Consider the following 230,686-nt stretch of genomic DNA (forward strand, 5'->3'; position numbering starts at 1 on the left):
CTCTCCGTTTACTATAGCATATACCGCCGAAATTGGCTAGCAAGTACAGGAATAGACCTCGAGGCAATCGCATCAGGGCGTTTTTTTAGCAACTACACGGGATAATAAAGGCTGTTTAGTCATTGATCTTCCCCATCCGGTTAATTACGGAATATCTGTTGTGTTAAGAGGACTAATTTTTGTGAAGTAACGAAGTAGATGCTCGCATATTTTCAAAGGAAAAAGTTGTACTGCGCCGTATCTTCCACAACCGGTGAATTTTTTTATTCCGAAAATCTTCCGGTATCGACTGTGTGCTGATATCCTGCACGGTAAAGAGCGTATTTTGACAAACAAACTTATCCGCTCCCATGCTGCCGGAGAGATTATCCGAAAGTTCCGCCGTGTTAAAACGCAGTGTCCGCGAATTCGTAGAAAAGTACAAAACACCTTCTTCCGCCAATACCTGACAGCAGCTGCGGATTAAATCCTGCCAATGCCGGTTCACATCGAAGAATTGAGGTGTCCGCTTTGAATTGGAAAACGTCGGCGGGTCGCAAATAATGATATCCCAGCGCTCCTTCCGTTTTGCTGCCTGCTCCAAAAAAAGACGGACATCATTCTGCACAAACCGGCAGCGGTCGGGATCGGCGACACCGTTCAGCTGAACATTTTCATGCGCCCATTGCAAATAGTTTTTTGATAAGTCAACCGAACAAACCTGCCGCGCTCCATTTACCAACGCATGAACGGAAAAAGAAGCGGTATAGCAGAATAGATTCAATACCGTCTTTCCGGCGGCGCTTTCGGCAACGGCAAGCCGAGCCGGACGGTGATCAAGAAACAGTCCGGTATCGAGATAATCGGATACATTGACAAAGAAGCGGCACTTACCTTCCCGCACGATAATCCGCTTTCCGCTGTCGGCAATCTTTTCGTATTGAGCTTCACCGCGCTGCCGTCTTCGGCATTTCTGGTATACCTGCGCCGCAGAAATCTGTAAAGCAGCGCACAACGCTTCCGTCAACTCCGAGAGAGAGGCTGTCGTTTTACCTTCTTTATTACGGGGAGACCGTTCATATTCGGTGAGTACCGCAAATATGCGATCGGTTTTATCTTCAATATAAAGATCGACGTCAACAGATATTTCAGGAATGTCTTTATCATACAAGCGATAGGCGAAGATGCCTAACCGCCGTGCATATTTCTTGAGGTGTTTATATCGCTTTACAAGGCGGTTATAAAACAGTGTCGTCTGAGTTTGGTTCGATAATCCGAAGGAATTCATAAAACATGGTTATGGCACCTTAATACGTAATAATACATTCTTAAAGTCCCATGATCAAAAATAGGAGAAAATAATTACTATTCGCTCGCTTGCTGAATACGGGTATTCATCATAACACCTAAAAGCGCATAGCCTGAGGTAAGATCTTCCTGCTGAACAAGGACATTATCGGGCACTTTGATTTTAACATTTGTAAAATTCCAGATCGCGTCAATTCCGGCTTCTACCAATTGATCGGCAATAGCCTGTGCACTAGGTGAAGGCGCAGTTAAAATTGCTAATGCAGGATGCAAAGCGTTAATTTCCTCGGTTAATTTATTCATTGCGAAAATCGGGATACCGTGAATTTTTTTTCCGATCTTGCTTTTGTCACTGTCAAAAGCTGCGCAAATTTCCAATCCGTGGTCTCTAAATCCTTGATATCCGGTGAGTGCGGTTCCAAGATTGCCTGCCCCAATAAGAATCGCTCTTTGCAACGTATCCCAGCGAAGGAAATGTTCAATAGCTGCGATGAGATCTTCAACCGGATACCCTTTCTTCGGCTTACCGATAATACCGGTAATAGCCAAATCTTTCCGAACTTGGATCGGCTCAAGGTGTAGCTCTTCAGCGATAACGGTACCGGAAATATACGGATATCCATCAGCTTGGGCTTGCTTTACTATATGCAAATAGGACGGTAATCTTCTGATTGACGGCACTGCAGGTATCTTTAACTTTTTCATTCAAATCACCTTACTTGTTGAAACTCAAGGATTAATAGTCTTGCAATCCTCTATAATAGTTCTTGTTTATGATATAAGTAAAAGAATGAAAGGTCAAGCGGTAATCAACATCCGGCGCAGTGCGTCGTGGTATTAAACCGCATGAATAATTATCGTGTAATAATCGCCGGTGGTTATTAAATGCCCCGGAATTTGAAAATCTAAAATAATCGGCCTCTTGACACTTGCAAAAAAATAACTGACAATAAGTCGGTATTCTAATAAAATACCGACTTTGAACAAAGGAAGGGGGTCGTTACCATGCGGCACAAATTATTGATACTATCACTGGCTTTAGGACTGCTTACTGCTCCGCTTATCTGCGCGCAAAATAAAGACGCTGCAAAGAAAAATGATAAGAACAGTGAATCTGACAGTATGATTACCGTCGAACAGGCATACCTCAATTCAATTGAGGGCGTTATGATTAAAGAAATGGTTGCCGCTGAAGGGCGCGATTCAAAACGTGTTGCCTTACAGTACATCGAAGAGGCATTAAATGAAGGCCGTCAATCGGAAGAAATTCAGGTGGCTTTGAGTACGTTAGCAACCGAAGGGCTTTCAACCGTTGTGAGAGAAGATGGCAGGGTGGTAAATAATTATCCGGAAATAAGACGCCGTGCATGTGAATTGCTCGGACAAATGGGAACTGATAAAGCCAAGGATTCATTAGTCACAGTCATGTATACCGATAATGAACCCTCCGTTATCACAGCCGCAGTAAAATCGCTCGGTGATATTGGAAAGAATGACAATGATGAAGTATTCAATATGATCAACTGGATTGCTCGCAAATTTGATACGGTTAATCCAACGAGTTCGCTCGCACTTGAAATCCTGAATACCTTCGAAAAAATGTCCGGCTCAATTATAAATAAAAAGGATATGTTTGAAACGGTAATGCGTATTGCCAATAACTATAACTATGTAACTCCGGTAAGAACCAGAGCTTACGAGGTAATGCGGAGCATTTCGAACTCAAATACCAATACAGATCAAAAAAAGAATAAGTAATTCTCTATTGAGCTGTTTTTATTTATCCGGAGGATTTAATACCGCTGTGCTTTATGCCATAACAGCAGTATTAAAACCGGATGAAATCTTCAATAACGTGCTATAAAAAAGCGTTGTAAAGTATTTACAACGCTTTTTTATGAGGATCTTCCAAGACTTCAAAGGACTTCTAAGAGACTCAATTTTTAGAGGTTTTCTCCTGCTTATTTGGCTTCAATAAAATCTATTTCGATTCCATTGGGATCGATCGCTGTTAATATCTTTTTACCATCCTTTACCGTTCGCGGCTGCATAATAATACGAACATCTTTAGAGCGAAGATATTTTTCCGTCTCCCCAATCTGATTCACAGTAAAAGTCAACGAAATAGAATTTTCTTTTTTTACCTTTGAATGATCGTTATGGATCAGCTCCAACCGGCCGTTCGACTTAGGATCGTACAAAAAGGCGATCTGCTTACCAGGGGCAGCAGACATCATAGATTCAAAGGTGAGTCCGAGTACTTTCTCGTAAAACTGCAACGACTTTTCCATGTTGTCGGTTCTAATAACCACGCTATTCATCTGCATCTTTTACTCCTTGGCAAATAGCGGTATTCCCGCATCTGCAATACTTAAAGTATATCCGACAATAAACAATTTTGCAAAAGGGAATGTCTTTATTCAGCTGAGAGGTTAATAATCTCAAACGCTCTGAGCCGCTAAGGATTTAACGTAACACGCAATTTTACCGGATTATGATCGGCATACCGGAAAGATTCATCGAGTGTTTCCACCGACATAATAGAGATATTCGGAGAAACGATAAAGCCGTCGATGACATAGTACGGCCACTTTTTTACGAATGTTTTCGTCGGAAAGGGCAGACCTGTAAGGAGCGTTGTTAAGGCGGCACGAAGGGACCCGATCATCGACAGCAAAATGCCAACCTTCCGGGAGTAAGCCGCCATCCATTACACCGGGCGCCCAAAGCCCGTCATAGAGGGGGATAAAGCGATCGCGATCCTGGGAATATCTGGTTGAAATCACCGCCCGCTATGACATAATTACCCGCTTCATATTCGGCTCGAATAAAATCGACTACGGCTTTTGTCTGTGCAATTTTACCTTCTCCTTCATCATAGGCCTCCAGATGCAGCACAGCAGTTACCAACTCCCTGCCTGATTCGAGCGGGAAACGGGTTATCAGCATACAGCGTTTCAAATTAACCGTGCTGACCGGCCATTTAAATGGTACCGGCAGCGCAAAACGGTATGCGTCCGTAAAGGGATACCGCGTAAAAAGGCCAACTCCGCTCGCCACCTTTCCGATAGGCGGGATCGGATAAGGCACATAAGATGCCTTAAAATTATAGGTATAGGTCAACGCAGTACCAAGCGCTTCGGCAAGTGCGGCCGTTTGGTCAATATAATAAGAGCGTTTTGACGACTTATCCATTTCCTGAATAAAGTAAAAATCGGAAGGATACCGTTTCAGCGTCTCAATAACTCCTGCAAGATTTTCTTCCACTTCTTTTTTATCTGAAGGACGCACCATAGTACCGCCGTCCATGAAGAAATCCTGCCCTGCGCCGAGTCCGCAATACCCGATATTCCAGCTGACAATATCGATCGGCTTTGCAAGCTCAACTGATTCTTTCGTAAGGGCTGCTTCCCCTATGATTTCGGCAGGTTCTTTGTCTTGAGGGCGATACTCAGTTATCGTAATAAACAGCAGTAAGATTCCAAATGAAACGGCAGCAACAGCTATAATCCCGCCAACCACTTTTAATATCAAAAGAATACTTCGTCCCAAAATTATTTTCATATTCATTATCCTTTAACATAGAGCCGCTCAAATATTGACAGAACTTAGCGGCTCAGCTCTTTTCATTTTTCCTGATAATAATTATCGCCCCTCGTATTCGTTCTGTCAACACAGTTTTATCGAGGTAAACGCATCAGGCCGTTTTTTTAGTAACCCCGCGGAAAAATTGATACTATTCGACCAGAGTTGAACCTCTTCGCGGTTCAAATGGTCTCACAGTCTCAATTTTTCCGCGGTTTTTATCTAGTCTACCTGATGCATTTACCCATTTGTCGGAAAATGTACGAAATTTTAAGTAAAATTTCGTACAGAAGGAAGGTAACCCCGCTGAAAATATTTTTAATGCGGTTACCCCATCAGCATAATCGAAAGAGGCGGACCTTGATTTGGAAGTACCGAAACGGCAGTATCACGCCGCACCATGATACAGTCCTCAGCCGCTACCTGCAAGGATGGAGCTCCGGCAGTTTTAAGTATGCCGTTTTCTGTAATTTCAAGCGTACCGCTTCCGGCGATGATAAAGAGACTGCACCATCCGGTTTTTGCAGCAGGGGTATCAAATGCCGAAAACGAAATAGTCCCCGCAACGGAAAAATCTTTTTTTTCAAGCCTGAAATACGGACACACTGATTTTCCGCTAAAAGGATGTTCCGGTGTCATCGCCGACTCAGGTAAGTACCGCAATACATCAAGCCCTTTTTGTACATGCACCTCACGGGGACGTCCCCAGTCATAGAGCCGGTAGGTTATATCGCTTGATTGCTGCACCTCTAAAAGCCGCAAGCCGCCTTGTATCGCATGGACGGTTCCGGCAGGGATAAAGATAAAATCTCCCTTCGAGACGGGAACGGAGCGGAGACAGTGCTCAATCGTATTATCCCGAATGGCCGTTTCCAGCTCGCTGCGGCGGTAATCCTTCTGCAATCCGTAAATAATCTTTGCATCGGGCACCGCATCGAGCACATACCAACATTCGGTTTTACCGGCGCTGTGCTCGTGGAGGCGCGCATAGTCATCGTCGGGATGCACCTGCACCGAAAGCGTTTCGTTCGCCTGAATGATTTTAATCAAAAGCGGATACGAAGCGCCGGCGATAGCCTCAAGCGGTGTTCCTCCTATCTGCGGCGTTGTATCATCTACGAGAGACTGCCCCACCGGATGAACGGAAACAATCCACCGCTCATATCCCCAGACCTTTTCGGAAACAAAAGGCTGTGTTTTAAACATCGTTATACACTGCTGCATATCATTCCCCTTAATAGCATATTGCTGCCTCACAATAAACTGACCGGATCGACATCCGTTTCGATATACACACCCACAGCCGCTTTGTATTCGGTGATAAATCGGTAGACGGCTTTTTGCATCGGTGCAAGCGTTTCGGCGCGCAACAGCAGCTGCATCCGGTGATTGCCCGCCACGAGCGAAAGCATACAGTCGGACGGGACGAGTATTTCTATGCCTTTCGCAGCATCCGGCGGAAACAGCTTCGGTAAAAGCTCCCGCGCACCGAAAGCGGCTTCTTCCGCTTTGTGTTGATCTTTACTGCGAAACACCAGCCGGATAAGGCGGGCAAAGGGCGGAAATTCCAATGCCTGACGCTGCTTTAGCTCCTGTGTATAAAAACCTTCCACATCATTGTGCTGCGCACAGACAATTGCAGGATGATAGGGATTATAGGTTTGAATGATAACCTCCCCGTCCGGAACATACCGCCCTGCCCTGCCCGCCACCTGCATGATGAGCGAAAAGGTGCGCTCGGCGGCTCTAAAATCGGGCATCTGTAAGCCGGTATCGGCAAGCGCAATTCCCACCAGCCGCACACCGGGAAAGTTTAAGCCTTTGGCAATCATCTGCGTACCGAGCAAAATATCGACGACGCCGTCCCGAAAGTTATTTAAGATCTGAACCGCCTGCTTGTTTTTTTGCAGCACATCGGTATCGATACGCTGAACGGTACAGTCGGGGAAGGTTTTCCGCACCTGTTCTTCAATATATTCCGTGCCGATGCTCGTATAGCCCGCCTCGATGGAGCCGCATTCGGGGCAGGCACTCGGCGGCTTTGCCGTCCATCCGCAGTAGTGGCACTTCATCAGCCCCTCGCTTTTATGAAAAGTGAGCGGCACCGAACAGTTTTTACACAAGAGCTCGTGTCCGCAGTTTTTACACTTAAAGAAATGAGAGAACCCGCGGCGGTTCAAAAAGAGAATGGTCTGTTTCCCTTGGGTTTTGGTGCGACGGATTTCATCGATCAGCGCAGTGCTTAACGCTCCGGCCGTATGCAACAGCGATTCGATGCGGATATGGGGCAGCGCCCCGCCGGAAAGCCGCTCGCTCAGCCGCAGAGTACGGATTGTGCCGGTTTTCATCAAATGCCATGCCTCTACCGACGGCGTTGCCGAACCCATCACCAGCGGACAGCCGTGTTTTTTGCAGAGGTACATCGCAACCTGCCGCGCGTGGTAGCGGGGCGCAAAACCCGACTTATACGAACCGTCGTGTTCCTCGTCGATGATGATAAGTCCCAAATCACGGACGGGGGCGAATATGGCGCTGCGCACTCCGACGACAATTCGCGCCTCGCCCCGCGCAATACGCCGCCATTCCGCAAGTCGCTTGCTGCCGGTCAGCCCCGAATGGAGCACCGCGCAGCGGTCGCCGAAACGCTTTTTAACGGTTTCCGCAACCTGATGGCTCAACGTGATTTCGGGAACCAGATAGATAACCGATTTTCCGGCAGCAAGCGCACGAGAAGCGGCCTGTAAAAAGACCTCGGTTTTACCGGAACCGGTAATGCCGTACACATAGAAGAACTCGCCGCCGGTGCAGCCGGAAATCGCTTCTACGGCGGAACGTTGTTCTTCCGAAAGCGTAAGTGCCGAAGCGGAAAAATCGGTTCCGGCGAATTCGATCCCGTCGGTATTCAGCTCTCCCGCTTCGCGTTTGCCGGAAGGCAGCATTGCGGAAAGCGCAATCCCCTCGGCGCAAATATAAAAGTGGGACATCCAGCGGGCGAGCGCCGCCTGTTCATCGGTGAAAAGCGGTTCCGCATCGATAATGCGGTCGATCGGCTTTATGTCGGCTTCGACAAAAGGACAGCTTTTCGGCAGCGTTTCATGTTCTGCAACGATAAAACCGACGAGCTTGCGCGAGCCGAATCGAACCGCCGCCCGCCTGCCGGCTAAGGATTGTTGCCCGTCCGCAGCGACGGCATTCCGATAAAAAAACGATTGATACAAAGGAAGTTTAAAGACAAGCTCCAGCCACTGCGCCATAGATTAGCCCTGCGCCTGAAGTTCGTGCAGACGGGCGCGGAACCGCTTGAGGTCTTCCCATGCGGGGCGTTTAAGGCTTTCGTCCCGCAGCAGCGCGCTCGGATGATAGGTCGGCATCAGCGGTATCCCCTGATAGTCGAAAAAACGCCCCCGCAGCTTTCCGATGCCGTCGGAGGTTTGCAGCAAATGCTGTGCGGCAATGCGCCCCATCACAAGAATCATCTTAGGACGAAGAAGCCGTATTTGCGCATCCAAAAAGGCGGCGCAGCAGCTCCGTTCCTCCGGCGCAGGGTCGCGGTTTTGAGGCGGGCGGCATTTGACCACATTGGTGATATAGCAGTTCGTCTTACGCGAAAGCTGAATAGCCTCCAGCATCTTGTCGAGGAGCTGCCCCGCCCTACCGACAAAGGGTCTGCCCTGCCGGTCTTCGTCCGCGCCCGGTCCCTCGCCGATTACCATCACCTCAACGGAGTTGGTCAGGCGGGACAGCTCTTCGGGGCCTTCTCCCGCCACCGGATGAGTACGGGTTTGCCCCAATACACAGGCGGAGCACTGCGCAACCGCAGTGTAAATCTCCTGCATCGACCGAAACAGCGTTCCACCGTTACCGCCTACCGTCTCCGTATACATTCCGCCGGAAGCGGAGCCGCCTGCTGCCCCCTCAAGGCTATTATCGGCTGCAAAACCGCTGTTTCCGGCAAGACCGGTAAATGCCGCTTTGCCGATACCGCTTTGTTCATTGCCGGTACCTGCCGGATACGCTGCAGCACACTCGGTATTCACTGCAGCGCCGGTTGCCGCAACAACAGACGTTGAATCTCCGGCAAATGCAAACGATTCGGGATACGGCGCATCGCTGCGGTACCCTTCAATATATTCCGATGCGGTTCTAAAAAACCGATATAATACTTCACACGCTTCCGTTTCCATAATCACCATGACCACTGCATTATCAATATTTTAAGCGGTTACCTTCCTTTTGTTGTGCGAAATTTCGTAGGTATAAGGTGAGCGTCTAAAATGACGTCGCTCACCTTAACCGTCAAGTTTTCTTTCGAAAACTTGCATATTGACTTGTGCGCTTACCGCGCACCAATGCAACAGTTTCCAAAATTCATATTTCGTTCAACTATTGCATTTTCGAGAAACAAAATTTCGCACATTTTTCTAGCAGACGGGTAATCACATCGGGCAGAATAGATAAAAATCGCCGCATATTTCCTTTTGAAATATGCGGGCATCTACTTCGTTATTTCACAAAAATCACTCCGCAACGTTTCAGAACCGCCACGGACGGCGGTGGTTCTTTGCAGCAACGATGTTTTTTGCTCTGCATATTATCTCGTAACTCACGAATGGACATGGACGTTCATTCGTGGGCGTTTCTGCGGGGCTATTAAAAAACGGCCTGATGCGATTGCCTGAGATTTTTTATTGTACAATCCCTTTTACGATAAATATCTCCTGCCAAAATGAGCTTTCCGCAGTTATCGTTACGGTACCATTAATCGTATCGGTTCCTTTTTTCATATAGACATCGATTCCGTTCGCTTCAAATTTGTCATAGTTGTTAATATCTTTAGGCATCCCGACAATCACGGTCGGATCTACAATAGTACCGCCTCACGATGCTCCCATTGCTATACAATAAATAGCTGTCGCTTTTTGCTTGCTAAGCGCAGCCAACGCTTTATCATCAAACACAACCTGAGCAACCGGCTTTTCGACCCCTGCACCGGTTTTAGTCTTTTCATTTGCTGCACAGGTCTGTGCTGTATCCCGCCGCGATTCAGGCTTACATGCGATACAGCCTACTATCAGTAAAACCGAACATACATACAAAAAATTTTTCTTATATTTCAGCATTGTTAGCTCCTCACATAAAACACAATAATGATTCTTAATATATAATGTCAACTATAAAAGAAATTCCTATACCTCTACCCTCTTTTTTAAAAGCCATACCGAAGCAAAAAAACACGCGATGCCTATCCCCAGAGAAATGAACGTCGAAACGATAGGGACATTAACAACCATACCGCCTGGGTATGATGCAACCTGCGCTGAATACTTAATACCGTATATAGTAATGGGACAATAGGCACTTAAAACCCTGCCGACCATTGCTTCAATTCTTCCGGTAAGAAAGAGCGTACCGGTAAAGATAAGAATAAAGCCGACTATCCATACTCCCCGCATCCGTTTAATATTAAAGGAACGCATCACTGTTTGAACGGCAAGCGCAACATTTCCGATAAATATGAATGACACTAACGATCCTAATAGCACAAAAGCAACGAGAGGAAAATTTTTAAGAAAAATAAGATTGAGAATATCTGCTGCTACTCGAAAAAACTGTTCACTCGTAAAACCGATATAATGATACGTCCAGCCTATCCAAACCGCTATTGAAAAAACGCCTGAGACAGCAATACAAATCATAAGTTCTGCGAGGCCGCATAGTATCCTACCGAGCAATATGAACTCGGTACGTACCGGCAACGTCAACATAAGATAGCTTTCATCGGTAAACAACAATGCCCGTGCGTAACCGCTGCTGCATCGAATAAACAGAAAGAGCGGGATGACCGTTAATACGGTTACAGTGAGCACAAACCACAACATATAAAACCCGTTAAATATGTTTTTGGTAAAGGCTAAAAAGAGCAGCTCGACGCCGCTCATACCTGCCATAACGGCACAGCTTAAAATAATACTCGGCAGCCGCTGCAAAAAAGTATATTTAAAAATCCGTTTCATTTGTTCCCTCTTAACCGAAAATTTCAAGATACAACTGATAAATCGATTTTTGATGGGCTTCCCTCAGTTGTTCCGCATTCCCCTGCATGGCAATTGTTCCATTGCGTAGAAACGCAACATCGGTAAACACATGCTCAACATCCGTAACAAGATGTGTACTGATGATAATCGCACTGTTTTCCGTCCATGTTTTAATGATCGTTTTGATAATTCTTTCACGAGCAACAGGATCCGTGCCTCCTAACGGCTCATCAAGCACGAACAGCTTTGCCGCCCGCGAAAATGTAAGCGTTAAATTCATCTTTTCGATCATCCCCTTCGACATCGTTTTAATCGTCTGCTTTTGTTCAAGCTCCATAAATTCGAGCAATTCCAAAGCCTTATTCCGATCAAAGTCATCGAAAAAATCCTGATAAAATTGAATAACATCAAGCGCAGTCATCCGCGGATATAAGCAGTTTCGATCGGGTAAAAAACGAAACCATACGCTTTGTCTCAAGCCCGATTGGTTGGCCGCACACTCGAATATCGCCCGATGTTGCATGCAACAACCCTGCAATAATCTTCAAGAAAGTTGTTTTGCCCGAACCGTTCGGGCCAAGCAATCCGAGTATCGAACCTTCTTCTATCGCTAAAGAAATACCGTTCAACACCGGCTTGGTAAAATAGGATTTTTTTACCGAATCTGCCTGTAAAATAATACTCATATTGTAAACTCCCTCTTATTTGCCAACGCAAAAACCCGAAAATATTTTATCCAGAATATCGTCGGAGCGCACTTCGCCGGTAACGCTTCCGAGGGCATGCACCGCCTCTTCCACATCCTGGATGACGGCATCGAGCGGATATCCGCTACGTCCTGCTTCAAGCGCGTGGCGTACAGCTTCAAGCGCGGCGGTTACCGCTTCCTTTTGCCGCTTCGTGCCGAGCGAGATGCCTGCGTCCTGCATCGGCAGTGCGGTATCCGCCGTAACCAGAGCGACAACCGTATCAATCAGCACATCGATACCGACGCCCGTTTTCGAGCTCAACCTCACGGCGGGATACCGCTGCAAAGCCGCCGGCAATGGTTCCGTTTGCCCCTTATCCGCCTTGGTTTGCACGATAATCAGCGGCACGGTATTCCGTTCGATAAACGCACTATCTTCTTCTGCCGGCGGCTTTGTGCCGTCAATTAAATACAGCACAATGTCGGCTGCCGATGCCAGCTCAACACTGCGTTGCACCCCTATCGCTTCGATTGTATCCTCCGTAGCGCGGAGCCCGGCGGTATCGAAAATATGCACAGGAATACCCTTAAAATCAAGTTCCGCTTCAAGCCAATCCCGCGTTGTGCCGTGAATATCCGACACAATAGCGCGGTCTTCTTTTAACAGCGCATTAAAAAGAGAAGACTTCCCTGCATTTGTTTTACCGGCAAGCACGAGGCGTACCCCCGCCTGATATATTTTTTCCGCTTGCCACGATGCGGCAAGTTGCTGCAATACCGAAAGCGGCTTTTTAAGAAGCGCTTCGTCAAAACTGTCTGCAATCGTTTCCTCATCTTCGGGATATTCAATTCCTACTTCAAGAGCAGCAAGCGCTGTCATTAAATCCGTTTTGATTGTTTCTATTTCGTGAAATACGGTGCCGGAGAGCCGGCCGGCTGCCTTTTGCTGCGCCGTATTTGTTTTTGAATCGATGATTTCCCGCACCGCTTCCGCACGGGTTAAATCCGCTTTACCGTGTATAAACGAGCGAAAGGTGAACTCGCCACGCTCCGCCGCACGAAAACCGTTTTTGATACAGAGCCGATAAATCGCTTTTACGACCCCAGGCCCGCCGTGGCAGATAATTTCGACGGCATTTTCACCGGTATTGCTTTTCGGAGCGCGGTACACACAGAGCACTACCTCATCTATTTTGATACCCTCATCGTGTATCCAGCCGTAAACGAGCGTATGCCCTTGTGACTGTAACAAAGCATTTGGACGGGAAAAAAAGCGAGAGATGAGCTCAATGCTCCGCGCCCCCGAAGTCCGCACAATACCGAGCGCCGCAGGAGCGAGAGCTGTTGCAATAGCGGCGATCTCATCATCAAGCGTATAATTCAAGCAACGGTATCCTTTAACGCTTAAGGGGGAAGAGTTTTATAAAATTATCCAAAATAACCGCCGGAGCGGGCTGTGCATCCAAGGTTATCAGGAGATGTTTATTTTGATAAAACTCAATTAGCGGAAAGGTTTGCTCGCGATAGGTTTCAAGCCGCTTTATGATCGCCTCTGTCCTATCATCCTCACGGATAATCAATGTCGTCCGGCAATTGTCGCACACACCCTCAATAAGGGGTTTCATAAACTCAATGTGAAAATTTTTACCGCACGAGGGGCATAGCCGCCTGCCCGATAAGCGTTTAATCACCGCTTCATCCGAAATATCGAAATTGATAACAGCATCAAGACTACAAAAATCTTCCAATATTTCCGCCTGAGCAATCGTACGCGGGAATCCGTCTAAAATAAAACCGTTACGAGCATCATCATGGGTAAGGCGTTCTTTTACCAAAGCAGCAGTCGTTTCATCATCAACAAGAGCGCCCGAATCGATAATCTTCTGAATTTTTTCTCCTAATGGGGTATGATTCTTGATAGCGACACGAAACATGGAACCCGTCGAGATATGGGGAATACTGTAATATTTTGCAGCATCCGACGCCAACGTTCCTTTTCCCGCACCCAGGGGACCTAAAAAAACCAATTTCATATATAACCTCTCGCGAAGTTTTTATGCCCTGCTAAAAAGGTATAAATCGGGTAAATTATGGCAGCTTTCCGCATCAAGCTCCCGTTTTACGCTTGCATCGCTCACCAAACCGAGTTTAAAATGGTAATGAATAGGATCGTACCCCTCACGTTCCGCATGAATATAAAAATTGAAAATCCGCTTTTCGCCTAATTCCGTCGCAAGAACGGGGAACGGCCAAAAGGTATACGTACCCGGCGTTTTTTTAGAAATAGTATACGGGTTATCCCAAAGATGATTCATCTGAGCTACCAAAGCATCTTCCAAATATAAGGCAACGGGAAGATCGGAAATAGGAGAAAAAGTTTGTCCGTCTAAGATACGTCCCGTAATGGTAGGAAAATTAAATACATAACCGGAAGGCAGAACTTGCTCGGATGACGTATGGGAACGCTTTGTGCTAAGGACAGTTTTCATACCTTCAAATGCCAATGTCGAAATATCGGCAAGAAGCTGATTTTTTTCCGACTGATCAATCTGCAAGAAATGTGCCATACCTCTACCGGAAGCCGTATACCGCGGTTTAATCCGATTTAAAACAAAACAAACCGTATCCAGACGGCATTGCATACAATTACAGGTGAACCATGGTTCATTTTTTCCTTTTGCAGCATCAAAAACTTTATTCACTTCGTTGTATACGAAATCTTCCATAAGGTTATGTATTGTCATTACGAAAGCTCCTGTTTAATTAGTGTAGCGTAACATTATAGATTTTGCAAGCTTCTATATAAAGTATTATCGACAGTTTTTATAATAGCTTTTTACAGCTGTCTTAGACTGATTCCTATCACAAGCCCCACAGCAATCATTGCAGTCCATAAAGAAGACCCGCCATACGATAGAAATAAAAGCGGAATACCGGTTATCGGCATAAACCCCATAACCATTCCGATATTTACAATAAAATGAAAAAATAACATACCGACAACACCGGAAGCGATGAGCTTACCGAATAAATCATTTGTCTTTTTAATGATAAGAAATATCCGCAAAAAAATGATTGCATAAAGCGCAAAAACCAAAAGCCCGCCGAGAAACCCCCACTCTTCCGATAAAATACTGAAAATAAAATCGGTGCTCTGTTCAGGCAAAAAACGATAATGGCTTTGCGTTCCTTTTAGGAAACCTAAACCGGCTCGCCCCCCCGAACCGATTGCCGTCATCGATTGGAGAATATGCCAACCGGCTCCCAACGGATCGCTATTAGGATCCAGAAAGATAATCAACCGTTTCATCTGGTAATCCTGTAATTTTCTGCTCCCGACCAATGCGCCGGATAAGGAGACGGCAATAATGCCTAATACATACCCAATCCAGTAATAATACCGCTTTTTTAACAAAAGATATCCAATTGCGGCAATAATCCCTGCCCCGACAACAGAAAAGATAAGCAACAATGTAATATTTTTATTACCTAATACTTTAACCGCAAGAGAGTATCTATGTAAAATAGTCCGTTCCCAAAGAGGCAGGAGTGTAAAAATAAGTGTACAGACTGTTGTACCTAATAAGCCAAACACATACCGCAACGGGAAGCCGGCTATAAAGCACATGATCAAAAAAATAGGAAGATATACGGACGCTGTTCCAAGATCGGGCTGCAGTAGTATCAACCCCATCGGTATGAACATAATAACCGCAGCCTTTACAAATCGGCGAAGTTCCGGCTCATTCTGAGATCTTGACAGATACCATGCGAGAAATAAAATATAAATAATTTTTGTAAACTCGGAGACTTGTATACCGAAGTCTCCAATTCCAATCCAACTCCGGGCTCCTTTAACACTTTTTCCGAACAGTCTTGTATACACCAATAATAACATCGTGATAATATAGATCAATAAAGTACGATCAGCAATTTTAGTATAATCATATACCGCTACCGCAAACAGTAAAATCAATCCCGATACTACCCAAATAAGCTGTTTAATATATTCATGCGAAACTGATATGCCATCGGAATTAACTCCGGAGGAATAGATAAAGAGAATGCCAATAACCGACAAGCCGATCACAGCTAAAAAAAGTACATAATCAAAATTAGTAACATGTCTCAGATTCATTCTTGCCTTACCCTTACAGCCGGTAAAAAACTCTTACCACCAAGAGCTTCGAGTGCTTCTTCATACGTTTGGTCTGCAAAGACACCCTGAAAGATAATATTCGTAGCATAGGGTGCCCACCATTCCCATTTATTCTGCGCTTCAACCAATACAACTACTACAACGGCGTCTTCTGCCGGGGCATTGTATAGCCCATAAGCCGCCATCCATGAATGCCATCGATCGGAAAAACCTACTTCTGCGGTGCCGGTCTTCCCAGCAAGTTGTACAATTTTATTACGCATTGGGTATTGAGCCGTTCCGTCCGTAATGGTGTACCGCATATCAGCTCGCACCTGAGCGAATACATCTGAAGGAATATCACTTTGCCGTAATACCTCCGGCTTTTTTTCGTAAATAAGTTCGTTAGTACCGGGTGCTCTGACTTCTTTTAACAAATGCGGTTTATAAATCACACCATCGTTGACAACCATTGCGACCATATTCGCAACTTGTAACGGGGAAGCGAGCATAAATCCTTGTCCGATAGCCATATTCATCGTATCCCCGCCAAGCCATTTTTCATGGAATTGTCGTTCTTTCCATACAGGGTTGGGCACTTGGCCGATTGCTTGGCTCGGTAAATCGATTTCAGCAGACTTACCGTACCCAAAGTCGCGAACATGATCGACCATCTTATCAATACCGAGGTTATCGCGGCATACCGTCCAATAATAAATATCGCAAGACTGTGCGAGGGCATTCTTCAAATCGAGATATCCATGTCCGGAACGTTGATGGCAACGAAATAAGTGGTTACCATATTCTATTTTACCGACACATTGTACTTTTTTGTCCGGAGGAAATGCCTTTTCCGCCAGAATCGCAGTAGACATCGCAATTTTAAATGTTGAAGCGGGAGGATAGCTTGCATTAACAGCCCTGTTCAATAGTGGATTGCGGGGATCATGCAGCACCTGTACATACATCTCATTTCCATTATCATTCAAAAAAAGATTGGAATCAAAAGACGGATACGAAACAAGCGCAAGAATTTCTCCTGTTGCAGGCTTCAGTACCACGGCAGCTCCAATACGTTGACCAAGCGCGTTTTCCGCAAGCTTTTGAATTTTTCGATCGATCGTTAAAATAAGATTATTACCCGTCTTAGGAGGAATAAGAGCCGTATTGTTTTCAATTAACCGCCCTCTTGCATCAACTGTACGGTATTCACTACCGTCTTCCCCGCGCAACCACTCATCATAATATTTTTCGATGCCAGCCTTACCGATTGAAGTATTCGCGGTGTAGCCCTTGTTATAGAAAGTCTTAAGTTCTTCTTTTGTTATATCACCGACATAGCCGAGAATATGGGAAAATGATCCTGTTTCTACATAGTTGCGCACCGGCTTTGAATGCCACGAAACACCCGGCAACTCATCGATATTTTCTGCAAGCGAAGTAATAACTTCATACGGAAGATTAGACCGTATCTCGACACTCTGAAAAGAGCTGCGCTTCGCCGGCAATTTCCTTTCAATCTCTGCAACGGGAATTCGTAGAATATTTGCAAGGCGAGCGATAACCGTCGAAAATGCCTTTTTCGGAATTTCTCCCGGTGTTACCGATACGGCAAAGGTGTTGGTATTGAGCACCAGCGGGACATTTGCATTACGGTCAAAGATTTCTCCACGCTGTGCAGAAATACGTTCAGAACGTTGGGATATTGTTTGAGACTGTTTCCTAAACTGATCACCGTGAATGATCTGCATCGAAAACAACCGAAAAAGATATATCACTAAAATACAGAAAACAAAGGCAGTAAAAAACTTCAGCCGTCTATCAACTTGTTGAAAATCTTGCTCATACATGGAATTCAGAGCTTCCTTATTTCAAATGCATTCGGAAATAAACCGAGCAACATAAATAACGGCGGCGAACAAAGGCTGTTTTCTGCAACTTCAATCCAAAAGGGAACTGCAAGCAGATTATAAACCTGAATACTTTGACCGAACAGCACACGTAACACTAATAAAATTCCCGCCTTTAAAAACGTTGCCGAAAGACCGAGTATAAGTGGAAAAAAGAAGCGCCGCACATTGTATTTCCCATACAGCATACCATAAAGAAATCCGAGTACGGTAAATACAAATGAATGGAGCCCCATCGGCGCCAATGAAAGGAAATCAAAAATGAGTCCGGAAAAAAAACCTGCTGTAATACCGGCAGCAGTACCGTTATACAGCGCGATATACACTACTAGAATTAAAATTAAATCCGGTAATGCCGGCAATAACTGAATATGAGACAAAATAGCTGTTCCAAACACACCGAGTAAAAAGGCTGCCGCAACCGTCCACAGAATAACTTTTCTCACTGCACCGCCTCCTCATCAGAACTCGATAAGATTAACACAAATACATAATCGAGCCGGGAGAAATCGATAATCGGCTGCACTGCTAACTCTAGATAGGATTCGTAATCATGCACCTTAATACCGGTCACAATACCGATAGGACTGCCTTTAGGGAACAGATTATTCTCCCCCGAAGCGAGAATTCTATCGCCGATGGCAATTTCGTCTTTTGCCCGCTTTTGCACATACTTCATAATAAGCGGGAGCTCAGCAGTACCCTGTCCGTTAATCAAACCCCGATGTTTCGTCGTTTGGATGGAGGCTGCAACATAACACTGATAATCATATATCGGGATGATCATACTGCTGTCGCGGCCGGTTTGTACGATTTTTCCCACCAAGCCGACATTGCTGCCTTGGAATGCCAATACCGGCATATTTTTGCGCACACCGTGCTTTGTTCCGCGGTTGATGATAATACCGGAGTAGAGATTATCAGGGTCAAATCCGACAACCTGCGCCGGAATATTTTTATAGGCGATCATGTCCGCAAAGCCGAGTAATTCCTTTAACTCCTTGTTTTCGCGGCGTATATCAGCATTTGATCGCTGCAAAAGCTCATAATCTTTAAGTTTCTCGCTCAACGCCACATATTTTGAACGCAGCTCTGCAAGCTCTCGCACAGCCGAGACCGCATCCGTTACAAATGTAGACACCGAATGAACGGCATTCTCCGTCCCAGCCGCAACCGAAAAGCCGACCGATTTAAAATCGACGATAAATCGGCCTCCGGAGAACGTCAATAACACTGAAGATATGATAAGCAGTAGGATCAGCAAAAAGATATCAAGCTTTACCTTAAATGAAAATTTTCTTCTCATTATATTAGCGGTTTAAGCTCTCATATAAACTGCGGTTTCCCGACATATCCTTATACACGTCATAGTATAAACCTGCGCCGATAGCCACACAGTCCATAGGATTTTCCGCAAGAATAACCGGAACGTGCGTTTCCTTAGAGATGAGCTTAGGTAAACCCTTCAGCAAAGAACCCCCTCCAGTCATAACGATCCCCCGCTCTACAATGTCAGCGGCCAGTTCCGGCGGTGTTTGTGCAAGGGTCGTTTTTATCTCTTCTACAATTTGAGTAATCGGTTCCCTCAATGCCTCGCGCACCTCAACCGAATCGATTTCGAGGCGACGGGGAAGTCCGGTAATTGCATCGGTTCCTTTAATTTCTACCCGTTCCATATTCTTTTCAGGGAATGCATTACCGATTTCAATTTTAAGGCGCTCGGCAGTCTGTTCTCCGATGATAAGGTTGTGCACAGAGCGGATATGCTTAATGATGGCCTGATCGAATTCATCGCCGCCGACACGGATGGCATTGGTAACGACCATACCGAGCAGCGAAATAACCGATACTTCCGTTGTACCGCCGCCGATATCACATACCATATTACCGGCAGGTTCGGTAATTGGAATATTGGCGCCGATAGCCGCTGCGAGCGATTCTTCAAGCACTTCAACGCTACCCGCACCCGCTTTTAGAGCACTTTCATGCACGGCGCTGCTTTCCACATCGGTGATGCAGCTCGGAATTCCGATAACCATACGCGGCTTAATGAGCCTATGTCGTGGTAATATCTTGGAAATAAAATACCGGATCATTTTTTCCGTCGTATCTTTATCTGCAATAACACCGTCTTTGAGCGGCCGTATTGCGATGATATTTCCCGGTGTTCTCCACAGCATCCGTTTAGCCTCGGCACCAACCGCCACGACCGATTTTGTTCCGCGTTCTACGGCAACAACCGAAGGTTCATTAACAACAATCCCCTTCCCCTTTATATAGATAATAGTATTACAGGTTCCTAAATCAATACCTATATCGGCAGAAAATCTTTTAAAAAAGCCCATACCCCGAACGTTCCTCCTATTTTATATTCAATTTTGCACGCGTTTCCGCATGTATGGGATTAAGTCGTATCGCAGAGCGCCACTCATACCGCGCCTTAATCATATCACCCTGCATCTCATGTATCAGCCCGATACCGTAATGAGCATCCGCAGAGTTCACGTCTTTTTCAAGTACAAGCTTGAACTGCGCCAAAGCCTCTTCCGGTTTATTCTCCTCTAAAAAGAGCAATCCAAGCTGATTTCTGCACCGCACTTCCAACGCAGCATTACCGGTCTTTTTAATTGTTTCAAAAAGATAGAGCTTTGCATTCGGTATATCGCCCTTTTTTTTATAATTTTCCGCTACGGCATATAATACGAAGTCGGAAGGGTTTGTCGCAAGCGCTTGTGTAAACGCTTCTATCGCCTTATCGGTATCGCCTAATAAAGAGGCAGCCATACCGCGAAACTCCGATAAATCGCTCGCCTCGATACCGCCCGCATAGGCCTCATCCAAGTATTTTACGGCGAGATCGGCATAGTAGTAGCCTTGTTGATAATATGCCTTTCCGAGCACATACGCAATCTTAGGAATATCCTTATCTTTAGTCAAATAAAGTGCACGGCGCAAGTGTACAACAGCTGCTGTAAGATAATCCGCACCAATGGATAAATCAGTCTGCTCGGCAAAAAGGTAATACGCCGCAAAACCGTGCAATGCAAGCGCAGTTCCATCCATCGGGCGCTTCTCTAAAATTTGAGCGGTTTCAGCATATACTCCCGCATAATCTTTATTTTCCCAATGGGTATACACCGTATGCATCGATGGCACACGGAAATAGCGCGCCCTATAGACAGTAAAAAAGAAAAGAGCTCCCGCAACGATAAGCGCAACGCACAAAAAAAGAACGACATATCTTCCGATATGCGGTTTTGAGGAATACTGTGTCTTACCGTCGTACCTTTTCATACGTTTCTAATTAATATCCTTTCATACAGAGATACTCCGTATAAATAAAAAATAGAGAGCCATAAGCCGGATTCTGTCTGCGGACAGGGTAACCATCTATCTTATTCCTGCATTACTACAGTAATTTCCGCAATCAACCCGTAAATAAAGGATCGGATATCCTTTACTATTCAATTTTGCTCCTGATGAGGCTTGCACTGCCGCTCCGTTACCGGAGGCGCGGTGGGCTCTTACCCCGCCTTTTCACCCTTACCGTTTTACCGGCGGTTTATTTTCTGTTGCGCTGTCTGTCGCCTGTATTTTACAATACAAGTGCCCGGCCGTTAACCGGCATCATTTCCGAAGGAGTCCGGACTTTCCTCCGTATACCACGGCGGTTACCGGCTCTCTATCCTTTTATACCAGTAATCTAATCTTCGCTATTGTCCGATTCAGTCTCATCATAGTCTGATGAATCATCCAAATCGGCTAAGCTTCCCATATCCACGTCGTCAAAAATCATATCTTCAGCAGAATCTTGATCACTCTCTTGATAATATAAAATTCTACTGCAATAGGGGCAGTACATAATATTTTTACCTTCCCGTACTTCGATGGCAAATTGAGCTGACAGGATCATGTGACAACCCATACATACATTGCCTTGGACAGGAACGATACCGATACCTTGCTTATTTTTAATAATCCGATCGAATTTAAACAACGTATCGCTATCGAGATCGGGAGCAATCCGCTGCTCACCTTCAGCAAGTTCAGCCAGCTCATTCTTCTTTTCGGCAATTTCTTTTTCAATCATTGCTTTCCGCTCATCGAGTTCCTGCTCCTGCTGTTTAATCAATGCCTCTTCGTTTTTAATCTCTTCGTCAAGGCGTTTATGATTTGCTTCATTCTTTAATATCTCTTTCCGCAGCTCGGCTTCTTTTTTAGTAGCATCCTGAATTTCTCGATCAAGGGCATCATATTCTCGCTGGGTAGTAATACCATCCATACCCTTTTCAGCACGTTCCCGTTTCTGTTCGGTTTCAAACAGTTCTGCTTTCAATGTGCCAATTGTTTGCCGTATTGCCTCGTCATCAGTATTCTTTTTAACATAATTGGTTTTATACCGTGCCAACAGCTCTTCCTGCTTTACCAATAGTTGAGGCGCTTCTAAAATCTCACTGTCAAGCTGATTCTTTCGTGCAAGAATATCCTGTAACTCACGCAGTTTATCAAAAATCTCCGCTGTAACCATCGTCGTTCACTCCCCTATGTATCCAAATAATCTTTTAACTTGCAACTCTGTTTGGGATGCCGGAGCCTGCGTAATGCCTTCGCTTCAATTTGGCGGATACGCTCACGCGTTACATTAAAGTACAATCCGACTTCTTCCAGCGTCAGCGCATAGCCCTCGTCAAGGCCGAACCGCATTTTAAGCACTTCTTGCTCTCGCAACGGCAGGCACGACAATACGCCACGCAGCTGTTCTTGCAACAAAATATACTCTGTCAAGTTGGACGGATTTTCGACATCCTTATCTTCAATAAAATCGCCGAGCGAAGAATCTTCTTCCTCGCCTATCGGCGTTTCCAGTGAAATAGGTTCACGCGCGACATTTTTAACCTGCTTAACCCGCTCGACATTCCAGCCAAGCTGCGCGGCGATCTCTTCATCGGTAGGCTCTCTACCGAACTTCTGCATCAGCTGCCGCGATTCGCGGGTAACCTTATTGATCTGTTCAATCATGTGTACCGGCACACGGATGGTTCGCGCCTGATCGGAGATGGAACGCGTAATTGCCTGCCGTATCCACCATGTCGCGTATGTCGAAAATTTATACCCTTTACGGTATTCAAATTTTTCAACCGCTTTGATCAAGCCGATATTACCTTCCTGAACCAGATCGAAAAAGTGTAATCCTCTATTAGTATATTTTTTTGCGATTGATACGACCAAGCGCAGGTTTGCATTGATAAGCTTATCCTTCGCTTTTTTTAACATTGCGTGACCGTGGCGAATTTCTTTTGCCAGTGCGATAATATCTTCTGTAGGCGCTTCAAAATCATATTCGATCTTCCGCACTTTACGAATAAGCGTTTGAATATGTGTATAAATATCGCGGATATCGTTTGCCGTCATACCAAGCTCTTCTTCCAGCTTCTGCCGTTCACGAGGAATGGCAAGTCGCTTTCCAAGCTTTCGTAAGTCGGAGTATGCCCGTATGCCGAGCTGACGTTGTTTCTTTTCGCGCCGCCGCCGATACTCCCGTATCTTTCTTGCTGCCTCCAAAAAATGATCCGAAATTTTTTCAATTTCTTCCGTTTGGAACTCAATTTTTTGTAAATAATTAAGGATCTTTTTCCGTGTTTTTTGAAGATCTTCATCATCTAAAAAACTGGCGAGCGTCTCTTTATCGTATAGTTTCTTTTTTAATAAGATATATGCTTTTATATCGGAATAGATGGGTTTTAATTGTTCGCCATACGATTGACGAAGCCGTTTTTTTTCAGCATCTTCATAGCTTAATTCCTTGCGCGGCTTATTGTTTTCTGAAGAACTGATTTTTGCAAAAGCTTTTTGAGCGATCATCTGGACTTCGGAAATGAGCACACCGGAGTTTCTTATCGCATTTTTGATGATATTCTCACCATCTTCCATCGCTTTTGACAGAATAACTTCCTGCTCGGCCGTCAATAAGTTTTCTTTACCGATATCACGTAAATAGAGTTTAATAGGGTCATCGACAATTGCTTCTCTATCATTATTCAAAAGCTTCTTATGCGTTTCTTCGGGTTTTGGAAATTCGGGGGCATTTCCAGGTTCGAGTTCAGCCTCTTCAAACAGCTGCTCCTCGCTTTCGAGCTCTACTTCATCAAGCTCATCTGCAAACACATCGTCCGTTTCTTCAGATGCATCATCAACCACTTGGATCTGCTCTTGCTCAAGCATATCCAGAATTTCATCCATCATAGCCTCGGATGAAGTTATTTTTTCAGGCAACAAATCGGTCAGTTCATCCCACGTTAAAGTTTTACGTTCCTTCGCATGGGCAATCAACTTTATAACAATAGGATCTTCAGAGATATCTATCATTTACATCGTTTCCTTTAATTCTGCAAGAGCTCTGTCGATATGCAGCTTCTCGTTCAGCAGGTCATTGGCATGCCGAATATCATCAATACTGCCGTTTTCATGCACTGCTTGCAATTTACGGATTATGAGTTCCTTTTGCCGCTGTAAAGCGTTTTGCTTAATATAGTAGATACCGTCATACACCAGTTTATCGGGATTTTCTGCAAACTCACCTTTAATAATTGCACCGCTTACGGCATCTCTCAACGTTTCTGAAGGACAATGCGCTAATAAGCTGTCGTACGTATTTGCATCTGCGCGATAACATTCTTCTAATACAATAAACAAATCCTTTGCAGCAGGATCCTCAAAATCATCGGAAGTCAACTCTGCCCGCATTTTTTTAAACAGATGAGGATTTGCAGCTGCTGCGAGCACAATCCTCAGCTCCGCGGTCATTTTAAGCGTAACGCGCTTTTTTATTTCACTTTTTCGTGTAGGCGGTACCCGTTCTTGTTTTTGGTCATACTGTATATAATCAGTGAATAACGCTTTTGAGCTTATACCCAAGTCCGCCGAAAACTTATGTATTGTTGACTCTTTTTGAATATCGGATTCCAGCACCTCAATATAGGGGAATAGGAAAGCTGCAGCTTGAGCCTTTCCTTCGGGACTCACTACATCAAATTGCCTAACAGCAATTTGAATAAGATAATCACTGTCTAAAATAGCATTTTTCACCAGTTCCGTCAAGCTCTCGGCACCCATATGCGCCAGTATCTCGGCTGGATCCTTCCCCCCCTTTATCATCAACACCCGCACATGCAAATGTCCGGCACGGCAAAGTTTGATTGCCTTGTATGTTGCCTGTTGTCCTGCAAAATCGGAATCAAAAGAAAGGATAACCGTATCGACAAAGGACTGAATAAGCTTTACCTGATCTTCCGTCAAAGCGGTACCCAACGGAGCAACGGCATTAGTGATACCCGCTTGGTGAAAGGCGATAACATCCATATACCCTTCGCAAAAAATGACTGTTTTTTCTTTTCTGATCTGTGCAAGCGCTTCTGAAAATGCAAAAAGGGTTTCACCTTTTTTATATTGCGGTAAATCCCCAGTGTTAAGATATTTCGGTCCATCACCTTCCAAAAGCCGCCCTCCAAAAGCGACCGGCTGACCGTGCCGATTACAAATTGGGAACATAATTCTGTTTGAAAAAAAAGAAACTCCGGGGTAGTTTTTAGAAAACAACCCCGATTTCGCTAAGAAGTCTGCGGAGTACCCTTTTGTCTGTAAAAATTTAAAGAGCCATAACCGGTCAGCCGGCGCATACCCGAGGTTAAACTGTTCGATCATTTCGGGACTTACAGCTCTCCCCTCCAGATACCGGAGTGCGGCAGCCCCTTCAGGAGTGTTCAGCAAAAAATAATGAAAGGTACCGCTCACTCTTTTATATAATTCAAGTAAGGTTTCTTTAAGTGAATCTTCCGGCGCGGGACTATAACCCCCTTCCGCATACATAACCGGGATACCGGCACGCTTAGCAAGCACTTCTACCGATTCGGTAAAGGACAGTTTTTCCATCTCCATAACAAACTTGATGGTAGACCCGCCTGCGCCGCAACCGAAACAGTAATACATTTTTTTATCAGGGATAACGTGGAAGGATGGTGTTTTTTCGCTGTGAAAGGGACAACAACCCCACCAATCATGCCCACGCTTTTCCAAATGGGTATAGTTTTCGACGAGCGACACCAAGTCGGTATGATTATTGACCGCATCGATCGTTTCGGTGGTAATTTTTGCCATCGCGGTCAGCGCCCCGCAGCTCGTTTTAAAATAATCGCACCGGCTTTTGTATGTTCCGTTAAATTTTTGGTAAAAATATGTGTACCGGTATCCACATCTTCCAAGCGAAAGTAGAGGTAATCGCTTTTTTCAGGATTACAAGCCGCGTACAATGCTGTCATACCCGGATTGGAAATCGGCCCCGGAGGAAGTCCTCGCCATTTATAGGTATTATACGGATGATCTATTTCCAAATCTCTATTCAATAATCGCTCGGGGTGAGGTTTATGCTGCACCTCAGTCAGAATGTATTCGACGGTAGCACACGATTGCAGTCCCATGCCGATTTGCAGTCGATTTGAGAAAACCCCCGCGATTTTTACCGCTTCTTCCGGCACACGGTATTCTCGCTCTATAATACTTGCTAAAATAACCGTCGCATAACGTTGAGCGGGATCCTTCGGAAAATGGGGAATATCGGCGGTTTTATTGAAAAAATTATCGAGCATTGTCGCTATGACACGTTCTGCCGTTTCGTTATATGCAAAAAAGTAGGTGTCGGGAAATAAGAAGCCTTCGGCGGAATCGCCGAGAATTCCGTAAGATTGCAGCAAAGCTTCGTTTTCTGCTGCGGCGAGGAAATCACCAGCAACAACGACATGCCGGTCTTCAAGGATTGCTGCCGTTTTTGAGAGTGTTAGTCCCTCCGGTACGGTAACCTTGATCAATTCTTGTTTCCCTGCCTGTAAATAGGTGCAGAGCGTGGGCACCGACCAAGCGGGAGAAAGTTTATATGTCCCTGCTTTAATTGATTTATTAGAAAAACGAAAGTATAGATATGTCGGATACTCAAACCGGATAAGTCCGGCTGCTTTTAAATCGGCAGCGATTGACCGTGAAGAAGTACCTCGTTTAATAGTAAAAAGTTGTTCTGCAGGGTTTGCATCAAAAGAAGCAGGCCGATAAACAACAACAGCTGCTGCTACAATAATAAGGAAGAAACATATCGGTATAATTATCATCAAGAAAAGATATTTTTTTTTCATATACTATCGATTACCATACAGCTGTTCCGCTTCGCCGATGGTAAGACTTCTATAAATATACTTTTCAGCAAAAACATTAAATGAATACAGCTCATCGGGCAGCGGAGAATTCTTCCTAAAAAAAGAAACAAGCGCTTTGAGTTCGGAATCCGAAAATCGATAAATCGGCTGTTCATCGTTCATAGGTATAAATCCGTTCCTTCAACTGCGCTGAATATTTCAAGCTTATCGGCACCGACATAGTCGCAGTAATGTTGAGCACTCGATTGTATCGCAAGGATCTTTTTATCGTTATACGTCGGTTCATGATGAAAAAGTGCTAATTTTTTAATGCCCCATGAAGTGGCAAAGTCAATAGCAAGGGAGAAGGTGGAATGCCCCCAGCCTATTTTCTCGATGGAATCCGTCATTGTATACTGAGCGTCGATAATAAGCAGTTCTACATTGCTGTAAAACGCGATATTGACATCGTTTTTTTCAAAGTCTTGAGGACGAAGTTCCGTATCGGTCGAAAAAATTACCTTTTTTTGATTATCAAAAATTGAATATGCCACACAACCGCCCGGGTGACGTACACGATGCCAACCTATGCGGGTATTACCGATATGGATATACGGTTCATCAGCAGCAATACAACGAAATTCAAACTTTGCAGTAAATCCACCTTTTTTTTCCGAACATCATAACCGGGAAATACGGCCATTTCATCTGCTCTTCCAAGAACTCTCGCATTTTAGGACGAGTACTATACACAATAATCGTATTACGAGAATCATACGCAGGGCCAAAAAAAGGCAAGCCCTGCACATGATCCCAGTGAAAATGGGTGAAAAAAGAGATGATAGGTTTGTGGCCGATCAAAATAATCAAATCGATTTTGTAAATTAATCCCTAATTCACGGATACCGGTGCCTGCATCAAAAATGAGATGATTTCCCTCTTCGGTTTCAACTTCCACGCAGGTAGTATTTCCGCCGATAGTCCCAAAGAGCCACGGCGGTAAAGAAGCGATAAAACGTTCCCGAGCATCTTGATCGATAATATCTTTTTCGGTTATCCGTTGGACAACGGCAGAAATTTTAGCTTGAATTTGCGCTGCGCTCAATGGAGTTGCAATCGAGCCGCGGACGCCCCAAAAATGTACCCGCATACACTCCTCTATTTTTCGGTGAAATCTCTGCTTTCTCCGGTTTTTTTTCGTCGAATGGCAGGGAATTGTTTTGCAGTATCGAGCAAGTCTTGGATTTCTTCCGCCGAATACCGTTTACCGCGGTTTATTCCCGAACAGCTGCGGGCATTTGCACTCCAACGCTGTTCATTTCCAAGTAAATAATCCCAAAATGGATATGAAGAGCATTGAAAAGGCCGATAATTATATGCAATACAGCCATTATTCCATAAAATACAATCGTAATTCGGAAGTTCCTTTAAGCAAAGATACTCGTATCCGTCTCCTTTAAGTACCCACCGGCAATACTTTTGAATAAGGGCAGGCCGTTCGAGCGATGCCCATGTCTGCAAATTCCTGAGATCGCGAGGAGACAAATACACAAATCCCGGATCATAACGACAACATGCCGAACATTGATTGCACGAAAAGCATAAGCCACTTTCCCAAAATAATCCCTGCTGCAAAAAATACTCCATTACAATTACCTTATTATATATGAAAAATCGTGCTGTTTCAAGCATTTTTACCGGTGTTTTTACCGACATAAGTTAAACTTATTCAGAGCAAACACACCGAACGCTTTTCACAATTAAGAATTGTTTTACTCCGATAACCTTGTTATACTACTTATATGGAGGTTCTATTATGGGAACATTATATTGGAAACGGATATACGAGCCGACTGAACCACAAGACGGATTTAGAATATTAGTCGATCGACTTTGGCCGCGCGGCATTACAAAAGAAAAAGCAATGCTTGGGGATTGGGCGAAAGATATTACACCGTCATCGGATATACGACAGGCATATCACAGAGGAGAAATGAATTATGAGCATTTTTCTGCTTTGTATGCAAAGGAATTAGCAAAGAACCCCGCTGCACCGGCTTTTCTTGAAAAAATAAAAGAAAAATTGCGAACCGGTAACGTTACGATACTGTATGCTGTCAAAGATCCTACGGCAAGTCATATTCCTACGTTACAAACATTTATCAAAAAAAATATATAAAGGGAGTATAGGACGTCTCTAAAAAAATGGAGTCTAAAAAAATTTCCTATCGTTTACAGCTATCGCAATATGGAGGAGTATATGGAAGTCGGAATTAAGGGAGACATGAGTTTTATTGTTACAAAGGAAATGCTGGCGAGTCAGGACGGTGACGATACACTGGAAGTTTTTTCAACGCCAAACATGGTTTTAAAAATTGAAAGAACTGCAGCGCTCAGTGTATTGCCGTTTTTAGAAAAAGGATATACGATGGTCGGCGTAAAAGTCGATATCGAGCACATTGCGGCAACGCTTGAAGGAATGAAAGTGTATGTCCATACCGAACTGATAGATATCAGCAAAAATGGAAAATTTTTAACTTTTAAAGCAGAAGTATCGAATGATCGGGGAATTATAGGCCGCGGTACCCATGTACGGGCAATCGTCAATAAAAAATATTTTATGGAAAAACTTTGGGCGACTATACATAATGATACGCATTCCATATCCTGTGGCATTTGACTTCCATACCTAATGGGTGCGTTCTTCTTTTTAAATCAGCTGTACAACAGAAAGCCGCCGCTTAAAGTATCTCCGCTGCGGTTGACATCGATCAGGGTAAACGCATCAGGTCGTTTTTTTAACACCCCCGCGGAAAAATTGAGACTATTCGACCAGAACTGCCAAGGATGGCAGTAGTTCCATACAGCAGCGATGTTTTGTGCACGCACAAAACTCGCCTTCAATGCGCCCAAGGATGGGCGTGGGATAGGTCAGAAACAAGTTTTGGAACAAAACTTGTCCTCAACCGATGTACATGGACGTACATCGGTTGAGAGGTACACGGATGTACAACAGTTGAAGATGGTTCAAATGGTCTCACAGTCTCAATTTTTCCACGGTTTTTACCTACTCACCTGATGCGTTTACCCGTCTGCTGGAAAAATGTGCGAAATTTTATTTCCTTAAAATGCAACAGTTGAACAAAATATGAATTTTGGAAACTGTTGCATTCGTGCGCTAAAAGCGCACACATCAATACGCAAGTTTTCGAAAGAAAACTTGACGGTTAAGGTGAGCGGCGTCGTTGTAGCCGCTCACCTTATACCTATGAAATTTCGCACAGAAGGAAGGCAACCTCTGAAAATATTTTATAATGCGGTTGCCCTGTGACATCGATGCAAAGACCTTGCATTAAGAGGTGGTTTTCCGTACAATTCGGCATAAAAAGATATGCTAAAAACTGTATTTGACATCATTGTCGATGTAGTTTTTAACCAAAGTTTTTATAGGAGTTATTATGAAACGTATTATACCCCTGTGTTTACTGATTGCAACGCTCGGTATTGTATTTTTGAGCGGCGCATGTGCCTCTACGTCAAAAAAGCATGATCCCGATTTCCTCGGTAATTACCCTGTGCAGTCGTTAGGTGTACTGCATCTTAATATAGTAAAACGTTATTCCAACGATTTACTGCCGCGCGATATCAGCTTTGTTTTTGAACCCTCGACAAACACTGTTAAATTTCATCATAAGATGATGGGAGATAATATTTGGATTTCCTTAAAAAAGAAGGAACGTGCACTTCTCCGGGAGGCCATTGAGCAATACCTCACAGCTTTTGCCGATAAAACGCTGACTCCCGAAGGGGCAAAGAAAAAGGGAGCATTTGGAAAGACTGATATCTTAATGACATGGGGACTATTCGGTAGCGCACATGAAGCATATCCGACTCTGCGGTTTGATTATCAGTTTATTACTCCGCATCGGCCATACTTCATTCTGGCCAATGCGACAACTCGGGCAGACGACGGCGCTAACTGCCCTGCAATACGGATTGCAATTTCACCTGCACAATGTCAGGATGTTTTAAAAGCATTGGACGAACCGGCTCTCTTGCAGCTTGTAGAAGAATTAAAAGCCGACTATGACAAATACGATGAATTTAATTCAAATACATCAGCTGTAAAAAACATAGAGAATACTCCCGAAGGAAGCAATACACCTGTAAAACAGGAAGAGGTTTCTTTTGATGAGTTTTAAAACACTCATCAACTGATGGACAAAAATGTCCACCGGTTGATGAGGCCAAGTTTTTAAAAGAAAACTTGGCTTTATAGGAGGGTTTATGTGCAATAAAAGGTTATTCGGTTTAGCTGCAGCAGGTATGCTGATAATCGCAATCGGTATTTCCGGCTGCGCGGGAACGCCCCGAAATTCTCGGCCGTTGGTATTTCAGACTGACTTCGGATTAAAGGACGGCGCGGTTTCCGCAATGAAGGGTGTCGCTTTTACGCAATCATCTACGATTCCGCTGTATGATCTTACCCACGAAATACCGGCTTACAGTATCTGGGATGCAGCGTATCGACTCTTTCAGACGGTAGAATACTGGCCTGCAGGCACAGTCTTTGTATCGGTAGTTGACCCCGGTGTCGGTACCGACCGCGATTCGGTTGTCTTAAAGACTAAAACAGGTCACTATATTGTTACTCCTGATAATGGAACGCTTACACTTGTTGCAGATCGGCTTGGAATTGCAGAAGTCCGTTTAATCGATGAAGCGGTGAACCGCCGAAAAAAACTCAGAAAAGAGTTACACCTTCCACGGACGTGATGTATACGCCTTTACCGGTGCGCGGCTCGCAGGAGGAATCATCAGTTTTGAACAGGTTGGCCCCGCAAAAAAAAAGAGATTGTCCGTCTTCCTTACGAAAAGCCCCGTTTTGATAAAGGTGCACTATTAGGAACCATTCCTGCCCTCGATATCCAGTATGGGAATGTGTGGACAAATATCAGCCGTGAAACAGCGGATGCATTAAAATTAGCCGTCAATGATATCGTACAGGTAACGGTATTCAATAACGGAAAACAAGTATACACCGGCTCTATGCCGTATGTGAACAGTTTCGGTGATGTTCCCGATGGAAAGCCGCTGCTGTATTACAATAGCCTTGATTGCTTATCGATGGCATTGAATATGGACAATTTTGCATCCGTGCATAAAATCGAATACGGCGGCGAATGGACTGTAAAGATTACCAAAATTACAAAATAACACCCTTTTGAAAATATAGGGGCTGTCCAAAAACTTGAAAGTCTACCGGCTTTTTCTGTAAGGAAATAATTCATCGTATCCGCTCACACGGAATCGCTAATCAGTTTTTGGACAGTTTCCGTGCAGGAATACATCTGCCGTGCTTTATCTGCCATGCTTTGCGGGTATTCCGCTGTTCGCAAGCGGCATTACCGCGCATTTCTTTTGGCCGTATGCAGAGCGGAAAATTAACAGACTCGAAATTGAGATTAAGAAACTATAAGTCTTATGCCTTTTTTCCGTGATAATTATACCGAAATCCTGAACTGAAATTGACTATTTCCGGTATTCCCGGGATAATGGTAATGGAAACATCGAAATTATCATTTACTTTAACATTCGTTTCAATTTCGCCGGCATACCAATAAAAGAGGTGTTGCCAATCTTCACCTTTTGTTCCCCCCTTATAGGACTCTGAAGAAGGATCATAATTAGGTAATTTATACCAACTCCGCTTATATAAAAATGTCGGTACTATGCCTACATTCATCGAGAACCGAGCGATTTTTAAAAAGCGTACCCTAAAACCAAGATGAGAAAAGCCTGCAAACTGCATCGCACAATCGCCATAAAGTCCCTGTACCAGTTTTATGGAAATAATATCCCGCCACACAAAATATTCAAAATTCAGCGTTACCCCGGGATTAAAGACGACAATTCCCTTAGGATCAAGCTTCCATGGAAAAAAGCCGATAATTTGGGGCACCACTTGGATGAATACTTAAGCCGAATAACTTTACCCCAAAACTAAAGTCATGGGCAAAAATAGGAAATGACGTTAAAAACATCATAACAACACCAATAGAGAGTGTTTTCCTTAGTTTTCCCATAATTAGTTTATCGTTTCATAAATGGAGCTGAGTGTCAATATATCTTTCTTAACCTATATTTTAAAAAGGAAAGCGCGGAAAGAGCATACGGAAAAGGCTTGCATGTTCTTTTTTATGTAAGTCTTCTTTATGATGAGAAAAAACAAAAATATGCTCTTCCGAACCTGCTAAGAGGAGAATATCATCTGCGGCAAAGCGATAGTCCGGTTCAATAAATTCAAAACTTTCACAGTCTTGCTTTCGTACCGCAACAACATTAAGACCGAGTTCTTTTCGTAAATTTGCTTCAAGGAGCGTCATGCCGATATATTTTTCATTAATGCTTACTTCCGCCAATGCAAGCTCAGTTGAAATCGGCATAAAATTCAACAACAAAGTTGAGGCCAACATCGGCATAACTCGCTTTGCTGCTTCTCGATCGGGGAAAATCACCTTTGTTGCCCCAACCATGGACAGCAGATTCTCATGTTGGTCGGTTTCAGCCTTTACAACAATCTCTTTAATACCAAGCTGCTTTAAATATTTGGTTACCATCAGCGAAAGTTCAATCCTTCCGCCCAGATCAACAATAGCAGTACCGATTCTTTGAGGAATATTTTTCCGGAGACTCTCTTCATCGGTAATATTCACGACCGAGCCTTTAACAGCCTTGCCTTCATACTTTTTAATAAGATTAGGATCTTTATCTATAATGATAACTTCATCGGTAAAATGGAGCAGTTCTTCCAACATACGGACACCGAACGCACCTAAACCAATAATTGCGAATTTATTCATACCGCCTCCTCTTTACCGATGAATATCTAATTCCTATAAGTAAGTCATTCGGCGCTGTGTCTCTTTTGTGAAGACTTAAAAAATTTTTCCGATCGCATAACATAAATACTAAAGCCGATAAAAAGCAGTAAAAGAACAATTCCGATAATCTTCATAAAATGACTGCCCCTTTGCCCAAGAAAGTAGACCAGCCAGAATAAAGCCGAAATATTGCAAACCGCTGCAATAGCGTCAAAAAAAGCGAACTTATAAAACGGAAAATTAACAAAGCCGGATGTCATTGAAATAATATTGCGTATACCGAAAGGAATAAAACGCCCGAATAAAAAAGTTAGAAAGCCGTGCCGTTCAAGTGCATTGGAAATACGACTTATATTATTTTCGCTTATCAATTTTGAAAAAAATTTCCCCGAAATTCTGCCGTGCCCTAAAAGCCATCCCCAAAAATAGACAAGATAATCGCTGATCACTGCACCGAAATAGAGAGCAGCATAAAATGATGGAATAGACGCCTTCTCTTGTCTGCAAAGCAAAGCAGCAGTAATAACAATGATATCCTCCGAAATCGGCAGGTTAAAACCTCCGAGAAACAAGCTGATAAAAATAACCAACGGAAAATAAGAAATATACTGTCCTATCCACGCGGCAATTGTTTGAAACATTAAAAAGATATATCACACTTCCGACAACTTTTCAAGTTCGGTAAGCCATACGGCAGCATTCATATCGCTCGGCATTTGCCATGCTCCCCGCGGAGAGAAACTGCCGAATCCTACCTGCACGCCGTCGGGAGCACAGGAACGTTTAAACTGCTGAGAAAAAAGGCGCCGGTAAAAAATACGCATACAGCCGAGTATCTGCTGACGGTTATACCGCTGCTCCGTAGAAAAACAATGCTCCGCAAGTAAAAGGATTTTTGCAGGACTGAAATCCGTGTGCAGCAGATAATATAAAAAGAAGTCGTGCAGCTCATAGGGGCCGAGTATGTCCTCGGTTTTTTGCGTGATGACTTGTTTTTGGGCAGGATGTAGTTCGGGACTGATCGGCGTATCGAGAATATCCTGCACAATAGCGCGGAATTCGGTATGCTTATCGGCATCCGGTAAAAATACCGACGGATATGCCGCAACATAGTCGATGCAATGGCGCAACATAGTTTTTGGGATCCCGGCATTGACATTATACATCGACATATGATCGCCGTTATACGTTTCCCATCCGAGCGCGGATTCGGAAAGATCCCCAGTCCCGACAAGCAGCGCCCCAAGCTGGTTTGCTTTATCCATCAGAATTTGAGTTCGTTCCCGTGCCTGCGCGTTTTCGTAGACCGTATTGCAGAGATCTGCGGGGTGCTCGATATCCGCAAAATGTTGCAGCATCGCCTTTTCTATAGGAATGGTAAGAACGGTACAGCCGAGTAATTCCGCAAGTTTAAGCGCATTGGATTTGGTTCTGTCCGTTGTTCCGAAGCCGGGCATGGTAATTGCCGTAACCGAATCGGCTTTCTGACGGAGCATTCGCGAAGCGAGTATCGCAATAAAGAGCGCCAATGTGGAATCCAAGCCGCCGGAAATCCCAAGCACCGTCTTTTTACAACCGGTGTGGTACAACCGCTTCGCAAGTCCGCGCGCTTGGAGCTCCGTTACCTGTGAGAAAAAACTTTCCCATGCTTGCTCGTTATTTTGCACCGCAAGCGGAATGAATGGATTGGGATTGCGCGGACGAACAAGTAGAACCCCTCGGGAAGGTATGGCAGGAATGACAATACGGCGGCAAACCGATGAACTACGGCCGAGACTGGAGGGCGCTTCGCAATCCATATCTGCAAGGGTAATAGCGGCTTCATCTTCATAGCCGGAAAAATTGAAATCGCCTGTTTTATTAAAAGAAGACAGTTCAAACCCGTTTGCCGCCGCAAGCAGTTCGCCGTTTTCGTAAATGCCGCGCTCGCCCGCACAGACAGTGTCGGTTGAAGACTCTCCCCAACCGGCGTTGACAAACAGAACCGTATTCCTTTCTTGCTTTGATCGGGCTGCAGCGCTGCGGCAAAGTTCCGTAAAAGACCCCGCGAACGAAGCCTGTGCGAGCGGTTCAATGTATAGCGCCGCTCCGGTTACCGTTAAGGTGCTGCCCGTCGCCGGAGAACCGTCTTTGATTCCGGCTTGACTTTGATTTTGTATATTTTTTGGGCTGCCGATTACAAACGAAAATCGGCTTTTTTCTACTTCAAACAGCAAATCGGAACCGAACGGAATAGCCGTATTCTGCAAACCGGTAAGAATTGTCGAAGATTCTCTTCCGCTATATACGGAAAAAACGCGGGAGTGAGCGGTTCCATCCAGCGGTACAATGCCGTAAATAGTTCCTCTACTGAAGACGGCAACAGCACTGTAGATATTACCCGAAAAAAAGAATGGAAAACCAACCACACCGATAATCGGCTCCATGGAGGTTTGCCGGACGATATACGCAAGCCGGTCTTCTGCAGCATTCAGTAATGACCGGTGTTCGAAAAAAGTGCCACAGCTGGCGGATGTTAGAGCCAATGCGGGGAATACGGCAATATCGGCTCCCATTTCGGCACTTTTCCGCAATGCACCGATAATCCGTTCGGCATTACCGGTGCAATCGCCAACTGCACAAGGAGGAACTATCGCAGCAACCCGATAAAATCCGTAGTCGTGTATATTCATCTTCCACCTCCCCGGTTTTACTGCTGCCGATGCAGCAGTGCTTTTCGTTTAAAAAGTTTGAGAAAGCCTGTAAGTTGCTTCCTTTGCATACGTAAAAGAAGGACAGCTTTCCGACAATTTGTGATAGAGATCATTTGCTTGTACGACAAATCCCTGCCGGTACAACAAATCTGCAAACTGCAAAAAGACATTCCAAATTTGCTTGGTTTCCGTCCATTGTAAGATTTCATTATTTGTGCCGATTCTCTGCAATAGATCGGAAAAGTTACTGTACGTATACATAAAATCAGCTTTTTTCAAGGTATTGCTTAAATACGTAACGGCAATATCGGCGCCGAGAAGCGCAGTTCTAAATGCGCGATCGTATTCTTCGGCACGAAGATAAATATCGGTCAGTTCAATATAAGCACGAAGCGCTATATCATTATGATGCCGATATAATGAAAAAAACTTTTCAACCGTCTTTTCATTTTTAATCGTATGGATCATCGCCCTCAATGTAGGACTTTCTACGTTGGTAGTTCCATACACCGGATCTTCCGTTAAAATAAGGAGGAGGTATTTTTCCTGATCGTCATACTGCTTTAATAAACCGGAAATTTGTGCAAGCGAATAAATAATTTCAAACCGCATATCGGGGATGTATAAAAATTCTCTCGCTTCCCATGCAGATTGATAAAATCTGCGGGACTGAGTAAGCTCTCCTTCAAGCTCATAAACCTTCCCGATAAGATAATCACATTCGGGATAGACATCGCTCTTTTTTAACCATGTAAGTACTGCAGAAATCGACTTATCAAAATAAGCAGGAGGATGAATAAGAAAAATTCTATCAAGAATTGCACAGGCTTCATAATCCTGCCGCTTTTCCAACACACGGTATACATCCGAGATAAGATCACCGGCAGCCCTTACCTGATGCGGTTTAAGTGCGGCAAAAAGATAATCATATTGAGCGGTTACCTGTGTTTTATGCATTTCCCGCGCTTGCCTGAACAAAAGGAGAGCCTTGCCGAATTCCCGTCCTTCATACGCAACCTTTCCTTGCTCAAGCAGATGCCAAGGGTACTCCAACGAGTCAGTCGATACTTTTTGTGCATACAGAAACGCACTGATAAGGATTGTAAAACACGCTATTACTAACTTTTTCATAAACTCCTCAGCTCCTTTTCAAAGGCTGCATCGACAACCGTATTTTTTTCCGTTTCCGTCAAGCCTTGTATATCGATACGCTGAACGATAACGCCCCGCTTAAACAACAGGATAACGTTTTCCGCACCGGTAATCCCGATATCGGCAAATTTTCCCTCGCCCGGCCCGTTGACAACACATCCCATCACCGCAACAGTCAAGTCTTTCTTTTCGGCAAAAAGCCGGTGCTGCCAGCGTGCAACGAACCCGTGAACATCGAAACCGTTACGGCCGCAGCGCGGGCACGACACCAACCTGATACCGCCTTTCCGTTTACCGCATTCCGTCAAAATTTCCCGCGCTGCAATAACCTCATTTTCCATAGTATCGGAAAGGCTCACCCGCACGGTAGCGCCGATATTCCGTTCAAGCAGCTTTGAAAATGCGAGCGTACTTTTGACAATGCCCGAAACCAAAGGCCCCGCCTCCGTAACACCTAAATGGAGCGGCGCAGCGGATTCGGCAGCAAACAGTTCATTGGCAATGACCGTCTCGTTTACGGATGAGGCTTTCATCGACACAAGGTACTGCGTAAAGCCGTGTTTATCGAAAAGCGCCGCTTCCCGCTGCGCCCCGGCAACCAATGCGGCTGCCCTCGCCTCCTCTGCATTACGTCCTTCGCGGATTTCCTGCTCCATACGGTTCCGTATATCGGCGGGGAGAGAGCCGCTGTTGACACCGATGCGGAGTACGGTACCGGTATCCTGTGCTTTTTTAATGACCGCGCTTACCCGATCTTCCGTTCCGATATTTCCCGGATTGATACGTATTTTTGCAGCACAGCCGTCCATACAGCGCAACGCAAGCCGATAGTCAAAGTGAATATCGGCAACAAGCGGCATCGGCGTCATTTCAGTAAGCTTGACAAACGCTTCGGCGCTTTCGGAATCCGGTACGGCAAACCGGAGAATGTCACAGCCGAGCTGCTCCAATTCGGCAATTTTCCGTGCCGTTTCCTGCAAGGTATCTCCGCTCAGCGGCTGTTTCCACATAGTCTGGATAGCAATAGGACTATCACCGCCGAGCTCAATACTCCGAACGCTGCCCTTGCCGCCTATCCGTACTTTTTCCGCCGTATACATATTTTCTCCAATCAGCGCTTGTTTTCCGGTACTTGGCTTTGATGAATACCGGCAGCTTTTAAAAAAAGGATACCGCCCCGCTGCTGGATTTTTCCTAATACTTCTATTGGGCGTTCAGAATCTATCCTGACCGAAAAATTACAAAAGATAGGAACAACACCTTCCAACTGAATACGCTCGCTATACCCTACCAAAAGATCGAAGCTCGTATTGTCCCCATCGGATTGTATATTTGTTGCACGTCCCGACCAAATTGTCCAGCAATCAAGATAAAGCGGAATATCAGCTCGTACCTCGCTGTAGGATGGAATATCCCGAACAGTATCGAAGCCAGGTTTCGCAAAATAGTCCATTAACAACCGCGCCTTCTGTTTAATCGAATGGGCGGCGTTCGAAGACAAAATCCGGTTAACTTCAATTTGCGCCAGGTTATCCCGTGAATCCTGAAAATATTTCTGTGCATTCCGATATGCCGCAAGCACCTCTTTTTCCGAAAGCATATACCGATACGTCCCGCCCGTATCAATCGGACGTGCTTTTTCATCCGACAGCAATGCGAATGCCGAGAGATCAGCCCTATTATTATTCTGTGTCCGCAACGACAGAGGAATTTTTATCAATACCATTACTGCAATCACCGCAACAAACGCAGCAACTACCAAACAGGCAAACAAGATTATTCTTTTTTTAATATAGGACTGTACACCTGGACGAGGATAAAACTTTTTTATTTCACCCGATTGAACGGCATCTCCTATTGCCTCCGGCGTGTTATGAGTTCGAATAAACTCCAATCCGCTGCGTGCCAATTCATGGTTAGGATTATACTCAATCGCTTCCAGATAATAGTCGATCGCGCGTGCGGTGTCGCCTCGCCGTAAAAACAGCACAGCCTGCGCACATAGCAAATCGGGATCAGTCATTTTAATTTTCCGTGCGCAAGCCAAATAATCAACGGCGCCGCCGATATCCCCGGCATGTAAACAAGCAAGTCCTAAATACAGATAAAAAGGAAACGATTTATTAAATGATGCATTATACACAACATCTTTGGTATCGCTCGATACAACGTATTGCGTAACGTGCGGCTCCAATAGATTAATAACCTGTTGATAATTCCCCTTGACAAATTGTTTTTTTGCTTGTTCAAGAATCGATGACGGCATTATTGTTCCTGCATAGCCTCTATTGCGTTATCTACTTCTACACGTAATTTAGCAATCTCTTCCGTGGATAATACGTCAGACGACTTTTCAAGTTCCGCAATCCTATCCAGCAGTTCCTGCACATACCGATAATCTTTCTTTGGCTTCTCGGATTTTGTCGGTTGTACCGATGTATTCCGTTCGGTAACTTGAACAGTGTTAGGCTCCCCTACTGAAGTCGAAGAAACAGAACTATCCACCGACTGTGCGTTAGGATCAACAGGTTGAGTTACGGGAGCTGCTCGGTAAACGGTGGTAACGGTCAATTTACTAGGAGGTGCAGTAACCGGTAGAGCTGGCTCCCCCCCTGCCTGTTGGGTATATGCCGAATATGCTGTTACAGTATCAGCTGCATTCCGATAATCATAAAAGCCGATGCAGTTTGTAACACTGAAAGTCTCTTTATTGAGCATCTTCTTTTCAGACCATACGTATAAAAGCCCGGGATCGGAAAACGCATACTTACGGAATGATCTGCCACTTACGTAAGAGGGTAGCCACTTCTTTGTTACCAGCCGTTCCCAATTTGCAATATACACGGCTGTCGGTACCGTCATATATTCATTTCGTAAGAAAAAAAGACAGGCATATCCTCTATCCGCAGAAAAGATAACGGAATCTTTTTCCAATACCGGCTGCAACATCAATTCTGCTCCAATTTCGCTGCGTAAGTCCGTATACAGCGGAACAAGGTTTTTTTCACCTAACGAAGTGTCAAATAAAGCCTTTAAACCGATATCAGCAATATCCCCCGAAATATTTTGAATTTCGGTTACAATTTTCAAAAGTTTCCCCGTTGACCGCTGTTTTGAAGGTACAAACGAAAAAGTTTGCGTCGCCAAAAAATCCATGCTGATTTGGAACATGACCGTTATCTCATTTTTTGACTGGCTAATAATAATTTTCTTTCCACTTTTATTATTGAGGTGGAATATCTCCCCATTAAAAAGCACTGAGTAAATGTTTACGGAAGATTGAGAGCGGTCATCATACAGCGGCTCATACGCGCGCGCATCCTCGGCTTTTGAATGATATAAACAGAAATTGCCCGTGTTAGGGTAAATGACCAACTTTAACGGATCGCTGATCATTTCGACTGTATTTTCCGCCGCAAATAATCCACTCAGCAGCCACACCGAGAGGCATAATAGAATCATCTTTTTATTGGGTCTCCACATTATTTTGCTCCTTTCATATGCTGTTCATAAAGTTTTTCCAAGGTTTGGGCGCGAGCCTTTAGTCCTGCCAGCTCCTGACGGCGCTTTTCAAGTTCCTGCTGCTCGGCTTCTTTTTGTTGCTGCTCAACCTTCTGCTGTTGTTCAAAAGCTTGCTGCTGTTCCCGTATACGCTGATTTTCTTGTTCTTCAGCAATAAGAGAAAGTGCTGCAGAAATTTCATTAATTTTTTTCTCCAACGCTGTTAAACGGCTAACAAAGTGTTCGATCTGTTTTCCTTCTTCTACTGTTGCTAATGAAGAAGTCTCTGTAACCGGCGCCGCTTCCGCGCTGTCGGTCGGTACAGCAACCGCTGTTTCAGTTGTATCGGGTTCGCCGGCATCCGTGGTAGTATCGGTAGTATCTGCAGCAACCGTTATAGCAGCTTCATCTGCAACCAGCGCATCTTCGGTATTGCTGTCCGTAGTGTCTGAGGCAACCGAAGCGCTTGATTCATCGGATTTCGGGGCTGCTTTATCGGGTTCCGGCTCCGGTTCGGCGTCTGCACGTGTTTTTTCGGCTTGTGCCGATGCGGAATGGGCTTCATTCGCCATCTGCAAAAGTTCTTCTCGAACCGACTGTTGATCAATAAGCACAATTTTATACCGCGCTTCATTAACCTTCCCCGATTGCGGATAGTCTACGATGACTTTACTAAAAATTTTACGGGCTTCGGTGTGATTCCCTGCTGCATAAAGATTTTCGCCTATCCAATAATAAGCAGACGGAATTTTAGGATGATCGGGATACTTTTCAATAAACCGATAGAGGACATCCAATGATGCCTCATAGCTGCCGGATAAATATAGAAGCCGTCCTTTTTTGATAGTTCACCTCGGCAGCGCGTTCATCTGCGGATGCACTCTCCAAAAATGTATTGGCATAATTCAATGCACGTTGATAATTTTGTGCAGAGGTTTCAGACATTACTAACCAGTATAATGCCTCAGTACGATTATTCGGATCTGCAGTGGTAAGCACCCGCTCAAATGATGCCGTTGCAGTAGTCCAATCTCCGCGGCTGTATGCATCTAAACCGGTTAGTAAATCATCACTATCGGCAAAGAGATTGCATATACCAAAGCACACAAGATAAGCCAGTATTAATTTTTTTTTCATTTCTTTATCTCTCCGGAAAAAAAAGATGATCCTGACACGATAACATCGGCACCGGCATTGCATACAGCCGGAAGCGTTTCCGCATTAACGCCGCCGTCAGCGGAAATTAAATAGCGGTAATCGTACTTTTCACGGTACTCATACAACGTTTTGATCTTTTCGAGGCAGCGGGGAATCATCGTTTGTCCACCGAAGCCCGGATTAACCGTCATCACCAACACAAGATCGACAAAAGGTAACACCTCATCTAAAAGATGTACAGGGGTCGACGGCACGATACTCACGCCGGGTTTCATACCTGCTGCACGAATTTCCGTAATAAGCCTATGAGCATGCACTGCCGCTTCAATATGAAACGTGAAATAATCTGCTCCTACCGCTGAAAAATCTTTTACAAAATCTTGAGGGCGGGAAACCATCAAATGCACATCAAAAGGAAGGGTGCTCTTACTCCGTAGACTACGCACAACGGGAGCACCGAACGTTAAATTCGGTACAAAGACTCCGTCCATCACATCAAGATGCACCCATTGACCTCCGTTTGCTTCAATAAAATGTAATTCTTCGGCGAGCCGTGAAAAGTCTGCACTCAATAAAGACGGCGCTAATATAAACGATGCCCCCATCGTCTTAAACCCTCCCATAAAAAGTCAAGAAGAAAATCCAATATCTCGATTACAATATCGGATTTTTTTTCAAAATTCTGAAGCGGCCATCGATACTAAGAAAAAAATGAACTGCGAAATGACCTCATCTTTATGATACCGGCAATCGAAATTCTTTCTTTATATTGCGTGTCATCTTCCTGCATCACCAAGACCGCATCATGATCCGTTTTCTCAATTGCAATAGGGATACCCATAATTATCCGACGTCCGGAAACTCCATCGATCGACACCTCCAAACGACTGTTGTCGGCAATCGCAGTTTCTGCAAGATGGATTTTTCCTAAAAAATCAAGCCCCGAAATCTCTCGAACTTCGTTGTCTGCCACTGCTCCATACAGTTGTCCTTTGGTAATAATCAGCTTTTTTGCAATTTTTTCTTTCAAGCTTTGTTTATTATACTGATCGATTGGCATCGTATCTACAACAGCTTGCAGTTCCCGAATATATTCATAATAGTTCTTTTCCTGTTCACATTGAGCTGCATACCATTCCTCTGTTTTCTTATCGAATCCGCCAAGAGCGGGGTGCCGGTGTTCAATAGAAGAAAATCCCACAGTAGTATACCGTCCCGTAGCACATGGGGTATAAAAAGTTACATCCAGACCGGCAGACTTAATCATCGTACGCACCGAATCCAAATCCATCTGTTTTATCAAATAAACACCGTCAGCTAATTCCTTATAGATAATATCCTGCAACCCTGCATTTTTCTTAAAAAGATTCCGTTTATCCTCTGCAACGGTTATCACAAATCCATAATACAAACCGACAGCGGTACACTGCAAATACCATTCGGAAATACTCACCTTTATATTTTGAGGAAGTTTCCCACCGGAGGCTTCATCAAGTAATGCGATCAGAACTTTATCGGTACTGCATCGCTCAAAACAGCGCAAACAAGCTGTCCGCGTGATAGTAAACCGACCGGTTGTCAAAATAGATATCGGTTCCATACAGCTCAGTACCGGAAATATACGCCAAAGAGCGGTAAAGGGCAACATAGTTATTTCGAATGAAGGAGCAGCAATCAATGGCTGCTCTACCGATTCTTGGTTAAAAGAGGCTGCATTCAGCTGCCAATATTCCCCGACCGGCAGCAGAAACTTAAGTATTTTGAGCGTATCGATCATACGCTGTTCATCCTCGATCATCATATCAGGAAAAACTGAGGCATCTCCGTTTGCTTCGACATGTAAACGCAAGAATAAAAAATCAAAAAAGCGCTTCAATGTGATATCATCATATACACCACAGGGATCGAGCGACGCTAAAAAATCCGAAAAAAATTGCGCCCGTTTTTGCATACTATCATGGCGTGCATGGCCGTACACTGCGGCGATAATATACATCTTTCGATCAAAGGGGGTTCGCTTAAAAAACTCCTCCCATCGGCCTTGCTGCGGGATAAGGCTTGCCGACTCAGCTATTAGCAAACCAAGGTTTCGTAAGCCGATACAGAGCGTTTTAAAAGCACCTATATCTGTTACGGTATCCTGAAAAACCGCTTTAAGCTGCTTTTCGGCTCTTACTTTAAAAGCGCCATTCATTTTCAGCACATCGGTTTCTTTGAGGAAAAAGGTGTAGAGTCCCGCCAATACGATATCATCACAAAGTATAGCCTCACTCTGTGGTTCTTTTTTCTGCTGTGATAAAAAAAGTAAGCGCGAATCTAACAAAGGTTCGACGGACTTATACAAAAAAGGATTAATGCTATAGTTGTTAATTACTCTATCGTAATCGTCGGTATAACTGTTTCGATAGAGAATAAGCCGCTCTTCCAGATTAGCTAGCCGAGTCTGTAACATGGTTTCAGAAGATAAAAATATCAACAGAGCCCCGCGGTTAGGTAACGGTAGCGTATGAACGGCTGTTAAAATCAACAGATCGAGGCGGTCAAGACCTCCTATCATAGTTTGCTGTGTTTCTGCCTTCGACAAAAAACTACCAAGACTTTCTACGAGGCGTTGCTTATTAAAGGGCGTTTTAATTTCCCCAAGATACAGACGCATTAAGAGAAAAAATGTTCTTTCGGGAAGCTGCAACATCGCCTCTTGCCAATCTTGATAGCCGCTTATCTTCATTGTATTATCAATATATATACCGCACTATCGGGCGACGATTGAACTTTTCAGCTCAGCAAGTCTTTTTTCGCCATACAAGGCATCCACCAAGGTAAAAGCGAATTCTTCAGCAGCTCCGGCTCCACAGGCAGTAATAAATTGACCGTCACGAATGACACGCGCGCCCTTTACAGGCTGCGTCGGTAAATCTGCTCCCATACCCGGATAACAGGTAAAGCGTTTCCCCTCAAGCAAACCCCATCCACCAAGTGCAAGTGCCGGAGCCGCACAAATCGCTGCGACTAATCCACCGTGCTTTACCGTCTCAGTTATAAAAGAGCGGAGCTCAGTATTTTCACTGAGCGTACGACTGTTTGGAAGTCCGCCAGGCAATATCGCCAGTGCAGTACTAGCTGCCAATCGCTCGGCATTTTCTTTCGCTTCGACGCCCCTTCCAATAAGTTCGGATAACGCAATGTCGCAGGTAACAGTCAATCCGCGCGACGAACGAATGACATCTGCGTCAACTCCGACTAAGGTCAAGTCAGTTCCACAGCGACGCAAATAATCGAGCGGTGTAACTGCTTCAACTTCTTCAAATCCGTCCGCGATGAATAAAAAAAACCTTTGCATTGTATCTCCCATTGTCCGACTAGCGTTTTTTTCGTTCGATCGCTGATTGACATTCGATACACATCAATGCGTAAGGAATAGCCCGCAACCGGTCTTCCGGTATTTTTTTTGCACATTTGATGCACTTACCATACTTCCCTTGCTCGATACGGGCTAGAGCAGATTCAATTAACTGCATCCGTTTGGCGTCTTTTTCATTCATACTCTCCAGCATCTTCCGATCGGTATCTTCCGAAGCAATATCACCAAAATCTTTAGGATCTACCGATTCAATAATCTGTCTAAAACTTTCATGATTTGCCACAAACGTTTTGATAATTTCAGCACGGTGCTCATGCAGAGATTGCTTCATCTCTTGGTAAAACTCTTTTTCCATCTATTTTTGTAACTCCTCTCTTTTTATGCCTCTTTCCATTAGCGTATTTACTCACGTAAAAATCTAACCGAAAGGATTGCGGTTACTCATGTAAAAATCTAACCGTAGCTATCTATGACCAAGACTGAGCCATAGAGATAAGTTTACTCTGCAAGCATTGCGTTGTTTCAAGCAGTTGTTGTAAATCCAAGTTGTTCTTCCTGCGGCACAGCTCAGCTTTTACCGCCTCGCTTACATCAGAGCTTTCCATCAGCCTGCAATACGGAGTCTTTGCCGTATCATATTTCTTTGTGACCTTTGCGTCTATCCGTTTTTTTGAAATAATTTTCATCGAAGGAAAAAAGAAATTGACCAGTGTATTATACTGCTGATAAAGGTCAGCCATAACCGCTCGCGCAGCTTCTCCCTCAAAGCGATAGTAACCGACAATGTGCCTTACGACACTATCATTTTTCTGTTCAACAAAACAATTATCATTCTTTTTATACGATCGGCTCCGAGTGAAGATAATCTCATTACTTTTACACCATTGCAACAGCTGTGTATTTTTGAACTCACTTCCGTTGTCGCTATCAATACCTTTCATCTGAAACGGGAGCTTTTCTTTCACATCTTCTATTGCTTCTTTTACCCAACGATGAGCTTTGTTTAAAAGGGCTCGGTTTTCCGTCCAGCCTGAATGGACATCGGTAAGGGTAAGCGTGCAAATATACTGTCCTTGGGTACTTATGCCGCAGTTGGCAACGGTGTCAACCTCAAAAAAACCCGGCTTACGTTCATCCCAATCGAAAAAGGTACGGATGGGGATGAGCTTGTTAAGATTCTTTGCAGGTCGTGTTGTTGAAATACCGCGGATGGAATGTTTTGGAATTTCCGGTTTGAGAATCCTGCCGACTGTCGCGCTTGATATGCGGGTGAGTTTTGTTTTCAGTTTTTCATCATAGCTGAACTTTTGAGCAAAGTAATCGATATTATCCCGAATGAACGGCACAAGACGTTTTGCACACAGATACATCGAAAAAATCCACAGCCGGATGACTTCTTGTTGTACGTCTTGCCCGTAGTATTTTTCATACTTCCGCTTTTTACCTGTCTTTGTAATGACCTGTACGCTCTGTCTTGCGACATTGTTAAAGTGCGTGACTTTTACGTAGGCACTGTTTTTCAGAACGTGAATGGCATACTTTCGATTGTAACCGGTTGTTGCGATGAACTCATCGATTATTTTCGTCTTGTTCTTTTTGCTTGCCGTACAGTAACGCTTCGCCGTCTCTTCGGTTAATTTCTTTTTCGTTTTCATGTCTAACCCCATTGCGCCCTTCCTTTGGGCTTCTATTTTGGGTTAGATTTTTACGTGATGCACCGCTTCTTTTTCGGTTAGATTTAACGTGAGGCAATGCGATTAGTTGACAAACTAATGAATAGACTCTACAATTATATGCGTTATTTCGGTAAAAAAGCAACTGGAAATTTCTAAAAAACTGGAGTTTTAAGGGGAGCTGCCCAAAAACCGAAGTTTTTAACAGTCTCGTTGTTTTTAGATGCTTTTCGGAGGAATTGTGGCTAAAGAAGAAGCAATTGAAGTTGAAGGAATAGTTAAAGAGTCCCTTCCCAACACGATGTTTCGTGTTGAATTAAAAAACGGTCATGTCATTTTGGCTCATTTATCGGGAAAAATGCGCAAACATTTTATCCGCATCGTCCCCGGCGACAGCGTAAAAGTTGCGCTCTCTCCTTACGATCTAAATAGAGGCAGGATTATTTTCCGCGAACGCTAACTGCTGCTTTTAAAAAACGACACGAATGCTATTTTCAGGTTTTTAACGCCTTTCACAAGCAGCGGCACACCGATAAAAAGACTTAAAAAACCAAAAGCATATATAACACGAAAACTGAGCAATCCAAGCCACAGATATAAGATACCGGCGAGTAAAGCTCCCAATCCTCTGCGATGTGAGACCGGCTCGTTTTCCTGTTCCGGCGAATGGTAGAACGTCCAGTGATACGAGTGACCGAACATCGGATCATCATCGTCTTCTGCGAACGGGTTATAGGTAAAAGGATTCTGCCGTGCATACTGTTGTGTATAGGCTCCGTATTGCTGCGATGCGGTACCGCCGAGGTCATAATCGGCGCGTTTCTTGGAATCCGACAATACAGAATACGCTTCGTTTATCTTTTTGAACATTTCTTCAGCAGCTGCATTTCCCTGATTTTTATCGGGATGATATTGCAGCGCCTTTGCACGGTATGCTTTCTTTATTTCTTCATCGGAAGCAGTTTTAGAAACTCCCAGAACCTCATAATAATCCATACGTCTAGCCTATCGTCGTGCCTTTAAAGGGGCAGTCATTTAAGATGTTATCAAGATTATTCAAATCGGTACCGCCGGCGCAGATTACCTGTATTCCCGCTTTTTGAGCACGCAAACTTGCAACAGGATCAAAAGGCACATTTTTGCCGGGAACCCATTCCGTACCGACCAACCGAATAAATTGCTCCCACGAAATCGTATCAATCGGTTTTGCATCAGGATTTTTCTTAGGATCGTCAGTATACACTTTTTCGATATTTGAAAGGTTAATTACCTGCTTTGCAGAAAAGCGTTCAGCCAATAAAACTGCATCATTGTCGGTAGAAAACCCCGGCTTCCAACCGGCGGCGATCAATATCTGTCCGGAAAAGAGTTCGACCGCCGTTGGGTCATAGACAACGGGATTTGGACAGATATCCGAGAAAATTGCCTTTAAAAGCTGAGCATTAAGCCGCGTCGCCATAATACCGATCCAATCGGCCTCATCATTTGAAGGGGTATTATCTATAATCTTCCTATATGCTTGTTGATAAATGCGAGCGGTACCGCCGCCGCCGACAACCAAAATCAGCTTTCTCTCTGCCGACACACTGAGCCATCTGCGTATATGGGCGGCAAAATCCCGTAAAAAGGCTTCATCAGGCCGTTGAGGCACCACAATTGATCCGCCTACCGATAAAACACGTACCATAAAGATCCTCCTCATTCGCATTGGAAGTTTACTTTAGATCATAAAACAAGTAAAAAACACTATCAGTTACCGCCCATTTACAGGCTGCTTTACACTTTACAATGTAATAATTAATTTAAAAAAATGCAATTCTTTTTAGTACACACCTGTTATCTTCGGGATTCGCCAGAGTACGCTGTAACCACTTATATTCGGCGTTGCTTCTTCCCAAATAGACCGAAAGGCATAACTTCGAATCTTTTCCGTCGTTTTACCGTTCGGTAACATTGGGGTCTGAGTCTGGTACCCGCGCGAAAATGCAATATGGTATGCATCCAAATTACCGAAATACCATCTTCCCTTATCAGCAACGCCGGTATCAAAAGGGACGCTGGAAGCAAGTGCAGGGTCAACAGGAATCCAGCCGAAACCGTTTATATAGAACTCCGCCCACCAATGTAGCATCGCTTTCTGCTCCTGATCGACCAATAGCCCTGCAGCCGGAACAGCCGGTACGCCGGCCGCGCGGGCAAGCGTACAAAACAGTAGCGCAAGGTCATACGCACTACCGTTTTTCTCTTCTAAAGCAGTAAGAATAGACCTACCAGCATCTGCAACGCTGCTTTCCCGTGCTTTTATCTCGGAAGTTAAAAAAGTATAGATACGCCGCGCTTTCTGATATGGATTCGTTTCAGAGCCGATAATTTGTCGACATATCTTTTTAATTACTGTGTTATCGGCAGGGAGGAAATCATCGGATTCGGTATACGCTGCATATAAAAGCGGATTATTTTGTTCCGTTCTCTTGAGCGAAGCAATGTTAACATTCGTTTCCACTCTACTACGAGATACACTGTATTCTTGCCGGATCTGTATTTTATTGCCTGATTCAACATTATGAAAACGGAAAATACTCGCTCCCTGATATGATGATACAAACGGCTCCGGTTGAGTGGAACTAATGGTAACAGTACGCTGTGTCTCCGTTTTTTGCGGCAACGGTACCTGTAAAAAGAACGTATTAGGGGTCTCTGCCAGAAAATCGGAAATCTCCACTTCGGAAACGAGACGATATGTCCTCGCATCCGTATAAGTTTTAGTACCGTATTTGTTTTTTAATCGGAACGGCACAGGATTGCTTATTCCCGCTTCAGTAATAACCACAACATTTCCCGTATCTGCGGCATCGGGCACCCGTACCCGTAATTCACGATCACTCCAAAATTCGTAATCAAAGTCCGATTCGCTGCATTCGGCACCAATCAGCGCCGCTTCTTTTGCAGGATTTTGCGCATAAACGGTATTCTGTGTTCCGGTAAACAGTACAACCGAATCATTTCGCGCATGACCGAAATTTTTGCCGTGAATGGAAATCAGATCGCCTACATTGCCGGAATCGGCGTCCAAAGAGCCGATAAACGGAAGATTTTCATCTGCGGTGTGCTCTGAGTTGACCGGAAAAACCGTCTGATTCACCAGCATGACAGCATTTCCTTGCTTATTCTTAGCCACCACGTACAGTATGTCTTCATAGAGGGTATCAGGGGTTTCAAAAATAATCTTCGTATCCGTCCATTCAATACACCGATCGGATTTAATTTTGTTATTCCCGATCATCAGCCACGAATGGACTGAACGCTGTCCAAAGCCCTTACCTGTTATGGTAACTTGTTCACCCTGCACGGTAACTTGAGGAGACACGGCAATAATAATATTGGAACGAATGGTAGATCGAGAAAAAAAAATAATACCGGCCGCTATACCGCCGATAACAAATGAAAAAACAAGAAAGCGAAACCAGGAATACTTTCTTATGAGATAAAAAAGTTTCATCGATTGCTAATTCTTATATTGGGATCGGTAATAATGTAAAGCGATTGGTACTCCGATGACAGCGGAAATGATGAAGAAGAAATTTTAAGATCAACCGTGGACTCAACCGGCTGAAACAAACTTTCATCTTTTGAATATAAACGAGCAAATTCGCCGACCGTAAAGAACTTAGCATTTGTATTCACCGCTTTGGTCGATACGGTATAGCTCTGATCGCTATTCGCATGCGTGATACCGTAATCTATTTCGGAGATCGGTTTCTGCTTTTCAAGTGAAACGGGGATGATCGGTGTAAAGGAAGATTGTACCGCAGCAACCGAATTAACGGTATATTCTATTTTGAAGAACAATATAAGCGGTAATAAGACAAAAACCAAAACAGCAGCGGCTGCGGCAGGCACGGGAATACGAATGGAAGAAGAAAACCAGCGTTCACCTGAACTTACTCCCCATTGCCGCTTTTGGACTTTGGATTTATTCTGTAATATGGCATTCCGCTTTTCAATCAATTTAGCAAAAGAAGCGTCCGTATCAAGTTCCGCACCGGTAACAGATATTTGCATGTATCGGTGCACCGTCACATATTGGCCGTATATTTTTTTGCACGAAACGCATTGCTGTAAATGCTGTTCTATTGTTCCTCTCCAAGGAAGGGCAATTTCACCGTCGATATAAGCGGATAAAAGGTCTCTATTAGGGCATGTAGACATTATCTTCTCCTATAACTTTTGCCAAATACTCTCGCGCACGAAAAATACGAACTTTTACATTTCCTTCGCTAATGCCAAGGATACGTCCAATCTCCTTATAATTCAACTCGGTATATTCACGAAGTTGTAGTGCGATTCGCAGCTTCTCGGGTAATTGCTCCAGCGCATGGTGCACATCTTGAATTGTTTCATCTTTCAAGAGCGCAGTCTCACCGGAATCCATTTTGCGCTGGTCTTCTTTAAACGCACGCGTATATACTTTCCGTTCCAACACTCTCCGCTTTGCATAATTGAGTGCGGCATTTTTTACCACTCTAATAAGCCAATACTTTGCATCATTCAACGACGGAAACTTCATCTCTTTTTCCGTCATCTTAATCAACGCATCGTGACACAAGTCTTCGGCAGCATCCTCCTCCCGTACAACATTATAGGCAACCTTGTACAACGCAGGAACCGCCGCATCATAAATGGTTTTAAAATCTTTATCGGAGAGTGCATCTAACGGTACTAATTCATCAAACAACTTGGTCTCCCTAAGGTTACATTTTTCGCCACAGCGTTCCGTTTGCTGTATCTTCCAAAGCAATTCCGTAATCTTTTAGCAAGTTCCGGATTTCATCAGCTCGTTTAAAGTCCTTAGCTTTTTTTGCTTCCGTCCGTTCGGCAACCAAGCGTTCGATTTCTTCCGCATTATCGATCGATTCCGGCTCGGTATGAAGAGATTTCGCTTCTTCTATTAACTGCAATGCAAGCACGGTGTCAAAAATACGAATCAGCGTGATCACTTCGCCTACTTCAAGCTCCTTATCTTTAACCGCCTGTTGCAACACGGAAAGGGCACGCGGCGTTGAAATATCTTCTTCAAGCGCATGCACAAAATCCGCCAAATAGCAGCGCGCTTTCTCGGTATGGAGCAACGAAACAGCCTGTTCTGCCGTTACACCGCTGGTAGGAAAATCGGGGAGTGTTTTTGCCTCAGTCAACAGATTGGCAATCCGTTGCTCAAGGTTTCTGCGCGCATTTTTCGCGGTATCCATCGCTTCCCACGAAAAGGTAAGCTGGCTGCGGTAATGCCCTCCTAACAACAGGAATCGATAATCGAGTGGCGCATAGCCTGCCTCGATCACCTTATCCAACGTGATAAAATCGCCGGTAGACTTAGACATCTTGCCTTTATTCATCACCAAAAATTCGTTATGGAGCCAATATTTTACCCATTTTTTACCGGTTGCCCCCTCCGACTGGGCTATCTCATTCGTATGGTGAATACGGATGTGGTCGATGCCGCCCGTATGGATATCAAACTGCTCGCCTAGATACTTCATACTCATTGCGGAACACTCGATATGCCAACCGGGGTATCCCCTGCCCCACGGGGAATCCCACACTAAGGCTTGATTCTCAAACTTACTCTTGGTGAACCAGAGCACAAAATCATGCGGATTTCGCTTATTTTCATCAACTTCGATACGTGCGCCGGCCTTGAGATCTTCGAGATTGATCGAGGCAAGCTCTCCATATTTGGGAAAGGTCGTAATATCATAGTAGAGATTCCCCCCCGCGGAATACGTGTGTCCATTCGCCTCGATCCGTTTGATCAGCTCTATCATATCGGATACGTGGTCGGTAGCCTTACACACGACATCGGGACGGCGGATATTAAGCCGTTCGGTATCCTTAAAGAACGCTTGAGTATAGAAATCGGCAATTTCCAACACGCTCTTTCCACGCTCCTTCGCTGTCTTTACCATCTTATCTTCACCGTCATCGGCATCGCCCGAAAGATGCCCTATATCGGTTATATTCATTACATGGGTTACCGGATATCCCAAAAAATGCAACAAACGCGACAACGTATCCTGAAATACATAGGCTCGTAAGTTGCCGATGTGCTCATAATTATATACGGTTGGCTCGCAACCGTAAAAGCCTACTTTTTTCGGATCGATTGGCACAAACTCTTCCATTCTGTGCCCCAATGTATTGTATATACGTAATCCCATAATAAATCTCCTCTATGATAACCAATTGGTATTTTTCTTGCCATTTCTGAAAATACATTTTCCGTAAGCCTTTTGAAAATAGCCTGTTAAAAAACGTACATCCGTGTACGTTTTTTAACGACAAGTTTTTCTAACGAAAAACTTGCTACTGCTTGCACCCACCGCCGTCCATGGCGGTTCTGATACGTATATTTTCAAAAGACAAGTCTTTTATAAATAGTGCCAATAGTATATAGTGTTTTAGTATGTTTAATCTAGGAGAAAAAGAGAAAAAAAACAGTTTTCCGGTCAAATTCCGTAAGATAATACAAGAAAACGTAAAATTAGGTTCATTTACGAGTTTCAAAATCGGCGGAAATGCCGATATATATATTACGCCTTCTTCGCCGGATGAATTGTCGGCAGCTCTGGCATTTATTCGAGAAGAACGTATACCGACAATACTACTGGGCGGGGGAACGAATCTGCTAATTCCTGATGAAGGGATACGGGGTGCCGTTATCCATACCGACCGCTTAAACAAGATTCGACTGCTGAACACTGGCAAAGAACCGCTCGTACAAGCGGAGGCAGGAACACTGATGAAGGATCTAACGGAATTCTGTGCAGAGTACGGCCTTGCCGGGTTGGAAGATTTCGCAGGACTTCCCGGAACCGTGGGCGGAGCGGTTTTTATGAATGCTCGCTGTTACGAAAAATCGATTTCCGATGTACTGATTTCCGTGTCAGCGTTGTATTTTTCTGGGAAAGAGTGCACACTACAGAAATATGACTGCAATAAAGGAGACTGGGGGTATAAACAATCGCCGTTCCAACCATCGGATAAACGATATGCAGTTATTAATGGTAACCGGCCGATAATTGTTTCCGCAACGTTTCGAGTTGAACAAGGGGATGCGATACTTATCCGTAAAATAATGGAGAACCGTATTGCGGATAGGACGGCAAAGGGGCATTTTAAACTCCCTTCGGCGGGCAGTGCCTTTAAAAATAATCACGCATTCGGAAAACCATCCGGTCAGCTGATAGACGAAGCGGGTTTACGCGGATTGCAGATAGGTGGCGCTCAGGTGGCACCGTGGCATGGAAATTTTATTGTGAATACCGGTTCTGCAACTGCGCAGGAGGTTGTAGAACTAATTGAGATTATTCGGAAACGAGTAAAAGATACAACAGGGTTTGAACTTGAACCGGAGATCATTTTTGCCGGATAGAGAGGTTATATACATTGCAGCAGGCTGGTATTATAATAAATATGCAGAAAATAAGAGGGTAATAAAGTGCTTCAACTATCTTTTGTAAATTTTAAACGTGGGTCTTATATCCTCATTGAGGGGAGAAATCCGATACCGACCGTTTTTATATTATTCAAAGCGGTCAAGTACAAATTGCAAAACAAAAAGAAGTTGTAGCGGAAGAAGAGGGGAATCTCCTCGGACCGGGCGACTTCTTAGGGGTTATTGCCTGTATGGCTCATCACAGTCAGATCGAAACAGCTGTCGCGGTTTCCGATGTCGTGCTTATTGCCGTACACTATGCGCAATTTCCCGAACTGATTGAAAAAAAACACTCCCATTGCAATGAAGATTATCTATTCTTTCAGTAGGAAGATGCGTTATTTAGACGAAGCCCTGACCCGAATCACCCTGAAACGGAATATCGAAACCGATATTTCCCATCTTTTCACTATCGGCGAATATTACCTGCGTATGTCGAAGTTTGAACTGGCGCTGTATGCCTACTACCATTACCTGAAAGAAAAACCGAATGGGCAGTTTGCCGAAACGGCACGAAAACGTTTTATGGCGATAAAGTCTACCGGCGTAAAGGCGCCGATTGAGATGCTCGAACCGGACACCAAGCAGATGGTGCGCGTGTATCACGGTGAATCAATGATTTTCTGTGAATGCCAGTCGGGGACGGAATTGTATATCATCCAAAAAGGCCGTGTAAAAATCTCCAAGATTGTAGATAACAGCGAAGTATTGCTTGCCGTCCTCAGAGAAGGAGATATGTTCGGAGAGATGGCGCTGCTCGAAAACAAACCACGATCGGCAACTGCTATCACCGCTGCGGAAGAGTGTCAGCTTTTAGCGGTAAACCGGCAAAACTTTAACCAAATGGTCACAACGCAACCTCAGCTGATTGCTCGCCTGACCACTACCCTCGCCGACCGTATTTGGGCTATGTACAAGCAACTGGCAAATACGCTCATCCCCGTTCCGATTGAAAAGATGTACGATATGCTGAGCATTCAGCTTGAAAAAATGCGGATACAGCCCGGCGCAGGTAAGCAGCATACCTTCTTATTCGGCCCCGCAGAACTCGCAAAAATGTGCAGCATTCCCAAAGAACAGGTAGCACAAGCTATTGCAGAATTTTTAATGACACCGATTGTACGCAGTACCGATGATAGCATCATCATCACCGATACGCTTGAGTTATCAAAGCAAACCGCGTACTTTAAAAAAATGCAGGAAATTGAGCAAGCACGCAAGCAATCCCGTGCCAACGAACCGACCTATCGCGGGAAACCGGTCTGGTAATACGCCGGACATCTTCTAAAAACTGAGGCCTTTAGAGGTACCCCGGTAAAAGCGAGGATTAAAATGAAAGTTCTTCCGTATGCGGCTTTTCTGATTTTGACCACTACACTGCCTTTAGCTGCAGCCGAGACTTTTACGTCGGCCGCAGAGCAATCCGGCAAAGCCGTTCAAACTTCCGCTGAAAATCCTGCAGTGACTCCTCCGACCAAAACAAACGGACAGCAAGTCAAAGCCGCGTTACCGGCTGAATACCGCAGTATCCGGCTCGGAATGGGTATTGACGCGGTAAAAGAGGCGCTCAAACAGGATGCCGTTTTCGGATATCGCGGCGAACGCGATGTTTCGTTGCTTCCGACGGAAAACAGAAGCCTTATCGAATCGGCAGGCTCTTACTTTATCAGTAGGTCGTGGTTCCAGTTTTATAAGGATAATCTCTATACAATGATCTTTAAGCTGAATACCGATACGGTCGATTACTATTCAGTCTACTCCAAATTTTGCGAAAAATACGGCGAGCCTGCCTCTATCAACCCGCAGCGGGCTGTCTGGGAGGACGAACATACCAGGGTAGTTATCGAGCGACCACTCATTGTGAAATATATTGATTTAACGGTATTCAACGAATTGATTTCTCAAAGTACGACCGAGAAGGCTGCGTCTGAAACGAACCGCCAAAACTTTATCGACGGGTTTTAGACGCAGGATATGGGGAGATTCTAAAAGTTAGCTACTTTCAGGCTACTCCCCGCTCTCATAGGGAAAATCACCATGTATTTTTATTCCATACAAAAACGCTTAAAACACACATCCGCCGTCTTATGCTTTCTTATTCTTGTAGCGGCAGCCGTATCTTGCACCAACGCGGAAAGACCGAAAAGAGAACCTATGACGATTCTCATCGAATCGAAAAGCACGAAAACGACGATTCCCATTGAAGTGGAACCCGCGGTAACCGCTCAAGAACAGGAACGCGGCTTTATGGATCGGAAGGAGATACCGGACGGTACCGGTATGATTTTTGTCTTTAAACGAGATCAAAAATTACGCTTTTGGATGAAAGACACTCCCCATCCGCTTTCCATTGCCTTTATCGATTCGACAGGCCGTATCCGAGAAATCTATGATATGCAGCCTTTCAGCTTGGACATTATCGCCAGCACCTATTCAGTGCGCTATGCCCTTGAAGTGGCGCAAGGGTATTTCGAGCGGGCAGGGATTAATGCCGGGGATAAGCTTAGTACGGAAAGCCTCGAACGCCTGAAAGCAGCGGCGGAGTAATGGCAGCTTGTCATCCAGACTGAAATACTCTTCAAATCGATACACAGCGCATATAATCCGCCAGAGTTTTTCATTTATATCATTGCTTAGGCAAACTCCCTCCCATAGCGATTTATAACGGATGCCATATTGCTTAAAGAAACTTGTTCCATTACTCCGCCCATTTCATAAGCAACGCGAGGCATACCATATACAATAGCAGACGCTTCATCTTGCCCGATAGTACGGGATCCTTCCTGATATAACCGCGTAAGGCTTGCAGCACCATCCTTGCCCATGCCCGTCATGATAATTCCAAGTGCGCGATTTTGGAACTGTTCTGCTACAGAAGCAAACAACACATCTGCACTCGGACGATGCCCGCTTTGAGGAGGGGCATCGGAAATATGAGCGATAACGCCAAGAGGTTTCTTTTCAACTAAAAGGTGTTTTCCCCCCTGTGCAATAAGAATGCGCCCCGGTTTTACAAGATCTCCTTCTTGTGCTTCTTTCACTTCCAATGGGCATATCTTATTTAGACTATTCGCAAATTCATAGGTAAATCCCGGAGGCATATGCTGTACGACAACAATCGGCTGTGGTAATTTCGGGTCTAATTCCGCAAATACTTCACGCAAGGCATTTGGTTCACCGGTAGAAATCCCAATTGCAATAATCTCAAGTTTCCCCGGCTGGCGAACTTGCATCGGTTTTTCAGCAGCTTGTGAAGGCGTCATAAATGCCGAACCGCTACTTACAACTGCATGCGTTTGAGGTGTTGTCTGTAAATGAGGCGTATGAATATAATGCTGGGCAGGAGCTGCCGAAACAGCCTTGATGCCGGCAGTAGCTTGCCTTTTCAATTGATATTGTCGACCATATGCCTGCAAAAATTCCACAAGCTGACTAGCGACCGTGGCCAAATTTGCCGATTCGGATCCGGAAGGCTTGGTAACAAAATCACTGGCACCGAGTTCCAAACAATCCATTGTGATACGGGCACCCTCTTTTGCAATACTGGAGAGGATAATTACCGGAATATCAATATTAAGCCTTTTTCGCTCGCGCAAAAATTCTATGCCGTTCATTTCCGGCATTTCGAGATCAAGCACAATAATATCGGGCTGAACGCGCTCTAACTTTTGTAATGCAAACCGCCCGTTCATCGCTTTATCAGCGACAGCCAGCCCGGGCGTCCCATCAATTATCTTTCCAATCAAACTCCGCATCAAGGCCGAATCATCTACTATTAAAACTTTTATATCTTCCATATTAAAACAACCTCCCGCATTTTCAGTAGATATGCTAAAATTTTATATATCCTTTTCGTATATAATTGCAACTATAAAGAACTTTACTTAACATTTTTTTGGTACAAACATGCCCATTGGGTTTTAAGAAACTCAAATTTTGTATCCATCCCGAATAAAGATTCTGAATGCCCGATAAAAAGAAATGAATGAGGCGCCATCGCATCCCAGAAACGATTAATAACAGCCTGTTGTGCGGGTTCATCAAAATAAATGATCACATTACGGCAAAAAAGAATATCGATGTTATTCCTATTGGCATCATGTTTTAAATTATGGTAATCAAACTTAACCATTTGCATAATCTCAGGATTCATCTGATAGCCATTTCCTTGTTTAGTTAAATACTGAGCCAAATAATCATCAGGAATTCCAACGACACGATTCTCCGGATAAAAGCCTTGCTTTCCGACAACCAGCGACTTAAAAGATAAATCGGAAGCGATAATATCAGCTGTGAACCCCGGTGGCAAATGCCGCTTCATAACCATAGCGATTGTATACGGTTCTTCGCCCGTGGAACACCCAGCACTCCAAATATGAATTTGCTTTTGCCCTGCGGCTTGTTTTATCTTGATAATCTCAGGAATAACATAATGAATTAAAGCATCGAAATGAGGTTGATTTCTGAAGAAACGAGTCAGATTAGTAGTAACCGAATCCAACATAATTTTCAGTTCTTCTTTATTGGAAGTCAGAATTTTATAATACGCATCAATATCATCCATTTTATTTTCGCGTAAACGATCTTTCAAACGACTTTCCAAAATAGATCGGTTTGTTACAGAAAAAGTGATACCGCTTTCATTGTATATTAAGTCTTTAAAGAGTTCAAAGTTACGGTCACTTAGAAATTCTGCCATATATTTTCCTCCTTATAGAGTATATGTTGCCCTATTTTTTTGTCAAGCAAACTGTTTTCTATTTGATACTACCAATCTGCTTCAATCTTATCTGCTTCCATTAGAATATTTGTTACCTCCTGCAATAATTTCTTTACACCTTCTACTCGTTTTCTAAAGTCTGCATTATCGTTTCCTTGGATATTCAACCAATTTAAAAGCGGGGCGTATACGCTATTTTTATTACCGTCAATAAAACCGTTGAGCAAAGCGCACAATATCTTAAGTGCATTTTGAGAAGAAGCAATAATTTGCTTAGCTTCGGTTTCAATACTTTTCATTAATGCTTCAAGGCTGCTTTTACTCTTTAAACTCGCTATCGTTTTTTCTCTTAATTGAAGAAATGCTGCCCCGATTTCACCCTCTGGGGATAAGCGTGATTCAAAAGTGTTGATACAACTCTGCTGTTTTTCCAATACGGTAAAAGCATTCGTATATTCCGCAAGATTCTCACGTCGATAAAAGTTCCCTTCCATCAACAACGTTTTTAACACCGGTTGCACAAAAGTTGGATATAATCTTGAAAAAAAAGACGCGAGAAAGCTAAATGAGAATTCACGCTTAAATTGAAGCACAAGCCAAGAATCTTCCCATGGGCGATAGGGCAAAGGCTCAAGTCGATCAGTTTTCAACAAATCGAGCATCTGGTGGCTCAATTGAACACGCCTCTGCTCCGAAGCCCATAGTTGCCACCGTTCAGCAAATCGTTTTTTCCATGCTACCTTAAAGAGTTGAAACCAATCTTCCCCCCCCTCAAGGCATTGAGGCTCCCAGTGTATAGATTTTAATGTATATCGGGCTAGATCTAAAATTGGAATTCTCACAGAAAACTCCCTAATTGTTTCCAAAGCATGAGAAGCTTGTGAGATGAATTCAACCGATTCTTCATCCATATTAACAGCTTTATCATTCAACTTATCTTGTTTTGATAGCAAAAATAAAGCTTGAAGTACGACATCCGGAATTGGCTTTATTGTACTGAGAACCGATGCAAGCATATTAATCTCTACAGAGAGCAGGAAAATTGAACATGATGGTTCAACTGCCGGATTTACGGTAAAGCATAAAACAGCTTTATCAATCGGTAATTCACAGAAATGCCGCATCCATTCAATTGCATTAGCCGCTTGGTACATTCCGGCTTTATAATCTGTCGTCATCAAAGAAAATGTTTCATCAATTTTCTTCAAAAGCTCAGATCGGAGGTTTGAATTCGCCTGCGAACTTGGAACACAGCTAAAAGGATCAGTATTGTACATTAATTTTGCATACACATCCGGTGCAACAAAAGAGCTTACTAATAAGTAAAAATTTCCCTTATCAGCATCATAAGCGGACAAAAGAGAGGTAAAAAAAAGTTGTGTTTTTCGTAATTCGCGCAACAATTCATAGAAATCTTTTGTAAAAACATTCTCTTTTATATTGATATATTGCTTGTACTCATGTTGCAGCCCCTTCCCAATACGTCGAATCAATTCTTCTTCATATACTTTTTCAATAGGTAATGCCTTAAAAAAAGACTTGAGATGCAACCATAAACGAATAAAGAAAGGTTCGTCATTTATTTGAATACTTTTTTGTACCTGAGTATCGCTCAGCAACGGCTCATTTTTAGAATCCGTCTGTATATCTTCAGACATCTTCATATTCTCAGCAATATGAGTGAGCATTGCCTGTGCTTCTTCCGTCGAAAGAGAATCAACCAACTTATCAAATGTAGAAACTTGAGGATTCATAAAGGAAATTATATACAAAACAGATAAAAAAAACTATAGGTTAGTTCCAAAATTTTGAGAGTTAAGTAAAAAAAAGCCCGGCAGCTACCTACTTTCCCACTCTGAATGAGCAGTATCATCGGCGTAATGAGAGCTTGACTTCCGTGTTCGGGATGGGAACGGGTATGACCTCTCCACTATGGCAACCGGGCAATAAAAGACGAAACAAAAAAGAAACGAAATTTATTAAATAAAGGGAAGCGCTTTATTATTGATAAGCGACAGGAAAGAAAGCGTAGAGTAAGGAAAAGAACAAAGAAGAGAAGATAATATGGTCAAGCCTCACGACTTATTAGTATTGCTCGGCTAGAACACATTACTGTGCTTAGACCTGCAACCTATCAACCTTGTAGTGTGCAAGGAGTCTTTAGCGGGGTTAAACCCCGAGGGATATGTAATCTTGAGGTGGGCTTCCCGCTTAGATGCCTTCAGCGGTTATCCCTTCCGAACGATAGCTACCCAGCACTTACCCTTGGCAGGATAACTGGTACACCAGAGGTTCGTCCACTTCGGTCCTCTCGTACTAAAAGCAGCCCCTCTCACATATCCAACGCCCATAGCAGATAGGGACCGAACTGTCTCGCGACGTTCTGAACCCAGCTCACGTACCGCTTTAATTGGCGAACAGCCAAACCCTTGGGACCTACTTCAGCCCCAGGATGCGATGAGCCGACATCGAGGTGCCAAACTTTCCCGTCGATGTGAACTCTTGGGGAAAATCAGCCTGTTATCCCCGGAGTACCTTTTATCCGTTAAGTGACGGCGCTTCCACTCGCGACCGCCAGATCACTAAGACCTACTTTCGTATCTGCTTGAGCTGTCACTCTTGCAGTTAAGCCTCCTTGTGCCTTTACACTCACTGCGTCGATTTCCAACCGACGTGAGGAGACCTTCGCGCACCTCCGTTACATTTTAGGAGGCGACCGCCCCAGTCAAACCGCCTGCCTACCACTGTTCCCATTCCGGCTTCACGGAACGGGTTAGAAACCTAATTCATCAAGGGTGGTATTTCACTTGGCAACTCCACTCACCCTAACGAGCAAGTTTCACTGTTTCCCACCTATTCTACACATGATAAACCAAGTCCCAATAGTAAGTTACGGTGAAGGTTCACGGGGTCTTTCCGTCTAACTATGGGTAACCGGCTTCTTTACCGGTATATAAATTTCACCGAGCCTCGCGTTGAGACAGTGCCCAGATACGTTACACCATTCGTGCGGGTCGGAACTTACCCGACAAGGAATTTCGCTACCTTAGGACCGTTATAGTTACGGCCGCCGTTTACCGGGGCTTCAATTAACAGCTTCGCATTACTGCTCACCGCTCCTCTTAACCTTCCGGCACCGGGCAGGTGTCACCACCTATACGTCTCATTACTGATTCGCAGATGGCTGTGTTTTTGATAAACAGTCGCCTGGGCCTGCTTTATGCTACCTCCACTCATTACTAAACAGAGGCCACACTTTTCCCTAAGTTACGTGTGCATTTTGCCGAGTTCCTTAACGCGAGTTCTCTCGAGCGCCTTAGATTTCTCATCCTACCTACCTGTGTCGGTTTACGGTACGGTCTTTTATAACCTAGCCTTAGACAGTATTTCCCGGCACCATGACTTACCCCGCTTCGCTTCTCTCATCGATCCACTCGCTGTCGCTTCTCACCTTGGATAGCGGATTTACCTACCATCCTTCATAACGGCTTAAATACTTCGACCGGAACAACCGTTCTCCGGCCGGGGGTCGCCTCATGCGTCCTGCCATCGAAATTATAAAAGGTATCGGAATATGAACCGATTTCCCATCGACTACGGCTTTCGCCCTCGCCTTAGGAGCCGACTAACCCTGGGCAGATGACCTTTACCCAGGAAACCTGAGGTTTTCGGCGGAAAGGAATCTCACCTTTCTTTTCGTGTACTTATACCTGCATTCTCTCTTCCATCCCCTCCAGTGCCCCTGTCAGGTACACCTTCATCAGTCCATGGAATGCTCCCCTACCGCCTTATGCTTTTAATGCATAAGACCCGTAGCTTCGGTATACTGCTTAGCCCCGTTACATTATCTGCGCATGTATACTCGACCAGTGAGCTATTACGCACTCTTTTAAGGAATGGCTGCTTCTAAGCCAACCTCCTGGCTGTCTAGGTATCCACACTTCATTTCACACTCAAGCAGTATTTCGGATCTTAGCTGACGGTCTGGGCTGTTTCCCTTTTGACTACGAACCTTGTCGCACGCAGTCTCACTCCTATACGTTGATTACCGGCATTCAGAGTTTGATTGGGTTTGGTAGGCGGTGAAGCCCCCTAGTCCATCCAGTGCTTTACCTCCGGTAATTTTGTATAAGGCTGTCCCTAAAGGCATTTCGGGGAGAACCAGCTATTTCCAGGTTTGTTTAGCCTTTCACTCCTAGTCACAAGTCATCCAAACCTTTTTTAACAGATTGTAGTTCGGTCCTCCACAGCGTTTTACCGCTGCTTCAACCTGCTCATGACTAGATCACTCTGGCTTCGGGTCTACGACATGCAACTCTTACTTCGCCCTTTTCAGACTCGGTTTCCCTCCGGCTCCGGAACTTCTATTCCTTAACCTCGCTGCATACCGTAACTCGCAGGCTCATTCTACAAAAGGCACGCTACCACCCATAAAGGGCTGTAACATCTTGTCGGTTTATGGTTTCAGGTTCTATTTCACTCCCCTCACCGGGGTTCTTTTCATCTTTCCCTCACGGTACTTGTCCGCTATCGGTAGCCAACTCGTATTTAGCCTTGGATCGTGGTCGACCCGGATTCCGACAGGATTTCTCGTGTCCCGCCGTACTCAGGTACTGCACCGGCAAGACGACTGTATTTCGCGTACGGGGATTTCACCCTCTCTGTCAGGCTTTCCCAAAACCTTTCCGCTATACATTCGCTTTATCACTTGCTGTACGTAAGCCCGTGCAGCCCTACAACCCCCGTTTAACGGGTTTGGGCTCTTCCAATTTCGCTCGCCACTACTTTCGGAATCTCTTTTGATGTCTTTTCCTTGAGTTACTTAGATGGTTCAGTTCACTCAGTATTGCTTTACCTCTCTATTTTATTCAAGAGTGTAATGATAGAATCACTCCTATCGGGTTACCCCATTCGGCTATCTCCGGATCACAGGATATGTGCTCCTCCCCGAAGCTTTTCGCAGCTTATCACGGCCTTCTTCGCCGGTCGGCTCCAAGACATCCACCATAAACCTATTCTTCGCTTGACCATATTATGTTCTCTTCTTAAAACGATCATCTATTCAACAACCGTTAAGAATTCTTCTTTTCACCTTATTTTTCACTCTCCAGTTCATCCCTTTACTTTAAATAAAGAAAATTCACCTTCAAGCATTCTTTCTTTCCCTTCCCTAGCTTTTCAAAGATCTCTTCGTAATATCATACTTTAACAATATTACCATCAGCCGGCTATTCACTCAGCTGTAAAATGGGCCTGATTAGAGTTGAACTAATGACCCCTTCCTTATCAGAGAAGTGCTCTAACCAACTGAGCTACAGGCCCGTATAAAAAAGGGAGGGAAAGAAGAGGAGATAAGCGGACGCTTTGTGTACAACTTACAAAGCATTTAGTATTTACCTTTCTCTAAGAAAGGAGGTGATCCAGCCGCACCTTCCGGTACGGCTACCTTGTTACGACTTCACCCTCCTTACCAAGCGTACCTTCGGCACCGTCCTCCTTTGCAGGTTAGACAAGCGACTTCGGGTACCCCCAACTCGGATGGTGTGACGGGCGGTGTGTACAAGGCTCGGGAACGTATTCACCGCGCCGTGCTGATGCGCGATTACTAGCGATTCCAACTTCATGAAGTCGAGTTTCAGACTTCAATCCGAACTACGATTGCTTTTTTGCGGTTTGCTCCACCTTACGGTCTCGCTTCGCTTTGTAGCAACCATTGTAGCACGTGTGTAGCCCTGGACATAAGGGCCATGATGACTTGACGTCATCCCCACCTTCCTCCGATTTGTCATCGGCAGTTCCGCCAGAGTCCTCAAGCTTTACCTGTTAGTAACTGGCAGTAGGGGTTGCGCTCGTTGCGGGACTTAACCCAACACCTCACGGCACGAGCTGACGACAGCCATGCAGCACCTGTCTAGCAGGGTATTGCTACCCGGCCTTATCTCTAAGACCTTCTACTAGATGTCAAACCCAGGTAAGGTTCCTCGCGTACCATCGAATTAAACCACATGCTCCACCGCTTGTGCGTACGTCAATTCCTTTGAGTTTCACCCTTGCGGGCATACTCCCCAGGCGGTACACTTATCGCGTTTGCTTTGGCACTGAAGCTCTTGCCCCAACACCTAGTGTACATCGTTTACAGTGTGGACTACCAGGGTATCTAATCCTGTTCGATCCCCACACTTTCGCATCTCAGCGTCAATTATCGGCCAGAAACCCGCCTTCGCCACCGGTGTTCTTCCAAATATCTACAGATTCCACCCCTACACTTGGAATTCCAGTTTCCCTTCCGTAATTCAAGCTATACAGTACCCAATGCTATTCTAGGGTTAAGCCCCAGGATTTCACATCAGGCTTACATAGCCGCCTACATGCCCTTTACGCCCAATAATTCCGAACAACGCTCGCCCCTTACGTGTTACCGCGGCTGCTGGCACGTAATTAGCCGGGGCTTATTCGTCGATTACCGTCATCAGATGAGCATTCCCTCTCACCCTTATTCTTCATCAACAAAAGGATTTTACAACTTTTCAGCCTTCTTCATCCACGCGGCGTCGCTCCGTCAGACTTCCGTCCATTGCGGAATATTCTTAGCTGCTGCCTCCCGTAGGAGTTTGGGGCCGTATCTCAGTCCCAATGTGTCCGTTCACCCTCTCAGGCCGGATACCCATCGTCGCCTTGGTGGGGCCTTTACCTCACCAACTAGCTAATGGGACGCAAGCTCATCCTCAAGCGAAGCCGTAGCTTCCTTTCCTCAACATCTCTTGTGATATGCCGAGTGTATTCGGTATTACCTGCTATTTCTAGCAGCTATCCCCATCTTAAGGGTAGATTACCCACGTGTTCCTCACCAGTCCGCCACTCTAGGAGAGAAGCAAGCTCCTCTCTTGCCGTTCGACTTGCATGCTTAAGACGCGCCGCCAGCGTTCGTTCTGAGCCAGGATCAAACTCTCCATTATTTTATTTCAAACACCCCGAAGGGCGTCTGATCTCAATAATTTTGAAAGCAAGTCCCGTTTCTTTTATTTTAGGAACGTTGACCTTTAAGAGAAAGAAAAAAAAATAACAATGCAAAGCAATTATTCATCACCCCGCACGCCCTCTTTCTCTCTCAATTCTTTGTTCTACGCTTATTTCCTTACCAAAGATTTTTCACTCTTTGGCTTTTTCTTCTTTCCCTTCCCTTTAATTTCAAAGACCAGTTTGCTTAACTGCGCTTCGCCTTGGCATCGCAGCAAGCGAAAAAGAATATATCAAAAAACTATTCGTTTTGTCAAGTACCTTTTGTTCTTTTTTATTTTTATTTTTTTAAGTTTTTTCATACATCAAAACCGGAAAAATAAAAAAACATCAACAACGCTTACCGTCTTTATACCGAAACATCAAAAAGAATAATCAACTTTTGCTGTTTTAAATACTGTTCGGTATCATCAACACCTACCTATAACAAACAGGTCTATTAGGTTGATAATAGAAGGAATTGGTAAACCCAAAGGCTTTTCATTCTTGCTACACTGCTTAGCTGCCCGACAGTCATGAAGTGCAACGGAAGATATAGTATCACATATTACCTCACACTGTCAACTATCTCATGCTACTTTTTTTGATAAAATCTACTTTCTTTCTCTTTGCATTCTATTTCTGCGATTCACTTCGCTTTTCCACCCTTTCATGGTTATTGAAATAGTGAACATCGCTCAAGGCAAATGTGTTTTGAGGAGGAACAATTACATCTGAAAGATTGCATCTTCTACTATTCACATCATCATATTTCAGTATATTGTTGTACTCAATATCGCAAGGAGCCTCTTATGATTAAAGCACTGATTTTAGATTACGGCAATGTGATTTCTTTAACCGACACGAAAGCTATCGATGAAGCAATGGCTGCTGAAACCGGTATCCCGGTGGAAGCATTTGGAAATCTTTACAGCACGCACCGTAGCGATTTTGATCGGGGAGTCATCAACGGTGAGGAAATGTACAGACGCTTGCTGCAAAATAACGGCTATGAAGAAGCCGCTAAAGATACCGGACTACTGAAGAAGATGGTAGATATTGATTTAGCCGGTTGGCGAACTTTAAATGATGCGGTATGTGATTGGGCTTTAAATATTCAAAAACAAGGTTTCAAACTGGGGATTCTTTCCAATATGCCGTATCAATTTTTAGATCGATATGAAAAAGAAATACCTCCCTTTGTGGCCGCCGATTACGCATGCTTTTCATGCCGATTGCATCTAATAAAACCCGAACCTGAAATTTACCTCAATTGTCTTGAAGGTTTAGGTATCAGTGCAGATGAAGCTGTTTTTTTCGATGACATGGAACGGAATATCGAGGCAGCTCAAAAACTTGGATTTCACGCTTTTGTATGGACGGGATTGACGCAAGCGCAAAAAGATTGGCTTTCTTGTCTGTAAGGCTGTTTAACTATAATTGCTGAGCGTTGCATTTTTTTATATAACAGAGTATATTTTTATCGGATATAAAACTCTTGGTAGGTGTTGTCATTTTGGAAGATGCGGGGTCGGCTGAACCGAGATACAAGCGCCGCCCCTAATATAACGGAGGTATACAATGGTTAAAACGGTAAGAGATGTAGATCTTCACGGCAAGCGTGTTATCATGCGGGTTGATTTTAATGTTCCGATGAAGGACGGGGTTGTGCAGGACGATACGCGAATCGTTGCAGCATTACCGACTATCAAATATATTTTAGAGCAAAAGCCGCGTTCGTTGGTGTTGATGAGCCACCTCGGCGATCCTGCCAAAGATTCAAAGAAAGCTGAGGAAAAAGCGGCTAAGGACGGCAAGCCGTTTGACAAAGAGGCCTACATCGCCGGTAAGCATAAGATGAAGCCGGTAGCGGCATATTTGGAAAAACTGTTAGGTATGCCCGTTCGGCTTGCCGATTCCTGCAAAGGACAAAAGGCGGTAGTCGATGCACTTCCCGAAGGCGGTATCTTGATGCTTGAGAATACGCGCTTCCATCCCGAAGAAACCTCGAAGGACACTGCAGAACAGGAAACACTTGCCAAAGAGCTTGCCTCCTACGGCGATGTATACGTCAACGACGCATTCGGAACTGCACACCGTGCTCATGCTTCTACGGCAACCATCGCAAAATTTATGAAGGTAAAAGTTGCCGGTTTTTTAATGGAGAAAGAAGTTAAATATATTGAACCGATGGTAAAAAATCCGCCCAAACCGATGGTCGCCATCATCGGCGGCGCAAAAGTTTCTTCAAAAATTGCCGTACTGGATAGTCTTTTGAAAAATGCCGCTGCGCTGATTATCGGCGGCGGTATGGCGTATACCTTCCTTAAAGCGCAAGGCCATTCAATCGGGAAATCCTTGGTGGAAGATGATTTTATCGACACGGCAAAGAAACTTTTAACCGATGCCGAGGCAAAGGGCGTTAAAATAATCCTGCCGGTAGACCATATTTGCGCCGCCTCTTTTGCCGCCGATGCAAAACCGGAAAGCGTGGACGGCTGCGACATCCCCGATTCGCTTATGGGAATGGATGTCGGGCATAAAACCATCGAATTGTACAAGGCAGAGATTTTGAACGCAAAGTCCATCGTATGGAACGGCCCGGTCGGCGTGTTTGAATTTGAAGCTTTCTCCCACGGAACGGAAGCGGTTGCCCGCCTTGTGGCCGAAGCAACCGGAAAAGGCGCAGTAACGGTAGTCGGCGGCGGCGACTCCGTTGCAGCCGTCAACAAGTTCCATCTTGCCGATAAAATGAGCCACGTATCTACCGGCGGCGGCGCCTCACTCGAATTTTTGGAAGGAAAAACGCTGCCGGGCATCGCCTGCCTCGATGCATAAACGAAGGTATCATGAAAGAATTTACCTGTGTTTCCTGCCCTATGGGCTGTAGACTCCGAGCAATTGAAAAAGACGGCGCCTACACAATAGAAGGATATAGCTGTAAGCGAGGGCTTGAGTACGGCTTGCAGGAAATGAAAGATCCTCGAAGAAATATCAGCTCGACGGTGCGCATTGAAAACGGCTTTTTATCGGCGCTTCCCGTTAAAACCGCTGCGCCTATTCCGAAAGGCATGATTTTTCAGGTGATGGCGGAGATCAACAAAATCAGGGTAACGGCACCGGTAAAGACAGGAGCAGTCATTATTCCCGACGTGCTGCATACGGGCATCGACATTGTCGCAACCCGCGATATGCCGTGCCGCGCTGAGTAGTGTATGATGCAATGGCGCCGATTTTGACACGCCATACAATCACGAGCCTATAACAAAACGGCCGGTAATTCTTGCTGAACTACCGGCCGTTGTCATTTATACATACTAGACCTGTTCAGAAACGGAAGTTTCCGAACAGGTTTATTTTCGGTCGAACATCTCTAGGGCATCTGAAAAAAAACTCAGGTATAGCATTTAGAGATGCTTCATCACTATATCTTTCCGTTAAAATTCTGCGCTTGTTGCAACGGTGTCGGTCTTGAGTTTTAAGAAAGCGGTAAATTCATCGACGGACATCGTTTTTTGCGCTCCTTTCAAAAGCCGGACGGTAACACTGTTGTTCTGCTTTTCCTTTTCGCCGACAACAAGCTGATACGGAATTTTTTGTTCCTGATACTTCCGTATCTTTGCATTCATACGGTCGGTATCAATATCAGCCTTTACGCGGAAGCCGGCTTTTGAAAGAGACGCGGCGATACTTTCGGCATATTCGTTAAATACGGGAGCGACGGGAATAACCATTGCCTGCACCGGAGAAAGCCACGGGGGCAGCGCGCCGCCAAATTGTTCAATCAAAATACCGATAAACCGCTCCAGCGAACCGAGTGCCGCGCGGTGCAGCATGACGGGCTGATGCTTTTTGGTTATCCTCTCCGATATACTCGGCATTCAGCCGGTCTTTAGAGGGCAGTTGATAGTCCGCCTGTATGGTACCGCATTGCCATTCTCGGCCAAGCGCATCGACAAGCGTAAACTCCAGCTTCGGCCCGTAAAATGCTCCTTCTCCGGGGGCGATCTCGTACTCAAGACCGGCGGCTTTACAGGCTTCCGCAAGCGCATTCTCTGCCCTATCCCACGTTGCATCATCGCCGACACGTTTTTCAGGCCGCGTAGAAAACTTGACGAGTATGGCTTTATCGTCAAAACCGAAATCCCGATAGAGCGATTTAAGCAGGTTACAGAACTTGCACACTTCGGAGGAAATTTGTTCTTCCGTACAGAAAATATGCGCGTCATCCTGCACAAAGCCGCGCACCCGCATAATCCCATGCAGCGAACCGGACGGTTCATTCCGCGTACAGGAGCCGAACTCCGCAATACGCAACGGCAAATCGCGGTAACTCTTTATTCCCTGTTTAAAGATTTCAACGTGCCCGGGACAGTTCATCGGTTTAAGCGCAAACACCCGTTTCTCGCTTTCGGTGATAAACATATTTTCCTTGTATTTTTCCCAGTGCCCCGACCGAAGCCAGAGACTCTGCGGCATAACAAAGGGGGTATTTACCTCAACATAGCCGTCTTCTTTAATCTTCTGGCGTACATGCTGCTGCACGGTTAAATAGAGCGTCCAGCCGTTCGGGTGCCAGAATACTTCGCCGGGATTGTCTTCTTCGATATGGAATAAATCGAGTTCCCGTCCTATTTTGCGGTGATCGTTTTTCTCCGCTTCCGCCTGCATCGTCAGATAGGTTTTAAGGTCATTGGGCGTTTCCCATGCCGTACCATAGATACGGGTCAGCATCGGACGTTTTTCATCGCCGCGCCAATAGGCTCCCGCAATTTTTTGCAGCTTAAAACTTTGAGCGTTAATTTCTTTTGAATTGGCAACATGCGGCCCTCTGCATAAATCAACAAAATTACCCGACCGGTAAATCGAGATTTCCGCATCTTGCGGTAAATCATTGATAAGTTCGCACTTATACGGTTGATCCTTAAAAAGCTCAAGCGCTTGTTGCCTACTGACGATTTCTTTTACAAAGTTCTGCGGAGTTGATAAAAGACGGCGCATTTCTTTTTCGATACGAGCAAGATCATCCTGCGTGATCGATGTCGGAAGGTCAAAATCATAATAAAATCCATGTTCAACGGCAGGCCCAATAGCGACCTTTGTGCCGGGGAATAAATTCATAACAGCTTCTGCCATTATGTGCGCAATACTGTGCCGTAGTAACGGTAATTTTTCTGATTTCGGTAATGAATACTTCATACACCCTCCCTTTTATATCTTCCATTATATAAATATAAATAAAAGCATACCGCCGAATTTTTAGGCTGTCAAGATACCATAAAACTGTCTGCATAAATGCTAGTCAAAAAATCTTGCGCAAAAGTCTGTTATCCGATAATCTGACAGTATGGAAACTCAGTATAAACTTTCTTTCGCTTCGGATTATATGGAAGGAGCACACCCTGCGATTATTCAGCGCCTCGTACAGACAAATATGGAACAGACGGCAGGCTACGGAACCGATGAATACTGCGAGCGGGCACGCAGCCTCATTAGAAAAGCCTGCAACTGTCCGGATGCGGCGGTGCATTTTCTTGTCGGCGGTACCCAGACAAACGCAACAGTTATCGATGCACTCCTTAACCGGTATGAGGGTGTTATCGCAGCTGAAACCGGTCATGTCGCTGTACACGAAGCGGGCGCGATAGAGTTCGGCGGGCATAAGGTACTCCCCCTTGCCTGCGACAAAGGTAAAATCACCGCCGCTTCGGTTAAGCGGTATCTACAGGATTTTTATGCGGACGGAAACTACGAGCACATGGTGCATCCGGGAATGGTGTACATCTCGCAGCCGACGGAATACGGAACGCTCTACACCAAGCAGGAGATGAGCGCGATCAGTGCAGTGTGCCGCGAGTATCATATTCCGCTGTATGTTGACGGAGCGCGGCTTGCGTATGCGCTTGCTTGCAAAGAAAACGATATAACGCTTGCCGACCTTGCAACGCTCTGCGATGCTTTTTATATCGGCGGCACCAAATGCGGAGCCCTCTTCGGCGAAGCGGTTGTTATTCCCGATCCGAAACGTAGCCCGCATTTTTTTACCATTATGAAACAACACGGCGCGTTACTCGCAAAAGGCCGCTTACTCGGTATTCAGTTTGAAACGCTTTTTACTGATGACCTATATCTCCGTATTGGGGAAAATGCAATTCGTGCGGCCGATACCATCCGCGCTTTTCTTGCTTCACACGGGTACGAACAATATTTTACCGCCCCGACAAATCAGATTTTTATCGTCCTTGACAATACACGCTATGCAGAACTTTCAAAAAAAATCACATTCGGTTTTTGGGAAAAGAAAGACGATTCGCACACCGTTGTCCGCATCGCAACCGACTGGGCAACCACGCCCGAAAACGTAGCAAAACTCCTACAGACGCTGGCGTAAACAACAAGGAGCTGTATAAAAAAGTCGATTAAATTTTTACTGCCGCCGCTTTGAATTGGATCGATTTTATCCTTGCCGCAACGGGAAAAATGAAAGATGGGGAGAAAAAATACATAAGCGAATGGTAATGTGAATGTGCCTATGTTTAGAATTCAGTCATTGTTATACAAAAACTTAATTTTAAAGCCGCGGGGATGACGAAAAAGCAACCGACTTTTAAGACATCCCTGCGCGCTCACTCTAACTCTAATGTTTTATAATATCAAACTTAGCTGACGTTATTTTTATGTCGAAGTGCGCATTATCGAATGTTTTTAAATCACCTTTCTGCAGCCAACCGCTGGTATAATCGCTTGGGAAATGTGCACCGCCATCGGAAGCTACTATTTTAATCAAATGAATATAGTCACAGCCGGCCTTATTTGTTGTCGCGCTTAAAAGGATATCTTTAAGCGTTACCGTCTTTTTTTCTCCGGCGTTAAAAGAAATAGCGCCGGATGTAGCGGTGTCTTCTTTAGTAAAGCTCTTAGTACTGGAACCGTTATAACTGCCGATGGCGGCATCTATACTTACGACAACGCTGCATTGCACCACGCTTTTATTTTCAAGTTCAAAAGTTATATCGGTTCGCTTATAAACAGGTTCGGTTTCATCAGCCTGACCTTTACAACTCGATATAAAAAAAACCATACCGATCAGCGCAACGAATGCACCGATAATAGACACGTTCTTCCGTTTCATAAAAAACTCCTTTCCGCATATTTGTGCGGATTATCACAGAAATGTACGTAAACGAACCTCTGACATATAGAACAAATTGCTAACCCGCTCTAATATATGAGGCGCGTTCACATTGTAAAATATCTTCTATATTACCTTAAATGTCAATACCCACAGCATAAAATACAGGGCTTCCGTATAGGAGCAGATTAGCTACTTACAAAAAAAATTGTCGAAAGAACATATCCATGCTATACTCGGCGTATGGATTTTTTACGGCAGACATTACCAACCGACACGAAACCGATATAAACCAAAAAGGAGCACCATTATATGAATCGTCATTGTATTTTTCTATCTTTTTTTATTATCTTTTCAGGAACGGTTGTCTTCAGCTCATGTGCTAAAAAAAGCGATTCGGTTTCAACTAGACAGGTATATGCCGAAGCTGAACATCCCGCAGGAGCGGTAAAAAATGCGGCATACGCAAAAGATGCAACCACTACTGATGTAGATACCGCCGATATGCAGCGTCCCTTAGACGGCACAGAGACTGCAAATACCGCTGCAATGCTCGAACGGCAGCTCATAAAAGAAGGCTCGATCAATTTTGAAACGCACGATATAGCGGAAACCCGTCAGCACATCGAATCACTCGTTCAAAAATACGGCGCGTATATCAGTCAAGAAGATGAGCGAGCAAGCTCTTCACGGATATATCAGAATATGACCGTCAGAATTCCTAAGGCTCATTTTGATGTATTCGTAACGGAGCTTTCCAGCGGCGTTAAAAAAATCGATGAAAAATCCGTTACCGTACAGGATGTAACGGAAGAGTTTATCGATAGTGCCGCACGTCTTGCCGTCAAAAAAGAAACGGAACAAGGATACCTGCGGCTGCTCAACCAAGCAAAAACAATCAAAGATATCCTCGATATTCAAAATGAACTGCAGGATATACGGTCTGATATAGAATCGATAGAAGGCAGACTGCGGTATCTGAAAAATTCCGTTAATTTCAGCATGCTGCATATCAGTATGTACCAACAGATAGAAGCCGCATCGGAAACCGGTTCACTTTTTATGCCGGTATGGGATGCAATAAAAGGCGGAGTACAGGCCTTTGCCGCAGTCTGTATCGCACTGTTGTATGGCTGGGTATTTATCGCCTTGGGAATAGCCGCAATTATCATCATACTGCGTCTACGGAAACGGCGGCGGAAGGATAAGGCAGAGAAAGCGCAATAGAAAATTTTATGTGAATGGGTATAATGAGGAATGAATGGAGGCCTACTATGCCAAATCTTCAACTACGGGATATAGATGCACAATTGTATAACTGGCTTTGTGTGAATGCTAAATTAGCAAATCATTCGATAAGTCAGCATGTTATAACGATTTTGCAGGAAAAAGCAGCGGCTCCACAGGAAACCCCGGCGAAGGCAGTTGATGCCTTTCTCGCATTAAATGACTCTTGGGGAGATGATCGAAGCGCAGAAGAAATCGTATCCGAAATAAGAAATTCCAGAATAAATACTTCAGCAAGAGGGAACGATTTTTTACGGAGTGTAATACACAGTGGTAAATAAACTAATGGACAAAGCGATACTGGACGAATTACGAACAATAACAAAAAATAAAGTAAATTGGGTGACAGCGATTGATGATGTCGCAGCAAAACTCGGCAAACAGTATTCAGCGGATGTACAAGCAAAAGCATTGTGGCTTCTCGGTGAAATGGGATTACAGTATCCGTTATCGGTGCAGCCGTATATTGAACAAATTGCGGGCTATTTAAAAGACGGTAATCCGAAACTGCGGGAGCGCTCGGTAAACGCATTGGGACGAATAGGCAGGGCAAACAAGGATTTGATTCTTCCTTATTTTGACACAATGATGAATATGCGCTCCGACACAGCAGGAGCGGTACGGCTTGCGTTTGTGTGGGCTTGTGAAAATATCGCAACTAATGCACCGGAACTTTTTTGCGACACATTGGATTTGTTCTATGAGTTGATATCGGATAAGGGAGAGCGCGTACGAATTGAGGCGCCTGAAATGTTTCGGGTAATGGGAAAACGGCTACCGCATTCTGTAGAACCGTACTTGGAAAAACTGGAATGGTTTGCACAACATGATCCGCATCCTGTTGTTCGTATTCACAGCAGCGGCGCAATTCGCATAACGAAAAAAGCATTGGAGGAAAGTAAACATGCCACAGATGAGTAAAGGCGGGAAATATATCTTCGGCTGGTCTGAGATACGGGAAGATGGAGCTCTCATCTTTCCGGTACCGGCAGTGGGAGAATATAAATTACACCAAGAGCAATATATTTACATCGTTTCCGGCAGTAAGCAGACGGGCGGATTTTGTGTGATGAGCGAGCCCCTGCTTTCCCGCTCAAAACTCAATCACATCCTAAAAGAAAACTCTCGTTTGGCGGATAGGACACTAAAAGAGGGTGAGTTGATTTCATATAAGGGAAGAAAATACGGCTGGCTTACCTTGAAAGATAACGGAGTTCGTCTTTCAGAATCTTTAATGCAGATGTTGGATATAAAGACGGGAGATAAACTGTTGGCAATTCGAAGCAGTAATATTGCTTTTACTATGGGTGCAAAAGGTTCCTTAATACAAAAAGCAAATGAATATACTGGAGAAATAGAAGTCTTCTGAAAATATGGTAAGCAACTACTGAGGAACAAAACTATGACAGTAAAAAAACTAGCAATCATCAGTCTTTCGCGGGGCTTACTCGGCGAGCCGTTTATTAAGCACGGGGAAGAACTGGGCTTTAGGCGTTTACGCTCATACGGGATGGAAGTCGTTACCACTGCGAATGCCTGTAAAGGAATTGATTTTCTTCAAAGTCATCCCGAAGCCCGTGCGCAGGATTTATTGGATGCTTTCTCCGATCCGTCTATTGATATGATTCTGTGCGCAATCGGCGGAGAGGACACATACAAGCTGCTGCCGTATTTATTTGAGCATGATGAATTACGGAAGGCGGTACAGCATAGCAAAAAGATTTTCCTCGGATTCTCCGATACAACGATGAATCATTTTATGCTGCATAACGTCGGCGTGAACACTTTTTACGGTCAGTCGTTTGTGGCGGATATCTGCGAACTTGAAAATGACATGCTGCCGTATTCAAAAAAATATTTTGAAGAATTGATTACAACCGGCACAATAAAAGAAATCCGCCCGAGCGATATGTGGTATGGCGAGCGTACCGCATTTGATGAATCACAGATCGGTGTAAAAAGAATGCGGCACCGGAACAATGGATTTGAATTATTACAAGGGAAGTCCGTATTCTCCGGTAAAATACTCGGAGGCTGTATTGAAACAATGTATGATATGTTTGACAACACCCGCCATAGTGACAGCCCTGCTTTGTGCCGCCGGTATAATCTCTTTCCGAGCATTGACGATTGGAACGGTAAAATACTGCTTTTGGAATCGAGCGAAGAACGTACAAAACCTGAGCTCTATCAAAAGATGTTACAAGCCTTAAACACTACCGGCATTTTTGAAGTTATAAACGGTATCCTTGTCGGAAAACCGATGGACGAAGTATATTACGAAGACTACAAACGCCTTTTAATCAGCGAAATCAACAAACCGGATTTACCGATTGTGTACAACGTTAATATCGGACACGCAACACCGCGGTGTATTATTCCGCTCGGCGTTGAGGCAACAGTTGATGCGGATGAACAGGTTATACGGTTTGCGTAATTCGCATCATCTATCTCAGATTATGATTCCGTCGATAATTAATGACTTACACTATTGAAAATGAACGTATGAAATTAATCCAAAAAGCTTTTTTATATAAACTTGAAGCGGAAATACGCAACGGAAAATTAATATACACACAAAAAAGATTGCTTTCAAAAATTTCAAAGGAATGTAACCTCTATGATTTTGGTGATGAAATATATGAATCGGTATATAAAGATTGGAACATTGGAATTATTGCTGCTATGCTTTTTCTCTTGGCAGGATTTATCATAATAACCATCTATGTTAATTCAAACACAATCGATAATTTCTTGTTTTATTCGTGCGGAGGGTTTAATACCCCGACGCTTGCGTCGGGGTATGTTGATTTTATCCCTGCCGTAATTCTGTCTATTCTCTTTTTTGTTACGATGAGAAAAACAGTTTATATCAATTCAAGAGCCGGTATATTTGAATTTCTCTATACTGAAGAAGCGATTTATTTTCTCAGCGGCCTGATACGTGAATATGATACATTGTATAAAAAATATAATATAAAAGAGTTTACCGGAAAATATCTTTCCGAACAATTAGAAGAGATAAAAAATGCAGTCGATTTAAAAAGTATGTCTAAAAAAGAAATAACAGAAATTATTAATACTCATGCAGAACAGTTATTAGATTGTTTTTGTCCGCTATGCAATAAAAGAAAAGGTATAAATGCATTAACCATAAATACCGCTATCAGTATATTGATTTTGACGTTCCGCCATACGAACATTGAAATCGGCTGCAAAGAGTGTTTAAAGGAAAAAGTAAAAAAAGCAAATATCATGTCTTTATGCTGCGGAATCTGGAACCTTCCGTTCGGCATTCCCGTAACGCTGTTTGCAATTTTTAAAAATATACATTCTTTGAAATATCTAAACATGGATATACCGACAAAGGCATTAAAAAAATATGTATTAAAAACGGTAAAATAGCGAATTATACAATTTTCCGTATTGCTACACCAACAATAGTTATTGCAGCTACGAGGAAAAGGGCACTTGTCACAACGACCATACTAGTAAACTTTTTTGCAGCTCCAGTTAATTCCAACTCAGGAGCTTTAAGGATGACCGTCCATCCGGTAGTCTGCATGGTAGAATATGCAGCCATATAAGGAAGTTGCATAAACGTGTAGCGACCAACCCCTGTTTGACCGGTTAACGCAGTCTCTATAAAAACCTTAAAAGATGCAAGACTTTCATCTGCTGCTGCTTCCGATATGATATTGTACTTATTTTCTACAAAATGTTGATTCACATCAGCGATTATTATTCCCGTTGAACCGAGTACGGAGCAATAGCCGGTATATCCTACTGTTATGGGTTCGATTTTTTTCGAGAAAAAATCCGATGAAACAATCATGCTTAGTACACCGGTAATTTTATCACCCATGTAGATAGGAACCGCAAAGATAAACGATACGGTATCTATAGACGAAAACACAGTTGGTTCTGAAACGAAATATTTCCCGCTTGCTGCTGCGCTAAACCATTCTTCATTTAAAGCAGATACTCGTTCACCGCTATTTATAAAGCCATGCCCATCCATATCACAGAATACTATTCCACGGATTGCATCGTTAAAAGCAGCTTGTTCATACACGATCTTTGCTTTCTTACTATTGGGAATAGATCGATCATTAAGCACCGGCGAATGTGCCAGCACTTCGACATATTGAAAAAAAGCGGTAGTTTCTTTATCTAACATATCAGCGACCGCTTCCGCTTTATCAACCAGAACTGTTTCGGCTTGTTCACAAACCATTCTTTTTACGGCTTTGACTGCAAAACGGCCTTGTACGACAATACCCATAATCAGCATACAGCTGACTATCGCCATCAGTTTTCTGCGCAGCCGTATTTTTTCCGTTTTGTTTTTTTCAGCCTCATATCCGTCAGAATTTTGATTTTCGGTATATATTGTTCTATATCTTCCCATAATAATTACCTTGCTCGTATAACTACATCCGACTCTATTTCTACAATACTGGGCATCTCTAAAAAACTAACCGAGTTTTAGAGATGCCCTATCGATATATTATAATATCCGATATCAAACTATAAAGTAAAAAGGCTGCCCAAAAACTCATATTTTCGGACAGCCTTCCGGTCGCAAGTTATATCAACTAACGATTATTTACTTCTTTTTTGTTGCGGTTTTAGCAGATTTTGCCGTTTTAGCTGTTTTTGCGGTTTTAGCCGCTTTCTTAGCTCCGGCCTTTTTATCCTCTATTGCAGCCTGTGCAGCAGCAAGACGGGCAATCGGAACACGGAAGGGCGAGGCGGAAACATACGACATACCGGCACGGCAGCAGAACTTAACGGATTCCAAATCACCGCCGTGTTCACCGCAGATACCGACCTTTAATTCGGGTCGGGTAGAGCGGCCTTTTGCAATACCGTCTTTCACCAGTAAGCCGACGCCAACCTGATCCAAAGACTGGAACGGATCGGCAGGAAATACTCCCGCTTTTTGTTCATCGACATAGGCAGGCAAGAATTTTGCAGCATCGTCGCGGCTGATGCCAAGCGTCATCTGCGTCAAGTCGTTGGTTCCAAACGAGAAGAACTCTGCCCGTTCTGCGATTTTATCGGCCAACAATGCTGCGCGCGGAGTTTCGATCATCGTACCAACCGCATATTTAATCTTAGCATCGTGTTTTTTAAGGATTGCATCGGCAACATTGCGGACTCTCGCTTCAAGGATCGCAAATTCTTTCGGATCGATGGTAAGCGGGATCATGATTTCCGGCAGTACCGTGATGCCTTTTTTATGCACATTGCATGCCGCAGTAATAATAGCGGTTACCTGCATTTCGAGGATTTCGGGATAGGTAATTGCCAAGCGGCAGCCACGGTGTCCGAGCATCGGGTTCGCTTCATGGAGCTGTTCAACCCGTTCCTTTACGCTTGCGAAACTGATATTGAGCGCTTCGGCCAATTTCTGCTGTCCTTCTTTATCATGCGGCACGAACTCGTGCAGCGGCGGGTCGATTAAGCGGATGGTAACGCCCTTTCCGTCCATCACTTTAAAGATGCCTTCAAAGTCCTTTGTTTGAATCGGGAGCAGCTTAGCCAAGGCTTTTTTGCGTCCTTCGGTGCTGTCTGCAACAATCATCTCACGAATCGCAAGAATACGTTTTTCGTCGTTGAAGAACATGTGCTCGGTACGGCACAAACCGATACCTTCGGCGCCGTGTTCAAGGGCGACCTTTGCATCTTCGGGACGATCCGCGTTGGTGCGTACTTTGATAGCACGTGTCTCATCAACCCACTTCATCAAGGTCTTATATGATTCCGGCTGTTTTGCCTGTACCAATTTCAGCTCGCCGACATATACGTCGCCTTTAGTTCCGTCAAGGGTGATAAAATCGCCTTCTTTAAGAACCTTACCGTTATAGCTGCATTCGCCTTTTTCGTAATCGATGACAAGTTTTTCGCATCCGACGATACAGCATTTTCCCCAACCTCGCGCAACAACAGCTGCGTGGCTCGTTTTTCCGCCGGTCGCAGTTAAAATACCCTGTGCGGCATGCATACCGCCGACATCTTCGGGGCTGGTTTCCTTACGTACGAGAATTGCTTTTTCTTTCTTTGCAGCCAGCGCCTCTGCCTTAGCAGCGGAAAAACAGATTTTTCCGGCGGCTGCACCCGGGACTGCGGCAATTCCGCTGACAAGCAAGGCGGATTTCAAATTAGGCTGCTTATAGTCAATGGCAGGATAGAAGATACCTTCAATATCGCTCGCCTTAATACGCATAATCGCTTCTTCTTTTGTGATAAGCCCTTCATTTACCATATCAACGGCCATTCTGAACGCAGCGGCAGGAGAACGCTTACCGGTACGGCACTGGAGCATATAGAGTTTACCTTCTTCTACGGTGAACTCCATATCCTGCATATCTTTGTAGTGGTTTTCCAAAAGAGCGCGGACTTTACAGAGCTGATCGTAGGCTTTTTTATCTTCTTTTTCAAACTCGGAGAGTTTAATCGGTGTACGGATACCCGCAACGACGTCTTCACCCTGCGCATTAAAGAGGTAATCGCCGTAGAATATGTTTTCACCGCTATTGGGATCGCGCGTAAAGCAGACTCCGGTACCGGAGGTATCCCCCTTGTTACCGAATACCATCTGCATAACGTTGACTGCAGTACCCTTAATCCCGACGAGATTTTCTACGCGGCGATAGGTAACGGCTTTTTCAGCCATCCAAGAATTGAATACCGCTCCGATAGCACCCCAAAGCTGTTCGATCGGATCCTGCGGGAAGTCTTTTTTAATTTCTTTTTTATACAGTGCCTTAAACTTTATGATAACTTCTGCAAGCTCATCTTCATTTACATCGGTATCGCCGACTTTCTTACCCGCTGCAATGTTCAAGCGTCCGCGGGTATGCTTTTCTTTTATCTCATCAAAAAGGTCATCGAACTTTATGCGATCGATGCCCATTGCCGTTGAGCCGTACATCATAATAAAGCGGCGGTATGCATCCAAGGCGAAACGGCGGTTAGACGTCTTTTTCGCTAAGCCTTCGACCGACTTATCGGTTAAACCGAGGTTCAAAATCGTTTCCATCATACCGGGCATCGAAACCGGAGCGCCTGAACGAACGGAAACCAAAAGCGGATCATTGGGATCACCGAGCTTCTTACCGGCACTTTTTTCCAGCTTTGCCAAGTTTTCTTTTACAGACTGCTCCAGACCGGCAGGATATTTTTTATTGTTCGAATAATACAACTGACAAACTTCAGTAGTAATCGTAAAACCTGCGGGAACGGGCAACTTTGCGCGAGTCATTTCGGCCAAGCCGGCGCCTTTACCACCCAGCAGCTGCTTCATTTCGCCGTTGCCTTCCGCCTTGCCGTTTCCGAAGAAATAGACGTACTTTTCTTCTGCCATGATTTCCTTCCTTAATTAAAGTAGATAAAAATAGATTAAATACCTATCATATAAATAATACAATTATTGTATAATGTACGATAGTTTATGTCAACGGTTCGATCATAGGCTCAATCAGAGCTGCGGGCAACATCATCAAACCGGTTTGATAAAAACCGTGGATATCATTGCAAAATACATGACCTTTTGCTATGCTGTCGGCATGAAAATAGTTGTAATCTTCCTGCAGGCTCTGGGGAGTCTTGGCTTCATTCTGTACGGCATGAAATTGATGAGCGAAGGAATTCAAAAAAGTGCCGGCGGAAGCCTTCACCGAATCCTCAATATGATGACCGGCAATCGGATCCTTGCCGTAATTACCGGTTTTGCAGTTACCGCTATTGTTCAATCATCAGGCGCAACCACCGTTATGACCGTTTCTTTCGTCAATGCGGGTCTGCTCTCGCTCACGCAGGCAATCGGCGTAATTTTCGGCGCCAATATCGGTACGACAGTTACCGCATGGATTGTCGCGTTGGTCGGCTTTCAACTTAAACTCGCCGAAATCGCAATACCGGCATTCGGTATCGGCTTCTTCCTTACCTTCTTCAAAAGAATCCGTCAGGAAAGCCTTGGCGAGGGCATTATGGGGTTTGGGCTCCTTTTTACGGGACTCGGTATTCTCTCTTCCCTGATGCCGGATATCTCCGCCGATAACCTTCCATTTTTATCATTAGCTGCGGACGGCGGTATCTACAGCATTGCCATCGGTTTTATTGCAGGCTTCCTTTTAACGGTCATTCTGCACTCTTCATCGGCAACCACCGCTATTATTCTAACTATGGCGTACGGCAAGGTTATCGGCATTGAATTTGCTGCGGCAAGCGTACTCGGCAGTAACGTCGGTTCGACAATCGACGCAGTTATTGCGGCCATCGGCAGTAAACTCAACGCACGTAGGACGGCCATGGTACACGTACTGTTTAACGTATGCGGCGCGCTTTTGTTCTTAATCTTTTTTAAACCGTCGCTTGCGTTGTTGCATCGCCTAACGCCGGAAGGCAGCAGACTTGCAAACATAACCATCCGGCTGGCACTTTTCCACTCATTGTTCAATATCATAAATACCTTGATTGCACTCCCGTTTGTTTCGTATATTGCGCGTTTCGTAGAATGGCTTGTTAAAGATAAAGGGAATGAATCGCCGGAACGGTATCAGCTGGTTATGCCAAACGAAACGGCAATTAAAGAGAACATCGAAGCGTACATCCTACAGGCGGAACGGGAAATCAGCATGATGTCAACGGTCGTACGAAAGATGTTCGATACGATTCGCCCCTTATTGGAAGATGATTACAAAGGATCTGTTGAAGCCGTCATTGAACAGCTTGTACAGCAAGAAGACTATGCAGACCAAATGCAAGAAGAATTATCCCGTTTCTTAATTGCAACCTCCCGTTTGTCGCTCAGCGTTAAAGCGGAACATAATGTACGGCTGATGCTGACCATCGTCGATAACCTCGAAAATATGACCGATCATATCTATGAATTGGGGCTACACATCGAAAAGAGCAAGAAGAAAAAGCTCAATATTCCGAAAGAGGATATGGATAAACTGTTGCCCTATCTCGGCGTCGTCAATCAGTTTATTCACTTTGTACACGATCACTTGAATAAGCCACTGGCACAGGATCAACTCGCGCTTGCCGATGAAATGGAACAAACAATCGATGCCATGCGCAGCAATCTGAAAAAGCTCGCACGAAACCGTTTGGAAGAAGGCGGCAATGTTAAGGCGGAGCTTTTGTATATCGATATGGTACGGACAATTGAAAAGGTCGGAGACTGCGCGTTCAGTATTTCCGAAACACTCAGCAAAACGATGTAACAGTTTACCGGCAAGGTAATCCAATACAGTCATCCTATGGGTAATGAGGTGAAATATGGAATTGTTGAGATATGCTGAAGAAGATCCGCAGCGGGTATTGGCGATAACCGATAGCGGTAAAACATTACATTACAGCGAAATCAATACAGCTGCAGCAGCACTCCCGAAAGAAGCAGCCCATCAGCTGGTGTTCCTTCTCTGTAGAAATTCGCCCGGGACGCTGCTCGGATACCTCGGTTGCTTAAAGGCAGGCGTCGTACCGCTTTTGTTGGATGCACACATCGCACCCGATCTTTTACAACACTTAATTCAAACCTATACGCCCGCCTTTTATTATATTCCGCAAGACTTACCGGAAGAAACAAAAAAGATACTCCCGATGAATAAACCCGTTACAACAATAGCGGACAGTGTACTACTCCGTTCGGATAAAAAAGGGCCGGAGCTTTTTCAAGATTTAGCGCTGCTCCTCACCACATCAGGAAGTACCGGCAGCCCCAAACTCGTACGCTTAACGTACCGCAATATCTACGAAAACGCACGGTCAATCGCAGAATACCTGCACATTACCGACAAGGAGCGTCCGGTAACTATGCTGCCGATGAGCTATTCATACGGAATGTCCATTATCAATAGCCATGCCCTTATGGGCGCAACCGTCATATTGACAGGGCACGATATCTTAACCGCTGCGTTCTGGGAACGGGTTAAGCAAGAGAACGTCAGTTCGCTTGTGGGCATCCCCTATACCTATCAAATGTTCTCCCGCCTACGGTTGACCGAAATGGAGCTGCCCGCACTCAAAACGCTGACGCAAGCGGGGGGAAAATTGCCGTATGAGCTACATCAAAAATTCGGCGAATGGAGCCTGAACACCGGACGGCGCTTTTTTGTGATGTATGGGCAAACCGAAGCCGCACCGCGCATGGCATATCTGCCGCCAGATAAGACAATGGAAAAATGCGGCAGTATGGGCATTGCAATCCCCGGCGGAGAATTAAAACTAATTGACGAAGCCGGTGCGGAAATTACCGCGTCCGATACTGTCGGTGAATTGGTGTACCACGGACAAAATGTTTCGATGGGATATGCGGAATGCGCTACCGATTTAGCGAAAGGCGACGAGTGGCAGGGAACGCTCCATACCGGGGATATGGCAAAACGGGATTCGGACGGTTATTTTTTTATCGTCGGGAGGAAAAAGCGGTTTATCAAAGTGTTCGGCAATCGGGTTAATTTGGATGATACCGAACGGCTGCTGTCTGCCGCCTTTGCCGATGCCGAATTCGCTTGTATCGGACAAGACGACCTTCTCTGCGTTTATACAACGCTTAAAACGGAAGAACAGCATCGCGCAGTATCGGAGTATCTCGCACAAACGACACGGCTTCCGGCAAAGGTGTTCCATGTCTTTTTTATCGAGGCTATCCCTAAGAATCCCGCGGGTAAAACGCTCTATTCGCAGCTGGAGATACGCTAGGGCATCTCTAAAAGCGCGGATAGCTTTTAAAGATGCCCTGTACAGTTGTCCGTACATACAAAAAACGGCTGCCTACCTGCACGGTAAGCAGCCGTTGTATTGCCCAGCCTATTTTTTAAAGGGCTTTCATCTGTTTTGCCGTAGGACTAGAAACCTTCTTTAATTTAAACGTCATTGCACCACCCTTTGATATTGTCATCGTTTCGCCGCTAATTTTATAATCACATTCAACAGCGGCTATATACGGAGCTTTAATTTTTCCGTTTTTTGCAGTATAGTCGCCTGAGGATATCTTCGTAAGTGTACCCAACATCTTCTGGGCGACAATCATTTTGCCATCCGCACCAAAGTAAACATACTGTTCGAAAGCTGGCGCGCCAGCAGCAGTGTTTGTCACCTGCCAAACACTATCAGCCTGTACCTTTCCGCCGCAGCTGGTAACAAACAGGGCGCTCCCGATAAGCACAGTGAGTACTGCAAGTAATGAAAGTTTTTTCATCTTTTGTTCCTTTACATAATGCAATAATACATTACGTTTCTGAAAATGCGTCCGCTATACGGCGAACGTAAGTTACACATTGCGCATAACTTCTCTTCTATATTACCTTTAAAGTCAAGCACAAATATTAAAAAAATGAAAAAAAACAGTCCGATGCAATTGCTATCTTCTCGGCTTGCAGTTTTCGGCTCTTTCTCATATACTGAGCGCATGAGTGAAACCACACCTGAAATAATTACCTATGATGATTTTGCAAAACTGCAGCTGAAAGTCGGCAAAGTTTTGGAATGTGTAAAAGCTGAAAATGCGGAAAAACTCTACATTTTACAGGTAGACCTTGGCGAAGAAAAGCCGCGCCAAATCGTTTCGAGCCTCGTTGACTACTACACTGCCGAAGAATTAGTCGGCAAAGAGATTATCGTGCTTGCAAACCTCAAACCCGCTAAAATGCGCGGACATATTTCCGAAGGTATGCTGCTCTGCGCGGAATCCGAAGATTCATCGATCTGTGTTCTGCTAAAACCCGAAACGCCGGTACCTGCCGGTACTAATATCACCTAACGTTCACCGAGCCTCAATACAAATGAGAGTTTTTCCTTAGATTATGGAGGACACTATGAAAGCGCAAAAAATAAGTGCGGGCATATACTGTATCCATGCGGATATTTGCGCACGTACCAGCCGGTTTGAGGGCTTGTGGATGCTGCCTCAAGGAGTGAGCATCAATTCATATATTGTAAAAGGTGAAAAGACCGCCTTGATCGATATCGTTCGTGATTGGGACGGCTCGTTAAAAAGCTATACGGAACAACTGGAATCCATCGGGCTTTCGTTCAAAGACATCGATTATCTTATTCTGAATCACCTGGAACCCGACCATTGCGATCTGATTGAATATGTCCATTCCTGTAATCCGCAGGCGGAAGTTATCAGTACGTCAAAAGGGCTGGCGATAGTCGAAAAGTTTTTTAAGGTGCAGGGAAATCTCCGCGCAGTTAAAACGGGAGATAGTCTTGACCTCGGCGGCGGAAAAGTTCTCCAATTTTACGAAACACCGAATGTGCACTGGCCTGAAACAATGATGACCTATGAGCCTGCCGCTAAAGTCCTCTTTTCCTGCGATGCATTCGGCTCGTATGGCGCTATCGGCGAAAAGATCTTTGACAATCAGCATTCGGAGGAAGAACTGAAGTTTTACGAAGCGGAAGCGCTGCGCTATTATTCCAACATCGTCGCGAGCTTCAGTACCTTTGTCTTAAAGGCTTTGGACAAACTTGCAGCGCTGGATATCAAATGCATTGCGCCGAGTCACGGTCTTATTTGGCGTTCCCATCCCGACCGTATTTCTTCCCTTTACAAACGGTTTGCAGGTTACAACACCGGCGGCAAATGCGAAAAAGAAATCTGTATTATTTGGGGTTCCATGTACGGATATACCAAACAAGGGCTGGACGCCGTCATCAAAGGAATTGAAGCCGAACAAGTCCCCTACACCATCCACGACATACCCGACACGGACGTATCCTACATACTCGGTGATGCATACAAAGCGGCAGGCTTGGTGCTTGCGATGCCGACCTATGAATACAAGATGTTCCCGCCGATGGCATACGTACTGGATTTATTTGAACGTAAGCACATTACCGATAAAACGGTACTGCGTATCGGAAACTGGGGATGGTCTGGCGGCGCAAAGAAAGAATACGAGCAAAAAACAACCGCTCTGAAATGGAACCATCTGGAGCAATATGAATGGCAGGGCAAGCTGCTCGACGCAGATATTCGGCTGCTTGAAGAACGAGGCGCCGAACTCGCTCGTGCGGTTAAAACAGGTACTCAAGCGTAACGTCAACCCGCTTTCCATATTGGCACAGATGAGCGTATGCACGAAATCGAATTAAAAGCGCATCTTGAACATCCCAAAAAAACCGAGGCGCTGTTATCCCGTATCGCAGATTTTTCACTCCGCTGCACCAAGACCGACCGGTACTGGACACTCGGAGAAAAAACGATACGGATACGGCGGGAACTGATTGGGGACAAGGAAACGGTTTTCATAACGCATAAGCAGAAACACTATACCGATACGATAGAAACCAACCGCGAACTCGAATTTGAGCTTGCAGCTGTGTCCGTACCGGTATTTACCGAAATGCTCAAAAGCCTCGGTATGACCTGTACCGCAGAGAAGCAAAAGGAGACAAAAGTTTTTGTTCCATACACAGATTTGTTCCCGGCTGGTATACTCGAAGGCTCCGTATCGGTAGAGCTTTCAACAATACATCCGATCGGACATTTTTTAGAAATCGAAGTCCTCTACCCCGATGAAGGTTCCGATACCGCCGCTTACGAACGGCATATCCGTAATGCGCAGGTTATTTTCGATACGCTGCTCACCGCTTTAGAGATACCGCAATCGGCTATCGAAGTGCGTCCGTATAATGAACTGCTCGCTTGTAGGTGTTTATGAAAACATATAAAAAGATATTTTTATCGCGTATATTCTTCTTTTTTACTTTACTGCTTCTGTCGGACAAAACAGCCGCGCTATATGCACAAACCGTTGACGCGCTGCTTGAATACGAAGTTGCTGTCTTGAATCCTGAAACTTTAAAAAAATATAACCGCATATACAGCTATGAACCCAATCACGCTTTTGAAGCGCCGGACTTAACTGATGCGGTTATTTTAGATAGTCCTCTCACTGTTTTTTATCCGGTACTTGAGGGAACCTACCCACTCGTTATTATCAGCCATGGCTGGCAGGTTTCAAAAAAACCGAATGCAAGCCTTGCCCGTTATCTTGCCTCTCAGGGATATGTCGCAGCGATTCTGTCGGCAAAAGAGAAAAGTTATCCCGAAGAGTTTATCGCTGCGTTTGAGTCGGCCTATACACTTTTAAAAACGGCAAACGAAAATACTGAAAGCCGTTTATTTAAGCGACTGGATATGCAAAAAACGGCAGTCATCGGCCACTCGATGGGTGGGACGGCGGCACTGCACTTTTCGAAATCAAGTCCCGATATCAGTGCCGTTATTGCATTGAACCCGTATAATGGAGCCTCGTTCCTTATAGAACGAGTCGGCGGTAAAAATGAGGTACTCGGTACCGATCTCACCACTCTACAAATCCCTGTCCTTATTGTTACCGGAAGCAAAGATAATGTTGCGTATCCCGAAAAAACCTTTGAATTTTACAAACACTGCAATACATCCGCTCCGACAGCTTTTTTATCTATTAAAAACGGTGTCCACGGCAGCGGACTCGATAGTAAAGGCAACATCCTTTCAGGCTGGTTCGATATTGAACTCTATACACGTTACAGGCTTTTAATACTTGGCTGGCTTGACCTATTCTTAAAGCAGAAAATATCGGAGGCCTCTATGCCGTATTTACAACCGGCAGCGTTTGAAGCCATAAAAGACTGGTTTTACTCCGGCAACATAAAACGATACCCTGCTTACGCTTTTCGTAACTTTTTGCGCCGGTAAGTGCCAAGCATAACCCTAAATAAGAGGAAAACCAGCCTCAATAAAGCTCATGTACTCGCCGTTCGGCGACAGAATGATGTGATCCAACACCTCAATTCCTAAGAGCCGTCCGGCCTCACAGAGTCGCTTTGTCAAGTTTAAATCCTCAGCAGAAGGCGCCAAAGCTCCCGACGGATGGTTGTGGGCAAGAATAACTGCGGCAGCTCTATCTGCAAGCGAATCGGCGAATACCTCACGAGGATGAACCAGGGTATGAGTCAACGTTCCTACGGAAACCACACGGATCGCTAAAATTTCGTGAGCGCCGTTCAGCGATACACAGATAAACTGCTCTTGTTTACGCACCGAGTAGTGCCGCAAGAATGGAACAATATCACTGGGGTGCCGAACTTTTTCGCCTCCGACACCGTAATATCGCCTACCAAGCTCGAACGCCGCGAGAATAGTTGACAGCTTTGCTGCACCTATCCCATTCACAGTTCGTAACGCTGCTTCGATACTTTCCGCTTTGCGCGTATCGATATGCCGGACAATTTCTTCGGCAAGTTTTGTTACCGGCTTATTCGCAATACCGGTGTGCAAAAGAACTGCAAGCAAATCCGTATCGCTCAACCGTTCCACTCCACACTCTAAAAGGCGTTCCCGTATATCCGGTTTTTTACGCATATTCTGATGTATAGTCATACCTCGTATATAGCGCATGAGCAGGCATTTTGGCAAGAAAAATGATAAAAATACGTCGAGGATTTAGCGGATACTTCGTAAAAGAGACAACAATTGCGACATCTGCTGCCCGCGCGGGTCGGTGCCGTCGACGGTTTTTTCCGCCTTACTGCCGGTCTTTACCGGATCGGTGTAAATGAGTACCGCCATATCGCCTTTCGTCATCCTATCGTAGTACCCCTTCCGCGTAAGCGTTCCTTCGGTAAGGTCTTCCGAAATCCGCCCTATCGTGAACGTCCCGAGTACGTCTTTTTCGTTGTACAAGAGCCCGATACCTTCATTCGCAATGGTGAGCGTTCCCTTTTTGACGATTTCGATAGTATAATCGGTAAAATCGCAGTCGCCCGAACCGATATCGATAACCGCTTCCGCCTGAGAACGTCCGGCGATGCTGCCGATAACCGGCATTGCCTGATTAAATAGACCGATGATGCGGCGAACAGCGTTACCGAACCGGTCATTACCCGACCGATACACCGTTAAGGTTTCCGCTTTTGAACCGGTACGCCCGACATAGAGATCAAGCGTAATCTGTATATCCCGCTCATTTTCCTGCAAATTGACAATACCGAAATAATCGTTTCCGGCAGTGCGCGCCTGTCTGAACGCCTCCGTATACGAACTGGGGCTATCCAAATGAGCGGAAACCGCAAAACGGCGATTGTAAGAAAGAATATCGTTTATCAGCGCCGCGGTGAGTTTTTCCGCTTCGGGGTGAAACACATTGGCCGCATTTACCTGATAAAAAAGCCCGACGGAAAGGTGCGCTTTGTTCAAATACAGCGGATCGATCTTCCAGCGGTTCCGCACCGAGTGGTCAAGCATCTTGCTGTAGGCCTCTACCGTGTCGTTGATCCGGGCGGTACTCTTTTCGATGGACTGAATAAATTCAAGCTGCTGTACGGCGCGCTCGTAAAAGTCCTGCCGCATCAGGATATTGGCATACGCTTGACGGCTTTCCGTGTCATACGGGTACACCTTGAGGGCGCGCCGATATTCGTATAAAGCTTGATCGGTCATGTTGCGGTTTAAAAAGGCATCGCCCTTTATGCGGTGCGCTCCGGCAAGCTCCTTCCGCTGTGCATCTTCAAACTCAAAGGTCTGAACAGCGATATCCTCAAGCAGGGTGCGCATCAGTTCGTTTTCGGTATCGACGGAAAGCCCGATTTGCGCAGCTTCAAAGGCTTGTTTTTTTTGTGCAAGCTTCATTAAACAGAGCGCTTTTACATACCACGCATCGGCACGCTTACGGTCCCCCGCAATGCGCAAATCGGCTACGGACATCGCCTCGCGGTAACGGCCGGAGCTGTATAAAAGCGAGCAGAGCAGCGCCCGTGCCTTGTCGTAGTCTTCGTCAATGGTAAGCGCCGCACGGATACGCCCTTCCGCTTCGCTCAGGTTGCCTGCAAGAGCGGAAAGGTAACCGGCAAAGTAATGCACCTGCGCGTTATCTCCGTGGTATTGCAGGGCGCGGCTGATGTAACTCTGCGCCGCTTTGTTATTACCCGTTTCGTGGCTGAGCAGTGCAAGCGACAGAAGTGCTTTGCGGTTCTCACTCTGGCGGCGAAGCGCGGCGGTGTACAGTTCCGAAGCATTGGTTAAGCGGCCGCCCGTTACCTCGATTTCCGCCATGCCGAAGCGGGCGTCGAGGTTGTTCGGGTAACGGTTCAGAATACTCGAAAAAATCTTTTGCGCGTCTTCGATACGCCCGATACCGATTAGGATAAACGCATAGAGGTTTTCGATATCGACATCCTGCGGGGAGTAACGGCGCGCCTTTTCCGCGTAGACAATAGCCTGATCGTATTCGCCCAGCGCGTAAAAACATTCGGCTAATCCCCGATACACGGCATTATAGGCGGGATTTTCTTTTAAGGCTTGTTGATAGAGTTCTATAGCGCCGTACCAGTTTTCATGGTATTGCAGCTCTTTTCCTTTCTCAAAGAGTTGGATAGGAGAAGCCAAAAGAGGCAGCGCGACACAGAGCAGAAACACACTAAACAGACTATTTTTACGCATAAATCTTCCTTTTATTGATCCTCATCTTTAACCGCAGCGATCTTTACCGTGTTTATTTTATGCCCGTCCATATCCTGAACGATAAAATCAAAGTCCTTCCAACGCACCTTTTCGTAACGGACGGGAATTTTTCCGAATAAATCAAATACAAAGCCGCCGAGCGTTTCAAACTCATCGGAGGGAAGCTCCGTATGCAGAGCCTCCGCCAGATCATCCATATCGACACGGGCATCGCAGAGCCAAAGCCCATCGCCGATGGAAACGATATCTTCATCTTCATTGTCGAACTCATCTTGAATGTCGCCGACAATCTCTTCGATAATATCTTCCATACACACGATACCCGAAATGCCGCCATATTCATCGACCGCAATAGCAATATGCACATGACGGCGTTTAAATTCCCGTAATAGGCCGTCGATACGCTTGGATTCGGGCACAAAGAACGGCTTTCTGATAATTTTTTCCAAATCGATCGGCTCCTTTTTTGCGAATGAATTGATCAAATCCTTCACATACAGGACGCCCACTACATTATCGATTGATTCGGCATAGACGGGAAATCGAGAATGTCCGCTTTCAGCCACCCGTTTCAGTAATTCCTCCGTTTCCATATCCAACGGAATAAAGTCAACGTCAATACGCGGTATCATCACTTCTTTTACTGCGGTGTCGGATAAGTCGACCACCCCGCGTATCATATCTTCTTTTTCTTCATTGAGCGCTTCCTGCAAAATCTCGGAAACCGCCCGCTTTTTTTTCAGTTTATCAAATATCCCCATATTTATTCCTGATAGACAACCGTATTACTATATTCCTTGAGTATTTTTTCCTGTAATTGCAGCATTTCCTGCTGCGGATCGTTATCACTGTGATCCATCCCACTCAGGTGTAAAATACCGTGTATCAGTAGTCGTTTCAATTCTTCATTCATCGTTACATTAAAAGTTTCGGCATTTGAGCGCAAACTATCGAGGCTAATTACGATATCTCCGGCATTAAAACGAAGATTCCCGTCTTCATCATCGTATTCATCGCCCTGCTCAAATGAAAGTACATCAGTCGGGGCATCAATCCGGCGGTAGGTTTTATTCAGCTCATGGATAAACGCATCACGGCAAAACACGACGGATAAATCCCAATTTGTATGCTCAAGTTGTGCAAGTACCGCGTCTAAAAAGGGTAAAACCGCCCTCCCCCATTCGGGTTCGGGGACATCCTGCCATGTAATCGCAATAGTATTCATTTTATTCTTCCTTACTTTCCTTCCCGTCCGCGTTTTCGGATGCCGTTAATCCGAGGTCTATTTGCAGATAGTTTTTTACATCGGGAGAAATGCTTTTCTCAAGCGGCATTTCAGGCTGCGCCGATTTTTCGTCGGGAGTCTTTTCCGGCGAAGTATCCTGCGGCGCAGCTTTTTCGTCGGAAGTATTGCCGGTCGTACCGTCTTTTTCGTCAGGGTCTTTTTGATTCGGGTACTTGATACGCGAATGATAATATCCGGCGAGTGTAGTAACAAACGACTCTTGAATAATGTGCAGTTCCCGCAGCGTTAAATCGCAGTTATCCAGCTGTCCCGATTCCATTTTAGCCTTAACGAGCTTTGCAATAAACTTTTCGAGCCGCGGAACCGACGGGTGATCCAACGTCCGGCAAGCCGCTTCGCTCACATCGGCAAGCATAACCACGGCAGCCTCTTTGGTGCGCGGCGGCGGCCCCGGATACGAAAAGTCCTTGGGGCTGACATTGGGGTCAAGCTCTTTAGCCTTTGCATAAAAGTATTGTACCAAAGAATTACCGTGGTGCTGCCCGATAATATCGATCACTTCACGGGGTAACCGCATACTTTCCGCCTTTTCCACGCCGATTTTTACATGACTGCGGATGATGGCCGCCGAAAGCCGCGGGTTTAAATCCAAGTGCTTGTTATACGATGTCTGGTTTTCGACAAAGTATTCGCTGTTTGCCATCTTACCGATGTCGTGATAATACGCGCCGACCCGCGCCAACAGCGCGTCTGCCCCGATTTCGCGGCAGGCTGCTTCCGCCAATGTTGCAACCATCATCGTATGGTTATAGGTACCGGAAGCCGTCAATAACAGCTGCTTCATCGTCGGGGAGTTAAGGTCGGAAAGTTCCATCAAGCGGAAGCAGGTCGGCGTATTCAGCCGGTCTTCCAAGATGGGCAAAAAGCCGAGTACGAAGATACCGCTGATAAAGCCGTTAATGACTGAGCCGAGCAATACAAATACAAAGTCGCCGTAAGAATTGGGGAATACCGTGCAGAGCACAAACGTGATAATCGGATGAATAACCGCAAGTTGGCACGCCGTTTTAATCAAATCCATTCGCCGTCCGGTCAGCTTCATCAACGAAACGGCCGATAAGCCGGAAAACAGTGCAAAGAGCGCCGGTTCAAGCTTAAATCCGGTCGCAGTCAGCACAATCAGCATAACAAGAAATACAATCCGTATTGCAACCCGTGTGGAAATAAGCGTTGAAACCAGCATAGCGGTCAGCGCGGCGGGAATAAACGGGATAATGTCGAGCGCCTGTACGAGGGGCAATGCCTTTGTCGTAAAAAGTACGATAAGATACACGGCAAGCGAAATCAGCAGCAAAAAGACCTTCCGGCTTTCTTTTAACTGATCGCTGATTGTTTGCGGCGACAGCATAAAAACACCGATTATATAGAGGCACAGAATAAAGGCGGAAAGACCGAAAAATTTATTCAGATCAAGATAATTCCCCGCATCGGAATAGGCTTGCAGCTGCCGGTAATTTTCCGTAGTAATAATAAAGCCGCGCTTAATAATCTTTTGATTTTTTTGAATGGTTACGATAACCGGCTGCACCTGCTTCAGCGCTTCCTGTGCCCGCATTTCCGTTTCTTTTTCATCATAAATGACGGTCGGCTGCAAAAACGGCCGAATGAGCGCAGCCGTAATATCGATATCGAGACTTGCATCGAGCGACCGTATTGCGTTTTTAATGTATGAATCCAGACTCTCTTTTTTGATAACTGCAGTTCTCTGAATGTTAGTATATTCTCGGTTATTTCCTCGCCGCATCACCAGCGTGATTTCGGCTTGATTGAAACCTTCGAGCCCTTTTTCGGGAAATTCCGCAATACCGACCGCCATCATCTGTTTAACGATTGCCTGAGCAGCGGCTAGGATGCCGCCAAATTGTTTTGACTTTTTTAAATTTTTCAAAATCTGCACATCGAATAGCCCCGGATATTGTTCCTGCACACGCGCGTCAAAGGTTGCCTCCGCATCGTTATGCAAAGCGAGCATAAACGAAACAAACTCATCATATTTTTTGAGCGTCTCGGATACAAGCTCCGTATCCTGCATAAAGATAGGGGCAATTGTCTGTAAGCGGGCAGCTTTTCTGATCTCTGTCGCCGCTTGATCCGTATAAGAAATATCCCGACCCGCAACTACATCGCGCTCGGCTACCCGTCCCACAGGAAATTCATCAAGGTTGAAATAGGCAAGACCGCCGCGGTCAAGCGTCGTAAACAGCATCGCTGCGATAACGATAAAAAAACTTACAATAAAGAGAATAAAAACAACTTTTTCAGCGCAAAAGCTGTCTTTCATCTTACGGAAAAAGCCCGCTACGGGCGGCAAAATAACCGATTTAATATATCCTGAATTGTTTTCGCCTTTCATTCGATGGCTCCGCTATTATCCGCAAGGATTGCATTATTCTTTAAAAATACGGTGTTATTGTTTTTCATACGCATTAATAATCTTTTGTACGAGAGAGTGGCGGACTACTTCATCCGCAGAAAATTCAACGGTTCCGATCCCGTCAATAGTACGGATTAAAGAAACGGCATGGACAAGCCCCGATTCCGATCTTCCGCGGATATCCGATTGGGACGGGTCTCCGGTAATAATCAATTTTGAACCTTCGCCCATCCGCGTTAAAAACATCTTCATCTGTTCTTTTGTGGTATTCTGCGCTTCATCCAAAATCACAACGGCATTGTGGAGTGTCCGTCCGCGCATATAGGCAAGCGGCGCTACTTCGATGGTATTGGACTCTTCCATACCGCGCAGTACATCGGCGGGCAGCAATGTTTCCATAATATCGAACAGCGGGCGCAGATAGGGATTTATTTTTTGGACAAGATCGCCGGGTAAAAAGCCGAGGCTCTCTCCGGCTTCCACCACCGGACGGGTTAAAATCAATTTACGTACCGTATGGGACAGCAACATTTTTAACGCAAGCGCCACTGCAATATAGGTTTTTCCCGTACCGGCGGGACCGAGCCCGAATGTTATATCGTTTGCATAGATGGAATCGATCAGCGCCGCCTGTTTCCTGTTCTTAGGATAAACCGATTTTATGCCGCGTGGAATATGGATACACTGCGGGCAAAGAGCCCCCTGTTGCGGCGCACTGTTGGCGACGCAGGAGGCAATAAAATCGGCCGAACCGTCCGATGTAATTTCGGGGCTTTCCAAAAGAGTGTCAATGAGTTTTTGAAACCTTTTGCAAATCGCTTGATCGGAAGTTACAACCGTTACTTCGTTCCCCCTGCAGATAACGGGAACACCCAAATACGTTTCAAAAATATGCAAATTCTCATCATTCGCGCCGCATAGCGAAGACAGCACCGTTTGATCTTCCAACACGATTGTATATGAGGTATCCAAAAACACTCCTCTCTAACTTTTCAAATGTAACAACAGGATACTCACTGCAAGGTTATTCCCGTTTTCCGAGTTCTTTATCCAAAATAAGAAGCCCGGCATTGCCGTTGATATGTTTGAAGACATCGAGGATATTGCGATCGTTCTCCTCTTCTTCCACCTGCTCATTGATGAACCACTGCAGGAATACTTGAGTTTTATAGTCCTTTTCCGCAAGCGCAAGTTCATACAAGCTGTTAATCGAAGCCGTTACAAACTGTTCATGCTTGAGCACATCCTGAATAACTTCTACAGGATGCTTTGCGTAATGTACCGGAGCTTCTTCAATCGGTTTTAATACGGGCTTTGCATCAACTGAAAAGAGATAGTCATATATCCTCATCGCATGCCCTTGTTCTTCAAGCGCCTGCACCCGCATCCACTTGGCAAAGCCTTTAAGCCCTTCCGATTCAAAATGGGCTGCCATGCCGAGATACAAATAAGCAGAATAGAATTCTTTATTGATCTGCTCGTTTAACGCATCTTCCAATTTCTTGCTAATCATAGTTTGTCCCCTTCTATCCGGCGTTAGGTATTTTAGATATATATTCCCGCATCCGGCTATAATGGAATAAGTCTACAATGAAGATAGGGGATAGTCAAGAACCGCATCCGACTACGGATAAGGCTTATATTCATTGACGATGCTGATCTGCGTAGATACCGAACGCCCCTGCGCCAAGCCTTCGGCTATTTTAATCGCTCTATCGATACACGCAACGGAGTCTGCAACCCCATGCAGTATAATCTGCGTATCGGATACTTCCGCATCCAAAAAATAAATGGGCAGCTCTTCTTTAAAAGCGATCACATTGACAATCCGCTGCCCCAATAACAGTTCGGCAATGCGCTTGAGTCCTTCTTGTTCTTCCGCTGGTAAAATAGCTTCCTTGCAAGCATGCGTGATAATACTCGCGGCAAGCGGCGCCGTAGCAAAATCGGTGTTGATAACGAGGTGATAATGAGTAGGATCTTCCGGTTTCATATCAAAAAAACATCTGTGAAAGCCTTCGCGGTTGGCATCGCTCTCCGCCATCAGAGCGCGGGCTTTTTTTTCGGACCAATCGAACTCCTTCATTAACCGCCCGATTCGCACATCATCGGAAGCTACCAGCCGCACCGCATAGCAGCCGGGGATGCCGCGCAGTAATGCAAAACCGCCGCGCCCGATAAAGATGCTGTTTCCTTTCAGCGCATATCCGTAAACGATCTCCCGTAAATAATCAAAATAAGAATCTCGGTTGCGGGAAAGCGATGCCCAAAAGCCGGGTTTTCGTTCGTCATAGTGAGCAAGGCTCTCTTTCGAAATTCCCTTGTCAAGCAGATCTTTCTCTAGGTCTTTTTTATCGATAAACTCATAGCCGAGCGATTTTGCCAACTCTAAAGCCGTTTCATCGCCGTAAGAAGCTATTTGCCGTGAAATAGTGATAATTGCCATAAAGCCTCCTCTTCTATAGAATAAGGCTAAATACTCATTATGTCAAAGGAAGGTTCTCTTTTTATGCAAAAAAATTCTAATCTTTCATGGAAGCCCATCGCTGCAAAAGAAATATGCACCACACGGGTATTTACCGTTAACGAAATCACCAGTCTTTCGCCTGACAACGAAACAAAGACATTTTCTACATTGTCCGCACCGGAATGGGTTATCGTTATTCCCCGCATTACCGATGCAAACGGTCGGCATTATTTTTTGATGGTAAAACAATGGCGGCATGGATCGGCGCACCTGTCGATCGAATTTCCCGGCGGCGTAGTCGACGAGGGGGAAACGCCGGAGCAGGCGGCACGGCGGGAGCTGCTGGAAGAACCGGGGAAAACGGAACAGAACTTAACGCTGCTCGGTGAGGTATATCCCAACCCTGCGATTATGGGAAATAAAAGCCATATTTATTTTGCAGATTGTGAGGCAAATACGCAGGCGCAGCATCTTGATGAAGATGAATTTTTAGAAGCCGAGGCGGTACCCGTTGAAGAAGTGTTAAACAAGATGGGAACGGACCCCTACGACCATGCGCTTATGTGCACTGCGCTCTTTTTTTATTTACGGGAAGTTGCTAAAGACGTCAAATGTTAGAAACAACAGACATTTTTGTAAGCGATCCTGTGCGGCTGGAGATTTTGAAATTTATCGAAAAAAGTATTTGCAAAAAATATAAAGTTGTTGTAATATGGGCGAATATCTCTAAAAGTTTCAGCTTTTAGAGGTGCCTAAACCATATTCATTCTGATCCGGATCTAAATTGGGTCAGTAAGAATAAAAATATTTTGTAAAAAGTATTTAATGTCTTTTGTAAAAAAAGAGGTCTTAACAAAATGAAAAATGTTTATACTCACCCGCCAATTGATTAATAATTGTCAATTCATAATCAACAACCCCGACGCAGAGCATCGGGGTACAGTGCTCAACGTTTCGCACTGTGTGCGTAATCCGGCACGGATGCCGGTGCTTCCAAACAGAAACGAGTTTTTTGCTTTGTAAAAAACTCGCAGTCAAAAACATACACGGATGTATATTTTTGACGAGGTGGTTGCAGTCGGCTTTAATACCCTTTGTTACGACGCAAGGGTCGGGTATTAAACCCTCCGCACGAATCAAAAATAAGATACGGAAACCACCTTTTTCTAATTGATAATCAACACATACAACGATAATTCATGATTTTTAATTATGAATTATATGGAGGTTCACAATGAAAAAACGTTTTTCTCTTCGCTATAAGCTCATGATTATTTTCGGTGCGTTAATTGCAGCAGCTTCTTTGGCTGAAATCATACTTGCCGTACATACGGCTCGTCTGGCTGTAACCAAAGGGATCGAAGATCATCTTATCGATAAAGCATCCGATACAGCTGGAATTATCGACAAGCAAGTTACCGCTTTTTGGCAATTATTTGAAGGTCTCGCTCGTACACCGATATTGCGGGATCCCGCTGTTTCGTATCAAGAAAAAACGGCATTTTTGGCAAAAGAAGCTGCATTCAACGATAATATTCACAGAATGGATTTATGCGACATGAGCGGCCGACGCCATACAAACACGGGGAAAATAATCGATGTTTCCGACAGAGCTTATTTCCAAGTTGCTGCACAAGGTAAACCATTTGTCGAAGAACCGGTTATATCCCGTTTGGATGAAGAACTGGTATTTGTATTTACAGTTCCCATCTATGACGATAACCGGACGGTGGTCGGCGTTCTTCTCGCAACGGTAAAAGCCGGTGTACTGTCAAACCAAATAAATGATATTACCATCGGTAAAAACGGTTACTGTTGTATACTCGGCACTACGGGAAACATTATCGCGCATCCTGATTTCAGTTTTGTAGAACAGATGACCAATCATAGCGAAAAAGCGAAGTCCGATGATAGTCTGAGTTCTATTGCTGCGTTTGAAAAAATGGCGCTGGAAACCAACCAATCTTCCGTCGGCTTCTATGAATTCAAAGGGATAAGCAAAATAGGTTCTTATGCCGTAATGAAGACAACCGGTTGGATTGTTATTATTTCAGCTCCGGTCGAGGAATTTATGGGGGTTGTTCAAACGTTGCGTATAACCATGCTCGGTCTCGGCATACTCATATTGATTCTCGCGGTTGTTATCATTTATTTTGTTACCCGTACGATTATAAAGCCGATACAAAGAGCAGTATACGCTTTAAAAAATATCGCCCAGGGCGAAGGCGATCTAACAGTAAGATTGCCGGTTATCGGTAATGACGAGATTACCGATATGTCAGAATACTTTAATGAAACGATCGCAAAGATCGGTGCTTCAATACAGGTTGTCGGTACAAATAGTAAAATAATGGAAGGAGTCGGCAATGAGCTTGCTTCCAATATGACCGAAACGGCCAGCGCCGTAAATGAAATCAGTGTAAATATCGACGGAGTAAAACAGCAAGCCCTTACACAGGCAGCGAGCGTTACCGAAACTGCAGCAACGGTAGAAGAAATTGTCCGCACCATTAAACAGCTTAATACCAGCATCGAAATGCAGACAGCCAGCGTCGCACAATCGTCTTCTTCCGTAGAAGAGATGGTTGCAAATATCGCTTCCATCGGGCAGACACTCAGCAAAACCGATGATGTTATCAACAATCTTACCGTTGCAACCGGTGACGGCAAAGCAACACTCGTAACCTCGAACACCGTAACACAGAAAATAGCCGAAGAATCGGGTTCATTGATGGAAGCGAGCAGTGTTATTCAGCATATTGCATCACAGACGAATTTGCTCGCAATGAACGCTGCAATCGAAGCCGCTCATGCAGGAGAATCGGGGAAAGGTTTTGCTGTTGTTGCCGATGAAATCAGAAAGTTGGCCGAAGAATCTTCCGTACAAGGAAAGACCATTACAACAACACTGAAAACCTTATCCGGTGAAATCGATACGCTATCCACTTCTTCTAAAACGGTGGAAGAGAAATTCAACATCATCTTTAACCTTGCTGAACAGGTAAAGGAGATGAGCAACCGCCTTACCGAATCGATGAGGGAGCAGGAACACGGCAGCAAGGAAGTACTTACGGCTATCAAAAATATCAATATGATTACAACAGAAGTACAAGCCGGTTCGGAGGAAATGCTCAAAGGAGGTGAGGGCGTCGCCGAAGAAATGCGGAAACTGGATAATTTAACCCGTGTGATCACTGATAGTATGAATGAGATGGCGTCCGGGGTAATGCAAATTAACAATACGGTACAAGATGTCCGCGAAATAACGCAGAAGAATAAGCGGAGTATTGAGAATCTGGCGAACGAGGTTTCCAAATTCAAAACCAATTAACAATTAAATAAAAGAAAACCTCTAAAAACTGTTTTGCAACTCGCATTAGTGGATATAATAGCTATCCCCTACAGAAAAAGCCGATAAGCTTGCAGTTTTTAGAGGTTCCTATCTGATTATTTTTTACTTTTTGCCGGATGGTAGCTTTTCATACGTTACCGCGGGATCGTACATACCGTCGCGTTTTTCACCGCGGAGACTCGGGATTGTCAAAATAATACCGGGCTCAACCCAATCAGGGTTATTGGGGTCAGGCAATTTATTCTTGTTTGCTTCATACAGTTTTCGCCACAGATACGGATTGTCATAAATAGCCTTATCTTTCGCAATATTCCATAAACAATCCCGTTCGCCGCGCCATGTGCGGATACGGTATTGAGCCGGAAGGGTTGCAAACGAAGATTCATCACCCGTAACCACAGCAAGCGCATCCAAAACTTTTTTCGCACAGACAACCGCAACATCAAAGTCTTTATTCCCAAATGCGGTATTTCCTGCCTGTAAAGCTTCGGTTGCCGTCTTAAATGCCTCAGGGTATTTCTCTTCAGCCTTGTTATTCTTCGCCCATGTATAGCGGGTACGTGCCCTATTCATTGCTTGTTCAGCTTCGACACGGGCGAGCATATACTGAATATAATCGGCTGATTTTTGGGCATTCTCTTCAGCGAGCCGTGAATACTCTATCGAAGCATCATAATCACCTTCACTATATGCCCGCCGCGCCAATTCGGAATAAGCTCGACTTTTTCGTTGATATTCATTATTATCATAGGATACGGCAAACAGTAACACAGCTCCTAATACAAAGAATACGGTACAGAGAATAGCTGTCTTTTTCATAGGTTACCTCCCGTTACCGGATGACGCTGCATTGCCGGTATCTGTAGAACGCTGTAATTCATCAAGGTTAACCGGTTCTTCGGAAAAACCTTCCGCATTTTCCGGCAATGGCGCTTCGCGGTCGGCTTCTTTTGCAAGCTTGCTGCTGGCTTCCTGGCGAGCTTTTGCTCGTTCCATAGCGTCATTTGCTTGTGCACGTTTAACCTTCACCTTTTCATAGATATCGTTAAACTCATCGGAAGCAGTCATATACCCTGTATATGCTTGTTCGTATTTCTTATTGCCGGCAGCGATTCCTGCTGCACGATAACGATTCACCGTTTTTGCATACGGATCTTTCATCGCCACGGCTGCTTTAACCGAATCGGCACGGGAACGCGCTTCATCTGCCTTCTTTTTTGCATCGTTCATCATCGAAGCAAAACCGGCTTCTTTTACCTTTTCATAGTAACCCAGTGCTTCCTCAGAGGTTTCAAAAGCTTTTGCCGGATCGGGCTCATAAAGACCGGGTATCTTTGCAGATAAATCCTGCGCTTTTTTATAGCTGTCTGCATCATAGGCCGCAAAGTTATTTTTATCGATCTTCGACTTTAACTCGGATATCTTCATTCGATTAGTCAAAGTACGATACTGATCAGTAGCTCTCTGAGCCTTTTCCTGTGCTTCAGCAAGGTTATTTGATTCATAACTCTTTCTTGCTTCAGCCGCCGTATCGTCGGCTGATTTAAACTGCGTAGGATAAGTCGTATCTGCTTTGACGTTAACCGCTTCAGCGCGAGCCTTTGCCATCTCATCCAGTAGACGAGCTGTCTTTACCTGTTCTTCGTTTTTCTCCGAGTCAGCAGGCTTTACCGATTCAGGTTTTTGCTCCGGCTTAGGTTTGTTAGATGCACATGCACCGAAACCGAATAATAGAACACAAACACCAAGAATATAAAACAATGTTTTCAGTGTTTTATTCATTATAACCTCCATTTCTAAACGGATATTCAGACATTTAAAAAACTCATAGAGCTCTTAAAGAAGTTTGTCTAGTGCGAAAGCTTTTCGCATAGATAAATTACTATAGAACTCAATCATGTTCAAGACACTGGCACTCAGGGCAAAGTCCAAAAAAATCAAAACGATGTGAATCAATACGATAACCGCTAATCTCCGCAGCTTTTTGATCACAGTGTTCATCGGACGGCATAAAAGCATCTTCCACCTTGCCGCACCGTGTACAGATAACATGATTATGCACACTCATATCCGCATCAAAATGAGCAAAGGTGCCGTCAACATTGATGACCTTAATCCGTTTCTGTTCGGCAAGAATATTCAAATTGCGATACACGGTTCCTTGACTCAGGATGTGGAAAATCCTTTCGCAGCTGATCATACAGCCATGCCGCCGTAGGATGCGTATTAGTAGAACTTAAAAGGTTGAACAGTGCTTCCCGCTGTTTTGAATGCTTGTATGACACAGCTTTTTTCATATACAACTCCTCACATCAAAGTATAGCGCCTAAAATTGATAATCAATATTACAATTTTAAAAGCGGTACTGTCAATATTCCGCGTATGATGAGTAATTATCTCCATTTTTCAAGCCAAAAATCTCCGAAAGTCATATAAGGATTGTAGGAGAAGTAAATGACACAAAAACCTTTTGAAGACTTAACTATTTCCGATGATTTCATGTTCTGCAAGGTTATGGAGTATGCGCCTATCTGTAAAGAATTTCTTGAGATTCTGTTTAGTGTTAAAATTGAGAAAATAACCTATCTATCGCCTCAGAATACCGTTACAACTAATTCCGAAGCAAAAACCGTTCGGCTAGACGTGCTGGTAAAAGACAAAGCGGGTACATCTTACGACATTGAGATGCAAGTTGGGAATGAATACAACATACCGAAACGGATGCGGTATTATCAGTCTGTGCTGGATGTCGCCTTTTTAGATAAAGGCTATTCTTATAAAGCGTTAAACGATAGCTTTATTATCTTTATTTGCCTATTTGATCCTATCGGTAGTAACAAAGCAATCTACACCTTTGAAAATATCTGTATTGAGGATAAAAGCGTCCCCTTACAAGATGGAACTAAAAAGATTATACTGAATGCGGGTGCATTTAAAGAAACAGGTAATGAAGAATTACGAGGTTTTTTACAGTACGTAAAAACAGGGAAAGTAACGACAGCATATACAGGGAGGATAGAACAGATGATACAGGCAGTAAAACGCAATGAGCAGCTGAGGAAAGAATACCACATATTACCCGCAGCACTGATGGATGCCTTTGATGAAGGCGAGGCACGAGGGAAATCGATTGGTCTTGCCGAAGGAGAAATACGCGGTTCTCGCCGGAAAGCGTTCGAGACGGCTCGATTGATGAAGCAAGCCGATTGTGACATATCATTTATCGAAAAAATGACCGGATTGAGTAAAGAAGATATCGAAGCTATCAACTAATTTACACCATTTGTGTACATCCCTCTTTTAGCACATAGAGCAGATAGTTAATACCGACGAAAAATCATAGTCCGGCAGAAAAATATGAAGATTGTCTTTTTCCCGACATACACGGATGCATATCGGGAAAAAGACATTGAAAGTAGAGTGCTTTTAATTTTTTTACTTCGGTAGTCGGTTCAAATGCATGTGCATGTAAAAATTCCACCGATTTGGGGATTTCCACTTCTTTGATGTTGTTCTTCAAAAAAGCATACATATTGATTTTCTTCACCGATGCAGGGATCTTGACTGCCGTCAGCTCATTCTTGTAGAAGGATGAAGTATCAATCAGCTCAAGGGTTGCAGGCAAGTTGAGTTCCGTCAACGCATTTAATGCAAAGGCACTCGGCTCAATCTTTGTTTCCTTACCGCCGAAGGTAACTTCTTTAAGACCGTTCCGGTAAAAAGCAAAGCCTTCGATATCCTTCAACGCGCTCGGCAGTTTAACCGAAGTTAATTTACACACACCGAACGCATCATAGCCGATGCTCTCTACCGTGTCGGGGATAACAACGGAGGTTAAGCCCCTGCGGTAAAATGCATTGTCGCCAATCCGCGTAATAGGAGTTCCGTCCGGAGCAACCGCAGGGATAGTCAAATCGGTAAGCCCTTGCGTTTTTACCTTATCCTTTCCCTTCTGCGTCATGCCCTTTAATTCGGCGCCTTTAAAAATAAAATCATCATTTTCCCATACATTTTCACTCATACTGCTACCCCCTTACATCCGATTGAGCTGTACAATCTCGTTGAATGTTTCGAGCTGTGTTTTTACCTGCCCGAAGTCCGACATCTGCTGATCATAACCGACTTTAATCAACGGGATTTTTGCTTCACTGAATGCCTGCTTGAGCGAAGGATATTCCATCTCTTCCGTATCATCAAAGTTGAGCATAAAGAGGAGGCATCCGTCAGCCTTGTTGTCCTTTGCCAGCTTCACCACATACGCAGGGCGCTTTGTCAAATCAGGATCATAGAGCAACGGATCCTCATCCATACGGGCAAATTGATCGGCAAGTGCCAGCATCGGATCATCGATGGAAAGATCGATATCAACCTTCAATGCACGGGATTCATGCGCAACGTCATCGGCAACAACACAGACCTTGTAGGAATCTAAGATATCCAGCAAGCCGGGGTTATCGGTAATAACACCGCTGGTAACAACCCGAACACCGTCCCATTTTTCTTCCGGCAAGGCTTCGAGCAAGGCGTTCAGCTTTTTGAGCAGTTCGGTGTGTTCGTCTTTCAGCATAAAGTATGAGCTTTTCAGCACATAGCAGCGATCGGAAGCCTTTATGCTCTGCGGATGAGCCGCGGCGAGCTTGATAAACCGGCGCTTTTCAGCCCTGTTTTCGTTATACACTTTGAACGCTTTCTTTAAGTTCTCATCGGTTACTTTAACGCCGCAGATTTTTTCCAGCTCTTCCTTTGCCTTGGTAAAGATACGCGCATTGTACTTCTTGCCGAAGTCCTCTTTGCGGTGCTGACCGTGATTGATAAAGATCATCGGGATTTTCCGTCCGGCGCTCACCTTGTAGTTCTGAGAGAGCGGACGAAGCGTATCATCCAGCGTTGTCAGCATTGAAGCGGAAAGCCCGTCGAGGGTACCGTCCAAGGCCATTTCCAAACAGCGCAATGCCAGCGAGTAATAGAATGTCGGGAAGTATTCCTTTGCCCGCTCGATGGGGCCTTGACCGCCCCATACGCCGAACGGTGCGATACCTGCCGCATAGACAATCTCTTCGGGCGCATAGTACGGGAAAATACCGACGGCTTTTTTCCCTGCTGCAAGGTATTTATCCAGCTGCTTCCGCGGATTGTTTGCCAAATATTTAAATTGTTCCAATAATTCTTTGATTGTTTCCATACTGTCCTCCCCTACTCCAACGTCGGCTTCGACCAATCGGTCTCTTTGGTGTTTTTAAAGTTGGTATAGACGTCCTCGCCCTTCGCCTGTTTCTCCTGCTTGCGCTCGTCCATAATTTCTACCAAGCCCTGTACACGTGTTTTATACTGTTCCGTAGAGAAGTTGCGTTCGTCAGCCTGATCGCCGTCGAAGTGGACGACCGGAATACCGAGGTCTTCTTTCCAGCGCCGCTCGATTTCGGGCATTGCGCCGCTCCACGGTTTACAGCTGCGGTTGTAGTTGACTAAAGCGCCGCTGATACCGTTTTCTTTTGCCATGGTTTCGCGCCATTCAACACCGGTTTCGATACAGACGGAACACGGTGCCTTGCAGTACGCGGCGGCCATTTCACGGATATTTGAATATCGGAAGCCGAATGCCGGAGCATATACGACAGCGGTTACGTTAACGCCGCTATCTTTTAAGGGGTCAAACAAGGGACGGAGCGCCGGCCAGCACGGAATGCCTTCAAACAAGATACGGTGCTCTTCGGGATATTCCCATGTAGAGGTATTCTCTTTTACCGATTGTTCAAATTCCTGTGCCAACAGTTCAAAACCGACAGCGGCGTCTTCCTCACAGCGGGCGGCGACAATGTCTGCCATGTGGTTAAACAGGTCAAACCCGCTTAACGGAGACGGCTTATATGACATAAACGAACAAGCTTTCAGCCATGCCGCGGCGGTTCTGTTTGCACGCGCACAGGCATCCTCAAATTTCTTTTCATCGAATTTTTTACCGGTCAATTGCTCCAGCTGCTTGATGGCATAATCAAACTGCCCGAGCAAATAGTCCACTTTTTCTTCGGGGACATCCACCGTATTGGAGAATGGAATGTCGACCATGATGAGCGGAATATTATGCATACGCGCAATATTTTCGTACCACTTTGTCATCATATTGCAGATATTATTACAGCACAGCAAAAAATCCGGCTGCGGCATTCTGCGTGAATCGGTCGGTTCTCCTGCGGCATACGCAAGACTGATGCGAGCATACCCGCAAATATCATTATCGTAGCCCATATCCTCCGCGGCTTGGCAGAGACGTAAGCCGTCTTTCTTTGCAGCCGTCGACGCCGCGTGGTTTTCGGGATAAACAACGTTAAGATCAAAAGCTTTCGCTAATTCAATTGGAAATTTAGAAGAACTCCATCCGACTAATTCACCGCGCCGTTTTGCTTCCCACGCATTCGCATAGACCTTATCTACGACATCGCGTAACAGAGCTGCTGCGGGCTTATGCCCTTCAATCGGCCGTGGCGTTTTGTTGGGTAACTTTTCCATTTTTTGAGCCATTTGTTTCCTCCTCGTATCTCTCGGTCATCTTCCATAAAACCGGAAAAGGCATTGTGGAAGATACCGCGTAGACCGGCGCCGACCTTGCATTTACCGGCGTCGACCGTACTTATTTTGCTGCCTGCGCACACTTTTGATATGCAAACAGGGCGGCTCCAATTGCACCATTTAACTGGCAGTACTCACTCGTGTGAATTTTAAATCCTATATTTCTTTCTAATGCCCGAACCATTCCCTTATTCAGGGCAACTCCTCCGGTCATGACAACATCATCCTGAATGCCAACACGCTTGGCCAAACTACCGACACGGCTGGCAATCGCCGTATGGATTCCTTTTACGATATCGGGAATTTTTGCACCACTTGCCAGCTGAGAGATAACCTCCGATTCGGCAAAGACGGTGCAGGTAGAGCTGATGGTCAGTTCTTTGGTGGACTGTTCATCAAGCTTTTCCAGGTCTTCCAAATTGATTTCCAGAACCTTTGCGATAACATCGAGAAAGCGTCCGGTACCGGCAGCACACTTATCGTTCATAACAAAGTTTTCGAGCATACCGTTATCGCTGAGCTTTAACGCCTTTGAATCCTGCCCGCCAATATCGATAATAGTACGAACACGCGGGAACAAGAAATAAGCGCCTTTTGCATGACAGGACAATTCGGACATCTGTGCCGGGACTTCCTTTAACGAATTACGCCCATAACCGGTTGCAATAGCTCCGTCAAGCTGTTCTATCGAGGTAAAACCGACTTGATCCAATGCGCCTTTCATAACCCGCGCGGGCCCGCTGGTACCCGTTCCAACCGGAACAACCGCCGTTGCAACGATATCCTTTCCATCCTTGATAATAACACATTTGGAAGCTGTAGAACCGACGTCCACGCCCATTGTAAATATACTCATAACGATATACCCGCTCTCTTGCCGATTAAATCTAAGGGAAACCTCTAAAAACGGAAGTTTTTAGAGATTCCCTACATATTAAAGACCAAGCATGTGCTTTGCCAAATCCAAGAATTTCGTGATAATAATAGCATTGGTAATATTACTGATAAAACCGCCGATGACCGGCACGACAAAGAATGCCAACTTGGAATAGCGGTACTTGCGGCAGACCGTCTGCATCGTCGTCATCGAAACAGGCACTGCACCCAAGCCGAACCCGATGTGACCAACTGCCATAACCGCCGCATCATAGTTCCTCCCCAAGAGGTTAAACGTAAGGAAGTAACAGAACACAACAATCAGCACAACTTGCACCAGTAGCAATACAATCAATGCGGTGCCTAAGCCTGCAAGCTGCCAGAGTTTCATAGAAATAATGGACATCGATACGAATAGAGCCAGCGAGAATTCACCGACGATATCGAAAGCTTCATAGAGTACGCTGTGTTTTGCCGGATTAGTTTTTGAAGTCAGATCAAGCAAAAGGCGTGTCGCAATTCCTCCAAACATGCAGCATACGTGAATCGGAAAGTTGATTTTGAAATACTTCAATATTAAAAACAGCACTTGCCCGACTCCGCATGCAATACAGAGCATAAACACCGCTTGCAGCATATTGTATTTGTCGACTAAAGCACCCGCTGTTCCGCCGGAACCTTCCGCCTTTAATTCCGCAGCTTCTTCCTTACCGTCCAGTTCGGGATTTTCGAGGTGAAAGCGCTTAACCATAAAGTTGCCGAACGGCTCACCGATGATACAACCTGAAATCAAACCGAAGGTTGCCGCTGCAATCGCTACTTCCATAGCCGCGGTTGCGCCCGCCTCTACGGCAATGGGCGCAAACGAAGCGGCATTTCCATGTCCGCCGGTCATCGGGATACTGCCCGTCATCATAGAGATGAGGGGACTGATATGGAAAAGGCTACCGACGGAGATAGCGGCAGCATTTTGCAACGCTGCAAGCAAGGCAGCCAGTACGGTAAAAATAATCACCAGCTTACCGCCTTTTTTCAGCAGCGCCAAACTTGCAGCAGCGCCGCTTGCAGCAAAGAATAAACAATAGAACAGTTGATTGACCGTTTTATAATCAAAATTCAATTCAAAAATATTGAGCGAATAGAGCAATAGCGAGAGGAGCGCAAACAAGGTGCCACCCACAACGGAAGCGGGTAAACAATATTTTTTGAGAACCGGAATTTTATTACGTAGAAACTCTCCCACATAAATTGCGATAACCGCAACCATGAGTGTTTCGAACATGCCCAATTTTAAAACAATTCTTTCCATAACTCGATAACTCCTGATAATGAATATTTTTTTGCGTAACCATCACGAGAATTACAATAGGGAACCTCTAAAACCTAAGGTTTTTAGAGGCTCCCCGTAAGATTCTTTCTATTTTTTAACGAATGTATTATATTCTCTAATTGCCCTCGGAAGCAGCATTTGATGGAAAGCGCAGATTGCTTTCGGATTCTGATAGACGGAATTCGCAAAGGCGATCATATACGCCCGTATATCATACAAACTGACGATTTCGTCGACCATACCGGTTTTGGCGCAATACTGCGGAACGGATTTTTCCTTATATTCATTAATCAGCTTATTCATCTTTTCAATGGTAGGCGTTAAATCCTTTCCCGCATCCTTGTCTTTTACTAAACGACGGCAATACATCGCAGTTGCAGCGGTTTCTCCGTTCATTACATTGATTTCGGTTGCCGCAGTACCGAGCGAGAACGCATTGGTATCGTTGCCTTGAGGCCGGCCCAACACATAGTGAGCCGCAGCAGTACCCTTTCGGAGCGTAACTTCCATCTGCGGAATATTGGAATTCTGAATGGAGTAAATAAGCGACTGTCCCAGACCGAGCAGTTCCGCTTTTTCCGCATCGTTTCCGACGTCGATACCGGTGGTATCCTGCAGCCAGATAATCGGAATCTTATCGCGAGCACAGAGTGTTACGAACTCATTCATCTTCATAAGCCCCTGCCGGTAGAGCTTACCGCCGATGCCGACTGCGCCTTGTTTGTATTCGGGATACTTCAGCAGCAAGCCTTGGAAGTTCGCGACAAGGCCGACTAACAACCCGTCAACTTTTGCAAGTCCGGTTACCATTTCGGGACCGTAGCCTTTTTTGTACTCGCTGAATTCGCTGTTATCTACCAGCCGTCCGATAATATCGTAGATATTGTATATCTTCTTCTGGTTCATCGGCAAAATGGAATACAGATCGTTCGGATCGAGCGCCGGTTCCCGCGGTTCGTCTACACGGAAAAATTCCAAATTGTAGGCGGGCAGGTAGTCCATATATTTTTTGATACCGTCTAATACGCCGATTTCGTCGCTGTACACCTCGCGGAAAAAGCCCGTTTCGTTGTAGTGAATGGAAACCGTTCCCGGTACATCGACGCCCTTGGATTTTTTGCTTGCCTCGATAATCTGCTCGGCGCCCTCTTCGTCGATATAGCCTTTCGGATTCATACCGCCGACGATGCCGGCGCCACCGACTGCCATATTCGCTTTCTCATGTGCGATAAGGATGGTCGGGCTGATACTGTGATAGCCGCCGCCCGCGGGGTTTGTTCCATAGATACCGACGATAACGGGAACACCGAGCTGCTGCAGTTCTACGTTCCGATAGAACGGAGTACCACCGCCGCGCCGGTTCGCATAAACTTTTTCCTGCTCGTCGAGTTTAACTCCGCTACAGTTCAGTACATACACGAGCGGAATGCGCAAGCATTTTGCCGTGTCGGAAGCCCGCAGTAAGTTTTCCGCCTGCCCGGGAACCCACGCGCCGACAATCTTCTTATTATCGGAAGCAACGATGACCGCCCACTTTCCGTTAATCCGTCCCAAGCCTTTGACGATACCGGTCGCGGTTTCAAAGTCCTGCGGATTATAGAGGCTGTTTAACGGACACCATGTACCTTCGTCAATCAGGTCGGCAATCCGCTGCAGCGCAGTCATCTGCCCTTTTTCGTTGATAGCCTCCGTCGGCGTTCCTGCTTCGTGGATTTCATCTATCAGTTTGCCGATTTCTTCTTCAACGTCTTTAATCAGCTTCTCATTTTCTTCATCAATATGTGCCAACTCCTTTCCAACTTGTTCCATATTTTGGAAATAGTTCGGCATCGAATAATCACCCATGTCTATTCCTCCGGTTACGACATTTTCCGCGAGCACAAAGCTCACGGAAAATGCTCTTTTTCTGTGCGAAATTTTATCAAAAATTTTGCACATTTTTTCTAACAGACGGGTAAACACATCAGGCGGAGTAGATTAACATCGCAGAATAATTGTGGCTATGACGTCTAAAACTAGCCTTTCCGTCAGCCTTTTGAAAATAGCGGTACCGGATACAAGGCGCAAACAAAAACAAAGCGGAGACGTACTTGTTGTACGTTGAGCATTTATTTTTGTGCAGCAACGCCGTAAACGGTATGCATATTTTCAAAAGGAAAGGTTGAATAGCCTCCTTATTCTGCGGGGCTGCTAAAAAATAACCTGATGTGTTTACCCTACCCTGATACTTACTCTTCTACAGGAACTTTGATAAACGCCTGCCCGGGATCGATTTCCTCGCGGATCATCTTAATAACGTCTTCGCTCGGCGCCTCAAGCAGAACAGCTTTGGAAACATCGAGGTCAAAACCGGTATTTTCCAGTACGTCTTCGGGGGAAGAGGTCGGATAGTAACCCGCTAAGTACATCCGCTTGGTCTTATCATCAAATTTGAGAATACCGCGGTCGGTAACAACGGCGATCGGGACTCTGTTTCCCGGAAGACCGAGCTTCTCACGTCCGCCGGGGCCGTCTCCCCATCCGGCGCTGGTGATGTAGTCGATTTTATCGATAAAGCGTCGTTTTTCGTGCTGCATCATAATAACGGTGTTGGAATAGGTTGCGATACCGTTTGCACCGCCGGAACCGGTAAACCGGGTAATAGGGTTATGATAGTCGCCGATACAGGTTGAGTTTACGTTGCCGAAAGGATCAATCTGTGCACCGCCGATAAAGGCGATCATACGATCGTTATCATTGAGCCATTCGTTTGCTTCAAACCCGATAAAGCGGACGTTCGGCCACTGTACACCGCAGTGAGCCATCAGCCGGTTATCGCCGACACTGCGGGGTACTTCAACCGGAGCGCAATCCATCAAACCGCTTTCCACAATCAACTTACAATGCGGAGCAAAAATCCGTTTTGCCAACGATGCTCCGATTAAAGGAAGACCGGTACCTACAATAACAATCTGGCCGTCTTTGATAGTCTTTGCGATTGTAATTGCCTGCATTTCTTTATTGGTATAATTTTTATAATTTGCCATCTTACTTATCCTCCTTTACAAGCCGTGCCGCATAACCGAATCCCGGTACAACCTTCAATTTTGCCAATCTGCTTGCACCGAGTTTATCGATATATTCGGTATGATCTTTTACGCCGTATACCCATTCCTGTAGATAAGCTTTAAAATCTTCTTCGGTTTTGGTAACGCTGTCATACATTTTAAAGAAGTTTGCATCGTAGTCATAATAGTTATAGCACTGAGCGGGATGAGCACCGTAAGGGGTATGCACAACTGCATCGACACAAAATTCGGGTATCGAGTTTTTAGTCGGATCCTTTCTGATCTCTTCCTCGGTTACAAGCTCTTCGCATGTTACGATACACTTTTTTGCGGCAATCGCGATATCGATATCATGGAATTCATCACCCTCTATGGAACAGGTTCCTTCGATAGAAGCCTTTTGCACGTGGATGATTGCAGTATCTAAGCGCGGCACAGGAACGGCAACAACCTTTTCACCGGGATTGAAGGGGTTTTCCACCTCAACCAATTTATCATTGGGAAGGCGCGGATCTTTTGCACGCTCTTCTTTACTGATACCCCATTTGTTTACCAAGTCAGTGCCCTGCATCAGCCGTACCGGAAGATACGGAAGTCCGAGGGAAGATGCATGAAGCATCAGCATCAGTACATCTTGCGAATAGTCTTCCAGCAGCATTTTTTTGTTGTTTTTTTCTATTTCGTGGCGGAAGCGACGCGCTACGTTTGTATAGCCGGAGTTTGCAATATAGCAGTTGATAAAGGCCTTTACCCTTCCTTCACCGATCAGCATATCCCAGTCGCCGCCTGCCGGGCCGGAGTACCCGATAAAATTGCCTAAGCCTTGCCGCAGAATTTCGTTTACCGCAGCATACGGCTTACGATTCGTCGTAAAACCGCCGAAGCAGAGGACATCGCCCGATTTTACATATTTTTTTAATTGCGTCGTGCAATGACATAACCTTACTCATAATACATCTCCTTCCAACTATATGTACGTTCTAATGAAATAGAGGCAATCGCAAAAATTATTTTCCAGCGATAAGCTCCATTCATACAGAGAGGGAACGCCGATAACATCGGTATTCCCTCTGCATTATTACTTTCCAAAGATCAACATAAAATAACCGGCCGCAACCGCAGAACCGATAACACCGGCCACATTCGGCCCCATCGCATGCATGAGCAAGAAGTTCGTCGGATTTTCGGATGCGCCTACCGTTTGCGAAACACGCGCAGCCATCGGCACGGCGGAAACACCGGCAGAACCGATTAATGGGTTGATTTTTCCACCGGTAACAACATACAAAAGCTTTCCGAGCAAAACACCGCCGACCGTCGACATGCAGAACGCAAACAATCCCATAAAGATAATGCTAATCGTTTGCACTCGCAGAAACAACTCTCCGTTTGCCGTAGCGCCGACGGTAACACCAAGCATAATCGTAACAATATTGATCAATGCGTTTTGAGCCGTATCGGATAAGCGCTGTACAACACCGGATTCTCTAAAGATATTGCCTAACATCAGCATGCCAAGCAGTGGAGCAACCGAAGGTAGCAACAACGAGGTAAATAAAACCGTTCCGATCGGGAATACAATTTTTTCCGTCTTACTTACCTTCCGCAACTGTTTCATCTTAACAGCACGCTCTTTTTTGGTGGTTAATAGCTTCATAATCGGCGGCTGAATCAACGGAATCAGCGCCATATACGAATACGCTGCAACGGCGATCGGCGCCAGCAGTTCGGGAGCTAAGTTGTTTGCAATATAAATAGAAGTAGGATCATCGGCGCCGCCAATAATAGCAATAGCGGCAGCCTGCTTTGCCGTAAAAATCGGTAAAGCACTGGCAGCCATAAAGGTGATATAAATGCCGAACTGCGCCGCCGCTCCGAGCAACAAGCTAATAGGGTTGGCGATAAGCGGCTCGAAATCGGTCATTGCGCCTATCCCCATGAATATTAAGCATGGGAAGAGGTTACTCTTGATACCGCTATAAATAATCCGCAGTACACCGGACGTATACCAAGGCTCTGCTTCCTTCATCAAATCCGCTAACGGTAAATTCGTCAAAAACATACCGAAAGCAATCGGCAACAGCAGCAACGGTTCAAACTGCTTGACGATAGCTAAATAAATTAAAACGAACGAGATGAGAAACATCACAAGCTGCTGCCATGTCAACGCAGCAAAGCCTGATTGTTGCATCATCGCCCCTATAACCTTAATGAATTCCATGCAGTGCCCCTTATTTAACCTCTACCAATACGGTATCAGTATCGACGGCATCTCCTTTCTTTACCCTGACAGCAGCCACGGAACCGGCAACTTCGGATACGATTTCGGTTTCCATCTTCATGGCTTCCAAAATAACAACCACTTGACCGACGGAAACTGCATCGCCTTCTTTTACTTTTACATCAAGGACGGTGCCGGGCATCGGGCTGACTACGGAACCGGCAGAAGCTGTGGGAGCCGACGTAGGTACCGCGGGTTGCGGGGTAACAGGTTGAGCAACGGGAGCTGCTTGAATGGCGCGAGACACCCGCTCTGGAGGACGCCGTGATAAAGATGAAGAGCCGCTCCCGACTCTTTCCACTTCAACTTCATATTTTTCACCATTTACAGTGACTACATAATTCATACGAAACACTCCTTCTCTTTATGACCTATAGTTTCTTAATACTCGTAATTACGAACGAATTCAAAGGCTCGCGCCTTTCTTCGCTAATAGCGGCTGCAATAACTGCAACTTTTACCGCTTCGGCACCCGCTGAAGACTTTGTATTCACGGCTGTAGGGGTCGCTGTTGCAGGGGCTGCTTGAGGTTTGGTAGGTAATTTTTTCTCTAAGCCCGAAATAACTTTCGAAACAATCATAACGTAAATCGCTAAGAAGATTAGAGATAAAAACACAATACCAAGCCCAAGCAAAGATGACAACAAGCTCGTAACAAAGCTTATGTACTCTGTTGTGATCATTCATACCTCCTATAAGGAATAAATAGCTTGAAAAAGCATCCCGGATAATAGCTTTATCACTATCATAATACAAAAAGTGCTTCACTGTCGAGACAGCAAAGCACTTTTCATCTGTTCTAGGGTATCTCTAAAAGTTTGGTTCGATTTTTAGAAGACCCCTCACAATAGATAGGTTCCCGTCAAAATTATCCGACGAAGATGCTGGTAAAGGTCTGAATAATAAACGCATTAACAAAGTCGATAAACAGCGAACCTACAAGCGGAACAGCCAAGAAAGCCTTCGTCGAGAAACCGTTTACGGAAGTAAAGGCTTCCATGTTTGCAATAGCGTTCGGAGTAGCTCCCATACCGAAACCGCAGTGGCCGGTTGCCATAACCGCTGCATCGTAATCCCGTCCCATAAGGTTGAAAGTAACGAAATAGGCAAACAAGCCCATAACAACCGTCTGCACCAGCAGGATAACGATAAGCGGAATTGCCAAGTCTGCCAACTCCCACAACTTCATTGACATCAATGCAATAGCCAAGAAGAAGGAAAGGCATACGCTTCCGATAATACCGATTTCGTCGATAGGCGTTTTGTTAGGCGTTGCATCTACAATATTACGCATAATAGCAGCAAGAAGCATCGGAATAAGATATGCCGGCAAAGACAATCCCGCTTTTTTAATAAGCGGCGTAATAAGACCACCGACACCCATTGCAATACCGATCATACAAGCTGCTTTAAAGAAAGATTTCTCGGTCATAGTAGCTTTCTGAGCGAGAGTCTCTTCATTCTCAGCTTGCTGTTGAGCCTCTTTTGCGTTTCCTTCTTTGCACACAAGGTTGTGCTTATCCTTTAAGCGTTTTGCAATCGGCCCGCCGAGTAAACAGCCTGCTACCAAGCCATACGTTGCCGAGGCAATTGCGACAACCGTAGCGCCTGAAACACCCCGTTCTTCCAAATAAGGTCCGAAAGCGCCCGACGTACCATGTCCGCCTGTCAACGGGATTGAACCCGCCGCCAAACCGATACCGGGATTAAGCCCGAACACTTTTGCCAAAGCGATGCCGACACCGTCTTGCACAACACAGAGCACTGCCGCTGCGGCCAAGAACAGGAGCGTTGCAATGCCGCCCTTTTTCAATGCGGAAACACTCGCCAAAAATCCGACGCTGGTAAAGAACACAACCATAAAGAAATTCTTTAAATTTCCGTCAAAAGTAAATGTAAACAGTCCCAGATTATGGCCTATCAACATTACAATTGAAAACAGCGTTCCTCCGATAACCGGCGCAGGAATATAGTATTTCTGCAAAAACCCGACTTTTGCTTTAATACCGCTTCCCAACAGGTACAGTATGATCGCCAGTCCCAACGTTAGATACATATCAAACGTAAATGTAATCATCTTTATTACCTCCTCATACAGATGCATTTACTGTAGCACACTATGCAGCGAATTACTGGATTTTATTTTTACAATCTCCGGTGTCGAGATATTCTTTTATGTTATCAAAAGTTGTTTCGATCATATTCAATGCAGCCTCATCGGTATAGGAACCTACGTGCGGCGTAATGATAACCTTCGGATACATATCGATCAGTTTTTCGAAAGCAGGCACAGGCAAGGTCTTACCTTTGAAATCTTTAAAGAAAATTTCAACCTCATTTTCCAACGTATCGATACCTGCACCATATATCTTTCCACTTTCCAGCCCTTCGACCAGCGCATCGGTATCGACAAGCTCTCCCCGTCCTGTATTAATAAGGATGACGTTATCCTTCATCTTAGCAATTGCTTCTTTCGTGATGATCTTCCCGTTTTCCTTAATATACGGAGCATGGAGCGTGATAATGTCGGACTTTGCAAGCACTTCATCCAGAGACATCTGCGTTACGATGTCCTCCACCCCGGTTTTCGGGAAAATATCAAAACCGATAACATTTGCGCCTAAGCCCTTAAACAGTTTGGCTGCCGTCATACCGATTCGTCCCAATCCGAGTACACCGACCGTACAATTCCGTACTTCGCGCGAGAACATCTGCTTGTCGACGATAAAGTTCTTATCTTTTGTTTTGTTTCCGGTATAGGTAACATTCCTCAATAGCGTCATTGCCAAAGTCAGTGCCAGTTCCGCGATTGCATTTGGAGAATAAAACGGCACATAAGCCATTTTAAAGCCTAGTTCTTTTGCGTATGGTATATCGATATGGTTAACACCCACCGTTCGGGTCAATACGTATTTAACGCCAAGCTCTTTGTAGATATCTAACCGCTCCTTTGTCGCAAAGCAGTTTCCGCGTAATACGACAACGTCATGCCCTGCTGCCTTTTTGGCGGTCGCCTCGTCGGTTAAATATTCGGGAATTAACGTCATTTCGTACCCGAATTTCTTATTTACCGCCTCAAAGATAGGCCGTTCGACATCACGTACGCCATAAAAAATAATTTTCATGTTACAGTGCCTCCTTATATTACATACACCGAAAAAAGCGCAACCACCATTCCGTCAATCAATAGTAAACACACTTATCCATCTATCGATAAATCTATAAATGAAAACACTAACTGCTTATATATATTGATATAGCGAATTATGATGTTCATACTCATTCCGGTATTGTTTAATCTTACAATGCCTCTATTGAGTTGTCAAGAAAATAAATAAATTTATTTTTATATGACCGACAATATCAAGACTATTCTAAACATTTAGTGTCGTATTACCATGCAGAAGCATAGACAGCCATAAGCAAAAGGACTAAAATACATCCGATGTAGTCGGATCATGTAGATACAAAATTACACCCACGTTTGGAAAGGAGCCCTACCCTTATGGAAAAAACAGCACCGAAACGGTTTCCAATCCGCTATAAGCTCATCCTTATTTTCGGTCTTTTGGTAGTAGTTGCCGGCATTACAGAGGCAGTCCTTGCTATTCACATCGCACGCAAAGCCGTAACCGAGAGAGTCGAAACACATTTAACAGACAAAGCGGTAGACATTGCGAATATTATCGACGGAAGAATAACCGCACTCTATCAATTCCTTAACGGCATTGCCCGTATGCCTTTTTTAACCGACCCCGCATATTCGTATCAAGAACGAGTTGTACTCTTACAAGAAGAGGCTGCAGCAAACAGTAAAATTATTGAATTAGATATAACCGATCCCAATGGTACATTCTATTATGCGGGAAATACCGTTCAAGTAGGCGACAGGGTATGGTTCCAAACAGCCCTTTCGGGAACCCCCTTTATTTCAGAACCGTATAGAGAACGAGCCAAGGGAACACTTGTCATCACGCTTGCAGTTCCCATATTCGACGAAACCCATCATGTACACAGCGTTCTTTCGGCAGATGTCAGCGGATTGCTCCTTACACAAAATATCGAAGATATTGCCGTCGGCAAAAGCGGGTTTTGTTATATTATCGGTTTAACGGGAACTACCATCGCCGATAGGGACGCTTCTTTAGTGGAGTCGCTGTTTAATGCTTCCGAGTCGGGGAAAACCGATACAAGCTTGGCCAGCCTCGGAACATTTGAACAAATTGCTCTAAAAGCGCAAAAACCTGCTATTGGTCATTATGAATATAAAGGAATTTCAAAAATAGCCGCATACGCAAAAAGCAATATCTCAGGATGGACGATTGTTGTTAATGCGCCTTATAATGAATTTATGGGGACAGTCAATTCGATGAGTATCACAATGATGACTATCGGTATTTGTATATTTATAACGGCTCTTATCATCGTCTATTTTGTCGCTCTTAAATTGGTAAAACCTGTTCAGACAGCAGTCTATGCATTAAAAGATATCTCGCAAGGTGAAGGAAATTTAACGGTCAGACTACCGATTACGGGTAATGATGAAGTGACCGACATGTCCGAATACTTTAACCAAACCATTGAGAAAATCGGCAATTCGATCAAATCCATCGGAATAAGCAACGCCGAAATGGAAGCTATTGGTAATAAGCTTGCAAGTGATATGGTACAAACTGCAAGTGCAGTAAATACAATCAGCTCCAATATCGAAGGCGTTAAACAACAAGCACTCACGCAGGCGGCAAGCGTTACCGAAACGGCAGCAACCGTTGAAGAAATTATCCGTGCCATAAAACAACTTAACAGCAATATCCAAACTCAAGCGACGAGCGTTGCGCAGTCTTCATCTTCGATTGAGCAAATGGTAGCAAATATCGCGTCCATTACCGGTACGCTCGAAAAGGCAAACGGAGCGGTAAAGAGCCTCGCAACCGCAACCGATGACGGTAAAACAACACTCGTAACGTCAAATACCGTAACACAAAAAATTGCCGAAGAATCCGGTTCGCTGATGGAAGCCTCAAGTGTTATTCAGCATATTGCATCACAAACAAACTTGCTTGCAATGAATGCAGCCATCGAAGCGGCTCATGCGGGAGAGGCGGGGAAGGGTTTTGCCGTTGTCGCGGATGAAATTAGAAAGCTAGCGGAAGATTCCGCCATGCAAGGAAAAAACATAACAACGACGCTTAAAACACTCAGCGGTGAAATCGAGACGCTTTCCGCCTCTTCCAAAACCGTAGAAGAAAAATTCAATGCTATCTTTCATTTAGCCGGGCAAGTAAAAGATATGAGCGATACACTTACCCACGCAATGCGCGAACAGGAGAACGGCAGCAAAGAAGTACTGGCTGCTATTAAGAATATCAATATGGTGACTACGGAGGTACAAGCCGGATCCGAGGAGATGCTGAAAGGAGGGGAAAGTGTCGCAGAAGAAATGCGGAAGCTCGATGATCTTACCCGCATCATCACTGATGGCATGAACGAAATGGCTGCGGGAGCAGTACAGATCAATAATGCCGTTCAAGAAGTAAATGACATAACACAGAAGAATAAACGAAGTATTGAAAATCTAACAAAAGAAGTAGGCAAGTTTAAAGTCTAACCAGCAGAAGAGGATAAATATGAAGAAGGTATGTATTATCACGGTAATTGTACTCGCATGCGCGACATCGGTGTTCTTTTTCGGGTGGACACAATTTTCGGTTCCTGCAGGGAAATACGGTATCATGCTGTCGAAGTCGGGGGGATATTATCCCCAAGCGATTATGCCCGGGAATTTTACCTGGCGATGGGAGCGGATTGTTCCCACAAATGCACAGATACTGGTATTTGACCTTACGCCGCGGCAAGTAAATTATGCGGCAGACGGTATGCTCCCGTCGGCAGACCGATACGCCAAAGTATTGAATACAAAAGATGATTTTTCATGGGCGTTTGGTATCGATGCTCTCGTTACCCTGAAAGCCGAACAGCTGGTGCCGGTTGTGGAAAAAAATACCATACAAACGCAGGAAGCGCTTGAATCGTACATCGATTCGCATATACGTGCAATACTGCAAACAATTATGTATCGCTATATTTCGGAACTGATCGACAATCCCTACGAATATCAGCAAGTAAAAACCGATTATCATCTGCTTTCAGAAAAGCTCAGAGGCGAACTTGTAAAAACAATCGGTCAAGATTTCTCCGTCGAAGCTGTTACTTTAACGAAACTCACCATTCCCGATATCCATACCTATAAGATTGCGGAACAAGCTTATAACACGTATGAACAACAGCGCGAAATGCTTTTGGCGGAAACAGCCGCAAAAGAAGCACAATACGCAGCATCGGAGCAGTTCCAGATAGATCGGCTGACAAAATGGGGAGACTTTCTGGCGAAATACCCGAATATCATCGAACTGATTGCCGTCGCACAACAGGATTCCAAAGCAGCGCTCAACGCTTTAAAATCCTTAGAAAAAAAACAGGAATAATTACGAATTTGTAACTCAATATTATAGCTTTTTGTTCATTATAAGACTACCGTTTGGTAGGTCATACCGACCTCCCGAACGGATATTTCCAATCGAATATAACAAGGAGCTAAAAAATTATGGTTCATAAACGTATTCATTTAGCGGTACCACTCTGCATTGCCCTGGCTCTCTGCAGCTGCGGGAAAGCACAAGCCGAAGAAAAGCACAAACTACGAGACGAAAGTAACACACAGCCAACGAAAAACATCGGAAACGGAGGTTCATCTATGGTAACGGCAGGAAACATAAAAGAGATTTACTTGGCCGGAGGCTGCTTTTGGGGTGTTGAAGGATACTTCCGCCGGATTGCAGGCGTCGTTGAAACCGATACCGGATATGCGAACGGCACAACCGATACAACCGATTATCAGCGCATACATGGCACCGATCATGCCGAAACCGTCAAAATAACCTACAATACCGGCGTTATCGCACTCGAAGAGCTGTTGGAGCACTATTTCCGCATTATCGACCCGCTTTCCGTAAATAAGCAGGGAAATGACGTCGGCAGGCAATACCGTACCGGCATTTACTACACCGATAAAAAAGATGCACCGGTTATTCAAGCGTTTCTAAAACGGATGCAGGCAAAGTATGCACGCCCGCTTGCAGTAGAAACGGAACCGCTGCGGAACTTCGTATTGGCAGAAGACTATCATCAAGATTATCTTGAAAAAAATCCCAACGGCTACTGCCATATCAACTTAAACCTTGCCTCCGTACCGCTCCACGATGAAGCAAAATTCCAAGCACCTGATGCAAAACAGATTAAAGAACGGCTGACACCGCTGCAATATAGTGTAACACAGGAGAAAGCAACCGAGCGACCGTTTACCAGCGAGTATGATAAGTTTGAAGGAAAGGGAATTTACGTTGATGTTGTTACGGGAAAGCCGCTTTTTTCTTCGAGCGATAAATACGATGCAGGCTGCGGATGGCCGAGCTTTACCAAACCGATTACCTCGCAGGCGGTTGATTTTACGCCCGATGGCAGTCACGGTATGAACAGAGTTGAGGTTACCTCAAAAACCGGCGGCGCACATTTAGGCCACGTTTTTGACGACAGCCCGCAGGATAAAACAGGCTTGCGCTATTGCATCAACGGAGCATCACTGCGGTTTGTTCCCTACGAAGAAATGGATGCCGCCGGCTACGGAGACTATAAACAATACGTAACCGACTAAGGAAAACACATCAGGCTGTTTTTTAGCAACCCCGCAGAAGAATTGAGGCTGTTCAACCAGAGTTGAACCTCTTCGCGGTTCAAATGGTCTCACAGCCTCAATTCTTCTGCAATTCCGATTTACTCTGCCTGATGTGTTTTCCCATCTGTTGAAAAAAATGCGAAATTTTGGATAAAATTTCGCATAAGGCATAAGAAGAAAGCAATCGCTTTAAATATTTCTCATGCGGTTGCTTTTATTTCTAAAAGTATGACGGATTGTCTAGGTATGCCCAGATGTCCATAAAGGTATCGAGATAGGCGGACTTCCGGCGTTTGGTATAAATCCGGGTGAACAGGGCTTCTTCGGCTTTTTGCACTTCCATCTTATGGATTTCAAGGTAGTCTCCGGCGGAAAAACCTGTTTCATCGGCGTAGCTGCCGGGAATAACTTCCGTTATCCGAAAAGATTTTTTTCCACCGGCGCTTTCAAGATACATTCCATACGCCGGCAGCATAGCCCGCGCGCGACTATCCTTACGATACACCAGCTCGGCTGGCTGTTCGGGGCGGGCTTCCAGCTGTACATACCAATCCTGCCGCGTTTTTTCCCAACGGTGCTCCTTCCGTTCCGCCCCGCCCATATTGTCGGCGGCATCACTCGTAGCGCCCGCCGTATCGCCGGTGCTGATATGTGCGGTACCGACCGCGCTATTACCCGAGCTACCGATTGCATCGGGAGCAGTGCTGACGTTTGCATTTCCGGTAGTGCCTGCCGTATCGGCGTCCGAACCGGAAGAACGAGCATCATTTGTAGAAGAAGTATGCAGGGGTGCATAGCCTGAAACTTTAACGATAGTACCGGCGCTCAACCGCATCAGTTCGGCCTGCAGTGCTTCCAAACTGGGAACCGCCCGACCATTCAGATGAGTAATAACGGCACCGGCGGGAATAACAGACGCAGACGATCCCGGCACTGCATAGACCAGTTCCGTTCCTGCCGCCTGCTGCGGCGACTCCTTTACGGAAACCCCATAGCAGGACATCCATGCATGAACGGTTTCGCCGCCTGCATAGAGCTGAGGCAAGATAAGCCGCAGCAGTTCCACCGGTATTGCAAAGTTTAAGCCCTCGTTGCGCTCAAGACCGGCAAACACAATTGCCTGTACCCTGCCCGCCTCGTCGATAATCGGCCCGCCTGAGCTACCATGATTAACGGGCGCATCGATCTGCAATACGCTGCCTAAAGACAGAAGCCGCCGGTTTTGCGCCGACACAATACCGGAAGTAAGCGTCTGTTCCAATCCGGCGGGCGAGCCGATCGCATAGATTCTACTACCGATGTTTAAGTCTTCCGAAGAGCCGAGCTGAAAATACACTTCGGGATTAATCTCCGTTTTAAGAAGCGCGAGGTCGAATGTCGTATCCCAGCCGACTACCTTTGCCGGTATCCGCACCGTAGGATTTTCCGCACGCTTAATGTACACACGGGAAAATCCTTCGTATTCGGGATCAACTTCGCTTTGAATAACATGATAGTTTGTAATGAGATAGCCGTTAGCGTCGATAAAAAAGCCCGAACCGATCATCCGGTCGGCTCTCCCCAACCCTTTTTCAATCGTCATACCGCGGTCAACCCACACCGTTACAGTTCCTTTCATCATCTTTCGAACCGTTTCCAACGACGGCGCATCATGTACTCCGTCGGATAATCGGACAGTATCTTGAATTAGCGCATCAAATTTCTTTTCTTTCCATTTATCCCGCTGCGCTGACACGAGTTTTTCCTCACTCCACTGTGCAGGCGTATGCCCTAATACGGTGAGCGATCGGAATATTTTGAGCGCTTCATCCCATATACCGTTTTCGACAGCCTTAAAAAACAATTCTTCAACAGCGCTTTTGGAGTCTTGATACAACGTGTTTATTTCATCGGTACGTTCGGTATACAGCGTTAAACGCTTTGCCCGCAATAGGGCATCGAGCGGTTTTTCTGCGATAAGGCCGCGAACAGCTTCAATCTCCCGTGTTACGCTGCGACCGTCCGCGTAATTGACACTTTGAGAAAAAGAGGGTGTAACAGAGGTACAGGCGCCGAAAGTAACCAAAAGTACAATCAGTGCGGATATGTTATACAAAAACCGACCCAATCTCACTTTTGTCCCTCAACTTTCACAGGAGCTGCCCGATCGGGAATGCGCAACATTTGAACAAACACAGCGCCTTCGGAACGGACGGCATAGAGCTCATAACTTCCGATTAATATCGTCCGCGCTTCCACATCGGAATCGGTATCCTTGAACAACGCTGTCAGTTTTTCAGCGACTTTATCGGAAAAAGCGGGGCGCATTTCGAGCCAATATACATTATATGAAGGATCTTTTATCAGTGGCATACTCGTTTTGCCGATAGTCAAGCGTTCCGGGATTCCTTTTTTATAGTATACCGACACCGGCAGCCCCGAATACCGATGTTTCCACACCGTCTGAGCATTTCCCGACGGAAACTGCGTATACTGAATTTCCGGCGTTCCGTCTTCATTTTCATCCCAATTTTTTATAACCGTCCCATCCGTCTTGTAGAGTTCGTAATATTCAAACAACTTATTTTTATTGATATCAACCGAAATCTTATCGAGCTTTCCCTGTTTGCCATATTGCTCCAGCACTTCAAAAAATCCGTCGCCGTCATAGTCATACTCTTTTTGTGCAAGTACGCCGTTCCGGTACCGAGCAAGCGCAAGCGTTTGCGTCCCCGTCTTTATTTCAGCCGAAATAATCCGGCCATCTTCAAAGTGCATCCGCATAACCGCATTTGTATCAAACGGTGAAGGTTCTTCACTGTATAACACCGAAAAGATAAAATCATGCTCTTGCAGCAGGCGGGCATTGTTGCGTAACCGCAGCGTAAAGAAAGCCGGAGCTTCCGCATCGGTATCGCGCAGTCTTAAATCAAGTTCGGTCTGAGCAACCGGCTCCCATCGAAGTGCAAGCGGACGCATGATATACTCCCGCTTTTCCGCCTTTTGCACAATAGAATGTACTGCCGGATAGCTGTCATATTGGACGGCATAACCGTTCTTCGCCGTAACAATAAGATCGGGGGCGCCGAAATTGCACTGTATCCGATATTCATACACCTCATCCTGATTCAGATCGAAAAAGGCCGATACGGGGCGTCCCTGTTCAAAGAAAACAGCCGCATTAGAGATGCCGTCACCGTTATCGTCCTCTAAAAGTACGCCGCTAAAGATTTTAAGACGATTGCCAATCTCTTTTCGCATAGCATCCGTGCCGGTCAGCCGACATAACTCGATAAGCTGATCGGAATACAAGGCGGACACGGGTGCTTTAATATTTGCCGTTTGAGGCAGGTGGTCGGCAACAGTGGTACCAAAAAATTCTTTGACGGCGACCTTTTCATCGATAACGCCGTACCGGAGCTCCGCGAGCACCGCGGCAAGCTGCGTCCGTGCATCAAGCTTTTCGCTGTCTGCCGCATGCATATTACGGTACACTTTTAAACGGCGGCTGTTTTCCTGCGGGTTAGGGTCAAAGGGAGCTGCATACACTGCCAGCGACGGCTCCTGTTCAATCCAGACATAGAGTTGCTGCAAAAGAGAGTCGGCAAGTTTTTTCCCCGCGCGGGTCATCGCTTTATCCCGCTCCTGTAAAAAGAATAGCCGAGGGAACCGAACGTCAAAACTCCAACGGTTTAACGCAGTTTCGATTACCTCCCGCGCCTGCCCGTCACGCCCTAACCCATAGAGCGCAGAAGCGCGGTAAAAGTCACGGTCGGCGGAATCGAAGGCAAGTGAATCCAATACTTGAAGTGCTTCATTATAGCGTTCGGTTTCAGTATAAAGGCGGGCAAGGAGTAAAACGAGCTGGTTCCGATTATAGATACGCAGCTTTAATCCCTGCGTCAGAGCCGCTTCCGCAGCATCAAGACTTTGTGCGCGTATACCGTCCAACTGAATAAGGCATTGAGCCTTTAAATAAAAGAAGTCTGCAAAAGAATCGTCAAACGTCATGCCTTTTTCGACATATTCAAGAGCTTCCGCATAGTTTGCATCGGTATAGAGCGCGGCGGCCTTTTGCAAATATTGCAGCGCATACGAGGTATTCATTTGCTGTAATTCACGGTTTACCGTTTGCGAATACACTGCCGTTGCAGGTAGTAAAAATACCAGCAGCGTTTCTATTAAAAGGATCCGCTTTATAGTCTTGAGCATTCTATTGTTCCTCCACAAACCAGTTTTTATATCCAAGGAAGCTGCCATACAAGGCGCGTATACGAGTACGCCTCCAAATACAAGTGTCCTCTATGATAATCGGCAAAAGTTCGCGAGCAAGTGAATCAACCTGCCACTCATTTAAAATTTTTTTTACTTCTTTTAAATTCCCCGATTTCATTTGAATCCGATCGCTGCCGCGCCCGGACCTAACGGAAATGGGAAGTGTAAAAGGACCTACTCCGTTGCTTTTATCCTCGCTATCTCGTACAAAAATACCGTCGGCCGTATGATAAACTACCAACTGCCCCAAAGGATACGCATACTCGCCGCATTGCAGAATAGTAAGAAAGTATGACTTTTGATTATACAGCGTAAGATAGGCCGTGCTGTCAAAAAGCAGGATACGATCACCGCGGCGTTCCAAGCGGAGAGCGCCGGCAGCAGTAATCTTTGATCGAGTATCCGGTTGCTTTTCCATATGAGAAGCCACACATTCGGATGAAAGCCGAAGGAGTATGCCAAGCGGAACCCGTGTCCCGATACCGAGCCGGCGACACCCTTGTTCAAGTACCCTGAGCCGCAGCGCAGGATGAAGCGAATCGAAGAAATCCGCCGCGATTACAAGCGCACCGTGCTTGCATTGCGCCCAATTTGCCGCGTCGGCCACGCTGCTTGCATTGTCGGCCATACCGGTAAAGGTTTCGCGCGCAGTGGCCAGCGATTCCTCGCAAAATGAACGATCCAAGGCTATCCGTTGCAAAGTTTTATCCAATCCGGTGCGCCATCCGCCGAAGGTCGCAGCCAATGCCGGTACTAGATGGTGCCGGATTCGGTTGCGCAGATACGTATCTTCCGCATTGGTGGAATCCTCACGCCATACGATACCCTGCTGCCGTAAAAAGGCTTCTATATCGCTCCGTTCTACTGTAATAAGCGGGCGTAAATACCGTCCGCGCCGTATCGGCATTACGGATAAACTCGCCGTGTTGCCGCCTTGGACGAGCCGCATCAGTGCCGTTTCATATACATCACTGCGGTTATGCGCCGTTACAATATAGTCGGCACCAACGGAAGCGGCGGTTTCTTCAAAAAGCCGGTACCGAAGCGTACGTGCGGCATCCTCCATTCCACGATTGCGTTCTTTTGCATAACGCGCCACTTCTCCGGCGGGGATTTCCGCAATAACACAGGGTACCGGCGGCTCTAAACGGCTGCACAATTCGGCGACAAAGGCTGAATCGGCAGCGCTTTCTTCCGCACTGCGGATATTATGATTAACCGTAACGGCGGTTAATCGGCAGTGGAGCCGCGTCTGTAATTGATGAAAAGCTAATAGCAATGCCGTAGAATCCGCACCGCCTGAACACGTAAGAAGGAAACTATTCGGGTTATGTGTCAAAAATGATTTAAGATTATCAAAGACGGCATCGATAAGCGGATGAGAATACATACAATGAGAAAATAAAATGTTTTTGAGGAAAAGACAAGAACAGAAAAAAAGTGCAGGTGTAAGACCTGCACTGTAATGAGAAAATTAGGCTTTTGCGTCCGGGGTCGCAGCATCCGCGGGTGCGGCACCCTCTGCAGAAGCAGCTTCTTCTGTGGGTGCGGGAGCTTCTTCTTTAGCAAATTTAACCATTGCAACCGCCAAATCTGCATCCGTTAAAATTTTAACGCCTTCGGGAACTTTAATATCACGAACGTGAATTGCTTCGTTAGCACCGAGTTTTTCAACATCGACAACAATTCGTTCAGGCAAGTCGCGCGGCAAGCATTCAACTTCAAGTTCCGCAATACCGGTTTCCAAAACAGCGCCTTGACGGCATGCTTCAGGAGATCCTGAAAGTCGGATCTGAATTTTAGTCCGCAACAGTTGGCCGCGTTCAACGGCATAGAAATCAGCATGGAAAACTTTATCGCTTACGATATCATATTGATAATCTTTGATAAAAACTTCAAACTCGTCTTTCTCGTCAACCTTGACGGTAATAAGGGTACTCTCAGTAACTGTTTTGAATAATTTTTCAAAATCGCGATAGGGAACTTCAATAGCTGTTGAACGACCGGCATTATCATAAATAACAGCGGGTAAACGATTGGCTCTACGGCATTTTGCAGCAGCAGCTTTTCCAAAACCTGTCCGACGACAGGCTGTCAAAACTCTCTCTTCCATAATCAGGAACTCCTTTGCATATAAAGCAAACAAGAGGCTCCTTCCGTACGAAAAGCCCCTTTTTTTCTATTTACATTCATATAAAGTCAACACGGATTATTTTGCAACAAAATAATCCGTCTTTCCTTCAGACTGGGACGGTAGGATTCGAACCTACGGAATGACGGCACCAAAAGCCGTTGGCTTACCACTTGCCGACGTCCCATTATAAAAAACTGTACGTTTACGTACAGCAATTTCCAAATCTTTTACAAACCGATCTGCATAACGCCGATTTCAACTTTCAGCAGAAGTCTCGTATGCGGAAAGTATCTTTTCTTGCAGTACCGATCGGAATTCAGGCGTTATCGGATGCGCAATATCTTTATACGCCCCGGTCTTCGTTCTGCGGCTTGGCATCGCAACAAAAACACCCTTTTCTCCTTCAATCAGCTTCACATTGTGCAATACGAAGCAGTCATCAAAGGTAACGGTTGCATAAGCCTTTAATTTGCCTTCAGCTACAGTCTTCCGAATTTGGACATCAGTGATTGTCATACTATGCCCCTCCTTACGGTAGACTTATTATACACCGCAAAGTATTCTTAGGCAAGTAAAAGGAACGGTTTACACCAGCTCCATCTTTTTGCCAAGACTTGGAAAGCGGAAGCCATAAGGCTCTCAGAGCTAAACAATCCGAAAACAGCCGAACCCGACCCGCTCATCTGTGCAAATGCTGCACCTTGTTCGTAAAGCTCTTTACGCACACGACCGATAACGGGGTAGCGCTGCTCAAGCACCGGCTGAAAATCATTTACAAAACGCCATGTTTTAAACGGAGCCGTATACTGTGCAGCAAGCTTTTCATATCCCCACGCCTCACACTCGTGGGATAACGCTTCTTTTTGCTTGTCCAGCAGTTCATACGCTTCTTTCGTTGAGCTCTGTACATCCGGCCAAATCAATATGCCGAAACAATCAGTACGAGCCCGTATTGGTTCAAAGACCTCACCCCGTCCTGTAACAATTCCTGCCGAACTTTTTAGAAAGAACGGCACATCGCTTCCAACCTGTAAGGCGAGTGTTGTAAGCTCGGAATCGCTCAACGGCATCGCAAAAAGCTCATTTGCCGCTTTCAACAAAGCGGCCGCATCGGAAGAACCTGCCCCCAAACCACTCCCTGCAGGGAGATTTTTTATCAGCCGCACCCGAACACCGGTATCAACATCCGACACATTACAAAATGCTTTCCACGCTTCGGTTAAAGTGTTGCCCACCGGTAAAGGCATCAAAGGGGATTCAACCGTACAACTACGTGAATCGCTCGACTTTTCTAGAGAAAGATAATCCGCTATTGAAATACGCTGAAAAATACTTTCGAGGTTATGGAAGCCGTCTTTTCTTTTTGCCAGAACCTTTAGATGAATGTTAATCTTTGCATAAGCACAAAGACTAACCGCATCGGCACTCATGCTTGAAGCATTATTCATATAATATGAGTTTTGTCAATACTGCAATTTTTTTGAAAATATACGGTGCATCTACTTCGTTGCTGCGCACAAATTAATCCTCAACGTATCAAAGATACGTCTGCGGTTAATTTGTACTCGCGCCTTGTATCTGTACCGTCTGTTTTCAAAAAGCATTTGTTCTACCTAACCTCTTTATTTTACGATTTTGATCTATATTGTCTGATGCAGTTTGTCCTTCTTCTAAAACAAACCGTTCGAAATTTTAAGTAAAATTTCGAACAGAAGGAAGGCAACCGCTAAAAATATTTTCAATGCGGTTGCCCTGATACTCTTAGATTTTGAGCTTTTTGTAGGTTTCTTCGAGCGGGTGTACGGCACCACCGAATTTCGGGAAGCTCGGCACGGCATCACCTGATTTTCGCGGAATCAAATGTATATGCAGGTGAAAGACCGTCTGCCCTGCACATTGATTATTTGCATTGAGCATATTGACACCCTCGTATCCGCAGTCAGTCACGCAATGGTTGGCAACCTTTTTTACCGTATCCATTACATGATGAAGCGTTGCTTCATCCGCATCCAAGATATTTGTAACATGTTTTTTGGGGACGACCAGCATGTGACCGTCAACATCTTTTGCAATATCCATAAAGACAATTGTGTATTCATCTTCATAGACTTTCATGCACGGAATTTCGCCTTTAATAATCTTACAAAAAATACAATCATCCATCGTTAGCTCCTGTTATTTATTGTAAGAGGAAACCTCTTTGCCGTCAATCATACGTCTTGAACATCCTCTTTATTTTGCGGGGATATGCTCCAAAATGTCTGATGAGGTTACCCTCTTATCCAGCTTGACTGATTTTTTCTTTTATGCTAGCGTTTTGGCATGAACGACATCACAATGCCGCAATTGTTGCAACAAATTACAAAAAAATATCCGAATATTGCCGCTCAATATTCCAAGAATGAGCAAGGCGATTTTAATCCGCTCTCCTACACTGATGTTTTTGATCGGGTATTGAGTTTTGCAGGCGGACTGTTATCCCTCGGCATCACGCGGGGAGACAGAGTCGGCCTTATCGCAGATAACAGGAAAGAGTGGTACCATGCCAGCATGGGGATTATGACGATCGGAGCAGCCGATGTTCCGCGCGGCTGTGATGCAACCGAACAGGATTTGATACGTATTTTGTCCTTTGCCGAATGTACGGCTGCTGTCATAGAAAATCGGGATCAATTTATAAAAATTCTGAAAAATCAGCAGCAGTTTCCGCTGCTCAAAACGCTCATTGTGTTTGATCCTTTCGATATTCACGATGAAGAGCTCAAAACAAAGGGCAACACTTCCCGCTTTACAATGTACAGCTATGATGAGATTATCGAACGGGGTATGGGATATCGAAAAGCACACCCCGAAGCGGTTGAACAGGAGCTGGAAAAAGGCAGCGATACGGAAGTTGCTACGATCATTTTTACCTCCGGTACGACAGGCGAACCTAAGGGCGTTATGCTGACGCATAAAAACTTTATTGTGCAGCTGGATGACCTTAAAACGAGGGTTATCCTCTATCCCGGCGAAAAGGCCATTGTGGTACTGCCGGTATGGCATAGCTTTGAGCGACTCTGCGAATACGTTATCTTAGCTTCCGCCGCGGGGATGGTGTACTCCAAACCGGTGGGAAGCATCTTGCTTGCAGATATCGCAAAAACCAATCCGGCGCTGTTCCCATCGGTGCCGCGTATCTGGGAGTCCGTCTATACCGGTGTTTTTAAGGCAATGAAGCAGGCAGGCGGTATTAAGCAAAAACTGTTCAACTTCTTTGTCGCGGTAGGCTTGTTCCATGCACACCATGCACGGAATGTTAAAGGGCTTAATCCTCATTTTGTTTTTTATACGAAGATCACCCGTCCTATTATTTCCTTTATACCGTATCTTTTCTCCCTGCCGCTCTACGCGCTGGGTAACGTGCTCGTGTTTAAAAAGATCCGTACCAAACTCGGCACCGGCTTCCGGCAAGGGGTTTCAGGCGGAGGGGCACTACCGCCGAATATCGACGCGTTCTTCTGGGCTATCGGTGTAAGCGTTACCGAGGGCTACGGTTTAACCGAAACGGCACCGGTTGTGTCGGTTCGCCCACTCGGGCGCCCCGTATTCGGTACTATCGGGAAGCCGCTGTCATGTACGACGGTAAAGATTGTCGATGACAACGGGAAAGAGCTGCCGGTAGGTCAACTCGGTACCGTAATGATCCGCGGCACCAGCGTTATGAAGGGGTATTACAAGCGGCAGGATTTAACCGATGCGGTCATCGACAAGGACGGTTGGTTCGACAGCGGCGACCTCGGATTAAAAACGCTTGACGGCGAACTTATCCTACGTGGCAGAAAAAAAGATACGATCGTACTACGCGGCGGAGAAAATACCGAGCCGGTACCGATTGAAATGAAGCTGCAGGAATCACCATTCATCGCGCAAGCCGTAGTTCTCGGGCAGGATCAGCGCTTTTTAGGCGCACTCATTGTCGCAGACGAAACCGAGGTTAAAAGCTATGCGGCAGAGCAAGGGATATTGGCAGACTCATTTGAAGACCTGCTGGCAAAACCGGAAATCAAGAAACTTTTTGAGCGACAGATCGCTTCGCTGATAAACCATGAAAACGGCTTTAAACTGTTTGAACGAATCAATCGTTTTGTACTCCTTGCCAAACCTTTTGAAGCAGGCGTAGAACTCTCGGCAAAGCAGGATGTAATGCGCTATAAGATCACGTCGTTATATAGTAATCAAATTGATAGTTTATTCGCTGATTAAATAGAAAGGCTTTTCCATCGCAGCCGCGATCTGTAACGTTAGAGATTGTATCAGCTTCTTTGGCCGAAAACGACCTTCATATTCTATAGTGAGCCTCAATTTCTTGTAAGATATTTAATGAGTACATATCTTTTGCGAGTTTTTCCTTCAAAATATAAAGGTTTTGAAGGAAGCCTTTAGGGATTTCTGTGGTATCACTTTTTCGTATAAGTGAATACAAAAGCTCAATACATTCGGTACATAAATAGGGGTTTGTTTCAGACTGTATAAAAAACACAACTTCCATTATAGCGCTAAAGGCATCTTCTGCAGTAAATGCAGTATCTATTTTATCCCGTGCTTTTGCAAAAAACCATTCATCTTTTTGCAGCTCTGTTTGCCAATTGAGCTGTAAATCTTTAAGCACTTCATTTATTTTCATGTTTATTCCTATATATGCGGTATTATACAGCATATCATTCTTAATTAACATAAGAAATCCAATCATTATACAACAGCGTCATATCTTTTTATTTACGCCATGGTTTATAGAGGTTTTCCTTATAACTTTTTCTCTCTTTTTTCCTTGCATTTTTTCTGTATCCGTTTTACACTACAAAGTACAAGGAGTATGCAAATGACGCAGAAAAAGGTTTTTAAAACGCTGTTTGTTGCATTGGCGGCTGTATTTATGCTGTTCTCGTCGTGTAAAACGACTGAGCCGGAACATATTCCCGCACCCGTACCGATGCAATACAGCGCTATTGAAGCAACAGCGCCGGCTAATCAGGTGGATGTGATCTTGTTTAACGACTTCCACGGTAACGTTGCAGAAGATGCCCGTCCCGGTAAAGGAAAAAATGCCGGTATGGCAAAGCTGCTCGGCTATGTGCACACCACACAAAGGGAAAACCCGAATACGATTGTCGTAGCAGGCGGTGATAACTATCAAGGTACTGCAATTTCCAATTTGACCTACGGTGCACCGGTTTCCGCAATGATGAAGGCAATGGGCGTATCGGTATGCGCAGTCGGAAACCACGAATTCGACTGGGGCGTAACGCACATGAAGGAATGGCAGAAAGACGGCAATTTTACCTTCTTGGCGGCAAATATCGTCGACAAAAACACCAAGAAGCCTGTCTCGTGGGCAAAGCCGTACGCGATTATCACTAAAGGCGGTTATAAAATTGCGTTTGTCGGTTTAGCTCATCCCGATACGGTCAGTTTAACAAAAGCGGAACATGTCAGCGGTTTAGAGTTTACCGATCCCGTTAAAGCCGGACAGCAATGGGTTGATTACCTATTGGCCGGAAAAGCAAAAGAAGGGAAACCGGATGCCATTATCGCATTAACTCACATAGATTCCGATCAGAAGGGTGAAGAAATCACTGGAAATGCAGTCGCGCTTGCTCAAATTAAGGGCTTAAACGCGATATTGTCAGCTCACAGCCATCGACCGGTACAGGGCGCTGTAGACGGTATGCCGATTATGCAAGCTTACTGCTACGGACGCGCAGTTGGAAAACTCAGCATCACCTTTGATGAAAATAAAAATATCGCTTCGATCACTCCTACCCTTGATGAAATTTGGAAGCACAAAGACACTATCGTCGAGGATGAAGCTGGAAAAGCTATTTATGCGAAATACGATGCAGACTTAAAACCGATCTTGAGCAAAGTAATCGGTACCGCAGCCGGTGAGTTTACCCATGAAAGAAAGGATAAGGGCAGCAATACCTTGCTCGGCGTATGGGCAGCAGAAGTACAACGGAAAGTTGGAAAAGCCGATATTGCTATCCAGAACGGAGGCGGATTACGCAGAACGCTTGCAGCGGGAAATATTACCGTCGGCGATCTGTACGAAATCATGCCGTTCGACAATTTCTTAGTCACCTTCGACCTTAGCGGAGCGGAAATCAAAAAGGCAATTGATCACGGTATTATGAACCCGAATATCACAGACGGACAGTTTGCGGGGTTAAAGGTTGAATACGACGGCACCAAACCTTTTGAAAGCAGAGTCACTTCTATCGCATTAGCCGATGGAACTCCGCTCGATATGAACAAAACATATAAGGTTGTTGTCAATGACTTTATGTTTACCGGTGGTGATAAATACGATTTCTCGAAGGCAACGAACGTCGTCGAAACATATATTCCGATTCGTGATGCCCTAATCGACGAAATTAAAGCGGCAAAGACTATTACGCCGAAGGCTCCGGATTACATCAAAGATATCAGCAAAAATTAAAAGGAAGTCCTTATACACAATGGAACAAGCAATGTATGTTCACATGCATTGCTTGTTTTTCTTTTTGGTATTCGTCATGCAGCAAAAAATCAAACGATTTTGTATTTTCCTTTTTTTCATCCTTACAACTATGCTTACAGCGCAAATCCCCGTATTTGCAGAGGCAGACACCGATTCAAAAGATGCCGGATTGGCGGAATATTACGACACGCAACTTAATCTGCCGAAGAATCAGGTGGTAAAAGCGCGCGTCATTGAAATCGTATATGATGACCTTGCGGAAAGCAGGCCGGATGTTCCGATTGAATCCGACTTTCGGTATCAGCATTTAAAAATAGAAATTTTAACCGGCAAGCATAAGGGCGAAGTGTATACCGTCCGCAACACTATTGAACTGGCAATTCCGTACCGGCTTATCTTCCGGCTCCATGAAAAAATGATACTGCAGGTGGACGAAGATGAAGAAACCGGAAAGATAATAAACTTAAAAATCTACGAGCGTGCACGGGACACAAAAGTCTATGCGCTCATAGTAATCTTTGCAGCGGCGCTTATTATCGTCGGCAAAAAAAACGGCCTCAAAGCATTGATTACGCTCGGCATTACCGTAGGTCTTATTTTCGGTATTTTTCTCCCGTGCATTATACGGGGTTTTAACCCGATTTTATTGGCGCTCGCCGTATGCAGTTCTGCGACGGTTATCACGCTGCTGATCATCAGCGGCAACAATAAAAAAACATATACAGCCATCATAGGTACAATCGGCGGAGTTATCATTGCAGGGGTATTCGCATTTATTGCCGGTAAGATACTCATGCTGACAGGGCTTGGAAACGAGGACGCACAAATGCTTGCCTTTATACCGCAGCACCGTAGGATTGACTATCAGGGGTTGTTGTTTGCAGGTATTATGATCGGTGCGCTCGGCGCGGTGATGGATGTGGCAATGTCCATCTCATCGGCAATGTGGGAGATTATTTCCGTAAGCCCCGACATATCAAAAAAGCAACTGATAAAATCCGGTATGAATATCGGCCGAGACATTATCGGCTCAATGTCGAACACACTGATTTTGGCATACGTCAGTACCTCCATTCCGGTACTGCTGCTATTCATTCTATTTTCTAACGGCTTTACCGAAATCATCAACCTCGAACTTTTAGCCTCCGAAGTACTGCGCGCAGTTGCCGGAAGCGTCGGGCTTATTTGCACCATCCCGATTACGGTGCGCCTTGTCGGGAGATGGCATCATACATCATGAGGCGATTACCGGACGGGGAAGCGTACTAGGAAAATTTTGATTAATACGATTACTTTTAATTTTTTTACTATTACAAGCAACAGCCCCGACGCAAGCGTCGGGGATTAACCTCTCCGCACGAATAAAATTACAATGCAATTTGCAACCGCTGTTTCAATGCGTTTTGTAGCTCTTGTGAAAAATTAACCCCGGCTTCTTCCGCTTTATAATTGAGCCATGCCGGTATAGTAACAGTTTTCTTTATTGCCTTTTCAGAAAACTGTTTGCGCCAAGCATCAGTGTCGGCTATTACATAATTCACAAATCCGTTTTTTATTTTGATTTTGGATATATCACTCGGTTTCGGTATCTGTTGCCGATGATCTTCATAATGAGCAAGCATCATAGCTATGGCATCCTCTGCCATTTCTATTGCTTCCGTGATTGTTTCTCCAAATGTAAAACAGCCGGAAATATCAGGAACTCTTACACCTATTTTTCCATCATCGTATTCAAAAATAACGGGATATGTATATTTCATATTATGCCTCCTTGTACTATTTTAAACCTGCTTCTTTGAGAATATTATGCGCTGTTCCAGTCGGAATATCACCTTTATGCCGAGGTATCGCAATCATTTTACCTGTCTCTTTATGGATTGCTTTATCGTGTTTTGCCCCGGCAGTAATTTCATAACCGGCTTTTTTTAATAGTTTTATAATCTCATCTGCTGTCATAGCATCACCTTATGATATGATTATAACACGTATAAGCACGTATTTCAAGGTGTTGCGATTTACGAAATAATTGGAGAAGTTTCAAAATCTAAAGATTTCCTTAACTGCTGTATTTTAAAAAACGATTTTTCAGCAGCCTGCTCCTCTTCTTCGCAAATTCTTTTTGCCCACCCACTGCTACCTCCCCGTGTTTTCCACAAGACGCAAAAGCGCCGAGCCGAATTTTTCTGCTTTTATTTCGCCGATACCGAATACGTTCAGCAGTTCACGTACCGTGCGCGGCTTTTTGAGGATGAGGTCTTCGATTGTTCTATCTCCGAATATAACGTAGGGCGGAACGTTTTCTTCCTCGGCAGCGTGTTTGCGCCAGTCTTTTATCGCTTCATACAACATTGTATCATCTTCATTCAACGTGCGCAAAAACTCACCTCGCTTATATTCACTTTTTTTATGCGCAGTGTCATTCTTTTTAGAGTCAATACCGGTCTTTTTAGATACTGCTTGATTCATCCCACTCTGCCCGATAAGCTCGATCGGAAGTTCGATTTTTGCGCGGGATGCAAGCGTCCGTTTACCGTTCTCGGTTATAATGAGCACATTGTAATCACCGTTTTTTTCGACAAGGCCCGCATAGATGAGCGCATCGGAGAGCGCAAACCAATCCTCTTTTGAAAGCTCTTTCCCGATTCCCCATGTTGAAACTTTATCATGCCCGTTTTCTATAATCCGCTTTTGCTTTGAGCCGAGCAGCACATCGACAATATACGAAAGTCCGAACCGCGATTGCGTACGGTAAATACAGCTCATAAACTTTTGAGCCGGGATGGTAACATCTGTCAGCGGAGGCGGCGGTGCGGAACACACATCGCAGCACGGAAAGGGACATCTTTGTCCGTAAGCGTTTTCGTTTTCACCGCCGATGTCTTCCGGTTCTGCATCAGCATTTTCGGCTTTCTCGTTAGCTGCCGCCGGAACAAACCGCTCCCCAAAATACGACAATAGAAAATGACGGCGGCATGTCCGAGCGGACGCAAACCTGAGCATTGCCTGTAAAAGCCGTTCGGAGTTGGCGCTGTCCGCTGCCTCTTCAAAGAATGAGCGTATTTTATGTGCATCGCCTGCGCTGTATAAAAGCAGAGCGTGAGAGGCAAGACCGTCGCGTCCTGCTCGTCCAATCTCCTGATAATATTCTTCGAGCGACTTGGGTAAATCATAATGGATAACAAAGCGGACGTTCGGTTTATCAATTCCCATACCGAATGCAACCGTCGCAACCATAATCCGTACCTTATCGCGGATAAATTGCTGCTGATGACTTCTCCGCTCTTCGTCGGAAAGCCCTGCGTGATAATTGAGCGCCGAATAGCCGGAGTCCTTGAGCTTTTCGGTGAGCTTATCAACTTGATTGCGGGAAAAACAATAAATGATGCCGCTTTCTCCGCTGTGCTTTTCAAGACAGGCGGTAACCTCGTGCAGCGCATTCCTCTTAGGGCGTACTTCAAGAAAAATATTTGCGCGGTTAAAACCAGCGACAAAAACTTCCGGCGTTTTCATACGGAGATTTGCCGTAATATCTTTTTGTACCTGTGCGGTTGCCGTTGCCGTAAGCGCAAGAAAAACCGCATCCTTAAACTGCGCACGGATATTCGAAATTGCCAAGTAATCGGGACGGAAGTCGTGCCCCCACTCGCTAATGCAATGAGCTTCGTCAATGGTAATGCAGCTGACCGGTAGGCTTGCGTCATGCAATATAGACTGTGTGCGCTCCGCCGCAAGCGCTTCCGGAGAAAGGTATACCAGTTTAACACTTCCGGACTTAATACGCCGCACTGCATCGAGATAGTCACCCCATTCAAGCGAGCTATTCAAAAAAACTGCGCTCACACCGTTTTCTACAAGAGAAGCGACTTGATCCTGCATGAGTGAAATCAGCGGAGAAACAACAAGCGTAATGCCGCCGAACAAAAGCGCAGGGATTTGATAACACAACGATTTTCCGCCGCCGGTCGGCATAACCGCAAGCGTATCGCACCCCGACAGCACGGAGGCAATCACTTCTTGCTGCATCGGACGGAATTCATTGTAACCGAATGTCGTTTTAAGCACAGTGTGCGCACGTTTTAGCAGTTCATCGTATTTTTCCATAAAGCGATTATATCTATTCCATGCGGCTTGCAGAAGAGATTGACTTGACGCATCTTAGATATTTCCTTATCTTCATTGTAAATAAAGACTAACAGATATCTCTTATCGCTTCCGGGAATAAGAAACTACAGTCTTTATACGGAGGACACCTATGGAAATGAAACGCCATTTAGATTCAGTAAATGAGGCAAAGATAAAAACGGTTCTTCAGCTGAAGAATGACTATAATGCAGGCAAAATCAGCTTGACAGATGCCAAACGGATATTAAAGGAAAAAGTCGGTTCCTTAAAACCGTACGAGATCGCCCTCGCAGAGCAAGAACTTAAAGAGTTTGATGAAAATGAATGCCAAAAAGAAGACATTCAAAAGATGCTTGAGCTTTTTGAGGATATTATGGATACGAGTCGTCCCGACTTACCCGACGATCATCCTATCATGTGCTATTACCGCGAAAACGATGCGCTCAAAAAAATCCTATTGGAAATCGAAGACCTTGTGCAATACCCGCTTATCAAAAATCAGTGGCTCGGTATATATGACCGGCTGGATCAGTTCAGAATACACCTATCGCGCAAGCAAAATCAGCTCTATTCTATTTTGGAAAAAAAAGGCTTTGACCGACCTACGACAACAATGTGGACGCTGGATAATTTTATCCGTGATGAAATCCGTGATGCGCGAAAGCTGCTGGAAGACGATGCCGACGATCAATTTATTGCGGTGCAATCTTCGATTGTTGCCGATGTACGCGACTTACTGCAAAAAGAAGAAGCAATTTTGTATCCTACTTCGCTTGCGATGATCAATGAAAAAGAATTTGAAGAGATGAAATCGGGAGACAAAGAAATCGGCTTTGCGTGGATAAACGACACTGCAAACGGCACACCTGATAAAAACGCTTCCGGACACACAGCACAGAATACGCAAGCGTCGAGCACTGCAGGACAGGCTTCTTCCTTGACGGAGGATTTAGCCGCAGTATTACGCAAGCACGGTTTAAATGTCGGCAGCGAAAACAGTTCCGCTTTTGACGTGGCAACCGGTAAGCTGACACTCGAACAAATCAATTTGATTTACCGGCATCTGCCTGTCGATCTTTCGTATGTAGACGAAGATGAAATGGTCTGCTTTTATTCCGATACGGAGCACCGCGTATTTCCGCGCAGCAAAAATGTCATCGGGCGGAATGTAAAAAACTGCCACCCGCGGGCAAGCGTGCATATCGTCGAAGAGATTATCGAAAAGTTCCGATCGGGCGAACAGGACTCTGCGGAATTCTGGATCAATAAACCTGGCATCTTTATCTACATCTTGTATACGGCAGTCCGCGACGAACACGGAAAATTCCGCGGTATCCTTGAGATGATGCAGGACTGTACACATATCCGCAGTCTAACCGATTCGCAAACGCTGCTGACGTGGAAAAAAGGCGGCGAGATAAGCGGCCAAACCGTTATCCAAGAGGACTCGACTACATCTCATAACGGTGATACCGCCGATGCGAAATGCGCAGCCGGCACGTCACATACACAGAGTTCCGAATCTCCGCAGCGGGATAAAAAACTTTCCGCTGCGGATATTACCGCCGATACGCTTTTAAAAGATATCTTTGAAGATTATCCTGCATTAAAAGATCGAATGGAAGAAATCAGTCCTAAGTTTAAAATGCTGAAAACGCCGCTTGCACGGATCATGCTGCCGAAAGCAACGATTAAAATTGCGAGCGAACGCACCGGTGTTGAACTGAATACTTTAATTGCGGAAATAAAAAAGCGGCTCGGAAAATAGAGCACACAAAAACGCCTCTTGAGTAATTATGCTGCATAATTACTCAAGAGAAAATATGCATAGAATCTTTAAAAGCTACCCGAGTTTTTTCAAATGCTCTAAAGTTTCTCTTCTATATTTTAAACTTAGATACTTCCTGTGCCAAATTTTCGATACTTCGTTTGTTCTTATTGGTAATTTCTTTTACGCCTTGAATTGCATTATTGATTTGTACTGCCGCCGCCGCCATTTCTTTCATACTTGCAGCGATTGTGTTAGTAAGCCCGTCGAGTTTTTTCATTTCGTGCGCAACTCCTTCTCCACCTTTCAGCATATCGCCTGAACCCGCTTCTACTTCAACAGTTACCTCGCTGATATTTTTAATTGCCTCCAATACTTCGCGGCTTCCGTTTTCCTGTTCCCTCATCGACTCGGTTAAACGGGTACTCATATTTTTTACCTGATCGGAGAGCGTAAAAATAGTAGCAAATTTTTCACCCGCAACTTTCGAAGAAGTAGAAAGCCCTTCAATTTCTACAGTCAACGTTTTAAGCGTCGCGGTAATTGTTTTACCCTGCGCGGCGGAATCTTCTGCAAGTTTGCGGATTTCGTCAGCAACAACCGCAAACCCCTTTCCGGCTTCACCGGCATGAGCTGCTTCGATAGCGGCATTCATTGCAAGTAAGTTCGTTTGAGATGCGATGTGTTGAATCACACTTGAAGCCTCCATCAAACTGCCCGACTCTTCGGCAATTTTCTGAGTAACGCTGCCGGTATTCACGATAATCTCTCGTCCGTCCGCAGTCGCTTCTGCGAGTGTTTTAATAACCCCGTCCGTCTTTTCAAGCGTATCGGTAATCGATGCGATATTGGCGACCATCTCTTCTATCGCAGAAGAAGAAATAGATACGCTTGCCGACTGGCTTTCTATGCGGGTATTTAATTGACGTATCGTTTTGATAATTTCTTCAACCGTTGCTGCCGTTTCCCCAACGCTTGCAGTCTGTGTCAACGCTTGCTGTTTTACACCGTCAATATTTTCATTTATTTTATGGACAGCTTGTGCAGTCTCGGCCATATTCTGAGCAAGCTCATCGCCAATCGATCGCATTATTCCGGCATTGCTATCGATGGATTGTATGGAAGAACGAATCTTTTTAATCGTCTCATTAAAATATTCGGATAGCCGCGTTACTTCATCATTACCGATAAGAGGAAGCTGCACGGTTAAATCGCCCTCCCCTTGCGAAATATCTTTCAGCGCATTAACGGCTGTTTGAACGGGAGCAACCATCTTTGCCGCAATGAAAAATATAATTGTCAGTGTTACAGCCAATATGATAATACCGATGATAATGACCATTTTACGCAAATCCGTAATTGCGCCGAGAAACTCTTCCGCCGGGGCGGCAATAATAATTGTCCACTGCGTACGCGGCATTTTCGTATAGGCTGCAATATTCTTTTTACCGTTATAGGTATAATAACCGATACCGGCGGAAGAGGCAGCAAGAGCTTGCCGCTGAAAATCTGCGATGGACGCTAAAGAGCTGTCCGTCTTTGCCAACTCCATCGCATTTTTTTGCGCTTCAACGATTGATGTATCCTTATGGGCAATAGTTGTTCCGTCCATTCCTAAAATATGGCAATTTCCCGTTTTACCGATTGTGATCTCCGATATGGTATCGCAAATAACGGTTCCCCCCAGCCCTGCACCCAAAACCGCAATAACTTTATCATCGTTATCTAACAGCGGAACGGCTAAAATGACTTCCAGTTTTTTAGTGAGCGTTGAAATGTGAGGCTCGGTGATAAAAGAAACGCCACTCACCGCGCTCTTATACCAATCCGTATCCCCGACAAAGCTAACCGTACCGTCGGCATAATAGCTGTTTCCCTTAGTATCGCATATATTAAAAAAATTGAGAGTGTCGGCATAGCCGAAATCGCTGCGCACGATTCGTGTTTTTTCCGTAAAAGATACCGAAGGATCCTTCATTGCCGTATTGTGCATAAATCCGCTTAAGAAACTGAAATCCACTTGAATATCACTATTGATGAACGAAGCAATATCGTTTACTTTGTCGATAAGATGCGCATTAACCCGCGCAGTAAGGGCTTGTTGCGCAGTATACCGCGCTAACGAACCTTGTATAACACCGGCTACCGTAATCAATGTTCCGAAAATGATAAGCAGCTTCTTACGAATAGAAAAAATTTTCTTTTCCCGCATAAAGAGAAATACCTCCGCATACCGAGCTTCCCTAACAACTCGCTTGGTTTTTAGAGACGCCCTTGCCTTGTCTATAATAATATAGTTACTATATCTGAGTTTAGCAGAGATGACAATACATATTCGATATCAGGATAAACGCATCATGCCGTTTTTTAGTAACCCCGCAGAAGCAATGGGGTTGTTCAACCAGAGTTGAACCTCTTCGCGGTTCAAATGGTCTCACAACCCCATTGCTTCTGCGCTTTTTATCTACTCTACCTGATGCGTTTACCCTTCTTAAAAAAAATAGCACAAAATTTTATGCAAAATTTTGTGCAAACGGAAGGTAACCGCATCAGATAGTTTTAAGCGTTTACCTTATATTCGACAGATAAAAGATGATTGGATTTATTGCCGTATCGGAGTATAATGAACTTATTCGACACAAGGAACATTTATGGAAAACTTTAATGCACTGTACTACCAGAAACCGTATATCAGAGAATTCGATGCAACGGTAACTGCTTGTTTAAAAACCGAGAGAGGGTATGAGATAGAACTGTCGGATACGGCATTTTATCCCGAAGGGGGCGGACAGCCCGGCGATAAGGGAAATCTTTTTGTCGAAGGCAAGCAGGATCGAGCGGTTTATATTTCGGATACCCAATTTGTAGGAGAGCGCATTGTTCATATTGCCGACGCGGAACTTGCCGCCGGCACAAAGGTTCACGGAGTATTGGATTGGGTAAACCGCTGCGATAATATGCAGGGGCATACCGGCGAGCATATTCTTACCGGTATCCTCTCCCAAACCTATGGGTACGAAAATATCGGATTCCACATGGGCGAAAGTTTTATCACCATCGACTTTAACGGCCCGTTGACTGACGAGCAGGTACTTGATGCCGAACAGCGCGCCAATGAAATTATCCGCGAAAACCGCCCGATTCAAGAAAGCTTTCCGAACGCCGAAGAGCGCAAAACAATGCAGTACCGTAGCAAAATAGAACTTTCGGGTACCGTACGCATTATCACCATTCCGGGACTTGATTCGTGCGCATGCTGCGGAACACATGTTACCGCCACCGGCGAAATCGGACTTATTAAGATCGTTAACTTTACCAATCGGAAAAAGGGTGTCCGGTTGGAAGTTCTCTGCGGCAGAAAAGCGGTTCTTGCATACGAACAAGAGATGGCGCAAGTACGGGCTATCTCCCGCTGCTTATCGGCAAAGCCCTCCGAAGTGCATGAAGCGGTGGAAAAATTAAATGCCGAAAAAGGAAAACTACAGCAACTGCTGCACGAGATGACTGAAAAATATCTAAAACAGAAAGCGGAGTCGGCGGCAAATACTGAGGGCGCGCCTCTTTATTTTGAAGATAATCTCAGTATCGAATATCTACGCTCGTTCTGCAATCTGCTTCTAGCAACAGGAAAAATGCACACTTGCGCAGCATTATCAGCGGTTGCCGTTGAACCGGAAGGACTACAACCGGCAGCATACAATTACGTCATCGTCAGCAATGCCATCGATTTAAAACCGCACATAAAAACATTAAACCAACAGCTCAACGGCCGCGGCGGCGGAAGCAGTTCTGCCATTCAAGGAACGTATTTTGCGGGGAAGGAGCTTATTGAGGAAACACTTACCGGCTTGTTGAGCAGGGCACGAGGATAGTATCCTGTATAACTAGATGAATCAGCCATAGGGGAGGAGCACTCTGAAAAAGAGATTAACACTATCATCATGGAAAGGCAGATTAACTGTCATTGCCGATAAGAATGAAGATGAAGAAATCATGGGAGAAAATAAGAGATGACAAAAATCTATAAACCCTTGTTTGCCGTACTCGTGATTTATATATTGTGCTTTATATTCCGATTTATAGAGTATTTTATTATTCGTACGGATCAAACATTTTGGGGAGAGGCATTTTTACACAAACTTTTAGGGATAGTTGTTTTATTCATAGCAGCTAAATTATATAACTTTAAAGTGCAAGATATCGGATTTAATAAAAATAGAGCTGTAAAATATACATTGATGGGATTGCTGTTTGGAATTTGTATATATGTATTAGCTTATAGTATAGAGATTGTTATAGCTGTTTCAAATAAAAATTTTCAATCATTACAATTATATGTCAGTTCTTATTCTGTAGATAAAAATATAGGAAATCAAACTTCACTACTCTTTTTTGTAATTTGTATTATCGGGAATATCATTAATGTGATTATGGAAGAAGGGATATTCAGAGGCCTGTTTACAAAAATGCTTGAGAAAAATCATACATTTTTTGTATCTGTGCTTATTACTTCTGTTTTGTTTGGATTATGGCATTTTATCGGACCTGTAAGAAACTATTTTGACGGCAGCAGCAGTATTGAAGGTATGTATGTAAATATTATTCTGTTGGTTACTGCTTCCGGATTTATCGGATTTAAATTTGCTTTATTAACAAAATTGACCGGCTCTATTTATATGGCAATGGGTGATCACTTTGTAAATAATACAATCATTAATATTTTTCATATTGTTTCTTCTACGGGGTGTGATGAATTGATATTTTTAAGAATTGCAATTGCCCAATCCGTGTCGTTTATAATTGTTCTATTTGTCTATCTGCATAAAAAAGATTGTAGGTAGTAAAGTCTCCACACGAATGAAGGAGCGCTGCATGTATACAAACGATGAAACATGGCAAAAACTTCAAATGTTTTTGCCTGAACGCAACAGGATAAGCATTTCATGCGCTCCTTCCGAAATGTTCAGCACATTCGACAGAACGAACATCCATCTCGACATATACAACGAACATAGCAACAACGGTGTTACGCTCGTGCTGTTCCACGGTGTCGGCGGGAACGGCCGGCTCCTGTCGTTTATTGCAGTTCCTTTGGCAAAGCGCGGCTATAAGATTGTCTGTCCGGATTTGCCGGGGTACGGCTATACCGAATACGAGGGCATACAGTCTTATAAAACATGGATCGAGACAGGCGTTCACATCGTACGACAGGAATTACAGCGCTCCAAAAAGATTTTTGTACTGGGTTTGAGTGCAGGAGGCATGCTCGCATACAACATCGCTTGCTTAGCCCATGGTGTTTCCGGCATCATCGTTACCACCCTGTTAGATAATCGCTTAAAGCCGGTGCGTAACTATTCGGCAAAAAACAAATTGCAGGCGCGTATCGCTTTGCCGCTTTTACGTTTTATACCGAAGCAGATAAGGCACTTAAAAATTCCGGTAAAGGCGATAACGAATATGAAAGCAATCGTCAACAACGACCGGGTACTTTCTTTGTTGCTGCAGGATAAAAGGGGAGCAGGATCTTCCGTGCATCTGGGTTTGTTATGTTCGATGATGGAAAGCATTCCTGCCGTAGAGCCTGAAGCATTTGAAATTCCGCTTTTGCTTTGTCATCCTGAAAAAGATCGCTGGACACCCGAATGGATAAGCCGCCTTTTTTTTGATCGCGTACGGAGTCAAAAACAACTATGCACACTTAAAAACGCAGGTCATTTTCCGATTGAACAGCCGGGTATTGCACAGCTTGAAGAAGCCGTTGTGTCGTTTATAAAAAAATTATCGAGGTGATTATGGTATTAAGAAAATATGAAGCGCAAGATTCCAAAATCATTTGCAGTTGGATTAAGAATGCAAAGCAACTTTATCAATGGTCTGCCGACAGAATAGGGCGGTTTCCGCTGAGCGGCAATGAGTTAAATGAATACTATGGTTCGATGAACGGTACACAGTCTATCATTCCTCTTTGTGCCATTGACGGACACACCGTGCTCGGTCATTTATTTATCCGATACCCAAACAAAGACGATAAAACGATCGTGCGATTCGGTTTTATTATACTTTCGCCTGAAAGCAGGGGGAAGGGAAGCGGAAAGAAAATGGTAGAGCTTGCAATAGAATATGCAAAGACCGTTTTGCATGCTTCAAAAATAACATTGGGAGTGTTTACGAATAATGAGCGTGCACGGCATTGTTATGAATCCGCCGGTTTTCAACCAACAGGAAAAGTTATAACCTACATGATGCCGGATGGCGCATGGGAATGTATTGAAATGGAATTGAATATCTAACTTTGAGGTCGATTATGAACATACAAGATTTTTTTGAACGCAGTATTAAAACAGGATGCCGAACAATTACGCAGTTGCTATTTTTTTTACAAAAGGCAGTGTTTCAAAGGTTTTATTTTCCAGCATACTGATTAAACGGCATGCCGTACCGGTTGGGCGATTTGTTCCTTTTTTCCCATGCTTCTACCGTCTTGGTTGAAACACCCATGTAATGTGCAAATAAAACCTGTGTCATACCAACAGCAACTCTTATGTGTTTTATTTCAATGTTATTATATTTTTTTATAGGTTGAATTTCATACACGGTTTTACGACCTTTTAATTCCCCCCGTTCAATAGCCACTGCTTCATTTAAGCCAGTCATTAAACTATCAAAAAATTCACTCATGCTCTTTCCTCCAGTTCCTTGCAGCTTCTATTTTTAAAATACCGATAACTTTTTTAACCGCATTTTTTTCCGCATCGGTTAGGTTTGATTGTTCTTCTTTTGAAAATATTTGAATCAGGTATGTTTTTGCAAAAGTTGCAAAATCAACATAGCAAACTCTGGAAGTTCCGCTTTTACCTCTGCCCTGAAAAGCAAAACGGATTTCTTCAAACCGCCTGTTCCAACCATTATATCGCCTGCCTCCGGATTTTTAAGAAGGAATTGCTGTAATTCAGCTAAATCATCATCAGTAAATCCTAGTGCAAACTATTTTTTCGTAAACGATGGAGTTTCTATAAATTCCCTTTTCATCTTACACTTTAGGGCATCTCTAAAAACTTGGTTAGATTTTTAGAGATGCCCGACGAGTATTTTTGATAAGTCTTTACATTATTACGACTTATCAAAAAACATCGCAAAATAATCTAAGGAAAACCTCTAAAAAACTGAAGTTTTTAGAGGTTCCCTTTACAATATACCCTATAAAATAGGGTGTTGTCAACCATTCGGGAACCTCTAAAACCCGCAAGTCTATCTCGTCTTATTCTGTAGTCTTATTCTGTAGGGAAATGCATTAAGTTGTCTGTTTGCCAAACCGGAATCGTTTTTAGAGATGTCCTATTATCCATTATTAACTCTTTACTCTCTTTTTCATACCATCATTATCTCGTTCTAATAGATTCTAACAGAGCTTATTCTGTTAGACTAAGTATCTCCGGTGGTGCTGCACAAAGATTGATCCTCAACACACACAAAGCACACTGTAGCGGGAACACATGAGATATGCACCATTGGGGACGGGTGCAGTGGTTGTACAACAATCCGCGGCAGGAAAGAACAAAGCAGATGGTCGAGCATGAAATCGAAGCATTGATGTCTTTAATGGAAAACAAAAATGCGGTGATTGTAAGTCACGGATTTCAGATGCGGACAATGCTGAGCATATTAGCACGGCGTTATCCCGTTCAAAAACCGATGCACATAAAAAATTTAGACATAGTGAAATGTTTTGTTTATGAGAAGCAATGACGGAGTTCCGCCTCAGTGGTGAGAAAAATAGAGAAAATTTTAGATGAACGCTCTATTGACCAAAATGTAAAGATTTGATAATCTGATTATCAAAAATAATATTATTATCATTTTTAAGGCTATGGGGAATCTAGATGTCTTACTGTTCGGATATAACAAAAAATAGAATTTTAGAGTGTGCTAAAAAAGAATTCCTGAATAAAGGCTTTGATAAGGCTCAGGTAGGTGAAATTGCAAAAGCGGCAAATGTAACTACAGGTGCGATATATCGTCATTTTAAGAACAAAGAAGATTTATTTTTCACACTGATTGAAGATGTATACAAATATACTTTAGAAGTTGTGGTTGAGGTTGAAACCAAGAATGAGAGTGAAGATTATAAGACGCTGTTAGCGCAAGATGAACACATTGTTATTGAGGCCATGTTTTCCGAGGCAATGAACTTTGTAAATTATATGTATGAACATTTCGAGGAGTTTAAGCTTATTTTTGAATGCAGCAAAGGCTCAATGGTTGAAAATTTTGTTGAAGAAATTGTCAACAGATACACGAAAAAAAACATGCGGTTAATACACTCTTCCGGAAATAAGAAATTGGGAATTGATAAGATTGAGGAATTTGAAGTTTATATGCTTACGAGAGGATATATCATTTCTTTGTGTGAATGTATCATACATAACATTCCACACAATTATGCAAACAGATATATAAAAAGTATTGTTGCTTTTCAATATTATGGTTGGAACGGCTTGCTGAATTTCAACACCCGAAAATAACCTTTCTCGTGTCAAGGTTAGTAGGAACTAAGTATCTAAGTATAGAGAGGAATGTTTGTGAAAAATAAAAAAAATAATGCAATCGCGTTACTGATGAAGTATGCAGCGGATAATAAAAGAGCATTATACAAATCAATATTTTCTGCAATTATAGGTGAGTTGTTCGGAATGATACCATTTCTTGCGATAGCTCAATTAATAGAAAAAATATATGTATCTGAGGCTTCTGTTAGAACTGCTTTGCAAATAACTGTAATAGCCTTATCTGGACAGATTTTAAAAGGAGTATTTACATTATATTCAACGCTGACTTCGCATAAAGCAACCTATCATATTTTGAAAAATATAAGAAGTAAGGTCGCAGAAAAAATGCTAAAGGTACCGATGGGCGTGATGATTGATACACCGACAGGAAAGTTTAAGAATTTAATGGTAGATACTATATCGAAACTTGAAGATTCTATGGCTCATTTTATGCCTGAGATAACATCAAGCATAGTTTCGCCTGTATTTTTTTTGATTTTAATTTTTACTCTGGATTACCGAATGGGCTTTGCATCTTTACTTACGATTCCGTTAGGTATGCTCGGCTATATAGGCATGATGAAAGATTACAAAGTGAAAAGTAAAACGTATACGGATGCTCAAAATAATATGAACAGTACATTAGTCGAATATGTAAACGGCATTGAAGTGATAAAAGCATTTAATCAAAGTGCGGTCTCCTATGGAAAATTTACCGACGCGATTAATTTTTTTCATGATAGTACACTGAGCTGGTGGAAGCAGAGTTGGTTATGGTCAGCTTTTGTTCAGGCCGTTATGCCGTCAACTTTACTTGGAACGTTACCGGTCGGCGCATATTTATATATGAAATCAGAAATATCCTTATCAAATTTTATTGTATGCATTATTTTACCTATCGGCTTTATTGCTCATTTGATGAAAATCGGAAAATATTCCGAACAATTTAATATGGTTAAAGCAAGTTTAGAAATTATAGAAGATTTTTTATCGAAAGACGAGCTTGTCAGACCAAAAGAGAAAGTGAATTTTGATGATACTTTATATCGATTTGAAGATGTGTCTTTTGCTTATGATAATACTGAACTAGTACTGAAAAATATCAATTTTGGAATAAAACCTCATACAGTTACGGCAATCGTAGGAAGCTCAGGTTCCGGTAAATCAACAATTGCTAAGTTGATGGCTGGTTTTTGGGATTCAACAAAAGGAACGATATATTATGGCGGAAAAAAAATATCAGAGATTCCCTTTGAACAACTGAGTGGTGAAATAAGTTATGTCTCTCAGGATAATTTTTTGTTTAATACAAGTGTAAAAGAAAATATCAGAATAGGAAAGCCGGATGCAAATGATGAAGAAATCATAGGAGCGGCAAAAGCTGCAGCGTGCCATGATTTTATTATCGGATTGAAAGATGGCTATAATACAATCGTCGGTGATGCCGGAGGTGCCCTTTCCGGCGGAGAAAGACAGAGAATTACAATTGCACGAGCAATATTAAAGCAGTCAAAAGTGATAATTTTAGATGAAGCGACTGCCTTCGCAGATCCTGAAAATGAATATTTGATTCAGAAAGCGATAAATAATCTCATAAAAGGTAAAACACTGATTGTTGTTGCTCACAGACTTTCTACAATTATAAATGCAGATAACATTTTAGTGATGAAGAACGGTGAGATTGTAGAAAGAGGAGTTCATAGAAGTCTATTAAATAAAAATGGAGAATATGCATCATTGTGGACAAATTATATCAGCGGCATAGATGAAGATATGGAGGCATAAATGTTCAATATTGTAAAACGAATATTTCAAATAGCAGGTAAGTATCGCTCCAGTATCATTATAGGTCTTATCTTCGGCGCATTAAAGTCTTTTTTTGCTTCTTTTATGTTACTTGCGGTTTTACTGATAATGATCAATCTTGAAAAATTAAACATGACTATTATTATGCAAGCAATGTTAATAGTGGGAATAAGTATATTAGGGAGATTTATATTTCAATATCTTTGCGATAGAAAATTAAGTGCATCTGGGTATGAGATTTTCAGAGACAAGAGAATTGAAATAGGAGAAAAATTAAAGAAAGCACCCATGGGTTATTTTTCGAAAAATAATTTAGGGACGATTCAAACTATTCTAACAACAACAATTTCCGATTTGGAAGGAATGGCAATGCTTGCGCTGAACTTTATTGTAGGTGGATTTTTTCATGCTTTCGGTATGACAGTTATGCTATTGATATTTTGTATTCCAGTAGGAATAATTTCTTTGATAACAATTATTCTCGGAGCATTTTTACTTGGAATAATAGCACAGAAAGCTGAAAAATATTCATCCGTTATGCAGAAAGCAGGAGAAGAACTGGTTACGGACTCTATCGAATATATCAGAGGTATTTCCGTTCTTCGTGCATTTAAAAGTGGCAAAGAAGGTAAAAACAAAATCGAAGAAGCTTTTAGTAAAAAATGTAAAGTTGACATAGAAGTAACAGAAGCTACCGCATTGGTAATGAAACTTTACGAAATGGTTTTTAAGGTAGCAAGCTGCGTGTTGGTTTTTGTTTCTGTGATTTTATATTTAAATCACACTATCCCGCTTTCTTATTCACTGATGTTTATCGTATCGGCATTTTTAATATTTATGGAACTGGAACTGGTGAATAATGGTGCATTTCTAAGTAAATTGCTGGCAACTTGGCTGGATAGGCTCGACTATATTTCGAATATTCCTTCATTAGATAAGGACGGAAAGAATATAAGCTTATCGTCTTACACTATAGAGTTTAAGGATGTTAGCTTCGGATACAATGAAAGGAAAATTTTAAAGGCTATACATTTAAAAATAGATTCAAAAAGCTCTTTGGCAATCGTCGGTGTTTCGGGCTCAGGGAAAACAACTCTTTGCAATCTGATAGCACGGTTTTGGGATGTTCAGAAAGGTGAAGTTCTTATAGATGGAAAGAATGTTAAAGAGTTTACTTCTGAAAGTTTATTAAAAAACATCAGTATGGTTTTTCAAAAGGTGTATTTATTTAATGACACAATAGAAAATAATATAAAATTCGGTAATCCTAATGCTTCACGCGCTGAGGTTATAGAAGCTTGCAAAAAAGCACAGTGTTATGATTTTATTATGAACCTTGCGGATGGATATAATACGGTTGTCGGAGAAGGCGGCTCCACATTATCAGGCGGAGAAAAACAGAGAATATCTATTGCAAGAGCAATTCTTAAAGATGCTCCTATTGTTATTCTTGATGAAGCGACATCGAGTATTGATCCTGAAAATGAATATATGCTAATCAGTGCGATAAAGGAATTAACCAAAAATAAAACGCTTATCAGCATTGCGCATAGATTATCTACGGTAAGAGAAGCCGACAAGATTATTGTTATTGATAAGGGGAGAATTGTGCAACAGGGAAATCATAACGAATTGATTAATCGAGAGGGAATATACAGACATTTCATTGAGATAAGAAAAAAATCAATCGGTTGGAAAATATAAGTGATAAAATGAAAGATACTATTATTGATTTTAATAATGTGAGTTTTAGTTACGGAACACAGACAGAAGGCTGTCTAAAAAATATAAATTTTAAAATAAGAATGGGTGAATTTGTGCTATTTACGGGAGCGTCGGGTTCCGGGAAGACAACTGTTATGAGATTGATAAACGGTTTGATTCCTCATTTTTTTGAAGGAAACTTATCAGGGCAGGTGAAGGTCTTGGGGAGAGGGATAAAAATAAGTTCTCCCGGTGTACTTGGCAGAAATGTCGCATCCATATTTCAAAATCCGCGGAATCAGTTTTTTACAACAAATAGCACTCATGAAGCCGCATTTGCCTGTGAAAATTATGGAATCGACAGAAACGAAATAATAAAGCGAGTAGAAGCTGCTTTTAGTGATTTTAAGGCTGAAAATCTTATGAATAGGGATATATTTTCTTTATCAAGCGGGGAGAAACAAAAAATAGCGATTATTGCAGCAAAAACTCTCAATCCTAACATTTATGTATTCGATGAACCATCAGCAAACTTAGATATTCGTTCAATTATACAATTAAAAGAGTTTATGAAGAAACTAAAAGAAGCGGGACATACGGTAGTTGTTTCAGAACACAGGTTGTTTTATTTGACAGATTTATGCGACAGATGTCTGATAGTGAATGACGGGAAGATAGTTAAAGACATTCCCGGAAATGATATAAAAAATATGGATAACGGTGATTTAGAAAAATGCAATCTAAGAACATTTGATTTAAATACAATCGAATTTTCTTTGGAACAGAGAGAAAGCGGAAATAAAGAATACGCTGATTTTGAAATTGACAATGTATCATTTTCATATAAAAGCTCCTTATCCATTCTTCAAAGGTGCAGTTTGAAGGCTAATTATGGAGATACCGTGGCCATTATCGGGCATAACGGTGAAGGCAAAACCACCTTAGGAAAAATTATTGCAGGCCTGCTTAGAAGTGAAACAGGACAATTCTTTCTTGATGGTAAACAAATAAAACAAAAGGAACTGTATAAAAGTGTGTATTTCGTAATGCAGGATGCCGACTATCAATTATATTCCGATTCTGTTGTGTCGGAATTAAGATTAAGCGGAGAAGTTCATGGTAATATAGATGATGACGAAATTGAAAATACAATGAAATTATTAAATATTTTTGAATTTAAAGACTATCACCCTCAGGCACTTTCAGGCGGACAAAAACAGAGAGTAATTATCGCAGCAGCTATGACTTCAAATAAACGGATTATTGTTTTTGATGAGCCGACTTCGGGACTTGATTATAGTAATATGAGAGCCGTTGCAAAAGCAATAAATACTCTTCGCGAACATAAAGTATTGAATTTTGTCATTTCACATGATTTGGAATTTTTAAGCAAGGTCGCTACAAAAGCAGTATTTGTTGAGGAGGGAAAAATAAATAACACTATTCGACTAACTGATAATTCTGATTTTAAGATAATAAAAAATTTTTTGCTGCAAAAAGAGGTTGAATACTATGCTTAAATCTTGTAAACAGCACGGGGTAAGATATGATCCCAGGATTAAGCTGTTGCAGGTGTTGTTAGTAGGGATTCTGGTTTTTGTATTAACAGGGAAAAAATATGAAATATCATTATTCCTTTCGGTTTTTACTTTTGCAATGTTGAGCGGTCTTTTTAAGACCGGTATAAAATTCCTAGTTATATACAGCGGGCTGTTTCTTGCAGCTGAAATCAGTCCGTTGTTTATTGCAACAACTATACATTATTTTGTTTTATGTTTTATTACGATAGCATTTGCGGCTTTGAATTTGGCTAAAACTACCGATATTTCAGAAATACTGGCTGCACTTCATAATATGAAAATTCCGTATTATATCAACATTCCTTTGGCGGTAATCCTGCGATTTTTTCCTACCATAAAGCAGGATGTCATTTGTATTAGGCAGGGCATTAAAACAAGAGGGATAGACATCTCAGTATTAGGTGTATTAAAGCATCCGTTTAAAATATACGAAATGATGATAATACCACTCTTGATGAGAATATTGTCTACTGCAATAGAATTGGCAGCCTCTGTTGAAACAAGAGGACTTGGTATCTCATGTAAAAAAACAAGCTATACTGAAATTCATTTCAGTATATTTGATGCATTGTTATTAATAGCAATGGTAACATTTTATACAGTCATTATTGTTATGAAAATGAAAAATTATTAAACTCCAAGGAGGACTGAATAATGAAAGAAAAAAGAAGGTTTCAACTCAAAGATTTGATTGTTACCGCATTAATGGTTTTATGCTCACAGATTTTGTATAGAGTATTATCATTTCTGTTTATATCACCATATACCTTGCTTTTTGCTATTCCTATCTGGGCAATCATAGGAGCAATCGCTTATTTCCTAGTACCTACTAAAACAAAAAATCCATGGATGATATTACTGTTTTGTGTACTTACCAGCCTGATAGGCTTTTATCCGCCATATATAATCAGCTGTATTACCGGTGGAATTGCTGCAATGCTGATCGCAAAAATAAAAGGCATAGGGGATTATATAGGTTTAACCGTAGGATATATGATATTTTGTGTACTTGCAGGATTTGGTGGAATGTATGTACCGTTCTTATTTTATGCGGAACAGACAATTACTTCTTATAAGGAACTATTTGGAGATGAATACTTAGATATTTTAACTAAAATAGTTTCACCAATCACAACAGTAATAATGCTTATTATTATAGCAATCTGCGCGATTATTGGTGCAATGATTTCAAAAAAGCTTCTAAAAAAGCATTTTGAAAAAGCAGGGGTTATTTAAAAAGTAATAACCGATAGGGACAACCCGATAGTTGATACTTTCTTCTTGACTTTTTATGGGAGCATTTTATGAACACACATCAAAATTATCAGGACGCAAATGCGGCGGTGATCGACCGTTGGATTACAGAAGGCTGGGAATGGGGTAAGCCCGTTGATCACGAAACGTATATTAATGCACAAAACGGACAATGGTCTGTAGTATTGACGCCGACAAAAGCGGTACCGCGTGAATGGTTCGGTGATTTAAAAGGGAAAAAGCTGTTAGGACTTGTGTCGGGAGGCGGGCAGCAAATGCCGATTTTTACCGCAGCCGGAGCGGAATGCACGGTACTTGACTACTCTGAAAAACAGCTTGAATCTGAGCGAATTGTTGCCGAGCGTGAAGGTTATCGAATTAACATTATACGTGCAGATATGTCAAAACCGCTGCCCTTTGCCGATGCATCCTTCGATATTATTTTCCATCCGGTAAGCAACTGCTATATCGAAAAAGTTGAACCGGTGTTTGCCGAATGTTTCCGGATACTCAAAAAAGGCGGTGTGTTACTGTGCGGACTTGATACCGGTATCAATTATATTGTCGATCAAAAAGAAGAGAAGATTATCAACGCACTTCTGTTTAATCCGCTCGTTTACGAAGCGCACCGCAAACAGCTTGAAGAAGCGGACAGCGGTTGGCAATTTTCTCATCCAATAAGCGAACAAATCGGCGGACAGCTGCGCGCAGGTTTCACGCTCACCGATATATACGAAGACACGAACGGAGAAGGACGCTTGCACGAATTGCATATCCCGTCATACATTGCAACACGCGCGGTGAAGTAAGAAGAATCCGTTGTGTCGTTTATAAAAAAATATTATTGAGGCGATCATGGTATTAAGAAAATATGAAGCGCAAGATTCAAAAATCATTTGCAGCTGGATTAAAGATACAAAGCAACTTTATCAATGGTCTGCCGACAGAATAGGGCGGTTTCCACTGAATGGCAATGAGTTAAATGAATACTATGGTTCGATGAACGGTACACAGCCTATCATTCCTCTTTGTGCCATTGACGGATGCAGCGTAATCGGTCATTTGTTTATCCGATACCCAAATAAAGACGATAAAACGCTCGTGCGATTCGGGTTTATTATACTTTCGCCTGAAAGCAGGGGAAAGGGAAACGGAAAGAAAATGGTAGAGCTTGCAATAGAATATGCAAAGACCGTTTTGCATGCTTCAAAAATAACATTGGCGGTGTTTACGAATAATGAACGTGCACGGCATTGTTATGAATCCACCGGTTTTCAACCAACAGAAAAAGTTATAACCTATATGATGCCGGATGGCGCATGGGAATGTATTGAAATGGAATTGAATATCTAACTTTGAGGTCGGTTATGAACATACAAGATTTTTTGAACGCAGTATTAAAACAGGATGCCGAACAATTACGCACTTACTTTTCCGATTCGGCATATATCAATTGGCATTGTACCAATGAGCATTTCACGGTTGAAGAATACATACAAGCAAATTGCGAGTATCCGGGAACATGGGACGGAACAATCGAAAGAATAGAACAAATCGGTAATCTAATCATCACCGCCGTCAACGTATACAGTGTCGATAGAACAAGTTCTTTTCACGTGGTATCGTTTATAAAATTAAAAGATGATAAAATCATTGCGATGGATGAATATTGGGGCGATGATGGAGCTCCACCTCAGTGGAGATTGGAGAAACGGCTTGGGAGAAAAATACATACCTAATGGCTCATTCTTTTCAACCCTGTCATTGAGTATCATCTCCCATAAAAAGTTCATTGTTTTAAGATTAAGGAATCTCTTAAACGGCTTCCTTTTCCATTTTTCTCATTACATTAAGCATTAAAAACAATCCGGCTATAATCATTGTAAAATCTACAATAGGCTCCGCCCACCAAACAGCTGACACTCCGAATAATTTCGGCAACAGAAGTATCGCCGGAACAAATAATACCAATTGTCTCAACAGTACAATGATCCCTGCTTTTTTACCGTCTCCAATAGATTGAAAAAAGGTCAGTGTCATAATCATAATTCCGTATAAAATAAATGTGGAATAAAACATCTTAAAGTTTTTAACGCCGGCTTCAATAATCTCATGTCTTACACTGAATAACGACAGTAATGTATCGGAGCAAAACATTGACGGTATCCACGAAGCAGCCGCAAGAATAGTTGCTCCACACATAAAAATCTTCATCGTATCTTGTACTCGCCCGTATTGTTTTGCACCGAAATTTGCTCCTATAACAGGCTGCAATCCTTGACTCATTCCCCACAACGGAATAAATGAAAACATATATAATCTCATTGTTGCAGACATCAAAATTCCCCAGTTATCTCCGCCATATACAAAGGCTTGCTTAAATAAAAATGTTTGCTGCACCGCAAATAAAATTTGCATCATCATTGCCGAACTGCCGATACTAAACATTTCACGGTAAATTGCTTTGTACTTTTTGACTTTATGGATTTTCACAAATGAACTCTTCTTTGAAAAATAATGAAATGTTAATAAAGCTTGTACGATTTGAGATAATACGGTTGCGATAGCAGCTCCTTCAATAGCATACTCTCCCATGAGCTTCATAAGAATAGGGTCTAACATAATGTTGAGTATGGCTCCCGTTCCCATAATCATCATTGATTGTTTTAATGCCCCTTCGCCGCGCATTGTCATATTACCTGCTTGAGCGAAATTGACAAAGAGAGAGCCAAAGAACACAACCCGCAAATATCTAACACCAAGATCTTTAATATTTCCTTTAGCGCCAACCATGTCTAAAAAATGAGGTGCGAATATCAAACCTACTATTGTGATAATTGCAGAAAATAAAATAACCCAATAACAAAAATTGCCGAATATTTTATCTATTGTTTCTTTATCACCCTTACCGATAGCTCGTGATAATATCGATGCACTGCCTACGCCTATCAAAGCCGATATTCCGCCATTTATAATTGTCAAGGACATGGATACACTGATTGCCGACATCGCATAGTCCCCAATCAGCCGCCCTGCAAATATCCCATCCATAAACGGGTACAGACCGATAACCAGCATTCCGATTATTCCCGGGATAGCCAACTTGAATAACAATTCTTTAGCACTTTTAGTTAATAGTTGTGTTTTCATATCTTGTTTCATCGTAATTCACCTCTTCCTATTGGTTTAGTTATTTTTTTCAAGATCAATAATGTATTGTATGATTGTTTCTTTTATATACTTCTTATGAGCATCAAAAGAATTCCGTGCATTAAGCACTTCCGAACTCACTATTAAACTATTAATGTAATGAACTAAAAAACCATCCTTAAAAATATGTGCTGTAATTCCCAGTTTCTTTGCAATGAGATCAAGTTCTTTGGTTGTATGCAATTTTAGTTCTTGATATAAATCTTCCAAATCCCGATTATAGTTTTTTGCTTGCAAAAGAAGTGCGTACAGCTTCATTAAATCGGTTTTCGCTAATGCCTTACTTGTTAAAATATCACCCATTTGCTGATATTTATCTTTGCTCCGATTATGCGCTAAATATTCAGTTATCAAGCTATTTCTGTATTCATTTCCATCAAGCATCAAGTCTTTAAGCATTTCAGTTGTACTTGCATAATGATGATACACGCCGCCTCTACTCATACCTATTTCAGTAATGACATCTTCCATTGTTGTATTCTGAAAACCTTTATCTAAAAAGCATCTTTTTGCGGCTTCTCGAATTTCTCTTTTTCTCATCTGTCCAACTTTTTGTTTTTCTTCTTTCAACAAAGTTTCCTCCTTGCAAAAAACCGACAATATTGTCGGTTTTTTAATATAACGTTATTATCGAGTAATGTCAAGTAAAAAAACCGCTTTTGCAAACAGCGCGAAATGAACAGTATAGACAAATAATAGTTAAAAACAGTAGACTTTAGTAATTATGGCATCGAGTAAAACATATTTAGACTTCATTTTGGAGCAGTTATCGGAATTGCAGGACATACGCTATCGCGCAATGATGGGAGAATTTATCATTTACTATCGAGATAAAATTGTGGGCGGTATCTACGATGACCGCTTACTGGTAAAAGCGGTTCCGTCGGCAATTGCGTATATGCCGAACGCTTCCTACGAATTGCCGTATCAAGGCGCAAAAGAAATGCTTTTAGTAGACGAAGTTGATGACAAAGCATTTATAACGGGTTTGTTTAATGCAATGTATGATGAATTACCGGCGCCGAAAATGAAGAAGAAAAGATAAAAAGTGTGCGGTATGATGTCAAATTCATGAACTGAAGGAAACTGATTGCCGGTAAAAGTTTGGTCTGATAAATTATATATTGTTCAGTGCGGTACACATTATCATCAATAAAAAAATTGTAAGGCATCGGTAATTATGGCATCGAGTAAAACATATTTAGATTTTATTTTGGAGCAGTTCTCGGAATGATAACACTGCAAAATGTTTCTTTTTCATATCCGGATTCTGCGGAGACATTATTCGACGGATTCTCCGCAGCGCTTGGAGGAGCATCCCATTGGACATGTATTACCGGTGCAAACGGCTGCGGAAAAACGACATTACTCAAATTAATCGCAGGGATGCTTCTGCCGCTTTCAGGGATAATTAAATGCGAATCGGCAGTATACTGTGCGCAAAACAGTACGGAACTGCCCGATACTGCGTATACATTGTTCTGGGATGCGGATAACGAAGTGCGTCGCTTTTTCTCGCTGCTTAATATTACGGCAAAACAGCTTGAACGCTGGGAAACGCTTTCGGGCGGAGAAAAGAAGCGGCTGCAAATTGCCTGTGCTTTAGCGGAGCGTCCTTCGGTTCTGCTGCTTGACGAACCGACCAATCACTTGGATGCCGCTTCAAAAGAGCTCATTATAAATGCCTTAAAACTGTTTACCGGCACAGGGATGATTGTCAGTCATGACCGCGCCTTTGCCGATTCATTGTGTACCGCTACCTTCTACTTATATCGGGAATCGGCAGCATTCGCAGACGGAGCCGATTCAATCAGAGGTAAGCTCTATGCTGCGAATGTAAGTACAGCGCTTGAACTTTGGGACACAGAGCGAGCTTCCTGCCTTTCGGAATGGCATAAAGCTGACGCAGGGGTTTCAAAAGCAAAAGCACTTTCCGATATGTGGCAGCGCGAGGCAGAACATTCTAAGAACCGCCTGAGGAATGTGTACGGCGGAAAAGACCACGACGCAGCACAAAAAATCCGCCTCGCCATTGTTACCGGTAAAGACAGGACGCCGGGCACGGTAAAAAAATGTTTTGACAGCCGCCGTGAACAAGCCGAAAAACGGCGCGATGCTCAAGCAAAACCACTGAACCGTAAGGAAGGGTTTTCACCGGCGCAAGCAGATACGTCTGTGTTCATTCCGAAGGTACTCATACACCTGCCGCCTCAAATCATCAGTGCAGGAGAAGATGGCAGTTATACCTTGCAGATTCCCGAATTGACGGTGCAAAAGCAGTCCCGCATTGCACTGACGGGAGCCAACGGAACAGGAAAGACATTGCTTGCACATACAATATTAAACCGGATAAGGGAAGCTGATCTGCAAAAGAAAAGCGATGGAGAAAGTCTTTCATTTTATCTGCCGCAGGAAATTCCGAAAGCAGAAGAACAAGCAGTATTAGCACACTTCTTCTCGCTTGATAAAGAACTGCGAAGTGAAATTCTTTCTACGGTGTACCGCATGGGATCGAATCCCAAAGCGCTGCTTACCTTTACTGACAGCAAGCGGATCAGTCCCGGCGAACTCCGCAAGCTCATGATTGCACTTGCAATGTCAAACCCACTCAAGGTTCTTATTTTGGACGAACCGACCAATCACTTGGATATTCTTTCTGCCAGACTTCTCGAAACTGCCCTTGCAAAAATATCATGCGCACTCATTATCATCAGCCATGACAGTGTTTTCCTGCAAAATTGCAACTGCACGGAATTGTGGCAGATTATCAAAACCGGCAGTTGCGGAATGTTGGAACGGATAGATAATCCCTATCCTTGCAGCTGTAACGCAGGCTCTTGCTTGGTAAATCCGTGAATGGTTTTGAGTGCGGCAAGCGGTCCGATAACCGAAATAGCTAATAAGGTTAAAAGGGCGCACAACAGTATCCACAAAACCGGCGGCGTAAGAAAGGGCATTTTAAGGCCGGCGATAATTGCCTGATTAAACAAGAGGACAATTAAGCAGGACAGACCCGTCCCAATTCCCGCACCTGATGCACTGATGATAAACGCTTCGGCAGAAGCAAGCTGCGCAAGTTTTTTCTTTGTACCGCCGATAATCCGCAGCATTCCGAATTCTTCTTTCCGCTCATGGAATATCGAAGAAAACGATACCACAAGTACAATGAACGACAAAAGCCAGAGCAGTGCAAGCAGCACATAAATATACACATTGAGGTTTGCGATACTTGCGGAAATATTGGTCATCATCCGTTTGGAAATAAGAGGATAAATCTGTTCACCTTCAAACTCAGCGAGGATGCGCTTGGCAACCGTTTTGACATCGGCATTCGGTTTTATCCGCACCATAACGCTGGAGATGAGATCTTCATCCTGTGCAACCGGATGTTCCATAATCCGCTCATATTCTTTTGCAAGCCGCTTTGCATTTTCAATTGTCATAAACACGGAGTTATCAAAGCCCATACCTGTTTTTGCGAGCCGTCCCGTAATCACAAAAGGCTGATTAAAGAACTTAACTTGGGACTGCGTATCCCCGACGATGTTACTGCCCACGACAATCTGATTATCGGTAAGCGGTAACCGAATCTGTCTTTCGAGCCACGGCTTGATATTAAAATCGGAATCAAAGTCGATGCCGATTACCTGCAACGGAAACGAACAGCATCCGGCGGAAAGGGTTGCGATAAAAAGCTGCGGAGAAGCAAGGTCAACCCCTTCAATCTTTTTAAGGCGGTCTACGACCTCGGACTTAAAGTAAAAGCTGTTCGGTTCACCCCGCAGCAGTGCGCTTTCGATTTTTGAATCATACCCCTGCGGTACGACAATGATGTCTGCACCCAGCCGGTTCGACAGCGACTGCATTCCGCCGTTCAAACTCTTGACCAAAAAGCTGCCTGCAAAAAGACTGAACGCCAGCACCGCGGTCAGCACAATCAAACTCACCGTCCTAAACGGCTTGCGTTTAAGGTTCTGTTTCGCAAGTTCGATAACCGTTAATTTTTTGACCGCTTCGGAATCTGCCATCGTTACTACTCCGCCTTCGCCTGTTTAAGCGCGATACCGACTACGTTCTCAAACAGTTCATAAGATACGGTCGCGCCGGCAATCGCATCCACTTTATCAAGCCGCTGCGTTTCAACCAGTTTCGGTCCGTACTTTTCGGCATTCTTAATTGCGTTCTGCGCAATTTTGTATAAACCGGCATTCTTAATCACTCCGTCGGTTTTGCCGTAGTCCTCGCCTTTCAGCGTTCCGTCCTTCTCGTAAGACAGAAATTCACAGTCGGTTATTTTACCGTCTTTAACGGTTATCGTTACCTCAGCATACCCGCCCCAATCATCCTTAATACCGGAAACAGCTTTGTAAACGCCGTCCTTATACCGTACCGCAGTCTGCGTTTCCTGTGCCGATTGTCCGGTCTGCTGCGCCGTCCCTTCATTTTTACTACACCCTGCAAAACAAAACGCCGCAAGTGCCAATGTAATTGTGAATATACGCAAAGATATTTTTTTCATTCTTTATCATTCCTCCTTATAAATCCATATCACAGGATATCTCTTTTCAGAATGCATTAAGCGGTGCACTATAACACGATTATCCGAAAATTTCAATGTTACAGTATAACTTTTCACGGAAATCAATTTTTGCCCTTTTCATATTCGTGAAATCAATAATTTTTCAATTTTGTAAAATAGAACTCATCAGTAAGAGCAGCCTAATGCGATTCCATCAAACGGACATGAACAATTTACCCTGAACACTCTGAACAATTTCTCTTTACAGGACTCATAAAAAGTGTTAGTCTGTGGCCACAGAAGTATTAAACTCACCGTGCGAAAAATTGTTGTTGAAGGTTGTAAAGATAAATATGAAAAAACGGGTAACTGCATGTGCAGTATTATGTATACTATGTATTTTATTTTCTTCATGCCGCAGTAATAAACTTGAATATATTGAAGATCCGTCTTGGTCAAAGGTTCAGGTAAAAGCCACACTGGTCATCGGTGTTTCAGATTTTGTTCCCATCCTCTCTTTTAGAAATGAAAAGAACGAAATAGTGGGATATGATATCGATATATTAACGGAATTATGCCGCCGCCTCGGCATTCATCCTATCTTTTATCCGATAGATTGGACACAAAAAGAGATTCTTTTGAATACAGGAATAATTGATTGCATTGCGAGCGGCTTCAGCCTTACGGAAGACCGGAAACAGCACTATCGGATGTGTACGCCATATCTTCAAAATGCGAAAATTGTCGTAGCTCTTGCAAGCAAAGAATATCAAACGTTGGCACAGTTACGAGATAAAAGGATAGCAGTTGAGGTGGGAACAGCAGGAGACGAAGCTTTGTTGGATGTAGAAGTGTTGAAAGACCATGTGAGCATCCGGCAGCTTGACTCTATTAATCACCTGTATGAAGCCCTCGATGCAGGAACATGCGATGCTGCTGTATTAGATCTTATTTACTCATGGAATATGCTCGACAAAAATCCACGATACCGTATTATCAACGAAGCCATTGCCACCGAATATTATACGTTTGCATTTCGAAAAACGGATAAATCGCTTGTAGCTAAAATTGAATCTGTTTTGATTGAAATGAATGGAGATAATACTATCCCGAACTTTTCAAAGAAATGGTTCGGTTCTAATTTGTCAATACTGAATACCAGATTCTAATAGTACTGAGGTAAAAATGAAAGTAAAAATTTTTTTTGGTATTCTTTTGCTGTTTACAATTCTTTCCTGTACCGAGCAGCGAACAAATGAAGAAGGTATAAACGATTCTTCATTGGCAAGAGTCATTGTCAAAAACGAACTCGTAGTCGGCGTCGACCCGTCAATTCCTCCGCTCAGTTTTTTTTCCAGTACGGGTGAAATCATGGGATACGAAGTAGATATAGCCAAAGCCGTTACCGAAAAGCTCGGAGTAAAGCTGCGGCTTGTCCCCATTACATCCCAAAACAGAATTGCAGAACTCGAAAACAGAAGAATTAATTATATCGCAAGCGGTTTCATCAATAATGAGGCCAATGCCGAACGCTTTTTACTAAGTATACCGTATTTACGCGATGCGCTGGTCGTTGTTGTGCTACAAAGTTTTAGTGGTGAAGTACAGTTCCGCCAATTTACCGATTTACGGAATAAGCGAATTGGTATGCTGTCCGATGAGGAGATGCGTAAAATTGTCATGAAGTCCCCTCTTTATATTAATAACGGACGCCGGCCATATCTTTATCCCCGACAGGAGATCATGCTAACTGCATTGGATTATGGACAACTTGACGCTGCCGTCATGAACTTACTAACATATTACAATAAAACCACAATAGAAAAGAAACCTTACGAAGTAATTGGAGATCCGATCAATATCGCGACTTATAGTTATGCATTTAGGAAAGAAGACGAAGAGTTGGTAAAAGCGATAAATATTCTTCTTGTCGATATGGCGCAAGACGGAACCCTTCGGAGAATATCCGAAAAATGGTTTGGTGTCGATGTGTCAATCGCTGGGAAATACTGATGAATATCTCTAAAAACCGATTCGCAATCCACGCTTAGAGGGAGGTTCAATTGCTTTTTTGCCACAGGCACAGAAGACAAAAGCCGATACCGATAGCAGGGAATACGCTAAACAATAAAAAAAGAGCCTGATACCCCATATATTCGATAATATATCCGCCAATCACACTGCCGAGTACATAGGCGACACCGTTTGCTGCAGTAAAAAAGGTCATCGCAGTTACTGTATTGCCACGGCTATGCAAAACGCAGAGCAGCACGCTCAACGGATGGAATAAGCCGAAACTAAGCGAATGCAAAAGCTGTCCTACGACAGCGCCTGCAATGCCGGGGATAAAAATATAACAGCAATTCCGTACGATGATACTAAATAAACAGACAGCAAGGAGCCGCTCTTTGTCAAAATGCCGGATAAGCTTTCCGGAAATAAGAAGCAACGGTATTTCTGCCATTGCCGACAGAGCCCATAAACCGGCAGATGCTTCTATTTTGATATATTCTTCTACATAGAGCGAAAAAAAACGTTGGCAGGGAACTAACCCTAAGAATGCGAGAAAAATCAACAACAGGTATTCCCAAAATAACTTAGCAAATACGGCAGGTGACCTCCGTTGTCCTGCGGGCGTTACAGTCTCCTGTGCATTCAGTTGTATCAAATCCTTTGGGAACTGCTCTACCGCAAGAGGTTCCGCACCGTCCGGCAACACCGTATTCCTTCCGGTCAGACTTTCCGCACCATTCTTTTTATCTGCCCGAACTTGCAACGGATCATATAAATCGGGCACCCATCGGAGCATTGCCACAAACAACAGTGCCCCCGTACTAATGCTCAGCATCATTGAAATGGGTCTTTTTCCCGAAATAAGCGGATGCAGTTGCAAAAATAGATTCATTCCGACAAAGCCGACAGAACCGAGCGCTCGAATTTTCCCATATTGGGCATTATGCTGTCCAAGCGCTTTTGTTGTGAATCCGTCTAATACCGGTACCATTCCCTTAAAACCTATGGCAAAAATACCAAGGCAGATCGCCGTAACAAAAAAAGAATGGGAGTGGAGGAGCGGTAACAGCAATAGCGCAATATCAAACCCGAATATGCACATGACCAATCCGTAACGACCGGTTTTATCAAGTCGGCGCGTAATAAAGAAAGGTGCACATACACCCGCTATTTCGATAACACCGAGCAGAATACCGATCTGCGCCGTTGAAAACCCGAGTGTTCTAAGCATAATCGGCAGATAGGTATTGACTATCGCATATATTGAAAACAACAAAAAATACGGCATACCTCTGCGCACTATCAGCGGCCGTGTTATCGCCTTTTCCATAAGGTTTATACTCCCCATAATCGGATCATACGAATAATACAAATATGCGAAGGTTTTGTCAAAAAATTTCTATAGTTTTAGCCATTTTAAATTGACAGAAGAGCATTCCGCAGTATACTGAACGCTATGAATATTTCAGAGATTAAAGATCAGATGTGCGACATCTGCCATAAAATGTGGCAGCTCGGCTGGGTAGCGTCAAATGACGGAAATGTATCGGCCAAGTTAGAAGATGGGAATTTTTTGGTAACGCCGACCGGCATCAGCAAAAGCCTTATCACTCCTGAAAAATTGCTGATCATTACCAAGAATTGCGAAATTATCGAAGGAGCTTCCGGTTATAAGCCCTCATCGGAAATTAGAATGCACTTACGCTGCTATCAAGATCGCGATGATGTCGGCGCTGTAGTCCATGCGCATCCGCCTGCCGCAACAGCCTTTGCAGTCGCGCACCTACCGCTGGATCGCTATACAACCATTGAATCGGTTATTACCATCGGTTCGGTACCGCTTACCCCTTATGGAACGCCGTCAACCGACGAAGTTCCCGAAGCGATTGCTCCGTATTTACCCGAACACGACGTGCTTCTTCTCGAAAACCACGGCGCGCTTGCCCTCGGCCGTGATCTTTTAACCGCATATTACCGAATGGAGACCCTGGAGCTTTCGGCAAAAATCAGTATCTACGCCCATATCCTCGGCGGTGAAAAAGAAATTTCTCGCGAAAACATAGACCGCCTCTGCCGTATGCGTGCCGACTATAAGGTATGGGGTAAACACCCCGGATACAAGCATTATCGGAAAGATGAATAAAAAAAGCCTTGAAACATATTGTTTCAAGGCTTTTCGCTCTCTGCTGCATTACCGATAACGATCGGTACCGGCAGATATAAAACTACCAGCGGTAGTGCGCAAAGGCTTTGTTCGCTTCCGCCATACGGTGGGTATCTTCCTTCTTTTTGAAGGCGGTACCGGTATTGTTGTAGGCGTCAATGACCTCGGCAGCCAAACGTTCAGACATTGCATGACCGTTCCGGCTGCGGGCAGCGCCGATAATCCAACGCATTCCGAGCGCCTCGCGGCGGGATTCGCGGATTTCGATCGGCACCTGATAGGTGGCGCCACCAACGCGGCGAGATTTTACCTCGACAAGCGGCTTAACGTTTTCAAGTGCTTTGGTAAATACGGTAAGCGGATCCTCGCCGGTCTTCGATTTAATTACATCAAAGCTGTCATACAAAATAGCCGTTGTAACGGATTTTTTTCCGTCAAGCATCATACGAGCAATAAACTTTGAAAGCACGACGCTGTTATAGCGTGCATCCGGCGCAATCGGTCTATTGATAGTCTTCTTTTTTCGTCCCATAATAAACCTCCCTTACGCCTTGGGCTTCTTCGCGCCGTACTTTGAACGGCCGCGCTTACGATCGGCAACACCGAGCGTATCCTTTGTTCCACGGATGATGTGATATCGCACACCCGGTAAATCCTTAACACGGCCGCCGCGGATTAACACAACGGAGTGTTCCTGTAAGTTATGTCCAATACCCGGAATGTAGGCAGTTACTTCGATACCGTTGCTCAAACGCACACGGGCAACCTTCCGCAATGCGGAATTCGGCTTTTTCGGCGTAACCGTCATTACACGGGTGCATACACCGCGCTTCTGCGGGCATGACTGCAATGCAGGGCTCTTGGTTCGCGAGACGACCGCTTTACGCCCCTGCTTTATCAATTGATTAATTGTAGGCATTTGCCCTAACTCCTTATATCTCTCCGCCAGCACTACGGATTAAGTTATAACAACAGCTGTTTATTTTAATGCACTATATGCAGACTGTCAATCCTCAAAATCCCCAGCATCTCCTGCAGGTTCTTCACGAGGCTCTTCATCATAAGAAGTTTCGACGGACTCCGTATCATCATAGCCGAGATCGTCATCCGTATCAAAATCTTCTTCATCCATCTCCGCTTCGGCTTCGGCAGCTGCCGCTTCTTCCAGCTCGCGTCTGCGCCGCTCGAGAATTTCATTGACCTGCTCGTCCAAGTCGCTCATGTTCTTATCAAAGAGCTTAACCGAACGATACTGCGGCATACCGGTACCGGCGGGAATAAGATGTCCGATAATAACGTTTTCCTTTAAGCCGCGCAGCTCGTCGGTTTTTCCGGCAATAGCGGCATTCGTCAAAACCTTTGTCGTCTCCTGGAACGAAGCAGCCGAGATGAATGAGTCGATATTCAATGCCGCTTTGGTAATACCTTGGAACATCGGACGAGCGATAGCCGGCTGACCGCCTTCCGCGGTAACGCGCTTATTTTCCGCATGGAACTGATACTTATCAACCTGCTGACCGTAGATAAAGCGGGTATCGCCGACGGAAACCACCTCAATCTTACGGAGCATCTGGCGGACAATAACGCCGATGTGCTTATCGTTGATGGAAACGCCCTGCATTCGGTAAACGTCACGGATCTCATTCATCAGATAATTCTGAAGTGCATTTTCACCCAAGATTGCAAGAATATCATGTGGATCAAGGTTACCGTCGCATAGCCGCTCACCCGCTTCAACCGTGTCGCCGTCTCGGACAAGCAGTCGCTTGGACATCGGAACCAAGTGCTTATAATCCTTGCCGTAATGGTCGCGCACAATAACGATGCGCTTACCTTTCAGCAAGCCTTTAAACGAAACGGTACCGGCGACCTGAGCCAGTACTGCAGGCACTTTGGGACGGCGAGCTTCAAAGAGTTCCGAAACACGGGGAAGACCGCCGGTAATATCCTGCGTTCTCGCAGCGGCTTTTGCAAGTTTTGCGATAACGGTACCGGCCTTAATCTGCGTATCTTCTTCGACCATCAGCTGAGCGCCGTCCGGTAGATAATAGAAACCGAGCGCATTACCGGATTCATCAGAAATAAATACACGGGGCTGTAAGGTCATATCCGATTTTAATTCGGAAATATGGCGTTCCACGACGCCGGTTTCATCGTTGACTTCTTCTTCGAGGGTCGAACCGGGGATAATATCCTCAAACCGGACAAATCCGTCCTGTTCCGCAAGAATCGGTTCATTATACGGATCGAAGGTTGCAACAATCGAGGTAGCCGGTACGTAATCACCCTTTTTAATAACAACGGTAGAACCGTTTCTGATTTCGGTCTTCTGTTCGGGCGCCGTCAAATACAACGTCGAACCCTTCAAATAAGCAAAAGCGTTCAGCGGGCTCTTTATAACCGTGCCATCCGCAGCGGTATACAGCACGTCGTCGCGCAGAATGCGAACACCCGTTTCCACCGCAACGGAATCCCCTGCCGCAAGCGTATACTCTTTAAGTACCTTCTCAAACAGAAGCGTACCGCGCCGGGTAAACAAGAGATTGCCGTCATCAAGCGGAATGGATGTTCCCAAAATATCCTTGATGATGACGGGATATTTAAAGGTGATATGATTCTCTTCGGTCGTGCTGCTTGCCGTACCTCCGACGTGGAAGGTACGCATCGTGAGCTGAGTACCCGGCTGACCGATGGACTGTGCGGCGATGATACCGACCGCCTCGCCGATTTCGACAATCTTATTGCGGGCAAGGTTGCGGCCATAGCACTTGACACAAACGCCGTGTTTGGACTCGCAGGTTAATACCGTGCGGAGCTTAACGGTCTGGACGCCTGCTTCTTCGATCTTCGCAGCAATCTCATCGGTGATATATTCGTTTACATCAATTAAGAGCTCATGCGAAATCGGGTGCTCAACCCGCTCGAGCGTATACTTACCGACAATCCGTTCGCTCAAAGATTCAATAACCTCGTCTCCGGATTTTACCGCCGAGTATTCAATACCGTTGATGGTGCCGCAATCTTCTTCATTGACAACAACATCCTGTGCAATATCGACAAGACGACGCGTTAGATAACCGGCATCAGCAGTCTTCAACGCGGTATCGGCAAGACCCTTTCGGGCGCCGTTCGTAGAAATAAAGAATTCGATAACGTTCAAACCTTCTTTGAAGTTTGAACGAATGGGCAACTCGATAATGTCGCCGCTCGGTTTAGCCATAAGGCCTCGCATACCGGCAAGCTGACGAATCTGGTTACGGCTACCACGAGCACCGGAGGTGGCCATCATATAAATTGTGTTGAAGCCGTCCTGATCCTTTGCGAGCGTATCCATCATTATCGTGGTCAACTCTTCGTTTGTCTTTGACCACACTTCAACAACCCTGTTATACCGCTCTTCCTGCGTAATATGACCGCCGCGATACTGATTATATATAGAAAGAACTTCGCTGTTTGCTTTTTCAAGCATAGCCGATTTTTCCGCAGGGATAATGATATCATCCATACTCAACGTCGCGCCGAAGAAAGTCGCATAGTAATACCCGACGGATTTGAGCTTATCGAGCATCTGGACGGTAACCCATGTTCCCTTCGTGCGGTACACGGTTTCAATCAGCTTGCGGATTTGCTTATCATCCAGAGCGGTATTGACAAACGGAACTCCTTCCGGCATCTCTTCGTTAAAGGCGAGGCGGCCGGGCGTCGTTTCAACCTCTTCACCGCGGTACTTAATCTTTATCAGTTCCTGCCAACCGATGGAACCGGCCTCTGCGGCCATCATCACCTCGGCAACTGAAGAATACCGGCGAACATGCTGACCTTCCTTTAATGAACGCTGCTTGGTTAAATAGTACAAACCGAGAACCATATCCTGTGACGGATATACGATTGTCTTTCCGTTTGCAGGGTCGAGCAAGTTTCTGCTTGAAAGCATCAGCGTCCAACATTCCATCTGCGCCGCCTGTGTAAGCGGTACGTGAATAGCCATCTGGTCACCGTCGAAGTCCGCGTTGAACGGTTTACAAACGAGCGGGTGCAGCTTAATAGCCTTCCCTTCGACAAGAACCGGTTCAAAGGCCTGAATACCGAGCCGGTGCAGCGTCGGCGCACGGTTCAACATAACGGGATGTTCGCTGATAACCTCATCGAGAATGGCAAAAACCGGAGCGGCCTCCTGCTCAACCATAATCTTTGCTTTCTTGATATTGGAAACGATTTCTTTTTGCACGAGCTTTTTCATAATGAACGGCTTGAAAAGCTCCATTGCCATCTTGGTGGGCAAGCCGCACTGCCACAGCTTTAATTCGGGACCGACAACGATAACCGAACGCCCCGAATAGTCAACGCGCTTACCGAGCAGGTTCTGGCGGAAGCGCCCTTGCTTACCCTTGAGCATATCGGAGATAGACTTGAGCGGGCGGTTTGACGAACCTTTAATGACACGCTTCCGCTTCGAATTATCGAACAAAGCATCTACCGCTTCTTGCAGCATCCGCTTTTCGTTGCGGATAATGATATCGGGTGCTTTTAAGCTCATCAAGCGAGTTAAGCGGCTATTCCGGTGAATAACGCGGCGGTACAAATCGTTTAAATCCGAAGTTGCAAAGCGTCCGCCGTCCAACTGTACCATCGGGCGCAAATCGGGCGGAATAACCGGAATCACATCGAGAATCATCCATTCGGGCTTATTGTTTGACGTTCTGAAATGCTCGACAATTTCGATGCGCTTTAAAAGCCGCTTATCGCTTTTTGCACCCTTTTCGATCATCTTCATTCTGAGCTGAGCAGCGAGCTCATCCAGATTTAAGTTGCTTAATAAGGTTTTAACGGCTTCCGCTCCCATATTTGCGGTAAAGGCGCCGCCGTACCGTTCCTGAGCATCGCGATATTCGTCTTCGTTTAACAGCTGATTTTTCTTTAAATCCGTTCCACCCGGCTCAATGACAATGTACTTTTCGTAATACAACACCGAACGGAGCGCCGCAACCGGTAAGTCCAGCAAAAGCCCCATTCGGCTCGGTACCGACCGATAGTACCAGATATGAGAAACAGGTGCTGCCAATTCGATATGCCCCATACGCTCGCGGCGTACTTTAAAATGAGTAACCTCGACACCGCAGCGGTCGCAGATAACGCCTTTGTAACGGATTGATTTAAACTTACCGCAATAGCATTCCCATTCTTTTGTAGTACCGAAAATACGCTCGCAGAAAAGCCCTTCCCGCTCAGGACGCAGGGTACGGTAGTTAATTGTTTCGGGTTTCTTTACTTCGCCGTACGACCACGCGCGGATCGCTTCGGGCGAAGCTAATTTAATCATAATATTGTCGAAATCTTGTATATCTCTCATAGCCCATCCTCATCTCAATTAAAACTTGGAGCTGTTTTCGGTGATTAATTCTTCATCACGCTCGGTCAGCGGGATTTGCTTTCCTTTTTCATCGTAAATTGTGAAGTCCAACGCCAAACCGCGCAATTCCTGTACCAATACGTTAAACGATTCGGGAATTCCGGCGGCGGTTGCGGCTTGTCCCTTCACGATAGACTCATATATCTTGGAACGTCCGTGCATATCGTCCGACTTAATGGTTAAAAGCTCCTGCAGCGTATTGGCCGCACCATAAGCTTCGAGCGCCCACACTTCCATTTCTCCCAAACGCTGACCGCCGAACTGAGCCTTACCGCCGAGCGGCTGCTGAGTTACCAACGAATACGGGACGGTGGATCGGGCATGCATCTTGTCGTCAACAAGGTGAGCGAGCTTCATAAAATAAATAACTCCGACAAATACGTCGTTCTGGAAGGGCATACCGGTTCGTCCGTCACGCAGCTTCACCTTTGAGTTGGCGGGGATACCCGCTTCAACCAGTTTCTTCTCGATTTGCTCATTGGTCGGCGACTGGAATACGGGCGCTTCGTACCATTCGTCAAGGCGCAAGCCCGCGAGGCCGAGTTCCGACTCCAAAATCTGACCGATATTCATACGAGAAGGAACACCGAGCGGATTTAAGCAGATATCGAGCGGCGTACCGTCTTCCATATACGGCATGTCTTCTTCCGGCAAAATGCGGGCAACGATACCCTTGTTTCCGTGGCGGCCGGCCATCTTATCACCCTCGCGCAACTTACGTTTTGTCGCGATGAGAACTTTGATAAACTCATCAACACCCGGATTAAGATCATCACCCTGAGAACGCTTCAAGCGCTGTACATCGATAACCGTACCTTCAACACCGTGCGGTACGCGCAATGAGGAGTCGCGAACATCCTTTGCCTTCTCACCGAATATCGAATTGAGCAGCTTAAACTCAGGTGTCGTCTCCGACTCGTTTTTAGGCGTAATCTTTCCGATTAATATATCGCCGGAGCGGACTTGCGCACCGATGCGGATAATACCTTCCGCATCAAGGTTATCGAGGCTTTTTTCAGACTTATTGGGAATATCGCTGGTAATCCGCTCCGAACCGAGTTTGGTCTCACGGACTTCCGTCGTAAACTCTTTAATATGCACCGACGTGAACATATCTTCTTTCAGCACGCGACGGGAAATCAAAATAGCGTCTTCGTAGTTATACCCGTTCCACGGCACAAAGCCGACCAGAATATTGCGGCCGAGTGCGAGCTCTCCCTGATAGGTTGCAGGCCCGTCGGCAATAACATCACCGACTTCTACATGCTGTCCGACGGCAACGATCGGTCGCTGATGATAGCAGGTATCCTGATTGGTACGCTGATATTTCAGCAGCGTATAGTCGCGAACCTTTTCCTCCGTTCCTTCCGGCGCGTCCGATTCAATGGAAATCTTCTCGGAGGAAACGAACGTAACCGTACCGCTCCGCTTTGCTTTGACTAACACACCCGAATCATACGCGCACTTACCTTCCATACCGGTACCGACACGAGGCGGTTCGGGGAATACGAGCGGTACACCCTGCCGCTGCATGTTTGAACCCATGAGCGCACGGTTTGCGTCGTCATGCTCAAGGAAAGGAATGAGCGATGCAGACACGGAAATAATCTGTTTGGGCGACACGTCCATGTACTGTACTTCTTTTGAATTACGCGTCGTGTAGTCTCCCTGATGGCGACATGCAATCTGTTCTGCTGTAATCGTGCCATCGCTCTGCACTGCAGTGGACACCTGTGCAATGTAATATTTATCTTCGTCCATCGCCGAAAGGTATTCAACCTCTCGGGTTGCAACACCGTTGACAACCTTGACATACGGTGCTTCCAAAAAGCCGTAGTCATTGACATGCGCGTAGCTTGCCATCGATACGATAAGACCGATATTCGGACCTTCCGGCGTTTCAATCGGGCACATCCGTCCGTAATGGGTGTAGTGAACGTCGCGGACTTCAAAACCGGCGCGATCGCGAGAAAGACCGCCGGGGCCTAATGCATTCAGACGGCGTTTATGGGTAAGCTCCGCGAGCGGATTAACCTGATCCATAAACTGTGAAAGCTGACTTGCCCCGAAAAATTCTTTAATGGTTGCCACGATAGGCTTTATGGAAATAAGCTCTTGCGGCTTAATCGTTTCAATTTCTTTTGACCCCATCCGCTCGCGCGCAATCCGCTCCATACGGAGGAACGCGGTTTTAAGCGTATTGGTCATCAGCTCACCGACGGAGCGGACACGTCTGTTACCGAGGTGGTCGATATCATCGATTGAAGCGTCTCCGATGTAAACCTGAATGAGATACTTCATCGTATTTACAATATCGTCGAGGATAAGCGTACATTCTTCAACGGAATGCTCGTAATCAAATTTTTTATTCAGTTTATACCGCCCCACACGTCCGAGATCATATCGACGAGGAGAGAAAAACATCGAGGTCAAATCTTTCTCGGCAGCTTCTACTGTCATAGGATCGCCGGGCTTTAAAGCGGCGTAAACAACAGACAGCGCCTCTTCCTTCGTCGGCTCCTGCCCTTTTGCAGTATCGGCAAAACGGATTTCCTCCCGTTCAAAGCAGTTGATGATAACGGGAGAATCAAGACTACCCTCTTTTTTGAAATCGATAACAGTAACTTCGGCGATATGGTTTTGGCGAAGCTCATCGACAACGTGCGGATGAATCTTTTCACCGGCCTGATAAAGTATCCGTTCTCCGGATTCGTCGGTCACGGTAACCCGCTTGGCAAGCACACGACCTACCAGCTTATCGTATTCCGTTGTCCCTTCCGCAATCGGCAACACTTCGGTTTTATAGAAAAAGTCAATAATCTGTTCGCGGGTTTCATATCCCAGTGCCCGTAAAAACAGGGTTCCTAAGATACGTTTTTTCTTATCGAGCTTTGCATAAATCAGATCTTTTTTCTGGTCAATTTCAAATTCAAGCCAGCTTCCACGATAGGGAATAATCCTGCTTGAATAGACGCCTTTATCATGAGAAAAAATAACGCCCGGAGAGCGGTGTATTTGAGATACGACGACGCGCTCGGCACCGTTGATGATAAAAGTACCGCGTTCGGTCATCAACGGAATATCACCCATATAGATGCTCTTACGGCGGATTTCACCGGTTTGGTTAAATACCAAATCTATCTGAGCCTTTAACGGAATGGCATAAGTCAAGCCTTTCTGCTTGCACTCGTATTCGCTGAATTTAATATCATTTTCATCAAGCGTATACGATTGATACTCCAACGTCATATCGCCATTCGGGCTTTCGATCGGGAAGGTTGTCCGAAACACATCCTCCAAACCGACTTCCTCCGAAGTATTCCCGCTTTGGTGTGTTCCGCGGCGCAAAAATTTTTCATACGATGCGAGCTGAATGTCAATTAAATTAGGCAGCTCCATAAAATTTTGGATATTTTTTCCGATATATTGGCGATTAACCGTTTTCCGCACAGGCATCCCGTTATCCCCCTTCTCTCGCCCGAGCAGTTCCGCGTCTCTATCAAAACTTAGAATGAGCACAACGTACTGCACAGCACATAGTATACAACCGTCTTACAATCGACCCATTTTTTAAAACAGACTTTTTAAGCAGCTTTTTATTTTTACTACCATATTTTTACCTGTTTAAACTACAAAAGCCTCCCCTATTCACGAGGAAGCTTAACATAGTGTTTGAGAAAAAATCAGAGAATCAAACAATAGCCGGTTGCATAGCACAACCGGCTCATATTAAAAGAATTAAGCAATCGTAATCTCTGCACCGGCAGCTGTCATGGCCTCTTTAATCTTCTGAGCTTCTTCTTTAGAAACATTCTCCTTCAATACTTTCGGAGCGCCTTCTACAAGTTCTTTTGCCTCTTTAAGACCGAGACCGGCAATAACGTTTCTAACCTCTTTGATTACGCCGATTTTCTTGCTGGGATCTGTCAAACCTTTCAGCGTTACGGTAAATTCAGTCTGCTCTTCAGCAGCCGCCGCACCGCCTGCAGCGCCACCGGCAACAACTGCAACCGGAGCAGCAGCTGTTACGCCGAATACTTCTTCCATCGACTTAATCAATTCGGAAAGCTCAAGGATTGTTTTCTCTTTGATTGCCTCAATAATTTGTTCGTTTGTTAATGCCGCCATATTATCTTCTCCTATAAATTAAAATTTCACAGCTTATACAAGCTGCAGTAACGGCAGACAGGAAGACAGCGCATGAAGCCTGACTGCCGCATTCAAAAATCGGGAATCTCTAAAAAACCAACGAATTTTTAGGGATACCCGGTTATGCTTCAGCTGATGCAGGAGCAGAGCCGGAAGCACTGCCTTCTTTATCAACGATAGCTTGAAGGGTACGCACAAACTTTGCAGTCGTTGCATTAACCGTAGACATAAACATTGCAATAAGCTCTTTTTTGCCGGGTAATTTTGAGAATGCTTCAATCTTTGCAGCATCGTAGAATTCCCCGTCAACTACTGCGCCCTTTACCACCAGCGCAGGAGTTTCTTTTGCAAATTCAAATAATGTTTTCGCCGCGGCGTTAGCATCTTCGCTCATCATTGCAACCGCAGTAGGATCGACCAAATAGTCTTTAACGTCCAAATTAACGGAATCGAAAGCGATGCGTGCAAAATTATTGCGCACAACTTTGTAGGTGCAATTATTTTCGCGAAGCTTTGCGCGCAACTGTGTAATCTGCTCGACAGACAACCCGCGGTATTCCGTAAAAATGAAAGACGAAGCAGCTTTTAACTCATTCGTAATATTTTCGATAGCAGCCGTTTTTGCAGGCTGCGGTTTATGTGCTCGCAGTGCCATCTTATTCTCCTACCTTATAGTCAAGCCAGACTCCCAGCCCCATCGTAGAGCTGATGGAAACCGACTGAATAAAATCAGCCTTTGCATCAGCGGGCTTTTTTCGTCCGATTTCAGTTAAAAGGATTGTAATATTCTCGGCAATTTTATCCGTATCCATCGAAACCTTACCGATTGCAAGATGCACAACACCAGTTTTATCGGCACGGAATTCAACACGACCCTTTTTAAGCTCATTGATAGCGGCACCGATATCAGCGGTAACCGTTCCCGTCTTGGGGTTTGGCATCAAGCCTTTCCGACCAAGCACCATACCAAGTCGCCCGACATCCTTCATCATATCAGGAGTAGCAACGGCAATATCGAAATCAAGCCAACCGCCTTTAACCTTTTCGATATACTCGGCAGCACCGGCATACGCAGCACCGGCCTCCAAAGCTTCTTTTACGCGATCTTCTTTACAGAATACCAATACCCGTTTCTCACCTCTAAACTGATGCGGTAAAACAACGGTATCACGAACGCTTTGGTTTTTACCAAGTTTCAGGCTCACATGCACTTCAACCGTCTCATCGAACTTCGCAAACTTCAGCTCTTTCACCAACTCCACAGCTCTAGGAATAGAGAAAAGAGCAGCGCTATCGTATTTTTTCAACGCATTGCGGTAATTTTTTCCGTGTTTCATTAGCGCTCAACCTCCACACCCATACTTCGTGCAGTCCCTGCAATAATCTTCTTTGCGGCTTCCAGATCATTTGCAGTAATATCAGGCATCTTCATTTTTGCAATTTCTTCAAGCTTTGCTTTCGACAAAGTTGCAACCTTTTGAGTTATGGAATTTGAAGAACCTTTTTGAATATTACACGCTTTTCTGATAAGAACCGCAGCAGGCGGAGTCTTCAAGATAAAAGTAAAGCTTTTATCCGAATAGACGGTAATAACAACCGGAACAACCAGTCCCTGCTCCATTGACTTTGTGCGGTCGTTAAACTGTTGCACAAACTGGGGAGCGCTTACGCCATGCGGTCCAAGCGCAGGCTCGACAGGCGGAGCAGGCGTCGCCTTTCCGGCAGGACACTGCAATTTAATAACCGCAGTAACCTTTTTCTTTGCCATAATTATCTCCTTCTGGTACTAACGGGAAACCATTTCCCTCCCATAAAATGAAAATCAAAAAAAAGACACGGAAACATTGTCGAACGCTTAAGTGTTAAGAAATATCCCTTAAATCAATTCAACCTGAAGCATATCCACTTCAACGGGAGTAGTTCTACCAAATATAGCAACCATCACCCGCAGCTTATTGCGATCCGCCATAACTTCTTCTACAGTGCCGGTAAAGGTATCAAAAGGTCCTTCTATAATTTTAACCTGCTGACCGGCTGTAAACAACTGAGCCGCCCGAGCTTTTTCACCTTTGATTTCACCGGACTTCTGCAAAACACTTTTCGCTTCATCCGCAGAAATGGACTGAGGGCGCGCATCACCGACAACCCCCAAAAACCCGGTAACGCCGTGTATCCTTCTAATCGGAGTACAAACCCCCTTCCAGTTTACAGCAGGCAAGTCCATTTCAATAAGAATATAACCGGGTAAAAACTTTCGGCGAACAACTCGCTTTTTACCGTCTTTCACCTCAGTCAATTCCTCTTCGGGAATCTTAATCTCAGAGATAACTCCGGCAGGAATTTCGCCATTCTCTATCAACGAACGTATTGCACGCTCTATTCTCTTTTCATACCCTGAAAAGATATGCAAAATATACCATTCTTTAGCCATAACCGTTCCTTAAAAGAACCAACCCAAACAAGCGACAAAGAATGTATCGACAACACCAAGAAAAATAGCAACAAGAATGGTAGAAACAATAACAACCTTCACAGCAGAAACAACATCATCACGCGTAGGCCAAACAACCTTACGAAGCTCGGCAACACATTCTTTTCCAAAAGTAATTATTTTTGACATATCTACCCCTTTTTTATGAAACAGGCCAGGAAGGACTCGAACCCTCAACATTCGGTTTTGGAGACCGACGCTCTACCATTAGAGCTACTGACCTCTATTTAAAAGCCGCAGGCCATTAGGTCGGTCGGACTTCAAATACTTATTTAACTTTTGCTTCTTTATGTAAGGTATGTTTACGATCAAACGGACAATATTTGCTTAACTCAAGCTTACCCTGAATATTCTTCCGGTTCTTTGCGGTCGTATAATTTTTTCGCTTACACTCAGTACATTGCAGTGCGATAAGCTCAACAGATGTTTTCTTAGCCATCACAAACCTCCTATAAAACCAAAAAGCTTCCGAGCGGAATCGAACCGCTGACCCCAACCTTACCATGGTTGTGCTCTGCCGACTGAGCTACAGAAGCAAAATGACAGCTGAGGATACCAGAAGAACGGGAAAGTGTCAAGGACTCAGAGAAAATTTTACGGATTAAAGAGGCCTGCTTCCGGAGCGCGCACACGTACAAGAGCGGCATAAGCATCTTTATTTTTTTCGATAAACTCGGCGATCGGTATCCGTTCACTGTTCTCATAGATATCAACGTGGAATTCGCCCCAACCGTCAAAATACGGAAAGAATACAACTACCCTGTCATACATTCTCAGCTCCGTAGCTGAAGACACCGTGCTGACACATGCAAGATAAAAATGATCAGGCTCGACGAGAGTAAAATAATATAAAAGCGGTAAAAGATACGATATCTGATACCCTGCATATCGTTGATACCCCAAAAAAGCAGGTTGTTTTAGCAATCCGGTTTTTGCATTCGTATTTATCGGGATCGCCGCGCCGGTAAGCGCAAAAGGACAACTATTCACATCCAATCCGGAAGAGTCGGGATAAACGGTACGATTCAAATTCAAGCTTAAAGCGGCAGCACCAAGATTGCGTATCCAATCCAATCCGAAAAAGACATTTTCGGTATCCAGATACGGCCTTATAAAATGTGTTTTAGGCGCATCAGTCTCACGTTTTAACGCTTCAATAACCGTCCCCTGCCCTGCAATGGGACGGATCATCCCATCGATAATCCACTTTGCAAAGCCGGCCGAATCAACACCACCGATTATTTCAGAACGGATTTGGTCGATATTCATCGAAGCCGTTATTTCCGCTTCGGTTTGCGGTTGCGAGCTACTGATGTGCACAGGTTTCCCGTCGTGGTCAAAGCAACCGTCTTTCAATCGTACTAAGTGATACCGAAGATTTTCGACTATGCGCGACATCGTTTTAACAGAGCTGTTATCACGTGGCGGATTAAATAAATCCCATGGAATGATTGCTTGACTCAAGGATTTCAACCGTAAAAGCGAAATATGGTAAAGCGTTTCAAAAGGGACGCCTATGGCAATATCCTTTCGCACATACGCATTAAAAAGACATATATCGATAAACGATTTGCCGCTGTAAGCTTTTTGACTCGCAGGTCGGAGAGAAATCGAAAGAGCAGGATTTTCGCGCGGGTATATCTTGATCGATAAGGGAGCCCCGGTATCAACCCTTCGGTACAGTATCCATGTACCTTGCGGTATAAGATTGTGCTCCGGGAAACTGTAATCAGTAAGATGGGGAACAATAGAGATAGTGTAAATATTCCTACTGTCTTCCGCATACTTCCCCGATACCGTAAACGTATTTCCTTTTGAATCCGTATGCAATTCGGGCGCCTTTTTGATGACTTTTTCAATCGGGGCGGAAAACCATGAGGCCGTAATCGCTTCGCGAATTTCAGCAGAATCCGGTATTTGATCCAAGGGATAGAGGCGCACAGCTTTCAGATCCTTACCGGCTACCGTTTCTACCGTAACAACGGATTCTTTACTCTCAGTACTTTTTTTTACCGCCGTTGAATTCGGTGCGGGCACATCAGCTCCGAAAGCTGTTGTTATACCTACTATGCATATGAGAATACTTCCTATTAGACAAGAAGACATCCTAAAACAAGCGCTTTTCATACTTCTATGGTATCGGCATTTCCACATCATATCTTAAAGCAGTATCACGACGCCCTTAAAAACAAACCGAATTCTTAGAAACATCTATCAATCTTCCAATTCGGGAATCCGGTCTTTCAGCTCACGTAAAAACTGTTCACCGCTTACTCCCTCTCTCAAACAAATAAACACACAGTTATCCCGACCGGCAATAATACCGAGAACGGAGTCAAACCCCATATTTTCGAGCGCCATCGAGATTAATTCGGTATGTCCCGAATATGTTTTGATAACCGCCATATTTCCCGAATAATCTATAGAAATATACCCGCGCAAAAAATCTTGGATGCCTGCTTGCTCCGCTTCATGGGGGTGGTCTTCACTCGGCACTGTATAAACATAATCGCCCTTCCCATTAGAAACCTTACTCACCTTAAGCATCTTTAAATCACGTGACAAAGTTGCCTGCGTAACGGAAAATCCTTCACGATCCAAATAGCCGAGCAGCATCTCCTGAGATTCAATCGGGTATGATTTTATCAATTTTCTGATTGTTTTTAATCTTGTTAGCCGTTGTTTCACTTATGCCACCTATAGAATAATAGTGCATAAATATTCAAAAAAGTCAATAAAATTAAAAAATATCGGAAAAATATGCATAATTTTGCATAAAATTCCGTACAGAAAGGGAATCCCTCGCTTAAAATATTTTTAATGCGGATTGCCCCGGATATATGCCGCTTTTCTTAAAGTATAAGCATGGCATCGCCGTAAGAGAAAAAACGGTATTTTTTTTCTATTGCATGGCGGTAAGCGGCAAAGATATTGTCGCGGCCGGCAAATGCGGATACTAACATAACGAGGCTCGACTGCGGCGTGTGAAAGTTGGTAAGCAGCGCTCCGGTAAGCCCGAACTGAAAGCCGGGATAAATGAAGATGTCGGTCGCCTGCATCCCGCGACTCAGCTGCTGCACATCGGACTTCCATGCAGATTCGAGCGTCCGCACCGAAGTTGTCCCGACAGCAAGGATGGTTTTACCGCTCCGGTGAGCGTTTTCAACCATCTCTGCCGTTTCATCGGAAATAAAGAACTTTTCGGAGTGCATTGTATGTTCTTCGACCACTTCAGTCCGCACCGGTAAAAACGTACCGAGCCCGACATGCAGCGTTACGGCGGTTCGTGCAATATGCCGCTTATCCAGTTCCTGTAAAATCGGCTCCGTAAAGTGGAGCCCGGCGGTAGGAGCCGCAACCGATCCGGTGTTCTTTGCGTACACGGTCTGGTACCGCGCGGCATCTTCATTCGTGTCGCCGCGCTTGATATACGGAGGCAGCGGGATATGACCGTTGGCTTCAAGCCAACGGTCATCAATGCAGCGGTCAAAGCGTACATATTTGCAATCAGGCTCCGCTGCATTGGGGGAAGGAGGTGGAATCAACACGGCACGGGTGCCGTCGTTAAAGGTGTACTCCTTCCCCTCCCGCTGCCGCTTGGCACGCTTTACGATGGTTTTCCACACAAAGCCTTCGTCGAGCGGTTCAATCAACAAAAACTCAGCCTCGCCGCTGGCGGTATGGGCATACAAACGGGCATGGCGCACCTTTGTGTTGTTAAACACCATTAAATAATCAGGCGATAAAAAATTTGGCAAGTCGGAAAACATCGCATCGGTTAACGTCCCCGTCCGTCTATGTAACACGAGCAGCCGGTCATTTCCGCGTTCGGCTGAAGGGTACTGCGCAATTAATTCTTTCGGAAGATCAAAATCAAAATCTTTAGTAAACATAAGGCCTCAAAAACGGCGAATACTATACCCGAAAACCTCCCCCAGTGACAAGGTAACCGATCAGGGTTGTTCTTTACAGCCCCGCAGAATAATGGAGACATATACTACAAAGAAGTCGGTAGGTTCGCCCCATGCTTGCGACTCTATAAATAATATTTTTGGTGTTCAGGATATACGCCCCGCTCCAGAACACGGTTGACTTGCGCAAGCATTGCGTCCCGATCCTGTGGCAGCGTTCCTTTCAGCGTTAAAAAGTTGGAGGCGTGATTGGAGCGGAAAATCACCGGAGCGGTCATCTCTTCAACATGGATATTTTCTAATATCAGCTTTAGTTCTTTAACGACTTCCTCAATCCCGACGATTGTGTATTTCCCTTCGGCGGCGGCTTTGGTAAGATAGCTACCGTCCTCAAGCCGCAGGGTAAGAAGCCCCGCATAGGTCAAATACATTTTGGAGATAATCTCGCCGGTTTTAATCGCATGCTGCGTATTGTCCCGTTCGGCGCCGTTAATCCCTAAAATAAAGGTGGCCGACAGCTCCATCCCCGCATCTTTCACCTTGTATGACAGTTTAATAAGCTCAGCCGCCGTTGTTCCCTTTCGGATAAACTTGAGCGTTTCATCATCGCCGCTTTCCACACCGAGATACAAAAGCGTCAATCCCTTTGAGGCCAACAGCTGCAATTCTTCCGGAGATTTTTGTCTGATATTGAGATGAGTTGCATAGCAGGACACCCGTTTGCACTGAGGAATAACGTCAGCAATCGCGTCCAACACCTCAACCAAATATTCCGTCGGGGCGGTTAACGCGTCGCCGTCAGCCAAGAACACCTTATCGACACGGCGATAGTGTTCGGCAAACATCGCAAGTTCCTGCTTCACCGTTTCAATCGGCTTAATCCGGAATTTTTTTGTCTGATACATTCCACAAAAGACACAGCGATTATACGAACAGCCGAGTGTTACCTGTAAGATTAAAGAATAGGCCTCGCTCGGCGGACGGTATAGCGGATAATCATAAGGGTCGTAAAGTGAATATTTCATGCTCATCGGCAATTACGAAAACAGCAGCGATCCGAAAACATCGTAAAAGAGTTTTCCGAATAGCAGCACGATAACGCAGATCATCAGCGGTTTGATAAACGCAGTGCCTTTTTTTATTGCAAAACCCGCCCCGATATAGTTTCCGATGATGCCGAATACGGCGGCAGGAATTGCAATGGAATAGATGACCTTGTTGCCGGTTATAACAGCAATGAGTGATGCATAATTCGATGCAAGATTCATGACTTTTGCATTGCCGGAAGCGGTTTTAAGGTCGTACTTCATCCCTACAGAAAAAACGATAATCGCGATGGTACCCGTTCCCGGTCCGATCAGTCCGTCATAAAATCCGATCACCAATCCTGCACAGGCAGCTAAAATAAACGCTTTCTTTTTAGGAATATCAGCTGATTGATTTTCCGCACCGAAGTTGCGCTTGAATAAAAGGAGCACGGCGACAATCGGGAGGACGATAACCAATACGGTTTTAAGCGTTTCTTGATTAATCATCAATGCAATTCTTATACCGAGGTACGAAGCTACAAATGAACAGACTGCGGAAATTGCAGCGACCTGCCAGTCGACCGCTCCGTTTTTAAAAAAACGCGCTGCGGAAAGTGTGGTTCCGCATGCAGAGGAAAACTTATTGCACCCGATTGCCGTATGCGGCGGAAGCCCGACAAACAGATACGCAGGCAGCGAGATTAATCCACCACCCCCTGCCGCGGAATCGACAAAACCCGCCAAAAAAACGAAGAACCACAGGAACACAAGCGCCCAAATACTTAAATGCATAATTATATTCTATCATCCTTTTGTTCTTTTGAAAATATACGATGCATCTACTGCGTCGTACAGCAAAAAAGTGTCCTCAACGTATCAAAGATACGCCTGCGGTACTTTTTTGCCTAACTCCTTGTATCTGCACCGTCTCTTTTCAAAAGCGTTGGAAGGAGGCTTTCAGTAGCGGCATGGATGCCGCTGGTTCCACGCAGAAACAAGTTTGTTTACAAACTTGCAGCCCAAAATGAACACGGATGTTCATTTTGGGCGAGGTCCAGTCAGTAGCGTGTTTGAACCGATGATATAGTATTTTTTACAACAAACGTATATATTGATAGTGTTCTCTTATCTTATATTCATGGGATGAACAAAGGCGGTTTTGTATGGATAATCTGAAGAAAAATTTAGCGGACAAAAAAAAAGAGCGAGAAGATTTACAAACAATGCTTAATTCATTGTACAGAGAATACGGCGAAACCCAATTCGAATATGTTTTGCAACGTAAAGAAACGACACCTCACATTGACGAACGGGACTTTGAGGCGTGGAAAATACTGAGAGAGTCCCGCCGAAAGGATTCGGATACTATTTTGAGCATCAAAACGGCACAATCGCGGCAAAATGAATTAAAAGCTTTTTCCAAGGAAGTCGACAAACTGTTAAATGAACGGCAGCGCACATATCAAAAAGCACGAAACGATTTTATTTTGCTGTTCTTTCAAACCTATCAAAATAATTCACTACCGCAAATTGCACAGATTGCACAATCAATTGGACCGCTCAAAGAGTCTATCGAAAAGGTACAGCAAGACAAACAAGAACTTGAACGCCAAAAAAACGATGCACACTTTTTTAAAAAGCTGACCTTGAGTCCGCAGCTGTTATCGTTAAAAGGGAAATTAGCCGGCCTACAGAAAAAAATGAACGAGCAAATTATTGCTGCAGGAGAAGAGTTCCTCACCGATACTGTTATAAAAGAGGTACGCGGAGCTTCCTTTCCGGAACAACTTGAAGCAGCGTATCTTGCCCTCCAAGCAATCGTTTCAAAACAAGATGAGACGGAAGACAGAAAGGAAGCGTTGACTGCCGAGCAGAAAAAGCTTGAAGAAACGCTAGCGGAATGCGGTGTTATCGATACCCCCCAGAAACGAATCAATACACTGACTGAAACCATAAAAGATACGGATGAAAAAATTGAAGAAGCCGAGAGACGGCAAGGTTCGCAGTATAGCGATATCTTTTATACCGATGCAGGAATGAGAACCGGCGAATCCCTTACCGGCGTACCGGATCTGTTTAAACCGTATTTAGACTCCATTGCGGAGTATCGCGTAAAGCTGGAAAAAAATGCAATCGACATCGAATATATCGGAAACGAAATTGCTCTTGCCGGCGAGGTACATAAAATAGAAACATTACAAAAAGCAATTGCCGGGTATAAAGACGGCATTACGCAGTACGAAAAGCTCATCGAAACAGCCGAACGGGATATCGCACGGGCAGAAGAAATAAAACTGGGACTTCAGGAAAAAAATAATGAACTGAAATCTCAAGGTTCAGCGGACTGAGGAGGAATTCGGCTGATAGCTCTCAGTTCCCATTTTTTCGGTTTAAAGAAACCTCGAGCGTATATAGCGCCGAAACCGGGTTCATACAGATGGATTTTTCGTATCTGCTTTGTTATGTTCCATTTTTTGATATACATACCATAAGATTCCAGAAAATTGAGCGGCTGCAGCTTCGTAAAACCGCATCGAGTATCGTATGCAGCCGTTGCAATCTCAATGTAAACGCTGTAAGGGGCATTAAGCTCCAGCTCAAGCGGATTTTGATTTTTAGTAAAACAAGCTCCGACTTGTACGCTCACTATAGTATCTATCGGTAAGAGCTGCTCGACAGGATATCCTCCGTAACTAAATGAGGCTCGTGCATTGCGAAGAATTTTTCCCGAAATTTCAAGCCGCTTATTATTCACGGCAAGATAACGGTACATACAATCGATCAGTTCAAACAAGTTAATACCTGTATCTGCTGCTGTGCCGAGTATGAGTTGTATATCATCATCACTTGTATAATATATGGTATTCTTTTGCATCGGCAGTGCCGAAACTGTTTTTTCAATAATAGGATAGGCATCATCAGCGCTCATACCCACTAAGAGAACAGAAGAAAAAAACAAAAGATATAAAACAGGTAATAATTTTTTATGCATTATAAATAAAATCCTTTCTTTACGGCAAAGTCCATTCTATTTTTTTTGTTTCACGCTGCTCAAAGGCTTCCATAAGCAGCGGCTCTATGTCTATACGCGCATAGATATCTTCGGCATCTTTCTGCCGTGTATGCAGTACCGGATGTTTGGGAGAAAACAGTACACAGCAATCTTCATACGGCAGTATGGAAGTTTGATAGGTACCGATATCAACTGCATACCGTATGATTTCTTCCTTATCCATGCCGATAAGCGGACGCAGGATCGGGAGTTTTGCACAGCTGTCGGTAATTGTAAGGTTTTCGATCGTTTGGCTTGCCACCTGCGCGAGGCTCTCTCCCGTAACCAAGCACTGCGCATTAACCTTTTCAGCCAGCATTTCGGCCGTGTGCATCATACACATACGGAGCAGGAGCGTCAAATAGGGTTCCGGCACCGTCCGCTTGAGGTGCTGCTGCACCTTGGTAAACGACACGACGGTAAGGTACCCGCCAAGCCCGTAACGGGCTAAAATACCTGCTAAGGTTTCTACCTTTTGCTGAGCTTCCGGCGATGTATACGGATGGGAATGAAAATACACGTAATCGACTTTCATACCGCGGAAGAGCATTTTGTATCCGGCAACGGGAGAGTCGATTCCGCCCGAGAGCAGCAGCAGCGCCCGTCCCGAACAGCCGCAGGGGAGGCCTCTCCTGCCGGTATGCTCTACGCCGTAAATGAACGCTTGCTTTTCGCGTACCTCGATGCTGATAACCGCATCGGGGTTATGCACATCGACGGTTAAAATCCCCGCCGTATGGATAGTTCCGCCTACTTCCCGCGCAATGTCATACGACGTGAGGGGAAATTGCTTATCGGCGCGGCGGGCTTCAATTTTAAAGGTGCGTGCACCTTGCGCCTGCAGCGCTTTGGCTTCGGTAACAGCCGTTTCGGAAATGGCTTCGAGCGTTTTATCCACCGGTTTTGCCTGCGCCCAGCTTGTAATGCCGAAAAGGTGATTTAGAGCCGCTTCTACCCGCGGCTGCAAGGCCTCGTCAGCCCGTACATACATCCGCCCGGCGCGCACCTGTACGTTCGGCGCCGCTCCGTCAAAATAGCTTCTGAAGTTTTGCGCAAGCCGTCGCTCAAAATCCTTTAGGTTCCCTTTTTTAAGATTGATTTCTCCGATTTTTGCCAGATAAAAAAGCTCCGCCATGTGAGTCTCGTTAAACCTCCGTTACATTGTTACAGCACACCTCTAAAAACTCGGTTAGATTTGCTTCGCATCCTTCGAAATAGAGGTGCGCTACATTGTTAAATCGTGCCCGCGATAGCGGTGCCGAACGTAATTGCATGCTCGAGGGACACCACATCAAAATAAATGCCGCGTTTTTGTGTCAGCGCCCGATAGAGGTGCGCGATGACAGCATCATGCAACCGGTACGTTTTTAAAAACGTTGTACCCTCCGCAAGGATACAAACCGGCAGCGCAGGATTTTTTCCCTTGCCTGTTTTAATGACAGCCGCCGCGATATTCCCCGCAGCGAGCCGTGCCGTGCGCATAATCAGCGCATCCAATATCCGGTAGAGAACCTCGCGGTCTTCCTCCGTGCCGCCGGTTAACAGCTGTCCGAGTGGGGTTTGATCGGAATACGGCGCTTGCAAAAAGCGGTTTACATCGATGAGCGGAAGGTCGGCAATGGAAGCAAACGCTTTTTTAACGCCGGCGGAAAAAAGATTGTCCGCAGCGGCTGCTCGTATCATCACCGAAGCAACCGATCCGAGGTAGGCGCCTGAGCACATTTTTTCAAACCAAAACATCTGCGGCTGGTCGGTCTTTTTTGCGAACGCTTCATCAAAATCGCTGCGCGGCTGTTTGTTCGACTTTCCCGACTCGCAGACGACAATCTGCGCAGGCAAGGCTACGGTACCAGCACTGTTCGACGCAATTTTCGGAATGTTCTGATATTCGATATACGCGGCGTTCATTCCGGTTCCGAGGATAAAGCCTACATACGAATCGTATTTTTTCCCGCCGACAGCAGTTGATGCCCCTGCGAGGAGCGCCGCAACCGTATCGTTTAACAGTACAATGCGTTTCAGCTTATTCCAGCCCCGCTGCATCAGCGCCGCCTCCAAATTTTGGCCGACCAATGAGCCGATTACCTCGGGCGCTTTGATTTCCTTAGAAAATTGCAGCACTTCGCCGTCGCCTGCCGGAGTAATTTTCATCGCATACGAAAAGCAAAATGCGATAGAATCCGCGGCGTTTTTCAAATGGTCTAAATAAGAGGCGATGGTATCAAAAAATTCCGCTTTGGAGTATTCCCGATCGGTTGCCGGCATCGGCTTCCGCTCAAGCTGACTGATGGACGGGACGCTGTTTTCGTCAAAGGTAACCAAGCATGACCGGAAATTGGTTCCGCCTGCATCGATAACGATAACCGAAGTATTTTTGGGCGGCTGCTGAGGCGGCATAAACCACGTAGGAATCATATCCAGAGCCGGCCCCGTACCGACGGGAATGCTCGGATCCCGTTTCAGCCCTTCTTCCATATCATACAGCAGCGTATCGATAACCGTATTGACCGTGGGGCCTTCCGCATCAAAATTATGCCGCCCGAAAAACGCAGCAACCGAATGCCGAATGTCCATTGTAATGCCTCCCGATAAATTCATTCACAAATATTCTATAATAGTAGAATGCTCCGTCCCGCGCACTGCGCCCGCATATCGTCGGGCCATACCGAAACCTGCGTTTCACCGATATGGGCTTTCCGCAAAAAGAACATACAGAGCCGCGACTGCCCGATTCCCCCGCCGATGGTTTGAGGCAGTTCTCCGTTCAGCAGCTTGGTATGAAAAAACAGCGATGCCCGCTCCATGCAGTTGCGGGCAGCAAGCTGTTCCCTCATTGTTTTAGGACTTACCCTGATCCCCATCGAAGAGAGCTCAAGCACATCCTCTAACACGGGATTCCACACCAACAAGTCTCCGTTTAATCCGTGCCGTCCGCTGCCGGTTTCGGTAATCCAGTCGTCATAGTCGGGCGCCCTGCCGTCATGCGGTTCCCCGTTTTTGAGCGGTGCCCCGATACCGATTAGGAAGACCGCTCCATATTGTTGAGCGCACTTCCGTTCCCGTTCCTTTCCGGAAAGATTGGGATACTGCGCATAGAGGTCTTCCGTATGGATAAAGGTGATATGCTTCGGCAAGATAGGCTCTATCGCAGAATAATTATCATAGATGAAAAACTCGGTACACTTTAAGCAATCGTATATTTTTTCTACGGTTGCCTTCAAAAAATCGAGCGTTCGGTCGGACTCCTCCATCGCGAGCTCCCAATCCCACTGATCGACATACAGCGAATGGATATTATCAAGTTCCTCATCAGCTCGGATCGCATTCATATCGGTATAAATACCGAAGCCGGACTGTAATCCCATTTCCGCTATTTTAACACGCTTCCACTTTGCAAGCGAGTGTACAATCTCAAGTTCCTGCTCGTTCATATCCTTTACCGGAAAATGCACTGCCCGCTCCGTACCGTTCAGATCATCGTTCAAGCCCTTTCCTCTGGGAACAAAGAGCGGCGCTGTAACACGGGTTAAGTTCAAACGGGTCGATAAGGTGAGCTGAAAAGAGTTTTTGATACGGACGATAGCCTGTTCCGTTTCTTTACCGGTTAAAACCGGCCGATAGTGTTCGGGGATATAAAGATGCGGCATAAACTCTGACTTTCCTCAATGATTTTTACGGGGAATACGTCAATTTATCCTTTTTCCGGGGAAAAAACAAGGGTACATCCGTATCAATGAAATATGCCAGCCTAATAGGGATAGATGGCATCCGGTGCCAAGAGTGCATAAGTCCGCACCTATGCAAGCCCCCACCACTCATCCAGCATAGCCCGCGCCTCTCTTTGTAATGAAGGAACCACACAGGCTTCCAGCTGCTTGAGGTTATCGGCATAGTGAGCGCGGCCTAAATCCTGTATGGCTTCGCGGATACCGCCGTCAACAGCGGGATGCTCATCTAAATATGAAAGGATGATGGTAAAAACCGAAGCAACGGAGCATACCTTTTGCCATTCGGAAAGGCAGGCGATTGTACGGCGGGAAGTAACGCCGGTGTTGATACGGTAGTGATACACAACATCCCGTATGCCGGCGTATGTATGCGCTTTTTCGGTATACCCGTCCTCTAATACGCCGACAGATTTCGATGCAGTCAAGGCAATAAAAAAATAGAGCAGCATATCTTCCGCCATTGTACAATAGGTAAACGGAATTTCGCCGTACGCTTTTTGAACAAGATCGGTTTTAAAAAGCTTGCCCCATACGAAACTGCTGTATGAGTGTTCAACGATATATGTGCGGAGGATTTCATCGCCGGTTAAAACGCCGGCGTACACATTCTGCGCCCTTTGAGCAAAGGCTGCAACACGCGCGTCCGGTTCTCCTTCCATACCGCATACCGCAGCCTTGCCGTGTACAATATCGGCACCCGACGTAGCGGCTGCATCGTACAATATACGGAGAGCATTAGGCGGGAGCTCATCGTCCGGATCGGCAAAGGCGAGGTATTCGCCCGATGCCGCAGTAACCGCTGTCCGGCGCGCTTCGAGCGTACCGAGGTTTTTACTGTGTTCCAAAAACACGAGCGGCAGCCCCCGCTCCTTAAACCGCTTTGTATATGTTTTAACAATGCCCCGCAGTTCCTTTGCGCCGGGGCTGCCGTCATTTACAATAATGGTTTCAAAAGGCGGTGCATCAGCCTGCCGTAACACACTTTCAAAAAACCGTCCAATAAGCCCCTCCGTCCCGTATACGGGAACGCAAAGGCTTACAAGCGGCTTATGCCGAGCCGCTCGCCCGAAGCGCGCGGCTCGAGAAATAAAACTCATCCTACGATTTAATTCCACTCAAAGCCGGATTCTTGTAACACCTTAGAAAAGCTTCCGCCCGAATTCTGTTCGCCTTGTAAACTGCCTTTCAAATCGTACTCCAATACCTTGTCGGCATTTTTACAGTAAGGCTGATCAGGGAAACTAGCCAGTCCCTTTTTACCCCATGCACCGTCCGAAGCGATGATGAGCCTGATCCGCTCGGCTTCGTCGTATTTTACGGCAATAAAGCGATAAAAGCCGTAGCCGACTTCATTCCCTGCCGTACCTACAGGATCCTTTTTAGCCAATTCGACGGCACTGCCGGAGAATCCATCCTTCGTGCTGCCGATTTTATACAGCTTGCCGCTGTTTTTAAAGGTATCGGCTTTGTAATTGAAACTAGTTTTTTTCATACCGTACTCTTCTTTTGAAGTGACGGCATACAACACACCGTCGAGAATCTGTAAGTCGTTAATAGCGCTCATAATTTTCGTATACGGAGGATAGGGAGAATCAGGTTCGGTAGGAGTCGGTTGGAATGCCCCGACATCTATTGTTCCTTTATCGGCTCCGTCCTGCTTGTCATATTTCTTTACCGATAATGTATAGCCGGCAGGAGCTATGTTCATTGTCCTTGTGCCGACGAATACTCCGTCTTTGTTTGCGGCAAGCGCGGTAAAGAAAATGTCCTGCGAATTAATATGCACGCCATACGTTGAATCAAGTGTTGCCGTATCAAATGAAGTACTATTCCAGCTATATCTTTGTATGTGCTTATTTGAACCATCCTCATACACATAATATAAATAATTTTTTCCGTCGGAAACATCAACGGCAATCGTAGGAACAGTATAGGATGTCAAAGTCAAATCTACACCAGGCTTATTATATGTACCGTCTTCTTTCAGCGCAAACCGTCTAACATTGTAACCAGAACTACCTTTCCACAAAATATACAGATTGCCGTCCTGATCGTAGCAGAACACGTCGGTAGGCTGCACGGAGTCTTCAAAAAGCTTATTCGTAGCGGAAAATGCTTCCGTTCCGTCTGTGCTTATCCAATAGTTCATGGGGGAAAGAACCATGGCAGGGCTTTGCTTTTCCCACAGCAGTATCTTTGTATTGGGCTTTTTATAGACGGCGTGCTCTGTAAACCATGTTGCACCAGAGTCACTGAAAGACAGACTATCGTTTCCGCGGTTGAATGCGGCAATGCGGTTTTTATTCCCGTTAATCCGCCAATTTTCGTTCAGATACTCGATATTTACACCGTCATCCGCTATGTAGATATTGTCTTCGTCATAGCCGATAAAACCGATGGGGTTAGAAAAATACTGTGCATTAAAGGCGATGGGGTCTGCAGTTGGAGCAGCAGGATTAAGCCCTATCTCAGTTTTCTTGGTAAGCGTACTGCCGGAATATTCATAGCGAACGAGCTGCCCAAGCGCATACTTTTTTCCTGCTTCCTCTTTCCGCTGAGTAAGCAGACAGTACACGCCGTCATCGTCGGCAAAAAGCCCGGTACAATCGGGAAGATCATTTCCGAAGGCGGAATTCGATCGAAGTTTATCTAAGTTCTGCCTCGCTGGTGTAGCCGATTTAAATTTTAAAGTCTTATTATTGCCCGGAGTGGGGAGATTTACAAATTCAAACTCACCGGCAAACAAAGTCTGATCATACACAGCAAACAGTACATCATGATCTACCGCGACGGCGCGAGCCTCTGTGGATGACAGCAGGAAGTCATCCTGTCCAAAAGATTTAAACGAATGATCATCTTTCTCCTTGAAGCAACAGACGGTCTTCTGTTTAAACAAAAAGATATAGTTATCGTCTATATCAATCGCTATATTATCAATATCACCGATAGTAACACCGGCAGCTGTCAGTGCAGCAGTAAGATTTGTTTCAAATCCGGCATCCTCATTTCCCTCCACATCAAAGCGTTTAAGGTGATCGGTAGAGGAAGTATCTTCGTAACGAACATATATTCTACCGACTTTATCCCGTGCCGTTACCGGTTTTTTGCCGATAAGAATTCCATCGAGCAGTTTTGTACCGTTTTGCGTGCTCAAGGATACGATATTACTCCCTGAAGAATTTTTCTCGGTAATAGAAAACAGCAGATTGGCGGCGACTTTCAGCGTTTTAGATAGCTTTACGGCAATGAAATTATCCCCTGCCGTAACAGTGTGCTTCTCGGAACCGTGCCACTCTCCTGCCGCTGTTGTAACAACCGCTTTTACGGTAATTTTTGTACCGATAGGGAGCGTAACCGTAACCGATGTTGTTTCCCGTGCTAGTGCAGTTCCCTCTTCATCCGTAATGGTGATAACGGTGTTCTTCTCATTAAGCGCAGGGAGGCCTTTTCCATCAACAGAACGGGCAGTTCCGCCTCCAATAACAACCCGTACCGTGCCGGTGTCTCCGCCGGTAAGCATACCATTACATGCCGTAAACGCAAGGCACAGTATTGCAAAAAGAATACTGACAGAGTTCACATACTGCTTTTTCATATCCTACCTCCTCGTATATTCCCTTTTGTCTTTATCATAGAATTCAACATGCTATCTTTTTAGGTAATCACACTTTACCCTTTTTTTTAAATGTAGTATACACCGTCCTCGATAAAAACACAAATACTAATTACAATCATGCCGAGACAGCCGCTTTCCATAATAGCAGTTTCGGTGTATTTACCCTCTGTCGTTTCATTGACCGAAACCGGTAAAAATGCCATACTTGCGCTAACTTTATACCTTTTAGGAGGATTATAAGATATGAAGAAAAGAATTTGTATTCTTTGTTTACTCACCGTATTTTCGGTAGGTTTTCTTTCCGCTAACGTAAAGATGAACCTTGAACTCGGCCCGGTCTATACCTACTTCAGCAGCCACAAGCCTTCCAATAGCTTCCATTTTGGCAGCGGACATAGATCATGGCAAACCCATACCGGCGGTTTGAATGTGCTGTTTGGTGCCGAATTCGTCAAAAATTTCGGAGTATACGTAAGCGCAAACTTTGCTTTTGGGAGATACTATTGGGGTAAGGAGTCATACCAAACTCACTATGAAGGAACCAGAAGTCCGGCAGGCGTAACCTATGCAATCGACAGCCAGTTCGGATTTTTCTATGTATTCCACCCCTCAAAGAATTTTGATCTGAGACTCGGCGCAGGACTCGGCATCGGCGGAAGCGGATACAACAAACCACTTTCTGAATCGCAAGCCAATATCGGAGGCGGCGTCGATTTGAATATTTCCTATATGTTTACCAAAATGATAGGTATTTACGGCGGCGTATCGGATACTTTATACGCACCCGTATACACGGACACCCAAATTAGTTCCACTCGGTCAATAAAAGATACAGACGTATCCGGCAAGATTGCCAATTCGTTAAATATCAAAGCAGGAATAAGATTAGTATTTTAAAAGCGGGTGCACAAAAAAAAAGCCGGTTAAAGAACCGGCCCGCCGTCTGGCTATCGGCCGGTTAATGGGTGGGAGGGGAACTAACCGGCCGATACTCTATATATCGGCTTTGAGGTACTAAACCTTAATGTATTTCAATGTTAATTGGCAATTTCCTGCAAGAGGACATCCATCGTCATCGTCATTTCGTAGGTCTTTCCTTCCTCAACGGTAATTTGACGGGTTAGTTCATAGCTGCCCATCTTAAAGACGACGGTATGCATACCTACGGTAACCGGCAGTGGCTCTTTTGAAAGCCCTATCTCTTGATTATCAAGAAACACTGCCGTGTTTTCGGGTGCTTGTATGTGCAGTAACGGCGTAATAGATTTCAACTGAACTTCCAACTGCGTTATTTTTCCCCGCTCGACAATACAGGAGCGCATTTCAGTTCGGTACGCATCCGAACTGATACTTACCGAATACGTCCCCGGCAATAACAGCTGCAAATTTTCGAACTGCGTGAGATATTCGTTATTCAACTGTACGGTAACAGGTTTCTGTTCCTTTTCGGGAAATTGAAGCTTCAGCTTTAAACCACCTTCAGCGATCAGAAGGGGGCGAATAATAACCGTAAAAGAGGCTTGCTCAAAATCGTCAGGCAAGCCTTTCATAACAGGATTCAGCCGCAGCATAATAGGACTTACACCAATTCTGCCTGTATACGGTAAGAGTTCGCTATTCTTTATGTGCTTAAAAGTATAGTCTTTTTTTAACGGAATCCTCAGGATATACGAAAACCTATTCGGAAGCAATGCCGTACTGATTTTTTTTGCAGAATAGTCGACATATTTCTTTGAAGGTTCCGGTTTTATATCGGTATATACCGTATAGGCAATGGAATTAGGATAATTCATACTTGTCTTATCCTGCTTTATTTCAAGTTCTATCCCTTCCAAAACCAAAAAATCGCTTTTAACCGCAAACGAAACCGCATCATTATAACCGATGGTAAGCGATACGGGGGCAAATGCATCCCTGTCAAAGACATACGAATGCATATTGCTGATCCTAAAACTGTCAGCGTAAAAAAAAGAAACGGCAAAAAAGAAAAAATATGATGTTATACACAAGAGCTGCTTCATGACTTTGCTTTCTTTGTATCAATGAAAAGGGACGGATTCTTTGCCTTTCCTTGCTCACGTACCTCAAAGTGCAGATGAGGCCCTGTGGAAAGACCGGTAGAACCGACATACCCTATTACTATACCTGATTTTACCTTTTCATACAAGCGGGCGCGAACCTTGCTTAAGTGCCCGTACAAACTTTCCCTGCCGTCGTCATGGCGCAGCAAGATATAATTACCGTAGATATTGCTGTATGCAATTTCAATAATCGTACCTGAGGCGCATGCATAGACAGGGCTTCCGGTTGGGGCGGCAAGATCAATGCCTGCATGGTAGGTTGATTTTCCGGTAAAAGGGCTTTTCCGCATACCGAAGTCTGACGTAACAACAGCATGCTGCAACGGAAACCGATAGAACGGAACAAAAAAGAAGCTGCGCACGGTGCTGTCAAGCATCGCATTCGGAAAACATTCTACCCGTATCTTTTTCTCGGGATTTGCAGCGGAAGGGAGCGTAATGGAAAAAGATTCGGTTTTAAGCTTTTTACTCAGCGCTTCGGTCAATTTTTCTATATCGGAAACCGCTTTTTCGGGGAGATAGAGCGCCGGTAAAGTCGGCAGCAAGAACATCTTGCCTGAAATATCGGTTTTAACGGATTCGATACCGTTTAAGGTGATCAATGCATCATACGGAATACTGCATCGGGCAGCGATTCGGATAACGGTATCCTCTTTTCGTGCTCTATAGCGATAAAATTGCAGGGGTAATTCGCGAGCGGTTTTCCCTGCGGCAAGCGCTTTCCGTGCATAGAGGACATCATCGCTATATTGCTGAAAAATATGATTTTGCGGAGACAGCTCCGGTATCAGCGGCAGTTCAGCGTTTTCGGCAACCGCAGCAATAGAAATAAAAAAAATAAGTACACAGCAGAGTGGAAATTCTTTCATCGCCGAGAGCGCTATATCCGGTCTTCCGAAAACCCGAAAGCTACGAATCCGTATAATATAAACGAGAGGATAAGCACCGAAAAGGCCAAAATACGATGATAAGCAAAAATAAAGACAAAGAAGAGGATCAATCCTCCGAAGAGAATGAGCTTTTTTATGAGCGAATAGAGGAATCTTCGCGGATGGGCTTTATAGCTTTTTATACTGCGCTTAACAATAAAAAACAACAGAAGCGCAGAAAAAAGCAAAAGACTGATAGCGGTATACGTTTGTGTGTACCGAGTTGCCAACAGCCAGAGCGGATAGACAATACAGAAACTAAAGAGGAGGCAGCCTCCTAAAAGTAAACCGAATACACACACCTTCAAAAATAGGGACTTATAACCGGCCGCTATTTTGTGAAAATACTCTTTCACGCTTAAAACCTTTTGTAATCAACATAATAGCGGCAGCCTGTGCATACCGAACCGTTGAGAGCGGTTCCAGAACTGCCGCCAAGAAACCTAAACCGTTATCCTTCGGAAATTGCTTCCGTAGGACAAACGCCGGCACATGCACCGCAGCTGATGCAAGCATCAGCATCGATAACCCGTGCTCCATCCGCTTCACTGATAGCGCCTACGGGGCATTCGCCCTCGCATGCACCGCAATTGACGCAAGCATCGGAGATCTTATAAGCCATAGTCATACTCCTTGATATGTGTGATGCCCCTATCATAATCGGAACGACCGAAAAATGCAAGCATCAGGAGCACCCGGCAAAGAGTGTTTTTTTCCAACGGGCAATCATTTGCAGCGCTTGGAGCGGTGTGATTTCGTCGGCGTTTGTAGAAAGGATTTCGTTTATAACCATTTCTTCATCACTAAAGAGATTCTTTTCCGGACTCGTTTTCTGCTTCTCCGGCACGGTAAAGTCCGTAAGTATGGTAGTACCGGGCACCTGTGCGTTCAGCAGCTCCGTCGCCCGCCGGATAACCGTTTCCGGCAGCCCGGCAAGTTCCGCAACGTGTACCCCGTATGAATGGGCTGCGACCCCTTCGATAACCTTCTTTAAGAATACGATTTTTCCTTCGGTTTCCAGCACATCCAAGCACAGTTTTTGCAGCCGCGGATGGGTGAGCTGCGCTAATTCATGGTAATGGGTTGCAAAGAGCGTTTTTGCACCGATCGTATGCAAAAGGTATTCGCTCACCGCCCGCGCGATTGAAAATCCGTCTCCCGTCGAAGTCCCTCTTCCGATTTCGTCCATGATAACAAGACTGTTGACCGAAGCATTCCGCAGGATGTATGCGGTTTCGGTCATTTCAACAAGGAAGGTGGATTCCCCGCGGGCGAGGTTATCGCTTGCACCGACACGACAAAAAATACAGTCGACGGGAGTGAGCAGTGCTTTTTCCGCCGGCACAAAGGATCCTATCTGTGCAAGCAGTGTAATGAGCGCCGTTTGCCGCAAAAAGGTGCTTTTACCCGCCATATTGGGGCCGGTAATGAGCGCAAAAGAGGGAATATCCGAAACGGAGGAAGAAGAAAGCCGTATACTGTTCGGCACGAATTCGCCCGTCGGCAGATGATTTTCTACAACAGGGTGCCGACCATCGCGGATATCCAAGAGGCCGTCGGCGGAAAATTCCGGTTTTACCCATGCATGGAGCGCTGCCGTGTATGCAAAAGATTGCAGCACATCTAATTCCGCGATTTCTTTTGCAAGGAGATGCAAAAGCTCAATTCGATTGTATACTTCCGTATGTACTGCAAAAAACAGCTCTTTTTCGCACGCGATAATATTTTCGCCGACATCGTTCAGCTTCGTTTCAAGCTTACTTAAAGCCTCAGTTGTAAAGCGATCGGCCGTTGTCAGTGAGCGCCGTTTAATAAAATGCTGAGGAATTTCTGCCGTTTTCAGGCTGCCGCGGGTTACCTCAAGGAAATAGCCGCTTAACCGGTTATACTTGATTTTTAAGTTTTTAATCCCCGATTTTTCCCGCTCTTTTTCCAAATAGTTTTCTAAAAGCTTATTGGCGTTATCCCGCGTATCGCGCAGCTCATCCAGTTTTTTTGACCAACCCTGCTTAATCAGTCCGCCTTCGGCAAGGACAATCGGACAATCTTCGGCGATGCTATTATCCAGAAGCGTATAGATCCGCTCCATATCATCGCTCAACTTTTGCGGCAGCTGTAAAAAAAAGAGGCTATTGCTTTTACTCAGCCGGGCAAGCTCGATACAGGCTTTAAGGCTTTGCTTAATCCCCAGCAGATCCTTTCCATGTGCCCGCTGCATTGCTACCCTGCCGGTAAGCCTGTGTATATCAAGCACTGCAGCGAGTATGCTCCGCACGGCAGCGAGCGCCTTTTCATTGCGAAAAAGTAGAGCCGTTTTATCAAGCCGTGCGTTTATTTCTGCGGCAGTTCTGAGCGGATGGTAGAGCCAGTGCCGCAAAAGGCGCGTCCCCATCGCCGTCTTTGTATAATTGACGGTTTCAAACAAGGTAAAAGAATCCGTATTATCGTGCAGGTTCTGCAGTAGCTCAAGGTTTTTGCGCGTTGCATCGTCCATCATCACAAAATCGGAATCGCGGTATACCTTTATACCTGTAATATGGGGCAGAGCAGCTCCTGTCGTTTGATCCAAATACTGGAGCAGCAGTCCTGCCGGCGGTAATTCGGGAGAAGCGGACGTTAAGGAAAAGGATTTAAGGTTTTCGGTACCAAAGCACGCACAAAGCCTCTTTTCGGCGGACGAAGCGGAAAAATGCCAGTCGGGATAGAGGTTTTGCAGCATCTGCGGATACTCTCCGCACAGTGTTTTTAAAGCCGGTACCGAATCGGCAAGCGATATTTGAATAAGGATTTCCCGCGGCTGTACACGGCCAAGCTCTTTCTTGAATTGCTCTGCAAAATCGGCACGCGGAAATGAAGTAGCAAAAAACTCCCCCGTACTGACGTCAAGATACGCAAAACCGATAAACACATCCGTAACAGTACCGCAGGTAATTTCTTTCGGTGTACAGTAAACGGCAGCCAGATAATTATTTTGCCCTTGTTCAAGAAAATCTTCCCCCGTAGCGGTGCCGGGGGTAATCACTTCTACAATTTTTCGCTCGGTAAGTTCGCCGGGTACGACATCGGAGACCTGTTCACAAATCGCAATTTTTTTTCCGGCACGCAGCAAACGCGCAATATAAATACGCGAAGCATGATACGGAATGCCGCACATAGGACTTCCCGTCCGCTGTGTCAGCGTTAGGTTCAGCAGTTTACTCACCTCGATCGCATCGTCATTGAACATCTCATAAAAATCGCCTAAGCGAAAAAAGAGAACAGCATCTCTATACTGTGCCTTGATTGAGAGATACTGCTGCATCATCGGGGTGATAGACGCCGGCTTTGTCATATCAATTCGAACTGAGTTCTCGGATAACGGTTTCCGTAATATCGACAGTCGGACTATACCAGATAATCGCTTCACCCTGTTGTAAGTTCAGTACCATCGTATAGCCTTGGCTCTCTGCCACTTTTTTAATCGCGGCATAAAGGCGGGAATAAAACACATCATCGCTTACCAAGCTTTTCCGCAACATCGCCAACTCATCATTACACGCCTTAGAATATTCAAGCAAAAAGCTTGTCTTTGCGTCGATTTCGGCCTGGTATTTTTGAACGGCATCGGATTTTCCGATTGCTTCCGCATCTACTTTTTTTTGGCGAAGCGCGATAATTTCATCGGACATCCGCTGTATTTCAGCCTGATACTTTACCTGTTTTGCCTGATAGTCACGAACGGAACGGGAATCCCGCAAAAAAGTAGAGTAAATACGGGAAGTATCGACCACTGCAAAACGGGTTATCTGCTGTGCCGATAATGCAACGGCACCCGCCACCAGACAGAATAATATAAAAGCATATTTTTTCATCTATTTACTCCTCTTATAGGTTTGGTACATTAAACGATAATACAAACCGCCAGTCGGCGCCTTTACCGTTGCCCCAAACCGGCTTTCCATTTTGTGATTTAAAGGTATTGGCAAACATCAGCCGTAACGGGAATTGCGGAATAACAAAGCGTAACCCCAGTCCAAAGCTGAAATAGTAATCATCGAATTTAAAGGTCTTTAAATCTGCCAAATCTTTTTTAATGGCAGCCGCATCGACAAAAAAGTCAAAGGATAGGATACCGTGTGCGAGCGGCCATCTAAATTCTATCCAATGGTTTATCAACACATTCCCTTTACCGGTCGATCCCAGCGTCAGCCATCCCCGACCGGTAAACATACCGTCAATAGCGAGTTTACTGCTATCTCCGATATGACTGTTCGGCATCGGAATCTGGAACGAAAAGCCCGTATAAAAAGCCAGTACAAACTTTAGGTTCCAAATTCCAGAAACAGGATAATCGACAAGAGTAATATATGCTTCCGCTTTTGTTTCGGAACGGAAGAAATATTCATCTTCGACTTTTGGTATAAGGCCAAAGAAAGAGGCCTGTTCACTTAGGAACCAGCCCTTACTCGGGTCATAGGTAATATCGCGTCCGTCAAGCGAGAGGCGTGTCCAAACCGAGTTGCTGAGCCGCCATTTAGCCTGCTGCTGCCGTACCGTCGGATCGGCTGCACGATAGAGCGTAGTATCGTAGAAGTTCTTGACCAATGAAAAGTTAATTCCCCCGCGCAACGTAGTGGTAAAGAAACGGTTATACCATCGATAGCCGGTATGAACGCCGAACGTTGTTTCAAAGCGGTCATAACGCATCCGATAAGCATTTGCCAAGTCCTTATTTTTTTCAAATTCTTCTTTATTTTTAAACGGTCCGTAAGGGAATACCGTATCTTGATAATCAAACAACAATTTATGCGTAAGCGACAGGTCAAAACCGAGCGTCAGCGGATAGCCGAGAAACCAATTTTCAGCATAACCGAGCTGGAGCGTTTGATTGTCCGTTGCCGCAGTCGCATTAACCGATAGTTCGTTCCCGCGTCCTGCAAGATTTCGTTCCTGCCACTGAACAAATAACGAAAGCGGGAAACTGTCTGCATCAGAGATGCCCGAAAACGTAATCCCGAATTGAATACTGGCCGTCGACTGTTCTTCAACATTGAGGATAACATCGATCAGATTCTGCTCGGAACCGGGCTGTACATCCGGTACAACCGTAGAGAAATAACGCAGATTAAATAAATTGCGCAAACTGTTGGTAAACTTTGATTTAGAAAATACATCGCCTTGCTCGAATAAAAGCTCGCGGAGTATAACGTAATCTTTTGTCCGCTTATTACCACGAATAATAATATTTTCGATATGGCTTCTACTCCGTTCAACAATAGTAATCACAAACGATACTTTCTTAGTTGTTGAATCCCGCTGCATTGCTTTTGCAATATAATTAGAAGTATAACCGCTTTCAAAATACATATCGGCGATGGCTTGAAAGCCTTGCTCAAATCTGGTCATATTCAAAACATTGCCGGGTGTCAATCTTATTTTTGCAGTCAAGTCTTCGGTAGAAAAAATCTTATTTCCTTCAAAAGAAGTCCCGCCGTAAGTATACTGTTCACCTTCCATAATGACATACGTCAGCTTTACCATGTTTTTTTGCGGATCGGATTCGGAATCTATATCCCGAATAATATTTTCAACGTGTGCATCGATATAACCACGTTCACCGTAGAATTGCTGTATAGCTGTCTTATCTTCTGCGAGCAGATTTTCTTGAAAGATTCCCTTTACGAGAAATTTTGCCGGTTTGGTAAGGAGGACTCCTTTCAGAGCCTTTTCTCCTATAGCAACGTTACCTTCAAACGCGACGGCAGAAACAATCGTCTGCTTCCCTTCTGTAATAGTAAATTCAAGGATAATACCGCCTTGCGGACTATCGGATACACTTGAACTCACAACAGCCGATGCATAACCTTTTTCTATATAGTAATTTTTGATGGTTTGTTCGTCGGCATTCTTTTTTATCTCATTGTAGATATCACCTTTTTTCAACAGTACCTTGGATAAAATATCGCCGCGTGAAATTTGATGATTTCCCGTTACTTTTATCAGTGTAACGACCGGTTTTTCGGTTACCTCAAATTCAAGCCGAACATACTGGTAATCGATGTCGGCAGGAACCGCTTTGGGTATAATATTGGAAAAGTAATCGAGCGCATATAATTTTTGCAGTATTTCCGAGTACGTTGCATCGGAAAAGGGCTTCCCTTTAAATGAATCAAAAATGCCGTCCATTTCGGTTTTTGATACACTATTCAATCCCTGAAAAACAATGCTTGATATCGGTTTGTTTTCATACCAATTATCGGGAGCTTGTGCCCATAAAAAGCAGAAGGATAACATGAGCGCCGTTACGGCTATCACCTTTTTTAACATTAAAGACTCCTCTATTTCATTTACATTAACATTATATTATCCAAACAGTACTACCGTCCCGCATCCTTTCCAAACTACGGGATAATACTATTCTTTAGGGTATTGAGTTTAATATGAATATTTCCATGAAAAAGTCAATGCAGTATCTCCTACAAATAAGGTATCCGGTTTTGTCGGGGCAACCGACCAACGGAGCAGGAAGAAGGGAGTTGCCATTTCCAAACCGATTTCAGGTTGAAATAAAAGATCCTTATAAACAGGACGCTTTGAACCGCCGTTTTTAAGCGATTTTGAATCATAGTGGCTTAGGTGCAACAGCGCATCCGCATAGATAGCCGAACCGAAATATTTCCCTATATAAACACTTGTATTATCAAGATAGTTACTCATTGTTAAAGTAGTATTCTGATTTGCCGTGAACAAGTTGCCGAAAATAGCATTCTGCAGCAGCAATGTACGGAAAGAAAAAGCATCCAGTCTTAAAAAATCCCTGACTTTACTTTCCACTTTTTTGAGAAAGCCCACTTGTGCAAGAATATCGGAACTGGAAACCAGCAGATTTTGCCATAGATTATCTTTTCCCGTATCCCCGATAGCCACTTGACCCAATAATTGCATAATCTCATTCGTAGAACGGGGCGGATCCGAGCTGATTTCCGGATTAAAACTGAATAATGATTGATCCTTTGCCGTCAAGACAAGCCGTAGCGGCTCACCGTTACTATCACGATCGCGAATCTCTGCCCTTAATGTTACCAACGGTTCAATTTCCTTAGCTACATCCGCAAAGGTGATAGCGCCTTCACGGATATAGAAACTGCGCTTAATATAGAAGACTTCTCCTCCCCGCATCTTTATATCACCTTTCATTGTAAAGTCACCGGTTCCGGCATCGGCAATCAATGAAAGCGGGGCATCGGTAGGGACAAGCGTTCTTAAGATCGGAAAATCTGCGGTAGGCCAGCGGAATTCGGCTTTATGGCCAAACTGTAAATCGAGCTTCATATCAAAAGCGACACCCTGCTCCCCTCCGTATTTAGCATTGAACTTATCAAGATCGTTAAATTTAAACACAAAATACCCTGAATCAAATGTTGCAGACCCGTATACACCGACAAGCGTAGGCGTTACTTTTATTTCAACAGTACAGCCGGCAAGACCGTCTGCTTTGAACAAGATATTATCAGTCTTAAATACACCCATCTTGGTTCCCAACGTTCCGCATTGGACTGAAATATTGTTAGGAATCCAACCTGAAAATGCTGCGGTACACCGTGCCCAAATATCCGTCGACGGGCCTTTCAATACGGTATACGGTACCTCTAGACCCGTACCGTCCGCAATAATATCGAGTAAAACAGGGCCATACATTTCCGGTGCATAGTGGGGTGAGTTGACGGTTATATCTTGCCCGACTAATTTCCCGTTAAACTCAGGCTCTATCGGCTTGCCTCCGATCGACAAATCTCCGGTAAGTGTTCCGCCGTAAAAAAGTACATAATCCAAGCCGGTTATATCCCATATCCGCTTAACATCGGCACGGATACCCGACACTTGCAAATTTAAAGCATCCTTTTTCACCGTACCGTCCAAATTAAGCTTAAGCGGAAGCGATTCCGCTAATTGGAGCGAAACGACACCATCGTCTAAAATAAAGCCGGTTATATCATCATTCTTCCCTGCATAAAACGCAGTAACGCCCGGATCACGGATCATTGAAAGCGGCACAGGATCTTTTCCCGTAAAATCGCCGAACCGCCAATTGCTCAAGTAGGTGTTAATCGTAAAGCGCTCCGTTACGTTTTTAAGTCGGGAAAACAATGCCCGTTTCGTTTTTTCATCAGGTTGTACGCCGGTATACTCAGTACCGATATGAGCCTCCAGCTGTTTGTCGGCAATCATACCGGTATAATCGGCTTCGAGCTTTCCGGTCATCTCAGCCAGAGAAAAACTACCCACTATATCGGAAACCTTATGCGCACCCCAGTCAAGCTGTGTAATATTCAGTTCCGCTTTTTCATCTTCTACCGTCAGGGAACCGGCCAGATTCAAATTCTCTCCTTGCACAAACACTGAAAGTTCAGACAAATTCAATCGAGCTGAAAAGGAACCCTGCGCAACCGAAAAAGCAGTATCGGCCGACACAGTATGTCCCTTTCCCTGAGTATATAAAAAGCGGGCCAACGAAATATTATCGAGTTTAAGCGATCCGTCTGCACGGATATCTCCGCTTGAAAGATCGAGATTTGCTGCAAGCTCAAGCTTTTCGGTGGCATCGGGAGAAACAAGATTCATCTCGGCAGTGTAGCTTTGTCCGCCCTCACCATCAGGCGCAGGAGCTGCTGTTACGGCCAACATACCGGTAAGAGCTGCGTCTTCACCAAGTTTTACTTCAGACAAAAACAATCCCGAAGGATCTGCTTTTCCCATAAAATTAAAGCCAATTTTTGCCGGAGTCAATGAAGCAGGAGCTCCGTAACTGATATATCCGGCGTCGATAGTATAAAGCCAATCCGCACGATTATGATACTGAAACTCCGAATCCAAGGTTAAAAAGAGGGGCAGAAAAGGTAGCGGTATTTCACTGGTCTTAACGGTTCCCTTAAATCCCGTACCTTTTTCATAGAGGGCGCTAATTGCAAGACCGTAGTCACCGTAAATACTGAGAACATTCTGAGAAAAAAATCCCTGTACCTGATAGCCGATTGAGTTAATAGCTAAAGAGCTGGTAAAAATAATATCGCTTAAATGCTCAAAATCGGCATTGACATTTCCACGGACGGACATATTTTTATAGGACAGTTCGATATCGGTCAATGCAAAGGAAGATTGATTACCCTTTACCGATAACAGTGCATAAAAGTCATTTAGTATATTTGAAACTAAAATGAACCTGGTGCAGTTGTATGAGAAACTGCGCAAATCACTTGAAATGTAAAATTCGGTTGTGCATTGGAGCGATTCGACCGCTTCATGCGGTATATCTACGCCGGGAACAATCGCCTGAATAAAGCCGCAGATTGTACCGATACCCACGGCATCGAATGCCCCATGCAGTTCTGCAAAACGGGGAGAAGCAGATGCGCTACCATTACCTTCATTATAAATATAGGATCCGTCAAAACGATACTTCCCGTATCCGTCTTCGGCAGATAAGGTATAATCAGCCTTCTGCGCCGAAGGGGTAACAGTCAAAGTGATGTTATGAAGGGCTCCTTCGCCGACAATTAGCTTCGGTATTTTGCAAAAGAATGTCCTTCCTTGCTTTAAGAAGTGAAAATCTGCCGCTACCGAAGCGCCGGTTGGAAGATTAAACCGTTTTATGGATGCCTTCCCTGTAGGGATTATAGTGTTGAGGTTAAAAGTAAATTCGGAAAAGACATCTACATCTGCCCCTGATAATGAAAGCCGTGAAACGTCGATCTCTGCATCCTTTCCTTCAGCCGCAAGCTGCAAACGAGAAGGTGCAAGCCGATATGAAGGGAGCTGCAGCGACGGCAGAGCAACAGTTAAATCGGTAGCCCATTGGATATGCTGTCCTGAACGCATAAATTGAAAGTTACCGGACATTGTCATAGAGGCAAATTGGGTGAGGCTTATGGGGGCATTGTATACCCTAACGGACTGCAAAGGGGCAAAATCTTTGCAGCTGAATCTTCCGGTTATATCGTTTGTTGCAATATTCCAGTTTGCGGTAAAGTCAACCGGCTGGAAATCTTGCATGGTATTAAAGGTAAAAACTTTATCACGATAATCCGCAAACAGTTTTACCCGATATATGCCGAACCGATCGGTAGAAATACGAGAGAAGTCGGCAACTGCCGAACCGGCAGTTAAATTTTTGTCAAACTTCCCTTCAATGGTAAAGCCCGTCTCGGCCTGACCGATGGCTGTATAATCAGTATTGCGGTAAGACGCAGTACAGCTCAGGCTAATCGTGATTGCCTCCGCATCAATGCCGACATATCCGTCCGCTATTTTTGCATTTATATCGTGTACAACATTTTTAAACCGCAAGCGGACATTCTTAATATGCACATTCAACATTTGAGCAGAAAGGAAAGAAAAAATCCGCTCGGTATTTGCCGGGGGTTGAGCGGAAGTTCGGACGTGCGTTGCCGCGTTAAGCTTTTCGGCAAGTGCTTTATTATGCACTAAGTCTATATCTATAAATCCGTCGGCAATATTCACGGAATCTAAAATTTCGGCAGTATTTCCCCATAAAAGCGCCCAGAACCGATATTGGATGGAAAAATCTTCAAAAGAAGCAATTTCAACACTGTGTTCAGCGTCATAAACTTTTACATTCCGCAACGAAATCGATCGCATGATTGAAGGAGATAACGATTCATACGACAGGCGTACATTATACGTTTGCTCCAGTTCCGTCAAAAGTACCGAACGTACTGCCGCCAACTTTTTTTCCAGCGTTTGCATCAGAGGGCGAAGCGCCGCAAAAGAGAGGATAAGTATACATAAAAATAACAAAAACTCTACTTTAGTTCGCGCGGCAGGTTTCATTAGGGGGCTATTATATCAAAAAAGAAATTGTTATGATAGATAAGCATGCTAGACAAACACATCAGACTTCTTTTGAAAATATATGGCGCATCTACTGCGTCGTACGCTGAAAATAAATGCTCAACGTATCATAGATACGCCTCCGCTTTATTTTCAGCTAACTCCTTGTATCTACACCATCTATTTTCAAAAGCACTGATTCTACGCAGTCTCCTGAACTCTGGTCTCACCGCCTCATTTTTTTCTGCGCTTTTATCTATTCTGCCTGATGTGTTTGTCTGCCTGCTGGAAAAAAGGAAAAACTAAGGAAAAACTATAGATGATTTTGAAAAATTTTGTGGTGTTTGAGGGGCTGGACGGGACGGGGACGACGAGTCAGCTGAGGTTGTTACAGGAAGCGTTTACAGCTCGCGGGCGGCAGGATGCTGTGCACTTTACCTGTGAACCGACCGGAGATTCCATCGGGAAGTTAATCCGCGAAGCGCTTTCCGGTGCAGCGGGCTTTGATGCAAAGACGATTGCGTATCTTTTCGGAGCGGATCGCTGCGAACATATATATGGTAAAGAAGGTATTTTAGAACAGCTCAAAGCGGGGAAGGCGGTCTTTTCCGACCGCTATCTGTTTTCCAGCCTTGCCTATCAGGGGCTCGCGGCGGGAAAGGAGTTGGCGCAGGCAATCAATGCGCCGTTTCCGCTCCCCGAATATCTCTTTTTCTTTGACCTGCCGGCGAAAACTGCGATGGAGCGAATCGAAAAACGGAATATCCCGCGGGAAATATACGAAAAAGAGGTGTTTCAACAAAAGGTAGCAGAGGAATATCAGGTTATTCTCCGGTATTATGCGGAAACGGCGCCGGATCTGCGGATTATCCGTATCGACGCTGCTCAATCGATAACAGAAATTCACGAAAAAATCTGGAGTATTGTGCACAATTTGCCGATAGTATAAAGGATGAAAAGGCATTTTTGCTTATCCGCAGTGTTACTTTTTTTCTCTTTCGCCCAAACAGCGATGCTGCCTGCATACTTTGTAACGTATAAAGAGCAGTATTATAAGCTGTACCATATTCATTATCAGCAGTATCCCGACGATACGCTTGAGAATATCTATTGGCTTGAAAAGGCGATCAATGCGGATTTCTGTAATCCCCTGTATGCGTTGGGTAAGATAAACGACAGAACGGACTGGGAAAAATACCGGTACCTGTTTATGATGCACTTAAACCTCAAAATGGTAGAACAGCACCTGAGGCTCGGCATGAAATACGATAAACAGGTCGCGTACTTTTATAATGCGCCGTGGAAAGAACAAAACATCGAAAGCTTGAAGATGGCCGAAGATTGTTATAATACCGCCTTATTTTATTGGAAAGAAGCAACACTTTGGGCGGAAAAGGCAAATGTGCGGAAGTTTCAGTTCCTTTTTTTAACCGACCTACAGTATTGGGAGGATGAGCGAGAACGGATCGCGCAAAAAAAGCTCAACTACGAACGCACAATAACACGAGAATTGGAACGGCTCGCCAAAGTCCGCGCCGAATTTATGCAGATGGAGGACACATACTGATTCCTTTTGAAAATAGCGGGGCATCTACTGCGTCGTACGGCAAAAAAGTGTCCTCAACGTATCAAAGATACGCCTCCGGTACTTTTTTGCCTACATCCTTGTATCTACCACCGCTATTTTCAAAAGGCTAACGAAAAGACCGGTTTCAAAAATTACGGTCTCCATTATTCTGCGGGAAACGCGAACATTGTACTTCCTTGTACAATGTTCGTGTCAAGTTTTTCTAGCGAAAAACTTGCTGCTGATTAGTATCACCGCCATCCGTGGCGGATATGAAAAATTAGTCTGCTACGTTTTCCCTGAATGCGAATGCTGGACAGGTAAGGCGTTAATTGGTATACTTAACTATTAGCATTGTATAAAGAGGTGCAAAAAGTGTCCCGAACACGAGGGTATAAGAAAACCGAAAACAACATTGTACGATATATATCGAAACAGATAAAGAAAGCAGCCGAAGCGGTTCTGCATTTTTTTAAGAGCGTCATTGCAGGCGGCAGGAAGAAACTGACTATTATGATAGTTCCGCACTCACAAAAGAAGGTGCTGAATTTTCAGACAAGTATTTTTAGTTTACTTTTTACATTGATCGCGATTATCGGCTTTTTCTCATCATTTTTTTGGTTTGCACACAAAACTGCCGTGTCGGTACAAGACCTGTCCGCTACCAAAGAGGAAGCTCGTAAAGCGCAGGCAAGTTTGGATGTATTGCGGGATGAAACAAATGAACTTTTAAAAACGGCGCGGAATTTTCAAACAGCGCTTACTTCAACATTTTCCTCGCTCGGTTTAAAGACTGCTGTTCCTGTGGGGCAGGCCACAAACGGAGACTTGTCCTTCTTATTCAATATGCACGAGGTCGCGGAAGGCTCGCTGAAAGAGGCTGCGGAGCTGCAGCAACTGACTTCGTACCTTAACGATGCCGTTTTGCCGGTACAGGAAATGGGAAAACTCCTTAATATGCAAACTACCCTCTTTTCCGATATTCCGAGCTTGTGGCCGATTAAGGGCGGCATCGGGCATATTTCGATGGCGTTCGGCCAGAACCGGCACCCGTTTACCGGCCAATGGTATATTCATAAAGGAATAGACCTTTCTACCTATCGTTCGGGAGATCCCATCGTGGCGACTGCCGACGGACAGGTGGTTACCGTAGAATTCGATCCCGGCTGGGGAAATTATATCATCATTAAGCATAAGCACGGTTTTTACACCCGTTACGCACACATGCAATCTTACCGCGTTACCAGAGGCGAGTACGTACAGCAGGGGCAAACCATCGGATATATCGGGACAACCGGCGTTTCAACCGGACCGCATTTACATTATGAAGTGCATATCGGTTCCGATGTCGTAGATCCGATTAAATATCTGAATATAAAAGCTTCCAACACAAAACAATAGTATGGCAAAAAAAAACTTTATCGATGATATTTCGGTCAATACCATTGTAGGGCCGGGAGCACTGATATCGGGGAATGTAACGGTGTCGGGGCTTTTGAGGATAGATGGCGATATAGACGGCAACGTGCAAACCCAAGGACGCGTTATTATCGGGGAGGATGCCCGAATACGGGGGAACATCAGGGCAGCTTCGGTGAGTGTCGGAGGGATTGTGCAGGGGGATATTATTGCGCCGGATTATGTTATCATTCTTTCTTCGGGAATGGTGATAGGGTCGGTTCTGACAAAAAAACTGCGGGTCGACGATGATGTTATCCTGCACGGATTTTGCTCTGCAACCGGCGAGCAAACCGGCTTTGAGGAAGCGGAAAAAAAGTATCTTAACCGACAGGCTCTGCATTCATCCACTTTTTCTTATTCAAAATAAAGGAGAAAGATGGGAAACCAGATAGAGAGTTCGAGCTATGCAGCGGGGATAACCGTCCAGCCGTCTCTGCAAACAAAAACGGCACAATCGGAAAAAGACAAAAAAAAACTAAATAAATTTAAAGAGATGCTGCGAAGCGTCTTACCTCAAACACAACCGGAAAACGAAGCCGACATACTCGAACAACTGAGCAAATTACCTCAAGAGGAAGCAATCGCGTTACTCCAAGATGATGTCCGATCCGCCGGTGATACGTTGCGGACTCATCAAAATCCCCAAACGATTTTACGATATAAGCAAGCGGTTAAAAACTTTATCGGTTATGTCGCACGCGAAGCATATACGGTTACGACACGGACTCATTTACGACGCGATAAGACCAACCACTTACGGCCGCGCTCTTTTACCCAAATTGTCATTATCAATGAAAAACTCGATAAGTTTGCCGGTGAGCTGCTCTGCGATCAAAAAAGCCAGCTTTTTATTTTGGAGCGACTTGAAGAAATATACGGCTTGATTATAGATTTAATTACCTAACGGGAGTACAAAATGGATGTTGAATTTGAAGAAACATATACCGAATATGAAGAAATAGATGATTTAAGCGTTTTGGAAGATACCGATGATATACCGCAGGTTGAAGAACCGCTGCAAGAGGGGGCTTTTCCTCAACCGCTCTATCAGTTAAAACTTGAATATTCACAAGAAACTTTTTATGCAACAACGACGGAATTAAACCTGCAAAGCGGAGACTATGTTATTACCCCCACACGCTACGGAGACGATATGGCTCATGTGATGGGGTTGGTACACCATCCCATCAGAGTGGCAATTAAGGATATTGTTACGGTTACCAGAAAGGCAACGGATGAGGATTTTCAGCGGCAAAAAGAAAATCTGAAAAAGGAAAAAGAAGCAAGCGCTCTTTTTAAAGAAAAAGTACTTATCCATAAGCTCGATATGAAGTTGGTTGACTGCCACTATTTGCTGGAAGACCCTAAAGTGATTTTCTTTTTTACTGCGGACAGCCGTATCGACTTCCGTAAGTTGGTTAAAGATTTGGTCGCTATTTTGCGTCTCCGTATCGAGCTGCGGCAAATCGGTGTTCGCGACGAATCGAGAATAGCGGGTGGTATCGGCTGCTGCGGCCGACCGTTTTGCTGCCATGCCGTAACTGACAAGCTACGGCCGGTATCCATCAAGATGGCAAAAGAGCAAAATCTTTCGTTAAATTCGCTCAAAATATCGGGACAATGCGGCCGCCTGCTTTGCTGCCTAGCGTATGAGTATGACTGGTATGTGGAAACCCGAAAAAAGCTGCCAACCATCGGTACCAGCCTCTACTACGACAATACTCTGTTCCGCATCAGCGAGATAAATCTGATTACCGGCATTATCGCACTTTCGGGAGACGACGGGAGAGTCATTTCCATGCCCGTGCAGCGTCTTTCTCAACAGCACGGAAAATGGAAAATTAATTAGCACCGCACCGGAGCTCAAAATCAACGTTTCATCCTACTAGGCACCTCTAAAAACTTGGTTAGATTTTAGAGGTTTTCTACTACTTCTTTTTCAGTTTGAGTGCATTGGTGCCCAGTTCCGTCGTCCATTCCTGCTCAGGTATGGTCTGTTTGGTTATGGGGAATTTGTTGATATAGTCTAGCGTAAGCGGAAATCCGCCTCCTTTTACAACTTCCCGCCCCTCAGTATAACCAAAATCGCTTCTCATTGTGAGCGTTGCCGCGTGTTGTTCTGTAAGCGCTCCGGTAACGGTGATATACGCATAGTTGCTAGAGTTGGAACCGCCCAAATGCACATCATTATTTTTATCAACTGTTGCACTTCCGGACATCTCAACCTTCGTACCGTTAGTTTCCAGATACATACCCTTTCCCAAACCGAAGGAGTCGAAAACGGTATTACCGGTTACAGTGCCTCCGGTAAAGCTTAGTATATTATTGTAGCGGAGATATATTCCGCCGCAAATAGAGTTTGCCTTATTCTCCTTTATCGTAGGTGTTTTAGAATCATGTTCTTTTATAGAAAGTTTATACTCTGAAGTAATTCCGCCGCCACTGTCTGCGATATTATTGGAAATAGTAGAATTGCCGGACACGACAATTTCACCATTATTGCTACCACGAGCGTTACCATGAATACCACCTCCGTATCCTGCTTCATTGCCGTTAATAACACCGCCCGTCATATCCAGTGTACCATAAAGCACAAAAACACCTCCGCCACTTCCCAGTTTTTTATAGGGTGGGGCTTCATCTGTATATGTGGCTTTATTCCCGGAAATTTTACTATCGCTTCCGCTCATCTTAAACAAGCTATTGCTCGTAACGGCAACACCGCCGCCGTATCCGGCTTTATTATCGCTGATGGTACCGCCCTTCATCGTAAAGGTAGCATCGGAAGTACCACCATCTACACTATCCCCTACGCATACGCCGCCACCTGTGTGTCCAAAATATCGCTGATCCCCCTCAAGCGCTTTGTTATTTTCTATGGAGCCGGCCTTCATCTCGAATGTTGCGCCGTCACATACGCACACACCACCGCCTATTGTCAATAGGTCAGTGCCGCTGCCCGCCTTTTTAACTTCGTTGCCGGTAATTTTAGGGGAATTCCCTTCCATAATGAACTTACTTCCGCTGCCGCTGACGCAGACGCCGCCCCCCATCGCTTTTGAACCGACGGAGGTTCCTTTTGTAGTTGCCGTATTATCGCTTATCGTGCCGCCTTTCATCGTAAATGTTGTGCCGAGGCTAACGTATAGTCCGTGCCATACGTCGGCTGCGGCGAAAGCCCGGGAAAGCGGATAACCTTTCCCGCATCGGCGGGAGAAGCAGCAGGCGTAACGAGCCTAAAGTTTTTAGGATTACGCAGGTTAATCGTAACCGTTACATCGCCGGCGGACGGTACACACAATGCACCGGCAGCATTCGTTGAATACGACGGATTGATGCGGTAGTTCGTAGCGATCACTTCCGTCGACCAACGACTTAAATATTCGTCTATATCTGCGGTAAACGGCTTACAGGTTGTACAAAAGAGGATTAAACATATTCCGGTTAGAGTGGCATAAACTCTGCGCATGTATTATTTAATAAGACGGTCATAAGAGGTTTGCACTCTTTGGGTTTTTGATATCTTATCGGTCGGCTGCGGCGCCTTATTGAGTTTACTGAGGTATGCATATAACTTATCAGAGGTATCTTGGCTGATTGCATGTTCCATTTCGCACGCCTCGCGGTCGGCGGTATCTTCGTCTACACCCAATATATCGGTCAAGAACTTGTACAGCGTGTTATGCCGTTCACGAACGTTTTTTGCGACAGCACATCCGCTTTCGGTAAGACGCACCAACCCGTACGGTTCATGCTCGACAAAACCGGCATCTTTTAACAAGCTTAAACGCTTATTCACGCTCGCCCTCGAAACTCCCAACAAATTGGCGATATCGATTGAACGGACAGACTCGGTACCGTGCGATAAATCATAAATAACTTCCAAATAATCTTCTTGCGAAGCTGAAACTCTTGCTATCATACGCTTATTATATACCCCTTTGAGTCTGTTTGCAAGTTTTAATTTTCCCGATACCGACTTTCAGTAGCGGCACGGATGCCGCTGGTTATATAAGAAGCGATGTTTCAGCAAAGCTGAAACTCGTAGCCAAAACTATACACGGATGTATAGTTTTGGCGTAGATGCGTCGTATATTTCAAAAGGAATCGCTTTGTGCTATACTGTAGATATGGTACCCAAAATATGCCTCGTATTGACGGAAAATACAATCGACAAGAATATCCAATTAATCGAGAGGTACCGCCCATGGATCGACATCGTCGAACTGCGGGCAGATTTCCTTGATCCGCAGGAGTTGCTGTATATTCGCGCGTTTCCTAAGATTGCGCATATACCGGCCATTCTAACCATACGCAGATTTTTAGACGGCGGAACATTCAAAGGCGGAGAAGGTTCTCGTATCACACTGTTTGCCCGCGGTCTTGCCTTTGCGGATACCAATCCACTGAATAATTTTGCATATCTCGACCTCGAATCCGATGTGCAGGCGCCGAGTTTGGAAGAAGCGGCGCAGGCTTTTAATATCGGTATTATTCGCAGCCTCCACAGTATCAAAGCACCGATCAAGGATATTGCCGCTAAAATACGGGATATCCGGCGGACGGATGAAGAAATTGTAAAGATTGCATATAAGGCAGACAATCTTACAGAAGCGACGGCGGTATTCAAAGAAGCACAGCAGCTTAATGGGCAAAATATCTTAATTGCTATGGGTAAATACGGTATTCCTTCCCGTATTTTAGCGGCAAAACTACATTCCCCGATTGTATATACCATGCCGCGGGAGTACATCGCAAAGTATCATTTAGAACAGGAATACATCGATCCTATTACGCTCAGCGACTTGTATCACTTTCGCACAATACATGAAAATACCGCAATATACGGGGTTATCGGTACGGATACGACAAGGAGCCTGAGCCCCGCTATTCACAATAAAGGTTTTGAACGAAAAGGGATCAACGCTGTCTATATTCCGATTTCAGCTGCGAACACTCAGGAAGCCATTACATTCGCCGATTGTACAGGGGTAGCAGGACTCTCGGTTACCCATCCGTTTAAATTCGATATTATTCCTTTTTTAGATTCGATCGGTCCCGCTTCGACAGCCTGCGGCGCAGTAAATACGGTACTATTTGACGGCGGTAAACGGCGAGGCTTCAATACCGATATCGACGGTTTTTCGCGGGCTTTACAAGAGTTTTTGAACATTCGAAGCCTTGGCTTTAAACATATTGCGATTATCGGTACCGGCGGAGCGGCTCATGCAATCGCCAATGCCGTACATCTGCTGCATGGAAAAGCTTGTATCTTCGGACGTTCTGCAGAAAAGTCAAAACAGCTAGCGGGGCGGTATAATTTTCACTGGGCGGTATTAGACTCAGCATCCGTTCGCATGCTCAAAAAATATTCCGATGTTATCATACAGGCTACCTCCGTCGGGATGCATGAAGGTGAAGACCCGCTTGAGTTTTACAGCTTTTCGGGTACAGAAAAGGTGTTTGACGTTATCTACACCCCTGAGAAAACAGCACTCTTAAAACGTGCCGAAGCTACCGGCTGCGATATTTGCAACGGATATGATATGCTGAGGTATCAAGCATATAAACAATTCGAACTATTTACAGGAGGTTCCTATGAGTAACACAATAAGTGTTGAAGATCAGAAGATATTAGTTGCCCGTACTGCTATCGATAAATTGATTTCTGAAGGGCTCATTTATTCCGGTATGAAGATCGGCCTCGGAACCGGCTCCACCGCGATGCCTGCCGTAAAACGCTTGGCTGAGTATATTGCAAAGGGGAAATTAAAAAACATCGCCGCTGTCCCTACCAGTTTTCAAACATCGATAGCGTGTGAGGAATTCAACATTCCGATTTTTTCTCTCAGTTCAGGACGAATTAACGGATCGCTAGACTTAACAATTGACGGGGCAGATGAAATCGATTCAAAAAAGAATCTTACGAAAGGCGGGGGTGCAGCATTGCTGCGCGAAAAGATTATCGCGTATAACAGCGAACTATTCGTGGTTATCGGTGATGAAACAAAAAGCGTCAAAACATTAGGGGTGAATTTTCCGCTCCCTATTGAAATTGTACCGGAAGCACGGCTCAGCATTATGAAAAAACTGGAATCTTATGGAGTCTCAATGATTATCCGCGACGGAATCCGGAAAAAGGGGCCGGTTATCACCGATAACGGAAACTTCATTATGGATATAAAATGGCCGGCTAATGCAAAAATCAATCCTGTCAAATTAGAAAGCGAATTGAATGCAATACCGGGCATTATCGAAAACGGCTTCTTTACTCAAAAACCCCCGCGTGTCTTTTTAAGCCATTCAAACGGAACCGTCGAAGAATTCTAACGCGTGAGAGGATAAAAATCAGAGCAACCGCCCCGAAAGTTAGACGGTTGCTTTCCTTTTGCGCAAAATTTTGAAAAAATTTTGTGCAGGTTATATTATGAAGAAGGGGAAGAGAGATGAGAATTGGTATATTTGCGGCGGAGCAACAGGAAATTGAAAACATCCGACAAAGTCTGCAAGGGCGGAAAATCGAAAAAGCAGGGCTCGTATTTTATGAAGCGGAACACGGCACGCATACGGTTATCAGTGTGTGCGGCGGAATCGGTAAAGTGAATGCAGCGATTTGTACGCAGCTGCTGATTTCGGAATTCGGTGCGGAGGCGATTATTAACACCGGCACTGCAGGAGGTTTAAACGATTCGCTGCATATATTCGATTTGGTTGTGTCTACCGATGCGGTACAGCACGACGTGGATGTTTCGGTATTCGGCTATGCGAAAGGACAGATCGCCGGTACTGCGTCTCCGTTTTGGAAGGCAGACGACGGTCTACGTACTGCGATAACGGAAACGTTTACCCGTCTGAAAGCAGATCGTGCGGAAGATTTTGCACATACCAACAGCATGATTGCAGGCCGCGTCGCTTCGGGCGACCGCTTTATTGTAGACCCTGCGGTAAAGCAGGAAATTATCTCGACGTTTAAGGCCGACTGTGTCGAAATGGAAGGCGCCGCTGTTGCTCAAACCTGCGTAATGAACGCCGTACCCTTTGTAATATTGCGCTGCATTTCCGACAATGCGGGGGAGCCTGCCGCAATCTCGTATCAGCAATTTTCAAAAGAGGCTTCTCGCATTTCTGCCACGCTGGTGTTGCATACGATTGCCCTCCTATAACTTTTGCAAACAGACGGCGCATCTGCGTTGTCACATCATTAAAAGTGTACAAGGATGTAATTTTAGGCGAGGATGTCCGGGGTTTTACACAATAGCGACGTTTTTTACTCTGTAAAAAACTCCGAAGCGGCAGGGCGCGTATAGTTTTGTTCCAGCATAGCTTTATGCGACAGGAACAACGGATCGTCGAACGACTTTGCTTTGGTGTGGCAATGCACAATACAGGCTTGGCACTTTATACAGATACCGGGAACTAATGACACGTCGTTTTTGTCGATCGAACCCATCGGACATACGGCTGCGCAAACGCCGCAGTTGTCGCATTTAGCTTTATCGGTAACCGGTTTTGCCTTTAAGAAATTCACCGGTTTGCCGTCAGTGCCGAGCGGAACATAATAGGCGGTAAGAGCTTCGTTCCTTTTTATCGAGGCATTGGAGAGGGGCAAAGCGGATTTTTGCAGTTTTCCAAAAACGGTATCGGCAAAAGCGGCTATACGCTTCTCATCGGCATCATCCGGTCGCCCGATACCTACCTCGGCAAACGCATGCTTGCACACTACCGCACCGGCACCGATTACCGAAAAATTATTCTTTTCCAACTCCATGTGAAGCTCGCTCAAGGAATTGTCAAAACTGCGGTTACCGAAGGTAACAACTGCTACGGCAGGGGTTCGCTTCCCTTTAAACAGATTTTGCACAAAGGGCAACACTTTATTTGGGATACGCCCTGCGTAAGTCGGTACACCGAAAATAACCAAATCCTCAGACGAATACGTTCTGGCGTCAACATGAGCTGCAGGCAGCGTAAAGTCATCCGATTCAACCGGAAGATTCAGCTTTTGCGAAAGCAACGCTGCCAGCCGTTCAACCACCCGCTTGGTATTGCCGGTAGGGCTAAAAAAAACCGCCTTGATATTTTTAATTGGTTGCATACTCTCTTCCTTTTATAGCGGAGATTAGGAACAAACGCACCGGAATCTTGTTTTGCAATATCCCGATGCGTTTGGATTTTGATTGAAAAAGCCGTACGAGGATGTCGCAAAAGTTGGTTTACTTTCTCGACATCCCTACGCAGGAGAATGGCTATCGTTTATTGGAGCGCTTCCATATATGAAGTTTTTCCGCTTCGGCAATGAGCGAATCTCTAAAATCGGGGTGCGCGACCGAAATTAAGGCTTCCGCCCGCTGCCATGCCGGTAAGCCCTTTAAGTTGACCTTTCCGTATTCGGTAACGAACCAATGGACATTCGCCCGCGTGTCGGTAACGACGGAACCGGGTTCAAGTGTCGGGCGGATACGGGAAGACAGTGTTCCATTCTTGTCCTTAAAGGTTGACGAACAGCAGATAAAGCTCTTACCGCCTTTGGATAAATATGCGCCCAATACGAAGTCAAGCTGTCCGCCCGCTCCCGAAATATGTTTTGTTCCCGATGTTTCGGCATTCACCTGACCGAATAAGTCAATATCCACTGCGTTATTGATGGACATAAAGTTATCGATCTGTGAAATAACCCGCGCATCGTTCGTGTAGGAAACGGGAGCCGCCATACATGCAGGATTGTTATGCACATAGTCGTAGAGCTTTTTTGTTCCTGCCGCAAAAGCAAACACCTGCCTCCCCGGATCGATCGCTTTCTTTGTGCCGGTAATTTTTCCCGCTTTTGCAATATCGACAAAAGCATCGACATACATTTCCGTGTGCACGCCGAGGTCTTTTAAATCGGACTTTGCAATCATCGCACCGAGCGTATTAGGCATACCGCCGATACCAAGCTGCAAGCACGCTCCGTTCGGAATTTCTTCGATAATGAGCTGTGCGACAGCCTTATCGACCTCGGAGGGTTCGCCTTTATCGACAAGCTCATCTATCGGCGGATTATCCCCTTCGATGATCATATCGACATCGGAAATGTGAATCTTATCATCGACGCCGTTTATACAGTTCGGCATATTAGTGTTGACTTCTACGATGGCGATATCCGCACAATCCGTAACTGCTTTGAGGTGAGAGGCATTCAAACCGAAATTGAAAAAACCGTCTTTGTCCATCGGGGTCGTTTGGAAAACCGCTACGTTGAGGTGCTTAATATTTTCGTAATACCAGCGCGGCAACTCCGAATAGCGGAGCGGTATATAAAAGCCGAATCCGGCGACGATGGTTTTACGTTCATACCCTGACATGTGCCAAGAATTCCACGTAAAGTGAGCCGCAGGAGCTTTTATTTTAAAGATTTCCGGCTCTCGCAACAAAACACCGCCTCTGATATTGATATCTTCAAGCTCAGGCAGCCGGGCGGCAAATGCTTTATCGAATGCGACTGTGGTGTTATTGCCCCATCCGTAATCGAGCCAATCGCCCGACTTGACCGCCTGAGCTGCTTTTTCCGCTGTAGTCAGCTTTTGTTTGTATAACGTACTGTAATCCATGACCATTCCTAGCGGTTATTGAACTTTTCGATTTTTTCTTTTTTGACAAAAGCGTTCATAGCCATTTTTTGGTCTTCCGTTGTAAAGCATTGAGCAAATTCTTCCGTTTCAATGGCAAGCGCTTTGTCGATGCTTACCTGCAGGCCTTTATTGATGGCTGCTTTTGCCTGTTTTATTGCAAAGGGAGCTTTTTGGCAAATGGTTTGCGCCATGGCGAGCGTTTCCTGCATTAAGGCTTCCGGTTTTGTTACTTTATTAACAAGACCGATTGCAAGCGCTTCCTCCGCTTTTATCGTGCGGCAGGTGTAGATCAGCTCTTTTGCACGCCCCGCCCCGACAAGTCGTGCGAGCCGCTGCGTACCGCCAAATCCCGGCGTAATACCCAAGCCTGTTTCGGGCTGCGCAAAGCGGGCGGTTTCCGAGGCAATACGAATATCGCATGCCATCGCAAGTTCGCAGCCGCCGCCCAAAGCAAAGCCGTTTACTGCAGCAATAACAGGGCACGGGAAGTTTTCAATATGCAAAAACACCTTGTTCCCAAAGGCACCGTATTCTGCTGCCTGTGCCTTATTTTTATCTTTCATTTCCGAAATATCGGCGCCCGCTACAAAACTCTTTTCTCCGGCGCCGGTAATAATCACTGCATAAATGTTTTCAGCTTTTTCAACCTCATCCAATGCATGATTAAGGTCGGTCAACACCTCGGTGCTGAGCGCATTTAAAACCTGCGGTTTATTAATGGTGATTGTCGCAATATGTCCGTCTATATGGAACAGTACCGTATTCATCTGTCATACCTCCGCTTTTACTTTGAATAGTCAAAAAAGCCTTTCCCGGTTTTACGTCCGAGTAATCCACCCCGTACCATCTTACGGATAAGCGTACAGCAGCGATATTTGCTGTCGCCCGTTTCACGATACAATACGTCCATAATCGCCAACACGACATCAAGACCGATTAAATCGCCGAGTGCAAGCAGCCCCATCGGATGATTTGCGCCGAGCTGCATTGCCGTATCGATATGTTCAGCAGTCGCAATACCTTCCTGCAGAATAAAAGCAGCTTCGTTAATCATAGGAATGAGGATCCGGTTTACAACAAAACCGTGTCCTTCTTGTACCTCAACGGGTGTTTTTCCCAAACTCTTTGCCGTTTCTATAATCGTATTTTTTACTTCGACAGGCGTGTTGACTCCTGAAATAACTTCTACCAACTTCATTCTATCGGCAGGATTAAAAAAGTGCATTCCAATAACAGGGTGCTTAATGCCCTTCGCAATTTCGGTAACAGACAGGGAAGATGTATTCGTCGCGAAAATGACTGATTCTTTACAAATACCGTCCAACTCGGTAAAGAGCGTTTTTTTAGCTTCGGCGGTCTCCAATATAGCTTCGACAATTAAGTCGCTATCGGCTAAATCTTTGTATACGCCGGTCTTTAAATTGCCTTTGATGGAGGCAACCGCTTCTGCGGTTATCTTGCCCTTTGCGGCCAATTTGTCATAATTTGCCGCAATCTTATCTATTCCCGACTGTGCCCATTCGATCTTTATGTCGCACACCGTAACCTGATACCCGTTCGAAGCAAATGATGCGGCAATCCCCTGCCCCATCGTGCCTGCACCTACAACACCGATTTTCTTCATAGTGAAGCTCCTATACATACCATTTTGTAACACTTACCGCCCGAGAAGGGATATTCCGGGCAGTGTTGCCGCCGGCAACGCCGGTGAAAAACGCCTCATAGACATCTCGAAAGGCTCAGTTGTTCTTCAGGGATGCCCAGCTTTAAACGCAAGTATAGCGTATCACAAAAAACGCCTAAAATAAAGCCCCGGTTTCCTTTAGATTTAATATGCGAGAGGTGACATCAATCATCGTCTACGCACTTTCTCTCCTTTCCGGCTTCCATACGGATAAGTACCCGGTATCCCATAGGCGTTCCCCTTCCCTATATCAATCAATGAATATAAAGCAAAATATTCATTGACATACACGAAGTCTTTTGCTATATTAGCAATGAATAAATGATAAAATATTCACAAACATAGAGACGAGTGAGTAATCCCGAAACACTGTGACGAGGTATTAAACGCTCCGTATGAACGAAGGATGCAGTATGCCGAAAGCATTTACCGAAGAAGAACGCATAAAAATAAAAGAAGCGCTTATGGAAACCGCGCTCGATTTATTTCACGATAAGGGCACAAAATCGTTAAGTATAGCCGAATTGACCAAGCGGGTCGGTATTGCGCAGGGAAGTTTTTATCATTTTTGGAAGGATAAGGATGCATTGATTATCGAACTCATTGTGTACCGGTCAAATCAGAAACTACGCAATAGTGAAAAAAAGTTTTCAACATCGCTTACCGACCCGGCAGCATTTCTCACGGACATGATATACAAATCTTCGATTGATCTTATGACAAAAATTCAAAGTCAGCCTATTTATCAGGATGCGTTTAAGCTATTTGAAGTAAAGGGGCAAAATGAAGTGCATAAAATCGAAATACTGTATCAAGATTTTTTAGCAAAGCTGATACAATATTGGGAACAAAATAATGCGGTAAAAAGGGTTGATAAAAAAGGCTTAATGAGCGCATTTATCGGAAGTTCGGTTTTGTGTTCTCAGTGTTATCAATTTGATAAATCGTATTTTAACGATGTACTGCAAACATTTATCTCCGGAATTGTGAATAAGTATATAGAAGTATAGCGGCATGAATGGAACCGCTTAAAAGAAAAAAGGAATAGAAACTGCACCGAAAATACTGTGCGCGTTTTCCTTAAAGGAGTTGAATACAATGCGGATAGCTGATTTTACACAGATACATAAAGATGATGTACTCATTGCAGGCGGTAAGGGAGCAAACCTTGGCGAGATGACTGCTGCGGAAATACCGGTTCCTAAGGGATTTGTGATTACCGCAGATGCGTATCGGGAATTTCTCAAAGAAAATAACATAGATGAAATTATCTTGCGTATTCTTACAGAAGCGCAAACGAATGAACAAGCCTTGTTATCCGCAGCAGGAGTATTTCGAGAAAAAATCATAGTAGGACATTTTCCCGTTCAATTGGAAAAAGAGATACGGAATAAATATGCGGAACTCGGAGAAGCTGCGAGGGTTGCGGTTCGCTCATCGGCAACAGCGGAAGATTTACCTGATGCGAGTTTTGCAGGCCAGCAGGAAACGTATTTAAATGTGCAAGGGATAGAAGATGTACTGATTCAAATACGCCATTGCTATGCTTCACTATGGGGAGAGCGAGCGGTAAGTTACCGGTTTAACCAAGGGTATAATCAAAGCGCTGTAGCGATTGCCGTTGTCATTCAAGAAATGGTAGAAAGTGAAAAAGCGGGCGTTCTGTTTACCGTCAATCCGGTAACACAAAACAAAGATGAAATGCAGATCAACGCAAGTTACGGATTGGGAGAAAGTGTGGTAAGCGGCCGGGTGACGGCAGATAGTTATATTGTAAATAAATCAGGAGATGTACTGGAAGTAACTATCGGAACTAAAGAAACGCAAATTGTCTATGCGGATAAAAACACAAAAGAAGAATCGGTAAGCGAGGAAAAAAGAACAGCGCGGGCATTGAATGATACTGAGATTGCAGCTCTAGTGAGCGCTGCATTAAAAATAGAAAAACACTACGGTATGCCGATGGATATTGAATGGGCAATACAAAAGAACGAAATATATATTTTGCAAGCACGCGCAATAACAACCTTAAAAAACAATGATGATGAGAAGCTTATTCAAAAATATATCTCAAAAAGGCCATTATCAAAAATGATGAAAGAAAATATGGCTTTTCAGTTTGAAAAAATGCCGTTTGCCTACCGTGCGTTGGACTTTGATTATATGATAGCAATTAACGACCAAAAAGCACGGATATTCGCAGAGGGCGGTATTGTTTTTAATTCAAATCCTACAATTGATGACGATGGTATTCAGACACTTCCGGAAAATAAAAAAGGGTTTACTCTGCGTATTTTTCATATCTTTAAAATCATACGGATGCTCAAAAATTTCGGCTATTGTTCGGACGTATGTAAAAATTTTATGGCTCAGTATGAACAAGAGATAGCACATATTAAAACCTTAGATTTCGAACATATAACATTAGCCGAATGTACTGTATTTATGGAACAGAGTTATGCGCTGACAGAAAAACTTACATACGATAGATTTAAATATGCCTTATTTCCATCTTTTTTAATGAGCAAAAAATTCACCAAAATAATCAAACGTGTAGATACGAACTACTCCGCCTTTGATTTTTATTGGGAACTCAATAATAAAACAGCTGTCGTTACCAATGATATTTCACGCATGGCGGATACGATACGGAAAAACACAGCTCTAACGGAAGCTATATTATCCGGAGAGAGCTTTAAAACATTATGTATCGATTTTCCTGTATTTAAACAGCTTGCGGATGATTTTATCAAATGCAACGGTTTTAAGTCTGATTACAACTGCTATTGCATCGAAGCAAAAACATTTATCGAAGATCCCGATAGGCTTGTCAATATTATACGCCCATTATTAAACACCTCTGATACAGCCGATCAGCATTCCGATGATAATAAGAATAAAAATTATACGAATTTAATACAGCAATTAAAGCATATTTATGGAAACAAATATCCGCGTATAGAACAAGACATACAGCACTTCCGATACTTCCATGTCGTTCGAGAAGAATCGCAGTATTTATGGGAAACACTCTTTTATTATGTTAGGCAGTGTGTAAAGCGGATAAATATTCTTCTATTAAATAGCGGAGATTATAAACATGGAATTGCAAATCTCTTTCACCGTGAGTTAATGCAAGTATTGAAAGCCGGATATATCAGTGATGTTTATAAAGAAAAGATCGCAAGGCGGAATGAAAAATTTCCACTTGCGGAAAAGGTTTGGGAAGCTTCAAAATTACTGGTGTTCAATTCAAAGGGCGATGTGCTGAAAGGGGTGAGCGGAAGCCCGGGAACTGCTGTAGGAACGGTGCGCCTTATCCGCACACCTAAAGAATTTTATAAGATGCAAAAAGGAGATGTGCTTGTCTGTCATCTCACCGATCCTGAATGGACACCGCTTTTTAAACTTGCAAGCGCCGTCGTTGCGGATACCGGCTCTGCACTCAGCCATGCTGCGATTGTTGCACGGGAGTTTAATATACCGGCAGTATTAGGCGTCGGTTTTGCCACCACCAAATTCAAGGACGGCGACCTCATCACCGTTGACGGCAATATCGGTGAAGTGCGGAGCAGTGCAGACGCATCAGGTACTTTTTAATCACGCCCGCAGAATATGTGAGTCCGTTCAACCAGAATTTCGCCGCTTTGCGACTCAAATGGTTGCCCTGCCTCACATATTCTGCGTTACTTTATATACTCCCCTGATGCGTCTGCACTGGTTTTGAAAAATAGTGGGAAATTTTATTTAAAATTTCCCACAAAAAAGAAGGCAACCGCTCAAAAGATTTTCGATACGGTTGCCTTAAATTACGGAGTTGCTAAGATGGATTCAAAAGAGCAAAGACGATTCAATATTTTAACAAAACCGATTTTTCCGCTATTGGTCAAAATGTCAATTCCGACAATAATCGGCATGTTGATCAGCGTTATATATAATTTAACCGATACCTTTTTTGTCGGACAATTACACAACAGATCAATGATTGCGGCAATCGGTGTGGTGTTCAGTTTTGTCAGTGTTATTCAAGCAATCGGGTTTTGGTATGGCTACGGCAGCGGTAATGTAATGTCAAAAAAAATCGGCGCAAAAGACTATGCGGAAGCGGAAATTTTTTCTTCAATAGGTATTGTCATTGCAATCGTAACCGGCATCGTAATCGCAATCGCAGCATATATTTTTGTTGTACCGCTTGCAAAACTGATCGGCGGTAGTGCATCGCAGGATGTACTCACCTTTACAGTGCAGTACTTAAAGATCATTATCATCAGCATTCCGTTCAGTTTATACGCAATAACCGTGTATAATCAGCTGCGCCTGTGCGGGAATGTACGCGATGGAATGATCGGCTTACTTTCCGGAATGTTGAGCAATATGGCGCTGGATCCGCTGCTGATGTTTCCGCTTAACATGGGGTTTATCGGTGCAGGCTATGCAACGCTCATCGGCCAGATAATCGGGTGCATTGTGTTGACGCTCTTAGCAAAACGACACGAGAGTATTTCGTTCAATCTAAAAAAAGTACAATGCAACAAGGCGCGCATGTATCATATTCTTGCGGGAGGGCTTCCTAATTTTTCGCGGCAGGCAATTACCGGTGCCGCATTGGTGCTGCTCAATGTTACGGCAGCGCACTACGGTGAAAGTATGATTGCTGCTTTGACGATAAGTTCAAAAGTTGTCGCATTGGCTTTTATGATTATGATCGGCTGGGGACAGGGGTTTCAACCGATTTGTGCAATGAATTACGGCGCAAAAAAATACTCCAGAGTAAAAAGAGCTTTTATTACTACCGTTGCCGTGGGTACCGTTTTTTTAACAATCGCCTCAATAATCTTATACATCTTTGCCGAACAATGTATGCAGATGATGTCAAACGATGATGAAGTTGTATCTACCGGAATTAAGATACTCAGGATGCAATGCTTCTCGCTGCCGTTGCTCGGCGCTTTTGCCGTCAGCAGTATGTTCATGCAGAATATCGGCAATTATTTTTCAGCGCTCCTGATATCAATTTCACGGCAAGGCTTTTTTTATGTGCCGCTCTTATATGTTTTACCTGCCCTATACGGAAAAACCGGGATCTACCTGTTGCAGCCGGTTTCCGATTTTTTATCGTTCCTGTTTGCCGTTACGGTGGTGTGTAGGTGGTATGGGAAAAAGAACCCATCCAATAGTTGTACAAATTAGTTAAAGTATTCCTATCATTTCACAATTTTAATACCTTTATTGTTTTTTATAATTATGCTAAGCTCTCACCTATGACCAGTATAAGCAATGTTATCGAAAATTTCACCGGCTTTTTTACTACCGAAACAAACGAAATACTCACTGCAAAAATATGGAGTATTACACAATTTATTGTAATTCTTTTTGTTCTCTCTCTCTTCTTTAGAGTAGTTAATTCCATCGTAAAAAAAATTACCGTAAAAAAATGTTCACTGCAAATACAGCATGTAATCAATAAGATTATCCGATACGCGGGTTTTACTGTCATGGTGTTAACAGCCTTTCATCGTTTAGGCATAGATATCAGTGCAATACTCGGAGCTGCGGGAATTGCCGGCGTTGCTATTGGCTTTGCAGCACAAACTTCAATATCAAATATTATTTCCGGACTCTTTGTTATAACCGAACGGGCATTTAAAATAAACGACACTATCGAAGTAAACGGGACAATAGGCACTGTGCAAGCAATTAATTTATTGTCGGTTATTCTCAAAACATTTGACAGCCAATATGTCAGAATTCCGAATGAGACCATCATAAAAGCAAACCTGATTAATTACTCACAGTTTCCGTATCGGCGTGTAAAGACGGAATTGTCCGTCGCTTATGGTACTGATTTAAGAAGAACGGAACAAATTCTATTAGCCGTTGCAAAAAACA

203 protein-coding genes, 4 tRNA genes, 3 rRNA genes, 1 other RNA gene and 5 pseudogenes (1 of these 216 cut by a window edge) are annotated in these 230,686 nt (G+C 44.6%); 71 read left to right on the forward strand and 145 right to left on the reverse strand.

Features of this window, described 5'->3' with window-relative positions:
• Window positions 1-172 precede the first annotated feature (172 nt).
• Both GWP43_RS09410 and GWP43_RS09415 read right to left on the reverse strand, forming a co-directional pair.
• Window positions 173-1,267 carry a class I SAM-dependent methyltransferase gene (locus tag GWP43_RS09410; RefSeq protein ID WP_162663936.1) on the reverse strand — a complete coding sequence of 365 codons (1,095 nt, stop codon included), beginning with the start codon at window positions 1,265-1,267 and terminating at the stop codon, window positions 173-175.
• 77 nt (window positions 1,268-1,344) lie between these two features.
• On the reverse strand, window positions 1,345-1,992 hold the full coding sequence (locus GWP43_RS09415) for a redox-sensing transcriptional repressor Rex (RefSeq protein ID WP_162663937.1): 648 nt from the start codon (window positions 1,990-1,992) through the stop codon (window positions 1,345-1,347).
• A 300-nt stretch (window positions 1,993-2,292) separates the two neighbouring features.
• On the opposite strand from GWP43_RS09415, the gene GWP43_RS09420 reads away from it, so the two are divergent.
• Entirely contained in the window at window positions 2,293-3,045 is a 753-nt protein-coding gene (locus GWP43_RS09420; protein WP_162663938.1) for a HEAT repeat domain-containing protein, read from the forward strand.
• A gap of 203 nt (window positions 3,046-3,248) precedes the next feature.
• Here the strand turns inward: GWP43_RS09420 and GWP43_RS09425 are convergent, their stop codons facing one another.
• From GWP43_RS09425 to GWP43_RS09545, 26 genes and pseudogenes are all read right to left on the reverse strand, one after another.
• Window positions 3,249-3,614 (reverse strand): VOC family protein, encoded by a 366-nt coding sequence (locus GWP43_RS09425; RefSeq protein ID WP_162663939.1) that lies wholly within the window; start codon window positions 3,612-3,614, stop codon window positions 3,249-3,251.
• A 131-nt stretch (window positions 3,615-3,745) separates the two neighbouring features.
• Window positions 3,746-3,955, reverse strand: a complete 210-nt coding sequence (locus tag GWP43_RS14955) for a hypothetical protein (RefSeq protein ID WP_230977655.1) — start codon at window positions 3,953-3,955, stop codon at window positions 3,746-3,748.
• A 65-nt stretch (window positions 3,956-4,020) separates the two neighbouring features.
• Window positions 4,021-4,851 (reverse strand): endonuclease/exonuclease/phosphatase family protein, encoded by an 831-nt coding sequence (locus tag GWP43_RS09430; protein WP_230977656.1) that lies wholly within the window; start codon window positions 4,849-4,851, stop codon window positions 4,021-4,023.
• A gap of 348 nt (window positions 4,852-5,199) precedes the next feature.
• Complete coding sequence (locus GWP43_RS09435) at window positions 5,200-6,096, reverse strand: type I phosphomannose isomerase catalytic subunit (RefSeq protein WP_162663940.1); 897 nt, start codon at window positions 6,094-6,096, stop codon at window positions 5,200-5,202.
• Between the two features lie 29 nt (window positions 6,097-6,125).
• Window positions 6,126-8,126, reverse strand: a complete 2,001-nt coding sequence (gene priA, locus GWP43_RS09440) for a replication restart helicase PriA (protein WP_162663941.1) — start codon at window positions 8,124-8,126, stop codon at window positions 6,126-6,128.
• Between the two features lie 3 nt (window positions 8,127-8,129).
• Window positions 8,130-9,065: a uracil-DNA glycosylase gene (locus tag GWP43_RS09445; RefSeq protein WP_162663942.1), complete on the reverse strand. Its 936-nt coding sequence runs from the start codon at window positions 9,063-9,065 to the stop codon at window positions 8,130-8,132.
• Window positions 9,066-9,557: 492 nt separating this feature from the next.
• Entirely contained in the window at window positions 9,558-9,992 is a 435-nt protein-coding gene (locus tag GWP43_RS15260) for a CC/Se motif family (seleno)protein (protein WP_269138844.1), read from the reverse strand.
• A gap of 66 nt (window positions 9,993-10,058) precedes the next feature.
• The gene (locus GWP43_RS09455) at window positions 10,059-10,886 is read right to left on the reverse strand and encodes a hypothetical protein (protein WP_162663944.1); all 828 of its coding nucleotides are present in this window, start codon (window positions 10,884-10,886) and stop codon (window positions 10,059-10,061) included.
• A gap of 10 nt (window positions 10,887-10,896) precedes the next feature.
• Window positions 10,897-11,593 (reverse strand): annotated as a pseudogene (locus GWP43_RS15440) (ATP-binding cassette domain-containing protein).
• Window positions 11,594-11,608: 15 nt separating this feature from the next.
• Window positions 11,609-12,979, reverse strand: coding sequence for a tRNA uridine-5-carboxymethylaminomethyl(34) synthesis GTPase MnmE (gene mnmE, locus GWP43_RS09465; RefSeq protein ID WP_162663945.1), 1,371 nt, complete (start codon window positions 12,977-12,979; stop codon window positions 11,609-11,611).
• A 13-nt stretch (window positions 12,980-12,992) separates the two neighbouring features.
• A complete protein-coding gene (locus tag GWP43_RS09470; protein WP_162663946.1) occupies window positions 12,993-13,628 on the reverse strand; it encodes an adenylate kinase in 636 nt (211 codons plus the stop codon).
• 21 nt (window positions 13,629-13,649) lie between these two features.
• Complete coding sequence (locus tag GWP43_RS09475) at window positions 13,650-14,339, reverse strand: late competence development ComFB family protein (protein ID WP_162663947.1); 690 nt, start codon at window positions 14,337-14,339, stop codon at window positions 13,650-13,652.
• A gap of 92 nt (window positions 14,340-14,431) precedes the next feature.
• The gene (rodA, locus tag GWP43_RS09480; protein WP_162663948.1) at window positions 14,432-15,733 is read right to left on the reverse strand and encodes a rod shape-determining protein RodA; all 1,302 of its coding nucleotides are present in this window, start codon (window positions 15,731-15,733) and stop codon (window positions 14,432-14,434) included.
• Window positions 15,730-17,583 carry a penicillin-binding protein 2 gene (gene mrdA / locus GWP43_RS09485; RefSeq protein ID WP_162663949.1) on the reverse strand — a complete coding sequence of 618 codons (1,854 nt, stop codon included), beginning with the start codon at window positions 17,581-17,583 and terminating at the stop codon, window positions 15,730-15,732. Before mrdA ends, rodA begins: the two co-directional genes overlap by 4 nt.
• A 5-nt stretch (window positions 17,584-17,588) precedes the next feature.
• The gene (gene mreD, locus GWP43_RS09490; protein WP_162663950.1) at window positions 17,589-18,089 is read right to left on the reverse strand and encodes a rod shape-determining protein MreD; all 501 of its coding nucleotides are present in this window, start codon (window positions 18,087-18,089) and stop codon (window positions 17,589-17,591) included.
• Window positions 18,086-18,949 carry a rod shape-determining protein MreC gene (mreC, locus tag GWP43_RS09495; RefSeq protein ID WP_162663951.1) on the reverse strand — a complete coding sequence of 288 codons (864 nt, stop codon included), beginning with the start codon at window positions 18,947-18,949 and terminating at the stop codon, window positions 18,086-18,088. Before mreC ends, mreD begins: the two co-directional genes overlap by 4 nt.
• A gap of 4 nt (window positions 18,950-18,953) precedes the next feature.
• A complete protein-coding gene (locus GWP43_RS09500) occupies window positions 18,954-19,988 on the reverse strand; it encodes a rod shape-determining protein (protein ID WP_162663952.1) in 1,035 nt (344 codons plus the stop codon).
• A gap of 16 nt (window positions 19,989-20,004) precedes the next feature.
• Window positions 20,005-20,937 (reverse strand): tetratricopeptide repeat protein, encoded by a 933-nt coding sequence (locus tag GWP43_RS09505; protein ID WP_162663953.1) that lies wholly within the window; start codon window positions 20,935-20,937, stop codon window positions 20,005-20,007.
• Between the two features lie 47 nt (window positions 20,938-20,984).
• Window positions 20,985-21,329, reverse strand: an RNA gene (rnpB, locus tag GWP43_RS09510) — RNase P RNA component class A.
• A gap of 17 nt (window positions 21,330-21,346) precedes the next feature.
• On the reverse strand, window positions 21,347-22,171 hold the full coding sequence (locus GWP43_RS09515; RefSeq protein WP_162663954.1) for a zinc ribbon domain-containing protein: 825 nt from the start codon (window positions 22,169-22,171) through the stop codon (window positions 21,347-21,349).
• 14 nt (window positions 22,172-22,185) lie between these two features.
• Window positions 22,186-24,009 carry an RNA polymerase sigma factor RpoD gene (gene rpoD, locus GWP43_RS09520; protein ID WP_162663955.1) on the reverse strand — a complete coding sequence of 608 codons (1,824 nt, stop codon included), beginning with the start codon at window positions 24,007-24,009 and terminating at the stop codon, window positions 22,186-22,188.
• Window positions 24,010-25,797 (reverse strand): DNA primase, encoded by a 1,788-nt coding sequence (gene dnaG, locus GWP43_RS09525; RefSeq protein ID WP_162663956.1) that lies wholly within the window; start codon window positions 25,795-25,797, stop codon window positions 24,010-24,012.
• A gap of 5 nt (window positions 25,798-25,802) precedes the next feature.
• Window positions 25,803-26,822, reverse strand: coding sequence for an endolytic transglycosylase MltG (gene mltG / locus GWP43_RS09530; protein WP_162663957.1), 1,020 nt, complete (start codon window positions 26,820-26,822; stop codon window positions 25,803-25,805).
• A 3-nt stretch (window positions 26,823-26,825) separates the two neighbouring features.
• Window positions 26,826-27,005, reverse strand: coding sequence for a hypothetical protein (locus GWP43_RS09535; RefSeq protein WP_162663958.1), 180 nt, complete (start codon window positions 27,003-27,005; stop codon window positions 26,826-26,828).
• Window positions 27,002-27,972, reverse strand: a pseudogene (locus tag GWP43_RS09540) (MBL fold metallo-hydrolase). Before GWP43_RS09540 ends, GWP43_RS09535 begins: the two are co-directional and overlap by 4 nt.
• A gap of 8 nt (window positions 27,973-27,980) precedes the next feature.
• Complete coding sequence (locus tag GWP43_RS09545) at window positions 27,981-28,373, reverse strand: YkgJ family cysteine cluster protein (protein ID WP_230978159.1); 393 nt, start codon at window positions 28,371-28,373, stop codon at window positions 27,981-27,983.
• A gap of 265 nt (window positions 28,374-28,638) precedes the next feature.
• Here GWP43_RS09545 and GWP43_RS09550 point away from each other — a divergent pair, with 265 nt between their 5' ends.
• Window positions 28,639-29,001, forward strand: coding sequence for a DUF488 domain-containing protein (locus GWP43_RS09550; RefSeq protein ID WP_162663959.1), 363 nt, complete (start codon window positions 28,639-28,641; stop codon window positions 28,999-29,001).
• Window positions 29,002-29,082: 81 nt separating this feature from the next.
• Window positions 29,083-29,502 carry a thioesterase family protein gene (locus tag GWP43_RS09555; protein WP_162663960.1) on the forward strand — a complete coding sequence of 140 codons (420 nt, stop codon included), beginning with the start codon at window positions 29,083-29,085 and terminating at the stop codon, window positions 29,500-29,502.
• Window positions 29,503-29,537: 35 nt separating this feature from the next.
• Here GWP43_RS09555 and GWP43_RS09560 read toward each other — a convergent pair whose 3' ends face one another.
• Window positions 29,538-29,711, reverse strand: a complete 174-nt coding sequence (locus tag GWP43_RS09560) for a hypothetical protein (protein ID WP_162663961.1) — start codon at window positions 29,709-29,711, stop codon at window positions 29,538-29,540.
• Between the two features lie 569 nt (window positions 29,712-30,280).
• On the opposite strand from GWP43_RS09560, the gene GWP43_RS09565 reads away from it, so the two are divergent.
• From GWP43_RS09565 to GWP43_RS15270, 3 genes are all read left to right on the forward strand, one after another.
• Window positions 30,281-31,024, forward strand: a complete 744-nt coding sequence (locus GWP43_RS09565) for a hypothetical protein (RefSeq protein ID WP_162663962.1) — start codon at window positions 30,281-30,283, stop codon at window positions 31,022-31,024.
• Between the two features lie 85 nt (window positions 31,025-31,109).
• On the forward strand, window positions 31,110-31,598 hold the full coding sequence (locus GWP43_RS15265; RefSeq protein ID WP_269138845.1) for an SAM hydrolase/SAM-dependent halogenase family protein: 489 nt from the start codon (window positions 31,110-31,112) through the stop codon (window positions 31,596-31,598).
• Between the two features lie 135 nt (window positions 31,599-31,733).
• Entirely contained in the window at window positions 31,734-32,039 is a 306-nt protein-coding gene (locus tag GWP43_RS15270; protein WP_414162733.1) for an SAM hydroxide adenosyltransferase, read from the forward strand.
• 265 nt (window positions 32,040-32,304) lie between these two features.
• On the opposite strand, the gene GWP43_RS09575 is transcribed toward GWP43_RS15270, so the two are convergent.
• The 15 genes from GWP43_RS09575 to GWP43_RS09640 all read right to left on the reverse strand — a co-directional run bounded on the left by GWP43_RS09575 (window position 32,305) and on the right by GWP43_RS09640 (window position 47,238).
• Window positions 32,305-32,787 carry a hypothetical protein gene (locus tag GWP43_RS09575; RefSeq protein ID WP_230977659.1) on the reverse strand — a complete coding sequence of 161 codons (483 nt, stop codon included), beginning with the start codon at window positions 32,785-32,787 and terminating at the stop codon, window positions 32,305-32,307.
• Between the two features lie 181 nt (window positions 32,788-32,968).
• Window positions 32,969-33,685 carry a potassium channel family protein gene (locus tag GWP43_RS09580; RefSeq protein ID WP_162663963.1) on the reverse strand — a complete coding sequence of 239 codons (717 nt, stop codon included), beginning with the start codon at window positions 33,683-33,685 and terminating at the stop codon, window positions 32,969-32,971.
• 44 nt (window positions 33,686-33,729) lie between these two features.
• A complete protein-coding gene (locus GWP43_RS09585; protein WP_162663964.1) occupies window positions 33,730-34,347 on the reverse strand; it encodes a DedA family protein in 618 nt (205 codons plus the stop codon).
• A 12-nt stretch (window positions 34,348-34,359) separates the two neighbouring features.
• A complete protein-coding gene (locus GWP43_RS09590) occupies window positions 34,360-36,378 on the reverse strand; it encodes an NAD(+) synthase (RefSeq protein WP_162663965.1) in 2,019 nt (672 codons plus the stop codon).
• A gap of 48 nt (window positions 36,379-36,426) precedes the next feature.
• Window positions 36,427-37,530, reverse strand: a complete 1,104-nt coding sequence (locus GWP43_RS09595) for a hypothetical protein (RefSeq protein ID WP_162663966.1) — start codon at window positions 37,528-37,530, stop codon at window positions 36,427-36,429.
• Entirely contained in the window at window positions 37,527-38,651 is a 1,125-nt protein-coding gene (gene ispG, locus GWP43_RS09600; protein WP_162663967.1) for a (E)-4-hydroxy-3-methylbut-2-enyl-diphosphate synthase, read from the reverse strand. Before ispG ends, GWP43_RS09595 begins: the two co-directional genes overlap by 4 nt.
• Window positions 38,652-38,662: 11 nt before the next feature.
• The gene (locus GWP43_RS09605) at window positions 38,663-39,817 is read right to left on the reverse strand and encodes a tetratricopeptide repeat protein (protein WP_162663968.1); all 1,155 of its coding nucleotides are present in this window, start codon (window positions 39,815-39,817) and stop codon (window positions 38,663-38,665) included.
• On the reverse strand, window positions 39,817-41,034 hold the full coding sequence (locus tag GWP43_RS09610; protein ID WP_162663969.1) for a hypothetical protein: 1,218 nt from the start codon (window positions 41,032-41,034) through the stop codon (window positions 39,817-39,819). The genes GWP43_RS09605 and GWP43_RS09610 overlap by 1 nt, the downstream gene beginning before the upstream one ends.
• Complete coding sequence (locus GWP43_RS09615; protein ID WP_230977660.1) at window positions 41,034-41,849, reverse strand: tetratricopeptide repeat protein; 816 nt, start codon at window positions 41,847-41,849, stop codon at window positions 41,034-41,036. The genes GWP43_RS09610 and GWP43_RS09615 overlap by 1 nt, the downstream gene beginning before the upstream one ends.
• Before the next feature lie 7 nt (window positions 41,850-41,856).
• The gene (locus GWP43_RS14970; protein ID WP_230977661.1) at window positions 41,857-42,189 is read right to left on the reverse strand and encodes an outer membrane protein assembly factor BamD; all 333 of its coding nucleotides are present in this window, start codon (window positions 42,187-42,189) and stop codon (window positions 41,857-41,859) included.
• Complete coding sequence (gene rpe / locus GWP43_RS09620; protein WP_162663970.1) at window positions 42,186-42,815, reverse strand: ribulose-phosphate 3-epimerase; 630 nt, start codon at window positions 42,813-42,815, stop codon at window positions 42,186-42,188. The genes GWP43_RS14970 and rpe overlap by 4 nt, the downstream gene beginning before the upstream one ends.
• A gap of 95 nt (window positions 42,816-42,910) precedes the next feature.
• Window positions 42,911-44,938, reverse strand: coding sequence for a hypothetical protein (locus GWP43_RS09625; RefSeq protein WP_162663971.1), 2,028 nt, complete (start codon window positions 44,936-44,938; stop codon window positions 42,911-42,913).
• Window positions 44,939-44,962: 24 nt separating this feature from the next.
• A complete protein-coding gene (locus tag GWP43_RS09630) occupies window positions 44,963-45,550 on the reverse strand; it encodes a DJ-1/PfpI family protein (protein WP_162663972.1) in 588 nt (195 codons plus the stop codon).
• A gap of 19 nt (window positions 45,551-45,569) precedes the next feature.
• On the reverse strand, window positions 45,570-45,926 hold the full coding sequence (locus GWP43_RS09635) for a TraR/DksA family transcriptional regulator (protein ID WP_162663973.1): 357 nt from the start codon (window positions 45,924-45,926) through the stop codon (window positions 45,570-45,572).
• A gap of 112 nt (window positions 45,927-46,038) precedes the next feature.
• The gene (locus GWP43_RS09640; protein ID WP_162663974.1) at window positions 46,039-47,238 is read right to left on the reverse strand and encodes an integrase catalytic domain-containing protein; all 1,200 of its coding nucleotides are present in this window, start codon (window positions 47,236-47,238) and stop codon (window positions 46,039-46,041) included.
• Between the two features lie 244 nt (window positions 47,239-47,482).
• Between GWP43_RS09640 and infA the strand changes: the two genes are divergently transcribed.
• The gene (gene infA, locus GWP43_RS09645) at window positions 47,483-47,704 is read left to right on the forward strand and encodes a translation initiation factor IF-1 (RefSeq protein WP_462218612.1); all 222 of its coding nucleotides are present in this window, start codon (window positions 47,483-47,485) and stop codon (window positions 47,702-47,704) included.
• Here infA and GWP43_RS15445 read toward each other — a convergent pair.
• From GWP43_RS15445 to GWP43_RS09675, 6 genes are all read right to left on the reverse strand, one after another.
• Window positions 47,701-48,240, reverse strand: a complete 540-nt coding sequence (locus tag GWP43_RS15445) for a DnaJ domain-containing protein (protein WP_162663975.1) — start codon at window positions 48,238-48,240, stop codon at window positions 47,701-47,703. The genes infA and GWP43_RS15445 overlap by 4 nt on opposite strands.
• 4 nt (window positions 48,241-48,244) lie before the next feature.
• Window positions 48,245-48,931 carry a UMP kinase gene (gene pyrH / locus GWP43_RS09655; RefSeq protein ID WP_162663976.1) on the reverse strand — a complete coding sequence of 229 codons (687 nt, stop codon included), beginning with the start codon at window positions 48,929-48,931 and terminating at the stop codon, window positions 48,245-48,247.
• Window positions 48,932-49,066: 135 nt separating this feature from the next.
• Window positions 49,067-50,743, reverse strand: a complete 1,677-nt coding sequence (locus GWP43_RS09660; RefSeq protein ID WP_162663977.1) for a transglutaminase domain-containing protein — start codon at window positions 50,741-50,743, stop codon at window positions 49,067-49,069.
• Entirely contained in the window at window positions 50,740-51,453 is a 714-nt protein-coding gene (locus GWP43_RS09665; RefSeq protein ID WP_162663978.1) for an anti-sigma factor family protein, read from the reverse strand. Before GWP43_RS09665 ends, GWP43_RS09660 begins: the two co-directional genes overlap by 4 nt.
• Window positions 51,437-51,979 (reverse strand): RNA polymerase sigma factor, encoded by a 543-nt coding sequence (locus tag GWP43_RS09670; protein ID WP_162663979.1) that lies wholly within the window; start codon window positions 51,977-51,979, stop codon window positions 51,437-51,439. The genes GWP43_RS09665 and GWP43_RS09670 overlap by 17 nt, the downstream gene beginning before the upstream one ends.
• 16 nt (window positions 51,980-51,995) lie before the next feature.
• Window positions 51,996-53,459 (reverse strand): cysteine--tRNA ligase, encoded by a 1,464-nt coding sequence (locus tag GWP43_RS09675; RefSeq protein WP_162663980.1) that lies wholly within the window; start codon window positions 53,457-53,459, stop codon window positions 51,996-51,998.
• Window positions 53,460-53,704: 245 nt separating this feature from the next.
• On the opposite strand from GWP43_RS09675, the gene murB reads away from it, so the two are divergent.
• From murB to GWP43_RS09695, 4 genes and pseudogenes are all read left to right on the forward strand, one after another.
• Window positions 53,705-54,673: a UDP-N-acetylmuramate dehydrogenase gene (murB, locus tag GWP43_RS09680; protein ID WP_162663981.1), complete on the forward strand. Its 969-nt coding sequence runs from the start codon at window positions 53,705-53,707 to the stop codon at window positions 54,671-54,673.
• A 66-nt stretch (window positions 54,674-54,739) separates the two neighbouring features.
• A pseudogene (locus GWP43_RS09685) lies at window positions 54,740-56,005 on the forward strand (cyclic nucleotide-binding domain-containing protein).
• A 63-nt stretch (window positions 56,006-56,068) separates the two neighbouring features.
• Window positions 56,069-56,701, forward strand: a complete 633-nt coding sequence (locus tag GWP43_RS09690; protein ID WP_162663982.1) for a hypothetical protein — start codon at window positions 56,069-56,071, stop codon at window positions 56,699-56,701.
• 72 nt (window positions 56,702-56,773) lie between these two features.
• Window positions 56,774-57,283: a DUF192 domain-containing protein gene (locus GWP43_RS09695; RefSeq protein WP_162663983.1), complete on the forward strand. Its 510-nt coding sequence runs from the start codon at window positions 56,774-56,776 to the stop codon at window positions 57,281-57,283.
• A gap of 86 nt (window positions 57,284-57,369) precedes the next feature.
• Here GWP43_RS09695 and GWP43_RS09700 read toward each other — a convergent pair whose 3' ends face one another.
• The 7 genes from GWP43_RS09700 to GWP43_RS09730 form a co-directional block, all read right to left on the reverse strand.
• Complete coding sequence (locus tag GWP43_RS09700) at window positions 57,370-58,533, reverse strand: protein-glutamate methylesterase/protein-glutamine glutaminase (protein WP_162663984.1); 1,164 nt, start codon at window positions 58,531-58,533, stop codon at window positions 57,370-57,372.
• A gap of 83 nt (window positions 58,534-58,616) precedes the next feature.
• Complete coding sequence (locus GWP43_RS09705) at window positions 58,617-59,435, reverse strand: CheR family methyltransferase (RefSeq protein WP_162663985.1); 819 nt, start codon at window positions 59,433-59,435, stop codon at window positions 58,617-58,619.
• Window positions 59,436-59,503: 68 nt separating this feature from the next.
• Entirely contained in the window at window positions 59,504-61,210 is a 1,707-nt protein-coding gene (locus tag GWP43_RS09710; RefSeq protein ID WP_162663986.1) for a DUF5312 domain-containing protein, read from the reverse strand.
• Between the two features lie 75 nt (window positions 61,211-61,285).
• Window positions 61,286-61,400: ribosomal RNA gene (rrf, locus tag GWP43_RS09715) — 5S ribosomal RNA — on the reverse strand.
• Window positions 61,401-61,520: 120 nt separating this feature from the next.
• Window positions 61,521-64,485, reverse strand: a 23S ribosomal RNA gene (locus GWP43_RS09720).
• Window positions 64,486-64,704: 219 nt separating this feature from the next.
• Window positions 64,705-64,778, reverse strand: a tRNA-Ile gene (locus GWP43_RS09725).
• 86 nt (window positions 64,779-64,864) lie between these two features.
• A 16S ribosomal RNA gene (locus GWP43_RS09730) occupies window positions 64,865-66,412 on the reverse strand.
• Together the 16S, 23S and 5S rRNA genes with 1 tRNA gene alongside form the textbook arrangement of a ribosomal RNA operon.
• Before the next feature lie 852 nt (window positions 66,413-67,264).
• On the opposite strand from GWP43_RS09730, the gene GWP43_RS09735 reads away from it, so the two are divergent.
• The 3 genes from GWP43_RS09735 to GWP43_RS09745 all read left to right on the forward strand — a co-directional run bounded on the left by GWP43_RS09735 (window position 67,265) and on the right by GWP43_RS09745 (window position 69,664).
• Entirely contained in the window at window positions 67,265-67,876 is a 612-nt protein-coding gene (locus GWP43_RS09735) for an HAD family hydrolase (protein ID WP_162663987.1), read from the forward strand.
• A 157-nt stretch (window positions 67,877-68,033) separates the two neighbouring features.
• Entirely contained in the window at window positions 68,034-69,290 is a 1,257-nt protein-coding gene (locus tag GWP43_RS09740) for a phosphoglycerate kinase (protein WP_162663988.1), read from the forward strand.
• Between the two features lie 11 nt (window positions 69,291-69,301).
• Complete coding sequence (locus GWP43_RS09745; RefSeq protein ID WP_162663989.1) at window positions 69,302-69,664, forward strand: DUF1667 domain-containing protein; 363 nt, start codon at window positions 69,302-69,304, stop codon at window positions 69,662-69,664.
• 225 nt (window positions 69,665-69,889) lie between these two features.
• On the opposite strand, the pseudogene thrS reads toward GWP43_RS09745, so the two are convergent.
• Window positions 69,890-71,651: pseudogene (gene thrS / locus GWP43_RS09750) on the reverse strand (threonine--tRNA ligase).
• Window positions 71,652-71,799: 148 nt separating this feature from the next.
• On the opposite strand from thrS, the gene GWP43_RS09755 reads away from it, so the two are divergent.
• Entirely contained in the window at window positions 71,800-72,843 is a 1,044-nt protein-coding gene (locus GWP43_RS09755; RefSeq protein ID WP_162663990.1) for a threonine aldolase family protein, read from the forward strand.
• 246 nt (window positions 72,844-73,089) lie between these two features.
• Here GWP43_RS09755 and GWP43_RS09760 read toward each other — a convergent pair whose 3' ends face one another.
• Window positions 73,090-73,584 (reverse strand): hypothetical protein, encoded by a 495-nt coding sequence (locus GWP43_RS09760; protein WP_162663991.1) that lies wholly within the window; start codon window positions 73,582-73,584, stop codon window positions 73,090-73,092.
• Between the two features lie 312 nt (window positions 73,585-73,896).
• Here GWP43_RS09760 and GWP43_RS09765 point away from each other — a divergent pair, with 312 nt between their 5' ends.
• The 6 genes from GWP43_RS09765 (at window position 73,897) to GWP43_RS14980 (ending at window position 78,276) form a co-directional block, all read left to right on the forward strand.
• Window positions 73,897-74,811, forward strand: a complete 915-nt coding sequence (locus tag GWP43_RS09765) for a DUF4349 domain-containing protein (RefSeq protein WP_162663992.1) — start codon at window positions 73,897-73,899, stop codon at window positions 74,809-74,811.
• Between the two features lie 47 nt (window positions 74,812-74,858).
• The gene (locus GWP43_RS09770) at window positions 74,859-75,152 is read left to right on the forward strand and encodes an antitoxin (protein WP_162663993.1); all 294 of its coding nucleotides are present in this window, start codon (window positions 74,859-74,861) and stop codon (window positions 75,150-75,152) included.
• Window positions 75,142-75,792 carry a sister chromatid cohesion protein PDS5 gene (locus GWP43_RS09775; protein ID WP_162663994.1) on the forward strand — a complete coding sequence of 217 codons (651 nt, stop codon included), beginning with the start codon at window positions 75,142-75,144 and terminating at the stop codon, window positions 75,790-75,792. The genes GWP43_RS09770 and GWP43_RS09775 overlap by 11 nt, the downstream gene beginning before the upstream one ends.
• The gene (locus GWP43_RS09780; RefSeq protein ID WP_162663995.1) at window positions 75,776-76,240 is read left to right on the forward strand and encodes a hypothetical protein; all 465 of its coding nucleotides are present in this window, start codon (window positions 75,776-75,778) and stop codon (window positions 76,238-76,240) included. The genes GWP43_RS09775 and GWP43_RS09780 overlap by 17 nt, the downstream gene beginning before the upstream one ends.
• Window positions 76,241-76,273: 33 nt before the next feature.
• Window positions 76,274-77,308, forward strand: coding sequence for a S66 family peptidase (locus GWP43_RS09785; protein ID WP_162663996.1), 1,035 nt, complete (start codon window positions 76,274-76,276; stop codon window positions 77,306-77,308).
• Between the two features lie 68 nt (window positions 77,309-77,376).
• Window positions 77,377-78,276 carry a hypothetical protein gene (locus tag GWP43_RS14980; protein WP_230977662.1) on the forward strand — a complete coding sequence of 300 codons (900 nt, stop codon included), beginning with the start codon at window positions 77,377-77,379 and terminating at the stop codon, window positions 78,274-78,276.
• 4 nt (window positions 78,277-78,280) lie between these two features.
• On the opposite strand, the gene GWP43_RS09800 is transcribed toward GWP43_RS14980, so the two are convergent.
• Together GWP43_RS09800 and ppdK are read right to left on the reverse strand one after the other, a co-directional pair.
• Window positions 78,281-79,282, reverse strand: a complete 1,002-nt coding sequence (locus GWP43_RS09800; protein ID WP_162663997.1) for a cache domain-containing protein — start codon at window positions 79,280-79,282, stop codon at window positions 78,281-78,283.
• Window positions 79,283-79,480: 198 nt separating this feature from the next.
• A complete protein-coding gene (gene ppdK, locus GWP43_RS09805) occupies window positions 79,481-82,243 on the reverse strand; it encodes a pyruvate, phosphate dikinase (protein ID WP_162663998.1) in 2,763 nt (920 codons plus the stop codon).
• A 202-nt stretch (window positions 82,244-82,445) separates the two neighbouring features.
• On the opposite strand from ppdK, the gene GWP43_RS09810 reads away from it, so the two are divergent.
• Complete coding sequence (locus tag GWP43_RS09810; protein ID WP_162663999.1) at window positions 82,446-84,110, forward strand: Na/Pi cotransporter family protein; 1,665 nt, start codon at window positions 82,446-82,448, stop codon at window positions 84,108-84,110.
• A 55-nt stretch (window positions 84,111-84,165) separates the two neighbouring features.
• On the forward strand, window positions 84,166-85,590 hold the full coding sequence (locus GWP43_RS09815) for an AMP-binding protein (protein WP_162664000.1): 1,425 nt from the start codon (window positions 84,166-84,168) through the stop codon (window positions 85,588-85,590).
• 115 nt (window positions 85,591-85,705) lie between these two features.
• Here GWP43_RS09815 and GWP43_RS09820 read toward each other — a convergent pair whose 3' ends face one another.
• Entirely contained in the window at window positions 85,706-86,089 is a 384-nt protein-coding gene (locus tag GWP43_RS09820) for a hypothetical protein (RefSeq protein WP_162664001.1), read from the reverse strand.
• Between the two features lie 210 nt (window positions 86,090-86,299).
• Between GWP43_RS09820 and metG the strand changes: the two genes are divergently transcribed.
• The 4 genes from metG to GWP43_RS09840 are packed head-to-tail and all read left to right on the forward strand — an operon-like array spanning window position 86,300 to window position 89,581.
• Complete coding sequence (gene metG / locus GWP43_RS09825; protein ID WP_162664002.1) at window positions 86,300-86,650, forward strand: methionine--tRNA ligase subunit beta; 351 nt, start codon at window positions 86,300-86,302, stop codon at window positions 86,648-86,650.
• Between the two features lie 55 nt (window positions 86,651-86,705).
• On the forward strand, window positions 86,706-87,935 hold the full coding sequence (locus GWP43_RS09830; protein ID WP_162664003.1) for an FprA family A-type flavoprotein: 1,230 nt from the start codon (window positions 86,706-86,708) through the stop codon (window positions 87,933-87,935).
• A gap of 36 nt (window positions 87,936-87,971) precedes the next feature.
• On the forward strand, window positions 87,972-88,559 hold the full coding sequence (locus tag GWP43_RS09835; protein ID WP_162664004.1) for a CYTH domain-containing protein: 588 nt from the start codon (window positions 87,972-87,974) through the stop codon (window positions 88,557-88,559).
• Window positions 88,556-89,581, forward strand: a complete 1,026-nt coding sequence (locus GWP43_RS09840) for an alpha/beta hydrolase family protein (protein ID WP_162664005.1) — start codon at window positions 88,556-88,558, stop codon at window positions 89,579-89,581. Before GWP43_RS09835 ends, GWP43_RS09840 begins: the two co-directional genes overlap by 4 nt.
• A 15-nt stretch (window positions 89,582-89,596) precedes the next feature.
• Here the strand turns inward: GWP43_RS09840 and radC are convergent, their stop codons facing one another.
• From radC to GWP43_RS09880, 8 genes are all read right to left on the reverse strand, one after another.
• On the reverse strand, window positions 89,597-90,265 hold the full coding sequence (radC, locus tag GWP43_RS09845; protein ID WP_162664006.1) for a RadC family protein: 669 nt from the start codon (window positions 90,263-90,265) through the stop codon (window positions 89,597-89,599).
• Window positions 90,266-90,328: 63 nt separating this feature from the next.
• Window positions 90,329-92,323, reverse strand: a complete 1,995-nt coding sequence (locus GWP43_RS09850) for a tetratricopeptide repeat protein (protein ID WP_162664007.1) — start codon at window positions 92,321-92,323, stop codon at window positions 90,329-90,331.
• 11 nt (window positions 92,324-92,334) lie between these two features.
• Window positions 92,335-93,105 carry a hemolysin family protein gene (locus GWP43_RS09855; protein ID WP_162664008.1) on the reverse strand — a complete coding sequence of 257 codons (771 nt, stop codon included), beginning with the start codon at window positions 93,103-93,105 and terminating at the stop codon, window positions 92,335-92,337.
• Window positions 93,106-93,107: 2 nt separating this feature from the next.
• Window positions 93,108-93,569, reverse strand: a complete 462-nt coding sequence (gene ybeY, locus GWP43_RS09860) for an rRNA maturation RNase YbeY (RefSeq protein WP_162664009.1) — start codon at window positions 93,567-93,569, stop codon at window positions 93,108-93,110.
• Window position 93,570: 1 nt separating this feature from the next.
• Window positions 93,571-96,003: an HD family phosphohydrolase gene (locus GWP43_RS09865; RefSeq protein WP_162664010.1), complete on the reverse strand. Its 2,433-nt coding sequence runs from the start codon at window positions 96,001-96,003 to the stop codon at window positions 93,571-93,573.
• A gap of 54 nt (window positions 96,004-96,057) precedes the next feature.
• Complete coding sequence (locus GWP43_RS09870; protein ID WP_162664011.1) at window positions 96,058-96,996, reverse strand: PhoH family protein; 939 nt, start codon at window positions 96,994-96,996, stop codon at window positions 96,058-96,060.
• A gap of 52 nt (window positions 96,997-97,048) precedes the next feature.
• A complete protein-coding gene (locus GWP43_RS09875; protein WP_230977663.1) occupies window positions 97,049-97,537 on the reverse strand; it encodes a ferritin in 489 nt (162 codons plus the stop codon).
• 111 nt (window positions 97,538-97,648) lie between these two features.
• On the reverse strand, window positions 97,649-98,470 hold the full coding sequence (locus GWP43_RS09880) for a cytidylate kinase-like family protein (protein ID WP_162664012.1): 822 nt from the start codon (window positions 98,468-98,470) through the stop codon (window positions 97,649-97,651).
• Window positions 98,471-98,533: 63 nt separating this feature from the next.
• Between GWP43_RS09880 and GWP43_RS09885 the strand changes: the two genes are divergently transcribed.
• Together GWP43_RS09885 and GWP43_RS09890 are read left to right on the forward strand one after the other, a co-directional pair.
• Complete coding sequence (locus GWP43_RS09885) at window positions 98,534-99,109, forward strand: NUDIX hydrolase (RefSeq protein ID WP_203232402.1); 576 nt, start codon at window positions 98,534-98,536, stop codon at window positions 99,107-99,109.
• A gap of 616 nt (window positions 99,110-99,725) precedes the next feature.
• On the forward strand, window positions 99,726-101,822 hold the full coding sequence (locus GWP43_RS09890; protein WP_162664014.1) for a methyl-accepting chemotaxis protein: 2,097 nt from the start codon (window positions 99,726-99,728) through the stop codon (window positions 101,820-101,822).
• A gap of 123 nt (window positions 101,823-101,945) precedes the next feature.
• On the opposite strand, the gene GWP43_RS09895 is transcribed toward GWP43_RS09890, so the two are convergent.
• The 3 genes from GWP43_RS09895 to GWP43_RS09905 all read right to left on the reverse strand — a co-directional run bounded on the left by GWP43_RS09895 (window position 101,946) and on the right by GWP43_RS09905 (window position 104,043).
• Window positions 101,946-102,662: a DUF4398 domain-containing protein gene (locus GWP43_RS09895; RefSeq protein ID WP_162664015.1), complete on the reverse strand. Its 717-nt coding sequence runs from the start codon at window positions 102,660-102,662 to the stop codon at window positions 101,946-101,948.
• Window positions 102,663-102,665: 3 nt separating this feature from the next.
• Window positions 102,666-103,625 (reverse strand): hypothetical protein, encoded by a 960-nt coding sequence (locus GWP43_RS09900; RefSeq protein ID WP_162664016.1) that lies wholly within the window; start codon window positions 103,623-103,625, stop codon window positions 102,666-102,668.
• 109 nt (window positions 103,626-103,734) lie between these two features.
• Window positions 103,735-104,043 (reverse strand): Fur family transcriptional regulator, encoded by a 309-nt coding sequence (locus GWP43_RS09905; protein WP_230977664.1) that lies wholly within the window; start codon window positions 104,041-104,043, stop codon window positions 103,735-103,737.
• A gap of 254 nt (window positions 104,044-104,297) precedes the next feature.
• Here GWP43_RS09905 and GWP43_RS09910 point away from each other — a divergent pair, with 254 nt between their 5' ends.
• Window positions 104,298-105,116: an Rpn family recombination-promoting nuclease/putative transposase gene (locus GWP43_RS09910; protein ID WP_162664017.1), complete on the forward strand. Its 819-nt coding sequence runs from the start codon at window positions 104,298-104,300 to the stop codon at window positions 105,114-105,116.
• A gap of 64 nt (window positions 105,117-105,180) precedes the next feature.
• On the opposite strand, the gene GWP43_RS09915 is transcribed toward GWP43_RS09910, so the two are convergent.
• From GWP43_RS09915 to GWP43_RS09975, 13 genes and pseudogenes are all read right to left on the reverse strand, one after another.
• Window positions 105,181-105,864, reverse strand: a complete 684-nt coding sequence (locus tag GWP43_RS09915; RefSeq protein ID WP_230977665.1) for a leucine-rich repeat domain-containing protein — start codon at window positions 105,862-105,864, stop codon at window positions 105,181-105,183.
• 12 nt (window positions 105,865-105,876) lie between these two features.
• Window positions 105,877-107,025, reverse strand: coding sequence for a 2-hydroxyacyl-CoA dehydratase subunit D (locus GWP43_RS09920; protein ID WP_162664018.1), 1,149 nt, complete (start codon window positions 107,023-107,025; stop codon window positions 105,877-105,879).
• A gap of 11 nt (window positions 107,026-107,036) precedes the next feature.
• The gene (locus GWP43_RS09925) at window positions 107,037-108,362 is read right to left on the reverse strand and encodes a 2-hydroxyacyl-CoA dehydratase subunit D (RefSeq protein WP_162664019.1); all 1,326 of its coding nucleotides are present in this window, start codon (window positions 108,360-108,362) and stop codon (window positions 107,037-107,039) included.
• 109 nt (window positions 108,363-108,471) lie between these two features.
• The gene (locus tag GWP43_RS09930; protein WP_162664020.1) at window positions 108,472-109,266 is read right to left on the reverse strand and encodes an acyl-CoA dehydratase activase; all 795 of its coding nucleotides are present in this window, start codon (window positions 109,264-109,266) and stop codon (window positions 108,472-108,474) included.
• Window positions 109,267-109,344: 78 nt separating this feature from the next.
• On the reverse strand, window positions 109,345-110,595 hold the full coding sequence (locus GWP43_RS09935; RefSeq protein WP_162664021.1) for a sodium/glutamate symporter: 1,251 nt from the start codon (window positions 110,593-110,595) through the stop codon (window positions 109,345-109,347).
• A 108-nt stretch (window positions 110,596-110,703) separates the two neighbouring features.
• Window positions 110,704-112,506, reverse strand: coding sequence for an acyl-CoA carboxylase subunit beta (locus tag GWP43_RS09940; protein WP_230977666.1), 1,803 nt, complete (start codon window positions 112,504-112,506; stop codon window positions 110,704-110,706).
• Between the two features lie 338 nt (window positions 112,507-112,844).
• Window positions 112,845-113,642: a glutaconate CoA-transferase subunit B gene (gene gctB, locus GWP43_RS09945; RefSeq protein WP_162664022.1), complete on the reverse strand. Its 798-nt coding sequence runs from the start codon at window positions 113,640-113,642 to the stop codon at window positions 112,845-112,847.
• A gap of 1 nt (window position 113,643) precedes the next feature.
• Window positions 113,644-114,525 (reverse strand): annotated as a pseudogene (locus GWP43_RS09950) (CoA transferase subunit A); the annotation flags it as partial.
• A 216-nt stretch (window positions 114,526-114,741) separates the two neighbouring features.
• Complete coding sequence (locus GWP43_RS09955) at window positions 114,742-115,884, reverse strand: sodium ion-translocating decarboxylase subunit beta (protein WP_162664023.1); 1,143 nt, start codon at window positions 115,882-115,884, stop codon at window positions 114,742-114,744.
• Between the two features lie 10 nt (window positions 115,885-115,894).
• Window positions 115,895-116,290, reverse strand: coding sequence for a biotin/lipoyl-containing protein (locus tag GWP43_RS09960; protein ID WP_162664024.1), 396 nt, complete (start codon window positions 116,288-116,290; stop codon window positions 115,895-115,897).
• A 25-nt stretch (window positions 116,291-116,315) separates the two neighbouring features.
• Window positions 116,316-116,627: an OadG family transporter subunit gene (locus GWP43_RS09965; protein ID WP_162664025.1), complete on the reverse strand. Its 312-nt coding sequence runs from the start codon at window positions 116,625-116,627 to the stop codon at window positions 116,316-116,318.
• Window positions 116,628-116,812: 185 nt separating this feature from the next.
• Window positions 116,813-118,021, reverse strand: a complete 1,209-nt coding sequence (gene gltS / locus GWP43_RS09970; RefSeq protein ID WP_162664026.1) for a sodium/glutamate symporter — start codon at window positions 118,019-118,021, stop codon at window positions 116,813-116,815.
• Window positions 118,022-118,073: 52 nt separating this feature from the next.
• Complete coding sequence (locus tag GWP43_RS09975; protein ID WP_162664027.1) at window positions 118,074-119,069, reverse strand: 2-hydroxyacid dehydrogenase; 996 nt, start codon at window positions 119,067-119,069, stop codon at window positions 118,074-118,076.
• 380 nt (window positions 119,070-119,449) lie between these two features.
• On the opposite strand from GWP43_RS09975, the gene GWP43_RS09980 reads away from it, so the two are divergent.
• From GWP43_RS09980 to msrB, 3 genes are all read left to right on the forward strand, one after another.
• The gene (locus tag GWP43_RS09980; protein ID WP_162664028.1) at window positions 119,450-121,552 is read left to right on the forward strand and encodes a methyl-accepting chemotaxis protein; all 2,103 of its coding nucleotides are present in this window, start codon (window positions 119,450-119,452) and stop codon (window positions 121,550-121,552) included.
• Between the two features lie 19 nt (window positions 121,553-121,571).
• Entirely contained in the window at window positions 121,572-122,429 is an 858-nt protein-coding gene (locus tag GWP43_RS09985; RefSeq protein ID WP_162664029.1) for an SPFH domain-containing protein, read from the forward strand.
• 119 nt (window positions 122,430-122,548) lie between these two features.
• Window positions 122,549-123,655 carry a peptide-methionine (R)-S-oxide reductase MsrB gene (msrB, locus tag GWP43_RS09990; RefSeq protein ID WP_162664030.1) on the forward strand — a complete coding sequence of 369 codons (1,107 nt, stop codon included), beginning with the start codon at window positions 122,549-122,551 and terminating at the stop codon, window positions 123,653-123,655.
• Between the two features lie 241 nt (window positions 123,656-123,896).
• Here the strand turns inward: msrB and GWP43_RS09995 are convergent, their stop codons facing one another.
• The 8 genes from GWP43_RS09995 to GWP43_RS10030 all read right to left on the reverse strand — a co-directional run bounded on the left by GWP43_RS09995 (window position 123,897) and on the right by GWP43_RS10030 (window position 132,227).
• The gene (locus tag GWP43_RS09995) at window positions 123,897-125,789 is read right to left on the reverse strand and encodes a S1C family serine protease (protein ID WP_162664031.1); all 1,893 of its coding nucleotides are present in this window, start codon (window positions 125,787-125,789) and stop codon (window positions 123,897-123,899) included.
• Window positions 125,786-127,867, reverse strand: coding sequence for a tetratricopeptide repeat protein (locus GWP43_RS10000; RefSeq protein WP_162664032.1), 2,082 nt, complete (start codon window positions 127,865-127,867; stop codon window positions 125,786-125,788). Before GWP43_RS10000 ends, GWP43_RS09995 begins: the two co-directional genes overlap by 4 nt.
• A 1-nt stretch (window position 127,868) precedes the next feature.
• Window positions 127,869-129,320: a tRNA lysidine(34) synthetase TilS gene (gene tilS / locus GWP43_RS10005; RefSeq protein ID WP_162664033.1), complete on the reverse strand. Its 1,452-nt coding sequence runs from the start codon at window positions 129,318-129,320 to the stop codon at window positions 127,869-127,871.
• 84 nt (window positions 129,321-129,404) lie between these two features.
• Window positions 129,405-130,043, reverse strand: coding sequence for a 50S ribosomal protein L25 (locus GWP43_RS10010; protein ID WP_162664034.1), 639 nt, complete (start codon window positions 130,041-130,043; stop codon window positions 129,405-129,407).
• Between the two features lie 132 nt (window positions 130,044-130,175).
• Window positions 130,176-130,248, reverse strand: a tRNA-Gln gene (locus tag GWP43_RS10015).
• 71 nt (window positions 130,249-130,319) lie between these two features.
• On the reverse strand, window positions 130,320-130,580 hold the full coding sequence (spoVG, locus tag GWP43_RS10020; protein WP_162664035.1) for a septation regulator SpoVG: 261 nt from the start codon (window positions 130,578-130,580) through the stop codon (window positions 130,320-130,322).
• A gap of 47 nt (window positions 130,581-130,627) precedes the next feature.
• On the reverse strand, window positions 130,628-131,512 hold the full coding sequence (ispE, locus tag GWP43_RS10025; protein WP_162664036.1) for a 4-(cytidine 5'-diphospho)-2-C-methyl-D-erythritol kinase: 885 nt from the start codon (window positions 131,510-131,512) through the stop codon (window positions 130,628-130,630).
• A gap of 313 nt (window positions 131,513-131,825) precedes the next feature.
• Window positions 131,826-132,227: an HIT family protein gene (locus GWP43_RS10030; protein WP_162664037.1), complete on the reverse strand. Its 402-nt coding sequence runs from the start codon at window positions 132,225-132,227 to the stop codon at window positions 131,826-131,828.
• Window positions 132,228-132,386: 159 nt separating this feature from the next.
• On the opposite strand from GWP43_RS10030, the gene GWP43_RS10035 reads away from it, so the two are divergent.
• Entirely contained in the window at window positions 132,387-134,309 is a 1,923-nt protein-coding gene (locus GWP43_RS10035) for an AMP-dependent synthetase/ligase (RefSeq protein ID WP_162664038.1), read from the forward strand.
• A 76-nt stretch (window positions 134,310-134,385) separates the two neighbouring features.
• Here GWP43_RS10035 and GWP43_RS10040 read toward each other — a convergent pair whose 3' ends face one another.
• On the reverse strand, window positions 134,386-134,730 hold the full coding sequence (locus GWP43_RS10040) for a hypothetical protein (RefSeq protein ID WP_162664039.1): 345 nt from the start codon (window positions 134,728-134,730) through the stop codon (window positions 134,386-134,388).
• 249 nt (window positions 134,731-134,979) lie between these two features.
• On the opposite strand from GWP43_RS10040, the gene GWP43_RS10045 reads away from it, so the two are divergent.
• Window positions 134,980-136,542 carry a 5'-nucleotidase C-terminal domain-containing protein gene (locus GWP43_RS10045; protein ID WP_330997112.1) on the forward strand — a complete coding sequence of 521 codons (1,563 nt, stop codon included), beginning with the start codon at window positions 134,980-134,982 and terminating at the stop codon, window positions 136,540-136,542.
• An 88-nt stretch (window positions 136,543-136,630) separates the two neighbouring features.
• The gene (locus tag GWP43_RS10050; protein ID WP_414162734.1) at window positions 136,631-137,803 is read left to right on the forward strand and encodes a YibE/F family protein; all 1,173 of its coding nucleotides are present in this window, start codon (window positions 136,631-136,633) and stop codon (window positions 137,801-137,803) included.
• Window positions 137,804-137,930: 127 nt separating this feature from the next.
• On the opposite strand, the gene GWP43_RS10055 is transcribed toward GWP43_RS10050, so the two are convergent.
• The 3 genes from GWP43_RS10055 to GWP43_RS10065 all read right to left on the reverse strand — a co-directional run bounded on the left by GWP43_RS10055 (window position 137,931) and on the right by GWP43_RS10065 (window position 140,664).
• Window positions 137,931-138,323: a type II toxin-antitoxin system HicB family antitoxin gene (locus GWP43_RS10055; protein ID WP_016523351.1), complete on the reverse strand. Its 393-nt coding sequence runs from the start codon at window positions 138,321-138,323 to the stop codon at window positions 137,931-137,933.
• Between the two features lie 16 nt (window positions 138,324-138,339).
• The gene (locus GWP43_RS10060; RefSeq protein ID WP_016523350.1) at window positions 138,340-138,519 is read right to left on the reverse strand and encodes a type II toxin-antitoxin system HicA family toxin; all 180 of its coding nucleotides are present in this window, start codon (window positions 138,517-138,519) and stop codon (window positions 138,340-138,342) included.
• Window positions 138,520-138,696: 177 nt separating this feature from the next.
• Entirely contained in the window at window positions 138,697-140,664 is a 1,968-nt protein-coding gene (locus GWP43_RS10065; protein ID WP_162664041.1) for a RecQ family ATP-dependent DNA helicase, read from the reverse strand.
• Between the two features lie 151 nt (window positions 140,665-140,815).
• On the opposite strand from GWP43_RS10065, the gene GWP43_RS10070 reads away from it, so the two are divergent.
• Window positions 140,816-142,453 carry a PAS domain-containing protein gene (locus tag GWP43_RS10070; protein ID WP_162664042.1) on the forward strand — a complete coding sequence of 546 codons (1,638 nt, stop codon included), beginning with the start codon at window positions 140,816-140,818 and terminating at the stop codon, window positions 142,451-142,453.
• 112 nt (window positions 142,454-142,565) lie between these two features.
• Here the strand turns inward: GWP43_RS10070 and GWP43_RS10075 are convergent, their stop codons facing one another.
• A complete protein-coding gene (locus GWP43_RS10075) occupies window positions 142,566-144,665 on the reverse strand; it encodes a methyl-accepting chemotaxis protein (protein WP_162664043.1) in 2,100 nt (699 codons plus the stop codon).
• A gap of 439 nt (window positions 144,666-145,104) precedes the next feature.
• Here GWP43_RS10075 and GWP43_RS10080 point away from each other — a divergent pair, with 439 nt between their 5' ends.
• The 4 genes from GWP43_RS10080 (at window position 145,105) to GWP43_RS10095 (ending at window position 148,746) form a co-directional block, all read left to right on the forward strand.
• The gene (locus tag GWP43_RS10080) at window positions 145,105-146,325 is read left to right on the forward strand and encodes an alanyl-tRNA editing protein (protein WP_162664044.1); all 1,221 of its coding nucleotides are present in this window, start codon (window positions 145,105-145,107) and stop codon (window positions 146,323-146,325) included.
• A gap of 138 nt (window positions 146,326-146,463) precedes the next feature.
• Window positions 146,464-147,294 (forward strand): CPBP family intramembrane glutamic endopeptidase, encoded by an 831-nt coding sequence (locus GWP43_RS10085; RefSeq protein ID WP_044015794.1) that lies wholly within the window; start codon window positions 146,464-146,466, stop codon window positions 147,292-147,294.
• Between the two features lie 31 nt (window positions 147,295-147,325).
• Window positions 147,326-148,246 (forward strand): alpha/beta fold hydrolase, encoded by a 921-nt coding sequence (locus GWP43_RS10090; protein WP_162664045.1) that lies wholly within the window; start codon window positions 147,326-147,328, stop codon window positions 148,244-148,246.
• A 2-nt stretch (window positions 148,247-148,248) separates the two neighbouring features.
• Window positions 148,249-148,746, forward strand: coding sequence for a GNAT family N-acetyltransferase (locus GWP43_RS10095; protein WP_162664046.1), 498 nt, complete (start codon window positions 148,249-148,251; stop codon window positions 148,744-148,746).
• Between the two features lie 112 nt (window positions 148,747-148,858).
• Here GWP43_RS10095 and GWP43_RS10100 read toward each other — a convergent pair whose 3' ends face one another.
• Window positions 148,859-149,134, reverse strand: coding sequence for a helix-turn-helix domain-containing protein (locus tag GWP43_RS10100; RefSeq protein ID WP_230977668.1), 276 nt, complete (start codon window positions 149,132-149,134; stop codon window positions 148,859-148,861).
• 822 nt (window positions 149,135-149,956) lie between these two features.
• Between GWP43_RS10100 and GWP43_RS10110 the strand changes: the two genes are divergently transcribed.
• The 10 genes from GWP43_RS10110 to GWP43_RS10155 all read left to right on the forward strand — a co-directional run bounded on the left by GWP43_RS10110 (window position 149,957) and on the right by GWP43_RS10155 (window position 159,085).
• Window positions 149,957-150,202, forward strand: a complete 246-nt coding sequence (locus GWP43_RS10110; protein ID WP_230977669.1) for a histidine phosphatase family protein — start codon at window positions 149,957-149,959, stop codon at window positions 150,200-150,202.
• A 134-nt stretch (window positions 150,203-150,336) separates the two neighbouring features.
• On the forward strand, window positions 150,337-150,978 hold the full coding sequence (locus GWP43_RS10115) for a TetR/AcrR family transcriptional regulator (protein WP_162664047.1): 642 nt from the start codon (window positions 150,337-150,339) through the stop codon (window positions 150,976-150,978).
• A gap of 57 nt (window positions 150,979-151,035) precedes the next feature.
• A complete protein-coding gene (locus GWP43_RS10120) occupies window positions 151,036-152,787 on the forward strand; it encodes an ABC transporter ATP-binding protein (RefSeq protein WP_162664048.1) in 1,752 nt (583 codons plus the stop codon).
• A complete protein-coding gene (locus GWP43_RS10125; protein WP_162664049.1) occupies window positions 152,788-154,512 on the forward strand; it encodes an ABC transporter ATP-binding protein in 1,725 nt (574 codons plus the stop codon).
• A gap of 8 nt (window positions 154,513-154,520) precedes the next feature.
• Window positions 154,521-156,032: an ABC transporter ATP-binding protein gene (locus tag GWP43_RS10130; RefSeq protein ID WP_162664050.1), complete on the forward strand. Its 1,512-nt coding sequence runs from the start codon at window positions 154,521-154,523 to the stop codon at window positions 156,030-156,032.
• Window positions 156,025-156,726 carry an energy-coupling factor transporter transmembrane component T family protein gene (locus tag GWP43_RS10135; RefSeq protein WP_162664051.1) on the forward strand — a complete coding sequence of 234 codons (702 nt, stop codon included), beginning with the start codon at window positions 156,025-156,027 and terminating at the stop codon, window positions 156,724-156,726. Before GWP43_RS10130 ends, GWP43_RS10135 begins: the two co-directional genes overlap by 8 nt.
• A 20-nt stretch (window positions 156,727-156,746) precedes the next feature.
• Complete coding sequence (locus GWP43_RS10140) at window positions 156,747-157,328, forward strand: MptD family putative ECF transporter S component (RefSeq protein ID WP_162664052.1); 582 nt, start codon at window positions 156,747-156,749, stop codon at window positions 157,326-157,328.
• Window positions 157,329-157,396: 68 nt separating this feature from the next.
• A complete protein-coding gene (locus tag GWP43_RS10145) occupies window positions 157,397-158,155 on the forward strand; it encodes a class I SAM-dependent methyltransferase (RefSeq protein ID WP_162664053.1) in 759 nt (252 codons plus the stop codon).
• Window positions 158,156-158,201: 46 nt separating this feature from the next.
• A complete protein-coding gene (locus GWP43_RS10150) occupies window positions 158,202-158,699 on the forward strand; it encodes a GNAT family N-acetyltransferase (RefSeq protein WP_162664054.1) in 498 nt (165 codons plus the stop codon).
• A gap of 14 nt (window positions 158,700-158,713) precedes the next feature.
• Window positions 158,714-159,085, forward strand: a complete 372-nt coding sequence (locus GWP43_RS10155) for a nuclear transport factor 2-like protein (protein WP_162664055.1) — start codon at window positions 158,714-158,716, stop codon at window positions 159,083-159,085.
• Between the two features lie 76 nt (window positions 159,086-159,161).
• Here GWP43_RS10155 and GWP43_RS10160 read toward each other — a convergent pair whose 3' ends face one another.
• Window positions 159,162-160,508, reverse strand: a complete 1,347-nt coding sequence (locus GWP43_RS10160; protein ID WP_162664056.1) for an MATE family efflux transporter — start codon at window positions 160,506-160,508, stop codon at window positions 159,162-159,164.
• Between the two features lie 24 nt (window positions 160,509-160,532).
• Window positions 160,533-161,126 carry a TetR/AcrR family transcriptional regulator gene (locus GWP43_RS10165; protein WP_162664841.1) on the reverse strand — a complete coding sequence of 198 codons (594 nt, stop codon included), beginning with the start codon at window positions 161,124-161,126 and terminating at the stop codon, window positions 160,533-160,535.
• Between the two features lie 154 nt (window positions 161,127-161,280).
• Here GWP43_RS10165 and GWP43_RS10170 point away from each other — a divergent pair, with 154 nt between their 5' ends.
• Together GWP43_RS10170 and GWP43_RS10175 are read left to right on the forward strand one after the other, a co-directional pair.
• On the forward strand, window positions 161,281-161,601 hold the full coding sequence (locus GWP43_RS10170; RefSeq protein WP_006189650.1) for a TfoX/Sxy family protein: 321 nt from the start codon (window positions 161,281-161,283) through the stop codon (window positions 161,599-161,601).
• A gap of 185 nt (window positions 161,602-161,786) precedes the next feature.
• Entirely contained in the window at window positions 161,787-163,412 is a 1,626-nt protein-coding gene (locus GWP43_RS10175; RefSeq protein WP_162664057.1) for an ATP-binding cassette domain-containing protein, read from the forward strand.
• Here the strand turns inward: GWP43_RS10175 and GWP43_RS10180 are convergent.
• Together GWP43_RS10180 and GWP43_RS10185 are read right to left on the reverse strand one after the other, a co-directional pair.
• Window positions 163,367-164,584 carry an ABC transporter permease gene (locus GWP43_RS10180; protein WP_162664058.1) on the reverse strand — a complete coding sequence of 406 codons (1,218 nt, stop codon included), beginning with the start codon at window positions 164,582-164,584 and terminating at the stop codon, window positions 163,367-163,369. The two genes, GWP43_RS10175 and GWP43_RS10180, sit on opposite strands and share 46 nt — an antisense overlap.
• Window positions 164,585-164,589: 5 nt before the next feature.
• A complete protein-coding gene (locus tag GWP43_RS10185; RefSeq protein ID WP_162664059.1) occupies window positions 164,590-165,075 on the reverse strand; it encodes an FMN-binding protein in 486 nt (161 codons plus the stop codon).
• Between the two features lie 353 nt (window positions 165,076-165,428).
• Here GWP43_RS10185 and GWP43_RS10190 point away from each other — a divergent pair, with 353 nt between their 5' ends.
• Window positions 165,429-166,244, forward strand: a complete 816-nt coding sequence (locus GWP43_RS10190; RefSeq protein ID WP_162664060.1) for a transporter substrate-binding domain-containing protein — start codon at window positions 165,429-165,431, stop codon at window positions 166,242-166,244.
• 16 nt (window positions 166,245-166,260) lie between these two features.
• Window positions 166,261-167,088 (forward strand): substrate-binding periplasmic protein, encoded by an 828-nt coding sequence (locus GWP43_RS10195; protein WP_162664061.1) that lies wholly within the window; start codon window positions 166,261-166,263, stop codon window positions 167,086-167,088.
• Between the two features lie 46 nt (window positions 167,089-167,134).
• Here GWP43_RS10195 and GWP43_RS10200 read toward each other — a convergent pair whose 3' ends face one another.
• Window positions 167,135-168,418, reverse strand: a complete 1,284-nt coding sequence (locus GWP43_RS10200; RefSeq protein WP_162664062.1) for an MFS transporter — start codon at window positions 168,416-168,418, stop codon at window positions 167,135-167,137.
• Between the two features lie 126 nt (window positions 168,419-168,544).
• On the opposite strand from GWP43_RS10200, the gene GWP43_RS10205 reads away from it, so the two are divergent.
• Entirely contained in the window at window positions 168,545-169,231 is a 687-nt protein-coding gene (locus tag GWP43_RS10205) for a class II aldolase/adducin family protein (protein ID WP_162664063.1), read from the forward strand.
• 82 nt (window positions 169,232-169,313) lie between these two features.
• Here the strand turns inward: GWP43_RS10205 and rpsG are convergent, their stop codons facing one another.
• The 18 genes from rpsG to GWP43_RS10295 all read right to left on the reverse strand — a co-directional run bounded on the left by rpsG (window position 169,314) and on the right by GWP43_RS10295 (window position 187,033).
• Window positions 169,314-169,784, reverse strand: coding sequence for a 30S ribosomal protein S7 (gene rpsG, locus GWP43_RS10210; RefSeq protein WP_044013319.1), 471 nt, complete (start codon window positions 169,782-169,784; stop codon window positions 169,314-169,316).
• A gap of 12 nt (window positions 169,785-169,796) precedes the next feature.
• Entirely contained in the window at window positions 169,797-170,171 is a 375-nt protein-coding gene (gene rpsL, locus GWP43_RS10215; RefSeq protein WP_016518396.1) for a 30S ribosomal protein S12, read from the reverse strand.
• An 87-nt stretch (window positions 170,172-170,258) separates the two neighbouring features.
• Window positions 170,259-174,602, reverse strand: a complete 4,344-nt coding sequence (gene rpoC / locus GWP43_RS10220) for a DNA-directed RNA polymerase subunit beta' (RefSeq protein ID WP_162664064.1) — start codon at window positions 174,600-174,602, stop codon at window positions 170,259-170,261.
• Window positions 174,603-174,620: 18 nt separating this feature from the next.
• The gene (rpoB, locus tag GWP43_RS10225) at window positions 174,621-178,118 is read right to left on the reverse strand and encodes a DNA-directed RNA polymerase subunit beta (RefSeq protein WP_162664842.1); all 3,498 of its coding nucleotides are present in this window, start codon (window positions 178,116-178,118) and stop codon (window positions 174,621-174,623) included.
• 282 nt (window positions 178,119-178,400) lie between these two features.
• The gene (gene rplL / locus GWP43_RS10230; protein WP_162664065.1) at window positions 178,401-178,790 is read right to left on the reverse strand and encodes a 50S ribosomal protein L7/L12; all 390 of its coding nucleotides are present in this window, start codon (window positions 178,788-178,790) and stop codon (window positions 178,401-178,403) included.
• Window positions 178,791-178,932: 142 nt separating this feature from the next.
• Window positions 178,933-179,466: a 50S ribosomal protein L10 gene (gene rplJ / locus GWP43_RS10235; protein ID WP_162664066.1), complete on the reverse strand. Its 534-nt coding sequence runs from the start codon at window positions 179,464-179,466 to the stop codon at window positions 178,933-178,935.
• A gap of 1 nt (window position 179,467) precedes the next feature.
• Complete coding sequence (rplA, locus tag GWP43_RS10240) at window positions 179,468-180,148, reverse strand: 50S ribosomal protein L1 (RefSeq protein WP_162664067.1); 681 nt, start codon at window positions 180,146-180,148, stop codon at window positions 179,468-179,470.
• Window positions 180,148-180,582 carry a 50S ribosomal protein L11 gene (rplK, locus tag GWP43_RS10245; protein WP_203232473.1) on the reverse strand — a complete coding sequence of 145 codons (435 nt, stop codon included), beginning with the start codon at window positions 180,580-180,582 and terminating at the stop codon, window positions 180,148-180,150. Before rplK ends, rplA begins: the two co-directional genes overlap by 1 nt.
• A gap of 105 nt (window positions 180,583-180,687) precedes the next feature.
• Window positions 180,688-181,242 carry a transcription termination/antitermination protein NusG gene (gene nusG, locus GWP43_RS10250; protein ID WP_162664069.1) on the reverse strand — a complete coding sequence of 185 codons (555 nt, stop codon included), beginning with the start codon at window positions 181,240-181,242 and terminating at the stop codon, window positions 180,688-180,690.
• A gap of 9 nt (window positions 181,243-181,251) precedes the next feature.
• Window positions 181,252-181,431, reverse strand: a complete 180-nt coding sequence (secE, locus tag GWP43_RS10255) for a preprotein translocase subunit SecE (RefSeq protein ID WP_162664070.1) — start codon at window positions 181,429-181,431, stop codon at window positions 181,252-181,254.
• A gap of 21 nt (window positions 181,432-181,452) precedes the next feature.
• Window positions 181,453-181,525 (reverse strand) — tRNA-Trp (locus GWP43_RS10260).
• 45 nt (window positions 181,526-181,570) lie between these two features.
• Window positions 181,571-181,741 (reverse strand): 50S ribosomal protein L33, encoded by a 171-nt coding sequence (gene rpmG, locus GWP43_RS10265; protein ID WP_162664071.1) that lies wholly within the window; start codon window positions 181,739-181,741, stop codon window positions 181,571-181,573.
• A 24-nt stretch (window positions 181,742-181,765) separates the two neighbouring features.
• A tRNA-Thr gene (locus GWP43_RS10270) sits at window positions 181,766-181,838 on the reverse strand.
• Window positions 181,839-181,896: 58 nt separating this feature from the next.
• Complete coding sequence (locus GWP43_RS10275) at window positions 181,897-183,339, reverse strand: hypothetical protein (protein ID WP_230977670.1); 1,443 nt, start codon at window positions 183,337-183,339, stop codon at window positions 181,897-181,899.
• 177 nt (window positions 183,340-183,516) lie between these two features.
• Window positions 183,517-183,990: an arginine repressor gene (locus tag GWP43_RS10280; protein WP_162664073.1), complete on the reverse strand. Its 474-nt coding sequence runs from the start codon at window positions 183,988-183,990 to the stop codon at window positions 183,517-183,519.
• Between the two features lie 164 nt (window positions 183,991-184,154).
• Window positions 184,155-185,195, reverse strand: a complete 1,041-nt coding sequence (queA, locus tag GWP43_RS10285) for a tRNA preQ1(34) S-adenosylmethionine ribosyltransferase-isomerase QueA (RefSeq protein WP_162664074.1) — start codon at window positions 185,193-185,195, stop codon at window positions 184,155-184,157.
• A gap of 143 nt (window positions 185,196-185,338) precedes the next feature.
• The gene (locus GWP43_RS10290) at window positions 185,339-186,238 is read right to left on the reverse strand and encodes a radical SAM protein (RefSeq protein ID WP_162664075.1); all 900 of its coding nucleotides are present in this window, start codon (window positions 186,236-186,238) and stop codon (window positions 185,339-185,341) included.
• A 12-nt stretch (window positions 186,239-186,250) separates the two neighbouring features.
• The gene (locus GWP43_RS10295) at window positions 186,251-187,033 is read right to left on the reverse strand and encodes a sulfite exporter TauE/SafE family protein (RefSeq protein WP_162664076.1); all 783 of its coding nucleotides are present in this window, start codon (window positions 187,031-187,033) and stop codon (window positions 186,251-186,253) included.
• 371 nt (window positions 187,034-187,404) lie between these two features.
• On the opposite strand from GWP43_RS10295, the gene GWP43_RS10300 reads away from it, so the two are divergent.
• Window positions 187,405-188,589 (forward strand): hypothetical protein, encoded by a 1,185-nt coding sequence (locus GWP43_RS10300; protein ID WP_162664077.1) that lies wholly within the window; start codon window positions 187,405-187,407, stop codon window positions 188,587-188,589.
• On the opposite strand, the gene GWP43_RS10305 is transcribed toward GWP43_RS10300, so the two are convergent.
• The 7 genes from GWP43_RS10305 to GWP43_RS10335 form a co-directional block, all read right to left on the reverse strand.
• Entirely contained in the window at window positions 188,571-189,233 is a 663-nt protein-coding gene (locus tag GWP43_RS10305; RefSeq protein ID WP_162664078.1) for a hypothetical protein, read from the reverse strand. The genes GWP43_RS10300 and GWP43_RS10305 overlap by 19 nt on opposite strands.
• A gap of 19 nt (window positions 189,234-189,252) precedes the next feature.
• Complete coding sequence (gene thiI, locus GWP43_RS10310; RefSeq protein WP_162664079.1) at window positions 189,253-190,428, reverse strand: tRNA uracil 4-sulfurtransferase ThiI; 1,176 nt, start codon at window positions 190,426-190,428, stop codon at window positions 189,253-189,255.
• Window positions 190,429-190,526: 98 nt separating this feature from the next.
• Entirely contained in the window at window positions 190,527-191,867 is a 1,341-nt protein-coding gene (locus GWP43_RS10315) for a hexokinase family protein (RefSeq protein WP_162664080.1), read from the reverse strand.
• Window positions 191,868-191,902: 35 nt separating this feature from the next.
• Window positions 191,903-192,940: an aspartate--ammonia ligase gene (asnA, locus tag GWP43_RS10320; protein WP_162664081.1), complete on the reverse strand. Its 1,038-nt coding sequence runs from the start codon at window positions 192,938-192,940 to the stop codon at window positions 191,903-191,905.
• Window positions 192,941-193,089: 149 nt separating this feature from the next.
• Window positions 193,090-194,118 (reverse strand): glycosyltransferase family 2 protein, encoded by a 1,029-nt coding sequence (locus GWP43_RS10325; RefSeq protein WP_162664082.1) that lies wholly within the window; start codon window positions 194,116-194,118, stop codon window positions 193,090-193,092.
• Window positions 194,119-194,126: 8 nt separating this feature from the next.
• A complete protein-coding gene (locus tag GWP43_RS10330; RefSeq protein WP_162664083.1) occupies window positions 194,127-196,616 on the reverse strand; it encodes a hypothetical protein in 2,490 nt (829 codons plus the stop codon).
• 86 nt (window positions 196,617-196,702) lie between these two features.
• Complete coding sequence (locus tag GWP43_RS10335; protein WP_162664084.1) at window positions 196,703-196,840, reverse strand: hypothetical protein; 138 nt, start codon at window positions 196,838-196,840, stop codon at window positions 196,703-196,705.
• A gap of 40 nt (window positions 196,841-196,880) precedes the next feature.
• On the opposite strand from GWP43_RS10335, the gene GWP43_RS10340 reads away from it, so the two are divergent.
• A complete protein-coding gene (locus tag GWP43_RS10340; RefSeq protein WP_162664085.1) occupies window positions 196,881-197,534 on the forward strand; it encodes a DUF2715 domain-containing protein in 654 nt (217 codons plus the stop codon).
• 140 nt (window positions 197,535-197,674) lie between these two features.
• On the opposite strand, the gene GWP43_RS10345 is transcribed toward GWP43_RS10340, so the two are convergent.
• The 8 genes from GWP43_RS10345 to GWP43_RS10380 form a co-directional block, all read right to left on the reverse strand.
• Window positions 197,675-198,574, reverse strand: coding sequence for a hypothetical protein (locus GWP43_RS10345; protein WP_230977671.1), 900 nt, complete (start codon window positions 198,572-198,574; stop codon window positions 197,675-197,677).
• An 80-nt stretch (window positions 198,575-198,654) separates the two neighbouring features.
• A complete protein-coding gene (locus GWP43_RS10350; protein WP_162664087.1) occupies window positions 198,655-199,587 on the reverse strand; it encodes a LysM peptidoglycan-binding domain-containing M23 family metallopeptidase in 933 nt (310 codons plus the stop codon).
• A gap of 11 nt (window positions 199,588-199,598) precedes the next feature.
• A complete protein-coding gene (locus tag GWP43_RS10355; protein WP_162664088.1) occupies window positions 199,599-200,003 on the reverse strand; it encodes a hypothetical protein in 405 nt (134 codons plus the stop codon).
• 95 nt (window positions 200,004-200,098) lie between these two features.
• Window positions 200,099-200,269 carry a DUF362 domain-containing protein gene (locus tag GWP43_RS10360; protein ID WP_162664089.1) on the reverse strand — a complete coding sequence of 57 codons (171 nt, stop codon included), beginning with the start codon at window positions 200,267-200,269 and terminating at the stop codon, window positions 200,099-200,101.
• Window positions 200,270-200,332: 63 nt separating this feature from the next.
• Window positions 200,333-202,978 (reverse strand): DNA mismatch repair protein MutS, encoded by a 2,646-nt coding sequence (gene mutS / locus GWP43_RS10365; protein WP_162664090.1) that lies wholly within the window; start codon window positions 202,976-202,978, stop codon window positions 200,333-200,335.
• 1 nt (window position 202,979) lies between these two features.
• A complete protein-coding gene (locus GWP43_RS10370) occupies window positions 202,980-203,498 on the reverse strand; it encodes an OmpH/Skp family outer membrane protein (RefSeq protein WP_162664091.1) in 519 nt (172 codons plus the stop codon).
• Window positions 203,499-203,511: 13 nt separating this feature from the next.
• Complete coding sequence (gene bamA / locus GWP43_RS10375; protein ID WP_162664092.1) at window positions 203,512-205,953, reverse strand: outer membrane protein assembly factor BamA; 2,442 nt, start codon at window positions 205,951-205,953, stop codon at window positions 203,512-203,514.
• Window positions 205,954-206,061: 108 nt separating this feature from the next.
• Window positions 206,062-210,390, reverse strand: coding sequence for a translocation/assembly module TamB domain-containing protein (locus GWP43_RS10380; protein ID WP_230977672.1), 4,329 nt, complete (start codon window positions 210,388-210,390; stop codon window positions 206,062-206,064).
• Window positions 210,391-210,793: 403 nt separating this feature from the next.
• Between GWP43_RS10380 and tmk the strand changes: the two genes are divergently transcribed.
• From tmk to GWP43_RS10410, 6 genes are all read left to right on the forward strand, one after another.
• A complete protein-coding gene (tmk, locus tag GWP43_RS10385; protein WP_162664094.1) occupies window positions 210,794-211,423 on the forward strand; it encodes a dTMP kinase in 630 nt (209 codons plus the stop codon).
• 3 nt (window positions 211,424-211,426) lie between these two features.
• Window positions 211,427-212,041, forward strand: a complete 615-nt coding sequence (locus GWP43_RS10390; protein ID WP_162664095.1) for a hypothetical protein — start codon at window positions 211,427-211,429, stop codon at window positions 212,039-212,041.
• Window positions 212,042-212,416: 375 nt separating this feature from the next.
• Window positions 212,417-213,442 (forward strand): M23 family metallopeptidase, encoded by a 1,026-nt coding sequence (locus GWP43_RS10395; RefSeq protein WP_162664096.1) that lies wholly within the window; start codon window positions 212,417-212,419, stop codon window positions 213,440-213,442.
• A 1-nt stretch (window position 213,443) separates the two neighbouring features.
• Window positions 213,444-213,869, forward strand: a complete 426-nt coding sequence (locus GWP43_RS10400) for a bactofilin family protein (protein ID WP_162664097.1) — start codon at window positions 213,444-213,446, stop codon at window positions 213,867-213,869.
• A gap of 9 nt (window positions 213,870-213,878) precedes the next feature.
• Window positions 213,879-214,406 carry a YaaR family protein gene (locus tag GWP43_RS10405; protein ID WP_162664098.1) on the forward strand — a complete coding sequence of 176 codons (528 nt, stop codon included), beginning with the start codon at window positions 213,879-213,881 and terminating at the stop codon, window positions 214,404-214,406.
• Window positions 214,407-214,418: 12 nt separating this feature from the next.
• The gene (locus tag GWP43_RS10410; RefSeq protein WP_162664099.1) at window positions 214,419-215,351 is read left to right on the forward strand and encodes a PSP1 domain-containing protein; all 933 of its coding nucleotides are present in this window, start codon (window positions 214,419-214,421) and stop codon (window positions 215,349-215,351) included.
• A gap of 79 nt (window positions 215,352-215,430) precedes the next feature.
• On the opposite strand, the gene GWP43_RS10415 is transcribed toward GWP43_RS10410, so the two are convergent.
• The 3 genes from GWP43_RS10415 to GWP43_RS10425 are packed head-to-tail and all read right to left on the reverse strand — an operon-like array spanning window position 215,431 to window position 217,424.
• Window positions 215,431-216,621, reverse strand: coding sequence for a hypothetical protein (locus tag GWP43_RS10415; RefSeq protein ID WP_162664100.1), 1,191 nt, complete (start codon window positions 216,619-216,621; stop codon window positions 215,431-215,433).
• On the reverse strand, window positions 216,618-216,971 hold the full coding sequence (locus GWP43_RS10420) for a hypothetical protein (protein ID WP_162664101.1): 354 nt from the start codon (window positions 216,969-216,971) through the stop codon (window positions 216,618-216,620). Before GWP43_RS10420 ends, GWP43_RS10415 begins: the two co-directional genes overlap by 4 nt.
• A gap of 3 nt (window positions 216,972-216,974) precedes the next feature.
• Window positions 216,975-217,424, reverse strand: coding sequence for a metal-dependent transcriptional regulator (locus GWP43_RS10425; RefSeq protein WP_162664102.1), 450 nt, complete (start codon window positions 217,422-217,424; stop codon window positions 216,975-216,977).
• Window positions 217,425-217,632: 208 nt separating this feature from the next.
• On the opposite strand from GWP43_RS10425, the gene GWP43_RS10430 reads away from it, so the two are divergent.
• The 3 genes from GWP43_RS10430 to GWP43_RS10440 all read left to right on the forward strand — a co-directional run bounded on the left by GWP43_RS10430 (window position 217,633) and on the right by GWP43_RS10440 (window position 220,665).
• Complete coding sequence (locus tag GWP43_RS10430; RefSeq protein ID WP_162664103.1) at window positions 217,633-219,108, forward strand: type I 3-dehydroquinate dehydratase; 1,476 nt, start codon at window positions 217,633-217,635, stop codon at window positions 219,106-219,108.
• Window positions 219,101-219,832 carry a ribose-5-phosphate isomerase RpiA gene (rpiA, locus tag GWP43_RS10435; protein ID WP_162664104.1) on the forward strand — a complete coding sequence of 244 codons (732 nt, stop codon included), beginning with the start codon at window positions 219,101-219,103 and terminating at the stop codon, window positions 219,830-219,832. Before GWP43_RS10430 ends, rpiA begins: the two co-directional genes overlap by 8 nt.
• A 116-nt stretch (window positions 219,833-219,948) precedes the next feature.
• Window positions 219,949-220,665 carry a 5'-methylthioadenosine/adenosylhomocysteine nucleosidase gene (locus tag GWP43_RS10440; RefSeq protein ID WP_162664105.1) on the forward strand — a complete coding sequence of 239 codons (717 nt, stop codon included), beginning with the start codon at window positions 219,949-219,951 and terminating at the stop codon, window positions 220,663-220,665.
• Between the two features lie 104 nt (window positions 220,666-220,769).
• On the opposite strand, the gene GWP43_RS10445 is transcribed toward GWP43_RS10440, so the two are convergent.
• From GWP43_RS10445 to GWP43_RS10460, 4 genes are all read right to left on the reverse strand, one after another.
• Complete coding sequence (locus GWP43_RS10445) at window positions 220,770-221,597, reverse strand: EFR1 family ferrodoxin (RefSeq protein ID WP_162664106.1); 828 nt, start codon at window positions 221,595-221,597, stop codon at window positions 220,770-220,772.
• Between the two features lie 151 nt (window positions 221,598-221,748).
• On the reverse strand, window positions 221,749-223,092 hold the full coding sequence (locus tag GWP43_RS10450; protein ID WP_162664107.1) for a butyryl-CoA:acetate CoA-transferase: 1,344 nt from the start codon (window positions 223,090-223,092) through the stop codon (window positions 221,749-221,751).
• Window positions 223,093-223,100: 8 nt separating this feature from the next.
• Complete coding sequence (locus GWP43_RS10455) at window positions 223,101-223,880, reverse strand: short-chain-enoyl-CoA hydratase (protein ID WP_162664108.1); 780 nt, start codon at window positions 223,878-223,880, stop codon at window positions 223,101-223,103.
• Window positions 223,881-223,897: 17 nt separating this feature from the next.
• Window positions 223,898-224,737: a 3-hydroxyacyl-CoA dehydrogenase family protein gene (locus tag GWP43_RS10460; protein ID WP_162664109.1), complete on the reverse strand. Its 840-nt coding sequence runs from the start codon at window positions 224,735-224,737 to the stop codon at window positions 223,898-223,900.
• A 473-nt stretch (window positions 224,738-225,210) separates the two neighbouring features.
• Between GWP43_RS10460 and GWP43_RS10465 the strand changes: the two genes are divergently transcribed.
• From GWP43_RS10465 to GWP43_RS10480, 4 genes are all read left to right on the forward strand, one after another.
• The gene (locus tag GWP43_RS10465) at window positions 225,211-225,807 is read left to right on the forward strand and encodes a TetR/AcrR family transcriptional regulator (protein ID WP_162664110.1); all 597 of its coding nucleotides are present in this window, start codon (window positions 225,211-225,213) and stop codon (window positions 225,805-225,807) included.
• 88 nt (window positions 225,808-225,895) lie between these two features.
• A complete protein-coding gene (locus GWP43_RS10470; protein WP_162664111.1) occupies window positions 225,896-228,397 on the forward strand; it encodes a PEP/pyruvate-binding domain-containing protein in 2,502 nt (833 codons plus the stop codon).
• 225 nt (window positions 228,398-228,622) lie between these two features.
• A complete protein-coding gene (locus tag GWP43_RS10475; protein WP_162664112.1) occupies window positions 228,623-229,987 on the forward strand; it encodes an MATE family efflux transporter in 1,365 nt (454 codons plus the stop codon).
• A gap of 71 nt (window positions 229,988-230,058) precedes the next feature.
• Window positions 230,059-230,686, forward strand: partial view of a mechanosensitive ion channel family protein gene (locus GWP43_RS10480; RefSeq protein WP_162664113.1) — the 5' portion only. The gene runs 209 nt beyond the window's last position; 628 of the gene's 837 nt are visible here — the first part of the coding sequence; its start codon is at window positions 230,059-230,061; its stop codon lies off the right edge, out of view.

The organism is Treponema vincentii, assembly GCF_010365865.1.
In the GTDB taxonomy this organism is placed as follows: domain Bacteria; phylum Spirochaetota; class Spirochaetia; order Treponematales; family Treponemataceae; genus Treponema.

Bases quoted from the DNA above. Each gene is read 5' to 3' on its own strand.
- GWP43_RS09500 (WP_162663952.1), bottom strand. From the start codon at position 19,988: ATGGGCTTTTTTAAAAGATTTTCTGCCGATATAGGTATTGATTTAGGA.
- GWP43_RS09780 (WP_162663995.1), top strand. From the start codon at position 75,776: ATGCCACAGATGAGTAAAGGCGGGAAATATATCTTCGGCTGGTCTGAG.
- GWP43_RS09835 (WP_162664004.1), top strand. From the start codon at position 87,972: ATGCACGAAATCGAATTAAAAGCGCATCTTGAACATCCCAAAAAAACC.
- GWP43_RS09765 (WP_162663992.1), top strand. From the start codon at position 73,897: ATGAATCGTCATTGTATTTTTCTATCTTTTTTTATTATCTTTTCAGGA.
- GWP43_RS10425 (WP_162664102.1), bottom strand. From the start codon at position 217,424: ATGATAGCAAGAGTTTCAGCTTCGCAAGAAGATTATTTGGAAGTTATT.
- GWP43_RS09410 (WP_162663936.1), bottom strand. From the start codon at position 1,267: ATGAATTCCTTCGGATTATCGAACCAAACTCAGACGACACTGTTTTAT.
- GWP43_RS10070 (WP_162664042.1), top strand. From the start codon at position 140,816: ATGGAAATGAAACGCCATTTAGATTCAGTAAATGAGGCAAAGATAAAA.
- GWP43_RS10200 (WP_162664062.1), bottom strand. From the start codon at position 168,418: ATGGAAAAGGCGATAACACGGCCGCTGATAGTGCGCAGAGGTATGCCG.
- msrB (WP_162664030.1), top strand. From the start codon at position 122,549: ATGGTTCATAAACGTATTCATTTAGCGGTACCACTCTGCATTGCCCTG.
- GWP43_RS10445 (WP_162664106.1), bottom strand. From the start codon at position 221,597: ATGCAACCAATTAAAAATATCAAGGCGGTTTTTTTTAGCCCTACCGGC.
- GWP43_RS09965 (WP_162664025.1), bottom strand. From the start codon at position 116,627: ATGATCACAACAGAGTACATAAGCTTTGTTACGAGCTTGTTGTCATCT.
- GWP43_RS10350 (WP_162664087.1), bottom strand. From the start codon at position 199,587: ATGAAAGAATTTCCACTCTGCTGTGTACTTATTTTTTTTATTTCTATT.
- GWP43_RS09830 (WP_162664003.1), top strand. From the start codon at position 86,706: ATGAAAGCGCAAAAAATAAGTGCGGGCATATACTGTATCCATGCGGAT.
- thiI (WP_162664079.1), bottom strand. From the start codon at position 190,428: ATGGCGGAGCTTTTTTATCTGGCAAAAATCGGAGAAATCAATCTTAAA.
- GWP43_RS10300 (WP_162664077.1), top strand. From the start codon at position 187,405: ATGGATAATCTGAAGAAAAATTTAGCGGACAAAAAAAAAGAGCGAGAA.
- GWP43_RS10095 (WP_162664046.1), top strand. From the start codon at position 148,249: ATGGTATTAAGAAAATATGAAGCGCAAGATTCCAAAATCATTTGCAGT.
- GWP43_RS09690 (WP_162663982.1), top strand. From the start codon at position 56,069: ATGAAAGTTCTTCCGTATGCGGCTTTTCTGATTTTGACCACTACACTG.
- GWP43_RS14970 (WP_230977661.1), bottom strand. From the start codon at position 42,189: ATGAAAAAAAAATTAATACTGGCTTATCTTGTGTGCTTTGGTATATGC.
- GWP43_RS09585 (WP_162663964.1), bottom strand. From the start codon at position 34,347: ATGTTTCAAACAATTGCCGCGTGGATAGGACAGTATATTTCTTATTTT.
- GWP43_RS09415 (WP_162663937.1), bottom strand. From the start codon at position 1,992: ATGAAAAAGTTAAAGATACCTGCAGTGCCGTCAATCAGAAGATTACCG.
- GWP43_RS10125 (WP_162664049.1), top strand. From the start codon at position 152,788: ATGTTCAATATTGTAAAACGAATATTTCAAATAGCAGGTAAGTATCGC.
- GWP43_RS09740 (WP_162663988.1), top strand. From the start codon at position 68,034: ATGGTTAAAACGGTAAGAGATGTAGATCTTCACGGCAAGCGTGTTATC.
- GWP43_RS09800 (WP_162663997.1), bottom strand. From the start codon at position 79,282: ATGGGAAGATATAGAACAATATATACCGAAAATCAAAATTCTGACGGA.
- nusG (WP_162664069.1), bottom strand. From the start codon at position 181,242: ATGGCTAAAGAATGGTATATTTTGCATATCTTTTCAGGGTATGAAAAG.
- mreC (WP_162663951.1), bottom strand. From the start codon at position 18,949: ATGAGAAGAAAATTTTCATTTAAGGTAAAGCTTGATATCTTTTTGCTG.
- murB (WP_162663981.1), top strand. From the start codon at position 53,705: ATGTTTAATCTAGGAGAAAAAGAGAAAAAAAACAGTTTTCCGGTCAAA.
- GWP43_RS09905 (WP_230977664.1), bottom strand. From the start codon at position 104,043: ATGATCAGCTGCGAAAGGATTTTCCACATCCTGAGTCAAGGAACCGTG.
- GWP43_RS10465 (WP_162664110.1), top strand. From the start codon at position 225,211: ATGCCGAAAGCATTTACCGAAGAAGAACGCATAAAAATAAAAGAAGCG.
- GWP43_RS10330 (WP_162664083.1), bottom strand. From the start codon at position 196,616: ATGAAAAAGCAGTATGTGAACTCTGTCAGTATTCTTTTTGCAATACTG.
- GWP43_RS09930 (WP_162664020.1), bottom strand. From the start codon at position 109,266: ATGAGTATATTTACAATGGGCGTGGACGTCGGTTCTACAGCTTCCAAA.
- radC (WP_162664006.1), bottom strand. From the start codon at position 90,265: ATGACTATACATCAGAATATGCGTAAAAAACCGGATATACGGGAACGC.
- queA (WP_162664074.1), bottom strand. From the start codon at position 185,195: ATGTTTACTAAAGATTTTGATTTTGATCTTCCGAAAGAATTAATTGCG.
- GWP43_RS09475 (WP_162663947.1), bottom strand. From the start codon at position 14,339: ATGACAATACATAACCTTATGGAAGATTTCGTATACAACGAAGTGAAT.
- rpoD (WP_162663955.1), bottom strand. From the start codon at position 24,009: ATGATAGATATCTCTGAAGATCCTATTGTTATAAAGTTGATTGCCCAT.
- GWP43_RS10000 (WP_162664032.1), bottom strand. From the start codon at position 127,867: ATGCTCAAGACTATAAAGCGGATCCTTTTAATAGAAACGCTGCTGGTA.
- GWP43_RS10420 (WP_162664101.1), bottom strand. From the start codon at position 216,971: ATGCGCAGAGTTTATGCCACTCTAACCGGAATATGTTTAATCCTCTTT.
- bamA (WP_162664092.1), bottom strand. From the start codon at position 205,953: ATGTTAAAAAAGGTGATAGCCGTAACGGCGCTCATGTTATCCTTCTGC.
- GWP43_RS10390 (WP_162664095.1), top strand. From the start codon at position 211,427: ATGAAAAGGCATTTTTGCTTATCCGCAGTGTTACTTTTTTTCTCTTTC.
- GWP43_RS10345 (WP_230977671.1), bottom strand. From the start codon at position 198,574: ATGCATTCGTATGTCTTTGACAGGGATGCATTTGCCCCCGTATCGCTT.
- GWP43_RS10160 (WP_162664056.1), bottom strand. From the start codon at position 160,508: ATGAAACAAGATATGAAAACACAACTATTAACTAAAAGTGCTAAAGAA.
- GWP43_RS09925 (WP_162664019.1), bottom strand. From the start codon at position 108,362: ATGGCTCAAAAAATGGAAAAGTTACCCAACAAAACGCCACGGCCGATT.
- dnaG (WP_162663956.1), bottom strand. From the start codon at position 25,797: ATGGCAAAAATTACCACCGAAACGATCGATGCGGTCAATAATCATACC.
- GWP43_RS09815 (WP_162664000.1), top strand. From the start codon at position 84,166: ATGGAATTGTTGAGATATGCTGAAGAAGATCCGCAGCGGGTATTGGCG.
- mutS (WP_162664090.1), bottom strand. From the start codon at position 202,978: ATGACAAAGCCGGCGTCTATCACCCCGATGATGCAGCAGTATCTCTCA.
- GWP43_RS09885 (WP_203232402.1), top strand. From the start codon at position 98,534: ATGCAAAAAAATTCTAATCTTTCATGGAAGCCCATCGCTGCAAAAGAA.
- GWP43_RS10195 (WP_162664061.1), top strand. From the start codon at position 166,261: ATGAAAGTAAAAATTTTTTTTGGTATTCTTTTGCTGTTTACAATTCTT.
- GWP43_RS09445 (WP_162663942.1), bottom strand. From the start codon at position 9,065: ATGGTGATTATGGAAACGGAAGCGTGTGAAGTATTATATCGGTTTTTT.
- GWP43_RS10380 (WP_230977672.1), bottom strand. From the start codon at position 210,390: ATGCAAACGCTGGAAAAAAAGTTGGCGGCAGTACGTTCGGTACTTTTG.
- GWP43_RS09770 (WP_162663993.1), top strand. From the start codon at position 74,859: ATGCCAAATCTTCAACTACGGGATATAGATGCACAATTGTATAACTGG.
- GWP43_RS10475 (WP_162664112.1), top strand. From the start codon at position 228,623: ATGGATTCAAAAGAGCAAAGACGATTCAATATTTTAACAAAACCGATT.
- GWP43_RS09625 (WP_162663971.1), bottom strand. From the start codon at position 44,938: ATGAAGATAAGCGGCTATCAAGATTGGCAAGAGGCGATGTTGCAGCTT.
- tilS (WP_162664033.1), bottom strand. From the start codon at position 129,320: ATGTATTCTCATCCGCTTATCGATGCCGTCTTTGATAATCTTAAATCA.
- GWP43_RS09455 (WP_162663944.1), bottom strand. From the start codon at position 10,886: ATGAAACGGATTTTTAAATATACTTTTTTGCAGCGGCTGCCGAGTATT.
- asnA (WP_162664081.1), bottom strand. From the start codon at position 192,940: ATGCCGCATCTTTATATCCCCGAACACTATCGGCCGGTTTTAACCGGT.
- GWP43_RS10440 (WP_162664105.1), top strand. From the start codon at position 219,949: ATGAGAATTGGTATATTTGCGGCGGAGCAACAGGAAATTGAAAACATC.
- GWP43_RS10340 (WP_162664085.1), top strand. From the start codon at position 196,881: ATGAAGAAAAGAATTTGTATTCTTTGTTTACTCACCGTATTTTCGGTA.
- GWP43_RS09960 (WP_162664024.1), bottom strand. From the start codon at position 116,290: ATGAATTATGTAGTCACTGTAAATGGTGAAAAATATGAAGTTGAAGTG.
- GWP43_RS10080 (WP_162664044.1), top strand. From the start codon at position 145,105: ATGGAAAACTTTAATGCACTGTACTACCAGAAACCGTATATCAGAGAA.
- GWP43_RS10090 (WP_162664045.1), top strand. From the start codon at position 147,326: ATGTATACAAACGATGAAACATGGCAAAAACTTCAAATGTTTTTGCCT.
- GWP43_RS10405 (WP_162664098.1), top strand. From the start codon at position 213,879: ATGGGAAACCAGATAGAGAGTTCGAGCTATGCAGCGGGGATAACCGTC.
- rpe (WP_162663970.1), bottom strand. From the start codon at position 42,815: ATGGGGGCATCGTTTATATTAGCGCCGTCTTTATTGAGTGCAGACTTT.
- metG (WP_162664002.1), top strand. From the start codon at position 86,300: ATGAGTGAAACCACACCTGAAATAATTACCTATGATGATTTTGCAAAA.
- GWP43_RS09550 (WP_162663959.1), top strand. From the start codon at position 28,639: ATGGGAACATTATATTGGAAACGGATATACGAGCCGACTGAACCACAA.
- GWP43_RS10065 (WP_162664041.1), bottom strand. From the start codon at position 140,664: ATGGAAAAATACGATGAACTGCTAAAACGTGCGCACACTGTGCTTAAA.
- GWP43_RS09515 (WP_162663954.1), bottom strand. From the start codon at position 22,171: ATGGTTACAGCGGAGATTTTTGATAAACTGCGTGAGTTACAGGATATT.
- GWP43_RS10035 (WP_162664038.1), top strand. From the start codon at position 132,387: ATGAACGACATCACAATGCCGCAATTGTTGCAACAAATTACAAAAAAA.
- GWP43_RS09555 (WP_162663960.1), top strand. From the start codon at position 29,083: ATGGAAGTCGGAATTAAGGGAGACATGAGTTTTATTGTTACAAAGGAA.
- rplL (WP_162664065.1), bottom strand. From the start codon at position 178,790: ATGGCGGCATTAACAAACGAACAAATTATTGAGGCAATCAAAGAGAAA.
- GWP43_RS10175 (WP_162664057.1), top strand. From the start codon at position 161,787: ATGATAACACTGCAAAATGTTTCTTTTTCATATCCGGATTCTGCGGAG.
- GWP43_RS09980 (WP_162664028.1), top strand. From the start codon at position 119,450: ATGGAAAAAACAGCACCGAAACGGTTTCCAATCCGCTATAAGCTCATC.
- GWP43_RS09505 (WP_162663953.1), bottom strand. From the start codon at position 20,937: ATGAAAAGGTACGACGGTAAGACACAGTATTCCTCAAAACCGCATATC.
- GWP43_RS09430 (WP_230977656.1), bottom strand. From the start codon at position 4,851: ATGAAAATAATTTTGGGACGAAGTATTCTTTTGATATTAAAAGTGGTT.
- rpiA (WP_162664104.1), top strand. From the start codon at position 219,101: ATGAGTAACACAATAAGTGTTGAAGATCAGAAGATATTAGTTGCCCGT.
- GWP43_RS15265 (WP_269138845.1), top strand. From the start codon at position 31,110: ATGTGCAATAAAAGGTTATTCGGTTTAGCTGCAGCAGGTATGCTGATA.
- GWP43_RS09935 (WP_162664021.1), bottom strand. From the start codon at position 110,595: ATGGAAAGAATTGTTTTAAAATTGGGCATGTTCGAAACACTCATGGTT.
- ispG (WP_162663967.1), bottom strand. From the start codon at position 38,651: ATGTATACGGCGGAAAAAGTACGGATAGGCGGCAAGGGCAGCGTTCGG.
- GWP43_RS10110 (WP_230977669.1), top strand. From the start codon at position 149,957: ATGCACCATTGGGGACGGGTGCAGTGGTTGTACAACAATCCGCGGCAG.
- GWP43_RS09900 (WP_162664016.1), bottom strand. From the start codon at position 103,625: ATGAATAAAACACTGAAAACATTGTTTTATATTCTTGGTGTTTGTGTT.
- GWP43_RS10150 (WP_162664054.1), top strand. From the start codon at position 158,202: ATGGTATTAAGAAAATATGAAGCGCAAGATTCAAAAATCATTTGCAGC.
- rpsL (WP_016518396.1), bottom strand. From the start codon at position 170,171: ATGCCTACAATTAATCAATTGATAAAGCAGGGGCGTAAAGCGGTCGTC.
- gltS (WP_162664026.1), bottom strand. From the start codon at position 118,021: ATGATTACATTTACGTTTGATATGTATCTAACGTTGGGACTGGCGATC.
- GWP43_RS09695 (WP_162663983.1), top strand. From the start codon at position 56,774: ATGTATTTTTATTCCATACAAAAACGCTTAAAACACACATCCGCCGTC.
- GWP43_RS10325 (WP_162664082.1), bottom strand. From the start codon at position 194,118: ATGAGTTTTATTTCTCGAGCCGCGCGCTTCGGGCGAGCGGCTCGGCAT.
- GWP43_RS09565 (WP_162663962.1), top strand. From the start codon at position 30,281: ATGAAACGTATTATACCCCTGTGTTTACTGATTGCAACGCTCGGTATT.
- GWP43_RS09700 (WP_162663984.1), bottom strand. From the start codon at position 58,533: ATGGAAGATATAAAAGTTTTAATAGTAGATGATTCGGCCTTGATGCGG.
- secE (WP_162664070.1), bottom strand. From the start codon at position 181,431: ATGTCAAAAATAATTACTTTTGGAAAAGAATGTGTTGCCGAGCTTCGT.
- GWP43_RS09630 (WP_162663972.1), bottom strand. From the start codon at position 45,550: ATGCAAAGGTTTTTTTTATTCATCGCGGACGGATTTGAAGAAGTTGAA.
- GWP43_RS09975 (WP_162664027.1), bottom strand. From the start codon at position 119,069: ATGAAAATTATTTTTTATGGCGTACGTGATGTCGAACGGCCTATCTTT.
- ispE (WP_162664036.1), bottom strand. From the start codon at position 131,512: ATGAATAATGCTTCAAGCATGAGTGCCGATGCGGTTAGTCTTTGTGCT.
- pyrH (WP_162663976.1), bottom strand. From the start codon at position 48,931: ATGGTACGTGTTTTATCGGTAGGCGGATCAATTGTGGTGCCTCAACGG.
- GWP43_RS09635 (WP_162663973.1), bottom strand. From the start codon at position 45,926: ATGGAAAAAGAGTTTTACCAAGAGATGAAGCAATCTCTGCATGAGCAC.
- GWP43_RS09605 (WP_162663968.1), bottom strand. From the start codon at position 39,817: ATGCCGTCATCGATTCTTGAACAAGCAAAAAAACAATTTGTCAAGGGG.
- GWP43_RS10155 (WP_162664055.1), top strand. From the start codon at position 158,714: ATGAACATACAAGATTTTTTGAACGCAGTATTAAAACAGGATGCCGAA.
- GWP43_RS09675 (WP_162663980.1), bottom strand. From the start codon at position 53,459: ATGGGATTACGTATATACAATACATTGGGGCACAGAATGGAAGAGTTT.
- priA (WP_162663941.1), bottom strand. From the start codon at position 8,126: ATGGCGCAGTGGCTGGAGCTTGTCTTTAAACTTCCTTTGTATCAATCG.
- GWP43_RS10455 (WP_162664108.1), bottom strand. From the start codon at position 223,880: ATGAATACGGTACTGTTCCATATAGACGGACATATTGCGACAATCACC.
- ppdK (WP_162663998.1), bottom strand. From the start codon at position 82,243: ATGGCAGAAGAAAAGTACGTCTATTTCTTCGGAAACGGCAAGGCGGAA.
- rodA (WP_162663948.1), bottom strand. From the start codon at position 15,733: ATGAATCTGAGACATGTTACTAATTTTGATTATGTACTTTTTTTAGCT.
- GWP43_RS10400 (WP_162664097.1), top strand. From the start codon at position 213,444: ATGGCAAAAAAAAACTTTATCGATGATATTTCGGTCAATACCATTGTA.
- GWP43_RS09840 (WP_162664005.1), top strand. From the start codon at position 88,556: ATGAAAACATATAAAAAGATATTTTTATCGCGTATATTCTTCTTTTTT.
- GWP43_RS09590 (WP_162663965.1), bottom strand. From the start codon at position 36,378: ATGAATATACACGACTACGGATTTTATCGGGTTGCTGCGATAGTTCCT.
- GWP43_RS09820 (WP_162664001.1), bottom strand. From the start codon at position 86,089: ATGAAAAAACTTTCATTACTTGCAGTACTCACTGTGCTTATCGGGAGC.
- rpmG (WP_162664071.1), bottom strand. From the start codon at position 181,741: ATGGCTAAGAAAACATCTGTTGAGCTTATCGCACTGCAATGTACTGAG.
- GWP43_RS09705 (WP_162663985.1), bottom strand. From the start codon at position 59,435: ATGGCAGAATTTCTAAGTGACCGTAACTTTGAACTCTTTAAAGACTTA.
- GWP43_RS09710 (WP_162663986.1), bottom strand. From the start codon at position 61,210: ATGAATCCTCAAGTTTCTACATTTGATAAGTTGGTTGATTCTCTTTCG.
- rplA (WP_162664067.1), bottom strand. From the start codon at position 180,148: ATGAAACACGGAAAAAATTACCGCAATGCGTTGAAAAAATACGATAGC.
- GWP43_RS09865 (WP_162664010.1), bottom strand. From the start codon at position 96,003: ATGAAAGGCGAAAACAATTCAGGATATATTAAATCGGTTATTTTGCCG.
- GWP43_RS10115 (WP_162664047.1), top strand. From the start codon at position 150,337: ATGTCTTACTGTTCGGATATAACAAAAAATAGAATTTTAGAGTGTGCT.
- GWP43_RS10010 (WP_162664034.1), bottom strand. From the start codon at position 130,043: ATGGAAGAGAGAGTTTTGACAGCCTGTCGTCGGACAGGTTTTGGAAAA.
- GWP43_RS10180 (WP_162664058.1), bottom strand. From the start codon at position 164,584: ATGGCAGATTCCGAAGCGGTCAAAAAATTAACGGTTATCGAACTTGCG.
- GWP43_RS10040 (WP_162664039.1), bottom strand. From the start codon at position 134,730: ATGAAAATAAATGAAGTGCTTAAAGATTTACAGCTCAATTGGCAAACA.
- mltG (WP_162663957.1), bottom strand. From the start codon at position 26,822: ATGAAAAAAAAATATCTTTTCTTGATGATAATTATACCGATATGTTTC.
- GWP43_RS09535 (WP_162663958.1), bottom strand. From the start codon at position 27,005: ATGAACGATGAACAGCCGATTTATCGATTTTCGGATTCCGAACTCAAA.
- GWP43_RS10100 (WP_230977668.1), bottom strand. From the start codon at position 149,134: ATGAGTGAATTTTTTGATAGTTTAATGACTGGCTTAAATGAAGCAGTG.
- GWP43_RS10130 (WP_162664050.1), top strand. From the start codon at position 154,521: ATGAAAGATACTATTATTGATTTTAATAATGTGAGTTTTAGTTACGGA.
- GWP43_RS09890 (WP_162664014.1), top strand. From the start codon at position 99,726: ATGAAAAAACGTTTTTCTCTTCGCTATAAGCTCATGATTATTTTCGGT.
- GWP43_RS10075 (WP_162664043.1), bottom strand. From the start codon at position 144,665: ATGCGGGAAAAGAAAATTTTTTCTATTCGTAAGAAGCTGCTTATCATT.
- GWP43_RS10185 (WP_162664059.1), bottom strand. From the start codon at position 165,075: ATGAAAAAAATATCTTTGCGTATATTCACAATTACATTGGCACTTGCG.
- GWP43_RS09920 (WP_162664018.1), bottom strand. From the start codon at position 107,025: ATGGAAACAATCAAAGAATTATTGGAACAATTTAAATATTTGGCAAAC.
- GWP43_RS09755 (WP_162663990.1), top strand. From the start codon at position 71,800: ATGGAAACTCAGTATAAACTTTCTTTCGCTTCGGATTATATGGAAGGA.
- GWP43_RS09850 (WP_162664007.1), bottom strand. From the start codon at position 92,323: ATGCGTAAAAATAGTCTGTTTAGTGTGTTTCTGCTCTGTGTCGCGCTG.
- GWP43_RS09470 (WP_162663946.1), bottom strand. From the start codon at position 13,628: ATGAAATTGGTTTTTTTAGGTCCCCTGGGTGCGGGAAAAGGAACGTTG.
- GWP43_RS09420 (WP_162663938.1), top strand. From the start codon at position 2,293: ATGCGGCACAAATTATTGATACTATCACTGGCTTTAGGACTGCTTACT.
- ybeY (WP_162664009.1), bottom strand. From the start codon at position 93,569: ATGAATACTATTGCGATTACATGGCAGGATGTCCCCGAACCCGAATGG.
- gctB (WP_162664022.1), bottom strand. From the start codon at position 113,642: ATGGCAAATTATAAAAATTATACCAATAAAGAAATGCAGGCAATTACA.
- GWP43_RS09660 (WP_162663977.1), bottom strand. From the start codon at position 50,743: ATGAAACTTTTTTATCTCATAAGAAAGTATTCCTGGTTTCGCTTTCTT.
- GWP43_RS09760 (WP_162663991.1), bottom strand. From the start codon at position 73,584: ATGAAACGGAAGAACGTGTCTATTATCGGTGCATTCGTTGCGCTGATC.
- GWP43_RS10135 (WP_162664051.1), top strand. From the start codon at position 156,025: ATGCTTAAATCTTGTAAACAGCACGGGGTAAGATATGATCCCAGGATT.
- GWP43_RS09915 (WP_230977665.1), bottom strand. From the start codon at position 105,864: ATGAGTGAAAATGTATGGGAAAATGATGATTTTATTTTTAAAGGCGCC.
- GWP43_RS10470 (WP_162664111.1), top strand. From the start codon at position 225,896: ATGCGGATAGCTGATTTTACACAGATACATAAAGATGATGTACTCATT.
- GWP43_RS10030 (WP_162664037.1), bottom strand. From the start codon at position 132,227: ATGGATGATTGTATTTTTTGTAAGATTATTAAAGGCGAAATTCCGTGC.
- GWP43_RS09880 (WP_162664012.1), bottom strand. From the start codon at position 98,470: ATGGCAATTATCACTATTTCACGGCAAATAGCTTCTTACGGCGATGAA.
- GWP43_RS10055 (WP_016523351.1), bottom strand. From the start codon at position 138,323: ATGAAATATACATATCCCGTTATTTTTGAATACGATGATGGAAAAATA.
- rpoB (WP_162664842.1), bottom strand. From the start codon at position 178,118: ATGCCTGTGCGGAAAACGGTTAATCGCCAATATATCGGAAAAAATATC.
- GWP43_RS09955 (WP_162664023.1), bottom strand. From the start codon at position 115,884: ATGGAATTCATTAAGGTTATAGGGGCGATGATGCAACAATCAGGCTTT.
- GWP43_RS10290 (WP_162664075.1), bottom strand. From the start codon at position 186,238: ATGAAATATTCACTTTACGACCCTTATGATTATCCGCTATACCGTCCG.
- GWP43_RS14980 (WP_230977662.1), top strand. From the start codon at position 77,377: ATGAAATTAATCCAAAAAGCTTTTTTATATAAACTTGAAGCGGAAATA.
- GWP43_RS14955 (WP_230977655.1), bottom strand. From the start codon at position 3,955: ATGATCGGGTCCCTTCGTGCCGCCTTAACAACGCTCCTTACAGGTCTG.
- GWP43_RS10145 (WP_162664053.1), top strand. From the start codon at position 157,397: ATGAACACACATCAAAATTATCAGGACGCAAATGCGGCGGTGATCGAC.
- GWP43_RS10335 (WP_162664084.1), bottom strand. From the start codon at position 196,840: ATGGCATTTTTACCGGTTTCGGTCAATGAAACGACAGAGGGTAAATAC.
- rplJ (WP_162664066.1), bottom strand. From the start codon at position 179,466: ATGGCACTGCGAGCACATAAACCGCAGCCTGCAAAAACGGCTGCTATC.
- GWP43_RS10045 (WP_330997112.1), top strand. From the start codon at position 134,980: ATGCTGTTCTCGTCGTGTAAAACGACTGAGCCGGAACATATTCCCGCA.
- GWP43_RS10450 (WP_162664107.1), bottom strand. From the start codon at position 223,092: ATGGATTACAGTACGTTATACAAACAAAAGCTGACTACAGCGGAAAAA.
- GWP43_RS09810 (WP_162663999.1), top strand. From the start codon at position 82,446: ATGAAAATAGTTGTAATCTTCCTGCAGGCTCTGGGGAGTCTTGGCTTC.
- tmk (WP_162664094.1), top strand. From the start codon at position 210,794: ATGATTTTGAAAAATTTTGTGGTGTTTGAGGGGCTGGACGGGACGGGG.
- GWP43_RS09745 (WP_162663989.1), top strand. From the start codon at position 69,302: ATGAAAGAATTTACCTGTGTTTCCTGCCCTATGGGCTGTAGACTCCGA.
- GWP43_RS09435 (WP_162663940.1), bottom strand. From the start codon at position 6,096: ATGCAGCAGTGTATAACGATGTTTAAAACACAGCCTTTTGTTTCCGAA.
- GWP43_RS09785 (WP_162663996.1), top strand. From the start codon at position 76,274: ATGACAGTAAAAAAACTAGCAATCATCAGTCTTTCGCGGGGCTTACTC.
- mrdA (WP_162663949.1), bottom strand. From the start codon at position 17,583: ATGTATGAGCAAGATTTTCAACAAGTTGATAGACGGCTGAAGTTTTTT.
- GWP43_RS09425 (WP_162663939.1), bottom strand. From the start codon at position 3,614: ATGCAGATGAATAGCGTGGTTATTAGAACCGACAACATGGAAAAGTCG.
- GWP43_RS10295 (WP_162664076.1), bottom strand. From the start codon at position 187,033: ATGCATTTAAGTATTTGGGCGCTTGTGTTCCTGTGGTTCTTCGTTTTT.
- GWP43_RS10190 (WP_162664060.1), top strand. From the start codon at position 165,429: ATGAAAAAACGGGTAACTGCATGTGCAGTATTATGTATACTATGTATT.
- rpoC (WP_162664064.1), bottom strand. From the start codon at position 174,602: ATGAGAGATATACAAGATTTCGACAATATTATGATTAAATTAGCTTCG.
- GWP43_RS10360 (WP_162664089.1), bottom strand. From the start codon at position 200,269: ATGGCTTATAAGATCTCCGATGCTTGCGTCAATTGCGGTGCATGCGAG.
- GWP43_RS09855 (WP_162664008.1), bottom strand. From the start codon at position 93,105: ATGGGGATATTTGATAAACTGAAAAAAAAGCGGGCGGTTTCCGAGATT.
- GWP43_RS09910 (WP_162664017.1), top strand. From the start codon at position 104,298: ATGACACAAAAACCTTTTGAAGACTTAACTATTTCCGATGATTTCATG.
- GWP43_RS10060 (WP_016523350.1), bottom strand. From the start codon at position 138,519: ATGACAGCAGATGAGATTATAAAACTATTAAAAAAAGCCGGTTATGAA.
- GWP43_RS10315 (WP_162664080.1), bottom strand. From the start codon at position 191,867: ATGGACATTCGGCATTCGGTTGCTGCGTTTTTCGGGCGGCATAATTTT.
- GWP43_RS15445 (WP_162663975.1), bottom strand. From the start codon at position 48,240: ATGGATTATTATGAGGTTCTGGGAGTTTCTAAAACTGCTTCCGATGAA.
- GWP43_RS10410 (WP_162664099.1), top strand. From the start codon at position 214,419: ATGGATGTTGAATTTGAAGAAACATATACCGAATATGAAGAAATAGAT.
- rpsG (WP_044013319.1), bottom strand. From the start codon at position 169,784: ATGGGACGAAAAAAGAAGACTATCAATAGACCGATTGCGCCGGATGCA.
- GWP43_RS10370 (WP_162664091.1), bottom strand. From the start codon at position 203,498: ATGAAAAAATATGCTTTTATATTATTCTGTCTGGTGGCGGGTGCCGTT.
- GWP43_RS09735 (WP_162663987.1), top strand. From the start codon at position 67,265: ATGATTAAAGCACTGATTTTAGATTACGGCAATGTGATTTCTTTAACC.
- GWP43_RS10460 (WP_162664109.1), bottom strand. From the start codon at position 224,737: ATGAAGAAAATCGGTGTTGTAGGTGCAGGCACGATGGGGCAGGGGATT.
- GWP43_RS09610 (WP_162663969.1), bottom strand. From the start codon at position 41,034: ATGTGGAGACCCAATAAAAAGATGATTCTATTATGCCTCTCGGTGTGG.
- GWP43_RS09875 (WP_230977663.1), bottom strand. From the start codon at position 97,537: ATGATTAGCAAGAAATTGGAAGATGCGTTAAACGAGCAGATCAATAAA.
- GWP43_RS09985 (WP_162664029.1), top strand. From the start codon at position 121,572: ATGAAGAAGGTATGTATTATCACGGTAATTGTACTCGCATGCGCGACA.
- GWP43_RS10140 (WP_162664052.1), top strand. From the start codon at position 156,747: ATGAAAGAAAAAAGAAGGTTTCAACTCAAAGATTTGATTGTTACCGCA.
- spoVG (WP_162664035.1), bottom strand. From the start codon at position 130,580: ATGACAATCACTGATGTCCAAATTCGGAAGACTGTAGCTGAAGGCAAA.
- GWP43_RS09595 (WP_162663966.1), bottom strand. From the start codon at position 37,530: ATGAAAAAGTTAGTAATAGCGTGTTTTACAATCCTTATCAGTGCGTTT.
- GWP43_RS09640 (WP_162663974.1), bottom strand. From the start codon at position 47,238: ATGGGGTTAGACATGAAAACGAAAAAGAAATTAACCGAAGAGACGGCG.
- GWP43_RS10305 (WP_162664078.1), bottom strand. From the start codon at position 189,233: ATGCATAAAAAATTATTACCTGTTTTATATCTTTTGTTTTTTTCTTCT.
- GWP43_RS10415 (WP_162664100.1), bottom strand. From the start codon at position 216,621: ATGAAAGGCGGCACGATAAGCGATAATACGGCAACTACAAAAGGAACC.
- GWP43_RS10430 (WP_162664103.1), top strand. From the start codon at position 217,633: ATGGTACCCAAAATATGCCTCGTATTGACGGAAAATACAATCGACAAG.
- GWP43_RS09665 (WP_162663978.1), bottom strand. From the start codon at position 51,453: ATGTCTACATGCCCTAATAGAGACCTTTTATCCGCTTATATCGACGGT.
- GWP43_RS10085 (WP_044015794.1), top strand. From the start codon at position 146,464: ATGACAAAAATCTATAAACCCTTGTTTGCCGTACTCGTGATTTATATA.
- GWP43_RS09895 (WP_162664015.1), bottom strand. From the start codon at position 102,662: ATGAAAAAGACAGCTATTCTCTGTACCGTATTCTTTGTATTAGGAGCT.
- GWP43_RS10170 (WP_006189650.1), top strand. From the start codon at position 161,281: ATGGCATCGAGTAAAACATATTTAGACTTCATTTTGGAGCAGTTATCG.
- GWP43_RS10205 (WP_162664063.1), top strand. From the start codon at position 168,545: ATGAATATTTCAGAGATTAAAGATCAGATGTGCGACATCTGCCATAAA.
- GWP43_RS09580 (WP_162663963.1), bottom strand. From the start codon at position 33,685: ATGAATAAATTCGCAATTATTGGTTTAGGTGCGTTCGGTGTCCGTATG.